This window comes from Pseudomonas sp. R4-39-08 (assembly GCF_003852275.1).
GTDB lineage: Bacteria > Pseudomonadota > Gammaproteobacteria > Pseudomonadales > Pseudomonadaceae > Aquipseudomonas.
Map to the genome: position 1 here is coordinate 2,744,665 of NZ_CP027733.1, position 227,652 is coordinate 2,972,316.

200 protein-coding genes and 10 pseudogenes (2 of these 210 cut by a window edge) are annotated in these 227,652 nt (G+C 60.1%); 107 read left to right on the plus strand and 103 right to left on the minus strand.

Annotated features, from left to right (window positions below; genetic code table 11):
• Positions 1–112, plus strand: the 3' end of a protein-coding gene (locus tag C4J88_RS12490; RefSeq protein ID WP_124407086.1) for an NAD-glutamate dehydrogenase. The gene continues 4,757 nt to the left of window position 1, outside the view; the window shows 112 of its 4,869 coding nt (coding positions 4,758–4,869); its start codon lies beyond the left edge, outside the window; the stop codon is at positions 110–112.
• Between the two features lie 164 nt (positions 113–276).
• Here the strand turns inward: C4J88_RS12490 and C4J88_RS12495 are convergent, their stop codons facing one another.
• The 3 genes from C4J88_RS12495 to C4J88_RS12505 form a co-directional block, all read right to left on the minus strand.
• Complete coding sequence (locus C4J88_RS12495) at positions 277–963, minus strand: GntR family transcriptional regulator (RefSeq protein WP_124366890.1); 687 nt, start codon at positions 961–963, stop codon at positions 277–279.
• Positions 964–980: 17 nt separating this feature from the next.
• Positions 981–1,682, minus strand: a complete 702-nt coding sequence (locus tag C4J88_RS12500; RefSeq protein WP_124362682.1) for a FadR/GntR family transcriptional regulator — start codon at positions 1,680–1,682, stop codon at positions 981–983.
• A 126-nt stretch (positions 1,683–1,808) separates the two neighbouring features.
• The gene (locus C4J88_RS12505) at positions 1,809–3,119 is read right to left on the minus strand and encodes a C4-dicarboxylate transporter DctA (RefSeq protein ID WP_124362683.1); all 1,311 of its coding nucleotides are present in this window, start codon (positions 3,117–3,119) and stop codon (positions 1,809–1,811) included.
• Positions 3,120–3,350: 231 nt separating this feature from the next.
• Between C4J88_RS12505 and C4J88_RS12510 the strand changes: the two genes are divergently transcribed.
• The gene (locus C4J88_RS12510; RefSeq protein ID WP_124407087.1) at positions 3,351–3,980 is read left to right on the plus strand and encodes a DNA-3-methyladenine glycosylase I; all 630 of its coding nucleotides are present in this window, start codon (positions 3,351–3,353) and stop codon (positions 3,978–3,980) included.
• Between the two features lie 9 nt (positions 3,981–3,989).
• Here the strand turns inward: C4J88_RS12510 and C4J88_RS12515 are convergent, their stop codons facing one another.
• Positions 3,990–5,144 (minus strand): DUF1624 domain-containing protein, encoded by a 1,155-nt coding sequence (locus tag C4J88_RS12515; RefSeq protein WP_124407088.1) that lies wholly within the window; start codon positions 5,142–5,144, stop codon positions 3,990–3,992.
• A 191-nt stretch (positions 5,145–5,335) separates the two neighbouring features.
• Entirely contained in the window at positions 5,336–5,608 is a 273-nt protein-coding gene (locus C4J88_RS12520) for a hypothetical protein (protein ID WP_124362687.1), read from the minus strand.
• Between the two features lie 143 nt (positions 5,609–5,751).
• Here C4J88_RS12520 and C4J88_RS12525 point away from each other — a divergent pair, with 143 nt between their 5' ends.
• Positions 5,752–6,396: an ATPase gene (locus C4J88_RS12525; RefSeq protein WP_124407089.1), complete on the plus strand. Its 645-nt coding sequence runs from the start codon at positions 5,752–5,754 to the stop codon at positions 6,394–6,396.
• 44 nt (positions 6,397–6,440) lie between these two features.
• Positions 6,441–6,782, plus strand: coding sequence for a hypothetical protein (locus C4J88_RS12530; protein WP_124362689.1), 342 nt, complete (start codon positions 6,441–6,443; stop codon positions 6,780–6,782).
• A 128-nt stretch (positions 6,783–6,910) separates the two neighbouring features.
• Here C4J88_RS12530 and C4J88_RS12535 read toward each other — a convergent pair whose 3' ends face one another.
• Both C4J88_RS12535 and C4J88_RS12540 read right to left on the minus strand, forming a co-directional pair.
• Positions 6,911–7,657 carry a creatininase family protein gene (locus C4J88_RS12535; protein WP_124407090.1) on the minus strand — a complete coding sequence of 249 codons (747 nt, stop codon included), beginning with the start codon at positions 7,655–7,657 and terminating at the stop codon, positions 6,911–6,913.
• A gap of 30 nt (positions 7,658–7,687) precedes the next feature.
• A complete protein-coding gene (locus C4J88_RS12540) occupies positions 7,688–8,416 on the minus strand; it encodes a murein L,D-transpeptidase catalytic domain family protein (RefSeq protein WP_124362691.1) in 729 nt (242 codons plus the stop codon).
• Between the two features lie 39 nt (positions 8,417–8,455).
• On the opposite strand from C4J88_RS12540, the gene C4J88_RS12545 reads away from it, so the two are divergent.
• Entirely contained in the window at positions 8,456–10,057 is a 1,602-nt protein-coding gene (locus tag C4J88_RS12545) for a murein L,D-transpeptidase (RefSeq protein ID WP_124407091.1), read from the plus strand.
• A gap of 270 nt (positions 10,058–10,327) precedes the next feature.
• On the opposite strand, the gene C4J88_RS12550 is transcribed toward C4J88_RS12545, so the two are convergent.
• Both C4J88_RS12550 and C4J88_RS12555 read right to left on the minus strand, forming a co-directional pair.
• Entirely contained in the window at positions 10,328–11,719 is a 1,392-nt protein-coding gene (locus C4J88_RS12550; protein ID WP_124407092.1) for a HAMP domain-containing sensor histidine kinase, read from the minus strand.
• Positions 11,697–12,380, minus strand: a complete 684-nt coding sequence (locus C4J88_RS12555; RefSeq protein WP_122539638.1) for a response regulator transcription factor — start codon at positions 12,378–12,380, stop codon at positions 11,697–11,699. The genes C4J88_RS12550 and C4J88_RS12555 overlap by 23 nt, the downstream gene beginning before the upstream one ends.
• A gap of 390 nt (positions 12,381–12,770) precedes the next feature.
• On the opposite strand from C4J88_RS12555, the gene C4J88_RS12560 reads away from it, so the two are divergent.
• Positions 12,771–13,676, plus strand: coding sequence for a hypothetical protein (locus C4J88_RS12560; protein WP_124362694.1), 906 nt, complete (start codon positions 12,771–12,773; stop codon positions 13,674–13,676).
• A gap of 224 nt (positions 13,677–13,900) precedes the next feature.
• Here C4J88_RS12560 and C4J88_RS12565 read toward each other — a convergent pair whose 3' ends face one another.
• Both C4J88_RS12565 and C4J88_RS12570 read right to left on the minus strand, forming a co-directional pair.
• Positions 13,901–14,809: a MurR/RpiR family transcriptional regulator gene (locus C4J88_RS12565; protein WP_124362695.1), complete on the minus strand. Its 909-nt coding sequence runs from the start codon at positions 14,807–14,809 to the stop codon at positions 13,901–13,903.
• Positions 14,810–14,891: 82 nt separating this feature from the next.
• Entirely contained in the window at positions 14,892–15,095 is a 204-nt protein-coding gene (locus tag C4J88_RS12570) for a hypothetical protein (protein WP_124407093.1), read from the minus strand.
• On the opposite strand from C4J88_RS12570, the gene iolC reads away from it, so the two are divergent.
• From iolC to C4J88_RS28065, 14 genes and pseudogenes are all read left to right on the plus strand, one after another.
• The gene (gene iolC / locus C4J88_RS12575) at positions 15,094–17,031 is read left to right on the plus strand and encodes a 5-dehydro-2-deoxygluconokinase (protein ID WP_124407094.1); all 1,938 of its coding nucleotides are present in this window, start codon (positions 15,094–15,096) and stop codon (positions 17,029–17,031) included. The genes C4J88_RS12570 and iolC overlap by 2 nt on opposite strands.
• 171 nt (positions 17,032–17,202) lie before the next feature.
• Positions 17,203–18,090: a myo-inosose-2 dehydratase gene (iolE, locus tag C4J88_RS12580; protein WP_124407095.1), complete on the plus strand. Its 888-nt coding sequence runs from the start codon at positions 17,203–17,205 to the stop codon at positions 18,088–18,090.
• A 2-nt stretch (positions 18,091–18,092) separates the two neighbouring features.
• The gene (gene iolB, locus C4J88_RS12585) at positions 18,093–18,881 is read left to right on the plus strand and encodes a 5-deoxy-glucuronate isomerase (RefSeq protein WP_124370588.1); all 789 of its coding nucleotides are present in this window, start codon (positions 18,093–18,095) and stop codon (positions 18,879–18,881) included.
• 26 nt (positions 18,882–18,907) lie between these two features.
• On the plus strand, positions 18,908–19,723 hold the full coding sequence (locus tag C4J88_RS12590; protein ID WP_124407096.1) for a TIM barrel protein: 816 nt from the start codon (positions 18,908–18,910) through the stop codon (positions 19,721–19,723).
• Between the two features lie 10 nt (positions 19,724–19,733).
• Positions 19,734–21,665 (plus strand): 3D-(3,5/4)-trihydroxycyclohexane-1,2-dione acylhydrolase (decyclizing), encoded by a 1,932-nt coding sequence (gene iolD / locus C4J88_RS12595; RefSeq protein WP_124407097.1) that lies wholly within the window; start codon positions 19,734–19,736, stop codon positions 21,663–21,665.
• 19 nt (positions 21,666–21,684) lie between these two features.
• Complete coding sequence (locus C4J88_RS12600) at positions 21,685–22,695, plus strand: Gfo/Idh/MocA family protein (protein WP_124366904.1); 1,011 nt, start codon at positions 21,685–21,687, stop codon at positions 22,693–22,695.
• 333 nt (positions 22,696–23,028) lie between these two features.
• Positions 23,029–24,057, plus strand: coding sequence for a Gfo/Idh/MocA family oxidoreductase (locus C4J88_RS12610; RefSeq protein WP_124404073.1), 1,029 nt, complete (start codon positions 23,029–23,031; stop codon positions 24,055–24,057).
• Between the two features lie 128 nt (positions 24,058–24,185).
• Positions 24,186–24,362 carry a hypothetical protein gene (locus C4J88_RS27405; protein WP_163001556.1) on the plus strand — a complete coding sequence of 59 codons (177 nt, stop codon included), beginning with the start codon at positions 24,186–24,188 and terminating at the stop codon, positions 24,360–24,362.
• Between the two features lie 48 nt (positions 24,363–24,410).
• Positions 24,411–25,346 (plus strand): sugar ABC transporter substrate-binding protein, encoded by a 936-nt coding sequence (locus C4J88_RS12615; RefSeq protein WP_124404074.1) that lies wholly within the window; start codon positions 24,411–24,413, stop codon positions 25,344–25,346.
• Between the two features lie 65 nt (positions 25,347–25,411).
• Entirely contained in the window at positions 25,412–26,965 is a 1,554-nt protein-coding gene (locus tag C4J88_RS12620; protein WP_124366906.1) for a sugar ABC transporter ATP-binding protein, read from the plus strand.
• 25 nt (positions 26,966–26,990) lie between these two features.
• On the plus strand, positions 26,991–28,013 hold the full coding sequence (locus tag C4J88_RS12625) for an ABC transporter permease (protein WP_124362706.1): 1,023 nt from the start codon (positions 26,991–26,993) through the stop codon (positions 28,011–28,013).
• Positions 28,014–28,974: 961 nt separating this feature from the next.
• A complete protein-coding gene (locus C4J88_RS12630; RefSeq protein ID WP_003191666.1) occupies positions 28,975–29,379 on the plus strand; it encodes a TraR/DksA C4-type zinc finger protein in 405 nt (134 codons plus the stop codon).
• Positions 29,380–29,923: 544 nt separating this feature from the next.
• Positions 29,924–31,156 carry a methyl-accepting chemotaxis protein gene (locus C4J88_RS12635; RefSeq protein WP_372238015.1) on the plus strand — a complete coding sequence of 411 codons (1,233 nt, stop codon included), beginning with the start codon at positions 29,924–29,926 and terminating at the stop codon, positions 31,154–31,156.
• A pseudogene (locus tag C4J88_RS28065) lies at positions 31,102–31,295 on the plus strand (hypothetical protein). The gene C4J88_RS12635 and the pseudogene C4J88_RS28065 overlap by 55 nt, the downstream one beginning before the upstream one ends.
• Here C4J88_RS28065 and C4J88_RS12640 read toward each other — a convergent pair.
• Complete coding sequence (locus C4J88_RS12640; protein ID WP_124407100.1) at positions 31,261–31,503, minus strand: DUF2789 domain-containing protein; 243 nt, start codon at positions 31,501–31,503, stop codon at positions 31,261–31,263. The pseudogene C4J88_RS28065 and the gene C4J88_RS12640 overlap by 35 nt on opposite strands.
• A 71-nt stretch (positions 31,504–31,574) precedes the next feature.
• Positions 31,575–31,805 (minus strand): hypothetical protein, encoded by a 231-nt coding sequence (locus C4J88_RS12645; RefSeq protein WP_124362709.1) that lies wholly within the window; start codon positions 31,803–31,805, stop codon positions 31,575–31,577.
• 761 nt (positions 31,806–32,566) lie between these two features.
• On the opposite strand from C4J88_RS12645, the gene C4J88_RS12655 reads away from it, so the two are divergent.
• The 5 genes from C4J88_RS12655 (at position 32,567) to C4J88_RS12675 (ending at position 35,702) form a co-directional block, all read left to right on the plus strand.
• Positions 32,567–33,037: a hypothetical protein gene (locus C4J88_RS12655; RefSeq protein ID WP_057725140.1), complete on the plus strand. Its 471-nt coding sequence runs from the start codon at positions 32,567–32,569 to the stop codon at positions 33,035–33,037.
• Between the two features lie 131 nt (positions 33,038–33,168).
• Complete coding sequence (locus tag C4J88_RS12660) at positions 33,169–34,185, plus strand: ABC transporter substrate-binding protein (protein WP_124407101.1); 1,017 nt, start codon at positions 33,169–33,171, stop codon at positions 34,183–34,185.
• A 125-nt stretch (positions 34,186–34,310) separates the two neighbouring features.
• On the plus strand, positions 34,311–34,748 hold the full coding sequence (locus tag C4J88_RS12665; RefSeq protein ID WP_124407102.1) for a DUF3995 domain-containing protein: 438 nt from the start codon (positions 34,311–34,313) through the stop codon (positions 34,746–34,748).
• 81 nt (positions 34,749–34,829) lie between these two features.
• A complete protein-coding gene (locus C4J88_RS12670; protein ID WP_124407103.1) occupies positions 34,830–35,159 on the plus strand; it encodes a hypothetical protein in 330 nt (109 codons plus the stop codon).
• A gap of 96 nt (positions 35,160–35,255) precedes the next feature.
• Positions 35,256–35,702, plus strand: a complete 447-nt coding sequence (locus C4J88_RS12675; protein ID WP_124366913.1) for a GNAT family N-acetyltransferase — start codon at positions 35,256–35,258, stop codon at positions 35,700–35,702.
• A gap of 438 nt (positions 35,703–36,140) precedes the next feature.
• On the opposite strand, the gene C4J88_RS12680 is transcribed toward C4J88_RS12675, so the two are convergent.
• Positions 36,141–36,503: an NUDIX hydrolase gene (locus C4J88_RS12680; protein ID WP_124365144.1), complete on the minus strand. Its 363-nt coding sequence runs from the start codon at positions 36,501–36,503 to the stop codon at positions 36,141–36,143.
• Between the two features lie 125 nt (positions 36,504–36,628).
• On the opposite strand from C4J88_RS12680, the gene C4J88_RS12685 reads away from it, so the two are divergent.
• The 3 genes from C4J88_RS12685 to C4J88_RS12695 all read left to right on the plus strand — a co-directional run bounded on the left by C4J88_RS12685 (position 36,629) and on the right by C4J88_RS12695 (position 38,973).
• Positions 36,629–37,606, plus strand: a complete 978-nt coding sequence (locus tag C4J88_RS12685; protein WP_124407104.1) for a Gfo/Idh/MocA family protein — start codon at positions 36,629–36,631, stop codon at positions 37,604–37,606.
• Between the two features lie 46 nt (positions 37,607–37,652).
• Positions 37,653–38,282, plus strand: coding sequence for a ribonuclease T2 (locus C4J88_RS12690; protein ID WP_124407105.1), 630 nt, complete (start codon positions 37,653–37,655; stop codon positions 38,280–38,282).
• Between the two features lie 103 nt (positions 38,283–38,385).
• Positions 38,386–38,973, plus strand: coding sequence for a LysE family translocator (locus C4J88_RS12695; RefSeq protein ID WP_124366916.1), 588 nt, complete (start codon positions 38,386–38,388; stop codon positions 38,971–38,973).
• Here the strand turns inward: C4J88_RS12695 and C4J88_RS12700 are convergent.
• From C4J88_RS12700 to gloB, 8 genes are all read right to left on the minus strand, one after another.
• Positions 38,915–39,808 carry an AraC family transcriptional regulator gene (locus C4J88_RS12700; protein ID WP_124407106.1) on the minus strand — a complete coding sequence of 298 codons (894 nt, stop codon included), beginning with the start codon at positions 39,806–39,808 and terminating at the stop codon, positions 38,915–38,917. The genes C4J88_RS12695 and C4J88_RS12700 overlap by 59 nt on opposite strands.
• Positions 39,809–39,824: 16 nt before the next feature.
• Positions 39,825–41,426, minus strand: a complete 1,602-nt coding sequence (locus tag C4J88_RS12705) for an ABC transporter ATP-binding protein (protein WP_124407107.1) — start codon at positions 41,424–41,426, stop codon at positions 39,825–39,827.
• Between the two features lies 1 nt (position 41,427).
• The gene (locus C4J88_RS12710; protein WP_124362721.1) at positions 41,428–42,447 is read right to left on the minus strand and encodes an ABC transporter permease; all 1,020 of its coding nucleotides are present in this window, start codon (positions 42,445–42,447) and stop codon (positions 41,428–41,430) included.
• 1 nt (position 42,448) lies between these two features.
• Entirely contained in the window at positions 42,449–43,522 is a 1,074-nt protein-coding gene (locus C4J88_RS12715; protein WP_124362722.1) for a microcin C ABC transporter permease YejB, read from the minus strand.
• On the minus strand, positions 43,523–45,361 hold the full coding sequence (locus tag C4J88_RS12720) for an extracellular solute-binding protein (RefSeq protein ID WP_124407108.1): 1,839 nt from the start codon (positions 45,359–45,361) through the stop codon (positions 43,523–43,525).
• Positions 45,358–47,187, minus strand: coding sequence for an extracellular solute-binding protein (locus tag C4J88_RS12725; RefSeq protein ID WP_124407109.1), 1,830 nt, complete (start codon positions 47,185–47,187; stop codon positions 45,358–45,360). Before C4J88_RS12725 ends, C4J88_RS12720 begins: the two co-directional genes overlap by 4 nt.
• Before the next feature lie 292 nt (positions 47,188–47,479).
• Positions 47,480–48,880, minus strand: coding sequence for a transglycosylase SLT domain-containing protein (locus tag C4J88_RS12730; RefSeq protein ID WP_124362725.1), 1,401 nt, complete (start codon positions 48,878–48,880; stop codon positions 47,480–47,482).
• 98 nt (positions 48,881–48,978) lie between these two features.
• Positions 48,979–49,746 (minus strand): hydroxyacylglutathione hydrolase, encoded by a 768-nt coding sequence (gene gloB, locus C4J88_RS12735; protein ID WP_124407110.1) that lies wholly within the window; start codon positions 49,744–49,746, stop codon positions 48,979–48,981.
• A 65-nt stretch (positions 49,747–49,811) separates the two neighbouring features.
• On the opposite strand from gloB, the gene C4J88_RS12740 reads away from it, so the two are divergent.
• The 3 genes from C4J88_RS12740 (at position 49,812) to dnaQ (ending at position 51,863) form a co-directional block, all read left to right on the plus strand.
• The gene (locus C4J88_RS12740) at positions 49,812–50,570 is read left to right on the plus strand and encodes a class I SAM-dependent methyltransferase (RefSeq protein ID WP_124362727.1); all 759 of its coding nucleotides are present in this window, start codon (positions 49,812–49,814) and stop codon (positions 50,568–50,570) included.
• 29 nt (positions 50,571–50,599) lie between these two features.
• Positions 50,600–51,052, plus strand: a complete 453-nt coding sequence (gene rnhA / locus C4J88_RS12745) for a ribonuclease HI (RefSeq protein WP_124407111.1) — start codon at positions 50,600–50,602, stop codon at positions 51,050–51,052.
• 70 nt (positions 51,053–51,122) lie between these two features.
• The gene (dnaQ, locus tag C4J88_RS12750) at positions 51,123–51,863 is read left to right on the plus strand and encodes a DNA polymerase III subunit epsilon (RefSeq protein ID WP_164485286.1); all 741 of its coding nucleotides are present in this window, start codon (positions 51,123–51,125) and stop codon (positions 51,861–51,863) included.
• A gap of 248 nt (positions 51,864–52,111) precedes the next feature.
• Here the strand turns inward: dnaQ and C4J88_RS12755 are convergent, their stop codons facing one another.
• The gene (locus tag C4J88_RS12755; protein ID WP_124366925.1) at positions 52,112–53,746 is read right to left on the minus strand and encodes a methyl-accepting chemotaxis protein; all 1,635 of its coding nucleotides are present in this window, start codon (positions 53,744–53,746) and stop codon (positions 52,112–52,114) included.
• Between the two features lie 226 nt (positions 53,747–53,972).
• Between C4J88_RS12755 and C4J88_RS12760 the strand changes: the two genes are divergently transcribed.
• Both C4J88_RS12760 and C4J88_RS12765 read left to right on the plus strand, forming a co-directional pair.
• Positions 53,973–54,803, plus strand: coding sequence for an undecaprenyl-diphosphate phosphatase (locus tag C4J88_RS12760; RefSeq protein ID WP_124362730.1), 831 nt, complete (start codon positions 53,973–53,975; stop codon positions 54,801–54,803).
• On the plus strand, positions 54,800–55,183 hold the full coding sequence (locus C4J88_RS12765; protein WP_124407112.1) for a DUF1294 domain-containing protein: 384 nt from the start codon (positions 54,800–54,802) through the stop codon (positions 55,181–55,183). The genes C4J88_RS12760 and C4J88_RS12765 overlap by 4 nt, the downstream gene beginning before the upstream one ends.
• Here the strand turns inward: C4J88_RS12765 and C4J88_RS12770 are convergent.
• Both C4J88_RS12770 and C4J88_RS12775 read right to left on the minus strand, forming a co-directional pair.
• Entirely contained in the window at positions 55,178–55,528 is a 351-nt protein-coding gene (locus C4J88_RS12770) for an MmcQ/YjbR family DNA-binding protein (RefSeq protein ID WP_124362732.1), read from the minus strand. The genes C4J88_RS12765 and C4J88_RS12770 overlap by 6 nt on opposite strands.
• Entirely contained in the window at positions 55,525–56,433 is a 909-nt protein-coding gene (locus tag C4J88_RS12775) for a LysR substrate-binding domain-containing protein (protein ID WP_124407113.1), read from the minus strand. The genes C4J88_RS12770 and C4J88_RS12775 overlap by 4 nt, the downstream gene beginning before the upstream one ends.
• Positions 56,434–56,559: 126 nt before the next feature.
• On the opposite strand from C4J88_RS12775, the gene C4J88_RS12780 reads away from it, so the two are divergent.
• Both C4J88_RS12780 and C4J88_RS12785 read left to right on the plus strand, forming a co-directional pair.
• Complete coding sequence (locus C4J88_RS12780; protein WP_124407114.1) at positions 56,560–57,171, plus strand: FMN-dependent NADH-azoreductase; 612 nt, start codon at positions 56,560–56,562, stop codon at positions 57,169–57,171.
• A 192-nt stretch (positions 57,172–57,363) separates the two neighbouring features.
• Entirely contained in the window at positions 57,364–58,401 is a 1,038-nt protein-coding gene (locus tag C4J88_RS12785; RefSeq protein ID WP_124407115.1) for a dienelactone hydrolase, read from the plus strand.
• Here the strand turns inward: C4J88_RS12785 and C4J88_RS12790 are convergent.
• The 3 genes and pseudogenes from C4J88_RS12790 to C4J88_RS27715 form a co-directional block, all read right to left on the minus strand.
• Entirely contained in the window at positions 58,395–59,567 is a 1,173-nt protein-coding gene (locus tag C4J88_RS12790) for an MFS transporter (protein WP_124407116.1), read from the minus strand. The two genes, C4J88_RS12785 and C4J88_RS12790, sit on opposite strands and share 7 nt — an antisense overlap.
• A gap of 182 nt (positions 59,568–59,749) precedes the next feature.
• Entirely contained in the window at positions 59,750–61,336 is a 1,587-nt protein-coding gene (locus C4J88_RS12795) for an ABC-F family ATPase (RefSeq protein ID WP_124362737.1), read from the minus strand.
• Positions 61,337–61,356: 20 nt separating this feature from the next.
• Positions 61,357–61,781: pseudogene (locus tag C4J88_RS27715) on the minus strand (tyrosine-type recombinase/integrase); the annotation flags it as partial.
• Between the two features lie 243 nt (positions 61,782–62,024).
• Here C4J88_RS27715 and C4J88_RS12805 point away from each other — a divergent pair.
• Both C4J88_RS12805 and C4J88_RS12810 read left to right on the plus strand, forming a co-directional pair.
• Complete coding sequence (locus tag C4J88_RS12805; RefSeq protein ID WP_124366932.1) at positions 62,025–62,318, plus strand: hypothetical protein; 294 nt, start codon at positions 62,025–62,027, stop codon at positions 62,316–62,318.
• Between the two features lie 328 nt (positions 62,319–62,646).
• The gene (locus C4J88_RS12810; RefSeq protein ID WP_372238004.1) at positions 62,647–63,201 is read left to right on the plus strand and encodes a hypothetical protein; all 555 of its coding nucleotides are present in this window, start codon (positions 62,647–62,649) and stop codon (positions 63,199–63,201) included.
• Between the two features lie 104 nt (positions 63,202–63,305).
• On the opposite strand, the gene C4J88_RS12815 is transcribed toward C4J88_RS12810, so the two are convergent.
• Positions 63,306–63,641 (minus strand): YceK/YidQ family lipoprotein, encoded by a 336-nt coding sequence (locus tag C4J88_RS12815; RefSeq protein WP_124407118.1) that lies wholly within the window; start codon positions 63,639–63,641, stop codon positions 63,306–63,308.
• 198 nt (positions 63,642–63,839) lie between these two features.
• On the opposite strand from C4J88_RS12815, the gene C4J88_RS12820 reads away from it, so the two are divergent.
• Positions 63,840–64,406 (plus strand): DJ-1/PfpI family protein, encoded by a 567-nt coding sequence (locus C4J88_RS12820; protein WP_124407119.1) that lies wholly within the window; start codon positions 63,840–63,842, stop codon positions 64,404–64,406.
• A gap of 116 nt (positions 64,407–64,522) precedes the next feature.
• Here the strand turns inward: C4J88_RS12820 and C4J88_RS12825 are convergent, their stop codons facing one another.
• Entirely contained in the window at positions 64,523–65,761 is a 1,239-nt protein-coding gene (locus C4J88_RS12825; RefSeq protein WP_124366936.1) for an MFS transporter, read from the minus strand.
• Between the two features lie 227 nt (positions 65,762–65,988).
• On the minus strand, positions 65,989–66,375 hold the full coding sequence (locus C4J88_RS12830; RefSeq protein WP_124366937.1) for a TIGR03067 domain-containing protein: 387 nt from the start codon (positions 66,373–66,375) through the stop codon (positions 65,989–65,991).
• A 333-nt stretch (positions 66,376–66,708) separates the two neighbouring features.
• Between C4J88_RS12830 and C4J88_RS12835 the strand changes: the two genes are divergently transcribed.
• A complete protein-coding gene (locus tag C4J88_RS12835; RefSeq protein WP_124366938.1) occupies positions 66,709–68,046 on the plus strand; it encodes a Wzz/FepE/Etk N-terminal domain-containing protein in 1,338 nt (445 codons plus the stop codon).
• Positions 68,047–68,313: 267 nt separating this feature from the next.
• Entirely contained in the window at positions 68,314–69,213 is a 900-nt protein-coding gene (gene lpxO / locus C4J88_RS12840) for a lipid A hydroxylase LpxO (protein WP_124366939.1), read from the plus strand.
• Positions 69,214–69,232: 19 nt separating this feature from the next.
• Here lpxO and ligD read toward each other — a convergent pair whose 3' ends face one another.
• Both ligD and C4J88_RS12850 read right to left on the minus strand, forming a co-directional pair.
• Entirely contained in the window at positions 69,233–71,764 is a 2,532-nt protein-coding gene (gene ligD, locus C4J88_RS12845; RefSeq protein ID WP_124407120.1) for a DNA ligase D, read from the minus strand.
• A 24-nt stretch (positions 71,765–71,788) separates the two neighbouring features.
• Complete coding sequence (locus C4J88_RS12850; RefSeq protein ID WP_124366941.1) at positions 71,789–72,628, minus strand: Ku protein; 840 nt, start codon at positions 72,626–72,628, stop codon at positions 71,789–71,791.
• Between the two features lie 186 nt (positions 72,629–72,814).
• Here C4J88_RS12850 and C4J88_RS12855 point away from each other — a divergent pair, with 186 nt between their 5' ends.
• Positions 72,815–73,126, plus strand: a complete 312-nt coding sequence (locus C4J88_RS12855) for a hypothetical protein (protein WP_124407121.1) — start codon at positions 72,815–72,817, stop codon at positions 73,124–73,126.
• 11 nt (positions 73,127–73,137) lie between these two features.
• Positions 73,138–74,295 (plus strand): PQQ-dependent sugar dehydrogenase, encoded by a 1,158-nt coding sequence (locus C4J88_RS12860; RefSeq protein WP_124407122.1) that lies wholly within the window; start codon positions 73,138–73,140, stop codon positions 74,293–74,295.
• A gap of 132 nt (positions 74,296–74,427) precedes the next feature.
• Here the strand turns inward: C4J88_RS12860 and C4J88_RS12865 are convergent, their stop codons facing one another.
• Together C4J88_RS12865 and C4J88_RS12870 are read right to left on the minus strand one after the other, a co-directional pair.
• Positions 74,428–74,907, minus strand: coding sequence for a nuclear transport factor 2 family protein (locus tag C4J88_RS12865; RefSeq protein WP_124407123.1), 480 nt, complete (start codon positions 74,905–74,907; stop codon positions 74,428–74,430).
• Between the two features lie 42 nt (positions 74,908–74,949).
• Positions 74,950–75,513: a TetR/AcrR family transcriptional regulator gene (locus C4J88_RS12870; RefSeq protein ID WP_124407124.1), complete on the minus strand. Its 564-nt coding sequence runs from the start codon at positions 75,511–75,513 to the stop codon at positions 74,950–74,952.
• A 125-nt stretch (positions 75,514–75,638) separates the two neighbouring features.
• Here C4J88_RS12870 and pssA point away from each other — a divergent pair, with 125 nt between their 5' ends.
• Positions 75,639–76,982, plus strand: a complete 1,344-nt coding sequence (gene pssA, locus C4J88_RS12875; RefSeq protein WP_124407125.1) for a CDP-diacylglycerol--serine O-phosphatidyltransferase — start codon at positions 75,639–75,641, stop codon at positions 76,980–76,982.
• Between the two features lie 63 nt (positions 76,983–77,045).
• Here pssA and efeO (C4J88_RS12880) read toward each other — a convergent pair whose 3' ends face one another.
• From efeO (C4J88_RS12880) to efeU, 4 genes are read right to left on the minus strand one after another with little or no spacing between them, the layout of a single operon-like run.
• Complete coding sequence (efeO, locus tag C4J88_RS12880) at positions 77,046–77,864, minus strand: iron uptake system protein EfeO (protein ID WP_124366947.1); 819 nt, start codon at positions 77,862–77,864, stop codon at positions 77,046–77,048.
• Positions 77,865–77,890: 26 nt separating this feature from the next.
• Entirely contained in the window at positions 77,891–79,195 is a 1,305-nt protein-coding gene (gene efeB / locus C4J88_RS12885; RefSeq protein WP_124407126.1) for an iron uptake transporter deferrochelatase/peroxidase subunit, read from the minus strand.
• Between the two features lie 13 nt (positions 79,196–79,208).
• Complete coding sequence (gene efeO / locus C4J88_RS12890; protein ID WP_124407127.1) at positions 79,209–80,411, minus strand: iron uptake system protein EfeO; 1,203 nt, start codon at positions 80,409–80,411, stop codon at positions 79,209–79,211.
• A 10-nt stretch (positions 80,412–80,421) separates the two neighbouring features.
• Complete coding sequence (gene efeU, locus C4J88_RS12895; protein ID WP_124366950.1) at positions 80,422–81,267, minus strand: iron uptake transporter permease EfeU; 846 nt, start codon at positions 81,265–81,267, stop codon at positions 80,422–80,424.
• Positions 81,268–81,435: 168 nt separating this feature from the next.
• On the opposite strand from efeU, the gene C4J88_RS12900 reads away from it, so the two are divergent.
• Positions 81,436–82,452: an AraC family transcriptional regulator gene (locus tag C4J88_RS12900; RefSeq protein ID WP_124407128.1), complete on the plus strand. Its 1,017-nt coding sequence runs from the start codon at positions 81,436–81,438 to the stop codon at positions 82,450–82,452.
• A gap of 829 nt (positions 82,453–83,281) precedes the next feature.
• Here C4J88_RS12900 and C4J88_RS12905 read toward each other — a convergent pair.
• From C4J88_RS12905 to C4J88_RS12925, 5 genes are all read right to left on the minus strand, one after another.
• A complete protein-coding gene (locus C4J88_RS12905; protein ID WP_124407129.1) occupies positions 83,282–83,806 on the minus strand; it encodes a hypothetical protein in 525 nt (174 codons plus the stop codon).
• A gap of 217 nt (positions 83,807–84,023) precedes the next feature.
• Complete coding sequence (locus C4J88_RS12910; RefSeq protein WP_124407130.1) at positions 84,024–85,439, minus strand: efflux transporter outer membrane subunit; 1,416 nt, start codon at positions 85,437–85,439, stop codon at positions 84,024–84,026.
• Entirely contained in the window at positions 85,436–88,615 is a 3,180-nt protein-coding gene (locus tag C4J88_RS12915; RefSeq protein ID WP_124366953.1) for an efflux RND transporter permease subunit, read from the minus strand. Before C4J88_RS12915 ends, C4J88_RS12910 begins: the two co-directional genes overlap by 4 nt.
• Before the next feature lie 15 nt (positions 88,616–88,630).
• Positions 88,631–89,872, minus strand: a complete 1,242-nt coding sequence (gene mexE / locus C4J88_RS12920; protein WP_124362756.1) for a multidrug efflux RND transporter periplasmic adaptor subunit MexE — start codon at positions 89,870–89,872, stop codon at positions 88,631–88,633.
• 209 nt (positions 89,873–90,081) lie between these two features.
• The gene (locus C4J88_RS12925; protein WP_124407131.1) at positions 90,082–90,957 is read right to left on the minus strand and encodes a LysR family transcriptional regulator; all 876 of its coding nucleotides are present in this window, start codon (positions 90,955–90,957) and stop codon (positions 90,082–90,084) included.
• Positions 90,958–91,097: 140 nt separating this feature from the next.
• Here C4J88_RS12925 and C4J88_RS12930 point away from each other — a divergent pair, with 140 nt between their 5' ends.
• Positions 91,098–91,982 carry an NmrA/HSCARG family protein gene (locus C4J88_RS12930; protein ID WP_124407132.1) on the plus strand — a complete coding sequence of 295 codons (885 nt, stop codon included), beginning with the start codon at positions 91,098–91,100 and terminating at the stop codon, positions 91,980–91,982.
• Here the strand turns inward: C4J88_RS12930 and C4J88_RS12935 are convergent.
• From C4J88_RS12935 to C4J88_RS12950, 4 genes are read right to left on the minus strand one after another with little or no spacing between them, the layout of a single operon-like run.
• Positions 91,979–92,449 (minus strand): response regulator, encoded by a 471-nt coding sequence (locus C4J88_RS12935; protein ID WP_124362759.1) that lies wholly within the window; start codon positions 92,447–92,449, stop codon positions 91,979–91,981. The genes C4J88_RS12930 and C4J88_RS12935 overlap by 4 nt on opposite strands.
• Positions 92,446–94,761, minus strand: coding sequence for an ATP-binding protein (locus C4J88_RS12940; RefSeq protein WP_124407133.1), 2,316 nt, complete (start codon positions 94,759–94,761; stop codon positions 92,446–92,448). The genes C4J88_RS12935 and C4J88_RS12940 overlap by 4 nt, the downstream gene beginning before the upstream one ends.
• A 10-nt stretch (positions 94,762–94,771) precedes the next feature.
• A complete protein-coding gene (locus tag C4J88_RS12945; RefSeq protein ID WP_124407134.1) occupies positions 94,772–95,425 on the minus strand; it encodes a response regulator transcription factor in 654 nt (217 codons plus the stop codon).
• The gene (locus tag C4J88_RS12950) at positions 95,422–96,561 is read right to left on the minus strand and encodes a sensor histidine kinase (protein ID WP_372238016.1); all 1,140 of its coding nucleotides are present in this window, start codon (positions 96,559–96,561) and stop codon (positions 95,422–95,424) included. The genes C4J88_RS12945 and C4J88_RS12950 overlap by 4 nt, the downstream gene beginning before the upstream one ends.
• A 205-nt stretch (positions 96,562–96,766) precedes the next feature.
• On the opposite strand from C4J88_RS12950, the gene C4J88_RS12955 reads away from it, so the two are divergent.
• The 3 genes from C4J88_RS12955 to C4J88_RS12965 all read left to right on the plus strand — a co-directional run bounded on the left by C4J88_RS12955 (position 96,767) and on the right by C4J88_RS12965 (position 99,185).
• Positions 96,767–97,285: an SgcJ/EcaC family oxidoreductase gene (locus tag C4J88_RS12955; protein ID WP_124407136.1), complete on the plus strand. Its 519-nt coding sequence runs from the start codon at positions 96,767–96,769 to the stop codon at positions 97,283–97,285.
• Between the two features lie 264 nt (positions 97,286–97,549).
• Entirely contained in the window at positions 97,550–97,867 is a 318-nt protein-coding gene (locus tag C4J88_RS12960) for a helix-turn-helix domain-containing protein (RefSeq protein WP_124366960.1), read from the plus strand.
• Complete coding sequence (locus C4J88_RS12965; protein WP_124407137.1) at positions 97,860–99,185, plus strand: type II toxin-antitoxin system HipA family toxin; 1,326 nt, start codon at positions 97,860–97,862, stop codon at positions 99,183–99,185. The genes C4J88_RS12960 and C4J88_RS12965 overlap by 8 nt, the downstream gene beginning before the upstream one ends.
• On the opposite strand, the gene C4J88_RS12970 is transcribed toward C4J88_RS12965, so the two are convergent.
• Complete coding sequence (locus tag C4J88_RS12970) at positions 99,141–99,701, minus strand: TetR/AcrR family transcriptional regulator (protein WP_124370646.1); 561 nt, start codon at positions 99,699–99,701, stop codon at positions 99,141–99,143. The two genes, C4J88_RS12965 and C4J88_RS12970, sit on opposite strands and share 45 nt — an antisense overlap.
• A 124-nt stretch (positions 99,702–99,825) precedes the next feature.
• On the opposite strand from C4J88_RS12970, the gene C4J88_RS12975 reads away from it, so the two are divergent.
• Complete coding sequence (locus C4J88_RS12975) at positions 99,826–100,446, plus strand: DJ-1/PfpI family protein (protein WP_124407138.1); 621 nt, start codon at positions 99,826–99,828, stop codon at positions 100,444–100,446.
• A gap of 41 nt (positions 100,447–100,487) precedes the next feature.
• The gene (locus tag C4J88_RS12980; protein ID WP_124407139.1) at positions 100,488–101,018 is read left to right on the plus strand and encodes a DUF2867 domain-containing protein; all 531 of its coding nucleotides are present in this window, start codon (positions 100,488–100,490) and stop codon (positions 101,016–101,018) included.
• Positions 101,019–101,051: 33 nt separating this feature from the next.
• Here the strand turns inward: C4J88_RS12980 and C4J88_RS12985 are convergent, their stop codons facing one another.
• From C4J88_RS12985 to C4J88_RS13060, 16 genes are all read right to left on the minus strand, one after another.
• Positions 101,052–102,395 carry a TolC family outer membrane protein gene (locus C4J88_RS12985; RefSeq protein WP_124366965.1) on the minus strand — a complete coding sequence of 448 codons (1,344 nt, stop codon included), beginning with the start codon at positions 102,393–102,395 and terminating at the stop codon, positions 101,052–101,054.
• A gap of 22 nt (positions 102,396–102,417) precedes the next feature.
• Entirely contained in the window at positions 102,418–103,935 is a 1,518-nt protein-coding gene (locus tag C4J88_RS12990) for a DHA2 family efflux MFS transporter permease subunit (RefSeq protein WP_124407140.1), read from the minus strand.
• Positions 103,932–104,999, minus strand: coding sequence for an HlyD family secretion protein (locus tag C4J88_RS12995; RefSeq protein ID WP_124407141.1), 1,068 nt, complete (start codon positions 104,997–104,999; stop codon positions 103,932–103,934). The genes C4J88_RS12990 and C4J88_RS12995 overlap by 4 nt, the downstream gene beginning before the upstream one ends.
• Positions 105,000–105,028: 29 nt before the next feature.
• Positions 105,029–105,844 carry a DUF3050 domain-containing protein gene (locus C4J88_RS13000; protein WP_124407142.1) on the minus strand — a complete coding sequence of 272 codons (816 nt, stop codon included), beginning with the start codon at positions 105,842–105,844 and terminating at the stop codon, positions 105,029–105,031.
• Between the two features lie 47 nt (positions 105,845–105,891).
• Positions 105,892–106,776 carry a fatty acid desaturase gene (locus tag C4J88_RS13005; protein WP_256657907.1) on the minus strand — a complete coding sequence of 295 codons (885 nt, stop codon included), beginning with the start codon at positions 106,774–106,776 and terminating at the stop codon, positions 105,892–105,894.
• 85 nt (positions 106,777–106,861) lie between these two features.
• Positions 106,862–107,689: an SDR family oxidoreductase gene (locus tag C4J88_RS13010; protein WP_124407144.1), complete on the minus strand. Its 828-nt coding sequence runs from the start codon at positions 107,687–107,689 to the stop codon at positions 106,862–106,864.
• Entirely contained in the window at positions 107,686–108,828 is a 1,143-nt protein-coding gene (locus tag C4J88_RS13015) for an acyl-CoA/acyl-ACP dehydrogenase (protein ID WP_124407145.1), read from the minus strand. Before C4J88_RS13015 ends, C4J88_RS13010 begins: the two co-directional genes overlap by 4 nt.
• 3 nt (positions 108,829–108,831) lie before the next feature.
• The gene (locus tag C4J88_RS13020) at positions 108,832–109,275 is read right to left on the minus strand and encodes a type II toxin-antitoxin system RatA family toxin (RefSeq protein WP_124366971.1); all 444 of its coding nucleotides are present in this window, start codon (positions 109,273–109,275) and stop codon (positions 108,832–108,834) included.
• Between the two features lie 15 nt (positions 109,276–109,290).
• Entirely contained in the window at positions 109,291–110,550 is a 1,260-nt protein-coding gene (locus tag C4J88_RS13025) for an aspartate aminotransferase family protein (RefSeq protein ID WP_124407146.1), read from the minus strand.
• Positions 110,547–111,611, minus strand: a complete 1,065-nt coding sequence (locus C4J88_RS13030; RefSeq protein WP_124366973.1) for an SDR family oxidoreductase — start codon at positions 111,609–111,611, stop codon at positions 110,547–110,549. The genes C4J88_RS13025 and C4J88_RS13030 overlap by 4 nt, the downstream gene beginning before the upstream one ends.
• 182 nt (positions 111,612–111,793) lie before the next feature.
• The gene (locus tag C4J88_RS13035) at positions 111,794–112,522 is read right to left on the minus strand and encodes an AraC family transcriptional regulator (RefSeq protein ID WP_124366974.1); all 729 of its coding nucleotides are present in this window, start codon (positions 112,520–112,522) and stop codon (positions 111,794–111,796) included.
• Positions 112,523–112,763: 241 nt separating this feature from the next.
• Positions 112,764–114,095 (minus strand): ABC transporter substrate-binding protein, encoded by a 1,332-nt coding sequence (locus C4J88_RS13040; protein ID WP_124407147.1) that lies wholly within the window; start codon positions 114,093–114,095, stop codon positions 112,764–112,766.
• Between the two features lie 28 nt (positions 114,096–114,123).
• A complete protein-coding gene (locus C4J88_RS13045) occupies positions 114,124–115,191 on the minus strand; it encodes a branched-chain amino acid ABC transporter permease (protein ID WP_124407148.1) in 1,068 nt (355 codons plus the stop codon).
• 22 nt (positions 115,192–115,213) lie between these two features.
• Positions 115,214–116,095, minus strand: coding sequence for a branched-chain amino acid ABC transporter permease (locus C4J88_RS13050; protein ID WP_124407149.1), 882 nt, complete (start codon positions 116,093–116,095; stop codon positions 115,214–115,216).
• Between the two features lie 2 nt (positions 116,096–116,097).
• Complete coding sequence (locus C4J88_RS13055; protein WP_124366978.1) at positions 116,098–116,874, minus strand: ABC transporter ATP-binding protein; 777 nt, start codon at positions 116,872–116,874, stop codon at positions 116,098–116,100.
• 10 nt (positions 116,875–116,884) lie between these two features.
• Entirely contained in the window at positions 116,885–117,940 is a 1,056-nt protein-coding gene (locus tag C4J88_RS13060; protein WP_124407150.1) for an AMP-binding protein, read from the minus strand.
• Positions 117,941–118,353: 413 nt separating this feature from the next.
• On the opposite strand from C4J88_RS13060, the gene C4J88_RS13065 reads away from it, so the two are divergent.
• From C4J88_RS13065 to C4J88_RS13120, 12 genes are all read left to right on the plus strand, one after another.
• Positions 118,354–119,145, plus strand: coding sequence for an HpcH/HpaI aldolase/citrate lyase family protein (locus C4J88_RS13065; RefSeq protein WP_218567116.1), 792 nt, complete (start codon positions 118,354–118,356; stop codon positions 119,143–119,145).
• Between the two features lie 68 nt (positions 119,146–119,213).
• The gene (locus tag C4J88_RS13070; RefSeq protein WP_124407152.1) at positions 119,214–120,134 is read left to right on the plus strand and encodes a branched-chain amino acid transaminase; all 921 of its coding nucleotides are present in this window, start codon (positions 119,214–119,216) and stop codon (positions 120,132–120,134) included.
• A gap of 191 nt (positions 120,135–120,325) precedes the next feature.
• Complete coding sequence (locus C4J88_RS13075) at positions 120,326–121,417, plus strand: branched-chain amino acid ABC transporter substrate-binding protein (RefSeq protein ID WP_256659133.1); 1,092 nt, start codon at positions 120,326–120,328, stop codon at positions 121,415–121,417.
• A gap of 65 nt (positions 121,418–121,482) precedes the next feature.
• Entirely contained in the window at positions 121,483–122,412 is a 930-nt protein-coding gene (gene livH, locus C4J88_RS13080; protein ID WP_124407154.1) for a high-affinity branched-chain amino acid ABC transporter permease LivH, read from the plus strand.
• 7 nt (positions 122,413–122,419) lie between these two features.
• The gene (locus tag C4J88_RS13085; protein WP_124407155.1) at positions 122,420–123,739 is read left to right on the plus strand and encodes a high-affinity branched-chain amino acid ABC transporter permease LivM; all 1,320 of its coding nucleotides are present in this window, start codon (positions 122,420–122,422) and stop codon (positions 123,737–123,739) included.
• On the plus strand, positions 123,736–124,503 hold the full coding sequence (livG, locus tag C4J88_RS13090) for a high-affinity branched-chain amino acid ABC transporter ATP-binding protein LivG (protein ID WP_124407156.1): 768 nt from the start codon (positions 123,736–123,738) through the stop codon (positions 124,501–124,503). Before C4J88_RS13085 ends, livG begins: the two co-directional genes overlap by 4 nt.
• Complete coding sequence (locus tag C4J88_RS13095; protein WP_124407157.1) at positions 124,503–125,204, plus strand: ABC transporter ATP-binding protein; 702 nt, start codon at positions 124,503–124,505, stop codon at positions 125,202–125,204. Before livG ends, C4J88_RS13095 begins: the two co-directional genes overlap by 1 nt.
• 80 nt (positions 125,205–125,284) lie before the next feature.
• Positions 125,285–127,993, plus strand: coding sequence for an alpha-ketoglutarate dehydrogenase (gene mdeB / locus C4J88_RS13100; RefSeq protein ID WP_124407158.1), 2,709 nt, complete (start codon positions 125,285–125,287; stop codon positions 127,991–127,993).
• An 87-nt stretch (positions 127,994–128,080) separates the two neighbouring features.
• Positions 128,081–129,403 carry a dihydrolipoyllysine-residue acetyltransferase gene (locus tag C4J88_RS13105; RefSeq protein WP_124407159.1) on the plus strand — a complete coding sequence of 441 codons (1,323 nt, stop codon included), beginning with the start codon at positions 128,081–128,083 and terminating at the stop codon, positions 129,401–129,403.
• A 388-nt stretch (positions 129,404–129,791) separates the two neighbouring features.
• On the plus strand, positions 129,792–130,304 hold the full coding sequence (locus tag C4J88_RS13110; protein ID WP_256659115.1) for an Lrp/AsnC family transcriptional regulator: 513 nt from the start codon (positions 129,792–129,794) through the stop codon (positions 130,302–130,304).
• Positions 130,305–130,587: 283 nt separating this feature from the next.
• Complete coding sequence (locus C4J88_RS13115) at positions 130,588–131,013, plus strand: VOC family protein (RefSeq protein ID WP_122674984.1); 426 nt, start codon at positions 130,588–130,590, stop codon at positions 131,011–131,013.
• A 114-nt stretch (positions 131,014–131,127) separates the two neighbouring features.
• Positions 131,128–132,387, plus strand: coding sequence for a cation:dicarboxylate symporter family transporter (locus C4J88_RS13120; RefSeq protein WP_124407160.1), 1,260 nt, complete (start codon positions 131,128–131,130; stop codon positions 132,385–132,387).
• 95 nt (positions 132,388–132,482) lie between these two features.
• On the opposite strand, the gene C4J88_RS13125 is transcribed toward C4J88_RS13120, so the two are convergent.
• Entirely contained in the window at positions 132,483–133,358 is an 876-nt protein-coding gene (locus C4J88_RS13125) for a LysR family transcriptional regulator (protein ID WP_124366989.1), read from the minus strand.
• A gap of 142 nt (positions 133,359–133,500) precedes the next feature.
• Here C4J88_RS13125 and C4J88_RS13130 point away from each other — a divergent pair, with 142 nt between their 5' ends.
• On the plus strand, positions 133,501–134,082 hold the full coding sequence (locus C4J88_RS13130) for a TetR/AcrR family transcriptional regulator (protein ID WP_164487713.1): 582 nt from the start codon (positions 133,501–133,503) through the stop codon (positions 134,080–134,082).
• A gap of 55 nt (positions 134,083–134,137) precedes the next feature.
• On the opposite strand, the gene C4J88_RS13135 is transcribed toward C4J88_RS13130, so the two are convergent.
• Positions 134,138–134,776, minus strand: a complete 639-nt coding sequence (locus tag C4J88_RS13135; RefSeq protein ID WP_124366990.1) for a TetR/AcrR family transcriptional regulator — start codon at positions 134,774–134,776, stop codon at positions 134,138–134,140.
• A 274-nt stretch (positions 134,777–135,050) separates the two neighbouring features.
• On the opposite strand from C4J88_RS13135, the gene C4J88_RS13140 reads away from it, so the two are divergent.
• From C4J88_RS13140 to C4J88_RS13150, 3 genes are all read left to right on the plus strand, one after another.
• Positions 135,051–135,632: a TetR/AcrR family transcriptional regulator gene (locus tag C4J88_RS13140; RefSeq protein ID WP_124407161.1), complete on the plus strand. Its 582-nt coding sequence runs from the start codon at positions 135,051–135,053 to the stop codon at positions 135,630–135,632.
• 52 nt (positions 135,633–135,684) lie between these two features.
• Positions 135,685–136,788 (plus strand): alkene reductase, encoded by a 1,104-nt coding sequence (locus tag C4J88_RS13145; RefSeq protein WP_124407162.1) that lies wholly within the window; start codon positions 135,685–135,687, stop codon positions 136,786–136,788.
• 74 nt (positions 136,789–136,862) lie between these two features.
• Positions 136,863–137,606: an SDR family oxidoreductase gene (locus tag C4J88_RS13150; RefSeq protein WP_124366993.1), complete on the plus strand. Its 744-nt coding sequence runs from the start codon at positions 136,863–136,865 to the stop codon at positions 137,604–137,606.
• 113 nt (positions 137,607–137,719) lie between these two features.
• Here the strand turns inward: C4J88_RS13150 and C4J88_RS13155 are convergent, their stop codons facing one another.
• The 4 genes from C4J88_RS13155 to C4J88_RS13170 form a co-directional block, all read right to left on the minus strand.
• Complete coding sequence (locus tag C4J88_RS13155) at positions 137,720–138,307, minus strand: flavin reductase family protein (RefSeq protein ID WP_124407163.1); 588 nt, start codon at positions 138,305–138,307, stop codon at positions 137,720–137,722.
• Positions 138,308–138,360: 53 nt separating this feature from the next.
• Entirely contained in the window at positions 138,361–138,810 is a 450-nt protein-coding gene (locus C4J88_RS13160) for an SRPBCC family protein (RefSeq protein ID WP_124407164.1), read from the minus strand.
• An 81-nt stretch (positions 138,811–138,891) separates the two neighbouring features.
• Positions 138,892–139,278 (minus strand): nuclear transport factor 2 family protein, encoded by a 387-nt coding sequence (locus C4J88_RS13165; RefSeq protein WP_124370661.1) that lies wholly within the window; start codon positions 139,276–139,278, stop codon positions 138,892–138,894.
• 59 nt (positions 139,279–139,337) lie between these two features.
• Positions 139,338–139,865: a nuclear transport factor 2 family protein gene (locus C4J88_RS13170; protein WP_372238005.1), complete on the minus strand. Its 528-nt coding sequence runs from the start codon at positions 139,863–139,865 to the stop codon at positions 139,338–139,340.
• A gap of 1,045 nt (positions 139,866–140,910) precedes the next feature.
• Between C4J88_RS13170 and C4J88_RS28070 the strand changes: the two are divergent.
• The 4 genes and pseudogenes from C4J88_RS28070 to C4J88_RS13185 all read left to right on the plus strand — a co-directional run.
• Positions 140,911–141,330, plus strand: a pseudogene (locus C4J88_RS28070) (HAMP domain-containing protein); the annotation flags it as partial.
• Positions 141,331–141,432: 102 nt separating this feature from the next.
• On the plus strand, positions 141,433–142,188 hold the full coding sequence (locus C4J88_RS28075; protein ID WP_372238017.1) for a methyl-accepting chemotaxis protein: 756 nt from the start codon (positions 141,433–141,435) through the stop codon (positions 142,186–142,188).
• A gap of 17 nt (positions 142,189–142,205) precedes the next feature.
• On the plus strand, positions 142,206–143,126 hold the full coding sequence (locus C4J88_RS13180; RefSeq protein ID WP_124407166.1) for a substrate-binding domain-containing protein: 921 nt from the start codon (positions 142,206–142,208) through the stop codon (positions 143,124–143,126).
• Positions 143,127–143,198: 72 nt separating this feature from the next.
• Entirely contained in the window at positions 143,199–143,810 is a 612-nt protein-coding gene (locus C4J88_RS13185) for a glutathione S-transferase family protein (protein ID WP_124407167.1), read from the plus strand.
• A gap of 160 nt (positions 143,811–143,970) precedes the next feature.
• Here C4J88_RS13185 and C4J88_RS13190 read toward each other — a convergent pair whose 3' ends face one another.
• The 3 genes and pseudogenes from C4J88_RS13190 to C4J88_RS13200 all read right to left on the minus strand — a co-directional run bounded on the left by C4J88_RS13190 (position 143,971) and on the right by C4J88_RS13200 (position 146,071).
• A complete protein-coding gene (locus C4J88_RS13190; RefSeq protein WP_124407168.1) occupies positions 143,971–144,906 on the minus strand; it encodes a DMT family transporter in 936 nt (311 codons plus the stop codon).
• A gap of 70 nt (positions 144,907–144,976) precedes the next feature.
• Positions 144,977–145,107 (minus strand): annotated as a pseudogene (locus C4J88_RS13195) (AraC family transcriptional regulator N-terminal domain-containing protein); the annotation flags it as partial.
• 67 nt (positions 145,108–145,174) lie between these two features.
• Positions 145,175–146,071, minus strand: coding sequence for a LysR family transcriptional regulator (locus C4J88_RS13200; RefSeq protein ID WP_124407169.1), 897 nt, complete (start codon positions 146,069–146,071; stop codon positions 145,175–145,177).
• A 152-nt stretch (positions 146,072–146,223) separates the two neighbouring features.
• On the opposite strand from C4J88_RS13200, the gene C4J88_RS13205 reads away from it, so the two are divergent.
• From C4J88_RS13205 to C4J88_RS13220, 4 genes are all read left to right on the plus strand, one after another.
• Positions 146,224–146,877 (plus strand): hydrolase, encoded by a 654-nt coding sequence (locus C4J88_RS13205; RefSeq protein ID WP_124407170.1) that lies wholly within the window; start codon positions 146,224–146,226, stop codon positions 146,875–146,877.
• A 168-nt stretch (positions 146,878–147,045) separates the two neighbouring features.
• Positions 147,046–147,348, plus strand: coding sequence for a helix-turn-helix transcriptional regulator (locus C4J88_RS13210; protein ID WP_101209484.1), 303 nt, complete (start codon positions 147,046–147,048; stop codon positions 147,346–147,348).
• A gap of 63 nt (positions 147,349–147,411) precedes the next feature.
• Positions 147,412–148,386, plus strand: coding sequence for a zinc-dependent alcohol dehydrogenase family protein (locus tag C4J88_RS13215; protein WP_124407171.1), 975 nt, complete (start codon positions 147,412–147,414; stop codon positions 148,384–148,386).
• Between the two features lie 42 nt (positions 148,387–148,428).
• The gene (locus C4J88_RS13220; RefSeq protein WP_124404142.1) at positions 148,429–148,722 is read left to right on the plus strand and encodes an antibiotic biosynthesis monooxygenase; all 294 of its coding nucleotides are present in this window, start codon (positions 148,429–148,431) and stop codon (positions 148,720–148,722) included.
• Positions 148,723–148,768: 46 nt separating this feature from the next.
• Here C4J88_RS13220 and C4J88_RS13225 read toward each other — a convergent pair whose 3' ends face one another.
• On the minus strand, positions 148,769–150,628 hold the full coding sequence (locus C4J88_RS13225; RefSeq protein WP_124407172.1) for an ABC transporter ATP-binding protein: 1,860 nt from the start codon (positions 150,626–150,628) through the stop codon (positions 148,769–148,771).
• Between the two features lie 144 nt (positions 150,629–150,772).
• Here C4J88_RS13225 and C4J88_RS13230 point away from each other — a divergent pair.
• The 4 genes and pseudogenes from C4J88_RS13230 to C4J88_RS13245 all read left to right on the plus strand — a co-directional run bounded on the left by C4J88_RS13230 (position 150,773) and on the right by C4J88_RS13245 (position 153,288).
• Positions 150,773–151,211 (plus strand): annotated as a pseudogene (locus tag C4J88_RS13230) (adenylate kinase).
• A 115-nt stretch (positions 151,212–151,326) separates the two neighbouring features.
• Complete coding sequence (locus C4J88_RS13235) at positions 151,327–151,575, plus strand: hypothetical protein (protein WP_124407173.1); 249 nt, start codon at positions 151,327–151,329, stop codon at positions 151,573–151,575.
• A gap of 64 nt (positions 151,576–151,639) precedes the next feature.
• A pseudogene (locus C4J88_RS13240) lies at positions 151,640–152,110 on the plus strand (Rrf2 family transcriptional regulator); the annotation flags it as partial.
• Positions 152,111–152,379: 269 nt separating this feature from the next.
• On the plus strand, positions 152,380–153,288 hold the full coding sequence (locus C4J88_RS13245) for a LysR family transcriptional regulator (protein WP_124367008.1): 909 nt from the start codon (positions 152,380–152,382) through the stop codon (positions 153,286–153,288).
• Positions 153,289–153,326: 38 nt separating this feature from the next.
• Here the strand turns inward: C4J88_RS13245 and C4J88_RS13250 are convergent, their stop codons facing one another.
• The 3 genes and pseudogenes from C4J88_RS13250 to C4J88_RS27725 all read right to left on the minus strand — a co-directional run.
• Entirely contained in the window at positions 153,327–154,415 is a 1,089-nt protein-coding gene (locus C4J88_RS13250; RefSeq protein ID WP_124407174.1) for an alkene reductase, read from the minus strand.
• 34 nt (positions 154,416–154,449) lie between these two features.
• A complete protein-coding gene (locus C4J88_RS27720; protein ID WP_256659116.1) occupies positions 154,450–154,713 on the minus strand; it encodes an SDR family oxidoreductase in 264 nt (87 codons plus the stop codon).
• Positions 154,714–154,831: 118 nt separating this feature from the next.
• Positions 154,832–155,146 (minus strand): annotated as a pseudogene (locus C4J88_RS27725) (SDR family NAD(P)-dependent oxidoreductase); the annotation flags it as partial.
• Positions 155,147–155,308: 162 nt separating this feature from the next.
• Between C4J88_RS27725 and C4J88_RS13260 the strand changes: the two are divergent.
• Positions 155,309–156,265 (plus strand): LysR family transcriptional regulator, encoded by a 957-nt coding sequence (locus C4J88_RS13260; protein WP_124407175.1) that lies wholly within the window; start codon positions 155,309–155,311, stop codon positions 156,263–156,265.
• A 21-nt stretch (positions 156,266–156,286) separates the two neighbouring features.
• Here the strand turns inward: C4J88_RS13260 and C4J88_RS13265 are convergent, their stop codons facing one another.
• From C4J88_RS13265 to C4J88_RS13325, 13 genes are all read right to left on the minus strand, one after another.
• Entirely contained in the window at positions 156,287–156,853 is a 567-nt protein-coding gene (locus C4J88_RS13265; RefSeq protein WP_164487657.1) for a thioredoxin domain-containing protein, read from the minus strand.
• A 69-nt stretch (positions 156,854–156,922) separates the two neighbouring features.
• Positions 156,923–157,570 carry a hypothetical protein gene (locus C4J88_RS13270; RefSeq protein ID WP_124367011.1) on the minus strand — a complete coding sequence of 216 codons (648 nt, stop codon included), beginning with the start codon at positions 157,568–157,570 and terminating at the stop codon, positions 156,923–156,925.
• Positions 157,571–157,660: 90 nt separating this feature from the next.
• On the minus strand, positions 157,661–157,972 hold the full coding sequence (locus C4J88_RS28080) for a cyclic nucleotide-binding domain-containing protein (protein WP_372238006.1): 312 nt from the start codon (positions 157,970–157,972) through the stop codon (positions 157,661–157,663).
• The gene (locus C4J88_RS13280; RefSeq protein WP_124407176.1) at positions 157,878–159,083 is read right to left on the minus strand and encodes a mechanosensitive ion channel family protein; all 1,206 of its coding nucleotides are present in this window, start codon (positions 159,081–159,083) and stop codon (positions 157,878–157,880) included. Before C4J88_RS13280 ends, C4J88_RS28080 begins: the two co-directional genes overlap by 95 nt.
• Before the next feature lie 60 nt (positions 159,084–159,143).
• A complete protein-coding gene (locus tag C4J88_RS13285) occupies positions 159,144–159,992 on the minus strand; it encodes an alpha/beta fold hydrolase (RefSeq protein ID WP_164487534.1) in 849 nt (282 codons plus the stop codon).
• A gap of 117 nt (positions 159,993–160,109) precedes the next feature.
• Positions 160,110–161,126 (minus strand): alpha/beta hydrolase, encoded by a 1,017-nt coding sequence (locus tag C4J88_RS13290; RefSeq protein ID WP_124407177.1) that lies wholly within the window; start codon positions 161,124–161,126, stop codon positions 160,110–160,112.
• A gap of 244 nt (positions 161,127–161,370) precedes the next feature.
• The gene (locus C4J88_RS13295; protein ID WP_124367014.1) at positions 161,371–162,123 is read right to left on the minus strand and encodes an SDR family oxidoreductase; all 753 of its coding nucleotides are present in this window, start codon (positions 162,121–162,123) and stop codon (positions 161,371–161,373) included.
• Positions 162,124–162,176: 53 nt separating this feature from the next.
• A complete protein-coding gene (locus C4J88_RS13300; protein ID WP_124367015.1) occupies positions 162,177–162,707 on the minus strand; it encodes a DJ-1/PfpI family protein in 531 nt (176 codons plus the stop codon).
• Between the two features lie 885 nt (positions 162,708–163,592).
• The gene (locus C4J88_RS13305) at positions 163,593–165,206 is read right to left on the minus strand and encodes an ABC transporter ATP-binding protein (RefSeq protein ID WP_124407178.1); all 1,614 of its coding nucleotides are present in this window, start codon (positions 165,204–165,206) and stop codon (positions 163,593–163,595) included.
• Positions 165,203–166,087, minus strand: coding sequence for an ABC transporter permease (locus C4J88_RS13310; protein ID WP_124407179.1), 885 nt, complete (start codon positions 166,085–166,087; stop codon positions 165,203–165,205). Before C4J88_RS13310 ends, C4J88_RS13305 begins: the two co-directional genes overlap by 4 nt.
• Before the next feature lie 3 nt (positions 166,088–166,090).
• Positions 166,091–167,041 (minus strand): ABC transporter permease, encoded by a 951-nt coding sequence (locus C4J88_RS13315; RefSeq protein WP_124407180.1) that lies wholly within the window; start codon positions 167,039–167,041, stop codon positions 166,091–166,093.
• Positions 167,038–168,651, minus strand: coding sequence for an ABC transporter substrate-binding protein (locus C4J88_RS13320; RefSeq protein ID WP_124408618.1), 1,614 nt, complete (start codon positions 168,649–168,651; stop codon positions 167,038–167,040). The genes C4J88_RS13315 and C4J88_RS13320 overlap by 4 nt, the downstream gene beginning before the upstream one ends.
• A 45-nt stretch (positions 168,652–168,696) precedes the next feature.
• On the minus strand, positions 168,697–171,117 hold the full coding sequence (locus C4J88_RS13325) for a TonB-dependent siderophore receptor (RefSeq protein WP_124407181.1): 2,421 nt from the start codon (positions 171,115–171,117) through the stop codon (positions 168,697–168,699).
• Positions 171,118–171,364: 247 nt separating this feature from the next.
• On the opposite strand from C4J88_RS13325, the gene C4J88_RS13330 reads away from it, so the two are divergent.
• From C4J88_RS13330 to C4J88_RS28095, 5 genes and pseudogenes are all read left to right on the plus strand, one after another.
• The gene (locus C4J88_RS13330) at positions 171,365–173,173 is read left to right on the plus strand and encodes an ABC transporter ATP-binding protein (RefSeq protein WP_124408619.1); all 1,809 of its coding nucleotides are present in this window, start codon (positions 171,365–171,367) and stop codon (positions 173,171–173,173) included.
• 277 nt (positions 173,174–173,450) lie between these two features.
• Positions 173,451–174,548, plus strand: a complete 1,098-nt coding sequence (locus C4J88_RS13335; protein ID WP_124407182.1) for an ABC transporter substrate-binding protein — start codon at positions 173,451–173,453, stop codon at positions 174,546–174,548.
• 1,294 nt (positions 174,549–175,842) lie between these two features.
• Positions 175,843–176,892 (plus strand): annotated as a pseudogene (locus tag C4J88_RS28085) (sensor histidine kinase); the annotation flags it as partial.
• A gap of 246 nt (positions 176,893–177,138) precedes the next feature.
• Positions 177,139–177,427, plus strand: a pseudogene (locus C4J88_RS28090) (response regulator transcription factor); the annotation flags it as partial.
• 518 nt (positions 177,428–177,945) lie between these two features.
• Positions 177,946–178,284 (plus strand): annotated as a pseudogene (locus C4J88_RS28095) (ATP-binding protein); the annotation flags it as partial.
• A gap of 164 nt (positions 178,285–178,448) precedes the next feature.
• Here the strand turns inward: C4J88_RS28095 and C4J88_RS13345 are convergent.
• Entirely contained in the window at positions 178,449–179,363 is a 915-nt protein-coding gene (locus C4J88_RS13345; RefSeq protein ID WP_124367023.1) for a LysR family transcriptional regulator, read from the minus strand.
• Positions 179,364–179,632: 269 nt separating this feature from the next.
• Here C4J88_RS13345 and C4J88_RS13350 point away from each other — a divergent pair, with 269 nt between their 5' ends.
• The 4 genes from C4J88_RS13350 to pgm all read left to right on the plus strand — a co-directional run bounded on the left by C4J88_RS13350 (position 179,633) and on the right by pgm (position 185,969).
• Positions 179,633–180,655 carry a zinc-dependent alcohol dehydrogenase family protein gene (locus C4J88_RS13350; protein ID WP_124362828.1) on the plus strand — a complete coding sequence of 341 codons (1,023 nt, stop codon included), beginning with the start codon at positions 179,633–179,635 and terminating at the stop codon, positions 180,653–180,655.
• A gap of 703 nt (positions 180,656–181,358) precedes the next feature.
• Complete coding sequence (locus tag C4J88_RS13355) at positions 181,359–182,777, plus strand: hypothetical protein (protein WP_124407184.1); 1,419 nt, start codon at positions 181,359–181,361, stop codon at positions 182,775–182,777.
• A gap of 36 nt (positions 182,778–182,813) precedes the next feature.
• Positions 182,814–184,217 (plus strand): PLP-dependent aminotransferase family protein, encoded by a 1,404-nt coding sequence (locus C4J88_RS13360; protein ID WP_124407185.1) that lies wholly within the window; start codon positions 182,814–182,816, stop codon positions 184,215–184,217.
• Between the two features lie 108 nt (positions 184,218–184,325).
• Positions 184,326–185,969 carry a phosphoglucomutase (alpha-D-glucose-1,6-bisphosphate-dependent) gene (pgm, locus tag C4J88_RS13365; RefSeq protein ID WP_124407186.1) on the plus strand — a complete coding sequence of 548 codons (1,644 nt, stop codon included), beginning with the start codon at positions 184,326–184,328 and terminating at the stop codon, positions 185,967–185,969.
• A 126-nt stretch (positions 185,970–186,095) separates the two neighbouring features.
• Here pgm and C4J88_RS13370 read toward each other — a convergent pair whose 3' ends face one another.
• Positions 186,096–186,791, minus strand: coding sequence for a pirin family protein (locus tag C4J88_RS13370; RefSeq protein WP_124407187.1), 696 nt, complete (start codon positions 186,789–186,791; stop codon positions 186,096–186,098).
• A gap of 217 nt (positions 186,792–187,008) precedes the next feature.
• On the opposite strand from C4J88_RS13370, the gene C4J88_RS13375 reads away from it, so the two are divergent.
• A complete protein-coding gene (locus C4J88_RS13375; RefSeq protein ID WP_124407188.1) occupies positions 187,009–189,456 on the plus strand; it encodes a UvrD-helicase domain-containing protein in 2,448 nt (815 codons plus the stop codon).
• Positions 189,457–189,595: 139 nt separating this feature from the next.
• On the opposite strand, the gene C4J88_RS13380 is transcribed toward C4J88_RS13375, so the two are convergent.
• Positions 189,596–189,868, minus strand: coding sequence for a DUF1652 domain-containing protein (locus C4J88_RS13380; protein WP_124407189.1), 273 nt, complete (start codon positions 189,866–189,868; stop codon positions 189,596–189,598).
• A gap of 579 nt (positions 189,869–190,447) precedes the next feature.
• On the opposite strand from C4J88_RS13380, the gene C4J88_RS13385 reads away from it, so the two are divergent.
• From C4J88_RS13385 to C4J88_RS13420, 8 genes are all read left to right on the plus strand, one after another.
• Positions 190,448–191,881 carry a serralysin family metalloprotease gene (locus tag C4J88_RS13385; RefSeq protein ID WP_124362836.1) on the plus strand — a complete coding sequence of 478 codons (1,434 nt, stop codon included), beginning with the start codon at positions 190,448–190,450 and terminating at the stop codon, positions 191,879–191,881.
• A gap of 47 nt (positions 191,882–191,928) precedes the next feature.
• Entirely contained in the window at positions 191,929–192,285 is a 357-nt protein-coding gene (locus C4J88_RS13390; RefSeq protein ID WP_124367029.1) for a protease inhibitor Inh/omp19 family protein, read from the plus strand.
• Between the two features lie 103 nt (positions 192,286–192,388).
• Entirely contained in the window at positions 192,389–194,140 is a 1,752-nt protein-coding gene (locus C4J88_RS13395; RefSeq protein ID WP_124407190.1) for a type I secretion system permease/ATPase, read from the plus strand.
• Positions 194,137–195,438 (plus strand): HlyD family type I secretion periplasmic adaptor subunit, encoded by a 1,302-nt coding sequence (locus C4J88_RS13400; protein WP_124407191.1) that lies wholly within the window; start codon positions 194,137–194,139, stop codon positions 195,436–195,438. Before C4J88_RS13395 ends, C4J88_RS13400 begins: the two co-directional genes overlap by 4 nt.
• A 2-nt stretch (positions 195,439–195,440) precedes the next feature.
• The gene (locus tag C4J88_RS13405; protein WP_124407192.1) at positions 195,441–196,781 is read left to right on the plus strand and encodes a TolC family outer membrane protein; all 1,341 of its coding nucleotides are present in this window, start codon (positions 195,441–195,443) and stop codon (positions 196,779–196,781) included.
• Positions 196,782–196,813: 32 nt separating this feature from the next.
• Positions 196,814–199,771 carry an autotransporter serine protease gene (locus tag C4J88_RS13410; RefSeq protein WP_124407193.1) on the plus strand — a complete coding sequence of 986 codons (2,958 nt, stop codon included), beginning with the start codon at positions 196,814–196,816 and terminating at the stop codon, positions 199,769–199,771.
• A gap of 159 nt (positions 199,772–199,930) precedes the next feature.
• On the plus strand, positions 199,931–203,038 hold the full coding sequence (locus tag C4J88_RS13415) for an autotransporter serine protease (protein ID WP_124407194.1): 3,108 nt from the start codon (positions 199,931–199,933) through the stop codon (positions 203,036–203,038).
• A 192-nt stretch (positions 203,039–203,230) separates the two neighbouring features.
• Complete coding sequence (locus C4J88_RS13420; RefSeq protein WP_124407195.1) at positions 203,231–204,655, plus strand: lipase; 1,425 nt, start codon at positions 203,231–203,233, stop codon at positions 204,653–204,655.
• A gap of 148 nt (positions 204,656–204,803) precedes the next feature.
• Here C4J88_RS13420 and C4J88_RS13425 read toward each other — a convergent pair whose 3' ends face one another.
• A complete protein-coding gene (locus C4J88_RS13425) occupies positions 204,804–205,028 on the minus strand; it encodes a YgdI/YgdR family lipoprotein (protein WP_124370696.1) in 225 nt (74 codons plus the stop codon).
• A gap of 187 nt (positions 205,029–205,215) precedes the next feature.
• On the opposite strand from C4J88_RS13425, the gene C4J88_RS13430 reads away from it, so the two are divergent.
• A complete protein-coding gene (locus tag C4J88_RS13430) occupies positions 205,216–206,862 on the plus strand; it encodes a VRR-NUC domain-containing protein (RefSeq protein WP_124407196.1) in 1,647 nt (548 codons plus the stop codon).
• Positions 206,859–209,117 (plus strand): ATP-dependent DNA helicase, encoded by a 2,259-nt coding sequence (locus C4J88_RS13435; RefSeq protein WP_124407197.1) that lies wholly within the window; start codon positions 206,859–206,861, stop codon positions 209,115–209,117. Before C4J88_RS13430 ends, C4J88_RS13435 begins: the two co-directional genes overlap by 4 nt.
• Before the next feature lie 125 nt (positions 209,118–209,242).
• On the opposite strand, the gene C4J88_RS13440 is transcribed toward C4J88_RS13435, so the two are convergent.
• Positions 209,243–210,193: an alpha-E domain-containing protein gene (locus tag C4J88_RS13440; protein ID WP_124362847.1), complete on the minus strand. Its 951-nt coding sequence runs from the start codon at positions 210,191–210,193 to the stop codon at positions 209,243–209,245.
• Between the two features lie 2 nt (positions 210,194–210,195).
• The gene (locus tag C4J88_RS13445; protein ID WP_124407198.1) at positions 210,196–211,605 is read right to left on the minus strand and encodes a circularly permuted type 2 ATP-grasp protein; all 1,410 of its coding nucleotides are present in this window, start codon (positions 211,603–211,605) and stop codon (positions 210,196–210,198) included.
• A 350-nt stretch (positions 211,606–211,955) separates the two neighbouring features.
• On the opposite strand from C4J88_RS13445, the gene C4J88_RS13450 reads away from it, so the two are divergent.
• From C4J88_RS13450 to C4J88_RS27735, 3 genes are all read left to right on the plus strand, one after another.
• Positions 211,956–212,501 carry a hypothetical protein gene (locus tag C4J88_RS13450; RefSeq protein ID WP_124367040.1) on the plus strand — a complete coding sequence of 182 codons (546 nt, stop codon included), beginning with the start codon at positions 211,956–211,958 and terminating at the stop codon, positions 212,499–212,501.
• An 85-nt stretch (positions 212,502–212,586) separates the two neighbouring features.
• Positions 212,587–212,802, plus strand: coding sequence for a hypothetical protein (locus C4J88_RS13455; protein WP_124407199.1), 216 nt, complete (start codon positions 212,587–212,589; stop codon positions 212,800–212,802).
• An 11-nt stretch (positions 212,803–212,813) separates the two neighbouring features.
• Entirely contained in the window at positions 212,814–212,948 is a 135-nt protein-coding gene (locus C4J88_RS27735; RefSeq protein WP_256658857.1) for a hypothetical protein, read from the plus strand.
• 35 nt (positions 212,949–212,983) lie between these two features.
• Here the strand turns inward: C4J88_RS27735 and C4J88_RS13460 are convergent, their stop codons facing one another.
• The 6 genes from C4J88_RS13460 to C4J88_RS13485 all read right to left on the minus strand — a co-directional run bounded on the left by C4J88_RS13460 (position 212,984) and on the right by C4J88_RS13485 (position 222,835).
• On the minus strand, positions 212,984–217,945 hold the full coding sequence (locus C4J88_RS13460) for a glycosyltransferase family 32 protein (RefSeq protein ID WP_124407200.1): 4,962 nt from the start codon (positions 217,943–217,945) through the stop codon (positions 212,984–212,986).
• A 136-nt stretch (positions 217,946–218,081) separates the two neighbouring features.
• Complete coding sequence (locus C4J88_RS13465) at positions 218,082–219,431, minus strand: sodium:proton antiporter (RefSeq protein ID WP_124367043.1); 1,350 nt, start codon at positions 219,429–219,431, stop codon at positions 218,082–218,084.
• A gap of 111 nt (positions 219,432–219,542) precedes the next feature.
• Positions 219,543–220,799, minus strand: coding sequence for an EAL domain-containing response regulator (locus C4J88_RS13470; RefSeq protein ID WP_124407201.1), 1,257 nt, complete (start codon positions 220,797–220,799; stop codon positions 219,543–219,545).
• Positions 220,800–220,808: 9 nt separating this feature from the next.
• The gene (locus tag C4J88_RS13475; protein WP_124362853.1) at positions 220,809–221,192 is read right to left on the minus strand and encodes a response regulator; all 384 of its coding nucleotides are present in this window, start codon (positions 221,190–221,192) and stop codon (positions 220,809–220,811) included.
• A complete protein-coding gene (locus C4J88_RS13480; protein ID WP_124362854.1) occupies positions 221,177–222,517 on the minus strand; it encodes a HAMP domain-containing sensor histidine kinase in 1,341 nt (446 codons plus the stop codon). Before C4J88_RS13480 ends, C4J88_RS13475 begins: the two co-directional genes overlap by 16 nt.
• Before the next feature lie 123 nt (positions 222,518–222,640).
• Positions 222,641–222,835 (minus strand): hypothetical protein, encoded by a 195-nt coding sequence (locus tag C4J88_RS13485; protein WP_124367046.1) that lies wholly within the window; start codon positions 222,833–222,835, stop codon positions 222,641–222,643.
• On the opposite strand from C4J88_RS13485, the gene C4J88_RS13490 reads away from it, so the two are divergent.
• The 5 genes in view from C4J88_RS13490 to xylB are tightly spaced (at most 34 nt apart) and all read left to right on the plus strand, a layout consistent with a single transcriptional unit that may run on beyond the window.
• Positions 222,834–224,366 carry a sugar ABC transporter ATP-binding protein gene (locus C4J88_RS13490; RefSeq protein ID WP_124407202.1) on the plus strand — a complete coding sequence of 511 codons (1,533 nt, stop codon included), beginning with the start codon at positions 222,834–222,836 and terminating at the stop codon, positions 224,364–224,366. The genes C4J88_RS13485 and C4J88_RS13490 overlap by 2 nt on opposite strands.
• Positions 224,359–225,342 carry a ribose ABC transporter permease gene (locus C4J88_RS13495; RefSeq protein ID WP_124367048.1) on the plus strand — a complete coding sequence of 328 codons (984 nt, stop codon included), beginning with the start codon at positions 224,359–224,361 and terminating at the stop codon, positions 225,340–225,342. Before C4J88_RS13490 ends, C4J88_RS13495 begins: the two co-directional genes overlap by 8 nt.
• Before the next feature lie 34 nt (positions 225,343–225,376).
• Positions 225,377–226,309 (plus strand): ABC transporter substrate-binding protein, encoded by a 933-nt coding sequence (locus C4J88_RS13500; protein WP_124367049.1) that lies wholly within the window; start codon positions 225,377–225,379, stop codon positions 226,307–226,309.
• Positions 226,310–226,330: 21 nt separating this feature from the next.
• Positions 226,331–227,323 (plus strand): LacI family DNA-binding transcriptional regulator, encoded by a 993-nt coding sequence (locus C4J88_RS13505; RefSeq protein WP_124407203.1) that lies wholly within the window; start codon positions 226,331–226,333, stop codon positions 227,321–227,323.
• A 15-nt stretch (positions 227,324–227,338) separates the two neighbouring features.
• On the plus strand, positions 227,339–227,652 hold the 5' end (the start) of the coding sequence (gene xylB, locus C4J88_RS13510; RefSeq protein ID WP_124407204.1) for a xylulokinase. It continues 1,147 nt past the right edge of the window; the window shows 314 of its 1,461 coding nt (coding positions 1–314); the start codon lies at positions 227,339–227,341; its stop codon lies off the right edge, out of view.

Below are 227,652 nucleotides of genomic sequence, written 5' to 3' on the forward strand. Positions count from 1 at the left end.
GATGGTGGAAATTCGTGCAGCGGTTGGCACGGACTACGCCATGTATGCGGTGGCCAACCGTGAGTTGCTGGACCTGGCGTTGAGCGGTCAGTCGGTGATGCAGCCGGCGTGATGCGTTTGTAGTACCCATGTGGGAGGGGGCTTGCTCCCTCCCACACTGATCGTTCCCACGCTTTGCGTGGGAATGCCTCCCGTGACGCTCCGCGTCGCCCGCTCTCAGTCGGGACGCGGAGCGTCCCCAGCGGCGTTCCCACGCAGAGCGAGGGAACGATCAGCTCAAGGGTGTTTGAGCAATTTGCTTTCCAGGTGATCCAGGTGCTGGGTCATCAAGCCCACCGCAGCGCTTATGTCGCGCTGCTCGATCGCATCCACAATCGCCACATGCTCCTGCCACGCGCAATACGTGCAGGCTTTCGCTTCATATTGGGCAATCACCAACGACGTCAACGGCACCAGGCTGTTGAGGAACTGGGCCAGCGGGCCATTGCCTGCGATGGCGGCCAACAACAGGTGAAACTCCCCTGACAAACGCAGCGCCGGCCCGCGCTGGTCACGCTCGATGCAGTCGCGTTCGCGGCTGATCAATTCCCGTAACTGACGTAGCTGTGCACCGGTGGCCTGGGCGCACACCAGTTGCACCACGGTGATTTCAGTCAGGCGCCGCGCTTCGAGGATCTGTCGCGTCTGGTGTGCATCCGGCGCCGCCACCTGGGCGCGGTGGTTGGGGCGCAGGATGATCACCTGCTGATGGGACAGTTTGGCCAGCACCCGACGAATCACACTGCGGCTTACCCCAAAGGTTTCACCCAGGCTTTCTTCGGTAAAGCGGCTGGCCGGGGCGATGCGCTGCTCAAGGATCGCATCGAACAGGCGAGGGTAGATGTCATCCACCGAGGGCTTTTTGCCCGCTACCAGACGCAGTGCGGGAAGGAGGGGGTCGCGTTGCAGCGCGTGAGCGTTCATGGCTGGTCTCCAGAGTATCAACTGCCCAGATGGTCGTCCGGGATGTTCAAGCGAATGCCCATGCGCAGGCCTTCCTGCAGGATGTGCCGACGCATTTCGGCGCTGGCCAGGGCGCTGTTCTTGTTACGGATGGCCCGCACCACCGCCTCGTTCTCGCGCAGGCGCTCGGCCAGGTGTTCTGGGGAATTGCGCAGCACCTGGGCGCTTTGCTTGAGCGCGTTGCTGGTTTGTTGCACCACGTTCTGGAAGATCGGGTTGGAGGTCAGGGCGAACAGTTCTTCGTGAAAGCCGATATAGGCGTTCATGCCGGCTTCGGCATCGTCGGCATCGAGGGCTTCGCGCATGTCCATCAGGGTCAGGCGCAGTTGGCCGATTTCCTTGCTGCTGATGGATTGGGCGACCAGACCGACGATGAAGGGCTCGAGGGTGTAGCGCAGTTGCAGGATGTCTTCCAGGCTGGCATCGGCCACCGCGTCGCTCGACTGCGGCCCGCTGACACTGGTTTCCAGCACCACCACGCCTTTGCCAGGCATGGAGCGCACCAGGCCGAGGGTCTCCAGCACAATCACCGCTTCACGCAGGCTCGGGCGGCTGATGCCCATCTGTTCGGCCAGTTCACGCTGGCCGGGCAGCATTTCCCCACGCCGCCACTGGCCGCGCGCCAGGGCGGCGCGCAGTTTTTCTACGACTGAATTGACGACGGTTGAGGTGCTGATCACGTCGTTATCTCCTTTAATGTTGCGAATACGATTGTCAGGCTGACACTGGGCAAATGTGGGAGGGGGCTTGCCCCCGATAGCAGTGTGTCAGTCACAGAATCCCTCCCAGATTGGCCTGTGTCGCCTTCAGAACTCCTGATGCGCCGGCACCACCGGCTTCTTGGCCTGGAACGCATAGCCCTGCTGGCCGTCGAGCACCTTGTTGGCACGCTGGATATCAATGTCTTTTTCCCAGCGCGCAATCGCCACGGTAGCGACGCAGTTGCCGATCAGGTTAGTCAAGGCGCGGCCAATGCCCATGAACCAGTCCACCGCCAGGACCAGCACCAGGCCGACCACCGGAATTGCCGGGATCGCCGTAAGCGTTGCCGCCAGAATCACCAGCGCCGAGCCCGGAATACCGTGGGCGCCCTTGGAGGTGATCAACGAGACCAGCAGGATGGTCAGCAGGTCGGTCATCGACAGCGGGGTGCCGGTGGCGTTGGCGATAAACACGATGGCCAGGGTCAGGTAGATCGAAAAACCATCCAGGTTGAACGAGTAGCCGGTAGGAATCACCAGGCCAACGGTGGAGCTGCCGATACCCAGATGCTCCAGCTTGCGCATGATTTGCGGCAACACCGCGTCGGACGACGCCGTGCCCATCACGATCAGCAGTTCTTCGCGCAGGTACTTGAGCAGCGGCAGCATGCGCAGCCCGGAAAGGCGCATCACCAAGCCCAGGATCAGCCCGACGAAGGCAAAGCAGGTCAGGTAGAACAGCCCCACCAGGCTGCCCAGGTGTTGCAGGGAGTCCAGGCCGTAGGTGCTGGTGGTGAAGGCGATTGCACCGAACACGCCAATCGGCGCCAGGCGCACGATCATACCCATGATGCGAAAGATCACATGGCTCAATTCATTGATCAGCCGCGAGATCCCGGAAGCCGCTTCACCCACCAGGTTCAGCGCGCTGCCGAACAACACGGAGAACAACAGCACCTGCAGCACGTTATTCTCGGCAAAGGCCCCGATCACCGAGTTGGGAATCAGGTCCATCAGGAACTGGCTGGTGCCGCGAATGTGCTGGCCCTTGTCGGCCAGTTCATTCAGGCCGGCGGATGACAGTTGCTCCAGATGAATATTCGCGCCGCTGCCGATGCCGGTGCTGAAGGCCATGATCAGGCCGAGCACCAGGGCGACGGTGGTCAGCACTTCAAAGTAGATCACTGACTTCAAGCCGATGCGCCCGACTTTCTTCAAGTCGCCGGCGCCGGAAATGCCGCTGACCACTACGCAGAACACGATCAGGCCGATCAGCATTTTGATCAGCTTGATAAAGCCATCACCCAGGGGTTTGAGTTGCGAGGAGAATTCGGGAAGGGCCAGGCCGCAAATGACGCCGAGCATCAGGCCAATCACGACTTGCAGGAAAATCGAACGCGAGCACCATCTGAGCATGGGAAGGATCTCTATTCGGTGCCCTGGTGGTTCCAGGGCTTAATTGTTGTGGTCTTACCGGTAAGTCCAGTGCGCGGCCAGTCTACGCCCGGTTTTTTTCAAACCACAAGCAAATATTCGGCGACTGAGCGGTGCCGGTCTGACCGGTCGGCCTGCAACCGCGATGCTTGAGCGGTTGACGGGGCGCAAATTTTTTTGCGTATCATCCGCGCTCGGCATGCGAGGTGATAAATGGACCCATCAGGGCTGACAACGGACGAAACCGGGCGCACCCACTGCGCGTGGCGCAACGCCGCGCCGCAATACCCGCAGTACCACGACCACGAGTGGGGCGTGCCGGTGGCGGATGACAACCAGTTGTACGAGAAGATTTGCCTGGAAGGTTTTCAGGCGGGTATGGCGTGGATCACCATCTTGCGCAAACGCGAGCAGTTTCGGCAGGCATTCGACGGCTTTGATTTTCACAAGGTCGCGCAGTACGGCGAGGCGCAGATCGAACGCTTGATGAACGACCCCGGTATCGTGCGTAACCGGGCGAAGATCCTGTCCACGATCAACAACGCGCGCCGCGCCTGTGAGCTGGTCAGCGAGACCGGTTCCCTGGCGCGCTGGGTGTGGTCTTTCGAGCCCGACCCCGAGGAGCGCCCGGCGCTGGTGGACATGGCGTACTGGACGGCCAACCCGACGTCACCGGCTTCGGTGCGACTGTCCAAGGCGCTGAAGAAACGTGGCTGGACCTTTGTCGGACCGACCACGATGTATGCGTTGATGCAGGCGATGGGGATGGTCAATGATCATCTGCAGGGTTGCGTTCGCCGTGAGCAAATCGAAGCGCTACGCCGCCAATTCGAACGACCCTGAGTCATTGCCTCAAAAATATTTGAGCCAAGTGATATCCCTGCGCCGCGCCTTAAGCCCGGCAAACCAGCGCACCGGTACATACAACGCCAGGGGCAAGGCGAACGCCGCCAACCACACGGCGCCCATGCTGTCGAAACCGAAGTAATTGCCGTGATTCAACCCAAACAACGCGATGGCAGCGACATACAACAGTTTGAGCACATACAGGTGCAACAGATAAAAGAACATCGGCGCCGCGCCAAATACCGCAAGGATGCTGATCCAGCGTTTCTGCCCGGCCCGTTCGAATGCCAACAGCAATAGCAGGCCGATGCCCAGCGTCAACGCCAGGAACAACAGCGAAGGCGGGTATTTGGTGATGTTGAAAAAGCTCATCAATGTCTGCACGCCGCTGTCATAGGCCTGCCAGGGTTTTTCGCCATAGCCGTTGGCCGCCCGCAACAGCACGAAACCCAGCAACGCACCGGCACCCGCCAGCAGCAAATAACGCTGGCGCACGGCGGGCAGGGCGGCATTCGCAAACCATGGGCCGAGGCCGTAGCCCAGGGCGATCACGCCGATCCACGGCAGCACCGGGTACGTCACGCGCAGGCGCAGGGTATCGGACACCTCGATCCAACTGCGCTCATGCAGGATCGACCAGGCAATCTGCAAGGCCGATCCGGGCGCGAAATGCACGCCATCGAGCAGGTTATGCCCGGCGATGATCGCCAGCGCCAGGGTGATCAGCAACGGGCGCGGTAACCACACCAGCGCGGCGAGGGCGAGCATGCTCACGCCAATCGCCCAGATCACCTGCAGGTAAATCACACTGGGCGGCAACTGGAAGGTCCAGGCGAAGTTGACCAGCGTGAACTCCAACACCACCAGAAACAGCCCTCGCTTGAACAAAAACGCCGACACCGCGCGCCGGCCCTGGTATTTCTGCCCATACAGCCAGGCCGACAAACCGGTGAGCAGCACAAACACCGGCGCGCACAAATGGGCGAGGGTACGGCTGAAAAACAGCGCCGGCTCGGTCGTGTCGATGCTCATCGGGTCGCCCACCTGGCGGTGCAGCAGGAAGGTTTCGCGCACGTGGTCGAGCAACATGAACAGGATCACCAGGCCGCGCAGGGCGTCGATGGAAAGCAGGCGTGGGCGTAGCGCAACGGCATCAGTCATGGGGCGGTTCACAAGGCTAGGCGAAGAAGAGGTGTTATCCTATAACATTAATCAGCACTTTGCCGTGTCGCGCAGGGCGCGAAATCAGCCTTGGATGCGAGCGCCTATAATTTCCGCCAGGGAGTTGTCACTGACGCAGCGGGTGGCGTACGCGCGGCGTCAGTGGCAAAGGCCGTCGGTGCAGGCGTGGGTCAACCAGCCACGCCTTGGGGTGTAGCGCTTTCGTTGATTTGCGCGACGCGCCGGTCCAGGTCTTCCCAGTCCGCCATGCCCAGCACGCGCGTGGTATTCAAGCCGCGCAGGTAGCCACGCAGCTGCTGGGCACTGGAGGCTTGTTCGTCGGCGCCACTGGCCTCGTTCAGCAGCACATTTTCATATTCGACCAGGTAATCGGCGACCCGCTCGCGAAACTCCGGCAATACGGCTTCGCGGATGCGGTCGAAGGTTTTCTGGTGAGGCTTCATGGCATGGTCCTTATAGGTTTTATGGGGCTGGGCTGCCTGACACTATCGGTTCAAATGATAGTCACCATCAAGGATCACAAGTTCTGTTTTTATGGCAAAGGCGCAGAATCCGCTCATCGAAACGCTGCTCAAGGAACTGCGCGATGAGGACAATAATCCAGCTGGCTTTGATGACCCTGATGCTCGGCACTGCGGTGCTGGCCAACCCGGCGATTGCCGATGAGCTGCGTACGGGCCATTTGCTGCCACTCGCCGCTAGCGTAGACTCCCTGCAGCGCGCGCAGTCGGTGGGGGTGTTGTACAGCGAAAACACGCGCGACAACCTCAGCTACCTCGAGCGCTACCACGCCATGGCGCTCAATGGCGCCAAGGATGCCCTGGATGCACGCATTCGCGAGGCGTTCGTCAACAGCTCCGATCCGGAACTGGCCATCGACTGGCTGATGCATTCGCTGCAAGGCGCGTTTGTCTCGGTGACTGTCTACGGCAGCCTGGATGACTTGGTGCAGGCGCATCCGGACGTGGTGGTGGTGCTCGATACCCATAGCCAGCTGCTGACCCCGCGTAATGACGTGGTCGAGGCGCGCTTTACCGCGCGGTTCTATGACGCCGACCTGCAATACATCGCCAAGGCCGAAGGCTCGGTGGATAAGCAGGTGCCGTCGGTGTGGGTGCATGACAAGTCAGCACTCGAGATCGCCGCGCAGATCTCGCAGCAGCGAGATGTACAACAAGATGCCTTGAAGCAGTTCGATGCGTCGCTAAAAGCCTTGGTCCGCGCCGGTTGATACGCGGGCCGATGGAAACCTATCTGTTATTTTCAGGAATGTTTATGCGCTCTTTTTTCGCCCCGGCCCTGGCCTTTGCTTCGCTGCTGCTGACCGGTTGTATCACGGCGCCCAATGCCCCCTCGCTGACACTGCAAACCACCAAGACCCCCGAAGGCTATGTGCAATGCGTATTGCCCAAGCTTGAAAAGCACGGCATCACCTCGACCGTGACCCAGAACTCACGCCACGCCAAGGTGCTGTTGACCAGCAAGATCGCGGCCGATGATGTGCTGGAAGCCTACAAATCCCAGGACGGCACCAAGGTGTTCCTGTATGAGCGCAAGCCCCTGGCTTCGGCACTCAAGCCGTCGCGGCTCGAGCAGGCGGCGCAGGATTGCCAGTAATCCAGGATCACACTGACCCAAATGTGGGAGGGGGCTTGCTCCCGATGGCGGTGTGTCAGTCAGCAAAACTGTAGCTGACCCACCGCTATCGGGAGCAAGCCCCCTCCCACATTTGGATGGCGTTCGATTCAGGGCTTTGCTTCGTTGCTGAAGCTGTTCACGGTCTTGACCAGCCCTTGCGCTGCCAACGCCACCAATTCACCGCCTTTTTCCACCGTCGCCAATGCCGGGTCCGAGCCCATGCGCCCGTCGGGGAAGCGGGCGCGGAAGTCCAGTGCCTCGCGGATCGGGCCGGTGTTGGCGATTTTCGGCGCGTAATCGGCTGACTTGATCGAGTCCGGATAGGCCCATTGCGTCACGGCGATCTCCGACGGTGTCGCGTGGCTGCCATGGCCCACCGGGAACTGGCGCTGCGCCAGGTCGGTGACGCCCTCCAAATCCCACCAGTTGACCAGCTTCAGCGCGAAGCCGGCCGGGCGGCGGGCATAGCTGGCTTCGGCATAGAGCTCGGAAAATGCCGCTTCGATGGTAGCGATATTGCCGCCGTGCCCGTTCAGGAACAGGATCTTGTCGAAACCATGCCCGGCCAGTGAGCGCACCCAGTCGCCGATCGCGGCAATAAAAGTGGAAGGGCGCAGCGAGATGGTGCCGGGAAAGCCCAGGTGGTGCTGGGCCATGCCGATATTGAAGGTGGGGCCGACCAGGATGTCGGCATTCTTCTGCGCCTCGACGGCGATGATCTCCGGGCACATCCAGTCGGTGCCCAGCAGGCCGGTGGGGCCGTGCTGTTCGTTGGAGCCGATGGGGATCACCACCGTGCGGCTGCGCTCCAGAAACTGCCCGATCTCGATCCAGGTGGATTTATGTAGAAGCATGCGACGCTCTCTTTTATCGGTGGGGACAGGCTATCCGCCACGGATTGTACGACTACTCGCCACCTGTTGGGGTTTGCAATTGAGATAGGTCGAAGACTTCAACCAGCGCTGGTCGGGGTACCAGGAGAACATGAACTGCCCGTCCTTGAGCTTGTCCACCACTTGGCGCGCGACTTGCGGGCGCACCGCCGGGCAGCCCTGGCTGCGGCCGATACGGCCTTCGCGCTTGCTCCACAACGGGCTGACGTAGTCTGCGGCATGAATCACAATGGCGCGGTCGCGGGCCAGGTCATTGAAACCGGGCTCCAGGCCGTCCATGCGCAGCGAGTAGCCGTGGGTGCCGAGGTAACTTTCCTGGGTGCGGAACAGGCCCAGGCTGGACTGGTGGCTGCCTTCGAGATTGGAGAACGCGGTGGCGAAGTTTTCCCCGGATTTGGCACCGTGGGCCACCAGGTCGCGCAGGACCAAGGTTTTTTTGCGCAGATCGAAGATCCACAGCCGACGGGCGGTCGAGGGCTGGGAGTAGTCAATCACTGCCAGGCGATCGGAACGTTCCTCGCCATTACTGACCGCGCACTGCACCGCGTTCAAGGCGCTTTTGAGCACGATGGGATTGAGTTCTGGAGCCGAGCGCGCCAGGCTGCTATACAAAGAAGGAGGGGGGCCATTGGCGGCGAGCGCAACATTGCTCAGTAACGCCAGGCTCCCGGTGATCAAGCCCAGTTTGGTGATACCGAGCCGGCGGATAAAAGTCAGCATCTACAGTCGATTCCCCGCTGTGGAGTGGAGCTAAGTCAATTGTTCAAAAAACACGCATGTTACTTGAGCATTTGCCTGCTCGTTACACCACTGGTCGCCACAGCCGAAGCGCTGCCGGTGGAACCGCTGCCGGTCACGACGCCTGCCCCGGTTGAGCTGGCACCGCTGCAACAGGCGCTGGCGCAGTTGCCCAGTGTCTGTCCCCAGCTCGCGCCGCGTATCGATGCCACCGCGCAATTGCGTCTGCAAGCCTTTTACCAGCAGCAGGGCGACACGCCGCTGTGGTCGGATGATGCGCGCCGGCAAGCCTTGCACAGCCAATTGCTGATGCTGGCCGACGACGGCCTGGACCCCACCCACTATAGCTTGCCCAGCGCAGATGCCACGGCCAACGTGCTGTGCAGCGATATCGCAGTCAGTCAGCAGTACCTGCAAGCCCTGCAGGACTTGCATTACGGGCGTCTGCAGCAGTCGCGCTTCGAACCGCTGTGGCACGCCCAACCGCCGGCCGTCGATCCAAACACCGCGTTGCTTGCCTTCGCCGCCACCGGCCTGCAGGACATGGCCCAGGCGTTCGACCAGGCGCGGCCCAGCGCGGATTTGTATCGCAGCTTGCGTAATGCCTATTCCAGCGTGCGCCAGCAGCCGTTGCCGCATTGGGAGGCGGTCGGCGACGGGCCGCTGTTGCGCCCCGGCATGGAAGACCCACGGGTGCCGGAACTGGCGCGTCGGCTCTACAGCGGCGGTTACCTGACCCAGGAACCCAAGGGCAGCGCCAAGCAGTACCGCGCCGAACTGGTCGCTGCGGTCAAGGCCTTCCAGCTCAGCCATTCCTTGCAGTCCGACGGGGTGATCGGCGCCGGCACCGTGGCCGAACTCAATATCAGTCCGGCGATGCGCCGCGACCAGTTGCGCATCAACCTCGAGCGGTTCCGCTGGCTGGCCCAGGACCTGGAGCCCGAAGGCGTGGTGGTCAACGTCGCGGCCGCGCAACTGAGCGTGTACCAGAGCGGCATTCCGGTGTGGCAAACCCGCCTGCAAGTGGGCCGCGCCGAGCGCCAGACGCCGTTGCTCAAGTCGCGTATCACGCGGTTGACCCTCAACCCCACGTGGACCATTCCACCTACCATCATGCGCGAGGACAAGCTGCCGGCCATCCGCCTCAACCCGGAATATCTGCGCCAGCAGAACCTGCAAGTGCTCGACGCCGAAGGGCACCCGCTGGCGCCCGAGCAGGTCGACTGGGCGCAACCCGGCAATATTTTGCTGCGCCAGGAGGCGGGGCCGCGTAACCCGTTGGGCAAGATCGTGATGCGCTTTCCCAACCCGTATTCGGTGTACCTGCACGACACGCCGAGCCAGCCGCTGTTTACCAAGGGGCCACGGGCGTTCAGCTCGGGGTGCGTGCGCGTTGAGCAACCGTTGTTATTGCGCGACCTGCTGGTCAGCCCGGCCGAGCGCACGCGCACCGACGAGTTGCTGGCCACCGGCGTGACCCATGAATTCAGGCTGGCCACGCCGGTACCGGTGCTGCTGGGCTATTGGACGGTGGAAGTGGATCGCCAGGGCAGTCTGGTGTACGCGCCGGATATCTACGCGCGCGACCCGGTGTTGATCAAGGCGATGGGGGCTGTGCTGTAGGACTGAATGGCTTGGCAGCAATGTGGAAAAGGGCTTGTGTGGGAGGGGGCAAGCCCTAATGCCAGTCAGTTAAGGCTTTTTGTAGGAACGAGGCGGGCGGCTAGCCCTTGCTCGCGAAAAACTCACAGGCACCGCGTTCATTCAGAAAGCACGCGTTATCGTTGACGTTTTTCGCGAGCAAGCTCGCTCCTACAGACGGCGGTGTACGCTTAACTGACTGGCATTAGGGCAAGCCCCCTCCCACATTGGATCGGCGTGCGTTCACAGGATTTATTCAGGCATCAACTGCTGGCGGCATTCCAGTACAAGCCGTGCGCCGCCCAGTTCGCTGGTGCCGACCTCCAGCTTGAAGCCGTGCAGGTTGATGATCGCCGCGACAATCGACAGGCCCAGGCCAAAACCGCCTTGCTGATCACTTTCATCGACCCGGTAAAAGCGCTGGAACACCGACGCGCGTTCGGCGGCCGGAATGCCCGGCCCGGAGTCGAGGACGTCGATCCGCGTGCTGCCCAGGTCATTGACCGCACGCAGGATCACCTTGCCTTGGGGCGGGGTGAATTTGATCGAATTGCTCAGCAGGTTGGCCAGGGCCTCGAACAACAGGGCGCGGTCGCCGGTAATCCAGGGTAGTGAGTCCGGGGTCTGCAGCACCAGTTCCAACTCACCTTCTTCTGCCAGGGGCAGGTAGAAGTCGTGCAGTTCGCGTAACAGCAGCAGTGGGTCCATCAGCAAAAAACCTGAACGACGCTGGTGGTCTTCCAGTTCGGAAATGCGCAGTAATCCGCGAAAACGTGCCATCAGCGTGTCGGTTTCGGCAATCGCGTCATCGAGTTTCACCGCATGGGCCGAGTCTTCCTCCGCTTGCTGCTTGATGCGGTACAGCTGCGCGCGCAGGCGCGTCAGCGGGGTGCGCAAATCGTGGGCGATGTTGTCGCACACGCCCTTGACCTCGTTCATCAGTTTTTCGATGCGGTCGAGCATGGCATTGACGATGGCCGCGAGCATATCCAGCTCGTCGCGCCGGTCGGACAGGGGCAGGCGGTGCGTCAAGTCGCCGGCGACGATGGCTTCGGCGCTGGCCTGGATCCCGCGAATGCGGCGCAGCGGACGCCGACGCAGCAGGTGCCAGCCGGCGGCGCCAGGGATGATGGTCAATGACACGGCCCACAGCAGGGCATGCCAGATGATCCGGGTCACCCCGAACAACGAACCGTTGGCGCGCACCAGCACCAGCCAACGGCCGTCTTCGGTGTGGGTGGCCACGGCGTCGCAGCTGTCCTTGGGCAGTTTCGGGTCATCGGAGTCGACGCAGTTGGCCAGGGCGTGGATCTTGCCATCCAGGGGCAGGTCGGGCGGTACGGCGCGGATCGGCCCGCTCAAGGGACGAAACTGCTCGTCGAACAGGCCATAGGCATCCACGCCCTTCATATCGAAGGTCATGCTGGTGGTCAGTGCGTCGACCAGTTCTTCTCCGTCGAAATGCTGGAACAAATGCTGGCGCTGCATCAGCGAATGGCGCGACAGGTCGCTCAGATACCCCGACACCTCGTAATACAGCACCCCCATGAGGATGCAGCTCCACGCCACGAACAGCGAGCTGTACAGCGCCAGCAAGCGGCTGCTGGAAGAGCGCCAGCCCTTAGAGGGGTTCAGCAATGACATAGCCCGAGCCTCGTACCGTGCGGATCAGCGGCGGCAGGCCCGGTGGGTCGATTTTCTTGCGCAGGCGACCTATGTGCACGTCGATCAGGTTGGTGCCGGGGTCGAAGTGATAGCCCCAGACTTCCTCGAAGATCATCATCCGCGACAGGATCTGCCCGGTGTTGCGCATCAGGAATTCGAGCAACTTGTACTCGGTGGGCAGCAGGCTCAGCGGCTGCTCGGCGCGGCTGGCTTCGCGGCTGATCAGGTTCAATTCGAGGTCGGCCACGCGCAGCGCGGTTTCGAATTCCTTGACAGTGCTTTTACGCCGCAGCAGTACCTCGACGCGGGCGGCCATTTCATCGGACGCGAAGGGCTTGGTCAGGTAGTCATCGCCGCCGGCGCGCAGTCCGCGCACGCGTTCGTCGACGTCGGAGAGGGCGCTGATCATCAGGATCGGCGTCGACACCCCGATGGTGCGCAGGGTGGTGACGATGGCCAGGCCATCCAGTTCGGGCAACATGCGGTCGAGGGTGATCAGATCGTAATCACCACTCACGGCTCGGACCAGGCCTTCGCGGCCATTGTCCACCCAGTCTACGTCCAGTCCATGGCTACTCAGCTCGGCGACGATCTCGCGGGCCGTTACGGCGTCATCCTCGATGGTCAAAATGCGGGTCATAGGATTACCTGGTGAGCGTTCACACTAGAAGTGCGGACATTTTGCCAAGAAGTAGCTGAATGTTTCCTAAATAAAACTTCATCTACCCAAAACCGGTACTTCCAAGCCTTGCCCAATTCAGTGTGGGAGGGGGCTTGCTCCCGATAGCGGTGGGTCATTCTGTCAATGCTTAACTGATACACCGCTATCGGGAGCAAGCCCTCTCCCACAGAGAATGCATAACGCCCGCTCTCTATAGGCAATTCTTGCAACTTGCATGACTTTAGGAAGTTCAATTTAGTTAACTTGCTGAAATATAAGGATTTTATTTTTTGTTTGCGCTGGCACGCTGCCTGCACTGTCCTTTTTGAGACTTGTAACACTATTTTTCATGCCTGGAGCAAAACAACAATGATCACATCCTCATCCACGCTGCAAGAGTCGAGCGCGCTCTCCGGGGTTTCCTGGGGGGCGATTTTTGCTGGTGCCGCTGCGGCGGCTGCGCTGTCCTTGATCCTGGTGCTGCTGGGCTTCGGCCTGGGCTTTTCGGCGGTATCGCCGTGGGCCGACAGCGGCATGAGTGCCAAGGGGCTTGGCATTTCCACGATTGTCTGGCTGGCTTTCACCCAAATCGTCGCGTCGGGCCTGGGCGGCTATATTGCCGGCCGGTTGCGCGTGAAGTGGGCCAATATGCATGGCGATGAAGTGTACTTTCGCGACACCGCTCATGGGTTCCTGGCCTGGGCAGTGGCGACGCTGATCACCGCGATGCTGGTGGTCGGTTCGGTCAGCAGTGTGGTCAGCGGCGGCGTGAAAGCCGGTGCCAGCGTTGCCTCGGGTGCCGCCAGCAGCATGACTCAAGCCGCCGGCAACGCAGCAAAAGGCGCACACAGCGGTGATTTCGGCTACTACGTCGACAGCCTGTTCCGCGACGATCGCCCTGCAGCTGTCAGCGATGACGCCGCCCATGCCGTGGTCGGTCGCATCTTCGCTCGTACCCTGAGCAATGATGGCCAACTCGCACCGGAAGACCGTACCTACCTGGCCCAGTTGATCAGCCAGCGCACCAACCTCAGCCAGGCCGATGCCGAAGCGCGTATCGACAAGGTGTATGGCGATGCCCGCAAAGCCATCGAAGATGCCAAGGTCAAAGCCAAGCAAGCCGCTGACACAGCCGCCAAAGTGGCTGCCTACACATCGCTGTGGACCTTCGTTGCCCTGCTGATCGGCGCGTTCTTCGCCAGCTTCGCCGCCACCTTCGGCGGTCGCCGCCGCGATGCTGTGGTGTACGTCGAAACCGAAACCTACGTTCGTTAATTCAAGGAGAACATGATGCGCTCATTACTGCTGTGGTTCCTCGGCATTCCAATTCCGTTGATCATCCTGATCGCAATTTTCATGCACTAAACCCGAGCATTACTCGGTCCCATGTGGGAGGGGGCTTGCTCCCGATGGCGGTGGAACAGTCGATGCTGCAAGCGACTGACACACCGCCATCGGGAGCAAGCCCCCTCCCACATTTGGTTTGCGGTGAGCCCGCTTCAGTCGTCGAACCCGACTTGCTCGTGAATCTCATCCACCTTCAGTTCCAAGCGATACGCCACCGCAATGAACAATGCCTGGCACAGGCACAACGTTGCGCTCAGTGAGCGGAAGGCGAACGACGAGCCTTCATTGACCAATAACACCGCGTTTGCCCGCTTGGCCAGGGGCGACAGGTTGCTGTCGGTGATGATCAGGGTCTTGGCCTGATGATGCTGGGCGATGCGCAGGCAGTGCTGGGTCTCTTTGCCGTAGGGCGTGAAGCTGATGGCGATGACCAAGTCATTGGCGCGCACGCTGCGCATCTGTTCGCGGTAGCTGCCGCCCAGGCCCGAGATCAGGTGGATACGCTTGTTGGTGTGCTGCAGGTTGTAAACCAGGTAATCGGCCACCGCGAATGAGCGGCGCACGCCGACCACGTAGATATTGTCGGCATTCACCACCAGGTCGACGGCCTTGTCGAAGGCCACGTCGTCGAGTTCCATCCCCAGGCGTTCGATGCCCGACAGCGTCGCGTTGACGCATTCACGCGCCAGGTCGCCGCCGCTGGCCTTCTGCGACTTGTTGGCGATCATGCTGCGGATGCGCTGCTGGTAGTTCTGCACCGGGGTGGTCTTGTGGGTATACGCCTCGCGAAACAGCGCCTGCATCTCGCTGAACCCGCTGAACCCGAACCGCTGGGAGAAGCGCACGATGGCCGAGGGATGCACTTCGCATTCACGGGCGATGTCGCTGATGCGGTCGACCATGATCCGGTCGCTCTGCTGGCTCATGTAGCTGGCGATGCGCTTGAGTTGGCGCGGCAGGCTTTCGTATTCGTCGGTGATCAGCTGCAACAGGCGTTCGGCATTGATCGGAGGGCTGGCGATCGTATCTTCCAGGTGGGTCTCGGGATCGGTGCGGGACATGGGCAATCCTTCTGGCGTGTTCGTCTGGTGCGCTGATGGGTGGCGCAAGTCTACAGGGTAGGCGCAAAAAAATACCTCGGCATCAAGGCCCGCCTGGGCTGCTGAAACGATGCACGACGGCTGCCGCAGCATTATGCTGGCTTATTGGAAAAAATATTCCACTAAAAATAATTATGGAATAAATATTGATTGCGACCGCCGGACGTTCTAGTCTGCTCCCACCAAGAGCGTTTGCCGTCGCCACGGCGGCACAACGCAGGCTGATAAAAATAACAGGAGCCAGCATGGGCCAGACTCGTTTTGCCAGTGGGCGTCAATTGGATCTGATTTGCCTCGGACGCCTGGGCGTCGACCTCTATGCGCAGCAAGTGGGGGCGCGGCTTGAGGATGTGACCAGCTTCGCCAAATACCTCGGCGGTTCTTCCGCCAATATCGCCTTCGGCACCGCACGGCTGGGGCTCAAGTCGGCCATGCTCAGCCGCGTGGGCGACGACCACATGGGCCGCTTCCTCCTGGAATCCCTGGCCCGTGAAGGCTGCGACGTCAGCGCGGTCAAGGTCGACCCGGAGCGCCTCACCGCCTTGGTGCTGCTCGGCCTCAAGGACCGCGAAACCTTTCCCCTGGTGTTCTACCGCGAAAACTGCGCCGACATGGCCCTGCGCGCCGAAGACATCAGCGAAGCCCTCATTGCTTCCAGCAAGGCGCTGCTGATCACCGGCACGCATTTCTCTACCGATGGCGTGTACAAGGCCAGCATTCAGGCGCTGGATTACGCGGCCCGGCACAACGTCAAGCGCGTGCTCGACATCGATTACCGCCCGGTATTGTGGGGCTTGGCCGGCAAGGCTGATGGCGAGACCCGTTTCGTCGCCGACCAGCAGGTCAGCGAGCATGTACAGAAGATCCTGCCGCGCTTCGACCTGATCGTCGGCACCGAAGAAGAATTCCTGATCGCCGGCGGCAGTCAAGACTTGCTCATCGCACTGCGCAAAGTGCGTGAACTGACCCCCGCCACCCTGGTGGTCAAGCTCGGCCCACAGGGCTGCACGGTGATCCATGGCGCTATCCCGGAGCGCCTGGAAGATGGGGCGATCTACCCCGGCGTGCGCGTGGAAGTGCTCAATGTGTTGGGCGCCGGCGATGCGTTTATGTCGGGCTTCCTCAGTGGCTGGCTCAACGACGCAACCGATGAGCGTTGCAGCCAGTTGGCCAATGCCTGCGGCGGCCTGGTGGTGTCGCGCCACGCCTGCGCGCCGGCCATGCCCACACCTGTCGAGTTGGAATACCTGTTCAACAGCCCGGTGCCGATTACCCGGCCGGACCAGGACGCGACCCTGCAACGCCTGCATCGCGTCAGCGTGCCGCGCAAAACCTGGAAGCAACTGTTCGTGTTCGCCTTCGACCACCGCTGGCAGCTGGTGGACCTGGCTCAACGCGGCGGCCAGGATCTGGCGCGCATCAGTGATGCCAAGCAACTGTTTATTCAGGCCATCGAACGCGTCGAGAAAAAACTGGCTGATCAAGGCATTGAAGCCGACGTCGGCCTGCTCGCCGACCAGCGCTTCGGCCAGGACGCGCTCAACGCGGCCAGCGGCCGCGGCTGGTGGATCGCCCGCCCGGTGGAAGTGCAGAACTCGCGGCCCTTGGCGTTCGAGCATGGCCGCTCCATCGGCAGCAACCTGATCGCCTGGCCTCAGGAACAGATCATCAAGTGCCTGGTGCAATTTCATCCCGATGACGCGCCGCTGCTGCGCCTGGAACAGGAAGCGCAGCTCAAGGCGGTGTACGAGGCGTCGATTGTCAGCGGGCATGAACTGCTGCTGGAGGTCATCCCGCCCAAGGATCACCCCTCGACCTATCCTGACGTGCTCTACCGCAGCCTCAAGCGCCTGTACAACCTGGGCATCTACCCGGCGTGGTGGAAGATCGAGGCGCAATCGGCCGAGGACTGGAAAAAGCTCGACGAACTGATCGAAGAACGTGACCCGTACTGCCGGGGCGTGGTGCTGTTGGGCCTGAACGCCTCGGCCGAATGCCTCGCCGATGGCTTCCGGCAAGCCAGCCAGAGTACAACCTGCCGAGGGTTTGCCGTGGGCCGCACGATCTTCCAGGAACCGAGCCGCGCGTGGATGGCGGGAGAGATCGATGATGAGGTTCTGATTCAGCAAGTCCAGGCCACGTTCGAACAGCTCATCAACGCCTGGCGCAGTGCCCGAACCTGATCACAGGTCTAAATGTGCAATGCAACTCCAATGTGGGAGGGGGCTTGCTCCCGATAGCGATAGTTCAGTTACAGAAGTGTTGCCTGACACTCCGCTATCGGGAGCAAGCCCCCTCCCACATAAAGCAGAAAGCAGATCTCAGTGATACCTGAAAACAATAAAGGTGCAGCCATGCCCGCAATCCGAATTGGCATCAACCCGATCTCCTGGAGCAACGACGACCTGCCGGCCCTCGGCGGTGAAACGCCGCTGAGCACCGCCTTGAGCGAAGGCAAGGAAATCGGCTACGAAGGTTTTGAACTCAACGGCAAATTCCCCAAGGACGCCAAAGGTGTCGCCGACGTACTGCGCCCCTACGACCTGGCGCTGGTGTCCGGCTGGTATTCCAGCCGCCTGGCGCGTCGTTCGGTGGCTGAAGAAATCGAGGCCATCGCCGGCCACGTCGAGTTGCTCAAACAGAACGGCGCGAGCGTATTGGTGTATGGCGAAGTGGCCGATTCGATCCAGGGTTCGCGCATCCGTTTGATCGAGCGCCCGCGTTTTCACAGTGAACAGGCGTGGCAGGCCTATGCCGACAAACTCACCGAACTGGCGCGGTTCACCCTGTCCCAGGGCGTGCGCCTGGCCTACCACCACCATATGGGCGCCTATGTCGAATCCCCCGAGGATATCGATCAGTTGATGGCACGCACCGGCCCGGAAGTCGGCCTGCTGTTCGATTCGGGCCACTGCTACATGGGCGGCGGCGAACCCCTTGAGGTGCTGCGCAAACACATCGAGCGCATCTGCCATGTGCATTTCAAGGACGTGCGCAAACCCGTGGTGCAGCTGGCGCGCAACCAAATGTGGAGCTTTCCCGACTGCATCGTCAACGGCACCTTCACCGTACCCGGCGATGGCGATATCGACTTTGCCGAATTGCTCGATGTGCTGTTGGCCGCCAACTACGCCGGCTGGCTGGTGGTCGAGGCCGAGCAGGACCCGGCCGTGGCGCCCAGCTACATCTATGCAAAAAAGGGCTATGACACCTTGCGTGCGCTGCTCAACGAGAGGACTTAACCATGAGCTTGCTGGTCAAGAGCAATAAACGTGGGCAGACGATGGTCGCCCTGGAAGCCGGGCGCCTGGAGTATGTGGGCTTTAGCGCCTACCGCCTGAGCCTGGGCGAAACCCTGCCGGTAAGCGCCGGTGATAAGGAGCTATGCCTGGTGCTGCTCAGCGGCCGGGTGAATATCGAAGGCGAGGGCTTCGACTGGCAGAACCTGGGGGACCGTCAATCGGTGTTCGAGGACAAATCCCCGTTCGCCGCCTACCTGCCGCCGGGCACCCAGGCCCAGGTCAGCGCCTTGAGTGACGTGCAGATCGCTGTCTGCGCCGCGCCCGGTGCGAGCGGTTACACACCGCGCCTGATCCGCCCGGAGCAGTGCAAGCGCAGCGTGCGTGGCAAGGGCGCCAACACCCGCTACGTGTGCGACATCCTGCCCGACAGCGAGCCGGCGCATTCGCTGCTGGTGGTGGAAGTGCGCACGCCGTCCGGGCATTCGTCGAGCTACCCGCCGCACAAGCACGACCTTGATGACCTGCCGCACCAGAGCTTTCTGGAAGAAACCTACTACCACCAGGTCAACCCGCCCCAGGGCTTCGTGTTCCAGCGGGTGTACACCGACGATCGCAGTATCGACCAGGCCATGGCCGTGGAAAACAGTGACCTGGTGGTGGTGCCCAAGGGCTATCACCCGGTCAGCGTGCCGTACGGCTACGAGTCGTATTACCTGAATGTCATGGCCGGCCCCAAGCGTGCCTGGCACTTCCATAACGACCCGCAGCACAGTTGGCTGCTGGACCTCTGAACGGTTTTGCACGGAGAACAACAACAATGAAGTCGCCGTTACGTTTTGCCCTTAACCGCATGGTCGCCCCCAACCTGTCCCTGCCGGATTTCATCCAGTTGGCCGTGGCCTTGAAGTGCGACGCCATCGAGATCCGCAATGACCTCAAGGACCGCCAGATCGAATACGGCGCCCCGGCCAGCCGCGTGCGCCAATTGTGCGCGGCCCAGGGCATTAAGGTGCTGTCGATCAACGCGCTGTACCCCTTTGATGTGTGGAATGACCAGCGCCGGGCCCAAGCGATCGAGCTGGCTACCTATGCCCGGGAATGTGGCGCCCAAGGCCTGGTGATGTGCCCGTTCAACGAGCCCGGCGACAGCCGCAACGAAGCCCAGCGCGCCGCCGGTTTGCGCACGGCGTTAAGCGAGTTGGCGCCGATCCTGCGCGAGCACGGGATTCTCGGTTTTATCGAACCGCTGGGCTTCGAAGAATGCGCCATGCGCCGCAAGCGCGTAGCGGTAGACGCGATCCAGTCCATCGGCGGCCTGGATGTGTTCCGCCTGGTGCACGACACCTTCCATCATCACTTGGCCGGCGAGCACGAGTTCTTCCCTGAGCTGACCGGGCTGGTGCACATCTCCGGCGTGGAAGATGCCGAGGCGCCGCTCAATTCGATCCGCGACGGCCACCGCGTACTGGTGGGCGAGGGCGACATCCTCGGTAATGCCGCGCAGATCGACACCTTGCTCAGCACTGGCTACAGCGGCTACCTGTCGTTCGAGCCGTTTGCCACAAGCGTGCATGAGCTGGCGGATATCCAGCAGGCCTTGGGGGCAAGCATCGCCCACCTGCAAAAACGTTAAGGGGCGCGACATGACCACAACCCGACTGACCATGGCCCAGGCCCTGGTGAAGTTCCTGGATAACCAATACATCGAAGTCGATGGCGTGCAGAGCAAATTCGTCGCCGGGGTGTTCACGATATTCGGCCACGGCAATGTGCTGGGCCTGGGCCAGGCGCTGGAGCAGGACAGCGGCGACCTGGTGGTGCATCAGGGCCGTAACGAGCAGGGCATGGCCCACGCTGCCATCGGTTTCGCCAAGCAGCACCTGCGGCGCAAGATCTACGCGTGTACCGCATCGGTCGGGCCCGGCGCGGCAAATATGCTCACCGCTGCGGCGACCGCGACGGCCAACCGTATTCCGTTGCTGCTGTTGCCGGGCGATGTCTATGCCAGCCGTCAACCGGACCCGGTGCTGCAACAGGTCGAACAGTTCCACGACTTGAGCATCAGTACCAACGATGCGTTCCGCTGCGTGAGCAAATACTGGGACCGTATCAACCGCCCCGAGCAGCTGATGACGGCGGCGATCCAGGCCATGCGCGTGCTCACCGACCCCGCCGAAACCGGCGCGGTGACCCTGGCGCTGCCCCAGGACGTGCAGGCCGAAGCCTGGGACTATCCCGACTACTTCCTGCAAAAGCGCGTGCACCGTATCGAACGTCGCCCAGCCACCGCCGCGATGCTTGGCGATGCGCTGGCGGCCTTCAGCGGCAAGCGCAAGCCGCTGATCATCTGCGGTGGCGGGGTTAAATACTCCGGCGCGAATGCCGCGTTGCAGGCCTTCGCCGAGCGCTTCGATATTCCCTTCGCCGAAACCCAGGCGGGCAAGAGCGCAGTGGTGTCCAGCCACCCGCTGAACGTTGGCGGCATTGGTGAGACCGGCTGCCTGGCGGCCAACCTGCTGGCACCCGAGGCGGATCTGATCATCGGCATCGGCACCCGTTATACCGACTTCACCACGTCGTCCAAATCGCTGTTCAAGCACGCCGAGGTAAAGTTTCTCAACCTTAATATCTGCCCCGGCGATGCGTTGAAACTCGACGGCGTGCAAGTGCTGGCCGACGCCAAGGTTGCCCTCGAAGCGTTGGCCGATGCCCTCGGTGATTACCGTTCCGGCTGGGGCGAGCAGATTGCTGACGCCAAGGCGCAGTTGGATGCCGAAGTGGAGCGCGTGCATCAGGTCGAATACCACGGTGATGACTTCGTCCCCGAAGTCGACGACCACCTGGACCGCGCGGTACTGCGCGAATTCATCGAGCTGACCGGCTCATGCCTGACCCAAAGCCGAGTGCTCGGCGTGCTCAATGCGACGCTCGCCGATGACGCAATCATCGTCGCCGCCGCCGGCAGCCTGCCTGGCGACCTGCAGCGCGCCTGGCGCAGCAAGGGCGTCAACACTTACCACGTCGAATACGGTTATTCGTGCATGGGCTACGAGATCAACGCCGCCCTAGGTGTGAAGCTGGCCGAGCCGAGCAAAGAGGTGTACGCGCTGGTCGGCGATGGCTCCTACATGATGCTGCATTCGGAGTTGGCCACCTCGATCCAGGAGCGCCGCAAGATCAACGTGGTGCTGCTCGACAACATGGCCTTCGGTTGCATCAACAACCTGCAGATCGGCAACGGCATGGACAGCTTCGGCACCGAGTTCCGCTATCGCAACCCCGAGAGCGGCAAGCTCGACGGCGGCCTGGTACCGGTGGATTTCGCCATGAGCGCGGCGGCTTACGGCTGCAAGACCTACAAGGTCAGCAGCGTGGAACAGCTTGAAGCGGCTCTGGCCGATGCGCGTACTCAAACCGTGTCAACCCTGATCGATATCAAGGTACTGCCCAAGACCATGGTCCATGGCTACCTGTCGTGGTGGCGGGTGGGCGTGGCGCAGGTGTCCACCAGCGAACGCACCAACGCCGCCGCGAAAAAACTCAATGAACACCTGGCCAAGGCCCGGCAGTACTAATAACAAGAGGAGTGTTTGTATGTCGTTGAAGCTTGGAGTGATCGGTACCGGTGCCATCGGCCGTGACCATATTCGTCGTTGCAGCCAGACCCTGCTCAATAGCCAGGTGGTGGCGGTCACCGATATCAACCTGGAACAGGCGGCCAAGGTGGTGGCCGAGTTGAAGCTGGACGCCGAGGTATACCCGGACGGCCACGCGCTGATCAACTCGCCGCAGGTGCAAGCCATACTGGTGACCTCGTGGGGGCCGAGCCATGAGGAGTTCGTGCTCGCCGCCATCGCTGCGGGTAAACCGGTGTTCTGCGAGAAACCCCTGGCCGTCACCGCTGAAGGCTGCCGCAAAATCGTCGAAGCCGAAGTCGCCCACGGCAAACGCCTGGTGCAAGTCGGGTTCATGCGCCCCTACGACGAAGGTTATCGCGCCTTGAAGGCCGTGATCGACAGCGGCCAGATCGGCGAGCCGCTGATGCTGCACTGCGCGCATCGCAACCCGACGGTGGGCGAAAACTACAAGACCGACATGGCGATTACCGACACCCTGATTCACGAACTGGATGTACTGCGTTGGCTGCTCAACGACGACTACGTCTCTGTGCAGGTGGTGTTCCCGCGCAAGACCAGCAAAGCCCTGGCCCACCTGCGCGACCCGCAGATCGTGCTGCTGGAAACCGCCAAGGGCACGCGCATCGACGTCGAAGTGTTCGTCAACTGCCAGTATGGCTACGACATTCAGTGCGAAGTGGTGGGGGAGAGCGGCATCGCCAAATTGCCCGAGCCTTCCCAGGTGCAACTGCGCAGCGAGGCCAAGCTGTCGAATGCGATTCTGATGGATTGGAAGGACCGGTTTATCGGCGCCTATGACGTGGAATTGCAGGCGTTCATTGACAGCGTGCGGGCCGGGCAGGTGGGCGGGCCGTCGGCGTGGGATGGCTATGCCGCAGCGGTGGCGGCGGATGCGTGTATTGAAGCGCAGGGCAGTGGGCAGATTGTAAAAGTCAGCCTGCCGGATCGCCCGCATTTCTACGGCTGATCACAATTTCACAGGTGCAACCGGGTCAATGTGGGAGGGGGCTTGCTCCCGATGGCGGTGTGTCAGTTGGCAAATCAGGTGACTGATCCACTGTCATCGGGGGCAAGCCCTAATGCCAGTCAGTTAAGGACGAACACTGTACCTGTGGCGAGGGAGCTTGCTCCCGCTGGGCCGCGAAGCGGCCCCAAAAATGGGACTGCTGCGCAGTCCAGCGGGAGCAAGCTCCCTCGCCACAGGTTACTTTTTACCCTTTCTACTTCTTAACTGACTGGCATTAGGGCAAGCCCCCTCCCACATTTGATTCGGTTTCCACTTCAAGTAAGGAGTGACTTCATGCGAATCGGACTGGTCGGCTACGGCCATGGAGGGCGCTTTTTTCATGCGCCACTGATTGCAACATTGCCGGGCGCCACGTTTGTGGGGGTGGTGACCCGTTCACCCGAGCGGCGTCAGCAACTGAATACCGATCTGCCAGGGGTCAAGGCCTTCGACAGCATCGGCCAGATCGTCGAAGCCGGCGTCGATGCCCTGGTCATCTCCACCACCCTCAAGGGCCGCCCGGCCCTAGTGCTGGAAGCCATCGAACATGGCGTGGCGGTGGTCAGCGATAAGCCTTTCGCCGCCAACGCCGAGCAGGCCCAGGCCTTGATCACCGCCGCTGAACGCCAAGGTACGCTGCTCAGCGTCTATCAGAACCGACGTTGGGATTCGGATTACCTGACCCTGCGCAAACTCATCGATGCCGGTGCCTTGGGTGAGATCACCCGTTTCGAGTCCCGTGTCGAACGCTACAGCCCGCAGGCAGTGGGCAATGCCAGCGGCGGCGGCTGGTTGCGCGACCTCGGCAGCCACTTGGTGGACCAGGCCCTGCAATTGTTCGGCCCGGTGGACAAGGTATTCGCGCAATTGCAATTCACCCCTGAGCACCCCAACGTCGATCACGGCTTCTTCGTGTCCCTGACCCACGCCAACGGAGTGGTCTCCCATTTGTGGGGCAACGCCCTGCAGAACTGCCAGGCCCCGCGTTTTCGCGTCAGCGGCACCTTGGGTTGTTACACCGTTGACGGGCTGGATGGTCAGGAAGAAGCACTGATGGCCGGCAAGTCGCCGAAAACCGAAGGCGAGCACTGGGGCGCAGAAGAACATCGACGCTGGGGCTGGTTCGAACAGGGGCCGGAACGCGAGCGAGTGCCCTCTGAAAAAGGCTGCTGGACCCAGTTCTATCGGCAGTTGCAAACGGCGGTGCAAGGCCAGGGCCCATTGCCCGTGGACGCCTATGACGCGTTGGAAACCACCCGTATATTGGACGCCGCACGCCTCAGCGCCGAGCGCCAGCAGGTGGTTTCAACAAAAATAGAATAAAATTCTAAAACAGGTTGATATGGAAATTATTTTCCAATAAAGTCTTTTCCAGGTTGCATAAAGTACGTCTTGGGCTCGACCCCGGCGACTCAACAAAAACAAGATCAAAAACAACCAGGTACCGTCAGATGAAAATCTTCAACGCTGTACTGCGAGTTTTACGCCCTGCCCACACGCCACGCGCACTGCCTCGCGCCCGGCCGTTCTACTTCTCCTTCCTCAATGTGCTGTGCGTCGAAAACCAGGGCGCGCTGGTCTGCTGCATTCCAGGCGCGCCGGTGGTGCGGGTGCCCGCCGAGCGCTGATAAACGCAACGTCCATAAAACCAACAAGAAAGTGGAGACAGACCGTTCATGAAGACCCCGATCCGTTTTACCGCGCTGGCCCTGTCGATGCTGCTCGCCAGTGGCGTCGCCACGGCCGCCGACATCAAGGTGGGCGTGAGCATGTCCGCCTTCGATGACACCTTCCTCACCTACCTGCGCGAAGACATGGACAAGCAAGCCAAGTCCTATCCCAAGGGCGACGGCGTGCAACTGCAGTTCGAAGACGCCCGCGCCGATGTGGTCAAGCAACTGAGCCAGGTCGAGAACTTTATCAGCCAGAAAGTCGACGCCATCATCGTCAACCCGGTGGATACCGCCTCGACAGCCAACATCATCAAGGCCGCCACCGCCGCGAAAATTCCGCTGGTGTTCGTCAACCGCCGTCCCGACCAGAAAGACTTGCCCAAGGACGTGGTCGCGGTGACGTCCGATGACGTTGAAGCCGGCAAGCTGCAAATGCAGTACATCGCCGAAAAACTCGGCGGCAAGGGCAAGATCGTGATCCTGCTCGGCGACCTGGCGAACAACTCCACCACCAACCGCACCAAGGGCGTGAAGGAAGTGCTGGCCAACTACCCGGGCATCAAGATCGAGCAGGAACAGACGGGTACCTGGTTGCGCGACAGGGGCATGACCCTGGTCAACGACTGGCTGACCCAGGGCCGTGAGTTCAATGCCGTACTGGCCAACAACGACGAGATGGCGATTGGCGCGGCCATGGCGCTCAAATCGGCAGGCACCAAGCCCGGCACCGTGTTGATCGCCGGGGTCGACGGCACGCCGGACGGCCTCAACGCAATCACCAAGGGTGAGATGGCCGCCTCGGCATTCCAGGATGCCAAGGGCCAGGCCGTCGGCTCGGTGGAAGCGGCGCGCAAGATGGCCAGGAACGAGCCGGTGGAGCAGAACGTGGTGATCCCGTTCAAGCTCATCACCCCGGACAACGTCAAAGACTTCAAGTAGCCCTGACCTCACAACCCTAAGCCGGCAGGGCGGTCACGGCCGCCCTGCAGATGGAGTACCTTCCTATGCTCGCTCATGCCACTGTCTCGCAGCCGCCGGGTATCCAGCCGCTGGCGCAGGACGAACCCTACCTGCTGGAAATTCTCAACATCAGCAAAGGCTTTCCCGGCGTCGTGGCCCTGGACGATGTGCAGTTGCGGGTGCGCCCCGGCACGGTGCTGGCGCTGATGGGCGAGAACGGTGCGGGCAAGTCGACGCTGATGAAAATCATCGCCGGCATCTATCAGCCCGATGCCGGCGAAATTCGCCTGCGCGGCAAGCCGATTGTGTTTGAAACGCCCCTGGCGGCCCAAAAGGCCGGGATTGCGATGATCCATCAGGAACTCAACCTGATGCCGCACATGAGCATCGCCGAGAATATCTGGATCGGCCGTGAGCAGCTCAACAGCCTGCACATGGTCAACCACCGCGAAATGCACCGCTGTACCGCCGAGCTGCTGGCGCGGCTGCGCATCAACCTCGACCCGGAAGAACAGGTCGGCAACCTGAGCATCGCCGAGCGGCAGATGGTCGAGATCGCCAAGGCCGTGTCCTATGACTCCGACATCCTGATCATGGATGAACCGACCTCGGCGATTACCGAGAAGGAAGTCGCCCATCTGTTTTCGATCATTGCCGACCTCAAGTCCCAGGGCAAAGGCATCGTCTACATCACGCATAAAATGAACGAAGTGTTCGCCATCGCCGATGAAGTGGCGGTGTTTCGTGACGGCCAGTACATCGGCTTGCAGCGTGCCGACACGATGAACAGCGACAGCCTGATCTCGATGATGGTCGGCCGTGAGCTGAGCCAGTTGTTCCCGGTACGCGAGACGCCGATCGGCGACTTGTTGCTGTCGGTGCGCAACCTGAGCCTGGACGGTGTGTTCACGGACGTTTCGTTTGACCTGCACGCGGGCGAAATCCTCGGCATCGCCGGGTTGATGGGCTCGGGCCGCACCAACGTGGCGGAAACCATTTTCGGCATAACCCCAAGCAGCAGCGGGCAGATCACCCTCGACGGCAAGCCGGTGCGCATCAGCGACCCGCACATGGCCATCGAGAAGGGCTTTGCGCTGTTGACCGAGGACCGCAAGCTCAGCGGCCTGTTCCCGTGCCTGTCGGTGCTGGAAAACATGGAAATGGCGGTGTTGCCGCACTATTCGGGCAACGGTTTCATCCAGCAGAAAGCCCTGCGCGTGTTGTGCGAAGACATGTGCAAGAAGCTGCGGGTGAAAACCCCCTCGCTGGAACAGTGCATCGATACCTTGTCCGGCGGCAACCAGCAGAAGGCGCTCCTGGCGCGCTGGCTGATGACCAACCCGCGGTTGTTGATCCTCGATGAGCCGACCCGTGGCATCGATGTGGGCGCCAAGGCCGAGATCTACCGCCTGATCTCCTTCCTCGCCAGCGAGGGCATGGCGGTGATCATGATTTCCTCGGAACTGCCCGAAGTGCTCGGCATGAGCGACCGGGTGATGGTGATGCACGAAGGCGAACTGATGGGCACCCTGGATCGGGCTGAGGCCACCCAGGAAAAAGTCATGCAATTGGCCTCCGGTATGACCGTGGTCCACTGACTCCAGAATAAGAAGGTAATTGGCTATGAACGCAATAACAGACAACAAGCCGGCGATGGCACCGGTCAAGAACCGTCGACGCATGCCCACTGAATTGAGCATCTTCCTGGTGCTGATCGGCATCGGCCTGGTGTTTGAACTGTTCGGCTGGATCGTGCGCGACCAGAGCTTTTTGATGAACTCCCAGCGCCTGGTGCTGATGATCCTGCAAGTGTCGATCATCGGCTTGCTGGCCATCGGCGTGACCCAGGTGATCATCACCACCGGCATCGACCTGTCGTCCGGCTCGGTGTTGGCCTTGTCCGCGATGATCGCTGCCAGTTTGGCGCAGACTTCCGATTTTTCCCGTGCGGTGTTTCCGTCCTTGACCGATTTGCCGGTGTGGATCCCGGTGGCGATGGGCCTGGGTGTGGGGCTGCTGGCGGGGGCGATCAACGGCAGTATCATCGCGGTGACCGGTATCCCACCGTTCATTGCGACCCTGGGCATGATGGTCTCGGCCCGTGGCCTGGCGCGTTATTACACCGAAGGCCAGCCGGTGAGCATGCTCTCGGACTCGTACACGGCCATCGGCCATGGCGCGATGCCGGTGATCATCTTCCTGGTGGTGGCGGTAATTTTCCATATCGCCCTGCGCTACACCAAGTACGGCAAGTACACCTATGCCATTGGCGGCAACATGCAGGCGGCGCGTACTTCGGGGATCAACGTCAAGCGGCACCTGATCATCGTCTACAGCATCGCCGGCCTCCTGGCGGGCCTGGCAGGCGTGGTGGCCTCGGCCCGTGCGGCGACCGGCCAGGCCGGCATGGGCATGTCCTATGAGTTGGACGCAATCGCGGCGGCGGTGATCGGCGGCACCAGCCTGGCGGGCGGGGTAGGGCGCATCACCGGCACCGTGATCGGCGCGCTGATTCTCGGCGTGATGGCCAGCGGGTTTACCTTTGTCGGGGTGGATGCGTACATCCAGGACATCATCAAGGGGCTGATCATCGTGGTGGCGGTAGTGATCGACCAATATCGCAACAAGCGTAAGCTCAAGCGCTGAGACAATATTGAGGACAGCACCGGTCAAATGTGGGAGGGGGCTTGCCCCCGATGGCCATAGGTATCTACACAACTTTGTAGCAGCCTACGGTAACCACGATGCGAAGCGAGCCGCTCTTGATCTTGCTCTTGATCTTGAGCGCCCCGTTAAACCACGCTGGCCGTAATCCGATAGTGATTTGGGGGGTAAACCGGCAGGGATGCCGGTTTAGCCGCCCCGCGCCATGGATGGCGCGTGGCGGCGGCCCCCCAAATCACTGTCGGATTACGGGCACACCGAGCCTAGGCGAGGTGCCGAGTGGTGGGGCAAGAGCGTTTTGCTTACTTTTGCGCTTTTCAAAAGTGAGACGCCGTAAGGGCGGAACCCTAAGCCGCCGTTACCGCAGCAACGGATATGTACTCGCTCTGATCCAACATCCTGGTCGGCTGTCAGGCCGCCATCGGGGGCAAGTCGAATCGTCGCACCGCCCCTCCCACATTTGGATCGCGCGGCATCAGTCAGATAGCTATAGGCCGCCAGGTCGCCACGGGAGCAAGCTCCCTCGCCACAGGTTCAGGGCTACGCCAAAGTTGTGTAGATACCTATGCCCCGATGGCGGTGGCTCAGTCAAACAGATGGCGACTGATACTCCGCAATCGGGAGCAAGCCCCCTCCCACATTGAGTAATGCGCCAGCTTGTTCAACCGTTTGTCTTCTATATAGCTCACCTGGACTGAATTTCTTGCTATAAACGCACTCCGATGACCGTTCGCCAAGCCCGTCCTGGTGCTTTTGGGGGTTGATCGGGAAAAATGCCTGTCATTTCAGTTGCTGCGCCTTCAAGTCGGCCTTAGACTGCCGCCCCTCGTAAATTGAGTGCCGGGTGGCGCTTGGAACGGATGGCGCCTTTCCGAGACCTGCAGAGGTCGGCCGGAACGCTCCCTTATTCGCCTTAATGCACGTATTTTTTATAGAGAAATCAATGACAAAGGAAAAGTTGCTGGCCATGCCGGCGGATGACTACATGAATGCCGAACAGCACGCTTTTTTTGAGAAGTTGCTGCAAGACATGAAAGTGGAACACCACGAGCGCATTGAACAGAACCGTATCGCCATTGAAAGCCTGGACACGCCTGCCGACCCGGCTGACGCTGCTTCCGTGGAAGAAGAGCGCACCTGGCTGGTCAATGCCATCGATCGCGACCAGCGCATGTTGCCGCAACTGGAGCGTGCCCTGGAACGTATCAAGGAAGATTCCTTTGGCTGGTGTGATGACAGCGGCGAGCCTATCGGCCTCAAGCGCCTGCTGATCAGCCCCACCACCAAATACTGCATCGAAGCGCAAGAGCGCCACGAGCAGATCGACAAGCACCAGCGTCAAGCCTGATGCGCTGCACGGGGGGCCGCATGCCCGGCTCCCCAAAGAATTATTCGTTACGCCCTGGTTATTGATCTACTGCATGCACTTGCACTAAAGGCCCATGGATAATGGCCCGATAGTGGCGTTTAATGCAGACACAATAACGACAAGCAGCGGGGTAACGACAATGGCTGGAGACGGATCTCTGACGGGCGCAGCAGTGCCACCGCAATCGGTGGCGCGCGTGCTGCCCGGCTGGCTCACACCGCTCGCGCAGAGCGCCGCCTTGGTGCTGCTACTGCTGGGCCTGGCGTTTACCCGCTTGCCACTCTATGTGTGCCTGCCGCTGGCCTTGCTGGTGATCTGGCTACCCCGCCTGAAAAGTCCCAAACCTGGGGTGGCGCACGCTGCGGCCAGCGATGCGATTGGCGAGCTGACGCGCGATCTGTCCTATACCACCAGCCATAACGCACTCTCCGCTGCGGGCGTGGCCTATTCGGTCAAGCAACTGGCGGCGCGTTTGCAGTCGCAGCTGGGCGCCTCCCAACAGATCGTCAGCAGCGCGCAAGTGATGATCAGCACCGAACAGGTCACTTCCCAGCTTAGCCGCCAGGCTTTGGGCGCGGCCAGCCAAGCCCATCAGCGCAGCAGCGAAGGCCGTGAAGTGCTGGTGCAGTCCATCACCCGCATGCATCAACTCAGCCAGCGTGCCGATGCCAGCCGCGAGCTGATCGAAGCCTTGAGCCAGCGCAGCGAGGAAATCCAGCGTGTGACGCTGGTGATCCAGTCTATTGCCAGCCAGACCAACCTGCTGGCGCTGAACGCGGCGATCGAGGCGGCGCGGGCCGGTGAACATGGGCGTGGCTTTGCCGTGGTCGCCGATGAAGTGCGCGGCCTCGCTGGCCGTACGGCCACGGCCACGGATGAAGTCGGGGTAATGGTCGCTGACATCCAGCAACGTACCGCCCAGGTGGTGGAGCAGATTCGCCAACTGTCGGCGGACCTGCACACCGGTGTTGAACAGGTGGAATCTGCAGGCGAACACCTGGCGAGCATCGCCAGCCTGGCGGCGGATGTGGAAACCCAAGTCAGTGAAATCGCCCAGGGCACCGACACCAATCGCACGCAACTCGACAGCCTGTTTCACGCCGTGGAGCAGATGCGCAGCGACCTCACGGTAAGCGATCAGCAAACCCGCCAGCTCGCCGACGCCGCTGTGCAAATGGAAGGGCAGGCGGAAACCATCAGCGAGCGCCTGGCGCAAGTCGGCCTGGATGACTATCACCAGCGTATCTACGACCTGGCACGCGAAGGCGCCAGGCGCATTGCCGAACAGTTCGAGGCGGATGTGCTGGGCCGCCGGATCAGCCTCGAGGATCTGTTTGACTGCAACTACACGCTGATTGCGAACACGCGCCCGAGCAAATATAAAACCCGGTTTGACGCTTACACCGACCAGGTGTTGCCCGCCATTCAAGAGGCGCTGTTGCCACGTCATGAAGGCTTGGTGTTTGCCATCGCCTGCACCCAACAGGGCTACGTGCCGACGCATAACAAAGCGTTTTCCCACGCCTTGACCGGGGATGACCAAGTGGATGCAGTGCAGAACCGCACCAAGCGCAAGTTTGACGATCGTACCGGCATACGCTGCGGTAGCCATCAACAGCCCATGTTGCTGCAGACTTACACGCGCGATACCGGCGAGCTGATGCACGACTTGTCGGTGCCGATCATGGTCCAGGGGCGCCATTGGGGTGGTTTGCGCCTGGGCTACAAGCCGCAAGGTGCAAAGCCAGGGCGATAACGATACGACGCGGCACCACCTTCACCAGCCGTGAGGAGGCGCAGGAATGCAAGGCTGCCTGGCAAGCGCTGATGCGCCGGAGCAATCAGGCAGCCTGCATTGCATCAAACGGCGGGAGACTCGTGCAGCAGGGCGTTGAGGTCATCGACCGCAGGCGCCCATTCGGCGTCGATATGCAATTGTTCTCTGAGGAAGGCCGCTTGCTGCTCGCTCCAGAACGGCGCGTCGATGAGTTTGACGTCATCCGGCAAACGGTGTTCGGCGGTGAAGCGTTCGATGGCTTCCTGGCTGGAATCCAGGCCTAGTTGTTCGAACAGGGTTTCAAGTGTCGGGGTGGTGGTGTCCATAACATTCTCCATGCGGGCTGATCATCGTCCTGCATGTGAGGGGTATGGCACGCCAGAGTTCTATCGGATTATCAAGAACTGAGTGCGCCTGAATCCACGGCGGCTTTCAGCTCCTTGGCGGCTTCTTTCGCTGCGATGGCCGCAGCGTCGACAGTTTTGAACCAGCGGTCTTTTTCTACCTGATGCGCTGTGACTGTGGTCAACGGCGGTTTGGCCCGCATGATGATGACCGCTTGGAACTCACCGTCTACTTCCCTGGCATCGCCATGGATAAAAAATTCGCCAATATCAAATTCCGTCACGTATAGGCTTCTCTTCAAGGTAACTGCACTGATGAAACCTGACCCGCACGGGGCAAACTCCAATGGACGGGTCAGTATGGCAGTTGTTGAAGGGCCGCTGTGCAGTAAAGTCAGCCAGGTGACGAAACGAGTGTGCCGTGCAGGCTATACAAGTTGGCTTCCAGGGCTTTGGCCAGTGCACAAGCCTTGGTGTGATCGCTGCGAAAGCCTTTTATCCTGCCGCTGGTCACTTCCTGGATATGGAAAAAATTCCGTCCGGCTGGCACAACGCGATAAAGCACGGAATGGGAGTACCCATCGGGCGTAGGTAAGCAGTAGTATTGCGGTTCGCCTGGACATGATGAATGCGAGTGGAAGGACGTATCGTCGTGTTGACGTCGTAGCATGCTCAGCTCCTGTCGATCGACCTTGTTGATATAGCCGCCACGTTTCGGGTGGTTTGACTAGTGTTACTGTTTTAGTATTGTCGTTGGCGGCGCGCGCCTGGTTCCATGCCCAGGTGTTTTCTTTTGTGATGCGTGTCGGAAAACTGCGTTTTTAATCGGGTTATTCTCTGAAGTTGTTCGACCCGTATTCTCGGGTCGTTGAACCTGTGATTTGCTGTATTGCCGGATGACCTCGCATAAGGGCCACCGCGCTTATCTGTACGGGTCTTATGAGGTTCTTCAGGTTTTTAACGAGTCTGTGATCGTGCCGTAACGGCCGTTTTTTTGTGCTGCCCGCTCAAGCGGTCAGTGCTATTTCGATGTGGGGGCGTTTCCTTGGCAGTCAGTAATCTGGATATGCACGCGTTATTCGTGCTGGGTGATTTGCGCGCAAAGTTGGTCAAGCAGTTTCAATCTCGTTTTGTCTACGTCACCGAGCAGACACCGGAAGGTATCTACATCGCTGAGATCGATACCGAAGCGGCGTTGGTGGTGGACGACAAGCCACGCCTGGAACTCAAGGTCGGCGACCATTTTCGCGCGGCGGTATTGCCCAGCCGCGAAGGTGGCAAGTTCGAACTGAAATTCCGCGATATCAAGTTGACCGTATATGGCCTGGGCGACTACGCGTTTGTGTCATCGGCCGAGGGCGAGGGGATTGTGTTCAAGGAAGGCCACAGCGTCATGCTGGTATTTGCTGCCCACGAACAGCTGCAGGAAGGCCTGACCAAAACCCTCAAGGCCGTGACAGGCAAAGCCGCCAAGTGGCGCAAGGGCGAACTGGTGACGTTCAAGGCCAGCGAATAAATATCGTCACGGCGAACTTCTTTTATCTTCCGGAACCTCTACTACAGTTGAGTTGACTTAACTATTCAGAGGCTTCGCGCTTAGCAGCAAAGCCGTCCGCTGATGGCTGCGATATCGCGAGGTGCGAGGGGATGAAAGGAATACGAACACTGCTGGCTGCATCGTTGACGGCCCTGGGCCTGTCACTGGCGTCAACGCCGGTATCGGCCGCCCAGGCGCCGGTGCACTTTGCCGACCTGAACTGGGAAAGCGGCAGCCTGATCACCGAGGTGCTGCGGTTCATTGTCGAGAAGGGCTACGACTTGCCCACCGACACCTTGCCCGGTACCACCATCACCCTGGAAACCGCCCTGGCCAAGAACGACATCCAGGTGATCGGTGAAGAGTGGGCGGGCCGCAGCCCCGTCTGGGTCAAGGCCGAGGCTGAAGGCAAGGTGGTGGGCCTGGGCGATACGGTCAAGGGCGCCACCGAAGGCTGGTGGGTGCCGGAATACGTGGTCAAGGGAGACCCGAGCAAAAACATCAAGCCCCTGGCCCCTGACCTGAAAAGCGTAAACGACCTGGCGCGCTACAAGGATGTGTTCCAGGACCCTGAGTCTCCCGGAAAAGGGCGCTTTCTCAACAGCCCCATCGGCTGGACCTCGGAAGTGGTCAACAAGCAAAAGCTCAAGGCGTACGGCCTGGACGACAGCTACGTGAACTTTCGCAGCGGCTCGGGGGCGGCACTGGATGCCGAGATTGCGTCGTCGATCCGCCGGGGCAAGCCGGTGCTGTTCTACTACTGGTCGCCCACGCCGCTGATGGGCCGCTATAAATTGATTCAGTTGCAAGAGCCGCCGTTCGACGCCGAGGCCTGGAAGACGCTGACGGATGCGGACAATCCTGATCCCAAGCCGACGCGCTCGCTGGCCTCGAAATTGAGCATCGGCGTGTCTACGCCGTTCCAGAAGGAGCATCCGCAGATCGCCGAGTTCTTTGAGAAGGTCGAGTTTCCCATCGAGCCGCTCAACAAAGCGTTGGCAGCGATGAGCGAGCATCACACAGCACCCAGGGACGTCGCCCAGGCGTTCCTCAAGGAGCATCCAGACGTGTGGAAGGCGTGGCTGACGGACGATGTCGCGCGCAAGGTTGAGGCAAGCCTCAAGTAGAGCGCGGGTCAACCTTTGGGAAATGAGCGCGCGGGCTTGTGCGGCGCGCCCGCTCCGCCGACGAAATACCTGCAGAAACCTTCAGGGCGACTATCCTCATCGCACATTTCTGTGAGGAGCCCGCCATGAGCTTCGTCATCGCGCGCTGGATCGTCGCCATTTTCACCTGCATCAGCATGGTGCATCTGTACTGGGCCGCGGGTGGCAAACTCGGCAGCCTGGCCGCCATTCCTCAATTACCGGGCGAATTCGCCAGCGGGCCAAGGCCGGCGTTCAAACCCTCGGCGCTGGGCACCTTTCTGGTCGCCATGGGGCTGGTGGCGATTGCGCTGCTCGTCTGTCTGCGCGCCGGGCTGTATTTTTCGCCGGTGTCCCATGGGGCGCTGCAATGGGGGATCAGTGCGATTGCTGTGGTGATGTTTGCCCGGGCGATCGGGGATTCGGAGCTGGTGGGGTTTTTCAAAAAGGTGGTGGGCTCAAGGTTCGCCAGGCTGGACACCTACTTTTATTCGCCGCTGTGTCTGGTGTTGGGCGCTGGCCTGTTGGTAGTGGCATGGGCCTGAGATAGGGCAATCTGATGGCCCCTCTGTAACAAAATTCTCGCCAGAATCACTTTTATTTCAGGTGGTTAGGTGAGGAAGCTAATGCGCACTGTTGGAATCATGCTGATTGCCTGTTCCCTGGCCGGCGGCGCGGCAGCCGTGCAGGCTCGGGAGTTGCGCGAGGGCGACAAGTATATGTGCAGTTGGGGCGCAGGCACGGCTGCCAGGGCCCAGGAACTCAAGCTTTCGGGGGTGTCGCTGTACGCCGCGCGGCAGAAGATCCAGTCCATCAAGTTCAACAAATCGTGGATGCGCATGATGGCCATGGGCATTACCGAGCAGACCTATGACAGCCGTTCACGGCTCAAACCCGAGGCGATTCGCCAGAGTTTCTACCAGGATTGCGTGCGCTATAAAGTGGCGCGCAAGTAAGCGTTTTTCCTACCGTGCTGCCGAGTGGTTTACAAATCCACGACAAATGCTGTGTAAGTATTTGCATACAATCGCGTGCTTGATCAGGAGGCATGTATGCAAGTGCTTATTCGAGTGGCGACCGTCGAAGACCTCGACACGCTCATTAAAATTCGTACCTCGGTGGTGCAAAACCATTTGAGCGTTGAACAGATGGCTGATCTGGGGATTACGCCGCAGGTACTGGCCGACGCGCTGCGCGCAGCCCCGTGCGCATGGGTCGCGGAAGTGGACGGCCAGGCAGCGGCCTTTTCCATGGTTGATCTTGAGACCGGCGAGGTGTTCGCGATGTTCGTGTTGCCTTCCCACGAGAACCTGGGCCTGGGCCGGCGGTTGATGGCGGTGGCCGAGGCCGCGTTGTTTGTGCATCACGAGCGCGTGTACCTGGTCACTGATGGCCGCGATGAAGTCCGCGCTAATGGGTTCTATCAGCGCCTGGGGTGGCTGAGGGCCGGCCGTGTTGAGGGTGATGACGTTCGCTACGAAAAAAGCAGGGCATACTGACTTCATGAGCGCCTAAGCCCCGATTAGCTGACAGCTTGCGCAACTTCGTGCTGGAGTGTTGGGCGCTGCAGCGCGCATGCAGGCGATTGAACAAACCGTTATTGAAAACTGTGAAAGTGGAATAACTAATAACCCTTTTTTATAAGCGGATTAAGTTCAAAGCCTTGCCCCTAACTTGCACCAAAAAGTGGCACAAATTAGCCTCTTTCCTTAAAAAACATGTGGTTATTGAATGACTTACGACGCTTCCATTCCGACGAAAGGAAGAAAACAATCTTGTGACGTGTTTTTGCAATCGCTACTATAGCCGTGCGTTCACCTCCCACGGTTTATGCATTTTTAAATCCCAAGTTTCCATCAGCTACTTGGGATTTTTTTGCCTTGAATTTGACCCTGTGCACAGCAGTGGCAGCACGGCTCGCCTGTCAAGCCGTCGCGTCAGAGGCGGCGCAGGAAGGATTTGACGATGTGCCGTGTGGCGTCAGTGGTGTCCAATTCATCGAGAGCGTTGTAGGCGTACCACTGGCAGTCGACGATCTCGTTGCACGGCCGCGCCTCGTCGATGTTCACCACCGAGGCCTCAAACACATGGTGCAGGGTGTCGCGGGCCTTCAGCTCCTGCAGGTACAGCAAGCCGTCCACGTTCAACCCCGTTTCTTCTTCCAGCTCGCGCTCTGCCGCGCCCACTGGGCGTTCGCCGCGTTCGACCTTACCGCCCGGCAACGCCCATTTCGATCTTGCCTTGCGCACGAAGAGGATATGCCCCTCGTGTTCGCATATGACCGTGGCCCGTATTTTCATCATCTGTGCCTGTAACGAAATCTTTGTCATAAAAGTGTAATGCAATTGTCATGCTAAGTGGTTATGGCGCGCCAGGGTGTGTATGTGGATACTGCCCGATTGACATAAACGAACGAGGAGAGCAGATGAGCACCGTACGTTGGGGCATGATCGGCTGTGGCAGTGTCACTGAATTGAAGAGTGGACCCGCTTTCTACAAAGCGCCAGGCTCCGCCCTGGTGGCCGTGATGGGGCGGCGCGAGGACGCCGTGCGCGATTACGCGACACGCCATGGCATTGCCCGCTTCTATACCGACGCCCAGGCCCTGATCGACGACCCCGAGGTGGACGCGGTGTACATCGCCACGCCACCCGACAGCCACCTGGAGTACAGCTTGATGGTGGCAGCGGCAGGCAAGCATTGCTGCGTCGAAAAGCCCATGTCGTTGAACGCCGAACAGAGCGCATTGATGCAACGCACCTTCGAGCGCGCCGGGCTGCACCTGTTCGTCTCCTACTATCGGCGCTCATTGCCACGCTTCCAGCAAGTGCGCAGCTGGTTGCAGGAAGGGCGTATCGGCGAGCTACGCCACCTGACCTGGACTCTATGCAAGCCCGCAGCGGAGGCCGACACCAATCCCGCCAATTGGCGCACGGATCCGGCGATTGCCGGCGGCGGTTATTTTGCCGACCTGGCCAGCCATGGGTTCGACCTGTTCCAGTACCTGGCGGGAGATATCGTCGAAGTGTCGGGCTTCACCGCGCGGCAGGCCGGGCGTTACGCGGCGGAAGATGCAGTGACCGCCTGCTGGACCTTTGCCAACGGTGCGTTAGGCATGGGCTGCTGGAACTTCGTGGCAGACCGCCGCGAAGACCGGGTCGAGCTGATCGGCAGTCATGGGCGCATCACGTTCTCGGTATTCGAAGACCAGCCGCTGCGTCTGGAAGGGGAGTCCGATGAGGTGCTGGAAGTGCCTTGTCATGCGCACATCCAATGGCACCACGTGCTTGCGATGAATGCCCATATCCGTGGGGAAGCCAAGCACCCTTCGCTGGCGATCGAGGCGCTGAAGACGGATCGAATCCTGGACAAGGTGCTACAACGTTACTCTCAACATCCCTAGCCGTCGCGATAGCGTGGTGATTCACTTTGTTTAAACGGATATCGCGATGAAATACTGGATGGTGGGGTGGCTGCTGATCATCACTGGCGCAACGGCAGCGCCGCGCAGCCAAGGGCTGCCGGGGGACTTTGATTTCTATGTATTGTCGCTGTCATGGTCGCCGACGTTTTGCCTGACACACCCGAACAATGAACAGTGTTCGGGCAAAGGCTACGGGTTTGTCCTGCATGGCTTGTGGCCGCAGTACGCGCGAGGCGGGTGGCCGGCCTCCTGTGCCCCTGACGTGCGATTGACCAACGAGGAAATGCGCAAGGGCGCGACGCTGTTTCCCACCCAGGCGCTGCTCAAGCATGAATGGGCCAAGCACGGCACCTGCAGCGGGCTCGTGCCGCTGGAATACCTGGAGAAAACCGATACGGCACTGGGGGCGGTGGTCATTCCGCCACAACTGCAGCCGTTCAATACGCCGTCGTCATTAGCAGCCAGCGAGATCGAGGCGCTGTTTCGCGACAGTAACCCACGCATGGGCAATCACGGGATGGCCGTCATCTGCAAAGGCAAAGTGCTGTCTGAAGTGCGGGTATGCCTGACCAAGGACCTGGCCTTCGCCGGTTGCCCGCGCAGTGTGAAAAGCCAGTGCCGCAGCGGCGATATCCGGATTCCCGCGCAGCGCTGAGCCGGGATGCTTCGCGCAGCTTGAGGGGCATTTTGTTCAATACCACGTTCGCTCCAGCCTATAGCGTGATGCCATCCGTCTGGCATCACGAAAAGGAACTGCAATGAGCTTGATCATTTCCATGGCGGCGTTCGCCCTCGCCACCTCCATTACGCCAGGGCCGGTCAACGTGGTCGCCCTGAGCAGCGGCGCGCGCTTCGGGTTTGCCGCCAGCCAGAAGCACGTGTTCGGCGCTGCGCTCGGCTTCACGTTGCTGTTGATACTGATCGGCCTGGGCCTGCACGAGGTGCTGCTGCGCTGGCCGATCCTGACCCAGTTGATCCAGTGGGGCGGGGTGGCCTTTTTGCTGTACATGGCCTGGAAGCTCGCCGTGGATAATGGCCAGTTGCAGGCCGATGGCGCCGCCACGGCGCCATCGATGGTGTACGGCGCGATCATGCAGTGGCTCAACCCCAAGGCCTGGCTGGCCTGTGTGGCGGGGATGGGACTGTTTGCGGCGGACGGCGATGCCGGGCAAGTCTGGTTGTTCGCCGGCCTCTACCTGGTGATCTGCTACCTGTCGGTGGCGTGCTGGGCCTATGCCGGAACGTTTCTGCGGCGCTACCTGCATAATCCCCAGGGTGTCAGGGTATTCAACCGCTCGATGGCCGCGTTGCTGGTGGCCAGTGTGGGTTATTTGCTGATGGCTTGAGTATTTCGCGGTATTGCCCGGGCGTGGCGGCGAAATGCTGTTTGAACGCACGCTGGAAATGCGCCTGGTCGGCAAAGCCTGCGGCCAGGGCCACGTCGGCGATCAGCTCGCCATGGCGCAGCTGGGTGCGGGCGAACTGGATACGGCGATTGACCAGAAAGGCATGGGGCGTGAGCCCGTAATACTGCTTGAAGGCACGAATCAGATAAGACGGCGACAACTCGGCCGCCTGGCAAATGTCCTCAAGCTTCAGGGCCTCGGTGCAGTGTTCACGGATGTAGTCGGCGGCCCGCTCCAACTTGTGATTGACCTCCCGTACCGGTGCGAGCGAAGGGTTCAGGCGCTGCTGCACCTCGCTGAAGTAGCTCACCAGCGCGCTCTGTTTGTGCAGCAGTTCGGCCCGCTCATCCACCAACAGGCGGTACAACGCCAGCAAGCCGTTGTACAACGACGGGTCCCGCGTGTGTGGGGTGTTGAACGGGCGGTAACCCTGGTCGGTACTGAAGCCCAGTTGATGCTGCAGGTCGGTCAGCCAGGGCGTGTCGAGGTAGAGCATATGGTAGGACCAATGCTCGTTTTCGATAGGATTGCAGGCATGCACGTCGCCGGGGTTCATCAACACCACAGTGCCGGCGCTGATCTGGTAGGTCTGCGCGCCATGGTGGTAATAGCTGCGCCCGCGGGTGATTGCGCCAATGGAAAAATGTTCATGGGCATGCCGCGTATACGTCACCTTGCGTCCGTCGGCGATGGTGCGCGCCTCGATGAACGGCAAGCGCTCATCGCGCCAGAAGCGCGGCGAGTGCGAAGGGTGAGCGCGAGTGTTCAACGACATGGCGAGGGCTCCGACGTTAAGCAGGCACCAGAAAGGCTGCTTCCAGTAATTGCCGAGTATAGGGGTGTTGTGGGTTGGCGAAAATCGCCCCGGCATCCCCTTGCTCCACTACCTGACCCTGCTTGACCACCATCAACTGGTGACTCAGCGCCTTGACCACCGCCAAGTCATGGCTGATGAACAGGTAGGTCAGGTTGTACTTGGCCTGCAAACCGCGCAGCAGTTCCACCACCTGGCGTTGCACGGTACGGTCCAGCGCCGACGTCGGCTCATCCAGCAGGATCAGGCGCGGTTTGAGCACCAGGGCGCGGGCGATGGCGATGCGCTGACGCTGGCCGCCGGAAAATTCATGGGGGTAGCGATGCCGCGACTCCGGGTCCAGGCCGACTTCCTTGAGGGCGGCAATAATCGCCGCCTCCTGCTCGGCGGGCGTGCCCATCTTGTGGATGCGCAAGCCCTCGCCGACGATCTCGCTGACGCACATGCGGGGGCTCAGGCTGCCGAAGGGGTCCTGGAACACCACCTGCATTTCGCGGCGCAACGGGCGTACCTGTTGCTGGGTGAGGCGGTCGAGTTGCTGGCCTTCGAAGCGAATGCCGCCCTGGCTTGCGATCAAGCGCAGGATCGCCAGGCCCAGGGTGGACTTGCCCGAGCCGCTTTCGCCGACGATGCCCAGGGTTTGCCCCTGGGGCAGACTGAAGTTGATGCCGTCCACGGCCTTGACGTAATCGACGGTGTTGCGCAAAAAGCCTTTTTTGATCGGGAACCAGACTTTCAGGTCGTCCACTTCCAACAGCGGTGGCCCGGCGGCGTTGGTGGCCGGCCCGCCGCTGGGTTCCGCCGCCAGCAATTCCTGGGTGTAAGGGTGTTGCGGCGCCTGGAACAGCGCCTCGCAATCGGCCTGTTCGACGATGCAGCCCTGTTGCATCACGCACACCCGGTGTGCGATCCGGCGTACCAGGTTCAAGTCGTGGCTGATCAGCAACAACGCCATGCCCAGGCGCGCCTGCAGTTCCTTGAGCAGTTCCAGGATCTTCAATTGCACCGTCACGTCGAGGGCAGTGGTGGGCTCATCGGCGATCAGCAGTTCCGGCTCGTTGGCCAATGCCATGGCAATCATCACCCGCTGGCGCTGGCCGCCGGAGAGTTCGTGGGGCAATGCCTTGAGGCGTTTGTGCGGCTCGGGGATGCCCACCAGTTCCAGCAGTTCCAGGGTGCGCCGCGTAGCGACCTTGCCGGTGAGGCCCTTGTGCAGGCCGAGCACTTCGTTGATCTGTTTTTCGATGCAGTGCAGCGGGTTCAGCGAGGTCATCGGCTCCTGGAAGATCATCGCGATGCGGTTACCGCGAATGTGCCGCAGGGTCTTTTCCTTGAGCGTCAGCAGGTCTTGCCCGGCGTAGGCGATGGTGCCGGACGGGTGCCGCGCCAACGGGTAGGGCAGCAGGCGCAGGATCGAATGGGCGGTCACCGATTTGCCGGAGCCGCTTTCGCCGACCAGGGCCAGGGTTTCGCCGCGCTTGATATCGAAGCTGACGTTATTGACCACGCGATGGTGATGCTCGCCGGTAACGAACTCGACACTGAGGTCGCGGATTTCGATCAGATTGTCCTGATTCATCTCATTTCCTCGGGTCGAAGGCATCGCGAGCGGACTCGCCGATAAACACCAGCAGGCTCAACATGATCGCCAGCACGGCAAATGCACTCATGCCCAGCCACGGCGCCTGCAGGTTGGATTTGCCCTGGGCCACCAGTTCACCCAGTGACGGCGAGCCGGCCGGCAGGCCGAAGCCCAGGAAGTCCAGGGCGGTGAGGGTGCCGATGGCGCCGGTGAGAATGAACGGCATGAAGGTCATGGTCGAGACCATCGCATTGGGCAGGATATGGCGGAACATGATCGCGCCGTTCTGCATGCCCAGTGCACGGGCCGCGCGCACGTACTCCAGGTTGCGCCCGCGCAGGAATTCGGCACGCACCACGTCCACCAGGCTCATCCACGAGAACAGCAGCATGATGCCCAGCAGCCACCAGAAATTGGGCTGCACGAAGCTGGCGAGGATGATCAACAGGTACAGCACCGGCAACCCGGACCAGATCTCCAGGAAACGTTGCCCGGCCAGGTCCACCCAACCGCCGTAGAAACCCTGCAGGGCGCCAGCGATCACGCCGATGATCGAGCTGAGCACGGTCAGCGTCAGCGCAAACAGCACCGACACGCGAAAACCGTAGATGACCCGCGCCAGTACATCGCGGCCCTGGTCATCGGTGCCCAGCAGGTTGACGCTGGACGGCGGCGCCGGGGCCGGCACTTTCAGGTCGTAGTTGATGCTCTGGTAGCTGAACGGGATCGGTGCCCATAAGGTCCAGGCGTCCTTGGCCTTGAGCAATTCCTGGATATACGGGCTCTTGTAGTTGGCTTCCAGGGGGAACTCGCCGCCGAAGGTGGTCTCCGGGTAGCGCTTGAGCGCCGGGAAGTACCAGTCGCCGTCGAAGTGCACGGCCAGCGGTTTGTCGTTGGCGATCAACTCGGCGCCCAGGCTCAGCCCGAACAGGATCAGGAACAGCCACAGCGACCACCAGCCACGCTTGTTCGCCTTGAACCGCTCGAACCGGCGGCGATTGAGGGGGGACAGGTTCATCTCAATGCTCCCGGCTGGCGAAGTCGATACGCGGATCGACCAGGGTGTAGGTGAGGTCGCCGATCAATTTCACGATCAGCCCCAGCAAGGTGAAGATAAACAGCGTGCCGAACACCACCGGATAGTCGCGGTTGATCGCCGCTTCAAAGCTCATCAGGCCGAGGCCGTCGAGGGAAAAGATCACTTCCACCAGCAAGGAACCGGTAAAGAAGATGCCGATGAAGGCCGAGGGGAAACCGGCGATCACCAGCAACATCGCGTTGCGAAACACATGGCCGTAGAGCACGCGATGGTTGGTCAGGCCCTTGGCCTTGGCGGTGACCACGTACTGTTTGTTGATCTCGTCGAGAAAGCTGTTCTTGGTCAGCAGGGTCATGGTGGCGAAGTTGCCGATCACCAGGGCGGTCACGGGCAGGGCCAGGTGCCAGAAGTAATCGAGCACCTTGGCGCCCCAGCTCAATTCGTCGAAGTTGTTGGACGTGAGCCCGCGCAACGGGAACCAGTCCAGGTAGCTGCCGCCGGCAAACACCACGATCAACAGAATGGCGAACAGGAACGCCGGGATCGCATAGCCGACGATGATCGCCGAACTGGTCCACACATCGAAATGGCTGCCGTGGCGCGTGGCCTTGGCGATGCCCAGGGGGATCGACACCAGGTACATGATCAGGGTGCTCCATAACCCGAGGGAAATGGACACGGGCATCTTTTCCTTGATCAGGTCGATGACCTTGGCGTCACGGAAAAAACTGTCGCCGAAATCCAGCCGGGCATAGTTCTTGACCATGATCCACAGGCGTTCCGGCGCCGACTTGTCGAAGCCGTACATTTTCTCGATTTCCTTGATCAGCGCCGGGTCGAGCCCCTGGGCGCCGCGATAGCTGGAACCGGCCACCGCGACTTCGGCGCCGCCACCAGCGATACGGCTGGTGGCGCCGTCAAAGCCTTCGAGCTTGGCGATCATCTGTTCCACCGGCCCGCCGGGGGCGGCCTGGATGATCACGAAGTTGATCAGCAGAATGCCGAACAGCGTGGGGATGATCAGCAACAGGCGACGAACAATATAGGCCAGCATTCAATCGCCTCCGCTCGCCGCTTCGGCGCTTTGTGTGGTGTCCAGGGGGATCGCCGGTTTGACGTCGGGTTTGGCCCACCAGGTGGCGGTGCCGACGTCATAGCGCGGCGAGACTTGCGGATGGCCGAGGTGGTCCCAATACGCCACACGGAAGGTCTTGATGTGCCAGTTGGGGATCACGTAGTAACCGAACTGCAGCACGCGGTCCAGCGCCCTGGCGTGGGCGATCAGGCTTTTGCGCGAGTCGGCGTCGATCAGTTGTTCGACCAGTTGGTCGACGGCCGGGTCTTTCAGGCCCATGTAGTTGCGGCTGCCGGGTTTGTCGGCGCTGGACGACTTCCAGAACTCACGCTGCTCATTACCAGGGGAGGTGGATTGCGGAAAGCTGCCCACCAGCATGTCGAAATCCCGCGAGCGCAGGCGGTTGATGAACTGCGACACGTCAACCCGGCGAATCACCAGGTCGATGCCCAAATCGGCCAGGTTGCGCTTGAACGGCAGCAGGATGCGCTCGAATTCGGTCTGGGCCAGCAGGAACTCAAGGGTGACCGGTTTGCCGGTGGTGTCGACCATCTTGTCGTCGACGATCCTCCAGCCGGCCTCTTGCAGCAACTGATACGCCTCGCGCTGCTGCGCACGGATCATGCCGCTACCGTCGGTTTTGGAAGGCTCGAAGGACTGGGTGAAGACTTCGGCAGGGATCTTGTCGCGCAGGGGCTCGAGAATCGCCAGTTCATCCGGGCCGGGTAAACCGGTGGCGGCCATTTCCGAGTTTTCGAAGTAACTGCGCGTGCGGGTATAGGCGCCATTGAACAACTGTTTGTTGCTCCATTCGAAATCCAGCAACAGGCTGATGGCCTTGCGCACCCGGACATCCTGAAACATCGGTTTGCGCGTATTGAACACGAAACCCTGCATACCGGTGGGGTTACCGTTGGGGATTTCTTCCTTGATCAAGCGGCCCTCGGCTACCGCCGGAATGTTGTAGGCGTTGGCCCAGTTTTTCGCGCTGAACTCCAGCCAATAATCGAACTGCCCGGCCTTCAGGGCTTCCAGGGACACGGTGCTGTCACGGTAATAATCGGTGATGCGGTTATCGAAATTGTAGAAACCCTTGGCGACCGGCAGGTCCTTGGCCCAATAGTCCTTGAACCGCTCGTAGCGAATCATGCGCCCGGCCTTGACCTCAGCCACCTTGTACGGGCCACTGCCCAGCGGTATTTCCAGGTTGCCCTTGGAAAAATCCCGGCTGGCCCACCAATGTTTGGGCAGTACCGGCAATTGCCCGAGGATCAGTGGCAGCTCACGGTTGTTGGTGCGCTTGAATTTGAACAGCACCCGCAATGGGTCCTCGGCGACCACTTCATCCACGTCGGCGTAGTAAGTGCGGTAGAGCGGGGTGCCATCCTTGATCAGGGTCTGGAAGGTGAACACCACGTCTTCGGCGCGGATCGGGTGGCCATCATGGAAGCGCGCCTCGGGGCGCAGGTAAAAGCGCACCCAACTGTTGTCCGGCGCCTTTTCGATCTTGCCGGCCACCAGGCCGTATTCGGTGATGGGCTCGTCCAGGCTCTGCATGGCCAGCGTGTCGTAGATCAACGGCAGATTGTCTGCCGGCACGCCTTTGCTGATGTAGGGGTTGAGGCTGTCAAAGCCGCCCATGGCCGACTCACGGAAGGTGCCACCCTTGGGGGCGTCGGGGTTCACATAGTCAAAATGCTTGAAATCGGCGGGGTACTTGGGCGGCTCGTTATACAGCGTCAACGCATGTTGCGGGGCGGCCTGGGCCGCGCTGCACAGCAACAGGCTGGCGAATAGAGTACTGCGCAAAGACATCATTGGGCTTTCTCCGAAGCTTTCAGCCACCATGCGCTCAAGCCCAGGCTGTAGGGCGGCGTGGTGACAAAGGCGAACCGGTTGCGGTACGCCAGGCGATGATAGTTGAGGTACCAATTGGGAATGCTGTAGTGCTGCCACAGCAGCACCCGGTCCAGGGCGCGGCCGGCGGCCAGTTGTTCTTCGCGGGTCTGGGCCGCGAGCAGTTGTTCCAGCAGGTGGTCGACCACGGGGTTGGCGATGCCGGCGTAATTCTTGCTGCCCTTGATGGCAGCCTGGCTGGAATGGAAGTACTGCCACTGTTCCAGCCCTGGGCTGAGGGTCTGGTTGAGGGTGACCAGGATCATGTCGAAGTCGAACTGGTCGAGGCGCTGCTTGTACTGCGCACGGTCAACGGTGCGCAGGTGCGCGTCGATGCCGATACTGATCAGGTTCTCGACATAGGGCTGCAGGATGCGCTCCAGATTCGGGTTGACCAGCAGGATTTCCAGGCGCAGCGGTTGCCCGTCCTGGTTCAGCAGGCGTTGGTCGGACAGCTTCCAGCCGGCCTCGCCGAGCAGGGCCAGGGCGCGGCGCAGGGTGTCGCGGGGGATGCCACGACCGTCGGTCTGCGGCAGGCTGAAGGCCTGGGTAAACAGCTTGGCAGGCAGTTGGTCGCGGTAGGGCGAGAGCATCAGCCACTCGTGACCGACCGGGACGCCGGTGGCGGAAAATTCGCTGTTGGGGTAGTAACTCAAGGCGCGTTTGTAGGCATTGCTGAACAGGGTGCGGTTGGTCCATTCGAAGTCGAACATCAACCCCAGGGCTTCGCGCACCTGGGTCTGGCTGAAGGCCGGACGCCGGGTGTTGATGAACAGGCCCTGGCTCTGAGTGGGGATGCGGTGGGCGATCTGTGCCTTGATAACCTCGCCGCGGTTCACCGCCGGGAAGTGGTAGCCGGTGTCCCAGTTCTTGGCCTGGTGTTCGATATAAATGTCGAATTCGCCCGCCTTGAAGGCTTCAAAGGCGACGTCGCTGTCGCGGTAGAACTCCACCTCGACCTTGTTGTAGTTATACAAACCCTGGTTGACCGGCAGGTTCTTGCCCCAGTAATCCTTGACCCGTTCGAACACCAGCTGGCGGCCGGGGGTGACCTTGCTGATGCGGTACGGCCCGCTGCCCAGTGGCGGCTCGAAGGTGGTGGCCTTGAAGTCGCGGTTCTTCCAGTAATGCTGGGGCAGCACGGGCAACTCGCCCAGGCGCAGGATCAACAGCGGGTTGCCGGCGCGCTTGAACACAAAACGAATGCGATGGCGATTGAGGATGTCGACCCGCGCCACTTCCTGCAGGTTGGTGCGGTATTGCGGGTGGCCTTCGGTCAACAGGGTTCGGTAGGAAAACGCCACGTCATCGGCAGTAATCGGTGCCCCGTCGTGAAAACGCGCCTCATGGCGCAGATTGAACACGACCCAGCTGCGGTCCTCGCTGTATTCCACCGATTGGGCAATCAGGCCATAGCTGGACGTCGGCTCATCGCCGGAAGGGGCGTACTGGCCGGTGCCGACCATCAGCGGTTCGTTCAGCTCATTGACGCCGTACTGCAGGAAGTTACCAGTGGAAACCGGGCTGGTGCCCTTGAAGGTATAAGGGTTGAGGGTGTCGAACGTGCCAAAGGCCATCACCCGCAGTGTCCCGCCTTTTGGCGCTGCAGGGTTTACCCAATCGTAATGGGTGAATTTGGCCGGGTACTTGAGTGTGCCGAACTGCGCGTAACCGTGACTCTCGGTAATCGTCGCGTTCGCAGCAAAGCTCAAGGCCAGACTTATTAGTAGAAGGAGGGAACGCTTCAAGTCAGAGATCCGATCCGGGCGGCTTGGGCTTTATGATCGGTACAGTAACAGCTTGTTCCGGATGGAAAAAGGCTGCTGAGAGCACTGAAGGCTCAATGTGGGAGGGGCAAACCCTGATGCCAATCAGTTAAGCGAAAAGGGTTCACTGTAGGAGCGAGCTTGCTCGCGAAAAACGTCTAGGCGACGCGTTCATTCTGAATAAACGCGAGGGCCCTGAGTTCTTCGCGAGCAAGCTCGCTCCTACAAAAAGCAAGCCCCTCCCACATCAGGTTTTCCGGTGTGCTCGAGGCCTTTATCTTGGCCCGGAAACCACCAGCATCTGCCCAGGCTTCAGCGCCTGGCCGGTGCGTGGGTTCCAACGCTTGAGATGTTGCATCTCGACGTTGAAGCGCTTGGCGACCATGTACAGCGAGTCGCCTTTCTTGACCTTGTACTGCACCGGTTTGGTCGCGGCGGCTTTACGCGTGTCCTGCATCACCAGGGTCTGGCCGACCTTGAGCGCCTGGCCGTTGAGCTTGTTCCAGCGCTGCAGGTCATGCACATCGACCTTGTTGGCCTTGGCGATCAGCGTGAGGTTGTCGCCAGTGCGCACCTTGTAGCTGCGGGTACGCCCGGCCACCGCCTTGGTCTCGACTTCGTCGAACACCGGCTTTTTCGGGCGCATGCTCAACAATTCTTCCGGCTTCATCGTCGACAGGGTGCTGGTGAGCAGTTGCGCCTTGGAGGTTGGCACCAGCAAATGCTGGGGGCCGTCCAGGGTGGTGCGTTGTTTCAGGGCCGGGTTGAGCTGGAACAGCTCGTCTTCATCGATTTCCGCCAGCGCGGCGACCCGGGACAGGTCCATGCTTTGCTTGACTTCAACCACTTCGAAATACGGTGTGTTGGCAATCGGGTTGAGGTTGACGCCATACGCCTCGGGGGCCAGCACCACCTGGGACAACGCCAGGAATTTGGGCACGTAGTCCTTGGTTTCCTGGGGCAGCGGCAGGTTCCAGTAGTCCGTCGGCAGGCCGAGCTTCTCGTTGCGCTCGATGGCCCGGCTCACCGTGCCTTCACCGGCATTGTAGGCCGCCAGGGCCAGCAGCCAGTCGCCGTTGAACATGTCATGCAGGCGGGTCAGGTAGTCCAGGGCGGCGGTGGTGGAGGCGGTGATATCGCGGCGGCCATCGTAGGCGCGGGTCTGGCGCAGGTTGAAGTAGCGCCCGGTGGACGGAATGAACTGCCACAAGCCGACCGCATCGCTGCGCGAATAGGCCATTGGGTTGTAGGCACTTTCAATCACCGGCAGCAGCGCCAGCTCCAGGGGCATGTTGCGTTCTTCAAGGCGCTCGACGATGTAGTGAATGTAGAGGCTGCCGCGTTCGCCGGCGTTTTCCAGGAAGGAGGGGTTGCTGGCGAACCACAGGCGTTGTTGCTCGATGCGCGGGTTGACCCCTACGCCGTCCTGCAATTGAAAGCCCCGACGCATGCGTTCCCAGACATCCTGGGGCACTTCGGGGCTGGGCTTCTCTGAGAGCCAAATAGGTTTTTGCTTGATCTTGGCAGCAAGATTGGGTTTGGGTTGCACGGTGGATTGTGCAGCGTAATGAGTCGATTGGCAGCCCGCCAGAGTTGCGGAAACGGCCACCGCCACGGCTTGAGCCAGGCGGGTCAATGCGTCTGAAGAAATGGATTTACGAATAGATGACGACATTGGCTGGAAGTAAGTTCCGGGCAAAAATGTCGGGCGATTCTAGAAAGCGCTTCGGTTCCGGTCAACCATTCAGAAATTACGTATCAGATTGCGTCTGCTTAGAACTTATCTTTCCAAGCCCTCAAGCTAGCAAACACCTCGGCCCCAGAGCGGTTGTCGCGTCCGTTCCGTTCGTCCGCTTTTTGTTTAACGGATGTTTCAGAGGTGCGTAGAAAAGGGTTAGTGCGTTTTTCCAGGGCCAGGTTGGACGGCAGCGTCATCTCGCCACGGGCGCGCAATTGAGCGACTTCTGCCACTCGTTCAGCGATGTCGGCATTATCCGGTTCCACGGCTTGGGCAAACTTGAGGTTACTTTGTGTGTATTCGTGGGTGCAGTACACCAAGGTATCAGCAGGCAGGGCAGCCAGGCGTTCCAGGGACGCGTACATCTGTTGCGGCGTGCCTTCGAACAGGCGACCGCAACCGGCGGCAAACAGGGTGTCGCCACACAGCAGCACGCCTTGATGGTAGTAGGCGATGTGGCCGAGGGTGTGGCCGGGCACGGCGTACACGGCGAAGTCCCAGCCGAGCACGGTGATGCGGTCGTTGTCCTGCAAGTCGACGTCCCGAGCCGGGATGTTTTCGTTCGCAGGGCCGTAGACGTTGGCGCCGGTGAGCTTTTTGAGTTGCTCGACACCGCCGACATGATCATGGTGATGGTGAGTGACCAGGATGTCGCTGAGTACCCAGGCCGGGTTCTGCTCAAGCCAGGCGATTACCGGCGCGGCATCACCGGGGTCGACCACGGCGCAACGGTGGGTTTGCTCATCCTGTAACAACCAGATGTAGTTATCGGTGAAGGCGGGCAGGGCACTGATCTGTATCATTCTTCGATTCGCCAAGCTGAACACATTGGTGCATCTTAGAACGTCTAGGCGAGTTGGAGAATGCAATGACTGATAAAGCGTTCGCCCAGGCCGATCCTGAGTGGCTGGCCCTGATCGGTGCAGCCCGCGAATGGTTGTCCGGGCCGCTTGGGCAATTTCTGCTGGATGAAGAGCGGCGCATGCTCGATGACGAGCTGGGCCGGTTCTTTGGTGGCTATCTGGTGCATTACGGCCCGTCGGCCGAAACGCCGCCGTGCGCACCGCAGGTACAACGCAATGTACGCCTGGGGGCGCCGTTGCCGGGTGTGGAAATCGTCTGCGAGGAGCAGGCCTGGCCGCTGAGCGAACACGCCGCCGATGTGGTGGTGTTGCAGCACGGCCTGGATTTTTGCCTGTCTCCCCACGGCTTGTTGCGCGAAGCCGCCAGCAGTGTGCGTCCCGGTGGCCATTTGCTGATTGTCGGCATCAACCCCTGGAGCAGTTGGGGCCTGCGCCACGCGTTTGCCCAGGACGGCCTGCGCCAGGCGCGCTGCATCGCGCCTTCACGGGTGGGCGACTGGCTGAACCTGCTGGGCTTCGCGCTGGAGAAACGCCGCTTCGGGTGCTATCGTCCGCCGCTTGCGTCCGCCAAATGGCAGGGGCGCCTCGCCGGCTGGGAACGCCGCGCAGGTGCCTGGCAACTGTCGGGTGGGGGCTTCTATTTATTAGTGGCGCGCAAGATCGCGGTCGGGCTGCGGCCGGTGCAGCAAGTGCGCCGCGAACCGCTCGCCAAGCTGGTGCCGATGCCACTGGCCAAGGTCAACCGCGAACAGCGCGAACCGTAAAACCTCTTTTGATTCAGGCTCAATAACCGATGACCGATAGCGTAGAACTCTTCACCGATGGCGCCTGCAAGGGCAACCCCGGCCCCGGCGGCTGGGGCGCATTGCTGGTGTGCAAGGGCGTGGAGAAGGAGTTGTGGGGCGGCGAAGCCAACACCACCAACAACCGCATGGAGCTGATGGGCGCCATTCGCGGTCTGGAAGAGCTCAAGCGGCGCTGCAACGTCCTGCTGGTGACCGATTCGCAATATGTGATGAAGGGCATCAACGAGTGGATGGTCAACTGGAAGAAGCGCGGCTGGAAAACAGCGTCCAAGGAACCGGTCAAGAATGCCGACCTGTGGCAATTGCTCGACGAGCAATGCAACCGGCATGACATCACCTGGAAATGGGTGCGTGGGCATATCGGTCATCCCGGCAATGAACGGGCTGACCAGCTCGCCAACAGGGGCGTGAATGAAGTGCGCGGCTACAAGCAGAGCTGAAGCCGGCTGACGTGTTAACATCGCGCCCTTTGACTCACCCCACACCGTTGAGAGCTGAACCCTGATGGCCATCCGATCCGTTGTACTCGATACCGAAACCACCGGCATGCCGGTGACCGATGGTCACCGGATCATCGAAATCGGCTGTGTCGAACTGATGGGCCGCCGTCTGACCGGTCGTCACTTTCACGTCTACCTGCAACCGGACCGCGACAGTGACGAAGGCGCGATCGGCGTCCACGGCATCACCGACGAGTTCCTCAAGGGCAAGCCGCGCTTTGCCGAAGTGGCCGATGAGTTTTTCGAGTTCATCAACGGCGCCCAACTGATCATTCATAACGCGGCGTTCGACGTCGGCTTCATCAATAATGAATTTTCCCTGATGGGGCAGATGGATCGAGCGGATATTTCCCAGCACTGCTCGATCCTCGACACCTTGATGATGGCCCGCGAGCGTCACCCGGGCCAACGCAACAGCCTCGATGCCTTGTGCAAACGTTACGGCGTGGACAACTCCGGCCGTGAACTGCACGGCGCCTTGCTCGACTCCGAGATTCTGGCTGAGGTCTACCTGGCCATGACCGGTGGGCAGACCAGCCTGTCGCTGGCCGGTAATGCCTCCGATGGCAACGGTTCGGCAGAAGGCTCGGGCAATCGTCCCTCGGAGATTCGTCGCCTGCCGGCTGATCGCAGGCCTACGGCTATCATCCGTGCCAGCGAGCAGGACCTGGCCGAGCATGCCGCGCGCTTGGACGCGATCGCCAAGGCAGCCGGTGCGCCGGCGTTGTGGACTCAATTGACCCAACAATGATCCTGGTTTGATGCAGAAAAAAAATGTGGGAGAGGGCAAGCCCTAATGCCGGTCAGTTAAGAAGTAGCAGGAGCGAGAACTAACTTGTGGCGAGGGAGCTTGCTCCCGCTGGGGCGCGAAGCGGCCCCAAACAATGGGACTGCTGCGCAGTCCAGCGGGAGCAAGCTCCCTCGCCACAGGTTCGGTGTCGCCTTAACTGGCTGGCATTAGGGCTTGCCCCCTCCCACAGGGTGCTCATGACATGGGCGTCAGACTTTGAACTGGCGCAAGAGCCCGTCAAGCTGCTCACTCAAGCCGCGCAATTGCGCGCTCGCCACGCTCGACTGTTCAGCCGCCAGCGCGGTGCTGTGGGACAAGCCGGCCGCCTGGGTGACGTTCTGGTTGATGTCTTCCACCACATGCGCCTGTTGCAGGGTGGCACTGGCAATCGAGGCGTTCAGGCCGTTGAGATTATGCAGCGCCTGGCCGATGGCACTAAGGCTTGCACCGGCCAGGCCGGCTTGTTCGATGGTCAGTTGCGAGGCGCTGTGGCTGTCGCTGATGACCTTGACCGCCGCTTCCGAATGGCCCTGCAGCCGCTCGATCATCGCCTGGATCTCAGCCGTGGATTTCTGCGTGCGCTGGGCCAGCAAGCGTACCTCATCGGCCACCACGGCAAACCCACGACCCTGCTCGCCGGCGCGTGCGGCCTCGATGGCGGCGTTGAGGGCGAGCAAATTGGTTTGGTCGGCAATTGAACGAATCACTTCCAGCACGCCGCCGATCTGGGTGCTCTCGCTGGACAGGGTGCGGATAACCTCCACGGCCTGGCTGATGGTGCTGGAGAGCTGGTCGATCTGCTGCAAACTGCCGTCGATGTTGACCTGGCCTTGTTGCGCCTGGGCCTGGGCGTCGCGCATTTCGCTGGCGGCGTGCTCGGCGTTCTTGGCCACGTCCTGCACGCCGTAGGTGACTTCATTGATCGCGGTGGCCACCAGTTCCATCTGTTGCGACTGCTGCTGGCTGCGGTCGTGGGCCTGGCTGGCGTTGTGGCCCAACTCGGTGGACGACTCACCCAGGGCGTTGGCGCACACCTGCAATTGACCGACCACCTGGCGCAATTTGGCGGTGAAGGTATTGAAGTGCTGGGACAGCTGGGTGACCTCGTCGCGCCCGTGGGTATCGAGGCTGCGGGTCAGGTCGCTTTCACCGCTGGCGATGTTGCCCATGGCATTCACCGCCGCCTGCAACGGTTGCAGGATGCTGCGCGCGATCAACAGCACCAGCAGGGCCATGATCAGCGCGATGCCCAGGCCGATGGCAGAGGCTTTCCACACCTGGACGGTGAACTCGGCCTGCACGTCGTCCACGTAGACGCCCGAGCCGATAATCCAGCCCCAGGGTGCGAACAACTGGATGTAGGAGGTTTTCTGCACCGGCGCATCGGCCCCCGGTTTCGGCCAGCGGTAATTGACGATGCCGGCGCCCTTGGCCTTGGCCAGGCTCACGAACTCGTTGAACACCGCAAACCCGTCCGGATCGCGGATCGCCGAGAGGTTCTGGCCGTCCAGCTTGGGATTGGCCGCGTGCATGATCATCACGGGGGTGAGATCGTTGATCCAGAAGTAATCGTCGTGGTCGTAACGCAGGCCGCGCACTGCGCTCAGGGCTTGCTGCTGCGCGGCTTCGCGGGTGAGCACCCCGGTTTTTTCCAGGTTCTGGTAGTAGCCCAACACGCCGCTGGCGGTTTGCACCACGTGCTGGGTCTGTTGACGCTTGGCCTGGTAGAGGTCGTCATGGATCTGTTTGAGCATCAACGCGCCCAAGGTCAGCAGCATCAGCACGGCGACTACCAGGATCAGCCAGAGGCGTCGGCTGATCGACATATTGCGCAAACTGTTCATCGTCCTGTCACTCCGTGCCTTTTATAATTGTGGGTGTTGCATCGACTTTTTCGGCTTGTCTGATAGGCTTTCGGCCCGTAATCGAAAAACCTGAGTACTGCCTGATTTTTCACGGAATTTTTGCAGTCCGGCATTGAGAATCGATGCCGGGCGCTGCAGCGCGCTCGTTGTCAGTGAACTTAAAAAACATAAGAGGCATGCCAGGCGCGTGACCTTTGGAGAAAGCATGGATTTTTGGACTGCCATACAGGCATTGATTCTTGGCGTGGTCGAGGGGCTGACGGAGTTCCTGCCGATCTCCAGCACCGGCCACCAGATCATCGTCGCCGACCTGATCAACTTCGGCGGCGAGCGTTTCGAGGCATTCAATATCATTATCCAGCTGGGCGCGATCCTGGCCGTAGTCTGGGAATTTCGCCGCAAGATCCTCGATGTGGTCATCGGCTTGCCCACTCAGCGCAACGCCCAGCGCTTCACCGTGAACCTGATCATTGCCGTGTTGCCGGCGGTGGTGCTGGGGGTGATTTTCGCTGACCTGATCAAGCATTACCTGTTCAACCCGATCACCGTGGCCACGGCCCTGGTGGTGGGCGGCGTGGTCATGTTGTGGGCTGAACGTCGCCAGCATGCCGTCCATGCCGAAACCGTGGACGACATCACCTGGAAAGACGCGCTCAAGGTCGGCGTCGCCCAGTGCCTGGCCATGATCCCAGGCACTTCGCGCTCTGGTGCGACGATTATCGGCGGCCTGCTGTTCGGCCTGTCGCGCAAGACCGCCACCGAGTTTTCATTCTTCCTGGCCATGCCGACCATGGTCGGTGCAGCGCTGTACTCGGGCTACAAATACCGCGACCTGTTCCAACCGGCAGACTTGCCGGTGTTCGCCATCGGCTTTGTCACCTCGTTCATCTTCGCGATGATCGCGGTCAAGGGCCTGCTCAAATTTATTGCCAACCACAGCTACGCGGCCTTTGCCTGGTACCGGATCGCGTTCGGCCTGGTGATCCTGGCGACCTGGCAATTCGGCTGGATCGACTGGACCGCCGTCAAGCCATGAACATTCAGCATCCGCGCCTGAAGGCGTTGGTCCTGCTAGTGCTGTGCGGCGCGCCGTTGCTGGGTGCGGCGCTGTTGTGGCAGCGCGGCGAGACGGCCATGCCGTTGGCGGCCTACGGGGTGGTCAGCGTGGTGGCGTTCTTTCTGTACTGGAGTGACAAGCGCAAGGCCCAGACCGAGGGCCGGCGCATCCCGGAAAACATCCTGCACGCCGTCGAGCTGGCGGGCGGTTGGCCGGGGGCGTTGATCGCCCAGCAGGTGTTCCGGCACAAGATGCGCAAGGTGTCTTATCAGGTGCTGTTCTGGGTGATCGTGCTGCTGCACCAGGTGTTCTGGCTGGACCAGCTGTTTCTCGGCGGCACGCTGCTGTCGATCCTATAGCAACAATCCCACCTGCGTGCGCTTGGGCAACTTGCTCACCACCAATTGGTGGGAGCGCTGCAACAAGCCACGCAGTTCCTCGGGCGCCAGCGGGTAGGGCGTGTTCATGATGATCCATTGCGCGCGTGCCAGGTACGGCGCCGGGTGGATGCCTGGGCGGTCGACGTGGCCGAGGAACAGTTCCTTGTCGACCTTGAACGCCAGCGAGTCGCCGCGCAGGTTCTGCAGCGCGAACATCTTGTTGCCGGCAATCGAGAACACCCGTACGCCGCCCCATTTGTAGTCCTCGCGTGCGCCCGGCAGGCTCAGGCAGAATTGCGCGACTTGCGCTTCGGTCATGCTCATAGCAGGCGATCTCCACAGCCTTTGAAACCTTCTTCCAGGTAGTCGATCCAGGCGCGAATAGCTGGCAGCACGCCGCGCCGGTGCGGGTACACGGCCTGCAGCCAGCCGCCGGGTAACGACCATTGCGGCAGCAACTGCACCAGTCGGCCGCTGGCCAGTTCCTCTTCGCAATACATCATCGGCAGCACCGTAAAGCCCACGCCCATGAGGGCGCTGGTCTTGCGTACGATAAAGTCTTCGATGCCCAGGCGCGCCTCCATGACCAGCTCGTGAGCGTTGCCCTGGGGGTCGATGATGCGCTGGTGCACCATGCGTTCCGCCTCGAGTGCGCCCATTATCGGCAATTGCCTGAGGTCGTCCAGGCTGTCGACCTGCCGATCACGCAGCAGTGCCGGGCTGGCCACCAGCACGGTGTGTGCCTGGCGCAGGCGTTTGGTGACCAGCAACGGGTCTTCGTCGCCCAGTTCGCGCACGCGCAAGGCTACGTCGATCCCTTCGCCCACCAGGTCGACGCGGCGGTTGACCAGGGTCATGTCCAGTTGCACCAGCGGGTGGGCGGCGAGAAAACCGGCCACCAGTTCCGGCAGGATCTGTTGGGCCAGGCCGACCGGGCAAGTGACCCGCAGACGCCCACGGGGCTCGGTGGACATGCTGGCCACGGCCTCATCGGCCATCTCCGCTTCCAGCAACATCGCCTGGCAGTGGCGCAGGTAGCGCTCGCCGACGGCGGTCAGGGTCAGTTGCCGGGTGGTGCGTTGCAGCAGGCGCGCGCCCAGGCGTTCCTCCAGCTCGGCAATGCGCCGCGACAGGCGCGATTTGGGAATCCCCAGCAGGCGGCCGGCGGCGGCGAAACCGCCGGCTTCGACGACTTTGGCGAAATAGTAGAGGTCGTTGAGGTCTTGCATGGTCAGCCTATTGTCCTGTCAGTGGGACAATCTATCGCATTCCAGATGGCTTATCGACTATTGGTTGGATGCGTAGCATCAACACCATCTGATCGCCCCTGTCGATCCCACCCTCGGAGATCCACCATGAAACTGTTGCATATCGATTCCAGCATCCTCGGCGACAACTCCGCTTCCCGTCAGCTCAGCGCCGGCGTGGTCAAGGCATGGCAGGCCGCCGAGCCGGGCGTGGAAGTGACTTACCGTGACCTCGCCAGCGAAGGCATCAACCATTTTTCCGGCGCCACCCTGGGTGCGTTGGGCACCGCTGCTGAACTGCGCGATGCTGCGCAAAAGCATGAGGCGCAACTGAGCGCATCGTCGCTGGCTGAGTTTCTCGCCGCCGATGCCGTGGTGGTGGGCGCACCGATGTACAACTTCACCATCCCGACCCAGCTCAAAGCCTGGATCGACCGCATCGCCGTCGCCGGCCAGACCTTCCGCTACACCGAAGCCGGCCCTGAAGGCCTGTGCGGCAACAAGAAAGTCATCATCGTCTCCACCGCCGGCGGCCTGCATGCCGGCCAGGCGTCCGGTGCCGCCCATGAAGGCTACTTGAAGTTGCTGTTCGGCTTTCTCGGCATCACTGATATCGAAATCGTACGTGCTGAAGGCCTGGCCTACGGCGACGAAGTGCGCAGCAAAGCCTTGAGCGACGCCAACGTGCTGATCAGCGAGCACTTGTTCGCCGCTGCGTAAGGCTTGTGTAAATGTTCGTCGCGCCCGGTTTCAATCTGAAGCCGGGCGTCTAAACTCTGTATTCTGTTCGCCTGAGCGCGAGCGGGGTACGGAGTTTTTGCATTTATGGCCCAGGTTATGCACGCTTGGGTTCACTACCCTGGAATTTTCATACGGCATGCCGGTTATCACGCAGCAAAGGTGGACATCCCCATGATGCGTCTCTGTGCTGTTTTGGTTCTTTCCCTGTGCGGCGGCCTGCTTTCAGTGCACGCCGCGCCTGCGCCGCACCCCCATTGGAGTGTGGGCTTTCATCGCATGAGCGTCCTGGACCCGCTGGATTCGCAGCCGATGAAGGCCATTGCGTTCTACCCCTCCACCGACACCGAGCACACCACGACGTTGGGCGCCTACCATGTGGCTGCCGGCGAAGACGCCAAGGTTGCCATCGGCCGTTTCCCGATGCTGATGCTGTCTCACGGCAATACCGGTACGCCGCTGGCTCTGCATGACCTGGCCACTTCGCTGGCGCGCAAGGGCTTTGTGGTGGTGGCGGTGCTGCACCCCGGCGACAACTACAAAGATCACAGCCGCCTGGGCACCGTGAGCAATCTGTATGGCCGGCCGATCCAGATTTCCCAGGCAATCACCGCGACGCTGGACGACCCGATGCTGTCGCCCTTCGTCGACATCGACCAAGTGGGCGTGATCGGCTATTCGGCCGGCGGTGAAACCGCGCTGATCCTGGCGGGGGCCAAGCCGGATTTCGAGCGCCTGCGCCGCTATTGCCAGCAGCGCCCGGAGGACCGTGACGCCTGCACCACCAGAGGCGAACTGGTGGTCGACCGTGACGACTTGCAACCCCAGGCCGACCCGCGCATCCATGCGCTGATGCTGATGGCGCCGCTGAGCCTGATGTTTGGTCGCCACACCCTGGCTGACGTGCACGTACCGGTGCTGCTCTACAGCGGCGATGGCGACAAATTGGTGGCCGTGGACAAGAACGCCGCCGCCCTGGCGCGCAAACTGCCGGAGCCGCCGGACTTCAAACTGTTGGCCGGGGCAGGGCACTTCGTGTTCATGGCGCCGTGCGACAGCGACCAATTGGCGACGATGCCGGCCATCTGCACCGATGCCGACGGCGTCGACCGTGAGGGCATCCATCGCGATCTGGTCTCCGAGGCCGGGCGCTTTTTCAGTCACACCCTCGGCGAGGCCACCCGTGCCGGGTTACAGACGGCCGATCAGTAAGCGCGACGCTTGAGCAGCACGGTCAGTGCCAGCGCCGTGACAGACAGCAGCGCCGCACAGAAGAAGATCCAGCCATAGCCGAGGTTCAGCGCCACCGCGCCCATCAACGGGCCGGCAATCGCCAGGGCCAGGTCGAAAAACACCGCATACGCACTGAGCCCGGCGCCACGGCTACTGTCCGGCACGCGCTTGATGGCCTCGACCCCGAGCGCCGGGTACACCAGTGACAAGCCGATGCCGGTCAACCCCGCGCCAATCAACGCCACGCCGGTCGACGGCGCCAGCCACAACAGCGTAAGGCCCAGGGTCTCGATGAGCATGCAGGCGATGGCGGCGGTGAAGCCGCCCACGCGGCTGATGGCGGAAATGAACACCAGGCGCGACGCGATAAAACACACGCCGAATACCGTCAGGCAGTACGCCGCGCCGGTCCAGCCGCGATTGAGGTAGTACAAGGTGATAAAGGTGGTCAGCGTGCCGTAGCCAATCGAGGCCAGGCACAGGCTGGCGCCAAACGGTGCGATACGTCCGAACACCGCCCAGAACGGCAGGCGTTCGCCGCGCACCACCGGCACCGAGGGTTTGTTGCGGATCAGCACCAGGCCCAGCGCGGCCAGCCCCGTCAGCGCCAGGCCCAGGCTGGCGAAGCCATAGTCGGCCACCATCACCACCCCCAGCGGCGCGCCAATGGCGATGGCGCCGTAGGAAGCGATACCGTTCCAGGAAATCGACCGGGCCGTGTGTTCGGTGCCGACCGCGCCCATGCACCAACTGATGGTGCCTACGCCAATCAAGCCCTGGGCCACGCCCAGCAACAGCCGGCCGGCGATCAGGATGGTCAGGCTCAGCGCCGGCAGGTCCTCCAGCAGCACCGCGATAAACGTCAGCACGCCACTGATCAGGATGCCGGCCAGGCCCAGCACAATGGCGCGCTTGGTGCCAACGTTGTCCGACATGCGCCCGGCCATCGGCCGGCTGAGCAAGGTGGCCAGGTATTGCGAACCAATGGTGACCCCGGCCACCACGGCGCTGTAGCCCAGGTGTTCGTGCACATAGCCTGGAATTACTGCAATCGGCAGGCCGATGCAGATGAAGGCAATGAAGGTGTAGAAGACGATGGAGACGATCTGCAGGGTGATCGACAGGGAGGAGGGGGCGGCAGGCATGTGAGCTCGTTCGCTGGCGGGCGGTGCGGTCATGATGCCACTGCGCTGCCTAATGTGGGAGGGGGCTTGCTCCCGATAGCGGTGGCTCAGCCCACTCATAGGTGACTGATACACCGCCATCGGGGGCAAGCCCCCTCCCACATTTGAACCTGTTTGCCCCGGCAGCTAGCTATGCGCTGTTCTTAGAACACCACGCCCTGGCTACGCAGGTAATCGTCATAGGTGCCGCTGAAGTCGATCACGCCGTCTGCGCTCAACTCGATGATGCGGGTAGCCAGGGACGATACGAACTCGCGGTCGTGGCTGACGAAGATCAGCGTGCCCGGATAGTTCTCCAGCGCCAGGTTCAGCGCTTCGATAGATTCCATGTCCAAGTGGTTGGTCGGTTCGTCCATGATCAGCACGTTCGGCTTTTGCAGGATCAGCTTGCCGAACAGCATGCGGCCTTGTTCACCACCGGAGATCACTTTTACCGACTTCTGGATTTCGTCGTTGGAGAACAGCATGCGACCCAATGTGCCACGAATCATCTGCTCGCCCTGGGTCCACTGGCCCATCCAGTCGAACAGGGTGAGGTCGTCTTCGAAGTCATGGGCATGGTCCTGGGCGTAGTAGCCCAGTTCCGCGGCGTCGGTCCACTTGATGCTGCCGGCGTCCGGGGTCAGTTCGTTGACCAGGGTGCGCAGCAGGGTGGTCTTGCCGATGCCGTTCGGGCCGATGATCGCCACGCGCTCGCCGGCTTCAACCTGGAAGCTGAAGTCTTTGAACAACGGCTTGCCGTCAAAACCTTTGGCCATCTTCTCGACCATGACCGCCTGGCGGTGCAGCTTTTTGTTCTGTTCGAAACGGATGAACGGGCTCACACGGCTCGAAGGCTTGACCTCGGCCAGTTGGATCTTGTCGATCGCCTTGGCGCGGGAGGTGGCCTGCTTGGCTTTCGAGGCGTTGGCCGAGAAGCGGCTGACGAAGGACTGCAGCTCGGAGATCTGCGCCTTCTTCTTGGCGTTGTCCGACAGCAGTTGCTCGCGGGACTGGGTCGCCACGGTCATGTACTCGTCGTAGTTGCCCGGGAACAGGCGCAGCTCGCCGTAGTCCAGGTCAGCCATGTGGGTGCACACGCTGTTCAGGAAGTGACGGTCGTGAGAGATGATGATCATCAGGCTGGAGCGCTGGGTCAGGATGTTTTCCAGCCAGCGAATGGTGTTGATGTCCAAGTGGTTGGTCGGTTCGTCGAGCAACAGCACTTCCGGGTCGGAGAACAGCGCCTGGGCGAGCAATACGCGCAGCTTCCAGCCGGGCGACACTTCGCTCATCGGGCCGAAATGCTGTTCCAGGGGAATACCCAGGCCCAGCAGCAGCTCACCGGCGCGGGATTCGGCGGTGTAGCCGTCCATCTCGGCGAACTCGGTCTCCAGCTCGGCCACGGCCATGCCATCTTCTTCGCTCATTTCCGGCAGCGAGTAGATGCGGTCGCGTTCGGCCTTGACCTTCCACAGCTCTTCGTGGCCCATGATCACGGTGTCGAGCACGGTGAATTCTTCGTAGGCGAACTGGTCCTGGCGCAGCTTGCCCAGACGCACATTTGGCTCGAGCATGACCTGGCCGCCGGACGGTTCAAGGTCGCCGCCGAGGATTTTCATGAAGGTCGACTTGCCGCAACCGTTGGCACCGATCAAACCATAGCGGTTGCCGGCGCCGAACTTGACCGAGACGTTCTCGAAGAGCGGCTTGGCGCCGAACTGCATGGTGATGTTAGCTGTGGAGATCAATTACTTTACCTATCAATAGCTTAGAGTGCGCTTATTTGAACTGGGACCAATTTGGGACCAATTTGGAGCTTTTCCATTTCGCTCCAATCTGAGCTTGAGTTGATCCAACGCGCATAAGTCGAGAGCAGCATCTGCACGCTATGGCCGAGCTGCTGGGAGATGAAGGCGAGGTTCATGCCAGACATAATGCATATTGTCGCATAGGTGTGACGACAGTTGTATGGCGGTCGACGACGGATATTCAGAGCTTTGAGCGTCGGCACCCACTGCTTGTGCAGGTCAGATGTCTGTTTCACGTACTCCGAGTTCTTTGACGGCGGGAAAATGAAGGGCGTTTCCAGCACGTTCCCTTTGCCTTTTTCCGACGCTCCGCGTACTCCCTCGCAAATTTCAACGCGTGCATGGCGCGCTCATACAACAATACGAAACGGTCCCGCCTGTTTTTGCGATAGAACCGAGGCGGTAAGCGCAGCCGTGGCCGGCGCCGACCGGGTCGCATTTGTTTGCGATCATCACGCCCTGGCACGCGCCGATGATCGAGGGCAGGTTCACCCCGGCAAATTTGTCAGGGTGTACACCGCACTTGAGGATCAGCGGCCTGGTCATCGGCAGGCATGCAGGGGGATTGGGGTTTGTTTTGTGTTGATTTACTATTGGTCCGCCATCAATCAATGGAAGGATCCAGCCTATGAATTTCAACGAGTCGCTAAGAAGCGCCGCCCACAGTGGTGCTTTGTTAACTCAACGCTCCATAGCTTTTGCGCGTTCTGAAATGAGGCTTTTTTTGGGGTGTGCTCTAGGCTGCTATCTTGGCTTCATCGTGTTATTTCTCCTGAAAGCTGATCCGGGGACGGCGACCTTCGGTGATTTTCTCAATGTGATTCATTCATCTTCGAAAATTGCCGCTTCCTTCATAGCGGCGGCTCTTTCGGTCGCTCTGAGATCGCTTTTTCCAACGAAAATGACGGCGGTGTCGCGCTAGCTGGACTTCACAGTCATGGCCTTGGCCCCTTGTAGATGAAGACGTATTCGAACCAGAGGGTAGCGATCATATTTGACTGGATATTTATTTTCTTTGGCTCACAGAAGCGCTTAGGAGACATGCTCGCATCCACCGTAGTAGTTCGATTTAAGCAGCTGTAACTGTTGCAGGCCTGCCAAACCAAAGAGGGAACGACATGCGGAGTGTTTTAGCTGGAATGGCAGTGACCGTACATGGCAATCTCCGTCAGAAAAAATATCCGGCGTTGTGAGTACTTGCGCCCGATGAGCGCTGTAGATATCGATTCGATTTAAGAACAGGAAGCGACATGCGAATTTTAATAGCGGCGGTCGCGGTGGCGATGCTGGCGGGGTGTATGGCGCTAAAGATGAACGAAGCGCGTCATAGCGGGCTGAGAAAACCGGCTAAGTTCCCAGCAAACCTAGGAAGGAAAACTATGAGAGTATTCTTTTTACTGCTGATGATGATTAGCGGCTATACCTTTGCGGGCTGCGACAGTATTGGCGATTCGGACCAGCGCGCTTACTGCAAAGCCAAAGAAGGCCGTGGTAGTTGCGGTTCGATCAACGACAGGGACCTGCGCTATGCCTGCAATGCGGAAACCAATGGAGGCAGCTGCAATAGCATCGATGACCGTGATAAGCGTTATTTATGTAATGCAAGAACCAACCATGGTAGTTGCGGTTCGATCGACGATAGGGACCTGCGCTATGCCTGCAATGCGGAAACCAACGGAGGTAGCTGCAATAGCATTGACGACCGCGATCAGCGCTATCTGTGTAACGCAAGAACCAACAACGGTAGTTGCGGTTCGATCGACGATAGGGACCTACGTGCACAATGTGATGCTTTGAAACACTGATTGAAGATCAAGAAAGCGGTTTTGCTTCCAAAAATTCAGATATACGACCTCTAATGCACCTCTGAAGAAGTGGTGGCTGATTAAATTCGTCGGCGAAAGACTGATCAGAAACTCGACTTTTTTATATCTCCATGCTTCCTCTGAAGATAAATCGTATAGGGCAACAGTATCGTGTCCGTCATTCCAGACAAGGCCATATCAAGCGCAATTAATGACGCTGAGGGATATCCGTCAAAGCCCGTGCCGTGGCGGGGCTCAGCATTCAGTGTGCAGTAATCAAAAACGGCACCGCTATAGATTCTCGGAACTGAATCACAGTGCGAGTGCCATCGGGCAAGCTTGTTGCTCGCGATAGCGTTGTCTCTGAACGTGGTATTGACGGTCCCACAACCTGACGCAGAAACAGCTGCAAAAATCATTAAGACGACTTTCGAATACATCACATGGCTCCTTGCCACAAAACATAAAGGTTAACCGAAGTCGCATATTGCGGCTTTTTTTCTTGCCTGGAGGACAGCATGGGCGCAGCACAAAAGCAGATTCTTGCTGCGAACGTGCTGGCGCTGGCCGTAGGGCGCAGGCCTTGATGTCTGTTTGTTGTCGTCATATGTTACGACATTCATGGAGGATTCTGACTGATGGCACGCGTGGGTTTGATACTGACACCCGGTTTTGCGGACTGGGAATATGCTTTCATTGCTGGTACGGCGTCCCCGTTTTACGGGATCGACGTCAGGTTTTTTGCTCCTACTACGGGGCAGTTTCGTTCGCAGGGTGGATTGGCTGTAACGGTCGATAGCAGCTTGCAACAATGTCTGGACTGGAAACCGGACGTTGTCGTCGTCATTGGAGGGATGGTCTGGGACAGTGCAGAAGCCCCGGATATTCGGGACTTTCTTCATGCCAGTCGTTCAAGTGGAGCAACCATTGCCGGTATCTGTGGAGGAACGCTGGCACTTGCGAGGGCCGGTCTTCTAGACACGGTTCCTCATACCTCGAACAGCGCTGGCTTCTTACAGAGTGCCGTCAGTTATGAAGGCTGCACGCTTTACCGAAGCAGCTCGATAGCGGTGATGGCAGACCGCATCATTACTGCTCCAGGCACCGCCCCCGTTAGCTTCACCTGCGCAGTGTTTGAAGGTGCCGGGCTATCTTCAGAGAGCATTTCTCAGTTCAGGTCAATGTTGGCAGCGGAACATGGGTGATCGCGTCGTCCCGGCAGGAGCCTTCAGACATGCGCCAACAGCGACATCGAGGCGCGAAACCCGGTCGCTGAGCGCAAAATCTGTGTGTTGGAATTTGGCGCGCATTGTCGCATATGTCAGGCAACAGGTGTATGGCGAGCGAAGGATGGTTTTGCCAGTGTCTCGGGCATGGCCAGCCCTACCAGCAGCAACGCGACGGCCGCCACCCCGGCCAGGGTCAGGAAGGCGGCGTTGTAGCCGGCCATTTGCACCACGAAGCCTGCCAGGCTGCTGCTCAGCGCCGCGCCCAGGCCAAATACCGTGGACAGCGCGCCGAGGCTGACATTGAAGCGGCCGGTGCCTTGGGTCAGGTCCTTGACGATCACGGGGAACAGCGCGCCGAAAATGCCCGCGCCGATGCCGTCGAGCATCTGCACGGCAACCAGCCAGTAGGGGTCGCTGGACAGGGTATAAAGCACGCCGCGCAACGGCAGAATCATGAAACCGGCCAGCAGCAGCGGCTTGCGCCCCCAGAGGTCGGCCTTGGCCCCCACCAGCATAGCCGTCGGCACCATCACCAATTGCGCGGCGACGATGCAGGCCGAGGTCAATGGCGTGGCCATCTGCAGGTTGATCTGCGACAGCTTCTGGCTGACCAGCGGCAGCATCGCGGCATTGGCCAGGTGAAACAGCGCACAGCAGATGGCGAACAGCAACAAGGGGCGGTTGGCGAGCAAGACGTTCAGGCCCGAGGGCTGCTCATGGTCAGTATGATGCGCGGGGTCGAAGCCCCGGGCCACCTCATGGTCGATCGCCTTGCCCGGCACGCAACCGACCGCGATGACACTGGCGACGGCCATAAACGCCATCAGGTAAAACACCACCACCGGCCCGAATAGATAAGCCAAACCCCCGGCCAGCAATGCTGCCACGGCGTTACCGGCGTGATTGAAGGTTTCGTTGCGTCCGGTACGCCGAGTAAACGCGCGCGGCCCGGTGATGCCAAGGGAAATCGCGGAAATCGCCGGGGCGAACACCGACGCGGCGATGGCGCTGGCGGCCTGGGTCAGCGCCACCCAGCCAAACGAACTGACGAAGGGCAGCATCAGGCAACTGAGCGTGACCAGCAGCGCGGCAAGTGCAATCACCGCGCGTTTGCTGCGGGTACGGTCGATCAATGCGCCTGCCGGACCCTGGGTGATCAGCGCGGCAATACCCGCCAGGGTCATGACCACGCCAATGCTGGCCGGGTCCCATTTATGTACCGCCAGCAGATAAATCGCCAGGTACGGGCCCAGGCCGTCGCGCACATCCGCGAGGAAGAAATTCAGGCTGTCCAGGGACAAGGCAATGCGCAGGTCTGAATGATGGGCCACGATGCAACCTTCCAGGACGCTGTCCAGGGGCCGGACACGCGTTGGGCTAGTGACCTGCGCGCCTGGCGATAAGTTTCGCGCTGGCCCAGGGCGTTTTTCTGCGCGCAAAAAAAACCCGCACATAACGGCGGGCCAAGGGAATCACTGGAGTAGGTAGGCTTCACCCTATAGGCCGGAACGTGAAGGCCTTGTGAAAATGCGATGATCAAAGCGGATAAGAGCGCCGTTCATGCCCGGCGTACGAAGGTGCGCATGGTTTGCCCCGGGCCGGTACTGAACACGGTGGGCCGGGGCATGCCTTCATCGGCAGCGATAAATACAAAATGATCACCTTCTAGCCGGTAGCTGGCTGGTAGCGACTTGCCGGCGTCCGCGCCGATGGCATCCACCCAGGTAATGCTCTTGGGCGTGGTTTCGGCATCCAGGACAAAACGCCCCGCCAGCAAGAGGTCGCCCTCGACCGTGACGACTTCAAACGTGTCGCCGCTGATCCTGGTGATGGCACCTGGCGCGCTATGTGCATCGGCAGGATTGAGTACGCCATTGTCTTCCAGGGCGGTTTGCTCCCAGGCACCTTGCAGGGCGTGGTAATCCGTGACTGAAGGGGATGACATGCAACTTCCTTTTGCTGAAGGGGGGAGGGGGATTGTATCCGCACAGGATCAGTGCTTTCAGGTGGCAGGATTTTTTCTTTATGGGACAGCTATTTGACAGCATTTTCATGTTGTATTAGCTACGCTTGTAGCGTGATTAATCCCACATCGAAATATCTTTTTGGCTACACATCGACATAAAGCAGAAATAATCCTTAAATACGCGGGATTTTTCGTCAGACTCAGTAGTCAGATTGCCATTGGTCCGCCGTGCTCAGGGCGTTGTCCCTGATTTGAAGCTTTTAGGGTTTCTTCGAGTGATGGCCTTTTAGTATTAATTAAGGTGTGCTTATTTTGAATCGTACTTCCCCGCCTGCGCCCGCTGTAGCGTCTGATGAAATTGATCTGTTTGAATTGTTTCACGCCATCTGGCGACAAAAAAAGCTGATCGTGGGTTGTACGGTTCTGGCGGGCGTTCTAGGTGCGGGGTATGCCTTCCTGGCGCCCAAGACCTACGAGGTCAGCAGCGTGCTACGGCCTGCGGCGATCAACGAGCTGGACGCGTTGAACCGCTCTGAAGTGTATAAATTGCCGCCCGCCGATGCGTTGCTCAAAGTGGGCGCGCAGTTGGACTCCTACGAGGCTCGCCTTGGGTTCTTCAAGGATCACGAGGAATTGTTCAAGGCGTTTCAGAAACCGGGGCAAACCCTGGAGCAGAGTTTTGAAGCCTTCAATCGGAACTCGGTCAATCTGATCCTGCCGGACCCGAAGAAGTCCGACTCGCTGAGCAACTACATCCGTCTGGAATTGCAGTACCCGACCGATGTTGATGGGGTGAAAATTCTCAACGGGTTTGTCGACTACGCCATTGCCGCAGAGCGTCAGCAGGTCGGCGCCGACCTCAAGGTGATCGTGAACAACCGGCTGGCTGAGCTCAAGGGCAAGATCGACGCCGCCCGGGCCAACTACGACACCGAAAAGGAATCGAAAATCGCCAAGTTGCTCGAGGCGGACCGTCTCAAGCGCGCCCAATTGCAGGACGAACTCAGCGCCCTGCGCTTGCAGATGAAAATGGAGCGGACCAACCGCCTGGCGGAATTGGCTGAAGCCATCGGCATCGCTCAGTCCATGGGGATCAGGACACCGACCACGCCATCCTCCATGGCCGACTCCGCGCGAACCGGCTCGAGCCAGGTGATGCGCACCGAAGTCAACAATCAGAAAATTCCGCTGTACTTCATGGGTACCGAGGCCCTGGAGGCCGAACGCGCCGCGCTGCAAAAGCGCACCAGCGATGACTTCACCAATCCGCGTATTGCCGAAATTGGCAAGGAACTCCAGCTGTTGGACGCCAACCGCGAAGTTGAAGTGCTGCGCAAACGTGGCAATGAAGACATCTTCCTGCAGGACGTCGAGCCGCTTCGCGCCGAAGTCGCCAGGTTGCGTGGTTTGAACATCGACATGAGCAACCTGAAGCTGGTGACAATTGACCGTCGCGCCCAGGAGCCTTTGGCACCGATCAAACCGAAAAAAGCTCTGGTCATTGCGTTGAGCCTGGTGGGCGGGTTACTGCTCGGGCTGATGGTCGCGCTGGTCCGCCACCTCATGTTTACCCAGCGTCAGGCGGTACCGTATTCGGCATTGGAAGACAGCAGTTTTTCACGCCGTGAACGTAAGGACGATCAGCTTTAAGCCGTAGCGATGTCTCTGGCCGGCGGGTCCTGGGGGCCCGCTGGCGCAACCTTCCCAACACACTCAGTGGACAGCTTTTCACAATTCTTAGTTAACCTTTGGTTACAAAGTATGGCTAAATAACGGCCAATGGTCACACATCGGAGGGTCCTCCAGCCGGTCGTGTCGCCTGTATGTGAATTGTGATTTCAGGTGCTGCTTATCCATCCTCGGCCGTTGTGGGCACGCAGGAGCAGCCTGTTCTCTCCCTGACGTGTGACGAATCCCTTGAAACTCATCATTGTTGCTCTCTACGTTGCCTCCATCGCGTATGTACATTTGCGTGGCCGGGTGCGACACAAGTTGGGCCGCCAGCTCAGCGACCACTCGACGTTCCTGGCGCCGATCAACTGCTTCCTGTATCTGTTCTCCAAGCAACCCAGTCGCCCCTATCTGTCGCCCAGCGATTTTCCGGACCTGAGCCCGTTGCAGGCGCACTGGGAAGAGATCCGCCAGGAAGCTCAGAACCTGATGCGCGCCGGGGAGATCAAGCGCTCGGAGCAATACAATGACGTGGGCTTCAACTCGTTCTTCAAGTCCGGCTGGAAGCGCTTCTATCTGAAGTGGTACGGCGACAGCCATCCTTCGGCGATGAAGCTGTGCCCGCGCACCACCGAACTGGTGCAAAGCATCGGCTCGATCAAGGCCGCGATGTTCGCCGAGCTGCCGCCGGGCTCCAAACTGGTGCGTCACCGTGACCCCTATGCGGGCTCCTACCGCTATCACCTGGGGCTGGATACCCCAAACGATCCGGGCTGCTATATCAATGTGGACGGCGAGAGCTATTACTGGCACGACGGCGAGCCGGTGATGTTCGACGAGACCTATATCCATTACGCGGAAAACACCACGGCCCACAACCGCATCATTCTGTTCTGCGACATCGAGCGGCCGATGAAATACCGCTGGGCAGCCGCGTTCAACCGCTGGTTCAGCCGCAATGTGATGGCCGCTGCGGGTTCGCCCAATGATGAAGGCGACAAGACCGGCGGCCTCAACCGCGCCTTTACCCGGTTGTACAAGATCCGGCTGCGCGGCAAGGAGCTCAAAAAGCGCAACCGCACGCGCTACTACCTGGAAAAGTGGGCGATCTTCGCTGGCCTCGCGCTGATCTTCATCCTTATCTGAGCCCCACCCGTGGCGCGGATCACTTCGGTGGCTTCGCGCCCAGCTTGTCCCACATCTTCTTGGTGATCTTCTGTCGGTTGGCATAGCCGGCCCAGGGGTCGGCCTGCAAACTCTGCAAGCGTTCGTGCAGGTTGGCGACTGTCCATTGCTGGGAACTGCGCAATCCATTCAACTCCTCCCGGCTGACCGGTACCGAAACCGGCAGGCCGGGCCGCGCCCGCACGGAGTAAGCGGCAACCGTGCTGGCGCCCCTGGCGTTGCGCAGATAATCGATGAAGATTTTGCCCACGCGGTTTTTCGGGCCGCTGGTGGCGGTGAAGCGCTCGGGCAGTTGCTGGGTCATGAATTGGGCGATGGCCTTGGCGAAGGCTTTCACGCTGTCCCAGTCGTCTCGCCGGGCCAGCGGTACGATCAGGTGCAAGCCTTTGCCACCGCTGGTTTTGACGAAGGCTTGCAAGCCCAATTCATCCAGCACCGAGAGGGTCAGTTGCGCAGCTTCCAGCATGGCCTTCCAGGGCAGGGCGGGGTCCGGGTCGAGGTCGAGTACGAACAGGTCGGGGGTTTCGATCTTGTCCGTGGTGGCGCCCCAGGTGTGCAGCTCGACCGTGCCCATTTGCACGGCGCCGACCAGGGCGTCTGCAGTGTCTATTTCCATCAGGCGTGCATGGCCGGGGTCCAGAGCCTGGTCCAGTTGCTTGATGTGGGGGATCGTCATGCGTTCGATGTGCTTCTGGAAGAACTGTTCGCCTTCGATGCCCTCCGGCGCCCTGAGCAGCGACACGGGCCGGTTGCGCAGGAACGGCAGGATCCATGCGCTGGTGTCGGCGTAGAACTGTGCCAGTTGCTGCTTTTGCGTACCGCTCTGCTTGTCGATGACGCGATCAGGGTGGGTGATTTTCAGGTCCTTCACGGTTTTCACCTGCTTCTCGGTTTTTTTCGCCGCAGGCGCCTTGACCGATTTGGCCGCGCGCGGCAGCTCGTGAATGATCTGCGCGGCCGGCTTGTCGGTGCGCATGCCCACAAACGCGGCCTGGCGCACCACGCCTTCACGGGTCCATTCGGCAAATTGCACCTCGCCGACCAGGCTCGGTTCGACCCAGTGCACGCCACGCGCCTGGGCGCTGGTCAACGGCTTTTGCAGTGGCGAGTCGTCGCGCTCGAGCGCGGTGAGCTGGGTGTAGATAGCTTTCAGCGATGCCTGGTCGAAGCCGGTGCCCACGCGCCCGGCGTATACCAGCCCGGCGTCGTCGTTGACCGCCAACAGCAGCGCGCCAAACCCGGTGCGCGAGCCTTGGGGGCGGGTATAACCGACAATTACGAACTCCTGGCGCAAGCGGCATTTGAGCTTGATCCAGTCGTCACTGCGCCTGGACACATAAGGGCTGCCGGCACGCTTGCCGATGACGCCTTCCAGGGCCAGGTCGCAGGCGCTTTCGAAAATGTCGTGGTGGTTGGCCGCAAACGCTTCGGAGAAGCGCAGCAGCTTGCTCTTGCTGGCGGACAGCGCGGATTTGAGCGCGGCGCGACGCATTTCGACCGGGTCTTCGCGCTGATCGCGGCCATTCAGGAAGGGCGCGTCGAACAGGTAATAGACGATGTCGAGGCTGCGGCCGATGTCGAAGGCATTCTGCAACGCCTGGAAATCCGGCAGGCCGTCGCCGTTGAGGCTGACCACTTCGCCGTCCAGCCAGCTGTCCTTGAGCTTGAGCGCTTGCAAAGCCTTGGCCTGGCGCGGCAGGCGCTCGGTCCAGTCGTGCCCGTTGCGGGTGAACAGGCGCACCTCACCTCCCTGGATGCGCGCGAGGATGCGGTAACCGTCGAACTTGATCTCGTACTGCCAGTCACCTTCGGGTGCCCGATCGACCAGGGTGGCCAGTTGCGGGGAGAACTGCTCGGGCACGGCGGTGGCCTGCTTGCGCGTGCTCGCTTTGGGGGCTGCCTTGGGTGCCGCTTTGGTTTTTGCCTGAGCCTTGGCCTTGGGCTTGCCGACCACCGCGTCGCTCAGCACGCTGGCGGGTTCGGCCTGGACGATATCGTATTCGGCGATGGGCCGTGCCTGCTGGTCCTTTTCCTTGATCAGCAGCCATTGTTGCTTGTCGCCGCTGCCCTTGAGCCGGGTGCGCACCAAGGTCCAGTCCCCCGAGAGTTTTTCGCCGACCAGGCTGAATTTGAGTTTGCCGGCCGCGTAGGCCTTGTGCGGATCGTCATGGGGTTGCCAGATGCCGCGGTCCCACACGATGACATCCCCGGCGCCGTATTGGCCGGCGGGAATACTGCCCTCGAAGCCACCGTAACTCAGCGGGTGGTCTTCAACGTGGACCGCCAGGCGCTTCTGGCTCGGGTCCAGGCTCGGGCCTTTGGGCACCGCCCAGCTCAACAGCACGCCGTCGAGTTCCAGGCGAAAGTCATAGTGCAGGTTACGCGCGTCATGCTTCTGGATCACAAAGCTCAAGGCCGAGGCTTTGCGCTTGCCGGCCGGTGAGTCGCCGGCGGGCTCGGCGGTGATCCCGAAGTCGCGTTTACGGTTGTACTCGCTCAGGGGCTTTGCCATGTCGTTCTCCAGCCAATGGCAGGCTCAAGAGGCCTTTTTGTTGGATTTCTTCGCCGCGGTTTTTTTCGCCGCAGGTTTGCCCGCCAGGCTGCGCTTGAGCAGTTCCGTCAGGTCGATCACATCGGCCGATTTGCGCTCTTCGCTGCCTTCGGTCGATTCCACGTCTTCGATCTTGCCGGCCTTGGCCTTTTTCTCCACCAGCGCCATGATTTTTTCCTGGAAGCTGTCGCGGTACTCCTCGGGTTGCCAGTCGGCGCTCATGTCTTCCACCAGGCGCTTGGCCATGTCCAGCTCGCCCTTGGCCAGGGTGGGTTTGGTCACATCGCTGCCCAGCTCCAACTCATCCAGGCTGCGCACCTCGGCGGGCCAGCGCAGCATGACCAGCACCAGTGCCGACTCCAGCGGCATCAAGGCGGCAAGGTGCTGCTTGGTATGCAACACCACATTGGCCAGGGCGACCTTGCCGGTTTTTTTCAGGGTTTCGCGCAGCAGCGCGTAGACCTTGCCGCCGCGTTTATCCGGGGCCAGGAAGTAGGGCGTATCGATGTTCTGCAGGGGGATCTGGTCGCTGGCGACAAAGGCGATGATTTCAATGGTCTGGGTCGACTTGGGGTGGGCTGAGCGGATCTCATCTTCGCTGAGCACCACGTAGCGGCCTTTTTCGTAAGCTACGCCTTTGACGATATTTTCCTTGGTGATTTCCTTGCCCGTGGCCTTGTTGATGCGCTTGTAGCCCACCGGGTCCATGCTGCGTTTGTCCAGCCAGTCAAAATCGACGCCTTGGGCAGACGTCGCCGACACCAGCGACACCGGGATGTGAACCAAACCGAAACTGATGGCGCCTTTCCAGATTGCCCGGGGCATAAGTGCATCTCCTACAAAGATAAGTCTGTGTTCTGGTGACTCGTGGGCCTGGGCAAAAGTTTCGGCGAGCGGATGCTCGGACAGATCGTGTTACACCTGATGAGCAACAATTTAATGTCGCCAGACGAACCCCTGGGGTAGCGTGTTATCGAAAGCACGTACTCCTCGGCATAGAGAGGCATCGTCATGAACCGTTATGTGTGTCATCTAGCAGCGCTGGTTGCAGTGCTGGGCTCGGGCCTGGCCCTGGCGCAAAACCTGCCGGGTCGTTACGACTCCAACAACAGCCCTATCCACCGGGCCAACCCCAACAGCATGCAGGGCACCCAGCCCAATGCGCCGGCCGTTCGCGGCATCCAGACCGCGCCGACCCAACCTCGGCCTACCGTGGAAAACGGCGGGATCGGCAACAGTTATCCCAAACGTGACGCCGCGCCCAGTCGCCCGAACACCGAAACCAAAGCTCCCACCTATGATGCCAACGGCAATCGCCGGTAAGGATCCGTCTTATGTTTCTACGCAAAACCCTGCTAGCCGCTCTTTGCGCAACCACGCTGCTGCCAATGGCTGCGGTTCAAGCCGCCGATGCACAACAGTTTCCCAGTGAGCAAGGCAGCATTACTGCGACGCCGGTCGCCAAGGGCCTGAATCGCCCCTGGGCGGTGGCATTCCTGCCGGACAGGCAAGGTTTCCTGGTGACCGAATTGCCCGGCCAACTGCGCTTTGTCAGCCCGGACGGCAAGCTGTCCGCGCCGTTGACCGGCGTGCCCCAGGTGTGGGCCAAGGGGCAGGGCGGTTTGCTTGATGTAGTGCTGTCGCCCGACTTCAAGCAAGACCGCATGGTCTACCTGTCGTACGCCGAAGGGGGCGGCCAGGATGGCAAGGCCGGGACCGCCGTGGGGCGAGGGCGTCTGGCCGATGACTTGAGCGGCTTGAAGGACTTCACGGTGATCCTGCGCCAGGAGCCCAAGCTGTCCACCGGCAACCACTTCGGCTCGCGCCTGGCGTTTGACCGTGACGGCTACCTGTTCGTGACCCTGGGCGAAAACAATGTGCGGCCCACCGCCCAGGACCTGGACAAGCTGCAGGGTAAAGTCGTACGCATTTATCCGGACGGTCGCGTACCCGACGACAACCCGTTTGTTGGCCAGCCTGGGGTACGCCCTGAGATCTGGTCCTACGGCCAACGCAACCCACAGGGCCTGGCGTTGAACCCCTGGAGCGGGACGATCTGGGAAAACGAACATGGGCCACGGGGTGGTGATGAAATCAACATCATCGAACGCGGCAAGAACTACGGCTGGCCGTTGGCGACGCACGGCATCAACTATTCCCTCACGCCGATCCCCGAGGCCAAGGGCAAGACCGCTGAAGGCACCGTGGCACCGCACCATGTGTGGGAGAAGTCACCGGCGATCAGTGGCATGGCGTTCTACGACGCCGACCGTTTCAAGGCCTGGCAGCACAACCTGTTTATCGGCGCGCTGGCCAGCAAAGAGCTGATCCGGCTGCAGTTCGATGGCGACAAGGTCGTCCATGAAGAGCGTTTGCTGGGTGATTTGAACGCGCGGATTCGCGATGTGCGGCAGGGGCCGGATGGCTACCTGTATGTGCTGACGGATGAGGATGATGGGGTGCTGTATCGAGTTGGGCTGAATCAGGACTGAGTAACAGCCGCGCGGATCGTTCCCACGCTCCCGCGTAGGAGTGCAGCCCCTGACGCTCCGCGTCACCTGTGCGTATTAGGGACGCGGGGCGTCCCGGGAGGCATTCCCACGCAGAGCGTGGGAACGATCGGGCTACAGACTTAATTCGGACAACCCCGGATGATCATCCGGACGCCGCCCCAGCGGCCAGTGGAACTTGCGTTCACTTTCCTTGATCGGCAAATCGTTGATGCAGGCAAAACGATTGGCCATCAGGCCGTTTTCGTCAAACTCCCAGTTTTCATTACCGTACGAACGAAACCAGTTACCGGAGTCATCGTGCCACTCATAGGCATAGCGCACGGCGATGCGGTTGCCGGTGAAGGCCCATAGCTCTTTGATCAGTCGGTAATCCAGCTCTTTGGCCCATTTGCGCGTGAGGAAGCCCTTGGCCTCTTCGCGGTTATGGGCAAACTCGGCGCGGTTGCGCCACTGGGTATCCAGCGTGTACGCCAGTGACACCCGGTGTGGGTCGCGTGAGTTCCAGCCGTCTTCGGCCAGGCGCACTTTTTCAATCGCCGACTCGCGGGTAAAGGGCGGCAGGGGTGGGCGGACTTCTGGGTTAGAGGACATGCAACGGCTCCTGAAAAGTTATGAAAGTGCATCGACAGTAGTTCAAAGCCCCAATAGGGTCCGCGCCATCGCTTGCGCAGTATCGGCAGCCGTTGAATCGCCCATCACCAGGGCAACGGTAATGGCACCATCGATCAGGATCAGGAGCTGCGCGGCCTGCCGCTCCGGGTCGGGGGTGCCATGTGCTTGACACAGTTCAAGTGCGTACTCGAACAGTTTCTGTTTGTGGGCCTTGGCCAGCAGGCGTACCGGGGCTTGCGCGTTGCCGGTTTCGCCACTGGTATTGATAAAGGCGCAGCCGCGAAAATCCGCCGAGCCGAACCAGCTTTTCAGCTCGCTGAACAGCGCCAGCAGGCGCTCGCCACTGCCCTCACTGCGCTCCACTTCGGTGCGCAACCAGCGCATCCAGCGTTCGTCGCGGCGCTGCAGGGCGGCAATCACCAGCTCATCCTTGTTGCTGAAGTAGCGATAAATGCTTTTTCTCGAGACGCCGGCGGTTTTCACCAGCAGGTCCATGCCGGTGGCGGCGATGCCGTGGCGATAAATCAACTTCTCGGTCACGTCGAGAATAATGTCGCGGGTTTCATTAAGAGTCATATCGTTCATGCCTCAGACAGTAGAACGATCGTTCTTCTTGGTCAATGGGCATTTTTCCCTGTGCGCCGACGAGACCTGAGCACCCCCATGGTGTAAGCTTTGGGCCTCTTCGGATTCGACCCATTGCGAGCCTTATGCCGTCGTTCTTCAAACGCTCCCTGTTGCCTAAACTGCGCGGTTTCCCGCTGTCTACCGATGCCATCGAGGTGCTGCCCAGCGCCGATGCCTATCGGCGTTGCCTTCTGGAGAAAATCCCCCAGGCCACCCGGCGCATCTACATCGTTGCGTTGTACTTGCAGCAGGATGAAGCGGGGCAGGAGATCTACGACGCACTGCACGCCGCTAAAGCCGCAAGGCCGGCGTTGGACATCGTCGTGGTGGTCGACTGGCTGCGCGCCCAGCGTGGCCTGATCGGCGCCGGCAAGCAGCCGGGCAATAGCGCCTGGTACCAGGCCATGACCCAGGGTCACGCCAGTGAAGTACCGGTGTACGGCGTGCCGGTGCAAACCCGCGAGCTGTTCGGCGTGCTGCACCTCAAGGGTTTTGTGATCGACGACACGGTGCTTTACAGCGGCGCCAGCCTGAACAACGTGTACTTGCACAAATTCGACAAGTACCGCTTCGACCGTTATCACCTGATCCACAGCCAGGCCCTGGCCGACTCCATGCAGCACCTGGTGGAACATGGCCTGGTCGCGTCCAAGGCGGTGCATCGCCTCGACCTGCCCAACCCGCCCACCACCCGCAGTCTGCGCAACGACATCGGTGACCTGCGCAGCCGCCTCAAGCATGCGGCGTATGACACCAGCGCCGGGCAGTTGCCCAATGGGCACTTGCAGGTCAGCCCGTTACTCGGTGTCGGCAAAAACAACCCGCTCAGCCGGGTGATCCTCGAGCTGATCGCCAGCGCCCAGCAGCAACTGACTATCTGCACGCCGTACTTCAACCTGCCGCTGCCGGTGACGCGCGAGATCAACCGGGCCCTGGCGCGCGGGGTGAAGATCGACATCATCGTCGGCGACAAGACCGCCAACGACTTCTACATTCCGCCCAGCGAACCCTTCAAGGTGATCGCGGCGTTGCCGTATCTGTATGAAATCAGCCTGCGTCGCTTTGCCAAGCGCCATCAGCCGATGATCGACAGCGGCCAGTTGAACCTGCACCTGTGGCACGACGGCGACAACAGTTACCACCTTAAAGGCCTGTGGATCGACCAGCGCTACACCCTGCTGACTGGCAATAACCTCAACCCCAGGGCGTTCCGACTCGACCTGGAAAACGCCTTGCTGATCGACGACCCCCAGGGCCAGTGGCTGGCGCCGCGTGCGCAAGAGCTTGCGCATATTTTCCAGCACACCACGCGCATTGCCGGCTACCAACAGCTGCAGACGCTGGTGGATTACCCGGTGGCGGTGGGCAAGTTCCTGCGCCGGGTCAGCCGGGTACGCATCGAGCGGCTGCTCTACCGGATTCTGTAAAACCACCGGGCAAAAAAACACCCAGGCTCCGAACGGGGCCTGGGTGTTTTTTTGCGCGGGGGCTTAGTTCAGGCCCAACTTGCCGCGCAGCATCGACAGGTCTTCAGCCAAGGTATTGACCGGGCCCACCAAGGCCTTGCGGTCGTTATCCTTGACCTTGTCGTAGGTCTGAAAACCACCGTCCGGGGTCTTGTACTTGGCCAGGATCTTGTCCACGGTGGCGAAGTTCTTGTCGACCTTGGCCAGGAATACCTTGTCTTGTTTCTCGATCTGGCCACGGAACAGGTCAACGATTTTCTTCGCACCGTCAATGTTGCCCTGGAAGTCATACAAGTCGGTATGGCTGTAGCGGTCTTCTTCGCCGGAAATCTTGGTGGCGGCGACTTCTTCGAGCAGTGCTGCGGCGCCGCCGACAACTTTTTCCGGTGGGAAGGTCAGGCCGTCGACCCGGGTTTTCAGGTCCAGCACGTCGCTGTTGAGCTTGTCGGCGAGGGCGTCGAGGCCTTGGGTGGTGTTTTCGGAGAACAGGCTGTACTCGATGCGGTGAAAGCCGGTGAAGTCTTCGGCCTTCACGCCATTTTCGTGATCGTCGACCCGGGAGTCGATGGAGGCGTCGAGGTCACTGAACAGCTCGGCGATCGGCTCGATGGATTCATAATGCACGCGGGTCGGCGCATAGAGTTTCCGAGCGGTGGGCAGGTCGCCTTTTTTCACGGCGTCGGTGAAGGCCTGGGTCTGGGTGACCAATTCACCGATCTCTTCGGTGACATAGATTTTGTAGTCCGACACCGGACCGACCAGGTCCAGCGGCGCCGTGGCGGCAAAGGCGGACAGTGGCGAAAGGGTCATCAGCAACGACAACGCGAGGGTCGACTTCTTCATGGGACGGTATCCGCTCTGAGTGTGTTTTAGGTGGAGGCAGTGGTTTGAGGGTGCGTTGCTGCAAGTAGCGTGCGCCCGATGAAATCGTCGGGCCCCGTGACCCCCGGCAAGGTGAAGAAATAGCCGCCGCCGACCGGCTTGAGGTATTCCTCCAGGGGCTCGCCGTTGAGCCGGGTTTGCACGCTGATAAAGCCTTTCTCCAGGTCAGCCTGGTAACAGATGAACAACAGCCCCATGTCCAGCTGACCGTTTTTATTGACGCCGTTGGAGTAGTTGAACGGCCGCCGCAGGATCAGGTTGGCCTGGGTCTGCGGAGTGCGCGGGTTGGCCAGGCGGATGTGGGCATCGAGCTTGGTCAGCTTGCCTTCCGGGTCCTTGCTGTAATCAGGGACCTCGGATTCCTTGTGGCCATCCATCGGCGCGCCGGTGGGTTTGACACGGCCGATGATGCTTTCCTGTTCCTGCAGTGGGGTGCGGTCCCAGCGCTCGACGAAGTTGCGGATGATGCGCACCGCCTGGTAGCTGCCGTTGGCCGCCCAGGCCGGTTCGTCACTGCCTGGCTGCACCCACACGATCTGGTCCATGGCCTTGGCGTCGTTGGAATTGGGGTTGGCCGAACCATCGCGAAAACCCAGGAAGTTACGCGCACTCTGCGCCGGCTCGCCGGGTTTGGCCGGCGCCTGGGGCGGTACGCTGCCTTCCTGTTTCCAGCGCACCAGCAGCAGGTCGGGCAGGTTCTTTACGATGTCGCGCAGGGCGTGGATGTTGGTGTCCTGGGTGTTGGAGCTGAACTGCAGGCTCAGGTCGCCGTGGCACTGCGAAGGTTCCAGCGCATCGTTGGGGAAACCGACCATGCGCGTCAGGCGCTTGGGCTTGGCCGCGCCGAGGCCGAAGCGTTCATCGAACAACGACTCACCGACCGAGACCGTGATGGTCAGGTTATCCGGTGTCACCACCGGGCCGAGGATGCCGGAGTCGGTGGGCGGCAGTTTCGGGTCGACTTGCGGCACGGTGCCGCCGGTCATCAGGAAGGCGATGCGCTCGTTCAAGGTGCGGAACAGGCGCTCCAGGTCTTCACGGTCACTGGCCAGTACGTCGAATGCCACGAGCATGCCGCAGGCGGGACGTGGGGTGACGATGCCGCTCTGGTGCTTGCCGAAGAACGCGTGGTGGTCCTGGGTCTTGTCACTGCGTGGCGCGGTGGTGACTTGCTCGGCGGCCGCCGCCATGGCCGGACAGGTCAGGGTGCTGCCGGCAATCGCCGCGCCGGTGGCGGCCATGCCGAGCAGGACGCGGCGGCGTTGAAGGTCAAATTGTGCTGAATCACTCATGTATGCGTTCGTCTCACTGCAGGCCGGAAAGGCCAAGGGCGGGGTCGATTCCATCGAGTGCGGCGGCCAGGGCCTTGGCCTTGTCGGCGATCTGCTTGCGCTGATCGGCGTTCACGCTGTCATAGGTGGCGTAGCCGGTGTCGACCTTGAAGCCTTGGAGTTCGGCATCAAAGGCGGCGAGGGCGCTGTCGACGTTGGGGAGCAGCTCGGCGGCGGACTTGGCCAACAGCGGCCGCATCAACTCAACGACCTTGTGGGCAACCTCCAGATTGGCGGCAAAACCGTTGAGGTCGATGTGGCTGTAGCGTTCCTCTTCACCGCTGTTGGCGCGTACATCCGCCAGGCTATTGAGGTTGCGCACCACAATGCTCACCAGTTGCTCCGGCGGCAGGGATTGGGCCAGCAGTTGTTGTTTGAGGGCGCTGACGTCGTTGACCAACCGCTGCGCGACGGGCGCCAGGCCGTCGAGGCTGCGCTGCTGGAACAGGCTGTATTCCAGGCGATGGAAGCCGCTGAAGGCCGGGTCCTGTTCGCGCTTTTCAAAATAATCGGCGCGGGCGTTGATCGCGTTGTCCAGCTCGGCCAGGCGTTGCGATGCCGGCGCCAACCGTTGGTAGGCTTCGCGCGCCGGTACATACAGCACCTGGGCCTGGGCGAGGTCGCCGGCATCGATCGCGTGTTGCAACGCGGTGACCGCCTTCACCAGTGCAGTGCCCTGGCCGCTCAGGTAAACGCGGAACTCCGACAGCGGCCCGATAAAGGCGACCATCGACGGCTTGGCCTTGGCCTGGGCCTCGGATTGCGCAGTCGGCGTGACATGCAAGGTACCGCGGGGGTTGCTCAGCAGGCCGCAGGTGATCGCGTAGTCGCCGGGCTGCAGGTTGGCATTGATCACCTGGCTCAGGCCGGGGGCAATATTTTCCCGCTCTTCGACGACCAGGACGCCTTCGAGGATTTCCCATTCCACCGCGCGGTCGGAGCGGTTGATGATGCGAAAACTCGCACGCCCGGCGGGCACCGTCAGGGCGTTGGGCTCGCAAGCGTGGCCGTGGATGGTCACCGCGATCTCATTCTGGTTGGCCTGGCGCTTGCTGGCAGCCAACTGCGCGGCGTAATAGAACAGGCCACCGGCGGCGATCATCACGACCACCGAGCCGGCCACGGCCCAGCGCAGCGCGCGGGACGACGGAACCGGTTGAGGGGTTGGGTTGGACAAGAGGCGGTCCTTACTGGCTGGAGACGGAAGAAGTGGGGGTGACAGGCTTGGCCGAAGGCGACGGCAGAAAGAACATCACCAGCGCCACCACCAGGTAAATCAGATAGGCGCCGAGGGTGCTGACGGTCGGCGCTTCCTGATAACCGAACATACCGGCAAGCACTGAGCCCAGCGGGCTGTCCATGGGCAGCGCGGCGCTGAAATCGAACAGCACGGTCTGCAGGTGATTCCACACGCCTGCTTCGTGCAAGGCTTGCACCGAGTTGGCGAGAATGCCGGCCGCCACCACGAGAATGAACAGGCCGGTCCAGCGGAAAAACGCACCGAGGTTCAGGCGCATGCTGCCGGTGTAGATCAGGAAACCGACGATGATCGCCAGGATCAGGCCGAGCAGGGCGCCGATAGGCGCACCCAGGCCCTCGCTCTGCTGGAACACGGCGAGCAGGAAGAACACCGTTTCCAGCCCTTCGCGGGCCACGGCGAAGAACACCATGGCGATCAGCGCGAAGACTTGATGCCGCGAGCCGGCCAATGCGTGGTCCAGGGACGCATGCAGCGAATGTTTGATCGAGCGCGCCACCTTGCGCATCCAGAACACCATGGAACTGAGAATGCCCACCGCGACCAGTCCGACGATGCCTTCGAACAATTCCTGCTGTTTCTGCGGGAATTCGGCACTGACCAGTTCCAGCCCGCCGCCCACCAGCAACGCCAGCGCCGCCGCAAGAAACACACCGATCCACACAGCGGGCATCCACTGGCCGCGCCCGGTCTGTTGCAGGTAGCTGGCGATGATGCCGACGATCAACGCCGCTTCAATGCCTTCGCGCAGCATGATTAAAAAGGGAACAAGCATCGGGCACCAGGGCGTAACTAGATAGGAGGCTAAGTTGTAACATAATGATACTCATTGCCAAACAAGAAATATTGACCTTTGCTGAACGTGGGCTGAACGGTGGTGGCGAAGCGCAACCGCCCTTATCATGCATGCCACCCGAACCGCAGCCGGATTGCCCAACAGCCCATGTCGGAAAAAGACACCATCTCCATCCACCTCGTGCGCGAAGCCCTGCTGCAGAGCTGTGCGTCGGGCGCGGCCACCGTCGAGGCGTTGAGCAAAGTCGGGATTGACCCGGTGCTGCTGGAACAGCCCGGCGCACGCGTGGCCGCCACCTCCTATGCGCGCTTGTGGCGTTTGCTCGCGCGGCGCAGTGATGACGAGTTTTTTGGCATGGACCCGCGCAAGCTTAAATCCGGCAGCCTGGCGTTCCTCTGTCGTGCCGCTATGGCACAACCGAGCCTAGTGGCCGGCCTGGAAACCGGCCTGGATTTTCTTTCACTGATGTTTGAGCGCCTGCCCGCCCAGTTGGTGCGCCAACAAAGCCTGGCGGAAATCGTGTTGCTCGAACCGGAGCCCGAGCCCAAGCGCGCGTTCACCTATTTCACTTACTGGATGATCGTCCACGGCGTTGCCTGCTGGCTGGCGGGGCGGCGCATCCCGATTCTGGCCGTCGAATTGCGCTGCGCACGGCCGGACTTTTGTGATGATTACCAAGTGATGTTTTCCGACAACCTGCGCTTTGATCGGCCACGCACCCGCATGATCTTTTCCGCCGAGTGCCTGGACCTGCCGATCAAACGAACCCCACAGGAATTGCAGCGTTTCCTCAGCCACGCGCCGGCCAATATCCTGGTCAAATACCGCGACCCGGAAAGCCTCGCCAGCCGCATCAAGCATGACCTGCGCCACATGCCCCCACACACCTGGCCGGAGACCGACGGCCTTGCCGCCACCCTGTGCATCTCCGCGTCCACCCTGCGTCGCCGCCTGGCAGAAGAAGGGCAGACCTACCAGGGCCTCAAGGACAGCGTGCGCAAGGAACTGGCGATTGTGTGGCTGGCTGAGCCGCAGATCAGCTTCGCCCAGATTGCCGAGCGGTTGGGGTTTGCCGATACGAGCTCGTTTTATAAGGCGTTTCGTAAATGGAGCGGGTCGAATCCGGGGCATTATCGGAGTTTGATTCTTAACGACGCAGCGTAGAACAATGATCGTTCCCACGCTCTGCGTGGGAATGCCACCCGGGACGCTCCGCGTCCGCTTTCAGCGAAAACTCAGGCACTTGTGCAATGGTGACGCGGAGCGTCACAGGATGCATTGCCACGCGGAGCGTGGGAACGATCAACGCCGCACACGTAGCGCTGGTGCGAGACTAGGAAAGAACTGACTAATTCCTACTCTTTGGTATGACAGACCAGTCCCTCTTGTTTTTAGGATGTGACTGGCATACTTGGAACAAAAAATCGTGCACCGTTTTAACCACGGTCTTACTTTGCGGTTATGCGCAAATTACAGATAATGGTGCGAAGCCAAAGTTGGGTAAGCCGTACGCGTTGAGTTATTAACCAACCTACGTAGGGTGAGCTTATGAGTCGTTTTATTGCATTACCTTTTGCGGCGTTGATATTGGTATCCGCTCAGGCATCTGCACTGTGTTTGAATATCTCGGAGAGTTTTAGCGGGACAGTAGAGCCGGAAACTGAAGTTACCGTACATGGGCCGTTCGTAATAACGGGTAGTAATGGATGTTCTAATGCGAATATCGAGGCAGTGATTTCAGCGGCGGGTGCGGGGAGAGCTCCCCAGATATCCATCGAGCGTGAAGTCGGCTCCTCTTGGACGAAGGTTGCGGCCAATCCTTTGTCTCCTCGGGTGTCTTGGCTGGGGCCTCTCGGTACATATAGAGTCAGGGCGCACAATCCTGATACCGGCTTGAAGGCCTTTTCCGGAACTGTCAGATACGGACGCTAGGCGGCAGTGATAGCAGTGTGTCAGAGCCCTGGCACGCTGCTACCTTCCTGTTGCTTCATTATCAGGCCCGCTCATCCACCGACAAATCATGTTTTGACGAATTTGCGAAATACGCGAGGGCGTTAATGGCACGATTGGCGTCAAACATGCCCTGTATATATTCCGGTATGCCCTGTGAACGCCCTACGTCTGGGTTGCTTTTTACAAATGCAAGGTAGTCCTCCAGCTTCTCGTCGAACAGCGCAATTGCATTGAATTTCACATGCGTGTTCGTTTGTCTGCCGGTGGCGTCAGAGGCGCCATCTCCGGATATGAAAATCAGGAAAGCCTGCTCATCGATTACTTTGCTATCGAACAACCGCCTCCCCACCTGCTTAAGCTCATCGGTGCTGATAGACGTCATATCATACTTTTTCAAAAACTCTTTCAAATCCGCTAGCTCACCTTGCTGCCACATTCGCAGTTCGTCAACGGCGTTTGACTCTTCCGTGATTGTGAACGCATTCGTGACCTTTTCCGGGTTCTTGATGACGAACGCATCCGTCTGTTTGGAAAGTACATTAGGTATTGTCACTCTCATGTCCATGTTCGTCTCCTTATAGATGAAGGGTACGTCCCGTTATCGACCTCTTTTGAATGATATTTAAGACATTTGTAAATTTGGGAAGTGTCTGACGGATAAGGATTACCAACAGGCAAAAACTGTTTGACTCACTGATAACCGGGCAAAAAAAGCCCCGCAACCGAATGGATCGCAGGGCTAAAAATTGGCTGGATGCGACCAACCAAAGGAGCTCTTTACATCACTTGGCGGTAGCAACCACCGTATCCGGCTGCCAGCCACCCCCCAGCGCCTTGTAGATCGCAACGATGCCGCGATACAGATCCACTTCGGCCTGGGCCTGGGAGTCTTCGGCGGCCAGGCGTTCGCGTTGGGCGTCGAGCAGGACCAGGAAGTCCACGGTGCCTTCGCGGTAGCGGATCGCGGCCAGGTCGGCGGCGGCGCGGCTGGATTCGCTTTGGCGGATCAGCGAGACCAGGCGTTGCTGACGCTTGCCGTAGTCACTGAAGGCGTTTTCGGATTCTTCCAGGGCCAACAACACTTGCTGTTCGTAGTTCGCCAGGGCGCCATCGGCTTCGGCGTCCGCGCCGCGCAAGCGGGCGCGCACGCTGCCCAGGTCGAAGGCGGCCCAGGTAATGCTTGGGCCGAGGGCCCAGGCATTGGCGGCGGACGAGCCGATCTGCGAGCCGCGCCCAGCGGTGAAGCCGAGAAAGCCGCTGAGGCTGACCCGTGGGAACAGGTCGGCCTTGGCCACGCCGATGCGTGCGGTGGCGGCCGCCAGTTTGCGCTCGGCGCTGAGGATGTCCGGGCGCCGTTGCAGCAGTTGCCCCGGGTCGCCGATCGGCAGCGCCTTGGCAATCGCCGGCAGGTCTTTCGGGCTCAGGTCCACGCTCAGTTTGTCGGGGCGCTGGCCGAGGAGGGTGGCGATGCGGTTACGCTCGCGCACTTGCTCGGCCTGCAGTTGTGGCACGCTGGCTTCCACCGACGCAAGGCGTGCATCGGCGCGTTCCACGTCGAGTTGGTCGCCCACGCCGGCATCGCGCAGGCTGACGGTGATGCCGCGGGAGTCCTGCTGGTTTTTCAGGTTGTCCAGGGCAATGCGCTCACGCAGTTGCGCGCCACGCAGTTGGCCGTAGGCGTCCACCAGTTCAGCGATCATGGTGACTTGCAGCTGGTACAAGTCCGCCTCGGCGGCCTGCTGGTCGGCGTCGGTGGCTTCCAGGTTGCGCTGGATGCGACCGAACAGGTCCAGTTCCCAGGCCATGTCCAGGCCGAGGTCATAACGCTCGGTCTTGACGCGGCGGGTGGTCTGGCCGGGAATCTGGCCCTTGCCCTGGTCACTGCTGACGCGGCTGGTGATGGTCGGCATGGCGTCGTTGCTGGCGTCATCGCGGATCGCACGGGACGCCCGCAGACGGGCAAAGGCGACGCGCAAGTCGCGGTTGCCCTGCAGCGACTGGGTGACCAACTGGTTGAGGGTCGGGTCCTCGAACTGCTGCCACCAGATGCCCTCGAACCTGGCATGGTCATATTGCTTGGCATCGGCGGCGGCCGTGATGTTGGCCGCTTCCGGGGTCTGGGCTATGTAGTCCGGGCCCACGGCACAGGCGCTCAGCGCCAGTACCAGCAAGCTCGGCAGGAATACTTTCACGCTCATTGCTGTGTCTCCAGCTTCAAGGCCTTGGCCGCTTTGCGTGCTTCGCTGCGCTCCACATAGCGACGGATCAGTACGTAGAACACCGGCGTCAGCAACAGACCGAAGAAGGTCACCCCGATCATCCCGGAGAACACCGCCACGCCCATGGCATGCCGCATCTCGGCACCGGCACCGCTGGACAACACCAGTGGCACCACACCCATGATGAACGCGAACGAGGTCATCAGGATCGGCCGCAGACGCAGGCGGCAGGCTTCCAGTACCGCGGCAAGCGGGTCGAGGCCTTCCTGCTGTTTATCCTTGGCGAACTCGACGATCAGGATCGCGTTCTTGCAGGCCAGGCCCACCAGTACGATCAGGCCGATCTGGGTAAAGATGTTGTTGTCGCCGCCGGAGATGATCACCCCGGTGATGGCCGACAGCAGCGTCATCGGTACGATCAGGATCACCGCCAATGGCAGGCTCCAGCTTTCGTACTGGGCGGCCAGTACCAGGAACGCCAGCAGAACGCAGAGCGGGAACACGAACAGCGCGGTGTTGCCCGAGAGGATTTGCTGATAGGTCAGGTCGGTCCACTCGTAGGTCATGCCGTTGGGCAGTTCATCCTTGAGCAGTTTCTCAATCGCGGCCTGGGCCTGGCCGGAGCTGTAGCCCGGTGCGGCGTTGCCGTTGATTTCAGCGGTGATAAAACCGTTGTAGTGCATCACGCGGTCCGGCCCCGAGGTGTCGCTGACCTTGATGAAGGTCGCCAGCGGGATCATCTCGCCTTTGTTGTTACGCACTTTCAGCTGGCCGATCTGGTCGGAGTCCTGGCGGAACTGTTGCTCGGCCTGCACGTTGACCTGGTAGGTACGCCCGAAGCGGTTGAAGTCGTTGGCGTACAACGAACCCAGGTAGACCTGCAGCGTGTCGAAGATGTCGCTGATTGCCACGCCGTGGGTCTTGGCCTTTTCACGGTCGATGGCGGCATCGACCTGCGGCACGTTGACCGTGTAGCTGGTGAACAGGCCGAACAGCTCAGGCACGCCGTGGCTTTTGGTGATGACGTTCTGCACTTCTTTATACAGCTCGTCATAGCCGAGGTTGCCACGGTCTTCGATCTGCAGGCGGAACCCGCCGATCGTGCCCAGGCCTTGTACCGGCGGCGGTGGGAAGATCGCCATATAGGCTTCTTCGATACTGGCGTACTGGCCGTTCAGCGCACCGGCAATTGCACCCGCTGACATGCTCGCGTCTTTACGCTCGTCGAACGGTTTCAGGGTCACGAACACGATGCCGCTGTTCGGGCTGTTGGTAAAACCGTTGATCGACAGGCCGGGGAACGCAATCGCGCTTTCCACGCCCGGTTGCTTCAGGGCGATGTCCGACATGCGCTTCATCACGCTTTCGGTACGGTCCAGGCTCGCGGCGTCGGGGAGTTGGGCGAAGGCCACCAGGTATTGCTTGTCCTGGGCCGGTACGAAACCGGTCGGCGTGTGGGCAAACCCGAAGAATGTCAGCACCATCAGGCCGGCGTACACGAACAGGGCGATACCCGTGCCGCGAATCACCCGGCGCACGGTACCGACGTAGCCATGGCTGGCCTTTTCGAAAAAGCGGTTGAAGGGACGGAACAGCCAGCCGCCGAAGAGCTTGTCCAGGAACCTGGAGAAACGATCCTTCGGTGCGTCGTGGGCGCGCAGCAACACGGCCGCCAGGGCAGGGGACAGCGTCAGCGAGTTGAATGCCGAGATCACCGTCGAAATGGCAATGGTCAAGGCGAACTGTTTGTAGAACTGCCCGGTCAAGCCACTGATAAAGGCGGCCGGAATGAACACCGCACACAGCACCAGCGCCGTGGCGACGATCGGGCCGGTCACTTCGCGCATGGCTTTTTCGGTGGCCGGGAACGGCTCCAGGCCCAGTTCGATATTACGTTCGACGTTCTCCACCACCACGATGGCGTCGTCCACCACGATGCCGATGGCCAGTACCAAGCCGAACAACGACAAGGCATTGAGTGAGAAGCCGAACAGGTGCATCACTGCAAACGTACCGATCAACGATACCGGCACCGCCACCAATGGAATGATCGAGGCGCGCCAGGTCTGCAGGAACAGGATCACCACCAGCACCACGAGGATCAACGCTTCGAACAGGGTGTGCACCACCGCTTCGATGGAGCCGCGTACAAAGATCGTCGGGTCATAGGCGATGCGGTAATCCATGCCGGCCGGGAAGCCCTTTTTCAGCTCGGCCATCTTGGCGCGCACATCGTTGGAGATATCGATGGCGTTGGAGCCTGGACGCTGGAAAATCGGAATCGCGACGGCAGGCTGGTTATCGATCAGCGAGCGCAGCGCGTATTGGCTGGAGCCCAGCTCGACCCGGGCGATGTCCTTCAGGCGGGTGATCTCACCGTTGGCGCCGGCGCGAATCACAATGTTCTCGAACTCTTCCTCGGTGACCAGGCGGCCCTGGGTATTGACCGACAACTGGAAGCTGGTATCACTCGGCGCCGGCTGGGCGCCCAGGGCACCGGCGGCCACCTGGCGGTTCTGTTCGCGGATCGCGTTGACCACATCGGTTGCGGTCAGGTTGCGCGAAGCGGTCTTGTTCGGGTCCAGCCAGACGCGCAGCGAGTAGTCGCCCATGCCGAACAACTGCACGTCGCCGACGCCGCCCAGGCGGGCCAGCTCATCCTTGATATTGAGGATCGCGTAGTTGGACAGGTACAGCATGTCGTAACGCTGATCCGGGGAGGTCAAGTGCACCACCATGGTCAGGTCGGGAGAGGCCTTGTCCACGGTGATACCGATGCGTGTCACTTCTTCAGGCAGTTTTGGCTGAGTCCGCGTCACCCGGTTTTGCACCTGCACCTGCGCGTTGTCAAGGTCCGTGCCCAGGGCGAAGGTGATGGTCAGGGTCAGCTTGCCGTCGGCGGTCGATTGCGAGGACATGTACAACATGTTCTCGACGCCGGTAATGGCTTGCTCCAGCGGAGCCGCCACAGTTTCGCCGATGACCTTAGGGTTGGCGCCGGGGAAGTTGGCGCGTACCACCACGGTCGGCGGCACCACTTCCGGGTATTCGCTGATGGGCAGTTGGAACAGCGAGATTGCACCGGCGATCAGGATCAACAGCGACAGCACCGCTGCGAAGATCGGCCGCGAAATGAAGAACTTGGAAAAATTCATCTTGAGTCGTATCCCTTAACCGCGTGGAGTCGCGCTGCTGGCGAGCTTGGGCGCGGGTTTTTCCGGCGCCACTTGCTCCAGGTTGCTGGCTTCAAGCGCTTGTCGTTGTTGGGCCAAGGCGGCGAGGGTTTCCTGGCTGGCCATCGGAATGGTTTCCGGTGCGACCGGCGAACCTGGGCGTGCACGCTGCAGGCCCTTGACGATAATGGTGTCGTCCTTGTTCAAGCCGCTGCGCACGATGCGCAGGCCTTCGATCTTCGGCCCCAGTTCGACGGCGCGATAGGCGGGCTTGTCGCCTTCCATCACCAGCACGAACTTCTTGCCCAGGTCGGTGCCCACGGCTTCGTCGTTGATCAGCACGGCGGAGTAGGTGCCGCTGCCCACCAGCTTCAAGCGCGCATACAGGCCAGGGGTGTATTCGCCCTTGCTGTTATCGAACACCGCGCGCCCACGGATGGTGCCGGTGGCCGGGTTGACCTGGTTATCGACGAAGTTCATCTGGCCCAGGTGCGGGTTGCCGGTTTCATTCGACAGGCCCAGGTACACCGGGGTGGTCGCGCCGCGACGGCCTTGGCGGGCCAGCTCGGTGTACTTGAGGAACACACGCTCATCGGCGTCGAAGTAGGCGTAGACCTTGTCGGTGGAGACCACGCTGGTCAGCGCGGTGGTGTCGGCGGTCACCAGGTTGCCGGCGGTGATCTCGGCGCGGCTCACGCGGCCGCTGATCGGCGACGTGACGCGGGTAAAGCTCAGGTTCAACTTGGCCAGGTCCAACTGCGCCTGGATCCCGGCAACAGCGGCGCGGGCTTCCTGGGCGGCGGTGGTGCGCGAGTCGGCCAGTTCGGCGGAGATCGCATTGCTCTGGCGCAGGCGGTCGCCGCGTTGCGCTTCGTTATCGCTGCGGGTGGCGGCGGCTTTCGTTTGCGCCAACTGGGCTTCGAGGCGGCGTACCTCGGCCTGGAACGGACGTGGATCGATCTGGAACAGCAGGTCGCCTTTCTTGACCAAAGCGCCTTCGGTGAAAGCGACTTGGTCAATCTGGCCCGACACGCGTGGACGAATCTGTACGGTTTCCGGTGCTTCCAGGCGCCCGGTGAATTCATCCCACTCGTTGACCGGCTGCTCGAGCACCTTGGCCACGCTGACTTTCGCCGCTGGCATGGCGGCCGCTTGGTCCGGGGTCTTGCCGCACGCGCTCATCACCACCACGGCCAGGATCGCCAGGGGGAAGCGCAAATGTTTGAGTGACTGTTCCATGAGGTGCATCCGCCAATGTATTGAGATGGGCGGATCATGCGCGGGGAGACGGTATGTCACGAATCGAATGAAGCAAAGGTAACTATCATTCGGAATGATATAAGCGCGCGGACAGCCCACTAGCATGGGGGTTTCGTTAGGGTGCTATCAATGCCCTTGATGGCAATAGTCTATTGCGCAGGCTGCAAGAGACTCGCGCGAGAGCGCCGTTATCCCTTCAACACCAACGACATGCCCGGATAGTGGGCGCAGATGAACTCAACAAATGCGCGAACCTTTGGGGCAGCGAGGCGCCTGGATGTATGCAGCACCCACAGCGCGGGTTCCATTCCGTGCACTGTGCCCCACTGGACCAACTCGCCACGGGCAAGCTGGTCCCCGGCAATGGACTGTGGAATCAGGGCGGCGCCCGCACCGGCCACAGCCGCATCCCGCACCATCAGTAATGAAGAGAACCGTAGCTTCGGGTTGGGCTCCAGCACCAGTTCCCCGCCATCGAGATGCCAGTGGGTGGGCTCGAAACTCGACGTCACGATAGCGGCAACGGGCCGGACCGCGCCGGGCAGCGGCTTGAGCACCTCCGGCGCCGCCACCACGATCAGTCGGTCTTTGGCGAAACAGCGGCCAACCAGGCTGCTGTCCGGGCTGGGGTTGATACGGATGGCAACGTCAAAGCGTTCCTCTACAAGGTCAACCAGGCGATCCTCGGCGACGACTTCGATCTCGACTTCTGGGTAGACGGCGCAGAACTCGGCGCCAATGCGCCCCATTGCAAGCTGCGAGAACAAAATCGGGGCAGCTACGCGCAAGCGTCCGCGCGGTGTCGAGATGCCCTCGCGCGCCGCCGTCAAGGCTTCGATCACCTCGCCCAGCGGACCTTCCGTGCGCGTCATCAGCACTTCCCCGGCTTCGGTGAGTTTCAAGCCGCGTGCGCTGCGCTCGATCAGCCTGACGCCCAGTTGCTCTTCCAGGTCAGCGATGCGGCGCGACAAGGTCGCCTTGGCTATACCGCTCGCACGGCTGGCCTTTCCGAGCCCTTCATTGGTGGCGACGAGGGCAAAATCGATCAGCGCGTTCAGGTTCATGGTGTTCCACTTTTGAAACGAAGTGTCTGGATTTTGGCGTCTGTGCTCCGCCTGCGCAACAGAATATCTTTGAACACATCGCAGCGAGCGTTGCGGATTTCACTCACTGACTCACCTAAACCCACTGCAGGAGTTTCACCATGAGCATTCTGGTTATCGGCGCCACCGGCACGATCGGTTCACTCGTCACCCAAGGCCTTGCCGAGGCGGGCGCCGAGGTCAAGGCCCTGGTTCGCCAGGCGGGCAAGCGCGATTTCCCGGCAGGAGTAACCGAGGTTGTTGCGGACCTTACCGATGTCGTCTCCCTGCGCGCTGCACTGTCGTCGGTACGCACGCTGTTCCTGCTCAATGCCGTGACGCCCGACGAGGTCACCCAAGCCCTCATCACGCTGAACCTCGCGCGTGAGGCGGGTATCGAGCGCATCGTTTACCTGTCGGTGATTCATGCCGACACCTTCACCCAAGTGCCGCATTTCACCGGCAAGCACACGGTCGAGCGCATGCTCGAAAGCCTCGACATGCCCGCGACGATCCTGCGTCCCGCTTACTTTATGCAAAACGACCTCATGGTCCGGCAGACGATCCAGGACTACTCGGTATACCCGATGCCCATTGGCTCGGCCGGGGTTTCAATGATCGATACGCGCGACATCGCCGATGTGGCCGTGGCAGAACTGTTGCGACGCGATAAAGCACCTTCCGCACTTAAGCGCGTAACCCTGGAATTGGTCGGGCCAACCGCACTGACGGGTGCTTCCGTGGCGAAGATCTGGAGTGCAGCCCTGGGCCGCGAAATCGCCTACGGCGGTGACGACGTGGTGGCCTTCGAAGGGCAATTGGCGGCCTACGGCCCCGCTTGGTTGGCGTACGACATGCGCCTGATGATGGCCGCTATCCAGACGTTCGGCATGCACGCCGCCGAAGGTACCGTGGAACGGTTGGAGGCGATCATCGGGCATCCGTTGCGTGCCTATGAGGACTTTGTGCGTGAAGCGACGGCCGGCTTCGTCAGCCAACCGCACTAGCAGCGCCGTATCGCCGTCGAACCGCAGCGCTGCAGCAATTCAATCTGGTCCGCTGGCACCAGCGTCCGCAGCGTCTTGTACAGCACTCGGGTTTCCAGCAGGTTCCACACCCGTAGCATGGTTTCCAGTGCGTCCAGCGGTTTGCTGATGAAATCCCGGGCGCCCAGGGCCAGGGCGCGCAGGCGCGTGTCGCGGGTTGCGTCGGCGGTGAGTACCAGGATCGGCAGGTATTCACCCTGGGGGATGCGCCGGTTGAGTTGTTCCAGCACGGCAAAGCCGTCGAACTCCGGCATGTGCAGGTCGAGGATCACTAGGTCCGGCTCGAAGCTGTTGAACAACTCCAGGGTGCGCAGCGGCTGGGTGCTGCTCAGCACGTTGGTGAGGCCCTCGCGCGCCAACAGCTGCTCCACCAGGTCGAGGTTCGGGCGTTGGTCGTCGATGATCAGGATACGCAGGTCGAGGTTCACGCAGGCTCCGGAAAAGCTTGGTCGAGGTGGGCAAGAAACCCAGGCACGTTGATCGGTTTGTTCAATACGGCGGTGGCGCCTGCCTGCAGCAATGCCTGGCGGGTCAGGTCGCTGGCGTCGGCGGTGATCATCAGCACCGGTGTGTCGTGGCTGATCGGTGACTGGCGCAAGCGTTGCAGCACCTTCAAGCCGTCGATGTCGGGCAGCGCCACATCCACCAGGATCAGCTGTGGCGCATGCTGCGCGGCGAGGTCCAGCCCCAGCTGGCCTTGCATGCTCGACAGCAGGCGTATGCCGGGCCGGCGTTGCAGCAGGGTTTCGATCAGCGCCAGGCTGGAGAGATTGTCTTCGATGCATAACACCTTGCCCTGGAACGTGCTGACGACGGGGGCAGGGCGCTTCAATTCGGGCTCGATGCCGGGTGCGGCGCCACTGTGGGCGTGGGCCACGCGCACGAAGGGCAGTTCCAGGGTGAAGCGCGAGCCGATGCCGGGCTGGCTCTGCACCTTGAGTTGGCCGTCCATGTTTTCCAGCAGGCTTTTACTCAGGGCCAGGCCCAGGCCGCTGCCTTCCACATTCGGGTCGGCCCCCAGGCGTTCGAACGGCTTGAACAGTTGCCCGATGTGATCGGCGGCGATGCCGTTGCCGGTGTCGCACACCGACACGCTGATCCGCTGCCCCTGGATGCCGATCTCAAGGCTCACCTGGCCATCGCGGCGGTTATATTTGATCGCATTGGACAGCAGGTTCAGCAGCACCTGGGTCAGGCGTTGGCGGTCGGCGACGATGCCGGTATCCGCCGCCAGTGCCGGCAGCGGCTGGAGCTGCACGCCCGCGTCGGCGGCCATGGGCGACACCAGGGTCAACGCCTCCTGCAGGGCACTCGCCAGGGGGATCGGCGCGATGCTCAACGCCAGGCTGCCGGCCTCGATCTTGGCGATGTCCAACACTTCGTTGATCAGCGTGAGCAGGTGCTGGCCGGCGCGCAGAATGTGCCCGACATTGGCCTGTTGCGCCTTGGGCACGTCCATGTCCAACAACTGTGCGAAGCCCAGGATCGAGTTGAGCGGTGTGCGCAGTTCATGGCTCATGCGCGAGAGGAATTCACTTTTGGCACGGCTGGCGCGTTCGGCTTCCTCGCGGGCGGTGCGCAGGGCGATCTCCGCCGCTCGGCGGTCGGTAATGTCGCGGGTAATCTTGGAGAACCCGCGCAGCGCCCCGGTGGCGTCGTGTTGCGCGGTGATCACCACGCTGGCCCAGAACCGCGTGCCGTCCTTGCGGCAGCGCCAGCCTTCTTCGGTGTAGTCGCCGTTGCGGGTGGCTTCGCGCAATGCCAGGTCGGGGTGCTGCGGGCATTCCTCGGGCAGGTAGAACAGTGAAAAATGCTGACCGATGATCTCCTGTTCGGTATAGCCCTTGATCCGCTGCGCGCCGTTGTTCCAACTGGTGACATGGCCTGCTGTGTCGAGGGCGAAGATCCCGTAGTCCTTGACCCCGTCGATGATCAGCCGCAGGCGCTCTTCGTTGTCGCGCAATGCCCGTTCGCGTTCGGCCAGCAATAACCCGGCCTCCACCAGGCGGGTGCCCAACTGGCCGATTTCGTCATTTTCCGGGGGCTGGGGCAGCAGCGGCGAGCCCTGGGCCAGGCGCTGGGCGTTGCGCTGTACATTCTGCACCCGGGCCACGATGCCCTTGGACAGAAACAACACCGCCACAATCGCCCCGAACAGCCCGCAGATCGCCGCCAGCCAGGTGGACAGCAACAGCCTTTGGCGGGTGTCGGACGCCGCAGCGCTGCGCTCGGCCAGCAGCGAGTCTTCAAGGGTGAGCATGGTGCTGATGTGTTGGCGCAGGGCATCGAGGATCTGCTTGTTGCTGATCAGGATGGCACTGATGGCTTGCGGTGTGGCCTTGCTGTCCTTGAGCATCTGCTCCAGCCCGTCGACCTTGGCCTCGATCAGCGGTTTGATCGCGCTGAGCTGCTCGCGCACGCGCTGATCGCGCACATTGCGGTCAAGTCGGCGCAGGGCTGACTCGATCTGCGGCTTGGCGTTCAGGTAGGCTGGCAGGAAGTCTTCGCGGTGTGTGAGCAGGTAACCGCGCACACTGGCGGCGGCTTCGGCGAGCAGGGTATGCACGGCCTGGATATCGCCTTGCACGCGCAACACGCGGCGCACATCTTCTTCGGCGCGGGCGGTCTGGCGCTCCGTGGTGTAGATCAGCACCAGGGACAGCAACAGCACCACCAGGGGCAGCGAAATGACCACCAGCGCTTTGCCGCGCAGCGGCAGGTCGGCCCAATATTTTTTCATCGGCGGCGCTTCATGGTGGCGTCACCAGGCCCAGGGCGATGCCCCGCACGGCGGCCTGGGTGCGGTCGGCCGCGCCGAGTTTGCCGATCACCCGCTCGACATGGGCCTTGGCCGTGCCGGTGGTGATGCCCAACTGTTCGCCGATGGCCCGGTTGCTCATGCCGTTGGCGACCAGGCCGAGCACCTGGCGTTCCCGTGGGGTCAGTGGCTCGCCGGGGGCGGCACCGCTGGCCTGGCGTTCGGTCATACGGCGCAACAGCCGGGCGCTGACCGCCGTGTTAAGCGCTTCGCCGCCGGCGGCCACCTGTTGCAACGCCTGGATCACCTCGGTGCGGCTGGCATCTTTGAGCAGGTAGCCCACTGCACCGGCTTGCATGGCCGCCTCGAGGTACTCGGGGCTGTCGTCCATGGTGAACATCACCACCTTCACCTCCGGCAGGCGTTGTTGCAGCAAGCGGGCGGCGCCCAAGCCGTTGAGGCCGGGCATGCGGATGTCGAGGATGACGATGTCCGGCAGCAGTCGCTCGCACAGTTCCACCGCTTGCAGGCCATCGCTGGCTTGACCAACCACCTCGAACTGCGGGTGGCCGGCCAGCAGGGAGACGAAGCCGGTGCGCGTGACTTCATGATCGTCCGCCAGCACCAGGCGCAAGACGTGGGTCATTGAGGGACTCCGATCCAGTGGGCTGGCACGCGAGCGTGCAGTTGGGTACCGCCGTCGACGGCGCTGGCGCAGGTAAAGCTGCCGCCCAGCAGGCTGGCGCGCTCCTGCATGGTGGCGAGGCCCAGGTGCTGGGCGTCATCGAGTGACGGCTCCGACGTGAAGCCCTTGCCATTGTCATCAACCCGCAGCGACGCGTGACCGTCACGCAGCGCCAGGGTCAATTGCACTTGGCTTGCGCGCGCATGCTTGAGCACATTGTTGATGGCTTCCTGGCCGATCCGGAAGAGGGCGATTTCCACCTGGCTGGGTAGGCGAGTGTCACAGTGTGCCTGCCAGAGCACGTTGATGCCGGCGTCACGCAGGCGGTCGGCTTCTTTGTCCAGCGCTTTGAACAGACCGAAATCATCCAGCACCGTCGGACGCAGGCCCGCGATCAGTTGCCGGCCCTCGCCGACAGAGTGTTGGGCCAGGGTCAGTATCGCCTGCAGGTCGGCGGCCAATGCATCCGGCAGCGGCGGGCAACGCCCGGCGAAGCCTTGCAGCCGTTGGTGCAGACCAGCGAGGGTTTGCGCCAGGCCATCGTGCAGGTCGTAGGCCACACGCTTGCGTTCATCCTCCTGGGCGCGGAGCAAGCGGTTGACCAGGTCGGACAGGGTTTTGTCGCGCGTCTTGAGGGTGCTCAGCAGGCGATCGTTTTCAAGGTGGGCAGCCAGCAAGGTGGCGAGCAGTTGCAGCGATTCGCTGTCCTCATGCTCCGGCGTGCGCAGGCTGACGCTATTGCCCAGCACCAGCACGCCAATGGCAGGGCCGTCGCCGGCGCGCAACGGCACTTGCAGGACGCTGGGTAAGTCCTCCGATGGCCGATCCTGCCAACACGGCGTGCGCAGGCTGCGGTCGGCGAGGTGGGCGAGGCTGCTCAATCGTGCTGGGTTGCCATGGCAGGCGCTGGTGTGTGCGATGCCGTCGGCGTCCCACTCCTGCAGCAGCCCGTGGTCCATCGCCAGAAACCCACAGGCCCGCGCGAGTACGCGTTCGCGCATGGCGTCGGGGGCCAGTTCGCGCAGTTGCTGCCCGGTATCCACCAACAGGCGCAGGCGCGCCGTACGACTTTCCGACTGGCGGAAATGCGCGCGCATGGCCAAGGCGCTGCCGGGGTCATGGGGGTTGTCATGCACGGATAATGCTCCAGTGGACTGCGGGCGCGAGGGGGATGTATTAAACATCGTTGAACACCTTGGGCGCTATCTGCCAAATGGCATAGATAAACACCTCCGGTTGGCCGATGGCGGACGCGGGGGAGGAGGGCAAAGTGGGCTCAACGACGACCACTGGAGTAACACCATGAAATTCAAGATCGCGCCGCTTGCCCTGATGTTTGCCCTGAGCGCACCGATTGTTCACGCTGCCGAGACAGCCCCCTATGTCTACCGTGAGGTGGCCCAGGCGCCAGCCAATGTGAAAGACCGCGAGATTGCCGGGCTGTTCGACCGCTGGAACAGCGCCTTGCAGACCGGCAACGTTAAATCGGTAGTGGACCTCTACGCACCGGGCGCCGTGTTGCAGCCGACCGTGTCGAACCAGGTGCGCACCACGCCGGAGCAGATCACCGACTACTTTGACCACTTCCTGGCGCTCAAGCCAGTGGGCCAGATCAACTACCGCGAGATCCGCCAACTGGGCAGCAACGTCGCCATGGACAGCGGTGTGTACACCTTCACCCTGACCGAATCGGACGGCAAGGTGCGCCAGGTGCAGGCACGCTATACCTTTGTCTATGAGCAGGTGGGCGGGCAGTGGAAAATTCTCAACCATCACTCTTCGGCGATGCCGGAAGTGCAGGTTAAACACGCCGGGAAGTAACCGCTTGAGCAAAATGCCCATGCCTGTGCAGGTGTGGGCTTTTTGCGTCCAGCGCCGTTGAAGGGCTGACGTTACGCGGCTGTAATGCACGAATGGCGTTTTTCTTGCGCCCATTCTGTGCTCTATAAATCCAATAAGTCGTGGGTAATCGTATAGCTTCAGACGTTAACACCCAAAATACTGGATTTAACAAGCTTGTTAGTCACTGTGGTTAATTCTATAGTTATGGGGGTTAACTGGCAGAGCATGGGCTGGGTACACACTATGTTGGATTTAAGCTTCAGCAAGCCGAGCGAGGTCGTCAAGCGCCTCTGCGATCGCTTGCGCACAGAGCGTCTGGCGCTGGACATGACACAAGCCGACCTGGCCGGACGTGCCGGCATCGGCACCAACACCGTTTCCAACCTTGAAGCCGGGCGCAATGTCGGGTTCGAGAACCTGGTCCGGGTGGCGATGGCCCTTGGCCGGACCAAGGAACTCGAAGGCCTGTTCCTGCCTAAGCTGGACAGCATCGAGGATATTCGACGCTACGAAAACAGCGCCAATCGTCTGCGTACCAAGAGGAAGCCCGGCAATGCTTGAGCAGGTGAACGTCTTCTACGAGGGCTGGGGCGAGCGGTGGCAATGGGGCACGCTGGTGTCCACGACCGCCTTGACCGGTCGCCCATTGATCCTGTTCGAGTACAGCCATCAAGCCAGGCAAAGGGGCTTGGAACTGTCCTCCTATACGCTGCCGTTGGAGGGGGCTCAACTGCGCCGCGACTTTCCAGACCACCAGCTGTACTTGCCAGGGCCTGTTTACGACGCGTTGCCGGATGGGTGGGGCATGTTGTTGATGGACCGACTGTTCCGGCGCCGCGGGCTCACCACCGCGCGCATCGGCCCACTGGAACGGCTGGCCTACGTCGGCAGCAGCGCGATGGGCGCCATGACATTCGAGCCCGTGGTACCCGAAGGGCTGGAATCCACTGCCCACATTTCGCTGGAGCAGCTTGCCACCGAAGTGCACCAAGTGCTCCATGGCGATGGGGGCGAGTTCCTGCAGACGTTGCTGCTGGTGGGCGGCTCGCCTCAAGGCACCAGGCCCAAGGCCCTCGTCTATCGCGATCCGGAAACGGGAAGATTCACCACCGCCGTCACGCCGGGTTTTGAAGCATGGTTGATCAAGTTCCCGGCCAAAGAAGAACAGGCCGAGGTGTGCGCCATCGAAATGGTGTATGCCCAATGCCTGCGCCTGTGCGGTATCGAGACCGCTGACACGCAGTACTTCAGTCTGCCCGGTGGGTTGGCAGCGTTTGCCAGCAAGCGATTTGACCGCCGGGACGGCGTGCGCATCCCCATGCAAAGCCTTGCGGCCTTTACGGGGGCCAATTACCGGTCTCCTGGGGTGTTGGACTATGTCAACTTCTTGCGGGCAACGCAGATGTGTACCAATGATGTGCGAGAAATGGCGGTGGCCTTCGAGCGTGCCGTCTTCAATGTTGCGTTCAACAACAGAGACGATCATCCCAAGAATTTTGCCTATGTCATGTCCAAAGGCGGTCAATGGAGACTGTCCCCGGCTTATGACGTGACCTTCTGCGAGGGGCCAGGCGGTTACCACCAGATGGACGTGATGGGAGAAGCCGTGTCGATTTCTCGCGCACACATGCTCAGGCTTGCCGAGGAAGCCGAGCTGCCCCCGGAGGTTGCAGGTCGAGTGATTGACGGCATTTGTGAGGTAGCGAGCCGGTTTGCAAGCATCGCCGAAGAGCTGTACCCACAGGCGATTAACCGAGACACCTTGCGCATGATCCAAGGCCGCATCGATCAGAACGTGGCTCTGCTACAACTCGATCAAAAGACAACCCTCAGCTCAGGATCGAAGCCGCCACGGCGAAAGAGCCCCTTCAAAAAGTGAAACGGCTCCGTGCAGGAAACGGTTGAAGCGCGCGGCATCACGGCGTAGCCCTGCCTGTTGGCCGCCAATCAGGCACAGATGGGCCATCTGGCCCATCACTTCGGCTTCGCCGGGCCTGTGTACCACGCTGCGGCAGGTGCGTATGGCGAAGTCCAGGCGTCTTGCGTCCACACGCTGCTGGAACTCGCCCACCAACGGATCGTGCAGCGACCAGGCGCGGATGGAAATTTCCCGCCCGGGTTGTTTCTCAGCGGCAATACTCAAGTAGCGTTTCAAGGTTTCGCCGGCGCTACGACCTTGCGCGGCATAAGCGAGCATGCGCTCCGTGTAGTCTTCCTCCCAGGCGGCCAGCAAGGTGCGGACAAAGTCTTCGCGATTGCGGAAATGGTGATAGAAGGATCCACGGGTCACATTCAAGCGGCGCGACAGACTCTCGGCCGACACGCCAGAATGCCCCGCTTGGTCGAGCGCCTCAAAACCCGCCGCTATCCAATGGTGCCGCGTTAGTGTGCTCACCCGTTACTCACTCCCTATTTAGCGCCATACAGGCTGTGTATGGTGCGCAAACGATGGATAGGCTACGAACACCCGCATAGATGGCCGCTGCGTTTTGCAGGCCTGCCTGTTCATGGAGTTCGCCTTGAAGAAAATCGTTCTGGTTGCTTTCGACCACTTCACCGATATCGACCTGTTCCTGATGTGGGACATTCTAGGCCGCAATACGCAGGACTGGCACGTGCGAATAGTGGGTGCCAGTCCCACGGTGCGATCGGCGCACGGCCTGCCTGTTTCGGTGCACGGTCCGCTTCGCGAGGCCAACAGTGCCGACGCGGTATTGTTCGTCAGCGGTAAGGAAGGCATACCCGCTGCACTTGCCGCCCCGGATTTCCTGCCGGTGTTTGAACTAGACCCCAAACGCCAGCGCATCGGCGCCATCTGTGCCGGCGCTTTCATTCTCGAAAGGCTTGGGCTGCTCAGCGGCCAGGCCACGACGCACCCGGATGCACGATCACAGCTGCAGGCTCTTGGAGTTGAGTGCATGGACCGACCTCTTGTCTGCCAGGGAAACGTTGCAACCGCTGGCGGATGCCTTTCGGCGCTCTATCTGGTGGGATGGCTGGTGGAGTCCTGGTTCGATGTGGACAAGCGCCGTGCGACTTTGCTCCCGGTACTGCCAACCGGCCAGCAAGCGCTCTATGATGCCTTGATCGGGCTCAGTATTCGGCAAGCAGAAGTGGGCACCTTGACGACATCCCTTTGATCCATGCTCATGCCCCTTGGCACTCAGAAGAGATCCCCCCGATGCCCCGAGAATTCGCGCTCGTTACGGCCGTGCCTGTCCCCTCAGGGTCCGGCATCACCCACCTTTATCAATCGATGCACCTGGCGGACGCTTTTGCGATTCGGCTCCCGGCGGGCACGTCCGGTGACGCGGATGTGCTGGCGCGATTCATCCTGTCCCACCAGCCAGCGTGGGTCGGCTGGCTCATGACGGTGCGCGACACGATCGTTGCCTGTTTTGGTCTCAAGACCGCCAGGTACCTGGCATCGCTGGCTGATCGGGTGGGCGTCTTCAAGGTCTACAGCACCCACCGCAGCGAAATCGTGTTGGGCGAAGACGACAAGCACCTGGACTTTCGCATATCGGTCATGTGTGCGGATGAGGCCGAGCCAGACGGCAGTCGCCAACTGGTTTTTTCAACCGTTGTCCACTGCCACAACCGCCTGGGCCGGGCCTACATCCTGGTTATCGCGCCGTTTCACCGCTGGGTTGTCAAGGCCAGTCTCGTTCGGGCGGCGCGCGTCGGTTGGCCGCTGGCTAGCTGCCCCTGAAGCGCAGGGCGCAGCGCTCCATTCATCAGCACTTCAGTTCAGCGAACGGCTGACATCATGCAGGCGCACGTCGCTCAGGTTGCCGGTGGAGGCCAACAGGTGCAACTGGGCCATCAGAATGGCATAGCGCTGTTGGACCAGACGTTGCTGGGTATCGGTGACCACCTGTTGGGCATCCAGCACATCGGTGTTGATGCGCGAACCGGCTTCGAAGCCGTGGGTCACGGTGGCGAGGTTGATCTGGCTGGAGTTCAGCACCTGCTTGAGTGCCTGGTATTGGCTTATGCCGTTAGTGACTTGCAGGTAGGCCTGACGTGCCATCAGCCCGGCGTTACGGCGCGCCTCTTCCACTTCATCCGCGGCCTTGCTTTGCAGTGCGTGAGCTTCGCGCACGCGGCTGCTGGTACGGCCGCCGCTGTAAAGTGGAACGCTCAGCTTGACCCCTACCACGGTCTGGTTATAGCGATTCTGCGGCAACGTGACGTCGTACACATCACCGCCGACCGAAGCGAAGCGGCCATGGGCGGCGATCAGGTCAAGGGTCGGCAAGTGGCCGGCCCGTTCCTTGTCGATGTCCATTTCAGCCAGGCGCTGGGCAATCTGTGCCGATTGCACGGCCAGGTTGCCTTGTTGCGCGGTGCTGGCCCAATCACCAATGGCGGCGGGCATCGGGGCACTGAACTGCGGCTCTTTGCTTGACCAAGGGCGCGCCTGTGTGGCGGTCAATTGGGTGAGCGTTTCGTTGGCAATGTCCAATGCTCCACGCGCGCCAATCTGTTCGGCAAATGCCTGGTCGTACTTGGCCTGCACCTGTGCGAGCGTGTTGGCGGTGGTGGCGCCATCGGCCAGCAGTCGTCGGCTGCGATCCAGACGCTCGCGCAGCGTTTGCAGTTGTTGCGTGCGTGTATTCAACAGTTCCTGGTTGAGCAGTACATCGAAATAAGCGCGAGCAACGCGCAGCATCAGGTCCTGGCGCGCCTGTTCGGTGTGGACTTCACTGGCGCTGATCAATAGCTTGCTCTGATCGTGGGCGATCACGTTCTGCCAGCGCAGCAGTGGTTGTGTGAGGACCACAGCGTAGGCGTTGGTGTTATTGCGATTGCGGTGGTAGTCGGATGAATCCTCGGCATCGACCCAGGCCGCGCCGCCGGTGACAGACAAGTCCGGCAGCAGGTCGGCGCGGCTTTGCGGTTCCTTTTCCGCCGTGGCCAGTTGCTGGGCCTGTGCAGCGGCGAACTGCATGTCATGGGTCAGCGCCTTTTGGTACAGGTGATACAGGTCATCTGCCGACACCTGTGCGGGCGCGCAGGCCAGGGCCAGCAAGCACAGGGGCGTGAGCAGTGTGGTGGTTTCGAGACGCAGGCCTGGAATACGCAAGGGATGTGCTCCACTGAAAAATTTATCGACTGACGGTGCTTCTACGCATCATCAGCACCATTGGAATACCGATGGCCATCACGGCGCCCAAGGTGCCGAACAACATGCTGAACGCCAGCATTTGCCCCTGCTCGCGCGCTTGCAGGTAAGGCATCAGGGCTATGGCTTGCTGGTGGCTGGCCAGGCCCAGGGAGAGAAACAGCGGGTCGGTCTCCACGCCTCCCCAGCCGCTCGCGACGAGACTGGATTCGGTGACGTGTTCGGAGAGCAGGCGATAGCGCTCCCACGAGAATCGCGTGAGCAGCGTGGCGGCGATGGCGATGCCGACACTGCCGCCCAGCTGGCGCATCAGGTTCAGGACCCCCGAGGCGCCGGAGATCAATGTCAGCGGCAGGCGGCGCATCGCCAGGTTGGTCAGCGGTACGAAGATCATGCCCAGGCCCAGGCCACGGATCACCAAGGGCCAGTAAAGCGTGTCCGGGTTACTGTCGAGGGTGAACTGGGTGTGCAGGAACATGGCATAGCAGTACATCACGATGCCCAAGGTCACGAACACGCGCTCGTCGATCCTGTTTTCCTGGGACAGCTTGCCGATCACCAGGGTGCTGATGGCGCTGGCCACCGCTCCTGGAAAAATCACCAGCCCGCTCTGGTAGGCGCTCTGTGCCAATAAGGTCTGCAGGAACAGCGGCACCATGAACAGGGTGCTGTACAGCCCGAAACCCACGCAAAAGGCACAGATGCAGCCCATCAGGAATTCTCGGTTCTGAAACAGCGCGACATTGACGATCGGGTTGGTCACCCGCCGTTCCCACCAGAAGAAGCCCACCAGGCTGAAGCTGCTGAGCAACAGGCAGGCGACGGTCCAGTTGGACGCCATCCAGTCCCAGTGTTCGCCTCGCTCGAGCAGGATCTGCAGGCTACCGACCCCCACGGCCAGCAAGCAGAAGCCGCTGTAGTCGACGCTGGTGGGTTTTTGCTCGTTGGGCGAGTCATTGATACACATCCAGCACAGCAGCAGGGCCACGGCACCGATCGGCAGGTTGATCAGGAAGATCCAATGCCACGACAACGTGTCGATCAGGTAGCCGCCGACGGTCGGGCCAAGAGTCGGCCCCATCATCACGCCCACGCCGTACAACGCCATGCCGCTGCTGACCTTTTCCTTGGGGAACACGTCGTAGATGATCGCCTGGGAAATCCCCAGCAACCCGCCGCCTGCCAGGCCTTGCAATACCCGGAACGCGACCAGTTGCCACAGTTCGGCCGACAGTGCGCAGCCCAGGGATGCCAGCACGAACACTGCGGTCGATACCAGGTAATAGGTACGCCGCCCAAACCACGCCGACAGCCAGCCACTGACCGGCAGAATGACCACGTTGGCCACGACGTAACCGGTGGAGACCCACGAGATTTCATCGACCGAGGCACCGTAGGTGCCCATCAGGCTGGGAATCGCCACGTTGACGATGGTGACATCCAGCAACTCCATCATCGACACCAGCGTGACGGTGAACGCAATCAGGTAGGGCGACCTCATAGCGTCTGGCTGCCGTTGTGGTGCGTGGCGACTTCAACAAAGGCACTCATGCCCGGGCTCAACAGCGCCTTGTAGTTATCCGGCACACCGGTAAGCGCGATGCGTACCTGCACACGCTGAACCACCTTGGTGAAGTTGCCCGTGGCGTTTTCCTGGGGCAGCAAGGAGAACTTCGCCCCGGTGGCCGGTGCCAGGCTTTCGACGACGCCGTCGAAGGTGTGCCCGGGGAATGCGTCCACGGTGACGCGGGCATTCTGGCCGACGCGTACGCGGCCCACCTGGGTCTCCTTGAAGTTGGCGGTGATCCACAGCGGGTCGGGTGCAATCAGGCTCATGAGCTTTTGGCCGGCAACCACGAACTGGCCGGGCTCCACCTCTTTTTTCGAAACAATGCTGCGCACCGGCGCGGTCTGGCGGGCGTCGTTCAGCTTGATCCTGGCTTGTTCCACTTCGGCTTGCGCGGCGGCGATCCGGTAGTCCTGCACCTTGAGTTCAGCCTTGTTGGCCAAGGTGCTTTGATCGGCGGCCTGGGTATTACTGCGCGCCACTTCCTGAGCATGACGAAGGGCGTCGAAACGCGCCTTGGCCACTTCCTGGTCCTGAATGCTCAGCGCGCCTTGAGCGCCCAGGCGACGGGCACGTTGGTAGTCGTTACGCGCTTGCTCAAGGTTGGCGCTCGACTGCGCCAGGGCCGCCTGCGCGGCTTCGCGCAGGGCAACCGCACCGAGGACCTGGCTGTCCAGCGCACCCGGGGCTCCGGCGCGCCCGGCGGCGGCAAGCAACGCTTGCCATTGTGCTTCGCGCTGCTGCAGCTGGTAGTGATATTCACTGTCGCGGATTTGAAACAACAGGTCACCGCTTTGTACGGTGACGTTGTCCATCACCGGCACACTGATCACGACGCCCGATAGCTTGGCCCGCACCGGGATAATCACCCCATCGAGTTCTGCATTGTCGGTACTCACGTAGGTGCTGGAATACTGCCAGCGCTGCCAGCCCAGCATCAGCAGCCCGCCCACCACGACGCCGCACAGCGTCAGTTTTACCAGCTTGCCTTTGGTCATGAGGTACTCCCTGTAGTTGCGCGTCTGTGTCAAGCAGGCTCAGAAACGGTTTCGACCTCACGCACAGGGCGATCCGCAGTGGAATGGGCCTTGTCCAGCAGGAACTGCTGCACGCTGTTCCACAGCTCGATCCGTGAATTGATCGCGGTCTTGGCACTCTCGACCATATGCAGGTGTTGCGCAGGTGTGGTGACGATCTCGGCGATGATGCGCTTGGCTGCCGGACCATGGTCGTCGCCGTCCATTTCGATGTGGCGCTTCAAGTAGTACGTGAGCATCGGTACATCGTGCTCACTGACCGACCATTGCGACAGCAGTCGGCCGAACATATCGGGGATGATGTCTTCACGACCAAAGAAAAAGTACGCCAGCACCGCTTCGGTCGTGCCGTGTTGTGCAATGTCGAGGGTCTGGCACATGAACACTTTGGCGGCCGTTGGGATAGCCGGGTCGTTGAGCGCCTTTGCCAGGGGGACCTGGGCCTTGATCGCTGCCAGGAAGCGGCGGAATACCGTGCTGTCGGCACCGATTTCATCCATGGCCGTGAGGTACAGGTCCAAGTGGCTGATAAAACCGCCATCGGGGTGTTCGTCGGTTTCTTCGCCGACCACGATTTCATTGATCAGACGGGCGGCGGTGATGTGTACCGGCGGCACCCAAGGCAACTCCACACAGGTAAGGTCGCGCTGGATGCGCTTGAGCAAGGTCATGAAGTCCCACACGGCGAACACATGAAACTCCATCAGGGTGCGCACGTCTTCTACGGTGCGGATGTTTGCAAACAGCGGATGGCTGAACAGCTGTTCGCGTTCGGTTTCAATGTGGCTATCGATGTTAAAAGGCATAGGTGCTCCTGCGGCCTGAGGGTTCAGGCGGAAAATCCATGGGGAAATTAAGGGTGTTTGTCGTTCAGCGTGTTTCCACGATAGGGGTGGCGACTGCAGGCGTATCGGAAGGACCGAACGAAGCGCTTTTCAAGCAGGTATTGCCGGCCTGCATACCACCCCGCGTCCAACAGGTGGCGGTGTACCTGGGGCAGTCGCCAGCAGGGTACCGCGGGATAAAAATGATGCTCCAGGTGAAAGTTCGAGCCGGCGTGCAGCCAGGTGTTGACGCGCGAGGTGCGTGAGCGCGCTGGCGGCTGTTGATGGCCCGCTTCGAAAGCATGTTCCTGATAGGCATTGACCGCCGAGATCAGGAACGCCACCGCCAGGCTCAAGGAAAACCCCAGAAGCAGCCCGTCGATGCGCCAGATAACCAGCCCGTAAAGGCTGAGCCATCCAGCCTGGCAGGCAATATTGCAGCGAGCCAGCCGTTGCACCTCAATCGCACTCAGCGGCAGTGGCGATGGCGTGTTCAGTGGGCCGAAGGCCAGGCGCCAGGTGGCCTGCAGATAGCGCAGGGTGGCGACCAGGCGCGACAGCATGATGCGGCTTGCCAGCGTGTGGTAACGCGAAAAGAGCCGGTAGTCCGGGTCCTTCTCGCTGTTGCTGTAACGATGGTGTTGCCAATGGTCCACGAAATAACCGGTCACGCAGAACCCTGGCAGCAACGAACTGGTGGCAATGCCCAAGTAGCAACTGTGCAAGGGGTTCGCACTCAAGTTGAAGTGGAAACCTTCATGCCCAAGGATCGCTTGCAGAAACAACCCATATCCGGCCAATACCACCAACGGCGAGCACACCAGCACCCAAAAAACGGAGGAGGTGTTCACCACCCACACAAACAGCGCGAGAGGTAACAGGTAGAGACTCAAGGCGTAGACAATGATCAGCAACGATTCTCCTGATCGGGCCCTGAACAAGGCACGGTCGAGGCGGACCTGGGGTTTGGGGTGCAGGTGACTGGCCATTGGCGGCGGCTTACTCGATCAGTTCAGGCTTGAGCGCCAGGTGGCCGCCACGCGTGAGCGTGCGCAGGCGCAGGGCGATAAAGGTATCAACCACGCTTGGCATGCAGCGCGCGGTGTACATGGCCAGCGTGCCCATGAACGTCAGCCCACGGTTGCGCAGGCCATTTTTCTGGCAGGCGCGCACCAGGCCGGCAGCGGCTGCCTCCAGTTTTTCTTCCAGCGACAGCAGGGTCTTGTCACCCCACTTGAACGTCACCAGGCGCTTGACCGACAGGCCCACACGCTGCGCCGGCAAGTGGATCGCAGTGTCAATGAACCCCGGGTACACCGTGACCACGTCGAGTTCGCCGCGATACTGCATGCGCAATACATCCGAATAAGCGCTCAGTGCGCGTTTGCTGGCAGCGTAGGCGGCCACGTAGGGCGCGTTCACCAGCGCGAACAGTGACGACACGTTGACCACTTTGCCGCGTTTGCGCAGCAACCCCGGCAGGAACCCCGAGACCAATTGCCATGGCGCGAACAAATTCACATCGACCGCGCGGGTCACTTCATCGGTAACGCCGGTTTCGCCGCGTTCCAGGGTCAGGATGCCGGCGTTATTGACCAAAATGTCGATGTCACCGAAATCGGTGCTGATGGCGCTGATTGCGGCGGCCAGGGCGTGACGGTCGCACAGGTCGACTTGATAAAACGCGTCCAGCAAGCTGCCGTCCTGCGGCGTAAGGATGTCGAGACCAATCACCGTGGCGCCCTGTTGCTTGAGCTTGCTGGCGGTCGCCAAGCCCAAGCCGCGCGCAGTGCCGGTGATTACGATGATTTTTCCGAGCAGGTTCATGGGTGCGCTCCGGTCATGCTGAAAGTTGAGTCGGTCAAGTAGGTGTCGAGGTTGGTCGCCATCGAGATCTTTGCCGGGGGATGGAATTGCAGGCCGCGGCAGGCCAGTAAGCCGTTGGAACTCTGGTTGCTGGTGATGAACGCCATCCCGCCCAACATGGCGTGGGCCTGGTCGGAAAGCTGGGCAAGCCGCTGCTCGATGCCGTAGCGGACCAGCAGCAGGCGGGCCAGCACGTTCGGCAAGTCCTGCGGGTTGCGCTCGATATCCAGGGCTGCGCCTTCCAGCGCACTGATCGCCAATTGCAGGTCGGCTGCCAGGTCCACGCGGTGATGCGCGTTCCAGCGTGCAGCGTCGGTCACTGACTCGACCAGACCCGCGCAGGCGCCTACATAAGACGCGCAAATCAGCAGTTCGAACCAGATAAACCCCACGGTCTGCACGTCACCCAGCAGGTGGGTGTAGCCGGCGGAAAACAGCATTCGCTCAGGCACCAGCACTTCGTTCAGGCGCACTTCGATGCTTTCAGCAGCGGCCAGGGCGCTGTTCTGCCAGAAGGCACTGCGGCTGATGCCCGATGCAGTGGCGGGAATCAAAGCGACCATCAGTTCTTCACCCGCCGGGGTTTGGCGGATATAGCTGGCAGTGAGCAGGTCCATCGACTGCCCGAGGCAGCAGGGCTTTTTGCTGCCGCTGAGCAATACCCCTTCCGGGGTGTGCACCGCCTGCATGGCCGAATCGAGGATCCCGGCGCCCGATGTGCCCTCGGCAAATCCCGACGACAGCAGCAGGCGGTTTTGTGCGACGGCGGCCAGCAACAGGCCTTCGGCGCCGCCGCCGTTTTGTGTGAGCACCAACAGGCTCGCCACGGAAAACTGGTGCATGGTGCTGGCAACCGCCAGTGAGGGTGACCGTGCGCCAATAGCGATCTGCACATGCATTGCGTCGAGGATGTCCGCACCCAGCCCGCCTGCTGCGCGGTTGACCAACAAGCCCACCGGGCCATGTTGCTTGAACAGGGCGATGACGTCGCTTTGGGGGGCTTCGCGCTGGCCGGCCGGGATCGCCGCCAGACGCTCGTCAAAACCCGGGGCGTAGCGTTGAAGCAGGGCGCGCGACCGGTTCAGCAGTGACAGTGACATGGTTCACGCCTTCAAGTAGCTCGCCGGAAACAGGCCGGTGATGATTGAGTGGATGTTTTCCCGAATGGCCTGTGTGGCCACCGGGTCGAGCATGTCCGCGAGCATCGGAAGGCCCAGGTCGAAGCGGGATTCAAAGGTGATGATCGCGTCTTTGCCGTCCGGCAAAACGTGCCAGGTGCCGGAGAAGTGATCGACATCGCCGGCCATTTGCTCGAAATGAATTTCCCGGGTCTGGGCATTGAACGTGTCGCGCTCCTGCCACTTGAGGATGCCGCTGTGGAAGTTGACCTCCCAGGAGGTGAACGAGACCTGGTCGCTGACTTTGTTGACGGTGATGTTACGCACCGATTTACACAGCTCGACGTACTTGCTGAAATCGCTGATCACGGCAAATACTTCATCAGCGCAGGCATGGGGAATATGGGCCTGCACGTTGACTTCTTGCATGGGGAAAAACTCCATTCAAAGGGATGGCATTGAGGTGGCCAGCGCCTGCGCGAAGCCTTCGAGCAACCAGTTGCAATCCTCGGCGCTCAACAACGGCGACGGCGTGAGCCTCAGCACCCGATGGTCATTGAGCGAGTGGCACACAATGACTCGTTGCTCGATAAGGGCCATGACCATGTTTGCTGCGATCGACGCGTCGGCAAATTCAAAGCCGAACAGCAAACCCGCGCTGCGCAGCTCGACGCGCTCGGCCCAGCCCCGTTGTTGCAACAGCGCGCTGAAGCGGGCATGCAGGTCCTGGCCGAGCAGCCGAGCACGCGCTACCAGGTCTTCTTGCACCATCACCTGCAGCGTGGCCTGTACCGCCGCCATCGCCAGCGGATTGGCGCCAAAGGTCGAGGTATGGACCGTGGGGTTGCGGTTGAAAGGCGCATAGATCGTAGCGCTGGCAACCATGGCACTCACCGGTACGCAGCCGCCCGACAGGCTTTTACCTACCAGCATGATGTCGGGCACCACCTGCTCATGGTCGCATCCCCACCAGTAGCCGGTGCGGCCCAGGCCCGACTGGATTTCATCGATAATCAGCACGGCGCCATATTGATTACACAGCTCGCGTACGCGTCGAAGGTAGCCCGGTGGCGGCAGGACCACCCCAGCTTCGGCCTGGATCGGTTCGAGGATCACGCAAGCCTTTTGCGACGATGCCCGCAGTTGCAGCTCCAGTGCCACGCTGTCGCCAAACGGCACAAAGTCGCTGTCGCTGAGCAATCCACTGAACGGCTCGCGATAGCTTTCGCGGCCGGTGACGGCGAGGGCACCGAGGGTCTTGCCGTGGAAGCCGCCGAGAGTTGACAACGTGCGGCGGCAGCCGTTGAGGCGGGCGAGTTTAAGACCGGCTTCAGTGGCCTCGGCGCCCGAGTTGCAAAAGAACACATACTCAAGATTGCCTGGGCAATGTGCAGCCAGTGCGTGCGCGGCGAAAGCCTGCTGCGGATTGAGCAACAGCTTGCTCGCCAGCGCATTTTTCTGCAGTTGCCGGGCGACCGCTTCCACGACCACCGGATGGCCATGGCCCAGGAAAAACACGCCGTATCCGCCGGCGTCCAGGTACTGGCGGCCTTGGTCGTCATAGATGTAGACGCCACGGCTGGACTGCTCGATCGGCAGGTTCATCAGCGAAGCGAGGCGTGCGTAGCCCGAGTTGACGTGCTTGCGTAAATACTGGTCGACCTGTGCGGCGTCGATGGCGGGTTCGACGACAAGCGGGTTCATGCCGCGCTCGCTTGTGTGGACGGTAACACCGGCTGCTTGAGCATCCTCGTCAAGGCTCCCAGCTTGGGTGCCAGGTGGTTGAGCGACAGCAGTAACTCACGGCTGACATCGCGCTGGCTGAACGCCGTTTCGCCGAGTAACTGCGGCAAGGACGTGGGCAGCGGCGTGCGCAGGCAGGCATAGCGGCACAGCTGCGTGGCGCGGGTCAGGGCGGCCTGGATATTGCCGGTCAGCGCCGGAAGAAATACCGGGCGGATCAACCGTTCGTAAATGTCCGGCGCCAGGCATCGTGGCCGTGTGAACGGTTGCGCCTGGGCTTGCATGGACTGGCACATCAGGTCCAGCAGACCATCTAGATCAAGGGACTGGGGACCGCTCGTAAGAAAATAGTCTTCGCCGATCAAACGCTGGCGCAGCGCATTGGTAATGGCCTGTGCCGCGACATCACGGGCGATCAGGTCGACATAGCCGGCAGACGGGCAGGGCACGATGGGCAGCACGCCGGACATCATCAGCCCCATGGTCATATGGAAGCCCTGGAAGTTAGGCATGAACCCGGTCTTCGCATCGCCAATGATGATGGATGGACGAAAAATCGACACATCGATACCGGCCGAGCGAACCAGGGTTTCGGCTTGGCGCTTGGCGACTTCGTAAGGGGTCTCGGCTTGCACGCCTTCGTAATAGTCGCAGGGATGGGTGAAGGCGGTGCTGATGTGATACAGCGGAACCTTGGCTTGCTTCACAAAGGCCACTACGTTTTCGGTGCCGAGATAGTTCACCGAAAAAATCTGATCGATATCGCCGTCCAGGCGAGTCACCGCTGCGGCGTGGATCACCCAGTCGACACGCTCAAGCAGCGCTGAATGAACGTCGGCGGCCAGCCCCAGGCGAGGGCTGCAGATATCGCCCGTGAGCACTTCCACCCGGGGATCGCGGATGCGGCTTTTACGCGCCAGGCAGACCAGGTCAAAGTCTTCCGCCAGGCAGTCGATCAGTGACTCACCCAGTACGCCTGAGCCTCCCGTGAGAAGGACAGTTAATTTTTGCTGTGCTGACATGTAGTTGCGCTTCCCTGCGGACTCATCGAAACAATTAACGGGGCCATTCGCCGAATCGCAGGCACGGGTGCCCCGAGCGAACACTTTTATTCACGGTCGGTGCCGCTGAATTGTTCTGGAGGGAGACGATCAGCGCTTACCGTTTTTGCGAATAAGATGCGATCGATATTGGCGTTTTGATATCAGCGCGTCTTGAACGAAACGCTTGTCTTGCGCAAAACCTCTGCGGCGGTGCGCGGCGTCATACCGATCATGCGACGCATGATGCGGGCCAGGTGCGCCTGGTCGGAGAAGCCACCTTCGGCGGCGGCGTCCGATAACGTCGAACCGCCGGCCAGGGATTTGGAGGCCTGTTCCAATTTGTTCCAGATGATCCACTGGGAAAGGGACACCCCCATCTGGTGGGTGGCGACGCAGCGCAAGCGTGGGCTGGACAACCCCACCGCATGGGCAGCGCGACTGACGCAACCGGGACCGTCGCGGTCCAGGCGCAGAATATTCAGGGCTTTGTACAGCCTATGGTCGATCGGCGTGGTAATCGCGAGCAAACGCGAGAGGGCGTCGACAAATTGCAGGAGGGATGTGGCGCGGCGAAAGCACTCCAGTAATTCGTCACTGGCCAGGGCGATGCCATTGTCTTGCAGCAATGCACTGAGCGCACGGCCCAATGCCGAGTCCGGGCTGACATACACAAACGCCACTGGATGACTGTCGGCCACGGCCCGGTGTTCGACATTGGGGCCGATGATCACACCCGCTGCGCGGATCGACTGTCCGGGCAGTTCCAGGGTGACGGGTTGATCCAGACCGATGCACAGCTGAATGGCAACATGGGAGTGGGCGGTGTTTTGATCAGCACGGCCAATGTAGCCGGCCCACGAGTCGCCAAAGGTAACGCTGCCATCCCACATTTAAGGTCTTCCTGACGCATTGGGTGAGTGTTGCACGCGTGCAGGGTAGGCCTTCGCAGGTCTGGATTCAAGTGAGTGGCGTCCTCCAAAGCATGCCTGCGGGGTAGCGCGGGAACGCAATGGTGCTCGGTGGCACAGTCCTTTTGAAATGGCTGTGCCACCTGCCTTTGCGGTAGTTACGGGTTGTCGATGCCTATCGATGCAGATGAACAACTCACTGACAGCCCGGAACGCAAATGCCTCACTGCTCCTGGCTGCAATCACGCGGGGTGATGCCTTTCTCTTTCGCGTACCCGGCCGCGGAGGCTTCGATGATCGGTCGCAGCAGCGCACGGTCGGCTTGTACCCAGTCGCTGATCAGGTTCCAGCGCTGGCCGTCCCATTGCTGGAAGCGCACGGCGCCGCCGCCTTCGTGGTCGGCGCAGGACAGTTTCAGCGGTTGCACCAGGCCCTTGGCGCCCAGCGCTTGCAGGCGCGCGTCGTCCAGGTTCAGGTGTTCGAAGCCCCAGCGCACTTGCTCGCCCGTGAGGGGCTTCTGGCCATATTTTTCCTGGGCCAGGCGCAGGGCTTCGACGTTGAGAATGCCGTTGACCACGCCCAGGTTGTAATACACGGTGCCAAATCGTTTGGGGTCGGCCAGGTTGCCCTTGCCGGCATTCACCACGCTTTGCGCGATGCCTTGCAGCACCGGGAAGTCAGTGCCCGACGGGTGCGTGGTGATCGAGATAAACCCCTTGGCGGCGGCACCGGCCGGTACCACGTCTTCTTCGGAGTTGCTCCAGATATTGCCGATGATGTGATCGGCCGGGTAGCCGACTTTCTGCGCGGATTTGAGCGCCACCGGGTTCATCACGCCCCAGCCGCGCAGGATCACCCAGTCGGGCTTGAGGCGACGGATGTTCAGCCATTGCGATTGTTGCTCGTTACCGGGGTGCGGCACTTCCAGCAAGGTCAGTTCGAAGCCGGCGTTTTTCGCCAGGGTCTGGAGCACGCCGTTGGTTTCCTTGCCGTAGGGCGAACCGTGATAGAGCACCGCGATTTTCTTGCCCTTGAGCTTGTCGGCACCGCCTTCGCGCTGGCCGATGTAGTTGATGATCGCCGAGACTTCCGAATACGGGTTCAACTGCAACGGGAATACGTAAGGGAATACGCTGCCGTCGGTGGAGTCGGTGCGGCCATGGTTGATGGTGATCAGCGGCAACTTGTCGGCCGTGGAGCGTTCCAGCGTGGCGTAGGCGATGCCCACTGACAGCGGGTTGGTGGCGGCGGCCGGCGCACCGTTGAGCCCGCCCTTGAGGCGTTCATAGCATTCGACGCCTTTTTCCACCACGTACTCGGTCTCGCATTCGCTCCAGGTCAGCTTGACGCCGTTCACTCCGCCGTTGGCATTGATGTATTGCAGATAGTCGATGAAACCGCCGAAGAAACCGGTACCGCCAGCGGCGTAAGGGCCGACCCGGTAGCTCTGCAAGGGGAAGTACTGTTCGTTGGCGGCCTGGGCGCCGGCCGTGAGCCCAGCGGTGATCAGGGCCAGGCACAGGGCCAGGCGGCGCAGCGATAAGCGGTGTGTCATGGAGGTCATTCCTGGGGGGTTATTGAGTTCAGTAACGCAGCGGCCAGACCCTGGCCCGTTGACGAAAGCGCTGCCACAGACGGGCCAGCCCCTCCGGTTCCTTGATCAGAAAAACGATGATCAGCGCGCCAAACAGCATCTTCTGGATGTTCTCCAGTTGGCCCGCATCCATCAGCCCGGCGGGCAACAGGGCGAAGAGGTTGCCCAGCAGGATCGGGAATAACACGATGAACGCGGCGCCGAGGAGGTTGCCGAGCACGCTGCCCAGCCCGCCGATAATGATGATGAACAGCACCTGGAACGAGCGGCTCAGGTCAAAGCCGTGGGGTTCCACCGTGCCCAGGTAGGCGAACGCCCACAGGGACCCGGCGACGCCCAGGTAGAAGCCGCTGATTGCAAACGCCAGCAGCTTGGCCTTCAACAGCCCAATACCGATCACGGCAGCGGCGGTGTCCATGTCGCGCACGGCCATCCAGTTACGCCCCAGTTCGCTGCGCACCAGGTTTTTACCCAGCCAGAACAGCGCCACCACCACGGCCAGAGTCAGTACGTAGCGGCCGCGCGGGGAGCTGAAATCCAGTCCGGCAATCAGCAGCGTCGGGGAGGTGATCACGCCGGACGCGTTGTCGTTGGTAAACCAGCTGAAGCGGGTGAGTACCCACTCCACCACGAATTGCGCGGCGAGGGTCGCCACCAGCAGGTAAAACCCTTTGATGCGCAGGCTCGGCAACCCGAAAAACACCGCCACCCCGGCGGCGATCACGCCACCCAGGGCAAAGCTCACCAGCAGCGGCAGGCCGGGCAGGCGTAAATGCAGGTTGTAGGCGGCAAACGCGCCCACGGCCATGAACGCCGCCGAGCCCAGTGAGAGTTGCCCGGCGTAGCCCGTCAGCAGGTTGAGCCCCAGCCCGGCCAGCGATAGCACCAGCAGCGGCACCAGGATCGCGCTGAACCAGTGATCATTGCCCAGCCAAGGCACCGCAAAAAACGCCACGCCCAGCAGCAGCCACAGCGCGACGCGGTCCTGGCGCAGGCGAAAGGTGCGGCGCTCGGCCGCATAGGAGGTGCTGATTTGGCCAGCTTCTTGATACAGCATGCAGGTAGTTCCCCAAGGACAATCAAACCCGATCGATGGCGCGCTCGCCGAACAGTCCGGCAGGCCGCACCAGCAGGAACAGCAACGCCAGGACGTACGGCACCCAGTTTTCAATGCCGCTGCCGATGAGCGGGCCGAGGTAGATCTCGGCGACTTTCTCTGCCGCGCCGATGATCAAGCCGCCGACAATCGCCCCGCCGATGGACGAGAACCCGCCGATGATCAGCACCGGCAGCGCCTTGAGCACCACCAGCGAAAGCGAGAACTGCACGCCCAGGCGCGCACCCCAGAGCAACCCGGCCACCAGGCCGACACACCCTGCCACCGCCCACACCAGGGCCCAGATGCGGGGCAGGCGGATACCGATGGCCATGGACGCCAGCGGGTCGTCGGCCACCGCGCGCAACGACAGGCCCACCCGCGTCTTGTTGAACAGCAGCGACAGGACGATCACCAGCACGGCTGCGGTGCCGGCGGCAAACAGGTCAAATTGCGAGAGCAGCATGCCGCGGATTTCCAGCGGTTCGTCGGCGATGCCCAGGTCCAGTCCGTGCACCTGTGCGCCCCACAGGAACTGCGCAAACCCTTCGATCATGTAGGACAGCCCAAGGGTGGCCATGAACAGGATGATCGGTGGCCGGTTGACCAGCGGGCGCAGCACGACTTTTTCAATCAGCAGCGCCAGCACCACCATGCTCGCCAGGGTGATCAGGAACGCCCAGGCGAACGGGAAGCCGCGCTCCAACAGGCTGACAAACGTCAGCGCGGCAAACAGCACCATGGCGCCCTGGGCAAAATTGAACACGCCGGAGGCCTTGTAGATCAGCACAAAACCAATCGCCACCAAGGCATACATCACACCCGCCAGCAGCCCGCCGATCAGCACTTCGAAGAAAAATTCCATGCTCAGGTACCCAGGTAGGCGGCAATCACATCGGGGTTGGCGCGCACCTGTTGCGGGGTGCCGTCGCCGATCTTGCGGCCGTAGTCGAGCACTACCACGTGGTCGCACAGGCCCATGACCACGCCGATGTCGTGTTCGATCAACACCACGGTGGTGCCGAACTCGCGGTTGATGTCGCGGATGAACTGGCTCATCTGCGCCTTCTCCTGGGCGTTCATGCCGGCCATGGGTTCATCCAGCAACAGCAGGGTGGGTTCGGCGGCCAGTGCGCGGGCCAGTTCGACACGTTTTTGCAGGCCATAGGGCAGGGTGCCGACCAGCACATGGCGCCAGGGATGGATCTGCAGAAAGGCAATCACCTTTTCCGCTTGCAGGCGGTGCGCGTCGTCCTCACGCGGTGCCCGGCCCAGGCGCAGCATTTGCTCGAGCCAACTGCTGCGGCGCTTGAGGTTGCGCCCGGTGAGCACGTTATCGAGCACGCTCATGCCCTTGAACAGCGCGATATTCTGGAAGGTCCGCGCAATGCCGCCTTCGGCCGCCTGGTGCGAACGCATGCGTTTGCGGGTCTGGCCTGCGTACTGGATGCTGCCGCTTTGGGGGTGGTAGACCCCATTGATTACATTCAGCAACGAGCTTTTACCCGCGCCGTTAGGGCCGATCAGGCCGCAGATGTCGCCGGCCTTGACCTCGAAGCTGATGGAAGTGATGGCCTTGATGCCTTTGAACGACAGAGAGATGTCATCGAGCCGCAGTAATACCGCTTCAGTGGGTGTGCGCATGGAAGGCTCGTCAGGCAGATTGAGGCAGCAAGTGGTCGCTGGGTTCGTGGCGGGAAGCGGGTTCTTGCCAATGGCCGGGACGGATGCCCAGGGCACCGAAGAACGCCGCACTGTCCGGATTCAACGCTGGCCCGACCAACAAAGGCACGCGCAGGCGGCTCATCCCCAGTACATCCAGCAGTGGCCGACGGACCAGCCAGTGCCCCAGCCAGCGGCGTAGGGGGGATCGGCTCGGCTGCATGCCCCAGCGGTACACGCGATGGCTGAACGTCCCCGGCAGCGGCAGGCGTTCACGCACCCACTGCTCCAGGCGTGCATAGGATTCGCGGGTGCCCAGCACCAGGGTCGGGCCCAGTTCGCGACGGTCGGTGTCGCGGGTGGCCAGGGCCTCCGGAAAGTTCAGCCCAAAGCCGGCATGCAGCCAGGGCGCAAGCAGGTAGCGTGCTTGCCCGCTGGCGGCAAACACCCGTGCGGCCAGGGCCTCGTCGTCGGCGCCGAGGTGTTCCCGGTCGACCAGCGCACGGGCGCCCACGAGCAACTGCGCATGGGTCAGGCGCAGGGTGGTCTCGGCATGAAAGACGAAGGCCGTGGCGTCGGGTTGCGGCGTGTGGGCGGGGGGCGGGGCATCGGTACGCAAGTCGGCATAGTCGATCAAGCCGGCGTCCGGGTACTGGCTCAGGCCACGCCCGTCGAGGAACACCACCACGTCGCGCTCACGCAGTTGTTGCAACGTGTCCAGGTCTTGCACGATCACGAAGCGCGGCCGCAGCACGTTCAACAACGCCTGGTTGTCGCGCTCCGGGTTGAGCAGTGTGACGCTGGCGCCCAACCATTGCGCCGCCAGCGCCAGCAACAACGCTTCGGGACGCGCCTGGCTGATGATCAACAGGTCATCGTCACGCCCCAAGCTGCGCTGATGCAAGGCAGCGGCGAGCTGGCTGACCTCGCGAGCCACCTCGCTCCAGCTGCGCTCATGCCAGATGCCCAGGCGCTTGTAGCGCAAAGCGATCGCCGACCCGCGGATGTGGGCTTGACGCAACAGCGCCTGGGGCAATGTCTGGGGCATGGATACATCCTTCGGGGTAGGAGCAAAGGTGATTGCATGCGCCATGCCAGAGGGATAAATGCTTTTATTTCAATTAGATACGTAACGTATCTGGTAATTGGCGTGTGTTGATTCAGTACAAGCTGTCCAGGCACTGTTGGTGCATGAACAGTGCTGTCAGCCGATGGTTAGGGGCAGAAGCAAACGAGGTACGCGACGGTGTGTGCAGTTTCAAACCGGGAAGGTGATTCAGTTCGTCAGACCTTTTAGAAATTCAACCGATTTAGCATGGGCATTGCTCATATGCCTGAAAACCAGCGTGTACGTTCTACTCGGGGTCGCTTTTGTTAATGTAAATGCGCAAAAAACACCTCTGGCATCTGCCTAACATGGACCATCCATTACAGCAGCATCAAGATGCCAGGAGACCTACCGTGCGCTTTGTAAATCCCATCAAGCACAGTTTAAAGAGCGCCAAATCGACAGTCGGTTGTTGGTTGACGCTCGCGAGTCCTGCTGTCGCCGAACTGATTGCCCATTGCGGTTTTGATTGGTTGGTCATCGATGCTGAACACGGCCCTAGTGATACACAGGATATCGCTGCTCAACTTAGAGCGATTGATGCTGCAGCCTTTAACGGGGCAAGAGCGGTAGGTGCTGTGCGCGTCACCGCCAATGATCCTTCTATGGTCAAGCGCGCCATGGATTGCGGGGCGCAGACGATTATTTTTCCCAACATAAATACGGCGGCCGATGCAAAGGCCGCAGTGGCGTCGATGTTATTCCCATTGTCCAAACAACCGGGCATCAGAGGTGTAGCAGGAATGGTAAGAGCAGGGAGCTATGGGTTGGACAGCGACTACGTCAAATCCGCAAACAGCCAGGCTTGCGCCATTGTTCTGATCGAGTCGGTGGAGGGGGTAAAGAACGTTGACGCTATAGCTGAAGTCGAGGGCGTGGATTGCCTGTTCATCGGCACAGCAGACTTGTCTGCGAGTATGGGCTATCTGGGCCAGACCGGACACGCTGATGTAAAGGCTGCAGTCGAGAAAGTCTTGGCGGCGGCACGCAAGCAGTCCAAGGCAGTCGGCATCTTTGCAACTTCGGTGGAAGAGGCCCGCCAGTACCGGGAGAAAGGTGTGACCTTTATCGCGCTGCATTCTGACACTGGATGGCTGACCAAGGGGGCGACGGACGCCTTGGACGCACTTAACTTAAAAAAATAATACAGCAGTGATGGTCGAGAAGTTTAGATCAATCGTTCGTTATTTAAATGAGTCAGTGGAGATTTTAAATGTCAATGTCAGACCGTGATGGGAAAATCTGGAAAGACGGTGAGTTGGTGGAGTGGCGTGAGGCCAATACTCATATTTTGACCCATACACTGCATTATGGCATGGGCGTGTTCGAGGGTATGCGCGCATACACAACGCCACGCGGACCTGCAATTTTTCGACTGAAAGAGCATATTCGCCGTCTTTTTAATTCCGCAAAGATTTTTCAGCTGGAAATTCCTTTTGATGAAGAAACCATTCGTAACGCGTGCGTAGAAGTCGTCCAAGCAAACAAGTACGACGCTTGCTATCTGCGCCCTTTGGTTTGGATTGGCTCGGATTTTTTGAGCATCGCGGCAAAAAATAACACAATTCATGTTGCTACAGCCGCCTGGCCCATGGGCTCATACTTGGGGGAGGAGGGCATGGAAAAAGGTATTCGAGTAAAAACGTCGTCTTTCACCCGCCATCATGTCAACGTTTCTATGGTCCGTGCAAAAGCCTGTGGCTATTACATAAACTCCATCCTGGCTAACCGAGAGGTCACTTCGCTCGGGTTTGATGAGGCGTTGTTGCTCGATACTGAAGGTTATGTAAGTGAGGGTGCAGGCGAGAATGTTTTCATGGTTCGAGACGGGGTTATTTACACCCCCGATTTAGCGTCTTGCCTGGAGGGTATAACGCGTGATTCGGTGATGATTATTGCTCGAGATTTGGGTTTCGAAATTCGGGAAAAACGAATTACTCGCGACGAGTTGTATTGCTGCGATGAGGCATTCTTCACGGGTACTGCTGCTGAAGTCACACCGATTCGTGAGCTCGATGGTCGGACAATCGGTGCAGGCTCGCGAGGCCCTATCACCCAACAGCTTCAAGAGATCTACTTCTCCGCAGTACATGGCACTAATGAAAGATACGCTCATTGGTTGACCTATGTGTGATGACCAAATGAAAATCGATTCTTATTCATAAAATATAGGAGGCGCTACCGAGGCTGAGTATAGGTGCACAGGTAAGTGCGAGCCGTCAGCATTGTCTAAAACAATAATAATATTCTTTGCTTAATTGATACTGCTAGCCATCTATGTCATTCAGCCCTGGAGTCTCCATGAAAAAAATTAGCGTTGTATCGATGATGATTGCCTCTGCGTTGTGTTCAGCCGTCGGGGTAGTCCATGCTGAAACTATCAAAATTGCAATCGCTGGGCCTATGAGTGGGCCTGTGGCTCAATACGGAGATATGGTATCCGCAGGTGCCTTGACGGCTATTGAACAAATGAATGCTGCAGGTGGTGCAAGCGGCCAAACATTTGAAGCTGTGATGATGGATGACGCGTGTGAGCCTAAACAGGCAGTGGCCATTGCTAACAAAATTGTCAGCCAGAATATTCGGTATGTGATCGGTCACGTCTGTTCGGGATCTGCTATTCCTGCGTCAGATATTTATGAGAATGAAGGCGTGCTGATGATTGCCCCTTCGGCAACAGCCCCTCAGTTGACTCAAGGTAAAAATCGAACGCTGATTTTTCGCACGATCGGCCGAGATGATCAGCAAGGGCCTGCGGCTGGTAAATACATAATTGAACACGCCAAACCAAAGCTCGTCGCCATTTTGCATGATAAGCAATCCTACGGCCAAGGTATCGCGACGTCAGTAAAGCAGACCATTGAAAAAGCTAACGTGCCTGTGGCGATGTTTGAAGGCATTAATGTTGGGGATTCTGACTATTCTTCTGTGATCACCAAACTCAAAGTCCTGGGGGTCGACTTTGTGTATTTTGGCGGCTATCACCCAGAGATGGGGCTTCTGCTTCGCCAAGCGCGTGAGCAGGGCCTGAAAGCGGTATTCATGGGGCCGGAAGGGGTGGGCAATCAAGATGTTACCGCTATTGCGGGAGCCGCTTCAGAAGGGATGCTTGTGACATTGCCCGCTGACTTCTCGGCCGATCCAGCAAATGCGGCGCTCAATAAAGCGTTTACCGATAAAAAGCGCGACCCGGGCGGCCCGTTTCAGCTTTCTGCATACACCGCTGTCAAGGTAATTGGCGACTCTATCAGTGCAACGAAGAGTTCGGATCCAAAAACAGTAGCCCAGTACATGCATAGCCATCGATTCACTACGCCGATTGGTAATATTGCGTTTGATGCTCAAGGTGATCTCGAAGCCTTCAAGTTCGTTGTTTACACTTGGCATAAAGATGCCACGAAAACAGTAGCTGAATAGGCTATACCCACGTCGCCTCACTGCTGTTCAGTGAGGTGTATATGCTGTTTTAGAGGCATCTTTGGATGAACGATTTTCTCCCCCAATTTATCCAGCAGCTAGCCAATGGGTTAACGTTGGGTTCAATATATGCCCTTATAGCAATTGGCTATACCATGGTGTACGGCATCATCGGCATGATCAATTTCGCCCATGGCGAGATTTATATGATCGGGGCTTATATAGGGCTGGTGACCATCACAGCAATAGGCGTCACGTCGGGTTACCCGCTGCCGTTGGTGCTGGGTGGCGCGCTATTGGTCTCGGTCGCTGTCACCGGCTTATATGGATTTGCAGTCGAGCGCGTCGCCTACCGACCGCTGCGCGGAGGACCTCGGCTTGTTCCGTTAATCTCCGCTATCGGCATGTCGATATTTTTACAAAATTATATTCAGATCGGCCAGGGATCGCGTGATATTTCGGTACCCGTGTTAGTGCCAGGGGCCGTTGAATTCCAATTGGCTGGGAGTTTTTTTGATATCACTATCCCCTATTCAAGAGTCATCATTTTTGGTGCTACTTTAGTTTTAATGGTTGCCTTGACTGTTTTTATTGGTTATTCCCGTATGGGGCGAGCCTGTCGCGCGTGCTCTGAAGATATGCGCATGGCGAATCTTTTAGGGATTGATACTAATCGAGTCATTTCCTTTACCTTCATAATGGGTGCGATGCTGGCCGCAGTAGGTGGGGTTTTGATCGCGCTGGCAATCGGAAAACTAAGTCCTTTTATTGGGTTTATTGCGGGTATCAAAGCATTCACAGCCGCAGTCCTGGGCGGTATTGGAAGTATTCCAGGTGCGATGCTTGGCGGTATTCTTTTAGGGCTGGTAGAAACATTTGCTGCAGCTTACTTGCCTGCAGAATACAAAGATGTTGTTGCCTTCGCTTTGTTGATTTTGATTCTCCTCTTTCGACCTACAGGTCTGTTGGGCAAAACAAACGTCGAGAAGGTATAAGCTGATTATGAATCAAGAACCTAACACCGGCGCAGTGACGTTAAATACCATAGCTGCCGCACGATCCTCTGCTAAAGGTCACACCCTGCGGGCGTATACGCTTGGGAAAAACCTCAAGTCAGCGTTTATCGCCGCTGTCATGACGATTATCCTGACCGCACCTGTTTTGGGCCTGCAGCTCAAAATGATCGGATACAAAGTTGTCTTGGAACAGCATTGGATGCCTGTCTGGTTGGCGGCCGTCGCTGTGTTTGTTTTCCAGTTGCTGCGACCCATTTGGTTGGCAAACCGCTCGGTCGTTAAATTTCCCTCTATTCCAGAGTTGAACGAGCACCGGCAGAAGACCATTATTCTCGCATTGCTGGTAATTGGTTTGATTTGGCCGTTATTCGCTTCAAGGGGGGCGGTAGATATCGGCACGCTTGCGCTGATCTACATCATTCTCGGGCTGGGGCTCAATATTGTTGTAGGTTATGCAGGGCTCTTGGACCTGGGGTACGTCGGCTTTTATGCTATCGGCGGTTACAGCTATGCTTTACTCAATCAGCATTTCGGGCTTTCGTTCTGGCAGTGCCTACCGGCCGCGGCGGTCATGGCAGCCGTTTTCGGATTCATATTAGGATTTCCTGTACTGCGGTTACGCGGTGACTATCTTGCCATTGTGACACTCGGGTTCGGTGAAATAATTCGTCTGCTGTTGAACAATGCAACGACAATTACCGGAGGGCCGGACGGTATTTCTGGCATACCGAAGCCGACGTTCTTCGGTATCGAATTTGCGAGAAAAGCCAGCGAAGAGGGCGCTAAAACCTTCCATCAAATACTAGGTATCGATTACTCAGGAATGCACATGGTGGTATTCCTTTACCTGGTCGCTCTTGTGTTAGTTGCTTTTACTTTATTTGTGACCAGTCGACTTATTCGCATGCCTGTTGGGCGTGCGTGGGAAGCATTGCGAGAGGACGAAACTGCTTGTCGTTCGTTGGCGTTGAATCCAACGAAAATAAAGCTCTCCGCATTCACGTTGGGCGCGGCCATCGCTGGACTGGGCGGGGCGTTCTTCGCTGCACGTCAAGGACTGGTAAACCCAGAATCCTTTACGTTTATTGAGTCGGCTTTAATTCTTGCAGTCGTGGTGCTTGGCGGCATGGGGTCACAGTTAGGTGTCGTTCTCGCCGCTATATTGTTGACGGTTTTGCCAGAAGTTGCACGTGGGTTTGATGAGTACCGGATGTTGATCTTTGGTCTTGTCATGGTGCTTATGATGATCTGGCGACCACAAGGGCTTCTGCCTGCTCGTCGTCCACATGTGGAGTTGCCAACATGACCCACGAGCTGCTGAAAGTTTCAAATTTACAGATGCGTTTTGGCGGGTTGCTCGCTGTTGATCAGATAAACTTCTCAGTCCGCAAAAATGAAGTGTTCTCGGTCATTGGCCCTAATGGTGCTGGGAAAACCACAGTGTTCAACTGTGTCAGTGGATTTTACAAACCTGCCTCCGGCAGCGTTGTATTAGATGGCGTGCCTATTGAAGGGCTTGCGAGCCATGTTGTGGCAGAAAAAGGTCTGGTCAGGACTTTCCAAAATATTCGACTTTTCAAAAGCCTTACGGTACTTGAAAACCTTCTTGTTGCTCAGCACAGTCAGGTTAAAACAGGTCTACTGCAAGGACTTTTTGCTACGCGCAGCTACCGTAAAGCAGAACATGAAGCACTCCAAAACGCAGCGGCCTGGCTGCATCGGCTTGGTCTGACGGGCGTCGCTAACAGAGAGGCAGGCACATTACCCTATGGTCATCAACGGTTGGTTGAAATTGCCCGCTGTATGGTTACGAAGCCTCGCCTATTGATGTTGGATGAACCCGCTGCGGGGCTCAATCCTCAAGAGAAAATCGAACTGGCTAAGCTGATCGATAATTTGCGAACTGATTTCGGTATTTCGGTACTCCTGATTGAACACGATATGAGTCTCGTTATGGGAATTTCAGACCGAATACTGGTGATGGAATATGGTCGTGCCATTGCCACGGGGCTACCTCACGAAATTCAGAATGATCCGCGAGTTATCAAAGCTTACTTAGGGGAAGAGTGATGCTTAAGTTAGATAGCGTGCATACTCACTACGGTGCTGTCGAAGCGCTCGCCGATGTGTCTATCGAAGTGAAGAAAGGCGAAATCGTGACGTTGATAGGTGCCAATGGCGCCGGTAAATCAACGTTAATGATGACAGTGTGCGGATCGCCCGGTGCTTCCAGCGGTAATGTTATTTTCGAAGGCCAAGACATTACCCATACGCCAACCCATGAAATAATGCGAAAGGGAATGGCTGTTTCTCCTGAAGGCCGGCGAGTGTTTCCGACACTTACAGTGTACGAGAACTTAAAAATGGGAGGCTTCTTCTCCAGTCATAAAGAAGCGCAAATCGGCGTTGAACACGTTTATACGCTTTTTCCCCGACTGAAAGAGCGATCTAAACAGCGTGCAGGAACAATGTCCGGTGGCGAGCAACAAATGTTGGCAATCGGTCGGGCGTTGATGAGCCGTCCCAGGTTGTTATTGCTGGATGAACCGACCCTTGGTCTGGCGCCATTGGTAATTAAACAGATTTTTGAAATTGTCAAAACCATCAGGGATTCGGGTGTCACGGTTTTCCTGGTAGAGCAAAACGCTAATAAGGCACTGCACATCGCCGACAGAGGGTATGTGCTTGAAAACGGTCGGGTCGTATTAGCAGATACGGGACATAACTTGTTGAAAAACGAGAGTATTAAAAGTGCGTACCTGGGCGGATAGCAAAAATAAATAAGAACGCTGCTAGGGATAGTCAAATTTCTTAGCGGTGGCTAGATTTCTTGATGTGAGGTGATGTAACCATGAATAGTTCCCAGCAAGGTACTCCTGAAAGCTCGGGGTTTTCCGCCAACGCAAGCGACACGCAGGAGTCTGCTGAGTGGCGTGATGCACTCCTGTCATTGATTGAAAATAGTGGCCCTGAAAGGGCCCGCGAAATAATCGATGAGCTGGTCAGTCTCGTCCGCGACCCGAACATCGGCTGGAAGCCCAAGCTGGGAACACCCTACATCAACACTATTCCCGTAACAAAGCAGCCCGCATTTCCAGGCGATCTGGCAATCGAAGAACGCCTTTCATCGATCATTCGGTGGAATGCTCTCGCGATGGTCGTGCGTGCTAACCAGGCTTATGGTGATTTGGGCGGCCATATAGCCAGCTACGCGAGTGCGGCGGATTTGTTTGAGGTCGGTTTTAACCATTTTTTCCGAGCAAGAAGCGACTCCTTTGGTGGCGACCTGGTCTTCTATCAACCGCATTCCGCGCCAGGCGTTTACGCACGAGCGTTTCTGGAGGGGCGACTGGGAGAAGAGAACCTTCAGCATTACCGGCAGGAGATCACCGCTTCCCGCCGTGGGGTGCAGGGTCTGTCCAGCTATCCACACCCCTGGTTAATGCCGGACTTCTGGCAATTTCCAACAGGGTCGATGGGTATCGGCCCTATTAGTTCGATCTTCCAGGCCCGATTCATGCGGTATCTTCACAACCGTGAGCTGTTGAACACGTCTGAGCGAAAAGTGTGGGGCGTTTTCGGCGATGGTGAGATGGATGAACCGGAAAGTATGTCTGCTCTTACATTGGCTGCCAGGGAGGGTTTGGATAACTTGATCTGGGTAGTCAATTGCAATCTTCAGCGGCTGGATGGGCCGGTGCGAGGCAATGGGCGAATCATCGACGAGCTGGAATCATTATTTGTCGGGGCAGGTTGGAACGTCATAAAACTGGTGTGGGGATCTGATTGGGACGGTCTTTTCGCTCGCGACACCGACGGGAGCCTGGTACGAACGCTGTCGGAAACTGTTGATGGGCAGTTCCAGACTTTTGCGGCGAAAGACGGACGTTACAACAGGGATCATTTCTTTGGGCAAAACGAAGCACTATCCCAGCTTGCCCAGGGCCTCACAGATGAACAAATCGATCGGTTGAAACGAGGCGGCCACGATATGGTGAAGATCTATGCCGCCTACCAAGCTGCTTCTGTCCATAAAGGGCAGCCTACCGTGATTCTTGCCCAGACCAAAAAAGGTTACGGGATGGGCGAAGCCGGCCAAGGAAAAATGACGACTCACCAGCAGAAAAAACTCGATCGAGAAGCGCTGATTGGGTTTAGAAATCGATTCAACCTTCCTTTGACCGATGAGCAGGTTGAGACGCTCTCGTTCTACAAACCTGCCGAAGATAGTCGTGAAATGCGCTATCTGCTTGAGCGCCGGCAACGCCTTGGGGGCTTCACGCCTAGTCGGCAAACGAACGTCCCTGTGGTCGCGGTACCCGGATTGGATGTCTATGGGAGCTTTGCTACCAAAGCCGAAGGCAAGGAAATGTCTACGACCATGGCTTTCGTCAGGATGCTTAGCGGTCTGTTGAAAGATCCTATCCTAGGGCGACGGGTAGTTCCCATTGTGGCGGACGAAGCTCGGACATTCGGGATGGCCAATTTATTCAAGCAAATTGGTATCTATTCCAGCGTCGGTCAGCGTTATGAGCCGGAAGACATTGGCTCGATCCTGAGCTATCGGGAGGCGCTGGATGGTCAAATACTTGAGGAGGGTATCAGCGAAGCAAGTGCCATCAGCTCCTGGGTAGCCGCCGCAACCAGCTACGCGACCCATGGTCTGCCCATGTTGCCGTTCTATATCTACTACTCGATGTTCGGTTTTCAGCGAGTCGGCGATCTCATCTGGGCTGCGGCTGACCAAAGGGCCAGGGGCTTTTTGCTTGGAGCCACGGCAGGCCGTACAACCCTGGGGGGAGAAGGCTTGCAGCATCAAGATGGCAGTAGCCATTTGATGGCAGCTTTGGTGCCAAATTGCAGAGCTTATGACCCAGCATTCGCAGGTGAGTTTGCGGTCATTCTCGACCATGGCATGCGTCAGATGTTGGAGAAACAGGTTGATGAGTTCTACTACGTCACCCTTATGAATGAGAACTACGCCCAACCTAACCTGCCGGCAGATATTGAGAAGGACATCATCAAGGGCATGTACCGTTTTTCAGCACACACGGGTGGAGCTGATTCGAACAAGGTCAGGCTGCTCGGATCCGGAACAATTCTGCGGGAAGTAATGGCTGCCGCAGAGCTTCTGAGCGCAGATTGGCAGGTCGATTCCGAGGTGTGGAGTGTCACGAGTTTTACAGAGCTTGCGAGGGACGCCAGGGGCGTAGAGCGTTGGAACCGGCATCATCCTGAGGGCGAACAGAAAACCAGCCATGTAGGTGAGTGTCTGCCGAAGGGCGCTCCAGTCATTGCTGCGACCGATTACGTGCGCGCGCTGCCGCAACTCATAGGCACTTATATTGAAGATCACTTTGTCGTGCTCGGTACCGACGGTTTCGGCCGCAGTGATACGCGAACAGCCTTACGCAAATTTTTTGAAGTTGACCGTCATCAGATCGTCCTGAGCGCGCTCTGGGCCTTGGTGCGCGAAGGGAAACTTAACGCCGACATTTGCTCTAGTGCAATTGAAAAATACGACATCAACGTTGACGAAACAGCCCCTTGGGAATGTTGATGTGAGTGTGTGATGGGTGGCATCGAAACGGTTGCAACCCATCATTGCCATTAATGCTGTTAGGCACTATTTCTCTGGATAATTTTCATGACTACGCTGCGTGACATTCTGGTTCCAGATATTGGCGATTTTAAAGAAATCAGCATTATTGAAGTACTTGTTGCACCGGGTGACTTAGTTACAGCAGGGCAAACTATCATTGTTGTTGAAACCGATAAAGCAACAATGGATATTCCCGTTTCACACGGCGGTATCATAAAGAATATTCAAATTGTGGCGGGTGATAAAATCAGTGAAGGTTCATTGATTGCCACCTTGGAATCAACCGAGGCGTCTGCAGATCCGTCATCCACAATTGTAGTCGCGCAGCCTCAATCTATCGTCTCTGTTCCTATAGATTCTCCTGCACAGGCGGCTGTGCAACCTGCTGCTCCTTCATTGGAACTTCCTCGTACGGTACCCCTTGAGAAAGTAGTTTCCACTGGGCTCTTGCCGTTCGCTTCCCCGTCAGTCCGTAAGTTAGCCCGTGAGCTAGGGGTGCCACTGAGTGAAATCAAGGGTACCGGGCCTAAAGCACGTATAACTAAGGAGGATGTTCACTCTTTTGTTGGACAAGTAATGGCGGATGCCCGAAAAACGGATGCACAACAGCAGAACCCAACGGGCCAACCCTTCATGCAAGGCCTGCTGCCTTGGCCAGATATTGATTTTTCGAAATTTGGTGAAATTAAACGGGTAGACCTGTCCCGACTAAAAAAAATCAGCGGCGCCAATCTTTATCGTAATTGGTTAAGTATTCCGCATGTGACAAACCATGATGATGCGGACATAACGGAGTTGGAGGATTTTCGTCGTAACATTAACGAAGACAACGCCAAGCAAGGCGTTAAAGTTACGATGATCGCGTTGGTCATGAAGGTCTGCGTCGCCGCGCTTAAAAAATTCCCGGAATTCAACTCGAGTCTGGATCGCGATCAACTGATATTGAAAGATTATTTCCATATCGGTTTCGCGGCTGATACACCCAATGGGCTAGTGGTTCCAGTCATTCGTGATGTTGATAAGAAAGGCGTGGTGACTTTAGCTCGAGAGATGTCTGAGTTGTCGGCTAAGGCTCGCGCAGGGAAGCTTGAACCTTCTGATATGAGCGGGGGCTGCTTCACTGTTTCTTCCCTGGGAGGGATTGGCGGGACCTACTTCACCCCAATAATCAATGCGCCAGAGGTGGCAATTCTGGGGATCGGTCGCAGCAGCACCCGGCTAACCCTGGATAAGGGGCAGGTCGTTCCCAGGTTGATCTTGCCTCTCAGTTTAAGTTGGGATCACCGCGTCATTGATGGCGCCGCTGCGGGTCGATTTAATGCATTTCTTGTCGAGCATTTAGCCGATATGCGTCGATTGATAATGTGATTTTATTTGCTGATCGGTGGGTTGTTAAAAGCTCCTTTCACGTGTCTGGTTTAGCGTTGATGCTGTTCGCAACTTCCGAGTGGAGGCGTAGTAGTCGGCTATGTTAACTGCTGAGCAGCTATCCGCCTAAAGCTAAGAAAAATAGGGGGAGCAACAATGCAAAAAACTAGACGCAAGCACCGCGGTGCGAATAAGCAGTATTTGTTATGTGCGGTAAAGGTACGAACTATCTTGATGAAGCTATTGTTCAATACACCGTTGTTGTTGCTTATATTGATTTTTATCGTGCGTATGCGTCAGTAAGATGACCCTGACCGGCCAGTCTGCTAAGACCATCATTCATATCAACAAAAAATTTATGCTAAGATCTCTGCTCTGTTAAGAAAATATGGAATGGACATTCTATATTTTAGAGGGTTTTGAGATGATCATTCCAAAAGTTAAGATAGACGCTACTGATCGGCGCATTATGGCTGCGCTCCAGAGAGATGCGAGGCTCTCGAGCGCGGAACTTGCCGAGCTGGTGTCCCTGAGTGCATCTCCATGCTGGCGACGGGTAAAAAGGCTTGAGGAAATAGGCCTGGTACGTGGCTATCATGCAAGCATAAATATGGAAATGCTTGGATACGCTATCACTGCTTTCGTACAGGTAGCCTTGGATCAAAAGGACACCCGCCATATGAAAGCATTCGAGGATTCCATCACCTCATTTGAGCAGGTAATAGCCTGTCACTGCGTATCCGGTGTTTATGATTACCAGTTGACAGTCTTGGCCACAGACTTAGCTGAATTCAGTGAGTTCGCCAGGAAGAATATAAACGGCTTTCCCAGTGTCAAGGACGTGTGCACCGCCTTTGTCGTCAAGGAAGTAAAAGCCCCCGTGAATGTGATAGTTGGCTGAAGGGAAGCGGTTCAATCAACGACGACACTGGTAAACAGCGGTTCCGATGAAAACACGAGTGTTCGTCGACCAGATCACGCAGGTCATACGGGCAGGCGGGCAGCAGTAGAAAGACGTCGGATGCAGTACTCGATTAACAAAATAAAATTGTGTTTGTGAAAAAAATATATTGATTTTTTTAAGGTCGGCAGCGCTTTAGCATAAACCCACCTTAAAAAAACCGCTGGGCAGCGCGTGCGGTGTCCGGCACCACAAACCAATAAAAATTGTTATCGGAGTCCTGATGAGTCTTTCCCCTTTCCACCTCGCAATCCCTGTGTATGACCTGGCCGCCACACGTCACTTTTACGGTGAGGTGTTCGGCCTATCCGAAGGTCGCTCCAGCGACCAGTGGGTCGACTTCGATTTCTACGGCCATCAACTGGTCATCCACGAGCACCCTAAAACTGCTTCGCAGGAAAGCGTGCACAGCAACCCGGTAGACGGTCACGACGTACCGGTTCCGCACTTCGGCATCATCCTGGAGTGGGCGCAATGGGAAGCCCTGGCAGAACGCTTGAAAGCGCGCGCCACCCAGTTTGTGATCGAACCCTACATTCGCTTTAAAGGCCAGGTCGGCGAGCAGGCCACCATGTTCCTGTTCGACCCGTGCGGCAACGCCCTGGAGTTCAAGGCGTTCAAAGATATGAGCCAGCTGTTCGCCAAGTAATAAAAAACCTGGCGCACTTCGAGGAGTGCGCCAAGGACACTTAAATGAGCTGGAAGCTCATGAATCTAGCTACTGCCCTCAAGCAGTCCTTTCATTCCAACAAAAAGGCTAGACATGAAACGTATTCCCTTAGTTTGGCAAATCGTTGCCGGGCTGTTGCTTGGCGTGCTCGTGGGTTGGTATTTCAATACCCACCCGGAAAATCAAGTCTGGGTCAGTACCGAGATCCTTAAACCACTCGGGGATATCTTCATCAAGATGATGAAGATGGTCGTCGTGCCGATTGTTTTCTGCTGCATGATCCTCGGCATTGCCGGAGGCGGTGATAACAAATCGTTTGGGCGCATGGGCGCAAAGTCGTTGATCTACTTCTTTGCAATCACCAGTCTCGCCATCGTGCTCGGCTTGTGCTTCGCCAACCTGTTCGAGCCGGGTAAAGGCACCGAAATCGCGGGTATCGCCCACACCGCGGCAGCCGTGCATATGGAGCCGTCGAAGGGCGCGCTGATCATCCTGCAAAACATCGTGCCCGATAACGTGATTGTCGCGATGTCGGAAGCGAAGTTGCTGTCGGTGCTGTTCTTTGCCGTGCTGCTGGGCATGGCGCTTAATACATTGCCTAAAGAAAAGAGCGCACCGGTTGTAGCGGTCGTGCAGGGCTTCTCCGACGCCATGTTCAAAGTCGTATCGTTTGTCATGGCCTACGCACCGATTGGTGTATTCGGCATGATCGGCGCCACGGTAGCGACCTTCGGATTTGCCTCGTTGCTACCGTTGCTCAAGCTGATCGGCGTGGTGTATCTGGCGCTGATTACCTTTGCCCTGGTGATGCTCGGCGGTATTTGCTACCTGATCGGCGAAAACGTCTTCAAGTTGATCAAGTACTTCCGCGATGAGCTGATTCTGGCCTTCTCCAGTGCAGCCTCTGCGGCGGTCATGCCGCAGTTGATGACCAAGCTGGAAGCCTATGGCGTGCCTCGGCGCATCGTCAGCTTCGTGGTGCCGGTGGGTTATGCGTTCAACCTGGACGGTGCTTCGATCTTCCTCGGTGTGGCGACGATCTTCATTGCGCAGCTGTATGGCATCGATCTGTCGTTGACTCAGCAGATTTTGCTGGTGGTGACGATGGTGCTGACGTCGAAGGGCGCTGCGGGCGTACCTGGGTTTGCCATCATCATTCTGTCGGCCACCTTGGCGTCTGCCGGGCTGCCGCTGGAAGGGGTCGCATTGATTGCCGGGATCTTCCGGATCATCGACAGCGGTACCACCACCTTGAACGTGCTCGGTAACGCAATTGCGCCCCTGGTCATTGCCAAGTGGGAGAAAGCGCCGCTGGAGCGAAAAAACGCGGTAGGGGGCGAGCAGAACGCTTAATCAGTGACACAAGAGCCTTCCACGTTAAACGCGTCGAGGGCTCTTTTTTTGGCTGATAAACCGATAAGAAGTTTTTGTATCGATTCTTTCATGCGTCAGGGCTTTTTCAGAACCTGCTCGGTAATCAGTTGGACCAATACTTTCACCGGTTCGGTGAGCCCGCGGCGGGCACGATGTACAAGGCCGATATCGCGATGGAAAGTGCGTTGTTTCAGGTCTATGGCGCGTACCCCTGCCGGCCAGTCTTGCTGGGTGGCCGTCTCTGGCACCAACGCCACGCCGACGCCGTTTGCTACCAGCTTGATGATGGCATCCAGCTCATCGAGCTCGCACACTTCACGCAAAGCGACATGGGTTTGTCGCAAGAATCGGTCAACCTGTCGGCCGCCGAAGGACGACCGGTCGTAACGGATGAATGGCTGGGTCGAGACCAGCTCCGACCAGTCGTCACCAGGCATATCGGCCGGGACAATGAGGCGATACGGTTCACGCGCCAGGGTTGTCCAGCGCAAGTCACTTTGCAATGAGAAGGGCGGGCGGATGATCGCGGCCATGTCGATCTCGCCGGCATCCACCTGGTTGACCAGCTCCATGGAGAGGCCCGGAATGACTCGCGTCCTGCACTCCGAAAATCGTTGATGAAACTGCGCAAGTGCTTCCGGCAGGAATGAGCGTTGCACAGAGGCAATCGCGCCAATCGTCACCAGGACGCTGGCGGGCAGCCCCACGGTGGCGGTGCCCAGGTTCTTGAACTGGCGAACCAGGTCCTGGCCCTGCAACAACACCTGTTGGCCCACTCGGTTGAGGTGGGCTGAGCGGCCTTTACGGTCAAACAGCTCAACGCCGAGCTCCGCCTCCAGGCGTTGCATTTGCGCGCTGACGGCGGCTTGGGTGAGCCCTATCTTGCTGCCAGCAGCCGCAAAGGTCCCTTCTCTCGCCACGGCGATAAATGTTTTCAGTTCTTTAATCATTGGAAAATATTAATTTTGTTTTTACGGTAAATACATCTATTTATTTTGTATTCGGCGGGCCGTTATGCCGATGGGGGGTAAGCGCTGTGCAACTCACGCCTGCTCATGTGATCGCCGAGCGTTTTTTGATAGCATGCGCCGCATGAAGAAACCTCTCCAAGACATGCATCAGCACATCATTGATGTTGCCAGATCGCTCATGACCCAAAAGGGTTATACGGCCGTCGGCTTGACCGAATTGCTTGCCGCCGCCGGTGTGCCCAAAGGCTCCTTTTATCACTACTTCCGCTCCAAGGACGAGTTTGGCCAGGCATTGCTCGAAGAGTACTTCCAAGAGTACCTCTCGCGGGTCGATGTGGAGATGGCCAGAGACGGCAACGGGGCAGAGCGCTTGCTGAGTTACCTACGGTATTGGGCCGAGACGCAGGCCTTTGATCACACTGACCAGAAATGCCTGGTGGTCAAATTAGGTGCAGAAGTGTGTGACCTTTCCGAAAATATGCGCGCGGTTCTCGAAAAGGGCACGGCGCTGATCGTTGAGCGGATCACGCGCTGCGTTGAGCAAGGCAAGGCCGATGGGTCTATCACCGCGCTGACTGAGGCGCCTGTATTGGCAGAGGCGCTTTATCAGATGTGGTTGGGCGCCTCTTTGCTGGTCAAGGTCAATCGAACACACGCACCCTTCGATGCGGCGTTGGAAATGAGCCGGCGCTTGGTGTCGTGACCTTACCGGTTGAGCGATACAAGGCGCTCTGATGGCGCCCCATGGTCAGTTGGCGTTATCGCGATTCGGCGAGGGAAGGGGCGAGCATGGCCACCGCAGTTGCGGCGATGCCCTGCAGGTCTTCGCGACTGGCCGCATCATGAGCCTGCAACGACATGCCTTCAAGGAGGGTATTCAATGCAGCAGCGAGTATGCGGGTGTTGGTCTGCGGTTTGAGCTGCCCAGCCTCAACCGCGCGATCCAGGCGTTGTTGCAGGTAGTCGCGGCCTTCCTGGCGCAACGCTTTGAGGGCGGCGGTGACCTCGCCAGCATCTTCCGACACGTTCACGGCCGCCAGTACCACCATGCAGCCGCAGGGCGCTAGAGGCTCGGTCAAAATGGACGCAGAGGTATGAAAGAATTCGCGGATGGCGCACACGATGTCCGGCTCGCTGCCCATCCGCTCCCACGTCGCGTCCCAGAAGGTCGTTTCATAGTGGGCAACGGCTTCCAGAAACAACTTGGCCTTGTTGCCAAACGCCGCATACAGGCTGGGTGGATTGATGCCCATCGCTGAGCACAACTCGGTCACCGACGCGGGCTCATACCCGCGCTTCCAGAACACCGCCAACGCGCGAAGCAGCGCCTGATCGCGGTCGAATGCGCGCGGGCGTCCCTTGCTGCGAGGAACAGAGGGTGAAATGGAATCGGACATGGGGCTGGCTACCTTAAGGCGTAACGCCAGACGCTGGCGTCGGGAAAGCTGTTTTCAACGTGGATGATACACAAAATGGCCTGGCTTCGTGGCTCCGCGCTAGTGCAGCAGCGCGTCTGGACCTGCGGGTCTTGAACGGTCGGCCTCAGTGTTCGGCGGTCACCGTCCAGCTATTTGAGCGCCAGCGTTGCATGAGACCGTCGGTCACGTAAGGGGCAATTCATTCCATGATTTACTAGACGACCGGTCTAGTTCCAGTTAGAGTGGCGTCATTATGAAAAACCAACACGCCACAACCCGCCAACACATCCTGGATGTCGCCAGGGTGTTGATGACCCACAAAGGCTATACCAGCGTAGGACTGGCTGAAGTGGTGGCCGCCGCCGAGGTGCCGAAAGGCTCGTTCTACCACTATTTCAAATCCAAGGATGAATTTGGCCAAGCGCTGCTGGAACAATACTTTTGCGACTACTTGGCTGCGGTCGACACCCTGCTGGCAGGTACCCGGCCGGCGGCTGAACGATTGCTCGGGTATTTCCACTATTGGGCGCACACCCAATGCTCCGATTCACCGACGGACAAATGCCTCGTCGTGAAACTGGGCGCCGAGGTCTGTGACCTTTCCGAAGGCATGCGCCTGGTGCTCGATAAAGGTACTCAAGCGATCAACGCTCGGCTTGAGCGCTGCATCGAGCAAGGCCATGTCGATGGCTCGATCAACTCCACGCTCTCCAACGCGACGCTCGCGCAAGCGCTTTATCAAATTTGGCTCGGTGCCTCGTTAATGATGAAGATCAACAAGCGCCCTGACGTTTTTGAAGAATCCCTGACCATGGCGAAGCGACTCCTGTCGTAGCCATTTTTTTAGCAACTTACTAGACGACCGGTCTATTTAATTGAGGTTTACCATGACAGATAACAGTCATCGCACTGACTTGTTCACACCCACCCGCTTTGGCGCAATTGAACTCGCCAATCGCATCGTAATGGCGCCGGTCACGCGCAGCCGCTACGCCGAAGACGGTATTCCCAACGAGTTGCACGCCGAGTATTACGCCCAGCGCGCCACGGCAGGCTTGATCGTTGCCGAAGCCACCAATATCTCCGCTCAAGGCCGTGGTTATGCGGCAACACCGGGTATCTGGAGCGACGAGCAGGTTGCCGGCTGGAAGAAAGTCACTGATGCCGTGCATGCCGCTGGCGGCAAGATCGTCAGCCAACTCTGGCACGTGGGGCGTTTTTCCAGCGTCGAGTTGCAGCCGGACGGTGCTGCACCGGTGGCGCCTTCCGCGATCAAGGCTCAAGGCGATACCTACACCGTCAACGGTTTTGTCCCGGTTTCGATGCCGCGCGCACTTGAAACCGATGAAATCCCCGGGATCATCGAGCAGTACAAACGTGCGGCCGAGAACGCCAAGCGTGCCGGTTTTGACGGTGTGGAAGTGCACTCCGCCAACAGCTACCTGCTGGACCAATTCCTGCGCGATTCAACTAACCACCGCACCGACCAATACGGCGGTTCGATCGAAAACCGCGCTCGGCTCACGCTGGAAGTGACCGAAGCGATCGTCAATATCTGGGGCAATGAACGTGTCGGCATCCGCTTGTCGCCTGTCACCCCCGACGCCGGCAACACGCCGCCCGACAGCAACGTGATGGCGATGTACGGCTATCTGATCCAGCAACTCAACGCATTCGATCTCGCGTACTTGCACTTCGTCGAAGGCGCTACCGCCACCTCGCGTGAAGTGCCTGCGGGCGTGGACATGGACGCCCTGAGCGCGCAGTTCAAAGGCGCCTTTATCGGCAACAACAACTACGACCTGGAAATGGCAATCGAGCGCCGTGCCGAAGGCAGGATCGACGCTGTCGCGTTTGGTCGCCTGTTCATTTCCAACCCCGACCTGGTCGAGCGCCTGCGCCGTGGCGCTGAACTCACCATTGCACCGCGCGAGTCCTACTACGGCGGCGGCGCCAAGGGCTACACCGACTGGCCTGTCGGCAACTACTGATCGCGCCTTGGCACCTGCGATAACCCAAACACTGCCCGACACGTGCGGGCAGTCATTGTCCAAGAGGAACTCTCATGAACTACGTGCAAAACAAGACTGCGATCATCACCGGCGCATCGTCTGGCCTGGGTGCCGCATCGGCTCGAGCGCTGTCTGCCCAAGGCGCCCGCATTGTTGCCGCCGCGCTGGACCAGCAAGGTCTGGACGCGATCGTCAGCGAGTTGAAAGCCAACGGTGGTGAAGCGGTAGGGCGCGTCAGCGACGTCACCAACCCGGAGGATATGAAGGCGCTGGCCCAGTTCGCCCAGGACGCTTTCGGTTCAGTCGATATCCTGATCAACAACGCCGGCCTGATGTTGTTTTCCAACTGGGTAGACCTGGCCGTTGATGACTGGGAAAAGATGATCAACGTGAACATCAAAGGCTACTTGCACGGAATCGCCGCTGTGCTGCCGTTCATGTTGAAACAGAAGTCGGGCCAGATCCTCAACATGGATTCGGTGGCCGGTCACCAGGTCGGGCCGGCTGCCGGCATTTACAGTGCCACTAAATTTTTCGTGCAGGCCATGACTGAGTCGATGCGCAAGGAACTGGGCGTGCATCATGGCATTCGTGTCAACACCATCAGCCCCGGTGTGATCAACACGGGTTGGGCAGACAAAGTGACCGATCCAGCGGGGCGCAAGGCCGCCCAGGAACTGAACAAGATCGCGATCTCGCCTGACGACATAGGCCGAGCCGTGCTCTACGCCTTGAACCAGCCTGAAAACGTCACCGTCAACGACCTGATCATCTCGCCAACCCGCCAGGATTGGTAAGCATGACCTGACCGCATGACCACGCCCAGGCACGCACAGGATGCGGCGTGCCTGGCTGCTGCGGTGCCCAGGCCGATTGCGCTGATTTCAATGCGAGGCTGGCCAAGTGGGCATCATGTGTCTTGTTCTGCATCGACGTTCAGCGCCTCGCCGATCGCATAAAACTGCCCGCCAGCGATGTAGTGCAGGCTACGAAAGTCCGCTGGGGCGGTCTCAAAATGCCAGTGCCCATCCTTGAAGACGCGCGTGTCTGCCCATGCGCCAACCACCTCGCCGATGAACAAATCATAGGTCGTCTGGTTGTGGGGCTCGGGCAGCAGTTTGCAGGCCAGCCAGGCCGAGCAGCCTGAAACGAACGGCAGGTCTTGGCCGGGGATGTCGAACAACTCCACATCACTTTGTGCCAGTTTGTCGTGCGTATCGAAAAGGCTCGCACTGCCGACGTTTTTTGTCAGTTTGAGTTGTGCCCCGGTGGGCACCTGAATCACGAAAACGCCACTGCGCTCGACCAACTCGCGTGTCTTGGTGATCTTGTCCAACACCACTGTCACTTTTGGCGGCGAAAAATCCAGCGCGCAGGCCCATGCGGCGGCCATCACATTCGTCACCCCCGCATGTTGAGCGGATACCAGGGTGGTCGGGCCGTGATTGATCAGCCTGTAGGCTTTTTCAAGTGGCACGGCGGCAATATGCTCGTCCATCGCAACTCCAATAATAGGCCCCGCATCCATCACTGGACCGAGGCTGTGCTCATTTACGCGCTGGCCGTTTTGTTCAGGTAGACCTGAAGGCTTTGATGGCCGCCGACAATCAGTGATTCGATCGCCGCGGTCAGCTCGCCCTGGGGATCTGGCTCCCGCGTGTCGAAGGTTGCGCTCCACAGCACCACTGTAATGTCTCCACCCGTCAGGGGGATCAACCGTACGGTAGCCACGTAATTGTCGACGGGCAATGGCGACTCTACAAAACGGTACGAGAACTGCAGGTCAGGCTCGTCCACCGACAACAGTTTTTCACGCAAGACTGCGCCGTCTTGTAAGGTCAGCCGGCGGATGCAGCCCACCAGGCCGTCAGGCTGGCCGTTTTCGATAATGCTTTCGGCAATTGCCGGGTGCCATTGGCTGATCTGTCCAAAATGCTTGAGCACGTCCCATACGCGGTCGGCGCCGCCGTTAATGAGGGCGCGGTATTCAACTGTTGCCATGATTTGACACCTTTAATACATCGTAATGTTTACATCGACGGCCATGCCACGGCACGGGGCTCGCACTGATGGCCGCCCTGATCAGCCTTCGAATTGGTGATAGACCTTGGCGATCACCTTCCAGGTGCCGTCGATTTTGATCAGCGTCAGGTAGTCGTTGTAATCGGCACCAATCGCGTCGTTTTCCATGTCGACACGAACCACGGCGGTGGTCGGCGTAATCGCCAGTACGTCCAGACGGGTAGTGATATCCGGCGCTGTGCCGTGGGTGCGGACAAAGTCGAACAGGTTGTTGATCGGACCGCCCAGCAGCTGGCCATTGGTGAAACCGTACATCACCGCGTCTTTGTGGAATGCCTGCTCCAGGCCCTCGGCACTGCCGATACGCAGGCTGTCCACGTAGTGCTGAGCGACGGCGATAACGGCGTTATATTCAGCAGTGGGTACCGCTTTGATGTTCTTGCTCATGATCCAAATCCTATAAACGTTTATGGCGTCAACGCGCCGTGGTGAAGGAGGCGTGTGGCTTAAGGCGCTACGTGGGTGTGATAGATCTTGCTGACGACCGCCCACTGGCCTTCCACCTTCAGCAGGTTGAAAAAGTCGGTAAAGCAGAAACCGGAGATGTCATTGGTATCGACGCGCGCACTGGCAGCCGTGCCAACGATATCGACGTTGACGATGGCGCCCTGGGCCTCGGGGAGGGGCGAAACGCGCTGTCGATGATGTCGAACAGACCCTGAATCGGGCCGCCGGTCAGTTTGTTCTCGGCGTCTACGCCAAAGATCGTCGCCTGCTCGCTGAAGGCTGGTTTCATGATGCTGCTTTTCGCCTGTTTGCCACCTTCGTTGTACTGGTTCAGTACGGCGACAATGGCGTTGTATTCCTGGACGTAGGTTGGGTTGCTCATGGTGTGACTCCTGTTTGAATGATCGCCTTGCGCGCAAGGCGAGCAAGGGGCGGCCGGGCGAGCAATGCCAGCGCAAATCCCGCCTACGGCTTGCCCATCGGCTGGACAAGCCATTTATGTATCGGTCGATACATATTGAGTGCATTCTATAGCGATCACTACAGTTAGTGTCAAACTATTCGGGATTACGCGGCGTCTCGGCCATCTGTGACACCAGTGCCGGCAGTTCCGGGAAGTGGCGTAACGACACGACAGTGGCGACGTTGAGGCTGGCGAGGGGCGCGGTGGCGATGCCGCTGTCGTTGTCTGCAGGGGTCAGCCAGTTTTGCGAGTCGATCTAAAAAACCTGCGCCAGTCGCTTTCTCCTTTCAAGTTTCCGACTGCGCGGCCGATGCAGTCATCAGCGCTCCGAGCAGTCTCCCTCGAAGTACGCCGACGCTTCAAACCAGCTCCACAACAATAAAAACCTAACGGGGTTAGCCATGACCATTTTACAGCGGGTTATCGGGGGTTTTGCGGTGCTTGTGCTGTTGCTGCTCACCATGGCAGGGGTCAGCTATCAAAGCACGCATTCTATAAGCGAGCGTCTGGGCATAATCACGAGCCAATCGGCACCGTTGAGTCGTGCGGCCAGTGAGTTGTACGTGCATATCCTGCGCGCCAACCAGGCGTTGCTGGCCATATTGATCAGCACCGATGTCAAACAGATCGACGCCGGCAAGCAAGCGTTCACCGACAGCATTACCCAGTTCAATCGCTTGCTCGACAGCACGGCGGTCTATGTGGTCGACCGCGACGAGCTGAAGGCTGGCCTCGCCCAGCAGCGCCAGTTAGTGACGGCCTACGCCGACCAGGCGCAAACCCTGATGGCCTCGCACCGTGAGCATGTGCAGCAACTCGCGTTGACGCGAGTGTTGCAAGGTTACAGCAGCGCCCAGGGTTCGCAGTTGGCGGGTTACCTGCGCGATTACATTGCTCGGGCCCGCAGTGCCGGCGACGTACAACAGGTGGCGGCGGCTGAAAAACTGCTGTTGGAAGTCAATAAATCCTATGACGGGCTGGCCGCGCATGCGGCGACGCCAGCCATCGACACCTTGCAACGCGTGCTGAACCTGCAGGACGAGGTCATCAGCACGCGCCTTCAGGCGCTGTTGGCCGTTGACCCCAGAGGCGGGCGGATTGCCGCCGTGATGGTCAATCGTCTACTCACCGATCTGACCGGCGCCGACGGCGTGTTCCATGCCTACCTCGCCGAGGCAAAATTGAGCGCGCAGGTCGTGCAGCAACGCACGGCGGTAGAAGCCGCCCTGCAATCCACCCTGGGCAAGATTGGCGAATTTGGCAGCCAGGCCCTTGAGGTCGCCAATCACGCCCGGGACGATGCCAACGCCACCATCGGCACCAGCCGCAGCCTGGTGTTGATCGCTTGTGTACTGGCGGTGCTGGCCGCCGTGCTGATCGGCATTTGGGTTGCCTTCAGCCTGCGCCGTCCCCTGGCGGCGTTTCGCGAGGTGCTCAAGCAACTGACGGCCGGCGATATGCGCGTCAGTTTCGATGTCTCGCGCAAGGACGAGTTCGGGGAGCTGGGGGGCTACCTGAATGAACTGACCATCGCCCTGCGCAAAACCTTCCGTGAGCTGATCAGCTCCGCCGATGCCCTGGCGACCACGGCGGACAACAACGCCTTGAGCAGCGAGCAGACCACCCGCGTGGTGGATGAACAAAAGGACAGGCTGCAGTCGGCGGCCTCGGCCATGACTGAGATGGAAAGTACCGTGGAAGAAGTCGCACGGCGCGCGCAAGACACCCGCAAGGCGGTGGACGACACCAGTGACCTCACCGATCAAGTGCAGGAGCGTGTGGCCGAGACCATCGTCAATATTCGCCTTCAGGCCGAGCAGGTAAACAAAGCCACCGAGGTTACCGACGAACTGCAGAAGTACGGCCACAATATCGAAGGCATTGTGGTTGCCATTCGTACCATCGCCGAACAGACCAACTTGCTCGCACTCAACGCGGCTATCGAAGCCGCGCGTGCGGGCGAACAAGGTCGAGGTTTTGCCGTCGTCGCTGATGAAGTGCGCTCCCTGGCAAGTCGTACCCAGACCTCTACCAGCGAAATCCAGGAAATGATCGGACGGATGCAGGAAAAAATTCATTCCGTGGTCCAGGTGATGAACGAGAGCCAGGCGCAGTCGGGCCAATGCGTGTCGCTGGCCTCGGGAGCCGGTGAATTGCTGCATTCGATGAGCGAGGCGGTCGGCACGATTCGCGACATGAACATCCAGATTGCTGCGGCCACCGAGCAGCAGAGCGCCACCGTGGCGGAAACCAGCCGGATGGTCATCCAGATCAATGATTCGGCGCAGCAGACGGCCGAAGGTGCCGAGCAATCGGCGAGCAGCAGTCAACGTTTGTCGGCCATGGCCAAAGTGCAGCGTGAACTGCTTCATCAATTCAGCGTTTGATCCTCGGGAGCTAGAAAATGAAAGCATGGTTCAGATGTTTCCTGGGGTCGGCGCTGTTAACCACAGGCCTGGCCCAAGCCTCTACGCCGCTGGTGGGCGTGGCCATGGCCAAATACGACGATAATTTCCAGGCGTTGCTGCGCAATGGCGTTCAGCAAAAGGCGGCGGCGATGGATATCGATATCTTCATGGAGAATGGGCAGGACAATTCCGAATTGCAGCTGCGGCAGTTTCGCAACCTGATCCATTCCAAAGTCGACGCGATCATCGTGGCCGTGGTCGACGGCAAAAGCACGCCGCAGATGATGCAGTTGGCCAGCGAAGCGAATATTCCCCTGGTCTTCGTCAACCGCAATCCGTCGCCCGAAAAGCTCACCGCGCGCGCTGCGTTTGTCGGCTCCAATGAACTGGAGTCAGGCACGTTGCAGATGGAAGAGTTGGCACGCCGGGCCGGCTACAAGGGCAACGTGGTGATTCTGGTCGGCGACCCCGCCAATGCGTCCTCATTGATGCGCACCGAGGACGTTGAAAAAGTCGTCGCCAAGTACCCGGACATGAAAGTCGTGCAGAAAAAAGTCGCCAACTGGGAGCGTAGCCAGGCCGCCACGGTGGTCATGGACTGGGTGAAGCAGGGCGTCGATTTTTCGATTGTCGCCGCCAATAACGACGAAATGGCGATCGGCGCGATCATGGGCCTGGAGAAGGCCGGCAAGCAGGCCAAGGATTACTGGGTAGGCGGCATCGACGGTACATCGGATGGGCTCAAACTCATGGCAGATGGAAAGATGGCTGTCAGTGTGTTCCAGGATGCCGTGGGGCAGGCGAGTGGAGCGGTTGATGCGGCTGTCCGACTGGCGCGTGGCGAAGGGCTGGATGCTCCGATCATCTGGGTGCCGTTCCAGTTGATTACTCCGGAGAATCGTCAGCAGTTCGAGTGACGGGCGATGTGAGTCTGTGCAAGGGGCGAGCACGGTAATAGTATTGACCCCATTACAAAGGGAGATCACCTGATGAAATTGATAGGCATGCTGGATTCCCCCTATGTTCGACGGGTGGCTATTTCGCTGGAGGCGATGGGGGTCTCGTTCGAGCACGCCGCACTTTCGGTATTCAGCGACTTCGAAGCGTTCGCTGCTATCAACCCTGTGGTGAAGGCACCTAGTTTGGTGCTGGATAACGGCAGCGTGTTGATGGATTCGACGCTGATCATCGACTACTTCGAGGCGCAGAGCCCGGCTGAGCGAAAATTGATGCCACACCAGGCCCTGCCTCTGGCTGATTCGCTACGGACCTTGGGGCTGGCATTGGCTGCCTGCGAAAAGGCAGTGCAGATAGTCTATGAATACCGGCTGCGACCAGAGGAAAAACGCCACCAGCCCTGGCTGGAGCGGGTAACCGGGCAGTTGTTGGCGGCTTGTCGCGCATGGGATACGCAATTGTCGGGACGGCAATCGGTTGTGTCAGATCGGCCGGATCAGGTTGACATTACCAGCGCCGTCGCCTGGTCGTTCATTCAGTTGATGGTCGCTGATGTGGTCAGGGCGGCTGCTTTCCCAGCCTTGCAGGCACATGCGGCACGCTGGGAAGCCACCGAGCTGTTTAAACGCTACCCTCAGGTTTGATGGCACCAGAGTGCCTGATGGTCAGTCCTTTATCAGGGACCATGCGCGTTGGCGTGCTTTGCGTCTTCATGAGTAAACGAGATTTATCAGTATGTCCGCAGCGAGTAATGCGACTGCCAGCATAAACAGCTCCTTGTTAAGGCCTGTGCATGTGAAGCGTTCAGCGCGTAGCAGTGGGCTTGTTCAGCAGGATGAAGCCTGAAATCAGGATAAGGGCCAGACCGGCCGCGGTCCGGCCATTGAGCACTTCATTGAACAGCAACGCCCCCCAGGCAATCGCGAAGATCAGATAGGTGTAATCGAATGCGCCGATGATCGAGGTCTCGCCGATTTGATAGGCCCGGGCGATGCCGGTACTGACCAGTACCATCAGAATCGCCAGCACCACCATCACGCCCCAGTCGCTGATCGCCATGGGCGACCAGTCGCCCACCAGAAATCGCAGGCCCTCGTTGGCCGGCAGGTGAGGGCCAGTCTGTGCGACGACAATGCTGCCGACCATTCCCATCAACAACAGGACGATATTCAGCGCCAAGGCCAGGTGCATGGGCGCCTCATTGGCGCACTTGCCCTTGGTCACGACCGCTGCGAGGGCATATAAAATCGCAGCGAGCACGGGCAGCAGTGTCCATAGGTTGAAGTCAGCCTGACTCGGTGCGAGTGTGACCAGCACCCCGGCGAACCCCACCAGAATGGCCACCCATTTGCGCGGTGTGACATGCTCGTCCAGGGTGACTGCCGAGAACAAAGCGATAAACAAAGGTGTCGTATAGATTGCCAATGCGGCTATGGTCAGGCTGATGAAGGGCAGTGCGCTGTAAAAGGCAATCCACATCAAGGCAAGCAGCAGGCTTCTTGCGCCTACCCACAAAGGGGAAAGCGGCCGTTGCTGCAATGTGCCGCGGCGGTACATCAACAAGGCGACGAGCATGCCAATGGCCAGTAGCGAACGAATCACGTAGAGCTGCCACATCGATGTCTCGGCGCTGGTGGCCTTGATAAGAGCGTCTGACACCGACAACAGGAACACCGAACCTACGACGATGAGTATGCTTTGTCGGTTTTCAGCGGCGGTAACGGTTGTGGTTGCAGACATGATGGATCCTGATGTGATCGACCTGGAGGATTCTGGTTGAACTCGTAGTGCATTTAAAGTGAGTTATGGTTTCCCGCAGCATCCAGCCATGGGGGCCCTGGAGCACACGAAAGATGATCTCCCGTTCATAAACCGGGGCCAGGGCTGCGATGGCGTCCGGATGCCCATTAATCGCAACATTCGCACCCAGGCATCCATCAGGGCCTATCTTGGTCAACAACAAGCGCTCAGCACAGCAGGCAGCCACTCACTCAAACACCTCCCCCAATCAAACAGCAACATCTCCCGCAAAATACGGAGATTTCCCGAAATACTCGATCAACAATTGCGCAAAGACCCGGATCTTCTGCGCAGGATGCTGACCGGCCGGGCGGACTAAGTAAGCACCCGCTGGCGGTGGTGGATAACGCGTCATGATCGGCACCAGTGCGCCGGATGCCACGCTGTCATACGTGAGGCAATCGGGCAGGTACGCGACCCCGAGTCCTGCGACTGCGGCGGCGACTAGCGCGATGCCGTTGTCAGCCTTGAAGCGTCCTTGCGGGCGAATGGCGACGATCTTGTCGCCATCCATGAATTGCCAAGCTTCGGTGCTTTGCATCAGGGCTTGATGGGCGACTATCTCCTCAGGTTTCTCGGGTGAACCATAAGCCTTGATATAGCCCGGACTCGCGACCAGCTTGCCGTTGATCGGGCCGATGCGTCTTGCGATCAGGTTGGAATCCTGAAGGTAGCCAACGCGGATCGCGCAATCGTAACCTTCGGCTATGAGGTCAACGAAGCGGTCGCTGTAGCAGGTCTGGATCTGAAGTTGCGGGTGCCGCACGGCCATTTCCGCCAGTACGGGGGCGAAGTGAGTCGGGCCAAAAGAGAGCGGCGCGGCCACTCGTAAACGACCCTGCAGCGCTCCGGCAGGCAGGATCGCTTCCCTGGCTGACTCCATTTCTGAGCAGACCCTCGCTGCATAATCGCGAAAGGTCGCGCCGGCCTCAGTCAGCGCCGCGCCGCGAGTCGAGCGTGTCAGCAACTGCACGCCAAGCTGCGCTTCCAATCGCGCCAGCCTGCGACTGACGATTGACTTGGACACGCCCAGCCGGGCTGCGGCAGGCGAAACGCCCCCCGCGTCAGCAACCTCTACGAATGTCTGAAGCTCTTCGATATCCAAACGGTGTTCCTCATTTCGCGACACAGCCAAACACTTGGCAACACTACCGGATTAAGCATCGAAACAGCACAGTGTTGTTGGCAGGCAGCGTCGGCGCTGGCGTATGCCGCTCATTACCAATCCAATTCATAACGACAACACGGGATCTACTAATGACTTTTCGTAACGGCCTTACATCGCTTCTTCGTCCTGAAGATTCGGTACTCGTTCTGATCGACCACCAGCCTTTCCAGCTCACTAATCTGAACAGCCATGAGCCGCAAATGGTGGTCAACAATGCGACGGCGTTGGCGAAGGCTGCCAAGGCGTTCAACGTGCCCACCATCTTGACCAGCGTGATCGGCGAGCGGGGCGGTTTCATCTTTCCGCAAATCCTCGATGTTTTTCCCGGCCAAGAGGTGATTGATCGGACGCTGATCAACACCTGGGAAGACCAGAAGGTGGTGGACGCGGTAAAAGCGACGGGCCGCAAGCAACTGGTTATCGCGGGTCTGTGGACCGAAGTCTGCGTCGCCATGCCGGTGATCCAGGCACTCGGCGAAGGTTGGGATGTTACGGTGATCACTGACGCATCCGGCGCGGTTTCGGTCGAGGCCCATCAAGTGGCGATCCAGCGCATGATTGCGGCGGGTGCGAACATGATGACTTGGCTCGCTCTCGCTGCAGAGTGGCAACGTGACTGGGCTCGAGAGGAAACCGCCGGTGCGCTGACCGATGTGCTGCTGCAGCATGCTGCCGGTAGCGGTATTGCGTATCTGTGGGAGCAGCAGTTGCTCAACGCGCCAGTGCCGGCCACCGCCGGGTGATCTGAGTGGGGGATGAAGAGCTGGTTGATCGATGTCTGGCCACAGACATGGCGAGTCTTCATCTCCTCTCGCAGCAACTGGAGAGGTCTGTTCAGCAGCATGTGAGCCGTCGGTCGCGAAGGGAAATCGGGTATTGATATATCGGAAAATCTCGATATCATCCGAGCTATGGACTTACTCGAAATATTCAAAGCACTCTCAAATCCGGTACGCCTTCAAATCCTGAAAGGCTTGAAGGACCCCGTGAACAATTTCCCTGCGCAGGATGAGGGTGACGTTTTCACGGTGGGTGTCTGCGTCAGCAGTATCCAGGAGGGTATCGGGCTGTCGCAGTCTACGGTGTCGGGTTATCTGGCAACCCTGCAACGAGTTGGCCTGGTCGAAGTCAGGCGCATCGGTCAGTGGACGTACTACAAACGCAATGAAGCAACTATCAGTGCCCTTGCCGAGTTGATCGGGAAAGATCTGTAATTTTTTTACTGCATGATATTGAGATATCTGGATATTCCGTTTTGTCGATACGAGGATTTCAAAATGAAAGCGATGCTACTCAAATCATTTGGCGGCCCGGAATCGTTCGAACTCTGCGACGTACCCAAGCCAGTGCCGGGTGTGGGACAGGTCTTGGTGCGGGTATACGCAACCTCCATCAACCCCTTGGATTTTCAGGTTCGGCGCGGCGATTACGCTGACCTGGTGCCACTGCCGGCGATTACCGGACATGACGTTTCGGGCGTTGTCGAAGAAGTCGGGCCGGGGGTGACGGGCTTCGCTCCGGGGGACGAAGTCTGGTACACCCCGCAAATATTCGACGGGCCAGGCAGTTATGCCGAGTACCACGTTGCGGCCGAAAGCATCATCGGCCACAAACCGCCATCGCTGAGCCATCTTGAGGCGGCAAGTCTGACTCTGGTTGGCGGCACGGTGTGGGAAGCGCTGACCATGCGAGCGGCGCTCAGGGTAGGGGAAAGCATTCTAATACACGGCGGCGCGGGAGGCGTGGGTCATGTAGCGATCCAGGTCGCAAAAGCCATTGGCGCGCGGGTCTTCACCACCGTGCGCGAAGCAAACTTTGAGTTCGCCCGTAGCATGGGTGCCGATGTGCTTATCGACTACAAAAAGGAAGATTACGTCGACGCCATCCTGCGCGAAACCGGCGGCCAAGGTGTGGATGTGGTGTTCGACACCATAGGCGGCGACACCCTGTCGCGCAGCCCGGATGCGCTGGCTCAACTGGGCCGTGTGGTCTCGATTGTCGACATCGCGCAGCCGCAAAACCTCGTTCAGGCCTGGGGCAAGAACGCCAGCTATCACTTCGTCTTCACCCGACAAAACCGCGGCAAGCTTGATGAGCTGAGCACGTTGGTGGCTCGCGGTCAGTTGCGCCCACACGTTGGCGCGGTCTATTCGCTGGCCGATATCGGCCTGGCCCATGCTCGGTTGGAAAGTCCCGAGAACGGCCTTCAAGGCAAAATCGCGATTGCAGTTGAGCCATCGCTTATTTCCTGAGCGCCTATTTTCAGCCGTCTAAGTCGTCTCAGAGGAAATGCCATGATTTATGAAATTGCTCTGCTTCCCGTACACAAAGAACGCATTGAACAATTCAAAAGTGCCTTCGCCGAGGTCGCGCCGTTGCTCACCCGCGCGAAGGGTTACGGCGGCCACTTGCTCGCGCAAGGAATCGAAACCCCCGAGCATTTCAACCTGATAGTGCGCTGGGCTTCACTTGAAGATCACTCGCCGGGCTTCGAGGCGAGTGATGACCATCAGATGTTCATGCTGGGCCTGGAGGACTATTTTTCTGAAGAACCGAAGGTCCACCATATCGAAGGAGCAGTTTTCTAACTGGATCGATGCTCAGTGGACGGCATCGCTCGCCGCACTCCACCGTTCACACCTGATCCAACGCCTCAATCACACCTTTGTCCTCGCCCAGAAAACCACCGCTCTGGTGCTGCCAAAGCCGCGCATAAACGCCATTCTTCGCCAGCAGTTCACTGTGGGTTCCCTGTTCGATAATGCGCCCGTCATCCATCACGATGAGCCGGTCCATGGCGGCAATCGTCGACAGTCGATGGGCGATGGCGATTACGGTTTTGCCTTGCATCATCTCATCGAGGCTTTCCTGGATTGCGACTTCGACTTCCGAGTCCAGCGCGCTGGTGGCTTCGTCGAGCAACAGGATCGGGGCGTTTTTGAGCATGACCCGGGCAATTGCCACGCGCTGGCGTTGGCCGCCCGACAACTTGATGCCGCGCTCACCGACCAAGGTGTCGTAGCCGCTATGACCTTGGCGGTCGCTGAGTTGGCTGATGAACTCGTCGGCCTGCGCATTGGCGGCGGCGCTGCGGATTTGTTCGTCGGTCGCGTCGGGTCGGCCGTAGGCAATGTTGTCGCGGATCGAACGGTGCAGCAGGGACGTATCCTGCGTGACCATGCCGATTGAGGCGCGCAGGCTGTCTTGCGTCACTTTTGCGATGTTTTGGCCGTCGATGCAAATCTCGCCGCTGTCGACGTCATAGAAACGCAGCAGCAGGTTGATCAGCGTGGATTTACCCGCACCGGAGCGTCCGACCAGGCCGATTTTTTCGCCAGGACGGATGTTCAGGTTGAGGCCGCTGAGTACTTGGCGCTCGCCGTTGTAGTTGAAGCTGACATTGTTGAAGGCCACCGCGCCGCCGGTGGTTCGCAGCGTGCCCGCATCCGGCGCGTCCTGCACTTTGGTGCCGAGGGTCAGCGTCGCCATGCCATCCTGGGCGGTGCCGATGCTTTCGAACAGCGAAGTCATTTGCCACATGATCCAGTTCGACATGCCGTTGATCCGCAACGCCATCGCAGTGATCGCCGCCACGGCGCCCGCGCCGACCGCACCGTCATGCCAGAGCCACAACGCATAACCGCCCGCCGACATGATCAACGCCACTACCAGTGCCTGATTGACGATCTCGAACTGGCTGACCAGGCGCATCTGGCGGAAACCGGTTTGCTTGAAGTCCTCCATCGCCGCACGCGCGAAATGCGCTTCGCGATTGGAGTGGGAAAACAGTTTCACCGTGGTGATGTTGGTGTAAGCGTCCGAAATTCGCCCGGTCATCATCGACCGTGCGTTGGCCTGCTCCTGGCCGACTTTGCCCAGACGCGGCACGAAATACCACATGGCCAAGCCGAACAACACGAACCAGGCCATGAAGGGTAGGATCAGCTTCAGCGCGAAGCCGCCGGCCAGCGCGATGATCGCGATGAAATACACGCCGATCCCCGGCAGGATCTCGATCATTGTGAACAGCACGTCGCGCACGGCCAGCGCAGTCTGCATGACCTTGGTGGTGACGCGGCCGGAGAATTCATCGGAAAAAAACGAGAGGCTTTGTCGCAGCATCAGGCGATGGAAATCCCAGCGCAGCCGCAACGGCAAGTTGATCGCCAATACCTGGTGCTGCAACATCGTGCGCAACGCCACCAGCCCGACGCTGGTCACCATGACAATGCCCATGCCCCACAACACGCGGCTTTCCTGCGCCGCCGCTTCACCGCCGGCCTGCCAGGTCGAGAGCAGGTCGACGATTTGCCCCAGAAACGAAAACAGCCACGCTTCGTAGATCGACACACCGGCACTCAGCACCGCCAGCGCCAGGATGTAACCGCGAGCGCCGCGCGTGCAGGCCCATAGGAACCGGGCCAGGCCAGCGGGCGGCGGTGGCACTTCGTCAGGCGGGAAGGGGTCGAGTCTTCGTTCAAATACACGAAGCATGCTGGTCTCCAAAACGATCAAGTTGAGGGGATTCTGCCATTGAACGGATGCTTTGAGGGTTTTGCGAACGTTGGGGGCGGCGATGAGGCGAGGTATGCGATATCTGGCCGACCTCAAAATCGGCTTATATTCACGGAGGAAAAAATGCGGATGTACATCACAGGTGCCTCGTGTGCGGGCGGCACCAAACAGGGGCTAAACCTCGCAACGCTGCTCGGTGTACGGCATGTCGATGTCGATGATTTTTTCTGGATGCCGACCAATCCTCCTTTCACCACCAAGCGACCTGCCGAAGAACACGTGGCGCTGATCCAGCAAAAAATTCGCTGACGCAGATTGGGTGCTGAGCGGCTCATGTATGGGGTGGGGAGAAGCGCTGATTGCTCATGTCGATCTGATTGTATTCGTCGTGACGCCGACGCACGACGACCCCAATTTTTCAGGACGCAATCGAGTTTGGCACGAGGCTTTGGTATCTCGGCAGAAGGCGCCGGTGTCGCATGTTGATGGGGTGGAGAGTGCTGAGAGGATAGTTGCGGGCGTGGTTCAGGAGGTGCGGATGCGACACGGAGCGATTCTGTAAAAATTACCCGGTCATTAATCGAATCAATAACAACCATTAACTCAATGAAGTTCTCATATTAGCACCGCGGCGTAAGATCGGCTCAATTCCAAACCACTCCACGGAGCACATGATAATGAAACGCCAAACCATCCTCGGCATCGCTTTCTCGATCTTCGCGCTGAATGCTTTCGCAGCGACTGCTGCCCAATCTGTGGTCGCTGAAGGCGCCTCGGATCGTCTGTTCAGCGACGCGGTCGCCGCTGCTACGCAAACCGATCCGCTGTTCAGCGATGCCGTCGCAGAGGATGGTTCGGATCGTTTGAAAGGCAACCTGGTTGCCGAAGGTGGCGCAGAACGTCTGCTCGAACGCCGTGCAGTCTGAATGCATGGTTCCAACGTAAGACTCGGCGAAAAGCCCGGCCTCATCAGCCGGGCTTTTTTGCTTTAGAAATGACACGCGGCGGTCGCGCATGCTGCATGTGCTGTTCCACATGGCGCGCCACGACCAACCGGCCACGTCCGACACCATCGCGCAGATGCTCGGCACCAATCCGGTGGTGGTTCGGCGGACCATGGCACTGTTGAAAAAGGAAGGTTATGTGCGCTCGGAAAAGGCCCACAGGGGAGGGTGGACGCTGGCAGAAATGACTCTGCTGGACATCCATCAGGCGCTGGGCTCGTCTTCGCTGTTTGCCATCGGTTTATCGACCGACCACCCACAATGCCTGGTCGAACAAGCGGTGAATGCCGCGCTGACGGAAGCGTTTGACGCGGCGCAGGCATTGTTGATTGATAGTTTACAGCGTCTGCGGCGGGCAGGACCGGTGACCAAGCCCATTTGTGCCGCCGCGGCATGTCTGAAATTCCATCTGATCGCATTTCCCTGGCTCCCCGAAACCCCTAATTTAGACGCCTAAGCATGTGATTGAAGGATGAGAGTTATTCTTCAAGTAGCGCTCGACCACTGTTGATCAACCCTGCAAAGCGTTTGGCGTCCAGAGGTGGAATGCGCGTTCAGGCGGTGACGATGTAGTACGCAGCCTCGGGTATGCGGTTAATGCACATGAATTGATTCAGGGAAATGATCAAAAAATTATGCCTCACGTGGAATGCCTATTTTTCTTCTGCCGTCTTATATGGCCTTTTAATTAAATGTCTATGGGTTTCATATTAAGAGAGCGCAGTAATGATCAGATTTAATGACCTAGCCATTTTTGTGCGTGTGGCAACCGTTGACAGTTTCTCCGTCGTAGCTAGGGAAATGGATCTCTTTCCTGCTCAAATCAGCGCCGCTATCAAGCGCTTGGAGTGTGAACTTGATACGCGCCTGTTTGCGAGATCAACACGAAGTTTGCGCCTAACAGCCGAAGGCGAACGTTATCTGCCTTACGCTCGGGAGGTTTTGAATACGCTCAGTGAGGGGCGAGCCGGGTTACAACAGGACGATCGTAAACTCCATGGCGTCTTGCAGATCGCCAGTGCCTCAGATTTCGGGAGAAATGTGTTGCTTCCCTGGCTGATCGATTTTCGTCGAGACAACCCTGGTCTGGTGCTTCGTGTGATGTTGTCCGATAGCGTCTCGGACATCTTTCGCGATCCGATAGATGTAGCCGTCAGGTATGGCACGGTACAAAACGCCGACTTTATCTCTTTGCCCTTAGTGCCTGGCAATCGCCGTGTACTGGCTGCATCGCCGGCTTATATAGCGCTGCACGGGCGGCCCAAGTCCGTGGAAGATCTTAAGACTCATGCGTGTCTTCGTTTCCATATGAATGGAAAACTCTACGACAGATGGATATTTCCCAAGTTGCCGGAGAGCGACTTCGTTATTGTAAACGGCCCTGTTCTAAGCGATGACGCAGACGTCATTCGACGATGCGCCATCGCGGGGGAGGGAATTTTGTACAAATCATGGATGGACGTTTGTGAAGATGTCAGTGCCGGTCACTTGGAGGTATTACTACCTGAGGTTCCAGGTGAGCTTTACCCTTTGAGTTTCGTTTGCCCGCACAGGAAACAGTTTACCCCGGCGATTCGTTTGCTTTACGCGTACTTGAAAGATAAGTGTGAATCGCTGTTGATGACGCACGCCTAGGCGTGCGCCAGACGTTATTGTGCCAACACCTATCTGCTTCAATCTAGCTGGACAGAAAGCCCGGGATAGTCGGTGTACCCTTCCTTCCCTTGGCTGAACCACGTCGAACGATCCTCTTGCCTCAGCGACAAGCGACGGCGAAGTACCTCTGGCAGCTGGGGATTGGCGATAAATGGACGTCCGAACGCCACGGCGTCGGCAATACCCGCTTCCACAACCGCCTCGGCACGAGCCGAATCGTAATCTGAGTTGAGGATAAGCGTGCCTTTGAAGGCATTACGAATGATGGCTGCGCTTGGAGGGTATTCCGAGACGCCAAAACTCCCGTCAGCCGGCGGCTCGCGAAGCTCGAGATGGGCAATACCGATCTCGGATAACACTTCAGCGGCGTGGGTAAACAAAGGCACAGGATTACTGTCCCTCACGCCCTGGTCATGACTGCTGGGGGTTAACCGAACACCCGTCCGATCTGCTCCAACGACTCCCGCGACCGCTTGCGTCACTTCCTTGAGCAGCCTGACCCTGTTCTCAATTGAGCCTCCATAGGCGTCGGTGCGAAAGTTGCCGCTGTCGCGTAAAAACTGATCGATCAGGTATCCGTTGGCGGCGTGAATCTGGACGCCATCAAACCCCGCCAGCAACGCATTCCTGCCTGCCTGGGCGAAATCGGCAATCAGTGGCGCGATCTCCTCGAGCGGTAGTGCTCGAGCCTGGGAGTAGGGTTGTTTCCCCGCGTAGGTATGGGCCAGTCCAGGTGCTGTCGTCACCGAGGGACCTATGGGTTGTGCGCCGTCAAGGAAGCTGGGATGTACCACCCGGCCCATGTGCCACAGTTGAGCAATTATTCGACCACCGCCAGCGTGCACAGCGTCGGTAATCAATCGCCAGCCGGCAATTTGCTCAGCGGACCAGATACCGGTTGCATAGGCCCATCCCAGGCCTTGCTGGCTGATGCCGATCGCCTCGCTGATGATAAGCCCCGCCGTCGCACGTTGAGCATAGTAGTCAACCATGATGGGGGTAGGGACGTGATTCTGCGTTCCTCTGGCCCGAGTCATTGGGGCCATGATGATGCGGTTAGGTAATGTCATGGCGCCCAGACGCAGGGACTCGAACAGTGTGGCCATGTGGATCTCCTTTGTGTTGACGAAAATGTCAGGTTTAAACCAGGCGTGCGCCACCATCGACGTTGATCGTGGCGCCGTTCATGAAGCCGTTGCTCATCAGGAAAACCACCGCCGCGGCCGCTTCGTCGGCAGTGCCCAGGCGGTGCAGAGGCAAGGTTTTCTCCAGTGCAGCGAGAAAGCCATCGCGCGCATCGCCCATGGCTTTCGCGAGGATCGGCGTATCGATAGGGCCTGGAGACAGGGTGTTGACCCGGATAGGCGCCAATTCGAGGGCCAGGCTGCGGGCGAATGCTTCCATGGCAGCTGATGCAGCGGCGAGCACCGCCGTGCCGTGCGCATTTGGGTCTATCTGCAAGCGCACCGGAAATAAAGGTGACGGAGCCGTCTTTGGAAAGGCGATTGCCAAGCGCTCTCAAGGCATATACCGAGGCCCAGATTCGCTCGTCGAAAGCGCGTTGCAAATACGCCACATCCGCTTCGAGCACTTTGCCGGCGACGAACGTACCGGCCAGCAGCACCAGGTGATCAACCTTTGGGATATCGGCCAGAGCGGCCTGGATTTGTTCGGGCTTAGTGACATCAGCGGCACGCCAGCCATCCAGCTCGTGGGTATTGGCGGCTTGCTGTGCCCGGTCTGGGTTGGAGCCGATCACGAAGACCTTTGCACCAGACGCCTTGGCCTGAATTGCAGCTGAAAGGCCGATACCAGATGTGCCGCCGACGACTACCACGGTTCAATCCAGAAGGGTGTGTGGGCGTACGTTGCTATGGCTTGGGTTGGAAATGTCGATCATCACTGTTGGCTCCTCAAGGCATCGAATTGATGCTGTGAGGACAGCGTATGCGTAACCTTCAAAGTTGATAATAGGGTTTCAAGTGGTTACTATTGTGCCATGAAAGCACAAATTGGATTGGACCGCCTGACAGGTCTTATTGCCTTTGCTCGCACGGCCTCGCTGGGCAGCTATACAGCCGCTGCACGGGATCTCTCCGTGTCTCCCTCGGCCGTCAGCAAAAGCGTTCAGCGCCTGGAAGAGCATTTAGGTCTGCGCCTCTTCAGTCGCACCACCCGCTCGCTGACCCTGACTCCCGAGGGACGTGAACTGTACGAGCGTGCATTGCGGGTGATCCGGGAAATCGAGGACATTGAGCAGACTGCGGTAGCGTCGAGAGGCGAGCCGTCAGGCACTCTGAAAGTAACTGCGCCGCTTCCCATCGGCGTCAACATTCTTGCTCCTGCGCTCCCGGCGTTCCGTGAGCGTTACCCGAAACTGGCGGTGGACCTGCGGCTTGGCGATCAATTCGCCGACATTATCGAGCAGGGGATAGATGTCGCCATCAGGGTCGGCAACCTGGCTGACTCCAGGCTGGTTTCCAAGCCTCTCGGCCCACATCGAATCTGCACCTTCGCATCGCCCGGCTATCTCGCCAGAAAGGGCAAACCGCGCAACATCGATGATCTGGTCAATCATGATTGCATCAATTTCCGTTATCAGAGTTCGGGACAGGCGCTACGCTGGCCCTTCCAGGTGGGGGAGCGCGTTGTCGAGATCACTCCCGACGCCACCATGACCATTGATGTGAGCGACGCGGTCGCGATGACGCTCGCCGCAGGCGGCGGTATTGGTATCTCTCCGACTTATGTTGCCGCGCCTTATGTGCTGAGGGGTGAGTTGGTACCGGTGTTTCCCGAATATGCGGTAGACAGGTTCGTCATCACCGCTCTCTGGCCCGAAAGCCGCAGAGGCAATCCAAACGTGAAGGTATTTGTAGACTTCCTACAAGAAGTGTTCCCGGTACCGGCCCCTTGGGATGTGATAGTCGAATCGGCGGGTAATGCTCAGCGCTAACGACGTTCGACAGCGCAGCGCTCAGTTGAGTTGCTCGATCCAGGAGGACACCGAGTCACCACTGCTCATGTTCGGCCGGATAATCCCGTTGATCATGAACGTGGGCGAAACGTGGACGCCGTTTTGTCGAGCATACTTGCACTGCCATTTGATGGCCTGATCCAGGGTTGGAATTGCGAAGGCCTCTGCCAGTTTGATGCCACTGTAATGCTCGAGGCGCTTAATGATGTCTCTGGGCGTTACGTCCAGATTGGGGCCTTCAGCGTGATTGTCGAATTCGAATTCCCTCCGGTGCGCTGCGACAGCGGCCATGACATTCTTGGCATTTTCTTTGCCGCCCTCAAGCGTCGCTGCGGCAAGGATGCACCGGATGATGACGCCTGAAAACATATGCCAGGGCTGGGACTGCAGGCGAATGATCAACGTGATCCGGTCTTCGCCAGCCTCTGCGAGGAGCGCATCGAGCTTGAGGAACGCCTTGACGGAATAGGGGCAGGTGGGCTCGAGAAAAACTTCAAACAGGTGAGGGCCCTGACCCCACGAAAGCGTATCCACTTTCACTGGCCGGTCGTTTTCAGGTTTTTGCATAAAAGTACCTTTCAGTGAATCAGAACGAAGTGAGGGGCCCCTGCGGGAGACAAAATAGCCTGAGTACACTCAGGCATAGAGCACATCCCAGAGCCGTTTTAACTTGAGTGTCATATTGGTTTCAGACACGCTCTGAAGTGTTATGACTTCTTTGAAATATTTGGCGTAAATCGCTTCAGTTACGTGCCGGACCTCGCCGTTTTCATCCAGTTCGACATCGGAAAATCGAAGGATACCTACAGGTTCGAACCCCGCACGCTCAGTGAACTGTTGCATGGCTTTCGACTTCATCGTGACGTATGAAAAAGCCATTGCGATACCCATCGCTTGAGCCAGCGCATCCACGATATAAGCCGCAAAAAGCGTAGCCCCCGTGCCCCGATGCGCCGGAGCGCACACACCATAGCGGCTATGGAGAGTCAGCGCGTCTCGATCCACTTCCAGGCACAACGCGCAGACAATTTCCTCGCCGTGTCGACCGATGTAAACGATAACGTCCTTCGCCTTTTCACCCGAAAAGTAAACCTTTGTCTCATAGAATCGTGGCTCAATATACTTTTTGCCAGATCCGACACGGATGTCCGGATACCACGATTTGATAAGCGCGCATAGAAGGTCAATATCATTACGTTCCAATTGCTCGTAGTTATATTCAGTCGGAGTGATGGTATTTTTGGGCAGCTCCGTGAGTAGCGGCCAGGATGCGTGTTTTATCATGTCGATCTCGTTAAAGTTCAGGCGTGATGCTGCTGACGATTTGAAAGCAGTTGTTTGCCCGAATTTATGGATTTTTAGGCTCGAAGCCGATCAGTGGTGCCTTAGCCATTTCAGAAACCCTCCAGGTACCGCCGTCGGCGCTTTCTGCATAAGAATGGAGCGGGCATGTTGCTGTCGGAGCATTTGGAGGCGGGTGAGGGACATGCGCAATTGCGACCTTTCACCCATACACCGACGTACTTCATCCCGATGCAGTTGAAGTACTTTCACGGCGGAAAGCGCAATGAATTGCGCGCCGTTTGGCTTGTTATCCATGACGCCTTCTTCGCCTAATACTTCCCCTGGCCCCATCCGCGCGACTTCGACCCAATGGGCTCCATCGTTCAACTGGACGGACACCACTCCACTGCCGATAACACAACAAGTGTTCGCTGATTGCGTTGGCTTTCAACACAAAGTCGCCAGTTGCCAGCCAGGTTGATAGCAGGTTCATGGCGAGACGGTCTTTATCCTCTGAAGTGAAACTTGCGAAAATGCGCACGTCGTCCAGCACAAAGCGAGTGATACCGGCCACCGGGATTTCAGCAGAATTGGCGATATCAACGCCGGATGCGCGTAGATGCCTGTAAGCAATGTCGTAAAGGCGATTACGTGCTGCAATTTTTTCGGCAGGCGTGCCTACAAAACCGATGACCTCATACTCCAATAAGCCTTCCGTTATGTTTTTGAGGATGACCTTGGGCGCAGGAACTGGCAGTAGCGCTGAATAACCCAGCAGCGCCTGCTCGAGTATTTCCTGGACGCGTTCGGGTCGAAATCGCAGAGGCAGGTGCAGGCTTATCGTCACCCCGTGTTGATCTTGGGGCCTGCTCATGTTTTGTATTTTGGTTTTCGCCGCCACCGAATTGGGTATGACGACGGTGCTGCCTTGCGAGGTCAGCAACAATGTGGCGCGCCAATCGATGTCGGTGACCCTGCCTTCCATGCCATCGATTTGAATCCAGTCGCCCACTTGATAAGGGCGAGTGGCATTCAGGACAATCCCGCTGAATACATCGCTGAGTGTGCTTTGCAAAGCCAGGCCGACGATAATGGCCAACGCGCCAGAAGTGGCGAGCAATCCTTTGACGGGAAGTTCCAGTACGTAGGCTGCCGCTGCGACGGTGGCGACCAGAAAAATCAGAGCGCCGAGCACTTCCCTGAGCAAGCGACCGCCTCCCTCAGTTCTGGATATCAGGATTGCGCCGAGCAACTCCGTCAGCATCCGCGCGCTTAAAAACCACCAGACGAGTACCAGCAGTGTTGCAGCCAACTGCCAGGAACCAGAGTCAGGATCGCGCACGGGTTGCAAGGGGGAGTTGCCGGACAGAAAGATGGCAGCGCTGTAACAGGCGTAGAGACAAATATTAATGCCCACGCGCAACCCCTGCAGCCTTCGGGGAACAATCCACCAACCAATAATATCGGCGATTAATATCGCCCCGAGGAGGGCGCACAGCCATTCAAGTGTCACGATGTGACCCTCCCGGAGTCTGGTGCATTCGTGCTTTCCCACAAGCGGCGGAACAGGCGATCAAATGGCGACGCCACGCCAGAACTGGTGGAGTTCAGCACTGATGAATTCAGGCTTTTCCTCAAATACCCAATGTCCGCACTGCGCGATGACACCACCTTTTGCCGACAGCGCGATGTGTTTTGCCGAGGTAAAACAATGGTCGCCAAATGACACTTCGCCACCCCAGGCCAACACTGGGATCTTTAGCTTCCCCTTGGTCAGTTGCGCGGTCTGCTCCGCCATTTGCGGGATAGAGCCATAGTGATTCAGGCTGGCACGCAGGTTGCCCGGTTGGCGCATCTGCATGACGTAATAGTCGATGTCGTTCTCGGGCATTGCCGTCGGGTTGTAGGCAAAATCTCTGAAGAAGTGCCGCAGGTACATATCCTCCCGACCTTCAATAAGGGCACGGCTGATGTCCATGTTCATGTGCATGCTCAGATGCCAGTAGGGCACCCGCGGATCGACATAACCTGGAAAATCCAGGCCAAAAAAAGGTGTTTCGATAGTGGCCAACGACAAAGCGCGTTCAGCCGCCAGGTAGGCCAGGGCAACCGAAGGCGGACCTCCCAGGTCATGGCTGAGGATGTGGAATGTATGAGCCTGTTCAACCTCCAGCAGACCGAGCATGTCTTTAGCGATATTGATGGGGTCGTAACCTTGATACGGCTTATCGCTGTCGGCGAAGCCGCGGAGGTCGGGGGCGATGAACGTGTAATGTTCTGCGAGCCTGTCGATGACCGGCATGAACTCTCGATGATTTTGTGGCCAGCCGTGCATACAGAGGACCACGGGGCCTTTCCCGGCAACCACGTAGTTGAGTCGAACACCGTTAACGGTGGCGCGTTTGTGCGTCAGGTTGGTCATGGCGAGTGCCTTTTTTGTCCCGTCTGACCCGGGCCTTTCGAGCCCGGGAGCGTAAGGCGGGTGTGCAATGTGATGCATGCCGGACCCGGCCGGGTGAACGGCATGCGCAAGGCTTGCTTAGTTAAGGTGAGCCTTGAGTTCTGTGCCCGCCTGCCTCATGGCCGCCTTGACTTCCGGTACCTGGCTCAACGGGTTCAGCAGGCCATAGTCATGGATCATGCCGTTGTAGCGAACCGCCGTGACATCGACCCCGGCCGCGTCCAGCTTCTGCGCGTAGGCTTCGCCTTCATCGCGCAACACGTCCAGCCCCGCAGTTTGTACGAGGGCAGGTGGAAGTCCTTTCAACTGATCGATGCTGGCCTTGAGCGGGGAGGCATGAATTTGCGCCCTGGCTTTCAGGTCGGTTGTGTAACTGTCCCAGAACCAGGTCATCATGTTCCTGGTCAGGAAGTGGCCTTCAGCGAACTGCTTGTAGGTGTCCGTCTCGAAGTTGGAGTCCGTGACCGGCCAGAGGAGCAGCTGAAATCGAATTTTCGGAGTGGCTTTTTCTTTAGCCATCAGGCTCACGACAGCGGCCATGTTGCCGCCGACACTGTTACCGGCCACCGCCAGGCGCTTGCCATCCACGTTGATCTGTTTACCGTTTTCCGCCACCCACTTGGTGGCCGCGTAAGCCTGGTTAATGGCGGTGGGATAATGGGCCTCAGGGGATGGTGTGTAATCGACGTACACCGCGACCGCACCGGAGGAGACGACAAGGTCGCGAATCAGGCGCGCATGGGTGGGATAATCCCCCAGGACCCAGCCGCCACCATGAAAGAACATGAAGACTGGAAGCTCGCCTTTGGCTTTTTCAGGCCGAACCACCGTCAGCTTGATCGTCTTGCCATCGGCGGTAATGGTCTTGTCACTCACCTCAACGCCCGATAGATCAACCTTTACCGAGTTTTGCGCGCCCGTCAGCACCGCGCGGGCTTCTGTTGGACTCAATTGCTCGAGCGGCTTGCCGCCACCCGCCGCCAACGCATTCAGAAAGGCTTGGGTTTGATGTTCCGGTATTGGATTGCCGGCGGCCATTGCGGACCCGACCGATAGGGCGATCATCGCTGGCACTGCTTTCACGACGTGTTTCATGTTGCCTCCTGAAGCCATTGGTTTGTATGAAGCGTGTAAGAACGAGGGCGACTATCGATGTCATCCGGTCAGCCTCGTATGGGGGGGTTATTGGGCTAGATAACCGTTGCGGGCGAATGCGAGGCAGGCGGCTCGACCAATCCCGCTTAATGCTCCGGTCACAAGAACGACGTTGCTCATCATGGTTTCCCTTTTAATAAGACATGGCCACGTCAGTCGACGCAGCGCGTGAGGTGTCTCGACGTCAAACCAGCCGCGAACCTCCATCGATATTGATCGTGGCGCCGTTCATGAAGCCGTTGCTCATCAGAAACACCACGGCTGCACCCGCTTCGTCCGCCGTGCCGAGGCGATGCAGTGGCAGGGTTTGCTCCAGCGCGGCGACATAACCGTCGCGCGCATCGCCCAAGGCTTTCGCAAGGATCGGCGTGTTGATGGGCCCCGGAGAAAGGGTGTTGACCCGGATAGGTGCAAGTTCCAGAGCAAGGCCACGGGCCAATGCCTCCATGGCAGCCGATGCAGCGGCGAGCACCGCGGTGCCGTAAGCGTTTGGCCGATCTGCCAACGCACCTGAAATCAAAGTCACCGAGCCCTTTTTGGAAAGGCGATCGCCGAGAGCCCGCAAGGCATGTACCGACGCCCAGATCCGCTCATCAAAAGCGCGCTGCAAGTACGGGATGTCCGCTTCGAGGACTTTGCCGGCGACGAAGGTCCCTGCCAACAGCACCAAATGGTCAACCTGCTGTATGTCTGCCAGCGCGGCATGGATCTGTTCGGGCTTGGTGATATCGGCCGCACGCCAGCCGTCCAGCTCATGGGTGTTGGCGGCCTGCTCTGCGCGTTGCGGATCTGAACCCAGAACAATGACCTTTGCACCCCGGCCCTTGGCCTGAATCGCGACAGCCAGGCCAATTCCGGAGGTCCCCCCAAAGACAACAATGTTTTTGCCTGCTAAATCACCGGTTAAGGCGTCCTGCGCGGAAGTAATGGAGTTCATGTCTTAATCCTCATGCTGATAGCGGTGGTGTATTTTTGAAGTCTTGCCCGACGCTACTGGATGGTCTGCCGGAGGGACGTTCGGAGCCAGTTCGATACGGCCTGTGCAAAGGCTTCAACGTCTTTTCCATTGCCAGTGATGATCCACTTCAAGGCCACAACATCGTCGGGCATAAATATCGCGCCATAACTACTCAACTGGATCACCAATTCGACGGAGTTATTGATGGTTGCTTTTTTTCCAACCAAGATGCCTGCCTGGGCAAGCACTATTGCGCCAAGTCCAATTCCCGCAACCAACTTTCGGGCTTTATCGAATTCTTGTAGTTGAGCGATAACATTGATGTTATTCCACAAATACTCTTTAGTCCCCGCTCCCCCCATGACAGCGATGGCATCGAAACATTCGCTGTACAGCTCTTCCAGATCTTGAGTCTTGATGTGTTCAAAAGTCATTCCGTGCGTAGTGCGTGCATCGACGGAGAAAATTTTCAGGTTATATTCTTTGCGCCATACACCCAGGCACGATAAGAGCATCGGTGCGTCTATACGTCTCGGCGGGATAATGATGGCTAAGCTTTTCATAGATGTATCCTAACGACCCAGCTAACTAAAGGCGCCGTATAAAAGTGCATATTGGCTATCGCTGTTACCTGTAGCCGCTGCACCGATTGCAGCTCTGGAGTGAGCATCACCCTGTCGCATTTAAAAATACAGGTGCGCTACGGATTAACACCTAAACTCTTGCGATGTAAATGCGTGCAGCCCAGAGTTTTAAAGGCGTAGCGGCATTAGCACTAAATTCATTTAAGTCCTAAATGCTGGCGTGCGTTCTCTTCTTCGCTGCTTGGAAATATGATCCAACTGCAAAGGGTTTGCTCGTTGATCAATCTGCACGGTGACCCTTCTAAGGCGGCATGTCGTCAATTGAACATGTTAAGGAAATCCGTGAGGTGTTGAATGAGCGAGCCATCGGAAAAGCTGCAGGTGTTCGTAAGCTATAATCAAATCCGGGTGCAGTTCCATGCCTGTCCACCTCGGCCTTGCCCTGAACTACAAAATGCCCTCGATCGCCTCGCATCGTTGCCTGGGTGCGTTAATTACGGATTAAGCTATTGGACACATAGTGCATTCCAATGGTCGATTATGGGTGTATGGACTGACGAGGAAGACCGTGATCGTCATTACTGTAGTGAACAGATTCAAGTTCTTTTCAATTGCCTTATTCAGCAACATGCCGCATTGATCTGTTGCAGCGAGGGGCAGATTTGAGCTTTGTGGCGGGGAACGTCTGAGCGTCCTACATGCGGGAGAATAAAAGTAATGAGCTTCGAAAAGCGTTATCAACCTTATCGCGGCCCCGCAGCAGGATGGGGAGCTCTTTTGTCCGTTGCGAAATATTGGATGCGAAGTGGTAATGCAATGAAAAATGTCCGCGCGCTTCGACTGTGCTGCCGAGTAAAGCGCCGCTCAGGCGGCGCTCGCGGTAGCGTGCTGGCCCGGGATGGCGCCAATCAGCTCACGGGTGTAATCGCTGGTCGGGTGGTTGAAGATGCGCTCCACCGAGCCCTGTTCAATTACCCGGCCATTGCGTAACACCAGCACTTCATGGGCGAAGTTGGCGACCACCGACAAGTCGTGGGACACCAGCACGTAGGCGATGCCCATGTCCCGTTGCAGCTCTTGCAGCAGTTCAAGGATGTGCGCCTGCACGGACACGTCGAGGGCACTGACCGGTTCATCCAATAGCAATAGATCCGGTTTCAGCGCCAGGGCGCGGGCGATGGCGACACGTTGGCACTGGCCGCCGGAAAGCTCGCGCGGCAGGCGATCGAGGAAATTCACCGGCAAATGCACGCGACTGATCAGCTCGCGCGCGGCCTGTTCCAGGGCCGCGCCCTTGAGCAAGCCGAACGACACCAGCGGTTCGACGATGCTGTCGAACACGGTGAAGCGTGGGTCCAGCGCGGCAAACGGGTTTTGTTGCACCAGTTGCAGGCGCTGGCGCAGCGGGCGGAAGTCGCGCCAGCTGAGGTCGGTGACGTCCTGTTGCTCGAACCACACCCGCCCGCGGCTGGGTTTTTCCAGGCCAAGGGCGATGCGCAGCGCGGTGCTTTTGCCCGAGCCGGACTCGCCGACAATCGCCAGGGTCTGCCCGGGGTAGACCTGCAGGCTCAGGTCCTCCAGCGCTACAAAGGTTGCGTCTTCGCCCTTGACCTGGGGCAGCGCGAACGTCTTGCCAACGTTTTGCAGTTGCAGGACCGGCGGCTGCGTCGGGTTCGGTCGGGCCAGCGGCGGGCGGCGCTTGGCGAACGCCGGCGCGGCGGCGATCAAGGCGCGGGTGTAGTCATGCAGCGGCGCGCCGAGAATCTGCCGGGGTGCCCCTTGCTCCACCACTTGCCCCTGTTGCATCACCAGGACGCGGTCGGCGCGATCCAGCGCCACGCCAAGGTCATGGGTGATGATCAGCAACGAGATCCCGCGCTCACTGACCAGCCGTTGCAGGTGGTCGAGGATCTTGCGCTGCACGGTAACGTCCAGAGCACTGGTCGGCTCGTCGGCGATGATCAAGCGTGGGTTGCCGGCCAGGGCGATGGCGATCAACACGCGCTGGCGCATGCCCCCGGAGAGTTCATGCGGGTACTGGCGCGCGCGCAGTACCGGCTTGTCGATACCGACCTGTTGCAGCAGCTCGACGATATCGGCATCGACGCCGGGGTAGCGCTTGCCCTTGGCCAGGATCAGCGCCTCGGCAATCTGCTGGCCAATGCGCAGGGTCGGGTTGAGGCTGACCATCGGGTCCTGAGGCACCAGGCCGATGGTGCGCCCGCGCAGACCGCGTCTCTGGCGTTCGCCGGCGTGGGTGAGGTTGTTGCCGTCCACCCACAGCTCGCCGGCGCTGATGGTTGCGCTGTCCGGCAACAGGCCGAGAATCGCGTTGGCCAGGGTGGTTTTACCCGAGCCGGACTCGCCGACAATCGCCAGCGTCTCGCCTTGGGCGATGGTCAGTGACAGCTGGTTTACCGCCAGGTTGCCGTGCCGGTAGCTGACACTAAGCTGGCGAACATCAACTAAAGCATTCATCGCTGAACCTCCTCGAACGTGCGGGCAATGTGGTTGAGGCTGAACACCACCGCGACCAGGAACAGGCCGGGCAGCAACGACACCCAGGGGGCGGTGATCAGAAAATGCCGACCGTTGGCGATCAACGTGCCCCATTCGGCGGCTGGCGGCGCGGCGCCGAAACCGAGAAAACTCAGGCCGGCGGTGGCGAGGATGGCTGCACCGAAATCCAGGGTCGCCAGTACCGCCACTGGGCCCCACGCGTTGGGCAGGATGTGCCGCAGCAAGGTGCGGCCCCAGCTGGCGCCGCCCAGGCGTGCGGCTTCCACGTACGGCAAGGTCTTGACCCGCAGCACTTCGGCGCGGGTGGTGCGGGCGAATCCGGGGATAATCCCGACGCCCACGGCGATAGCCACCGGCACCGTGCCGAAGCCGATGGCGGTGACAATCGCCAGGGCCAGCAGCAAGCCGGGCAGGGCGAGCAACACGTCGACAAACCGCATGATCACCGCATCGATACGCCCACCGGCAAAGCCGGACAGAATGCCCAGCCCGAGCCCGCCCGACAATGCGATCCCCACCGCCAGCAAGGCCGCCAGCACCGACAGCCTGGAGCCGTAGACCACCCGGGTGTACAGGTCGCGGCCCAGCTCGTCGGTGCCGAACCAGTAGCTCAGGTTCGGCGCCGTGAGCTTGACCGCAGGTGCGGTGGCATAGGGGTCGAAGCTGGTCAACCACTGCGGCGCCACGGCGGCCAGCAATGAAAACACCACAATCAACACCGCCAGGCTGAAACCCGGTCGCCGCAGCAAGGGCATTACCGCCGCCGTGGCACGTTGTCGGCGGGTGCGGCGTTGCCAGAGTGGGGGCGTAAGGCCGAGGTTTTGCTCAAGGATAGTCATGGTCTAGGACACCTTTGGCGTGTGGGAGATGCGCGGGTCGAGCCACGGGTACAGCAAGTCCACCAGCAGGTTGACCAGCACAAAGGCTGCCGCCGACACCGTGACAATCGCCAGCACCACCGGGATGTCCTGGCGCAGCACAGCCTCCTGGGCCAGGCGGCCGATGCCGGAGCGGGCGAAGATGGTTTCCACCAGCACCGCACCGGACACCGTGTTGCCCACCTGCAGGCCGATCAGCGTGAGAATCGGCAGCGCCGCGTTGCGAAACCCATGGCGGGCCTGCACCTGGCCACGGCTCAGGCCCTTGGCGTAGGCGGTGACGATATACGACTCCTGCCACACGTCCTGGAAGCTGCGCTGCAGCACTTGGGCATACACCGCCGCACTTGGAATCGCCAGGGTGATCGCCGGCAGTACCAGGCTTTCAAAGCCCCGACTGCCGGTGGCGGGGAACCAGCCGAGGCCGAAGGCGAACACCTGGATCAGCAACAGGCCCATCCAGAACACCGGCACCGAAAACCCCAGGGAAGGCAGGCGCGCCAGGGCTTTTTTCAGCGGTTGCCAGCGGATATAGGCGGTCAGGTAGGCCAGGCCGACACCGCCGACCAGCGACAACACAATCGCCAGGCCGGCCAGGGACAGGGTTTGCGGCAGGCGCTCGGCGAGCAACTCGGCGACCGGGCGGTTCAGCGACAGGGACTGGCCGAAATCTCCGTGCAAGGTGCCCAGTAGCAGGTCGGCATATTGCTCGAAGAGGCCCTTGTCCAGGCCGTAATAGGCGCGTGCCTTGGCGAGGTCGGCCACCGACAGCGAATCGGCCTCCATGCCCGAGGCGCTGAGCATGATTGACAGCGTGTCGCCCGGCAGCAGATAGAGGATGAAGTAGGTGATGCTATAGGCCCCCCACAGCACCAGGAGGGCCTGGCCGACGCGGCCGATCAGGTAGCGGCTCATGGCGTGCCGATCTCGATATCACCCAGCAGCGCGAAGCCCTCGGCGGTCCAGCGAAAATTCTTCACCTTGGCCGACGTCGCAGCCTGCCACACGCGCTCGTACACCGGGAACGCCGAGCTTTCGTCGATCAGCAGGTCCTGCAGGTCGCCATAGGCGGCGGCACGTTGTGCGCCTTGGGTGGCCGTAATGCCAGCATCGAACAAGCCCTTGGCTTTTCCCAGGGTGGCCGGTTCGTAGGTGTTAGTGGCCACGGTGGAACTGTTGGCGCTGCGCGGGTCGAGGATGGTTTGCAGGATGATCGGGTCGGCGCGGGTCATGTAGTTGATGGTCAGGTCGTAGTTGCCGGCAGAGTTGTTGGCCACCCATTCGGCGCGGGTCACCACGCTGAGTTTCAACTCGATGCCGACCTTGCGCAGTTGGTCCTGGATCAGCACGTCACCCGCGGTTTCGGCCGGGCTGATGTTGTAGCTCAGGCTCAGGCGCTTGCCGTTTTTGCTGCGGTAACCGTCCGCGCCCTTGGCCCAGCCGGCTTGATCCAACAGTTTTTCGGCAGCTGCCGGGTCGTAGCCGAGCTTGCTGCCCTGGCTTTTGAAGTAAGGCGTGGTCACGTCGAAGATGCCGTCCACCACCGGGAACTCGGCGTTATACACGGTGCTGGCGTAGCTCTTGCGGTCGATGGACTTCTGCACGGCCAGGCGCACGTGTTGATCGGCGAGAATGCGTTCGCCACGCGTGTTGGGGTACAGGTTCAGCGCCGGGCCCGGCAGCGAACGGCTCTGGATGGTCGCGCCCTTGGACTGGAACAGCTTCAGGTCGACTTCCGAAAACGGGTTGCGTGGCCACAGGATGTCGGCCTTGCCCTGCAGGAACAGGCCGTTGCGCACGCTTTCTTCGGGGATGTAGCTGATGTCGACGGCGTCCAGGTGTGCCTCACCCGGGTTCTTCATATTCGCCGAGGGCCACGCGTAGCCCTTGCGTTTGGTCAGGTGCGCGCCGACTTCCGGGGTATAGCTGGCCAGCACAAACGGCCCGGTGCCGATGATCTTGCCCAGCGAGCGCTCCTTGACCGTGAGTGCATAGGACGCGGGCGCGAGAATTGCCAGGTTGGTGGTCGAGGTGGCTTGTAAAAAGCCCGCGTTGGGTTTGGCCAGTACCAGCTTGACGGTGAAGTCGTCGACCACTTCGGCGTGGTCATAACCGGCCAGGTAGGTGGCGCCGAAGGTCGCCGGCAGCTCGGTGGCCAGGGCCTTGTCGCTGTCGAACGCGGTTTTCACCGCTTTTGCGTCGAAGCGCTCGCCGTTGCTGAACGTCACGTTGTCGCGCAGGTGAAAGGTGTAGGTCAGCGCGTCGTCACTGATCTCCCAACTCTTGGCCAGCCAGGGGATGATCTTGCCGGTGGCCGGGTCCTGGTCGGTGAGCGACTCGGCGACATTGCGCAGCAGCACACGGTGTTCCAGCCAGTAGACCTGGAACGGGTCGACGCTGACCAGGGTGGTGTTGTCGCCAAAAAATGCAATATTCAGGGTTTTGTTCGCTTGCGCCTGGTCACCCGAAGGCGAGCAGGCGGCCAGGCTGATCGCCAGGGCGCAGGGGGCCAGCAGACGGCTCATCAAGTTGGAGGTGTTCAATGGGGTGCCCTCGTTTGGCGATGTGAATCAGAAGTCGTAAGCCAGCTTTGTGTACCAGTAGCCGCCGCCCGGATAGAACGGCGGGTTGCCGTAAGGCGCCAGGCCCAGGTTGCTGTAGACGGCGTGCCGGTCGGGGCGCACGTCGAAGATGTTGGTGCCGCCGATGCTGACGGTGATGCTGTCGACGAAGGTGTAGCTGACGTCGAGGTCGGTGATCCATTTGGCGCCGAAGCTGCGATCCCCGGTGGGGTTGACCGCCAGGGTCTTGACCGCGCCGTAGCGGGCGGTTTGCAGGTTGACCGCGAGGTCCCGGGCCTTCCAGTTCGCGCCGAGGATCCACTTGGTCTTGGGCGACGCCTGCGTGAGGTCACCCTCGCGGTCGCGGCCCACCAGGGTCACGCCGGAACCGTTCAGTGCGGCCGGGGTGTCACGGGCGCCTTCGATGGTGGTCTTGTTCCAGTTGAACCCGAGGCTCCAGCGTACGTCGCCCCAGGCATCCAGCGGCGTGGTGTGGTCGGCCACCACATCCAGGCCACGGGTGCGGGTGTCGAAGGCGTTGGTGTAATAGTTGACCCAGGTGCCGGTGGGCACGCCCTGGGCGGCGAGGATCGCGTTGACTGCGCCATTGCCCTGGTCATAGATATTGCTGGTCAGGGCGATGCGGTCGTCGATGTCGATCAGGTAGGCGTCGGCGGTGATGCTGGTGCGCGGCGCGGGTTGCCAGGTGAGGCCCAGGCCGAGGTTGCGCGACTTCTCCGGTTTCAGGTCATCGCCACCCAGCGCCTTGGCCAGGTTGCTGCCCGACGGGGTCAGGCGGGTGACTGCCGGAACCACGTTGCCGTTGACGTCGGTGGCCACGCGGTTGTCCGCCACGGTGTAGCCGATCTGGGTCAGCGACGGCGCACGGAAACCAGTGCCGACGGTGCCGCGCACTGCCACGCTGTCGGTCAGCTCGTAGCGCGAGTTCACCTTGAGGCCGAAGGTGTTACCCGAGTCATCGTCGTAATGTTCGACCCGCCCGGCCACATCGAGGAACCAGCGCTCGGTGAGGTCAAAGCCCAGGTCCAGGTAGCCGGCGTAGTTGTTGCGGGTCAGGCTGACCTCATCTTCGGGGCGAATGGTCACCGCCGCCTGTGCGCCCGATGCCGCCGGGTAGGTGCCGGTGATGTAGGCCTCGGGGTCGCCGGCGAAGGTGCTGAAATGCTCCCAGCGATGCTCCAGGCCGGCCGACACCTGCACCGGCGACGTGAGGTTGAACAGGCTGTCGTAACGGCGGGTGAAGTCGAGGTTGTTGACCCATTGCTCGAAGCGGAAGGTCGCCAGGTTGTCGAATTGGGTCGGCGAGGCGGTGCCCAGCGACGGGTTGATATTCAGGTCGCTGGAGTGGTGCACACTGTTGCGCCCGTAGGTGGTGCTCAGGTCCCAGTTCCACTCGGCCACTTGGCCCTTGCCGCCAAACAGCAACTGGTAGTCGCGGTCCTTGATGTTGTTCAGCGGGAAGTAACCGTCGGGGAACACCTCGGGCACCGCCGCGCGGCCAGTGGGCAGGCGCAAATAGTTGGCCGCTTCGGCGTCCCGCTCGCCGTAGGTGGAGAACGAATAAAGGGTCAGGTCTTCCAGCGCCAGCTCGGCGTTGTAGGCCAGATTGAAGGCCTTGAGGTCGGGGTCGCCGTTCTTGATTGCCACCCGATCCCATGCCGCTTCCTTGGCCGGATCGTTGAAGGCACGTACGCTGCTGTCGGCCTTGTCGTTCCAGGAGGCTTCGCCGCGTTTGCGCGCATCGGCCGAGAGGTGGAAGAAGCCGCCATCGCCGAGCTTGAAACCCTGGTCGCCGGCGACCTTGATGGTTTCGCCCTGGCCGGAATACAACTGGCCATAGCTGGTCTCCAGGTGCCCGCCGTTGTTGGTGGACTTGAGGATGATGTTGATCACCCCAGCCACCGCATCCGAGCCGTACTGGGCCGCGGCGCTGTCCTTGAGTACTTCGATATGGTCGACCGAGCTGACCGGGATCAGGTCGATGTCCACGGCATTCGCGCCGCTGTTGTCGATCGAGCCGCGCTGGCCGGTGGCACCGTTGTGGCGCCGTTTGCCGTTGACCAGCACCAGAGTGTAGGCCGGGCCGAGGCTGCGGTTGCTCAGCGGGCGAGTCACCGAGTTGTAGCCAGCGATATTGGTGCCGAAGTTGAAGGAGGGCAGCAGCTTGGCAATCGCCTCGGACAACTCGGCGCGGCCGGTCTTGAGCAACTGCTCGCTGTTGATCACATCAATGGGTGCCGGGCTGTCGGCGACGGTGCGCTCCTGGCCGCGCAAACCGGTGGAAATCACGGTTACCGTGCTGAGCTTGGCGTCCTCGGCGCAGGCGGGCACCGCCGCCAGCAGCAGCGAGCTGGTCAACAGCGACAGGCGGAATTTTTTCAGCGGGGCGGGGAGAGAAATATCTGGCATATCGAGAGAGATCCATGTCGGGAGTACGTCCTCCGCCAGGCATGGGGTCGGTCTGTGAGGTGAAGATATCTCTATAAAAAACTGCGGGGAAAGTCTTTTTTGGAATAAGCTAATTATTAGATAATGTTATTTTTCCGCTTAATAAGATCATCTATTTTTATTATCTGGCCGTTGGATGTGCGCGACGTCATCGCCTGTCATAATCCACCCGTCTCACCCCAGCCCCCACACGGAGTCCATGCCATTCATGGTGCTGTTCAATCGATTGAGCGCGTTTTCCATCCAGGCGCGCAGGGCACTGAAGCTGGTGTGGAGGACGTCGCGATCCCTATTCATAGGCCTGCTGCTGGCCACCATCGTTGCCGGTCTGTTGCCTGCGCTGGCGGCCTGGATCGGCCAGCGTATTGTCGATGGCGTAGTGCACGCGATGCAGATTCACGCAGCCGGCAGCCAGGCGCCCGTGTGGCCAGTGATGCAGTACGTGCTGGCCGAGGCGGGCGTGTTGGCGCTGCTGGCCGCCGCCCAGCGCGCGTTGTCAATGCAGCAATCGTTGCTGCGGGTGCAGTTGGGGGTGAAGGTCAACCTGATGATTCTGGAGAAAGCCCAGACCCTCTCACTCCTGCAATTTGAAGACGCAGAGTTCCACGACAAGCTGGTGCGCGTGCGCCAGGGCGCGTCGACACGGCCGCTGAGCCTGGTCACCAAGGGCCTGGGGCTGGTGCAGAACCTGATCTCGCTGATCAGCTTTGCCGTGCTGTTAGTGCACTTTTCGCCGTGGGCGCTGGTGATTCTGGTGGTCGGCGCCTTACCGGTGTTCTTCGCCGAGACGCATTTTTCGGGCAATGCGTTTCGCCTGTTCCACCGGCGCGCGCCCGAGACCCGTCAGCAGAATTACCTGGAATCGCTGCTGTCCCACGAGACCCATGCCAAAGAGGTCAAGCTGTTCGGCCTGGCGCCGCTGTTCCTCAAGCGCTACCGCGACAACGCCCGGCGCTTGTACACCGAAGACCGCCAGTTGACGGTGCGCCGGGATGCCTGGGGCTTTGCCCTGGGCCTGCTGGGCACCGCGGCGTTTTATGTGGCTTACGCCTGGGTGGTGCTGGACACCGTGCGCGGCCAGACCAGCCTGGGACAGATGACCATGTACATCGTGCTGTTCAAGCAGGGGCAAAGCGCGATCACCGCCAGCCTCAGCGCGATTGCCGGCCTGTATGACGACAGTCTGTTTCTGTCGGACCTTTATGAGTACCTGCTAACCCCGGTGGTCGTGCCAAGTGGCCGGCTTACCCAGGGCGCGCGTCCCGGCGACGGTCTGCGCTGCGAGCACGTGGGGTTCAGTTACCCAGGCGCTGAGCGGCCGGCATTGACTGATATCAACCTGCACCTGGCGCCGGGGCAAAGCCTGGCTCTGGTGGGCGAAAATGGCTCGGGCAAAACCAGCCTGATCAAACTGCTCACGCGCCTTTACACCCCGCACGAGGGGCGCATTCTGCTGGATGGCAGCGACTTGCAAGACTGGGATGAACAGACACTGCGCCAGCGCACTGGGGTGATTTTCCAGGATTACATCCGCTACCAGATGACCGTCGGCGAGAACCTTGGAGTGGGTGACGTCGATGCGCTGAACGACGAGGCGCGCTGGCGCACTGCCGCAACCCAGGGGGTGGCCGCCGAATTCATCGAGCGCCTGAGCAAAACCTACGGCACACAGTTAGGGCGCTGGCTTGGCGGCCAGGAGTTGTCGGGTGGCCAATGGCAGAAAGTTGCCTTGTCACGCGCGTATATGCGCCAGGAGGCGGATCTGCTGATTCTTGACGAGCCCACGGCCGCGCTGGACGCCGGCGCCGAGGCGGCGGTGTTCGAGCACTTTCGCGAACACGCCAAGGGCCGCATGACGTTGCTGATTTCCCATCGATTCTCCAGCGTGCGCAATGCCGACCACATCATCGTGCTGGACGGCGGGCGAATCCTGGAGGAGGGCAGCCATCACCAGCTGATGGCGGCGGCTGGGCGCTATGCCGAGTTGTTCGATGTCCAGGCGCGGGGGTATCGCTAGATCCCCGAGCGCTCGTCCAGTCCATGGGGGGAGTCAGCTCGATTTCGCGCGCAGCAGGTCTGTTGAGACTATGCTCATTCCCACCTCAGGCCATGTACTGGCTTCAGTTGTCGTCCGCCAAGGAAAGGAGTCTGTACATGTCTGGTTCTTCATACCCGGTTCTATTGTTGCACTGGCCGAACGAGCAGTCCGACCCGCTGAAATGGCTTCATCGACAGGCTGTCGGCAGGTGTAGAGGGATGACGGTGGGTCAATCCCGGGCGCGATGGAGGACGGCATGAAGGCTCAACCGATCCACACAATCATGTGGCGCTTTGCCGGCTGCCTGGGTGGGCTAGTGATGATTGCCGCCAACCCGGTCCAGGCCGCCGACGGTGGTATCGCCGGCGGCCCTACCGCAAGCTATGGCATTGCCTTCAGCAACTCCTACGCAGGCAGTGATTTTCGCAAGGTGATGGTGCGCAACTGGCAGGAGATTGCGCTCCAGGCGCAAAAAGAAGGCTTGATCCGCGAGGCTCCGGTGGTCAGCGCCAATAACTCGGCCTCGGAACAAGCGGCCCATATTCAGGAGATGATCGTCAACGGCGTCAACGCCATCGTCATCCTGGCCGCGTCCGACACGGCCCTCAACGGGGTGATCCGCGATGCCTGCAACGCCGGCATCGTGGTGGTGGTCATGGCCAGCCTGGTCACCGAACCCTGTGTCTATACGGTGGACTACAACTGGTCCGCCATGGGCCGCGTGGAAGTGGATTACATTGCCGAGCGCCTCAAGGGCAAAGGGACACTGTTGGAAATCCGCGGCATTGCCGGCGATGCCACCGATAAAAATATCAGCGACGGCATTCGCAAGGCCGCCAGTGACTATCCGGGCCTGAGGTTCGCCAAGACCGTGTACGGGAACTGGACGGAGTCTGTCGCACGCAAGGAGGTGGCGCTGGCGTTGCCATCGCTGCCCGACATTGATGCCGTTGCTACTCAGGGGGGCGACGGTTATGGCGCGGCCATGGCGTTCAAGGCGGCGGGGCGCCCTTTGCCGATCATCGTGATGGGGAATCGTCAGGACGAACTCACCCTGTGGCAACAGGAGCGCGATGCCAACGGCTACGAGACCGTCTCCGTTTCCGCTTCTCCAAGTGTCTCCCAGGTGGGGTTCTGGGTGGCCCAGCAGGTGCTGGCGGGCAAGCAGGTGCCGAAGTTCGTCGAAGTACCGCTGGTGCGTATCGATGCGAAAGACCTCGACGCCTGGCTCGCCAGAATGCCGGTGGGCGGCGCCGCCAATCCGCTCTACAGCCAGGCTTCCGTTGCGGCGATGATCGACGCGGCCGCCAACCACACGGCGCCGCCGGCACCTTTGCCGGAAGTTGCGAAGTAGTGGCGGGCGGGGGGCGCGGCTGCGGGGCGCCATGTTGATATTCAAACCCGTCAGTGATCGGCCCATTGCCGTCAAAATTGGCTTGGCGGTCGCCGCCCTGGTGTTCCTGATGTTGACGGTGTCTCTGGTGAACCTCTACGGCTTGCGAGGCATGGTACGCGCGGTGGACTCGGCCAGTCATTCCGCAGAAATTCTGGCGTCGGTCAACGCGGCCACCGGGCGGGTGGAAAACTTCATTGCCACCCGCGATCAGGAAAGCTTGTCCCAGGCCGAGGGCAGGGTGGCGACGGCTATCGCTGGCCTCACCGCCATTCCGGCGGCCGAGGCGGAATCGCTCAAGGGCAGTCTGGAGCGGCTCGCCGCCGCGATCGCCGCCTTGCGCGCGGCGAGCCTGACCATGGATGGCGAAACGGAGAACATGACCGCCCATTACGGCCGGATGCGAGAGGCGACGACCCTCGTCGAACAGGGCATCGCCGATGGGTTGAAGGCGGTCGACGCTCGCGCCGTTGAGCACCAGGCGCGGGTGAGCAACATCGAAAGTGCCCACCGCATCCTCGATGTCCTGCGCAACGGCGAACGGCTCATCACCGCCAACGTGGCCAGGATGCTGGTGACCGGTGACGGGGGCGCCGCGACTGCGGTGCGTAATGCCTGCGCGGCACTCCAGCCCCTGGTCGAACAGTTGCGCGAGGTGATGGGGACGCCACAGGAGAGCGAGGTCCTCGACCAGTTGGCCGCGGCGCTCGCGGCTGCCAGTGTGGCGATAGAGCGTCTTGGCGAGGCACCCAGGCTACGCGCAGAGGAAGTTTTGCGGCATCTCTCCGCCGTGGGAGATGTGGCCGGGCGCCTCGAGGCGCTGTTGAGTGATGTGGATGGGGACGTTGCCCATGACGCCAGCGACATTCAGGCAGCCACCGGTTTGCTGCACAATGCAGCGGCGTTATCCAAGCGTTTCGCCGAGCGTGTGGCGACCCTGGAAGCGCAGACCCTGTCGTTTCGTCTGTCACCGTCGGCCGAGATCGCCGGCGCCGTCGGCACCCTCCTGGACGAGCTACTCCGTCTCTCTCGGGTGCTTCCTTCCTCCGTGGGGCTGCAAGCCACGGCTACGCCGCTGACTGTCAACGAGCAGATTGCCGGCTACCGGGCGGCATTCGCCAGGTTCCATCAGGCGAGCAACGCCTTGAGCGACGCGCGCGACCAGGTTCGCAACGAGGCCCGCAGCGCCGGCCTGTTGGTTGCGCGCTTCGCGGGTCAAGCGCGCTCCGACGCCCTGGTCCACAATGATCGCGGCATGCTTGCGACGATCATTGCGGTTATCGTCGCCATCCTGCTGGCCGGCGCCATTGCCTGGAGCACGTCGCGATTTGTCGCGCAGCCCATCGTGGCACTGGCCTCGGTCATGCGTCGGCTTGCGGCCGGCGACCTGCATGCCGAGATCGCCAGCGTCGGACGCGGCGACGAGATTGGCATCATGACCCGCGCCGTTCGGGTGTTCCAGGAGAATGCCCTGCGCATCCGGGTGCTGGAGGCCGAGGCCGAAACCGAGCGACAGCACGTCCAGGCCTCTTTGGAGAGAATGGTCGCCGAACGCACCGATACGCTGCACCAACAGACCGAAGTGCTGGAAGCGCAAGCCGTCGAACTTATCCAGGCGCGCAACCAGGCCGAGACGGCCAACCAGGCGAAGAGCGATTTCGTGGCCACGGTCAGCCACGAATTGCGCACCCCCCTGACCCTCATTCTCGCGCCCCTGGAGCAGCTCTCGGCGGCGGCCACCCCGCCCGTGGATTGGCGCGTGCAGATCGAGCGCGCCCAACGCAATGCGCTGCGCCTGATGAACCGGGTGAACGATATCCTCGATTTCTCCAAGGCTGAAGCGGGCAAGTTTGAGTTGTGTCCAACGTCGGTTGATTTGAACAAAGCGGTGGGGGTGCTGGCCGAGGATGCCGCCATGGTGGCCGAGGGCAAGGGTTGCACCTTGACCTGCAGCATCGACCCCGCGCTCGGCACCGCGTTCCTGGACCCCCGACACTTCGAGAAGATCCTGCTCAACCTTGTGAGCAATGCCATCAAGTTCACGCCTGCTGGCGGTACGGTGCACCTGGCAGTGACGCCGATCGATGGCGAGCGATTTGAACTGGCAGTGCACGACTCGGGGATTGGCATCGCGCCCGACAAACTGCCGCTGCTGTTCCAGCGCTTTTCCCAGATCGATAATTCCGCCACGCGCCACTACAGCGGCACAGGCATCGGCCTGGCCCTGGTCAAGGATTTGGTCGAATTGATGGGCGGCGAAGTCGGCGTCAACAGCGAGCCCGGACGGGGCTCGTGTTTCTTTGTTCGACTTCCGCTGGGGGCCGAGCAAGACAGGGTAGCGACCGAAGGCGGCACTCTGTACGAGCAGCCGTCACTGAGCACAACAAGCTCAACCGAGCAGCGCCACCTGCGTTTTGACGACGGCCACCAGGGCGCTCCAACGCCAGACGCAGGCGAGGAGCAGCCCCCGGAACACGCCTCGCGGCCCAGAGTGCTGGTGGTAGACGACAGCCCGGAAATGCTCAGCTATCTCACCGAGCTTTTGCACGACGACTACAGTGTCGCCACCGCAACGGATGGAGAGCAGGCCTGGGCGCTCCTGCAGCGTCGACCGATCGATGTCGTCGTTTCGGATGTGATGATGCCGCTGCTCGACGGCTTCGGCCTGACCGCCAGAATCAAGGCCAGCACCGGTTTTGCCCATTTGCCCGTAATCCTGGTGACCGCCCGCGGCGGCGGTGACGCCTGCGTTTCAGGGCTGGAAAGTGGCGCCGATGACTACATCGCCAAACCCTTCTCGCCGCTGGAGCTCAAGGCTCGCGTTCGCGCGGCGCTGCGCATGAGCCAGGTGCAAAGCGAACTGCATGCCAAATCGCGCCAGGCGGGCATGGCCGAAATCGCCACGGCTGTGCTGCACAACGTCGGCAACGTCCTCAACAGCGTGAACGTTTCGGCAGACCTGGTCAGCAACCAGTTGCGCGCATCCAAAGTCCATGGCCTGGGCAAGGTCGCTCAACTGATGAACGAACACGTCAACGACCTGAGCGATTTTCTTACCCAGGACCCCAAAGGCAAGATGCTGCCCGACTACCTGCTCAAGCTGGCGCGGGTGGTGACGGCAGAGCAAAAAGGCATTGTCGAAGAGCTCGGGCAACTCACCAAGGGTATTGACCACATCAAAACCATTGTCGCTGCCCAGCAGTCCTATGCGGTTGCTGTCAGTGTCGTGGAGACAGTGTCGGTCAGCGCATTAATCGATGATGCCTTGCGCATGAGCGCCGGCTCGCTGGAGCGTCAGGGGGTGACGGTGGTCAAGGAAATTGCCGATGTGCCTCTGCTCGCGCTGGACCGTCACCGTGTGCTGCTGATTCTGGTGAACCTGATCAGCAATGCCAAGCACGCGGTGGAAGGCGTGGCCGATCGCAGCCCATGCGTCACGCTCGATGCCGCCCTCGTTGACTCATCAGGGCTGCGTATTTCGGTGACCGACAACGGCAGCGGGATTACGCCAGAACACCTGGCGCGGATCTTTTCGCATGGCTTCACCACGCGCAAAGAGGGCCACGGCTTCGGCCTGCACAGCTGTGCACTGGCTGCGCAGGAAATGGGTGGCCGCTTGACTGTACACAGCGACGGCGCCGGACAAGGCGCCACGTTTACCCTGGATATCCCCATTGATGCTTCGCTGAGTCAGTGATGAACAGTGGAAAAATGGATTACACGCTGTGCCAGCCTGCCCAGAGAAGGAAAATCTTGCCCCATGGGCGCTGGAGTCCAGTGGAACTGGGCGGACGTGAATGAATTAAATTTCGACATAACCTTATGTTAATAAAGGCTTTTTTGGACTTTAGTGGAATTCCATTACAAGCTATCGGGGTCCCCAAAAAACATCTGAATCCGCGACCGCAACCACCGCTCCCCCGGATCATTATCCTGCGACCCACGCCACGCCATATGCAGTTCGAACGAACGCACCGGCAGCGGCGGGTCTTCAGCTCGCAAACCCCCCGCCGAGGTCAGCGCCTCTGCCGCGTAATCCGGTACGGTGGCGAGGATGTCGGTGCCTGCCAGTAACGTGCCCAGCCCATTGAACTGCGGCACGGCCAGCACGACGTGGCGTTTGCGATCGAGCTTTTCCAGCTCTTCGTCGATAAACCCGCTCAGGTCACCGGCAAACGATACCAAGGCATGCGGGCGGGCGCAGAAGTCGTCCAGGCTCAGTGGGCCGGGTACGCTGTCGGCGCGCAGCAGTTTCGGCAGGCTGCGGCGCAGGACCTTGCGCTTGGCATTGGCCGGCAGGTCGGCGGTGTAGCTGACGCCGATGGATATTTCGCCGGAGGCCAGCAAGCCGGGCATCAGGATGTAGTTGACGCGACGCACCACCAGCACGATGCCGGGGGCTTCGGCGCGCAGGCGTTTGAGCAATTGCGGCAGCAGGGCGAATTCCACGTCATCGGACAGGCCGATACGGAATACCGCAGTGCTGGTAGCTGGATCGAATTCGGCGGCGCGGCTGACGGCGGTGGAAATCGAGTCCAGGGCCGGGGAGAGCAGGGCGAAGATTTCCACGGCGCGGGCCGTTGGTTCCATGCTGCGCCCGGTGCGTACGAACAGCGGGTCGTCAAACAGCCCGCGCAGGCGTGACAAGGCCGCGCTGATGGCCGGCTGGCCGAGAAACAGTTTCTCGGCGGCGCGGGTCACGCTGCGCTCGTGCATCAAGGTTTCGAATACGATCAAGAGGTTAAGGTCGACACGACGCAGGTCGTTACGGTTCATCTTGTGTCCTGGAAGAGTCAGCGAACTTGACGAGAGCGGCCATATCCAGAACCTCCAAGGTTCCGTTCAGAAGCATGACCGGCATGAATCTTACGGGGAAAGGCTGGTACTCTGCACAAGATAATTGAGTTTTCCTACGATAGCTGAGGTCTATGCCTCACATGCGGAATCAATGACAGACATGTCGACTATTAATGGCGACCGGTGGTCTTACCGGGAAAGCCCAGATAGAGTTCATGGCATTAGAGGTTACTTTGACGAGGTTTGCGATGTCCCGCACGATTCGTTTTCACAAGTTTGGTCCGGCCGAGGTGCTCAAATGCGAAGAGCATGCAACCGCGCAGCCCGCACCGGGCGAAGTGCAGGTGCGTGTCGACGCGATTGGTATCAGCTGGTACGACGTTTTGTGGCGCCAGAACCTGGCGTCGTCCCATGCACGCCTGCCGTCTGGCCTGGGTCATGAAATGGCCGGCGTGGTTGTCGCCCTGGGCGACGGCGTGGATGACTTGGCGGTGGGCGACAAGGTCGCCAGTTTTCCTGCCGAAAGTCCTAACGATTACCCGGTGTATGGCGAGCAGATCGTCCTGCCCCGTTCGGCCCTGACCCGTTACCCGGATGTCTTGAGCCCCATTGAAGCGAGTGTGCATTACACGCCGCTGCTGATTGCCTACTTTGCCTACATGGACCTGGCGCGGGTCAAGCCTGGGCAATTTGCTCTGGTGACCGATGCCAGCCACTGCGCCGGGCCTTCGTTCGTGCAGTTGGGCAAAGCCTTGGGGGTACGGGTGATTGCCGCGACCAAAGACAGCGCGGAGCGTGAATACCTGCTGTCGTTGGGGGCGGAAAAGGTCATCGTCACCGAAGAGCAGGACCTGCTCATGCAAATCAACAAAATCACGGGTGACCGTGGAGTCGATGTGGTGTTCGACGGCCTGGGCGGGCCGCAGATGTCGCTGCTCGGTGATGTGCTGGCGCCGCGTGGCAGCCTGGTGTTATATGGCCTGCAAGGCGGTAACCAGACACCTTTCCCGGCCTGCGCCGCGTTCCAGAAGAATATTCAGTTTTTCGTGCATTGCATCGGCAACTTCACCGGCAAGCCGGAGTTGGGCATCATTCAGGACCAGGTTGCGTTGCAGCGCGCCTTGCGGGATATCAACCAACTGACTGCCGACCGGGTACTGGTGCCGTTGAAAACCACGGTGTTTCCGTTCAGTCAATTCGTCGAAGCCCACCGCTATATGGACGAATGCCCGTGCCGCGAACGAGTTGCGTTGCAGGTTGAAGCTGTTTGAGCTGTAGGAGTATTCGCAAATGAATACTCCAGCGTCTGCGCGGATGCAGCAGATGCGCCATTTGTCAGGGCTTAACCCGCGAAAGGGTTGAGCCACTCCGAGGGCGTTGCGCCCTGCAAACAATACCTCTGGCCCTTATGCCGCCCTGAAATCCAGCGCGGCGCTGTTGTGTGGGCGTCACTGAAGTTCGCGCCGCAGATCATCTGAACTGCTTTCCTGCGCGGTTCTGTATCTATTAATCATTAGTTGAGTGCCGATAATTGCGGCTTAACCATCATCTCAAGGATTGAGCAATGATCAGCTGCCCGACATTACTGTCTTGCATCAGTAAACTAACGAGGCGTTACCTTGCCCGTCGAAAAAAACGTTCGAAACATCCCTTCTTCTTGCAAGAAGCCAGATTAAGTGGGTGATTTATTATTTGTCGGAGGTTTCGCTAATTAATTAGTTAACGCGCTGTAGGATAGTGTCGGAACATTCCTAGGAGCTGCCACTTGAGCACACGCGACTGCGGGTTAGCGCGTCTGTCTGTGGGACGGGTTGCCCGCGACTCGGGTGTCCGCTCCGGTAATTTTGTAGCAGGCTGCTAATGTTTAATCATTCTTATGCCCTGCCGCGCAAGACAGACCTACAGATGTAATGGGTCAGGCAACGACGTCGCAGAGTTGCTTGAAACTGATATTTCAACTCAGGTAGTAGAACAATGAGCGCAATTCACGAACAAGCCATGAACTATGTTTATCAGCAAGTTCTGCAACGTTTGATGGGGCACTTCACACGCGCCGAACGGACTGCACTTCAATTGTTGATCCAGCGAATCGTGGTGGCGGCAGGCGGCATGGAACATGTGGGTACCTATAAAGTATTGATCGCCCACGGCGGCGGCGAAGTCAGCAGTTATACGTTGGCGCTGCTGCGCGCGGCGCAGTTGAGCATCGCCGGCCGTACGCCCAAGACCTTTCACCTGCGCGTGGCGACGCTGCGGCATGCAGGGATGACCCAGGCCACACTGGGCAGGTTGAATGAGGGCTATAGCGCGCTGTTTTTTCACGATGACCCTCGGGTGGAGGTCCTGATGGTGGAAAATCAGGAGGTGCAGCCTTTCAATCATCAGCGGCCCGCTTCCAGCGCCGGTCGTGAGGTCAACCAACGCGACCGGCTGATGATCGGGCACCTGACGTCCGGGGACGTGCGTGCCACGCTGTGCACTGACACTTACCTGGCCCTGGGGGATTTCTACCAGCGTGTGAGCACGTGGAACGGCGGCGTGCATGCGCTGGTCAGCGGCGACACTGCGCGCAAGCAAAGCCAATACCTGGCCTGGCTGAAGCGTTCGGCCCTGGCCGCGGGTGTCGCTGTCCCGCCGCGCCGGCCCGCGTCGCTCAACATTCTGTTTGCGCGCATGGAAGAATGGAGTACCGGTTGCTACCGCGACCTCTACGGCGAGCAATACGTGGAGGCCCAGAGCCCGGGCCGTGGCGGGCACCGCCATGTGGCTTATATCGGGGTTGCCGACCTGCTCGACGAGGTCGACGTTGCCGCGTCACCGCTGCTCACCGAGTTCCTGGCCCACAAACCGGACCCGTTCGACTTTCACTTCAGTCATCCTGACTATCCCAACCCGTTGCTCATGGCGCATCTGCACGGGTTGCAGGCCCAATGCCTGCGTGAGCTGTCCTACGGCGAAGGCGTCGAGGCTTTTGTGCGGCAGGCGAGGGACGCGATGAGCCGTCGACACATTCCAGACACCTTGATCGACGCATTGGGCGGCCACGATGGGCGCATATTGTCGACGACCTATGCCCAGGAATTCTTCGGCCTGGACGAGGGCCAGTTGACTTGCCTGTTGTTCTCGCCCTTCATCCATCATGGCGAGCGCCTCGAGGGTTACCTGCGCCAATGCCACCCCGGCATGCTGGTGGGGCTTCCCGAGTTGCACAAGGCGCTGCAGGGCAAGCCCGCCGCAGATATGCTGCAGCAGTGGCTGATTGACACCAGCGGCCTGCCATTGCCTCTGTTACAAAACCTGTACCGCAAGCGTCCTCAGCAGGCGGGTCGTGGTACCCAGGCGCGCAAACGGCGTGGGGCGCAGGCGCAGATTGCGCAAGTGTCGGGGCGTTAGCCGCGTGCCTGTGCGTGCGAACCCGGGCGGGCGCTCATGAAACTGCGCGGGGAGCGGCAAGCGGATTTTGCCTACCAGGCGGTGTATCGCTACATGATCAACCTGATCAACGAAGTCAGCCTGGAAAAACCGGTAAAGCTGCCGTCCCTGCGGCAGTTGTCGACCCGCTTGAAGGTATCGATCTCGACGATCCAGTACGCCTACTCGATATTGGAAAAGGAAGGGCGGATCTACTCGGTGGCCAAGTCCGGCTACTTTGCCTGGCCGGTGGCCGCCAACGCGCCAGTGGCCACGAGTGGGGACTTGCTTGAGCGCCTTTACGCGGCAGCGCGGCGGCCTGGCATGGTGGTACTCAGTGGCGACGAACCGGCGCTGCTGGGCTCACTCGATGGTGCGTTGCTTTCACTGGAGCGCCAACTGATCCGCCGCTATCCGCACCACCTGCAAACCCACTCGCAACCCTGCGGCGTCTGGGAGCTGCGCGCGGCGCTGGCGGCACGTTATACCTCATCGCCCACGCGCTGCTGGCAGGCGGACGAGGTGTATATCGGCGCCGACGTGCGTGGCGTCCTGGAGATCCTGATTGACGCCCTGGGCCTCAAGGGCACCGTGGTGGTGGCCGAATCACCCTGCGATTACCTGGTCTTGCGCCTGTTGCAGGGGGCCGGCGTGCGGGTAATCGAATTGCCCTGGCTCGCCGACGGCCGCTTCGATCTGAGCACCTTTGAACACCTGCTCAGCCACGAGCCGGTGCACCTGGTGGTGCTGTCATCGGCGGTGAGCATGCCGTCGGGCAGTGTGCTGTCGGTTCAGGAGCGCATGCAGGTGGCGCAGTTGCTGGACCGATTCGGCTGCTGGCTGCTGGAGAATGACACCTTTGGCGAACTGAGCTTCGCACCGTCCTCCGTGCCCCTGCGGCACCTGGTCGACCCTGAACGGCTGATAGTGTTCTCCTCGTTCGAGAAGATCCTTGGCCCGGAAGCACCGTTTGGTTTTGTACTGTCGCGCCAGCTGAGCCGCGAGCTGCAGCGTCAGTTTTTATTGCGTGCATTCCGGTTGTCGTCGATTCGTCAGCGCGCCATTGCCCGCTTGTACGAAAGCGGACGGTATGACCAGCATGTGCAGACGTTACGCCAGCGCCTGCGTGAGCAGGCCTTGGCCATGAGCCTGCGCCTGGAGGTGCGTCTGGAGGGGCGGGTGAGCTATCGGATGCCCGTCGCCGGCGCGAGTTTCTGGTTGCAGTCGACGGCGGCAGTGGACATGCGCCATGTGTTCCAGCGCATGGTCACGCAGCAGGTGGTGATCGCCCCCGGTGAGCTGTTCAGTCTCAGCGGTCTGCATCACCAGCATATGCGCCTGGGGCATGCGTTCAGCGGGCACCCGAACCTGGACATCGCCTTGGATGCATTGGCCGAGGCACTGCAGCAGGCGCAGATTTGACGCGTATGAAATTTCTATATTAGTTGTGGGATCGATACCGTCGCGCCGTAGTCCAAGTCACCGTAAACTGTCATTTTTCCGAATCCTTATTTTTCTCGAGGTTTATGCATGACTATCAGTCCTTTTGCGGGCAAGCCGGCGCCAGCCCAGTTGCTGGTGGACATCCCGCGACTGGTCACGGCCTATTACACCGGCCAGCCTGATGCAGCGATCTCCACCCAGCGCGTGGCCTTTGGTACCTCCGGGCACCGTGGCAGCTCGTTCGAGCTGAGCTTCAACGAACGGCATGTGCTCGCGATCAGCCAGGCCATCTGCCTGTACCGCCAGGCCCAGGGCATCGACGGCCCGTTGTTTGTCGGCCTGGACACCCACGCACTGTCGACGCCGGCCGGCGCCAGCGCGCTGGAAGTGCTCGCCGCCAATGGCGTGCACGTGATGCTCGCCGAGGGCGACGAATACACACCCACGCCGGCAATTTCCCACGCGATCATCTGCTACAACCGTGGCCGCACCAGCGGGCTGGCGGACGGTATCGTCATCACGCCGTCCCACAACCCGCCGCAAAGTGGCGGCTACAAGTACAACCCGCCTAACGGTGGCCCGGCCGATACCCATGTCACCAAGTGGATCGAAGCCAAGGCCAACGAGCTGCTGGCCAACAAGCTCGCCGGGGTCAAGCGCATCACCCACGCCCAGGCGCTGAAGGCCGATACCACGCACCGGCATGATTACCTCAACAGCTACGTGGCCGACCTGGTCAATGTGATCGACATGGACGCCATCCGCAGCGCCGGCCTGCGCCTGGGCGTCGACCCGCTGGGCGGAGCAGGGGTGCGCTACTGGTCGGCGATTGCCGAGCACTACCGGCTGAACCTGGAGGTGGTCAACACCGAAGTCGACGCTACTTTCCGCTTCATGAGCGTCGACTGGGACGGCCAGATCCGCATGGACCCGTCTTCCAGCTACGCCATGCAGGGCCTGATCGGCCTCAAGGAGCGCTTCGATGTGGCGTTTGCCTGCGACCCGGACCACGACCGTCACGGTATCGTGACCCCGTCCGGCGGGCTGTTGGCGCCGAATAACTACCTGGCGGTGTCCATCGATTATCTGTTCCAGAACCGTCCTGACTGGCGCGCCGATGCGGCGGTGGGTAAAACTGTGGTCAGCAGTGGCCTGATCGATCGCGTCGCCGCACGCATCGGTCGGCGTTTGTACGAAGTGCCGGTGGGCTTCAAATGGTTTGCTGACGGTTTGTTTGATGGTTCGCTGGGGTTTGGTGGCGAAGAAAGCGCCGGGGCTTCGTTCCTGCGCAAGGACGGTACGGTCTGGAGCACCGACAAGGACGGCCTGATCCCGGCTTTGCTTGCGGCCGAAATGACCTCGCGCAAAGGCCAGGACCCGAGTCAGATCTATCGCGGCCTGACCGACGCCCTCGGCGAACCCTTTGCCATCCGCGTCGATGCCAAGGCCACGCCAGCGCAAAAAGCCCTGCTGGGCAAACTGTCGCCGGAGCAGGTGACGTCCACGCAATTGGCCGGCGAAAGCATCCAGCAGATCCTCAGCCACGCGCCGGGTAACAACCAGGCGATCGGCGGCTTGAAAGTGATGACCGAAAACGGCTGGTTCGCCGCCCGTCCATCGGGCACCGAGGACATCTACAAGATCTATGCCGAGAGCTTTATCGGCGAAGATCACCTCAAGCAGCTGGTGGAAGAGGCTCAGGTACTGGTAGACGGAGCGATCTCCCAGTAATCACGCAACACCCATGTGGGAGGGGGCTTGCCCCCGATGGCGATGTGTCAGTCGATATATTCGATGCTGATTCACCGCCATCGGGAGCAAGCCCCCTCCCACATTAGAGGCCAACAAGGCTTGAGATCAGGCGAGATCAACCAACACAATCTCGCTGTCTTCAATCGCCGTCACCCGCAACACCTGCTCATCCGCAACCGCCACCCCGTCTCGAGCCTGTGCACGCAAGCCGTTGACTTCAATCGTCCCCGTTGCCGGCACCAGGTACGCCCGGCGGCCGCTGTCCAGCCGATACTCGGCACTTTCCCCGGCCTTCAGATTAGCCGCCACCAGGCGTGCATCGGCACGAATGCGCAGGCTTTGCGTGTCTCCGGCCTTGCCGCTGGCCAGGGTCACGAAGCCTACGCGCGCACCCTGTGGGAACGGCCTGGCGCCCCAGGAGGGCGGCAGGCCGGCCTCATTCGGGATGATCCAGATCTGGAAGATCTCGGTCGGCGTGGCTTCCAGGTTGTATTCGCTGTGAGCGATCCCGGTGCCAGCGCTCATCACCTGTACGTCGCCAGCCTCGGTACGGCCCTTGTTGCCCAGGTTGTCGGCATGACTGATCGCGCCTTCACGCACGTAGGTGATGATTTCCATGTCGCGGTGTGCGTGCTGCGGGAAGCCGCTGCCCGGCGCAATGATGTCGTCGTTCCACACCCGCAGGTTGCCCCAGTGCATACGCTCGGGGTCATGGTATTCGGCAAATGAAAAGTGATGATGGGCGTCGAGCCAGCCATGGTGGGCGCCGCCCAGGGTGTTGAAGGGTCGAAGTACAAGCATGATCGTCTCCTGTGGATAGCCCTATGGTCTATCAGTGCATGATCGATAAAAAGCGTAAAAAATGCCTGATTCCTATCTGTTTATTTGATGTTTATTTCAGGTATCAACTTTCACTTCATCGCCTAACCGCATGAGATCAAAGCATTTGGCTGGAACTGAGCGGCAATTCCGGCGACCATGGCGCACTGTAAAACCCTAGCTCATCGCAGGAGTCCGCGTGCCGCACCCACAGCCTGATCTGCCCCCTGAACTGCGCCCCCTGGCTGAAATGCCGCTACTGAAACGGCTTGCCGCGCGCCTGTTCGGCCACGGCCTCACGCGTTTGCGCGCTCAGCACCGGTTTTCGTGGTTGCATGGCCAGGCCGACGGTTTTCGCAGCGGGCATGAAGCCGGGGTGGAATATGGTTACCGCGAGGGCAAGGCGGACGGGTTGGAGGAGGGCCGGCAAGTCTTGCTGATCCGCGATTTCCGGTCCGATGAACCCCGTGCGCCAGGCATTGATGACAGCCTGTTCGATGACTGGCGATTGCCGCTCACGGCTGACATAAAAAAGCGCATCAAGGCCGACGTCGCACGTTTGCTGCCGGCACACGCCCAGCCCAGTGCGGCGCAGTGGAAGATGATCTTCAGCGACACGCCGTCCACTTCGGTGATTGCCGGTGCCGGCGCGGGTAAGTCGACCTCTCTGGTGCTGCGCATCCTGCTGCTCACCCATTACCTGGGCTTCGAGTTGAGTTCGATGACCGTGGTGACGTTTACTCGCGAATCGCGCAAAGACTTCATCCAAAAGCTCATGCACATTCTCAGCTTATGGGGCCAACCCCTTGACCATAAAGAGGCCCAGGCGGTGGTGCGCACCTTTCACTCACGCATCCTGCCGATGGTGCGCAGCCTGCCGGGCTTTGAGCGACTGCAAGCCTTCGAGAACCTCAGCGCCGGGTTCGAGGATGCCGACAGCAACCCGTTCGACCTGCGCATCAACGACGCCCAGCGCCAGCAGATGAACGCGTGTTACCACCGCTTGCACGGCCGCCATGCGCGTTTTCGCGAGTTGATCGCACCGCTGGCACGCCATGGGCTGCAGCTCAAGGAACTGGAGCGTGATCATCCCGATGTGCAAAAGCGCGTGGCGGTCACGGAATTGGCGGCCAAGCGTGACGAAGAACTCTGTGACGTCATCGAGGACCTGTGGTTTCGTGCTGGCGCCTGGCCCATCAAGGGCATCGAACCGAGCCGGCAAACGTTTGAGATCAATGGCGCGCAGTTTCACTGCCATGGCTATATCCCTGAACTGGACGCCTGGGTAGTGCTGGGCTTCGATTCGCGGGAAAACCCCCAGATCAGTCGGCCAAATGCCAAGCTATCCGTGCGCGCAGAGTGGGCGGTAAAGCGCACTCTGTTTCAAGCTTTCTGTCGTAAGCCATTGATATGGATAGAAAGCTATGAATCTTCAAAGCGATTGTTAAGTTGCCTGGCGGGCGATGCCACGGCCGGGCCCGGGTTTGATTACAAGGTCAAGGGCGAGCTTGCCTCGGCGCCGCTCCTCGACAGCTTCGTCATGGCCGCCGGCTTTATCGAGAACCTCGGGTTGGATGTGTCCACCGCCGTGGGCCGGATGAGCTTCGCCAAAGACGATCCGGACCGCTTGTTCTTCGAGGCCCTGGGTATTTTCTGGAAAGCCCTGGAAGACCACTTGCTTGAGCAATCGCCGCCGATCATGACCTACAACCGCATGTTTTCGTTGTTTGGCGAAAACACCCCCGAGAATCTCAAGCTGCTCAGCGATGCGCTGCTGCGGCCGATGTCGCACCTGATGATCGACGAATTCCAGGATGTGTCGCCGCAGATCGTCTCGTGGATCCGCGCCAGCCTGCGTGAAATCCGCAGCCGTGGCCCGGCCATGCACGTTGGTCGCGGGGCGCAGCGTTCATCGTTGCTGTGCGTAGGGGATGACTGGCAGTCCATCTATGGCTGGCGCGGTAGCTCGCCCAAGTACTTCATGGAATTCAACAAGGAGTTCACCTCGCCGAGCACCACCCGCGTCATGCTGAGTGAGAATTACCGCAGCCACCAACACATCATCGACGCTGCCGAGCACATCGTGCGCAGTGCCCCGGCCATTCCCGGCAAGAAGGCGAAGGCCGCTGGCGAGCCCAGGCCCTTGGTGCCGGTGATGGTGCTGGAGCGCGACGATGCGGCGTTGGCCCGGCAGTTGATCGAGCACTATCAGCGGGGCGATACAGTATTAATGCTGTATCGAAAAAGCAGCGATAAGCTGTTGATACAAGAGCATATTCAGGCGGTAGTTAATCTGGATTCGAGTTTGCCACCGCAGGCGCGCAGGCTGAAACAGCTGACCTACCACAGCGCCAAAGGCCTGCAGGCGGATGCGGTGTTTCTACTCGGGGACTGCCAACACCTGACCAGCTCGCCTTACAAGAACCAGGTCTACCGCATGGCGGGCCTGGGCAGGGACGGCGACAGCGAGGCGTACGACAACGCCCAAAAAGACGAAGTGCTGCGCCTGGCCTATGTCGGCATCACTCGAGCGGTCAGCCACTGTTATTGGTATGTGGAAAAGGCGGAAGGCCAGGCGGTGAATGTGCCAAAGGCGTCGGAGCGAGTAGACGGCAGGAAAGCATTCTTCGACGATCAACGCGGTTAATCGGCATGAAGGCGATCTAAATGTGGGAGGGGGCTTGCCCCCGATTGCGGTGTGTCATTCGACCTTGTAATGACTGACCCAACGCTATCGAGGGCAAGCCCCCTCCCACAGTTGGATCTCACTGGTTTGGGGCAATCGTTCAGGCCCGCAACGACAGAGGCGGCACAAAACACTCCAGCTCAGCCTCCACCGCCTCAATGATTCGCTCCACATCGGCGGCGTTCATCACCGTAGCGCAGGGAATGCCAGCGATCGCGATCAGCGTCTCGCCGCTGGCCCGGTCGAACAGGCGGGCAACCATGCTACCGGGGGCGTCCATGCTCCCTTCGAAGCCCATCGGATGAAAATGCCAGCGCATCAGCTGGCACGCGTTGGGGAATGTCACTTTGTTCATAGTGCCCACCTTGTTCATTGAGCGCTTCCTTTAGCTCGCGGCAGGGGCCAGGCCCTTCAATAGCCATGGCGTCGAGCACCCAAAATAGCATTCGTTGGCAAGCACGGCGCGACTTTTTCAGGCCCGTTCGGCGGTTCTTTGAACGGACATTGACCTGGATCATGTCCCAAACCCCAGGGTGTCCAGGTCATGCCCCAATGTGTGGATAAACAACGAGCGTATGTCCCGGTAAAAAGGGGACAGCGGAGTCTATTACTTACAAGTAGTGGCTCTTTAATGTCGCTAATGACACCGTGACAATATATTGGATCCATTAAATACGGCGCTCAACTAAAGCTGCTTACGGGTATTTAATATTTAAATATCACTTTGGGCTATTTGGTCGTTCAAATACAACCGTCCCCAACAAACGCGGCGCGCGACTTCTCCAAGTTGCCTGCGGGTCAGCTTTTCGCTGCTGAAATATGTGTAGACGAAAGATTTCAAATTGTGTCAGTTTTCTTACGCCTTCAAAAGAGGTGAGTGATAGGACTATCCTCGCCCGCGAGGTTCCTATCGAACAAAGACTGATGCACTTGCAAACAAGGAAGTACGTTTATGTCAAAAGTAAAAGACAAGGCTATTGTATCTGCCGCGCAAGCCAGCACTGCTTACTCGCAAATCGATAGCTTCAGCCATTTGTATGACCGTGGCGGCAACCTGACGGTCAATGGCAAACCGTCCTACAGCGTGGACCAGGCAGCGACCCAGCTGCTGCGGGATGGCGCCGCCTACCGGGACTTTGATGGCAACGGCAAGATCGATCTGACCTACACCTTCCTCACCTCGGCATCCTCGAGCACCATGAACAAACATGGCATCTCGGGCTTCAGCCAATTCAACGCCCAGCAGAAAGCACAGGCCGCACTGGCCATGCAATCCTGGTCGGATGTTGCCAACGTGACCTTTACCGAAAAGGCTTCCGGTGGCGACGCACACATGACCTTCGGCAACTACAGCGGCGGCCAGGATGGCGCGGCGGCTTTCGCCTACCTGCCCGGCACCGGTGCAGGCTACGACGGCACCTCGTGGTACCTGACCAACAACAGCTACACGCCGAACAAGACCCCGGACCTGAACAACTATGGCCGGCAGACCCTGACCCACGAAATCGGCCACACCCTGGGCCTGGCTCACCCTGGCGACTACAACGCCGGGAATGGCAACCCGACCTATAACGACGCGACCTATGGACAGGACACGCGTGGCTATAGCGTCATGAGTTACTGGAGCGAGAGCAACACCAACCAGAACTTCAGCAAAGGCGGAGTGGAGGCTTACGCTTCCGGTCCGCTGATCGACGATATCGCCGCGATCCAGAAGCTCTACGGTGCCAACCTCAATACCCGCGCCGGTGACACCACCTACGGTTTCAACTCCAACACCGGGCGTGATTTCCTCAGCGCCACGTCCAATGCCGACAAGCTGGTGTTCTCGGTATGGGACGGGGGTGGCAATGACACCCTGGACTTCTCCGGCTTCACGCAAAACCAGAAGATCAACCTCAATGCAGCCTCGTTCTCCGATGTCGGCGGCTTGGTGGGCAACGTTTCCATCGCCAAGGGCGTGACGGTCGAGAACGCCTTCGGTGGCGCGGGCAACGACCTGATCATTGGTAACCAGGCCGCCAACCTCATCAAGGGCGGGGCCGGCAACGACCTCATCTACGGTGGCGGCGGTGCGGACCAGCTGTGGGGCGGCGCCGGCAGCGACACCTTTGTGTTCGGTGCCGTGTCCGATTCCAAACCAGGGGCGGCGGACAAGATCTTTGACTTCACCTCAGGTTCGGACAAGATCGACCTGTCCGGTATCACCAAAGGCGCGGGCGTGAGCTTCGTCAACGCGTTTACCGGGCATGCCGGCGACGCGGTGCTGTCCTACGCATCAGGTACTAACCTGGGTACGTTGGCCGTTGACTTCTCCGGGCACGGCGTGGCGGATTTCCTCGTCACCACCGTTGGCCAGGCGGCTGCCAGCGACATCGTGGCGTGATGTAAAGCGCGGCGCTCCGGCGCCGCGTTCCAGGATGGAGCCAGGCAATGCAGCGTTTTTCCAAAGGGGTCACCCTATTGATCGTGTCGGCAGGAGCCCATGCAATGGCGAGCAGTCTTGTTTTACCCACTACCGCACAGTTGGCGGGGCATTGGCAGTTGCACCAGGATGACCAGGTGTGTGCGCTGGACCTGCTCGAACAGCCCAACAGCCTGGGGGGCGATGTGGCGTGTGTCGCGCAATGGCTGGGGGATAAACCACTGACGTGGTCGCCGACGCCGGACGGCATCTGGCTGATGAATGCCGAAGGCAGTGGCATTACGCACTTGAATCGTCAGAAGGAAGGCGAATATCAGGCACGCACTAAGTCTGGAGCCGTCGTGGTGCTGCAACGTACACCTTAGTTTCAGGTTATAAGCTTATAACTTCATTTGTTAGTTGGCCGCCCGCTATTCAGGGGTAGGACAACTAGTGCGCGTACTTTGGGTTCATGGAAGATAAGAAGATATGGCCAAGCCCCATACCGTTGCACCCTTGTTCAAGGCGCTGGGTGAATACAAGAGCATCTTGATCAGCGTTGGCTGTTTCACCGCCTTGATTAACCTGTTGATGCTGGTGCCCTCGATTTACATGCTGCAAGTGTACGACCGCGTGCTGTCCTCCCAGAATGAAACCACCCTGGTGATGTTGACGTTGATGGTCGTGGGGTTCTTTGCGTTTATAGGCCTGCTGGAAGTTATCCGCAGTTTTATCGTGATCCGCATCGGCGCCCAGTTGGAGCGGCGGTTCAACTTGCGCGTGTACAAAGCCGCATTCGAACGCAACCTGCAACGCGGCCAGGGACACGCCGGGCAGTCCCTGGGCGACTTGACCCATATTCGCCAGTTCATCACCGGGCCCGCGTTATTCGCATTTTTCGATGCGCCGTGGTTTCCCATCTACCTGTTTGTGATTTTCCTGTTCAACCTGTGGCTCGGCGTGTTGGCCACGGCCGGCGCGGTGCTGTTGATTGCACTGGCCTGCCTCAACGAATACCTGACCAAAAAGCCCCTGGGCGAAGCCAGCGGTTATTCCCAACAGTCGACTCAGTTGGCCACCAGCCATTTGCACAATGCCGAAACCATCCAGGCCATGGGCATGCTCGGCGCGCTGCGCCAGCGCTGGTTCGCGGTGCATTCGCAGTTCCTCGGCTTGCAGAACAAGGCCAGCGACACCGGTTCGGTGATCACCTCCCTGAGCAAATCCCTGCGCCTTTGCCTGCAATCCTTGGTGCTGGGCCTCGGTGCGCTGCTGGTGATCAAGGGCGAGATGACCGCCGGGATGATGATCGCCGGCTCCATCCTGATGGGCCGGGTACTCAGCCCCATCGACCAGTTGATCGCGGTGTGGAAGCAGTGGAGCTCGGCCAAGCTGGCCTACCAGCGCCTCGACGAGCTGCTGCGCGAATTCCCGCCGCAGGCCGAGCAGATGGCCTTGCCGGCGCCCAACGGCCAGGTCAGCTTCGAGCAGGTCAGCGCCGGCCCACCCGGTCGGCGCCTGGCGACCCTGCACCACGTCAACTTCAACCTCGGCGCCGGTGAAGTGCTGGGCGTGCTCGGCGCCTCGGGCTCCGGTAAATCCACCCTGGCCCGCGTGCTGGTAGGCGTGTGGCCGACGCTGGCCGGCACCGTGCGCCTGGACGGCGCGGATATTCACCGCTGGGACCGCGACGACCTCGGCCCGCATATCGGCTACTTACCCCAGGACATCGAACTGTTCAGCGGCAGCATCGCCGACAACATCGCGCGCTTTCGCCAGGCCGACCCGCAGCTTGTGGTGAAGGCGGCGCAACAGGCCGGGGTGCACGAGTTGATCCTGCGCCTGCCCCAAGGCTACGACACCGTGCTGGGCGACAACGGCGGTGGTCTGTCCGGCGGGCAGAAGCAACGCGTGGCCCTGGCCCGCGCACTGTATGGCGGCCCGCGCCTGATCGTGCTGGATGAGCCCAACTCCAATCTCGACACCGTTGGCGAAGCGGCGTTGGCCAGCGCCATTGTGCAGATGAAGGCCCAGGGCAGCAGCGTGGTGCTGGTGACGCACCGTTCCTCCGCATTGGCCCAGGCTGACAAGTTGCTGATCCTCAACGAAGGTCAATTGCAGGCCTTCGGACCCAGCCAGGAAGTGCTGCGCGCGTTGTCCGGGCAGCAGGAAGCACCGAAGGAAAAACCCGGCGTCAGCTTCAGTCGCCAGTATCAGGCCGGAAGGAATCCAGGCGCATGAGCAGCCTTATAGTTGAACAACACGACGCACGTTTCTTCGTCCGCATGGGCTGGCTGCTGACCGTGGTCGGCGCCGGTGGTTTTTTCCTCTGGGCCAGCCTGGCGCCGCTGGATCAAGGCATCCCGGTGCAAGGCACGGTGGTGGTGTCGGGCAAGCGCAAGGCCGTGCAAACCCTCAGCCCCGGCGTGGTCAGCCGGATTCTGGTGCGCGAAGGCGAGGCCGTGAAGCAAGGCCAGCCGCTGTTTCGCCTCGACCAGACCCAGCACCAGGCCGACGTGCAGTCGCTGCAAGCCCAGTACCGCATGGCCTGGGCCAGCGCCGCGCGCTGGCAGAGCGAACGTGACAACCTGCCGGGCGTGCGCTTTCCGGCCGAACTGAGCGCCAACCCCGACCCGGCCCTGGCGCTGGTGCTCGAAGGCCAACGCCAACTGTTCAGCAGTCGGCGCGAAGCCTTTGCCCGTGAGCAGGCCGGCATCCGTGCAAGCATCGACGGCGCCACCTCGCAGTTGGGCGGCATGCGCCGCGCCCGCAGCGACCTGAGCGCCCAGGCGCAATCCCTGCGTGAGCAACTGAGCAACCTGCAACCCCTGGCCGACAATGGCTACATCCCGCGCAACCGCCTGATGGATTACCAGCGCCAGTTGTCCCAGGTGCAGCAGGACCTGGCGCAAAACGCCGGCGAGACCGGTCGCGTCGAGCAGGGCATTGTCGAGTCGCGCCTCAAATTGCAGCAGCACAGCGAGGAATATCAGAAGGAAGTGCGCAGCCAACTGGCCGATGCGCAACTGCGCAGCCTGACCCTGGAGCAGCAACTGACCTCCGCCGGGTTCGACCTTCAGCACAGCGAAATCAACGCGCCGGCCGACGGCATCGCGGTCAACCTCGGCGTACACACCGAAGGCGCCGTGGTGCGGGCCGGTGAAACCCTGCTGGAGATCGTGCCCCAGGGCACGCGCCTGGAAGTGGAAGGGCACTTGCCGGTGCACCTGGTGGACAAGGTCGGCACGCACCTGCCGGTGGACATCCTCTTCACCGCCTTCAACCAGAGCCGCACCCCACGGGTGCCGGGGGAGGTGAGCCTGATTTCCGCCGACCAGATGCTCGATGAAAAGACCGGCGCCCCCTATTACGTGCTGCGCACCACGGTCAGCGAGGCGGCGCTGGAAAAACTCCACGGCCTGGTGATCAAGCCGGGGATGCCCGCCGAGATGTTCGTGCGCACCGGCGAGCGCTCGTTGCTCAATTACCTGTTCAAGCCGCTGCTCGACCGCGCCGGCTCCGCGTTGACCGAGGAATGAGCATGAAACCTGTGTTCATCGCCTTGCTGTTCAGCTGCGCCAGCGCGCACGCCGCCATGGGCCCGTTCGATGTGTACGAGCAAGCCCTGCGCAATGACCCGGTGTTCCTCGGCGCGATCAAGGAGCGCGACGCCGGCCTGGAAAACCGCACCATCGGCCGCGCGGGCTTGTTGCCCAGGCTGTCGTACAACTACAACAAGGGCCGCAACAACTCCGAGGCGCACCTGCCCGATGGGCGTGGTGGCAGCTACCGCGACGACCGCAACTACAACAGCTACGGCTCCACCTTCAGCCTGCAACAGCCGCTGTTCGACTACGAAGCCTATGCCAACTACCGCAAGGGCGTGGCCCAGGCGCTGTTTGCCGATGAAAGCTTCCGCGACAAAAGCCAGGCGCTGCTGGTGCGGGTGTTGAGCTACTACACCCAGGCGCTGTTCGCCCAGGACCAGATCGACATCGCCCGCGCCAAGAAAAAAGCCTTCGAGCAACAGTTCCAACAGAACCAGCACCTGTTCCAGCAAGGCGAGGGCACCCGCACCGATATTCTCGAAGCCGAATCACGCTATGAGCTGGCCACCGCCGAAGAGATCCAGGCCCTGGATGAGCAGGATGCGTCCCTGCGCGAGCTGGGCGCGCTGATAGGCGTGCAAAGCGTCAACATCAACGACCTGGCACCGCTGAACCAGGGCTTTGCCGCCTTCACCCTGACCCCAGCCAACTATGACACCTGGCATGAGCTGGCGATCAGCAACAACCCGACGCTCGCCTCCCAGCGCCAGGCCCTGGAAGTGGCGCGCTATGAAGTCGAACGCAACCGCGCCGGGCATTTGCCCAAGGTCACCGCGTACGCCAGTTCGCGCAAGCAGGAGTCCGACAGCGGCAACACTTACAACCAGCGCTACGACACCAACACCATCGGCGTCGAAGTCAGCGTGCCGCTGTATGCCGGTGGTGGCATCTCGGCGTCCACGCGTCAGGCCAGCCGCGCCATGGAACAGGCCGAGTACGAGCTGGAAGGCAAGACCCGCGAAACCCTGATCGAACTGCGCCGCCAGTTCAGCGCGTGCCTGTCCGGGGTGAGCAAGCTGCGCGCCTATCAAAAAGCGCTGGCGTCCGCCGAGGCGCTGGTGGTGTCGACCAAGCACAGCATCCTCGGCGGCGAGCGGGTCAACCTCGATGCATTGAATGCCGAGCAGCAGCTCTACAGCACCCGCCGCGACCTCGCCCAGGCGCGGTACGACTACCTGATGGCCTGGACCAAATTGCACTACTACGCGGGCAACTTGCGTGACACCGACCTGGCCAAGGTGGATGAAGCCTTCGGCCCGGAGAGAAAACTGTAGGCGCGTGAATAACAATAAACAGGAGTGTACGGATGATCACGGATTCACCACGTTTCAAACCCTTCACCGCAGGCTCATTGCTGCTGTTGTCCGTTGCGGCACAGGCGCAATATGCCGAGACTGGCCAGCCGGGTGATCCCGCCAGCTGGCGTTCCGCCGAATATCAGAGCGACTGGGGCCTTGGGCGCATGAAGGCGGATGAAGCCTATGCCGCCGGGATCAGCGGCAATGGCGTGAAAATCGGTGCGCTGGACTCGGGTTTCGATACCAATCACCCCGAAGCGGCCAAAGACCGTTTCCACCCGGTCACCGCCAGCGGCACCTACGTCGACGGCAGCGCCTTCAGCACTACCGGCGCGCTCAACCCGAACAACGACTCCCACGGCACCCACGTCACCGGCACCATGGGCGCGGCCCGCGACGGCGTGGGCATGCACGGCGTGGCGTATAACGCGCAGGTGTATGTCGGCAACACCAACGCCAACGACAGCTTCCTGTTTGGCCCCACCCCGGACCCCAAGTATTTCAAGACGGTGTACACCGCCCTGGTGGATTCCGGCGTGCGCGCCATCAACAACAGCTGGGGCAGCCAGCCCAAGGACGTCAGCTACCAGACCCTGGACGACCTGCACGCGGCCTACGCCCAGCACTACAACCGCGGCACCTGGCTGGACGCGGCGGCGGACGTGGCCAAGGCCGGCGTGATCAACGTGTTCAGCGCCGGCAACAGCGGTTACGCGAACGCCAGCGTGCGCTCGGCGTTGCCGTACTTTCAGCCGGAACTGGAAGGCCACTGGCTGGCGGTGTCGGGGCTGGATAGGGCCAACAACCAGAAGTACAACAAGTGCGGCATCGCCAAATACTGGTGTATTTCCACCCCCGGCGCGCTGATCAACAGCACCATCCCGGACGGCGGTTATGGCGTGAAATCTGGCACCTCGATGTCGGCGCCCCATGCCACCGGCGCGTTGGCGCTGGTGATGGAACGCTATCCCTACATGACCAACGAGCAGGCGTTGCAGGTGCTGTTGACCACCGCCACCCAGCTCGACGGCTCGATCACCCAGGCGCCCAACGCCATCGTCGGCTGGGGCGTGCCGGACCTGGGCCGGGCGATGCACGGGCCGGGGCAGTTGCTCGGTGCGATGGACGTGAACTTGGCAGCCGGGCAGGGCGATGTGTGGAGCAATGGTATTTCTGACCAGGCATTGCTCCAGCGTCAGGCAGAAGACCGCGCCGAGCACAGTGCCTGGCAGCAGACCCTGCTCGATAAGGGTTGGCAAAACGGCGTGGGTGCCACGGCCAGCCAGCAGGACCAGACCGACTACGCCGTGGGCGGCGCGCGCGATCAAGCCGCAGCGAACCGTGTGTACGAAGGCAGCCTGATCAAATCCGGCGCGGGTAGCCTGGTGCTCAGCGGCGACAGCACCTATCGCGGCGCGACCACCGTCAACGGCGGCCTGCTGGCCGTGAACGGCTCGTTGACCTCGGCGGTGACGGTCAATGACAGCGGTACCCTCGGCGGCTCCGGGCGTATCGGTGCGCTGTCGGTCAACAACGGCGGGCGTGTCGCGCCGGGCAATTCAGTGGGCGCGTTGCAGGTGGCGGGGGATGTGAACCTGGGCGCAGGCTCTACCTACGCGGTCGAACTGACCCCGACCAGCAGCGACCGCATTGTCGCCGGCGGCAAGGCCGTGCTCGGCGGCGGTACAGTGACCCTGGCCCTGGAAAACAGCCCGACGCTATTGAGCCAGAGCCAGGCCCAGAGCCTGATCGGTCGCCAATACTCGATCCTTGAAGCGGCCGGCGGTATCCAGGGCCAGTTCGGCCAAGTGCTGCCGAACTACCTGTTCCTCGGCGGCACCCTCGACTATGCCGCCAACGGCGTGCAACTGGCGGTCGGGCGCAATGACGCCAGCTTTGCCAGTGTCGGCGCCACCCGAAACCAGCGCGCCGTCGCCACGGCCGCCGAGCAATTGGGCGCCGGCAACCCGGTGTATGAAAGCCTGCTGCAGTCGGACTCGGTTGCCACGGCGCAGCAGGGCTTGCAGCAACTGTCCGGTGAAATCTACCCGGCCGTGGACGCGATGTTGATCAACGACAGCCGCCAACTGCGCGACGCGGTAGGCGAGCGTCTGCGGCATGTGCCGGTGGCCGGTGAAAGCAACCTGTGGCTCAAGGCCCTGGGCGCCTGGGGCAAGTCGGACACTCGCAGTGAAACGGCAGGCGCCACCACCTCCATCGGCGGCTTGCTGGCCGGGGTCGACGGCGCACTCGACGAACAGACCCGCATCGGCGTGGTCGCCGGCTACAGCGACAGCTCCTTGAGCCTGGGCAGCGGCACGCACTCATCGGCGTCCATCGACAGCTACCACTTCGGCGCCTATGCCGGGCGCGAACTGGGCGCCTGGCGGGTGAGCGTCGGCGGTGCCTACAGCTGGCATCGCGGCGATGTGAAACGTGACCTGCAATACGGCGAGGTCAGCGGCAAGCAGAAAACCAAGCTGGATGCGCGCACCGCGCAGTTGTTCACCGAAGCCGCCTACCGCATTCACCTGCAACCACTGGCACTGGAGCCGTTTGCCAACCTGGCCTACGTGCACCTGGACAGTGAGTCGTTCCACGAAAAAGGCGCCGCAGCGGCCCTGGAACGTGGCAGTGATCGACGTGATGCCGTGCTCGGCACCCTGGGGCTGCGGGCGTTGAAAAGCCTGGCGTTGAACGACCACCAGCAGCTTGAGCTGTCGGGCTCCCTGGGCTGGCAACACAGCCTCACCGCCGTCGAATCCGAAGAACACCTGGCGTTTGTCGCAGGTGGCCCTTCATTCGCCGTGCGCAGCGCGCCGTTGCTGCGCGATGCGGCCCTGGTGGGCGTGCAGGCGAGCCTGGCGCTGAGCCCGTCGACGCGGGTCAACCTGGATTACAACGGCCAATTGGGTGGACGCGAGAAAACCCAGGGCGTGGGGCTGAGCCTGAACTGGCAGTTCTAGGGAAGGGCACCGCAGTTCAACTGTGGGAGGGGGCTTGCTCCCGATGGCGGCGTGTCAGACGCCCGTTGTGCCGACTGATACATCGCCATCGGGTGCAAGCCCCCTCCCACCTTGGAAGTGGTTCACATACTGGCAACAAGAAAACTAAGGAAGGTCACCGTGAAAAAACGCAAGTCAGGGTTAACTACCGCCATCCCCACAGGTCCGGGCTATCCGCTCAAGGCCTTGAGCAGCGTGCCATACGGCGCGTTGTTGTGTTGCCTGGCAAGCCTGGGGACCGCCCAGGCCGCACCCTATGTGGAAACCGGCAAGCTGGGCGACGCCGCCAGTTGGCGCAGCAATGAGTTCAAGGCCGATTGGGGCCTGGGCGCGGTACATGCCGACACCGCGTATGCGGCGGGCTACACCGGCAAGGGCGTCAAGCTGGGCATCTTCGACCAGCCGGTATACGCCCAGCACCCGGAATTCGCCAGCCCCAACAAAGTGGTGACGATCGTCACCGAGGGCATCCGCCAATACACCGACCCGTATATCCCGGTGAAGGCCGGTGATGCGTTTCGCTATGACGGCACGCCGTCCCTGGGCTCAAACGGCAAGCTGGGCAACCACGGCACCCATGTCGGCGGCATTGCCGCCGGTAACCGCGACGGCGGGCCGATGCACGGCGTGGCGTTCAACGCGCAGATCATCAGCGCCGAAAACGGTGACCCAGGCCCGGAAGACGGGATCATCCTGGGCAACGATGGTGCGGTGTACAAAGCCGGTTGGGATGCACTGGTGGCCAGTGGCGCGCGGATCATCAACAACAGTTGGGGCATTGGCATCGGTGATCAGTACGCCAAGGGCGGCCGCGATCCCGCCTTTCCGAACTTCACGGTCAATGAAGCCCAGGCGCAATTCAACACCATTCGGCCGATTCTCGGCACGATTGCCGGTGGTGCCTATCAAGGTGCGATCGACGCCGCGCGCAGCGGTGTGCTGACCATCTTTGCCGCTGGTAACGACTACAACCGCAACAACCCGGATGCGATTTCGGGCCTGGCGTACTTCGTACCCGAGATTGCACCGAACTGGCTGTCGGTAGCGGCCCTGCAGCAGAACCCGGACACCAGCAGTGCCAACCCGTACGTGATCAGCACCTTCTCTTCGCGTTGCGGCTATGCGGCGAGCTTCTGTGTGTCGGCACCGGGCACCAAGATTTTCAGTTCGATCATCAACGGCACCAACCTGGACAACCTGACCACCGACTACGCCAACTTCAACGGCACCTCCATGGCCGCGCCCCACGTGGCCGGCAGTGCGGCGGTGCTGATGGAGCGCTTCCCCTACATGAGTGGCGACCAGATCTCCACGCTGCTCAAGACCACCGCCACCGACCTCGGCGCGCCGGGCATCGACTCGCTGTACGGCTGGGGCATGATCAACCTGGGCAAGGCAGTCAATGGCCCGGGGATGTTCATTACCGCCGAGGACATTCCGGCTGAGTTTCGCATCGACGGCGCCTATGGCAGTGGCCAGTTCGTCGCGGACTTGCCGGGTATCGGCGCGGTGGTGGATGCCGGCAAACCGACCCAGCGCGTGTGCAGCGACGTGCATTGCGGGCTGGATGTGTGGAGCAACGACATCGCCGGGCATGGCGGCCTGACCAAGCAGGGCATTGGCACTCTGGTGCTGACTGGCGCCAACACCTACAGCGGCCCGACCCTGGTCAACCAAGGCTTGCTGGCGATCAACGGCTCGGTTACCTCCGACGTGACCGTCAGCCAGAGCGGCATCGTCGGTGGCTCGGGGCGTATCGGTTCGCTGAGCGCAAACAGCGGCGGCACCGTGGCGCCGGGCAACTCCATCGGCACGCTGAACGTGGCGGGCAATGTCACCTTCGAGCCGGGCTCGACTTACGCGGTGGAATTGTCGCCCACCAGCAGCGACCGTATCGTTGCCGGCGGCACCGCCACGCTGAACGGCGGCACCGTGACCCTGGCCCTGGAAAACAGCCCGACCCTGTTGAGCGCGACCCAGGCGCAAAGCCTGATCGGCCGCCAATACAGCATCCTGCAAGCCGCAGGTGGCGTCACTGGCAACTTCGGTGCGGTACTGCCTGACTACCTGTTCATTGGCGGCACCTTGAACTACGCGGCCAATGGTGTGCAGCTGGACGTGGCACGCACCAACAGCTTCGCCAGTGTGGCCTCTACGCCGAACCAACGCGCCGTGGCCGCCGCCGCCGAGCAATTGGGCGCGGGCAATGGGGTGTATGAAAGCCTGCTGCTGGCACCGACCGCGGCTTCGGCGCAAGGCGCGTTCCAGCAACTGAGTGGCGAAGTCTATCCGGCGTTGGAAACGGCGTTGGTCAATGACAGCCGCTACGTACGCGAAGCGGTCGGCGAGCGCCTGCGCAACGGTGAAATGGGCGCGACCAGCCAGGCCATCGACAGCCGTGGCAACGTGTGGGTCAAGGCGCTGGGTGCATGGGGCAAGACCGACAGCCGCAACGACACAGCGGGCTACACCACGTCCATCGGCGGCATGCTCGCCGGTGTCGACGGTGCCCTCGACGACGCGACACGCATCGGGCTGGTGGCGGGCTACAGCGATACCTCGCTGAACATGGGCAGCGATACCCATAGCCGTGCGTCGGTCGACAGCTACCACTTCGGCGCGTATGCCGGGCACGAAATCGGCGCCTGGCGCCTGAGCGGCGGCGCCACCTACAGCTGGCACCGCGCCGATGTGAAGCGCGACCTGCAATACGGTGACGTCAGCGGCAAGCAAAAAGCCAAGGTCGATGCCCACAGCACCCAGCTGTTCACCGAAGCGGCGTATCGCGTCAACCTGCAACCACTGGCCCTGGAGCCGTTCGCCAACCTGGCCTACGTGCACCTGGACACCGATGGCTTCACCGAGAAGGGCGATGCCGCCGCGCTGAAAAGCGGCGACGACAGCCGCGACCTGGTGCTGAGCACCCTGGGTGTGCGCGCCCTGAAAACCTTCAACGTCAACGATCACCAGCAACTGGAAGTGTCCGGCACCCTGGGCTGGCAGCACAACCTGAGCAGCACCGACTCCGAACAGCACTTGGCGTTTGCCTCGGGTGGCCCTTCGTTCGCGGTGGAAAGCGCGCCGATGGTGCGTGATGCCGCACTGGTTGGTGCGCGGGTGAGCCTGGCGTTGAGCAAGGATGCGCGGGTGAACTTCGATTACAACGGTTTGCTGGCCAGCAAGGAGAAGGTGCACGGCGTTGGTTTGAGCCTGGACTGGGCGTTCTAAGGCTTTAAAAACCACTGTAGGAGCGAGCTTGCTCGCGAAAAACTAAAAGGTGCCGCGTTTCTTCAGGTAGAGCGCGTCATCGTTGACGATCTTCGCGAGCAAGGGCTAGCCGCCCGCCTCGCTCCTACAGTCGGTAACGGATAACAGGTTTTTTGGCTTTCTCTACAAATCCAACAACAGAGAGGCAGTGCCATGGGTATTTTTGACTATAAAAACCTCGGGGCCGAGGGCTCCAAAGCGTTGTTCGCCGATGCGATGGCGATCACGTTGTATTCCTACCACAACCTGGATAACGGCTTCGCCGTGGGCTATCAGCACAATGGCCTGGGCTTGGGCCTGCCGGCCACGCTGGTCGGGGCTTTGCTGGGCAGCACCGATTCCCAGGGGGTGATTCCCGGCGTGCCCTGGAACCCCGATTCAGAAAAAGCCGCGCTAGAGGCGGTGCAACAGGCCGGCTGGACGCCCATCAGCGCCAGCACCCTCGGCTACACCGGCAAGGTCGATGCCCGGGGTACCTTTTTCGGCGAAAAGCCCGGCTACACCACGGCCCAGGTCGAGGTGCTGGGCAAGTACGATGACGCGGGCACGTTGCTGGAGATCGGTATCGGTTTTCGCGGCACGTCCGGGCCGCGTGAAAACTTGATCACCGATTCCATCGGCGACCTGGTCAGCGACCTGCTCGCCGCTCTAGGCCCCAAGGACTATGCAAAAAACTACGCCGGCGAAGCCTTCGGCGGCCTGCTCAAGAACGTCGCCGAGTATGCCGGTGCCCACGGCCTGAGCGGCCACGACGTGGTGGTCAGCGGCCACAGCCTGGGAGGGCTTGCGGTCAACAGCATGGCCGACTTGAGCGACGGCAAGTGGTCGGGCTTCTACAAGGATTCCAACTACGTCGCCTATGCCTCGCCGACCCAGAGTGCCGGTGACAAAGTGCTGAACGTGGGCTACGAAAATGACCCGGTGTTCCGGGCGCTGGATGGCTACTCCTCCAACCTGTCGTCGTTTGGCGTGCACGACAAGCCCCACGAGTCCAGTACCGATAATATCGTCAGCTTCAACGACCACTACGCGTCGACGCTATGGAACGCGCTGCCGTTTTCCATCCTCAACCTGCCGACCTGGGTGTCGCACTTGCCCACCGGCTATGGCGACGGCATGACGCGCATCCTCGACTCCGGCTTCTACGAGCAGATGACCCGCGACGCCACGGTGATCGTTGCCAACCTGTCCGACCCGGCGCGGGCCACCACCTGGGTGCAAGACCTCAACCGTAACGCCGAAGCGCACCAGGGCAATACCTTCATTATCGGCAGCCACGGCAACGACCTGATCCAGGGCGGCAAGGGCGCAGACTTTATCGAGGGTGGCAAAGGTAACGACACGATTCGCGACAGCAGCGGGCATAACACCTTTCTGTTCAGCGGGCAGTTTGGCAATGACCGGGTGATCGGCTATCAGGCGACGGATAAGCTGGTGTTCGACGGGGTAGGGGGCAGCACGGATTATCGTGACCACGCCAAAGTGGTGGGCGGCGATACGGTGATCAGCTTCGGCGCCGACTCGGTGACATTGGTGGGTGTGAGCAGTTTGTCGGGGGAGGGGATTGTGATCGGCTAACTATTGGAATGCAGTTAAAACTGTGGGAGGGGGCTTGCTCCCGATAGCGGTGGGTCAGCTACACATAAGCTGGCTGACAGACCGCCATCGGGAGCAAGTCGAATCGTCGCACCGCCCCTCCCACATTTGATCGGCGTTGACGCCAGGATTATTTTTCCTCGCGAACAGTCGCCACGTCAGCGGCCTTGATGCGGATGCGCTTGCCGGCGATATCGGTGAACTCATAGAAGCCGTCAGCGGTTTTGGCGTTGGGTGTGTCCTTGGTCAAATACTGTGTGCCGTTTTGCAACGTCACCACGGTTTGCGTGGAGCAACCGGCCAATACCAGAAAAGTGAGTGCAACCAGCGGCAGACCCAAATTCTTCATGTTCATTACCCTTACCTTTACCTTGAAAAGCCCCGCAGCGTCTGGCTGCGGGGCATAAATGTTACGCGATCAGCTCTCACATCTGATCGCTTTTTTGCAAAAAGTTGCAGGCGCCATTTATCTATTACCGATTGCAACAATGCGTTTGCAGCGGCACTCTGTATGCATAACCAGTAGTTGATTGCTCTGCGCCATGGCCCACCCCCTTGAAGACCCCTTGTATTACCTGCACAACTTCCGCCAAGTGCTGATCGGGTTGCAGCAGCGCTACGCCGACTTGCTCGACCCGGACGAATTGCAGTTCATTCAGCAATTCGACAGGTTGCCGCAAGCGTCCCAGGCGTTATTGGTACGCATGGTCATGCGCAAGGGTGTGCATTTTCGTGGAGCAAAGCTCAATTACCTGGAAATCGGCTGCCCCCATGCGGCCATGCAGCCACTGCTGGCGAGCGGTTGGGTCGATGATCAATGCCTGTTGGGTTTTGATGAACTGTTCGGCTTGCTGCAAAAAGGCGAACTGCTCATGGCCTTCAAGCCCTGGATCGACCAGCCCAACGCCAGAAAATCCGACTGGCTGGCGCCATTGGCTGCGCGGTTCAATGAACGCCGCAGCTTTGCCCGTTGGTGCCCCGAGCTGCAGGACGTGCTCTACAGCCTTACGGTAATGGAGCTGTGCGACCGCCTGCGCCTGATGTTTTTCGGCAATCTCTATCAGGACTGGTCGGAGTTCGTGCTGGCGGACCTGGGCATCTACACCTACGAGAAGGTGCCGTTCTGTGCCGAGTCCCGTGGATTGCGCAGCCGCGCCGACGTGGAGGGCTGTGTGTTCCTGCACCAGTGCCAGCAAGCGTTTGAGGCGGGTGAGGCGCTGGAAACGGTGTTGGCCCACATCGCCAGCTTGCACACCGACAACCCCTGGCTGGAAAAACGCCGCGCCAAGTTGCTGTTCCAGATCGGCCAATGCTGTGAACGCAGCGCTGAACTGGACTTGGCCGAGCAGATCTATCGCGACTGCAGCTATCCCGGCGCGCGCGCACGATTGATCCGCGTATTGGAGCGCCAGGAGGCTTATGCGCCCGCCCTGGCGTTGGCCGTCGCCGCGCAACAGGCGCCGGAAAGCGCCGCCGAGCAGCAACACCTGCTGCGCGTAGTGCCGCGCCTGCGGCGCAAGCTGGGTGAGCCGAAGGTGGCGAAGGCCAAGCCGCGGGCCCTCACGCGGCTGGACCTCGCCTTGGCATTCCCTGAGCCGCTGATGTCGGTGGAATATTGCGTGCAGGCCCATCTGAGCGAGCCGGACGCGCCGGTGCATTATGTGGAAAATGGCCTGATCAATTCGCTGTTCGGCCTGCTGTGCTGGGACGTGATCTTCGCGCCGCTGCCGGGCGCGTTTTTCCACCCGTTCCAGCGCGGGCCGGCCGACCTGCACAGCGAAGACTTCCAGCAACGCCGCGCCGCTTTGTTCAGCGCGTGCTTCGAGCAACTGCGCGACGAGCGCTACAAAACCACTATCCGCCAACGCTACGTGGACAAATGGGGAATTCAATCGCCCTTTGTGTTCTGGAACCTGCTCAGCGAAGAGCTGCTGGAACAAGCCCTGACGTGCCTGCCTGCCGAACATTTGCGCTACTGGTTCGAGCGGCTACTGCTGGACATCCGCGCCAACCGCACCGGGATGCCCGACTTGATCCAGTTCTGGCCGGCGCAAAAAACCTACCGCATGATCGAGGTCAAGGGCCCTGGCGACCGCCTGCAGGACAACCAGCTGCGCTGGCTGGAATTCTGCGGTGAGTACCAGATGCCGGTCACGGTCTGTTATGTGCGCTGGGCAGAGTCCGCTTGAGCTATAGCGTCGCGGTGCGGGCGTTGTGTGAGTTCACGGCCAAGGTCGGAGACCTGGACTTGCGCTTTACCCCATCGCCCAGCGCCCAGGAAGGCATCGTCGGCCATCGCACGGTGGCGTCGCGGCGCAGTGCCCACTATCAGAACGAAGTGGCGCTCGAAGGTGAGTATCAGCAACTCAAGGTACGCGGCAGGGCGGACGGCTATGACCCGGACAGCAATCGCCTCGAAGAAGTAAAAACCTATCGCGGTGACCTTCAGGCCCAGCCGGCCAACCATCGGCAACTGCATTGGGCCCAGGTCAAGGTCTACGGCTGGTTGATGTGCCAGAAGCTCGGCCTCGATGACATCGAACTGGCGCTGGTGTACTTCGATATCGTCGGCGAGGGCGAAACCCTGCTCAAGCAACGCTTTGCCGCGCCCGACCTCGAAGACTTCTTCAACCAGCAATGCGCGCTGTTTCTGCGCTGGGCCCACCAGCAGATGCAGCACCGTGAAGCGCGCAACCGCGCCGCGCAGAGCCTGGCGTTTCCCCATGCCGAGTTTCGCAGCGGCCAACGCGCGCTGGCCGAATCGGTGTACAAGGCGGTGAGTACCGGCCGCTGCCTGATGGCCCAGGCGCCTACCGGCATCGGCAAGACCGTCGGCACGCTGTTTCCGATGCTCAAGGCCCTGGCACCACAGCAACTGGACACGGTGTTTTTTCTCACCGCCAAAACCCCCGGTCGCAAGCTGGCGCTGGATGCCGCCCAAGTGCTGTACGACAGCAGCCCCGACTTGCCTTTGCGCGTGCTGGAACTGGTGGCGCGGGACAAGGCGTGCGAGCACCCGGATAAAGCCTGCCACGGCGATTCGTGCCCGCTGGCCAAGGGCTTTTACGACCGTTTGCCCGCCGCGCGCAAGGCGGCGTCCGGGATTCGACTGCTTGATCAACGTAATCTGCGCGAGGTGGCGCTGGCCCACGACGTGTGCCCGTATTACCTGAGCCAGGAAATGGCGCGCTGGACCGACGTCGTGGTCGCCGACTACAACTACTATTTCGATTTTGGCGCGATGCTCTTTGGCTTGGCCCAGCTCAACCAATGGCGCGTCGCAGTGCTGGTGGACGAAGCCCATAACCTGGTCGAGCGCGCGCGTTCGATGTACAGCGCCAGCCTCGATCAGTACAGCCTCAAGACCCTGCGCGAGAGTGCGCCCGAGGTGCTGAAAAAGCCCTTGCAGCGCCTGAACCGTGAGTGGAACGCCTTGCACAAGGACCAGCTCGCGCCGTATCAGGCCTACGCGGCCAAACCCGACAAGCTGCTCCAGGCCTTGAGCCTGTGCGCCAGCGCCATGGGCGATTACTTCAACGAGCATCCCGAAGCGCTCAATGGCGACCTGCAAGCCTTCTACTTCGAAGCGCTGCAATTTGCCAAGGTGGCCGAGCTGTTCAATGAGCACTTCATCTTCGATATCAGCAAACGCACATTCAGCGGCAAGCGCAGCAGTTCGACCCTGTGCCTGCGCAACGTGGTGCCGGCCGAATTCATCCGGCCCCGGTTGACCGCCGCGCGCAGCAGCGTGCTGTTTTCCGCGACCCTGAGCCCACGCCACTATTACGCCGACCTGCTCGGGCTGCCGGCGGACACCGCCTGGGTCGACGTCGAATCGCCGTTCCAGGCCGAGCAATTGCGGGTGAGCATCGTCGAGCGTATTTCCACGCGCTTTGTGCATCGCCAAGCGTCGCTGGAACCCATCGTGGCCTTGATCGCCCAGCAATTTGCCGAGCAACCCGGCAACTACCTGGCGTTTTTCTCAAGCTTCGATTACCTGCAACAAGTGGCGCAGCTGATGGCCGAGCGTCATCCGCAGATCGCGCTGTGGTTGCAGTCGCGGGGCATGGCCGAGGCGCAGCGCCAGGCTTTCCTGGACCAGTTCACCCAGCACAGCCAGGGCATCGGCTTTGCGGTGCTGGGCGGCGCGTTTGGCGAAGGCATCGATTTGCCCGGTGCGCGCCTGATCGGGGCGTTTATCGCCACCTTGGGCTTGCCGCAGCTCAACCCGGTGAATGAACAGATGAAGACTCGCATGGGCGCGATCTTCGGCGCAGGGTATGACTACACCTATTTGTACCCCGGTATCCAGAAAGTCGTGCAGGCGGCGGGGAGGGTGATCCGCAGCCAGCACGACCGCGGGGTGGTGATGTTGATCGACGACCGTTTTGGCGAAGCGCGGGTGCGGCAGTTGTTGCCCAGGTGGTGGTCGATTGATATTTGACAGGTGGACTGCGGTCCATGTGGGAGGGGGCTTGCTCCCGATAGCGGTGGGTCAGCTACACATAAGCTGGCTGATACACCGTCATCGGGGGCAAGCCCCCTCCCACATTTGCACGGTGTTGGGGCTTAGACCACTTCCAGATAGGAGCTTTGTATTGATCGCGCCAACTCGCGCACGCTGTCGATAAAGTCCGTCAGCCGTGTGTGCAGCCCGTCTTCCAGGATTTCATCGATGCCCGTGTACCTGAGCCGCGCCTCGAACTCCGCCGCCAGGCGCTGCGCCGTGCGCCCGTAGCTGCCGGGCAGGTCGGCGAGGATATGGCTCAGTTCCTCGATGCACGCATGCAGCGAGCGCGGCACATCACTGCGCAGCAGCAGCAACTCCGACACCGAGCGTGCATTCAAGGCGTTCGGGTACAACTCGGTATACGCTTCGAACGACGATAACGCGCGCAGCAGGGCGCTCCACTGGTAATAACCGCGTGCCGACAGGTCGCTGACTTCCTCGGACTCTTCACCAAACATCTCATAACGCGCATCCAGCAGGCGCAGGGTGTTATCCGCGCGCTCGACAAAGGTGCCCAGGCGAATGAATCGATAGGCGTCATTGCGCATGATGGTGCCGGAAGTGGCGCCGCGAAACAGGTGCGAGCGTTGCTTGACCCAGTCACAGAAGTGGCTGATGCCGTGTCGCGCCAGGCCGCCGGCGGCGATGCTGCGCATTTCCAGCCAGGTGGCGTTGAGGTTTTCCCACATGTCGGCGGTGATGCGTCCGCGCACCGCATGGGCGTTGCTCCGGGCGGCGCGCAGGCAGTTGTAGATGCTCGCCGGGTTTTCTTCATCCAGGGCGAAGAAATGCAGCATGCGTTCGGCGTCCAGTTGCGTATGGCGCTCCAGGTAACTGTCCAGGGTGCCGCTGCTGAGCAGTGACATCGCCAGTTCGTCCAGCCCATCGCTGCGCCCGGCCTGGGGCATCAACGACAGCGAATAGCTGACTTCCAGCATGCGCGCCAGGTTCTCGGCGCGTTCCAGGTAGCGGGACATCCAGTACAAGTCTGCGGCGGTTCTACTCAACATACTCAGCCCTCCACCACCCAGGTGTCCTTGGTTCCGCCGCCTTGCGACGAGTTGACGATCAGCGAGCCTTCACGCAACGCCACGCGCGTCAGGCCACCGGGCACCAGGCGCGTTTCCTTGCCCGACAGCACAAAGGGGCGCAGGTCGATATGCCGTGGCGCGATGCCGTTTTCGACAAAGGTCGGGCAGGTCGACAGGCTCAGGGTTGGCTGGGCGATGTAGGCGTGGGGCCGGGCCTTGATGCGCTGGCGGAAGTCCTCGATCTCGGCGGCGCTGGACGCCGGGCCGACCAGCATGCCATAGCCGCCGGAGCCCTGGGTTTCCTTGACCACCAGGTGCTCAAGGTTGGCCAGCACATGGGACAGTTCCTCCGGCTTGCGGCACTGGAAGGTCGGCACGTTTTGCAGCACCGGCTCTTCATCCAGGTAGAAGCGGATCATGGCCGGGACATAGGGGTAGATCGACTTGTCATCCGCCACGCCGGTGCCGATGGCGTTGGCCAGCACCACGTTGCCGGCGCAATACACCGCGACCAGGCCGGGCACGCCGAGCATCGAGTCGGGATTGAACGCCTCGGGGTCGAGGAACGCGTCGTCAATGCGCCGGTAAATCACGTCCACCGCCTTGGGGCCGTCGGTGGTGCGCATGAACACCTTGAGGTCGTGGACGAACAGGTCGGCGCCTTCCACCAGCTCCACGCCCATCTCCCGGGCGAGGAAGGCGTGTTCGAAAAACGCGCTGTTGAAGCGGCCCGGCGTCAGCACCACCACGTTGGGGTTGTCCAGGCGGCTCGAACTTTTCAGGGTCTTGAGCAGCAGGTTGGGGTAGTGGTCCACCGGCGCAATGCGCTGCTTGGCGAACACTTCCGGGAACAGGCGCATCATCATCTTGCGGTCTTCGAGCATGTAGCTCACGCCGCTGGGAGTGCGCAGGTTGTCTTCGAGTACGTAGTAGGTGCCGTCGCCGTCGCGCACCAGGTCCACCCCGGAAATATGCGAATAGATGCCCCGGTGCAGGTCGAGGCCGACCATTGCCTGTTGATAGCCCTCGTTGCCCAGCACCTGGTCGGCCGGGATGATTCCGGCCTTGATGATGCGCTGGTCGTGGTAGATGTCGGCGAGGAACATGTTCAGCGCGTTGACCCGCTGGATGCAGCCGCGCTCGATCACGCTCCATTCGCTGGCGGGGATGCTGCGCGGGATGATATCGAAGGGGATCAGGCGCTCGGTGTCCTGTTCGTCGCCATAGAGGGTGAAGGTGATCCCGGCGCGGTGGAATAGCAAATCGGCTTCGCGGCGTCGCTGGGCCAGCAGTTCCGGCGGCGTGTTGGCCAGCCAGCGGGAGAAATCCTGGTAGTGCGCGCGGCAAACGCCTTGCGCGTCATTCATTTCGTCAAAGAAAGATCGAGCCATTCCAGTACCTTGTCAGTGCCGAGGGGAGCGCGGGGGGCACTGCCGCTTTTAAACGCATTTTTTATGAGCCCGTGGTCGAGGGTGCCAACGGGCCTGGTCCTTACTTTCTTATGGGGTCGGCTCTGGGTCGGGGGGTAACGAATGCTCCTGAATGTGGGCAGATGAATGGTTTAAGCAAGGCGTGTGCCGGAACCGCTGAGGCACGGTGATTCTCCCGTGGCGTGGGCGTTTGCTGCCGCTGGCTGCGAGGCGGCCCTCACCACGGCGCCTCAATTTGGTGCGCGACAAACTTGAACTTCCCCCAGACGCGCTTCTTCTAATAAGCCTTGAAACCTTGTGGAGCCCCCGTCGTGCCCAGAATCATTTCGCCCAACTCCCCGGAAGCGGCGCTGACCGACCACAGCGAGCACAACGCCAAGATCTTCGGTTCGCCCAAGGACCGTCTCGACTTCTATCGTCGCGAGATCCAGTACGAAACCAGCATCCTGGCCAACCGCACCGACGCCTACCTCACCGCCCAGTCATTCCTGGTCATTGCCTTCGTATCCGGGATGGGCAATCTCAACCCGGAGTGGGGCAAGCTGTTCACCCTGCTGGTGCCGGCCATTCTCGCCGCGCTGGGGATCCTCAGCTCACTCAACGCCTGGCCGGGCATACGCGCCGCCTACGAGATCATCGATCACTGGCACTACAAGCAAAGCGAGCTGCTGCGCAGTGAACCGGTGATGGGCATGGCCTACGATGACTCGCCGTTGTTTTCCGAAATGGAGTCGACCCACAAGGGCTATCGCAAATCGCTGCTGTTTTCCATGCGCGCGCCTTGGTTATTCATGGGGTTCTGGCTGGTATTGGGCATCTACGCCTTTTACATCCAGGTCGACAACCCACTGCACTGAGCAATCGGACTGAACTTCATTCGGTAACGCAGCGCCTTAGCATTACGGCGTACAGATTCCCCACAGGCCTGCAAAGAGGTGTGTTATGACGACAAACAACGATCCCCAAACCAGTAACCGCAACGACCCAGTGATCGACGGCGGCGAGCCGGCCCCCAGCACTGGCGCCGATGCCCCCAAAGACCCAAAGCCGACAAGCGACCCAGAGGCCAAGGAAAACGACTACAGTCCAGACTTCAAGCCTGAGCCGCTCGAGCCCAAGCCTGAAACCGATGCCGATATCGATACCCAAGGCGGTTAGAGGAGATGGTCATGTCAAAAGAACTGGACGAAGAACTCAACGATCCTGGAAATGAAGACCCAGGCTCGTTGATGGACGATGCCGAAGTGCCGCTCAACGACCTGGATGAAGCGGCGGACGTCGGCAACACCGAGGAGCAGGACTGATCCGTCCGGACGGGTAGAGGTTGAACGAGGGGCGATCAGCCAGTCTTCCAGGAATGGTCGGCCCCTGGTTTGACGTTGAATTTATGGCGAAGCGGGAAATAATGCTCGCGCATTTTACTGATGTGAAGGCGCAGCAGCAGGGGCGGCTTAATGCCCCGTTCTCGATATAAGTCCAGGGCTCTCTCTTCGTTATTGACGACCGGCCCAGACGAGACCAGTTCTCCGTCCACGACATTCGTATCTTTTGAGAACCCTTCCAGTCCCAGCTCATACATATCAGGTCGTTTTGCCTTGAGTGTGTCGTTGAGCAGGGTAGGGCCCGTCGTTTCGAATAGTTTTTTCCCGTATTCGTCGAGATCAGAGGTAAATGCACCACCGTCGGTAGACTGTCGGGCCACCGGGCGGTTATTCACAAAATAGGGTTTGTTCGCGGCAAAGCGCTTGTGCATTTCCGTGATGACTTCTTTCATCAACGGGTTGCCAGGCTGGGTGGCAAAGTTACTGTTGTTATAGAAAGGTTTGAAGTCGGTGGACCGATGCACAACCGGGTGACCGAGCAGGACATCATTGGCCCCCGCCATCAACGTGCCGGAATCGACGTTGGTCTGGATGAGGTCATCGGTGTCCAGGTAAACCCCACCATGCTTGTGCATGATTTGATAACGCGCGATATCCGAAGTGGCCGCCAGGTTTTTACCTTGTCCTTGACGGAAATAATTGTACATTTCGTCATTTTTCAACTGTATGTAGAGGGCATCCTCACGAAAGTTCTTGACCGTCACGCCGGGGGCTTTGTCTTTCAGGGTGGTTTTTATCTTTTCAAAAATTTCAGGGGTATCGGCGTCAACATGGATGATTGAGGTGTATCCGGGCGCACGTCGGCTGTTTTTAGCCAGGTTGTCGGCCAAATGGGCGGGGAGGTCCTGGCCGGCCCAAAAATAATGCAAGCTCTGGGGTAAGGGGGTGACCTCTTTCGGGACTTTCGGGATCGCCGACACATCGACGAATTGGTAGTGATGAGCGTCTGCCTTTTTAGCGCGCAGAAAATCATTAATGTTGCCTTGCTGCCACGCTCCTTTAGGATTTCGCCAGAAATAGGGAGCGTCCAGGCCTGAAGAGACACCTCGCCAGGCGCCGTGTGTACTGTCAAAGTCGACGGCGTGGTCGACGCCCTTGACGTTGATCCTGAAAGGCGGGGCAGCGTTTTCCACCACCTTGATACCGTCCATCGGCACGACATACGTGTTATCGCCCAATTGCCATGGTGTATGAAATTCCTTCGCGCCCCCCAGCAGACCGACAGACCTGGAGCGAGGCTCCCACCCGGAAATGCCGAGATCCTTGACCGGTATGTCAGGGCCCTTGCCTGTGGGGTGGAGGATGAATCGCTGGCCGTCCTTGACTTTGGATTCATACAGCGCTCCATCGACCTTCACATATTCCTTTTTACTGCGGCCTTGATACACGTTGCCCTGCAGGCCTTTGCTCGAAAGCTCTCGCGGCTCGATGTAGTTGGCTTGATACCCCAGCAAATCGGCATCCGCGACCCGTACTTCGCCACTGGCCGCTACCCGACTGGGGGTGAAGTCTTTCAATGGAGGGCCGATAGGTTGTTTTTTCAGCGGGTCGTATTGATGCCAATTGCCCTGGAACATCACAACGTTGCCTTCAACGCTCTTCTGTCCGACCTTGAATGTGCCGGCGGCTGCCAAGCCATGGCGCTGGCTGACGGTCGTTATCACGTCGTTGCTGCCGATCGCGTCCAATCCCCCCCGTGGGCCAACACTGAACTGTTCGAGGGACTTGCCATAGGCCTGTTGCGTACGCGGGTCAAACGCAAACCACCTTTGCGTGCCTTCGTCGAATTTGGCCAGGGCAGGAATTTCATTGCCGTTACCGGCCAACTTGTAGGTGCCTTCGGCGATATCGGGCCTTTTGGCCAATTGCAGCAGGTCGACGCTGCGGTGGTGATTGCGCAGGTGGTTAATACCCTTATAGCTTGCGTTGACGGCTTTTTTTCCAAGATGCAGGGCACCTCGCGCCAGATCAGCAACCCCGTCCAACGGGTTCAGCGCGCCGAGTGCTGCTCGGCCGATGATTCTGACGACCTGACCTGCTTTTGCGAGCGTCGATGCACCCCTCGCCAGGGCGCTCAGGCCTTTGACCGCACCGCCGAAGCCCACCACGAAACCAAAGATATCAATAGCCAGTTCGACGGCACCTTCCTTGATGTTGCCCGCGATCAAGTTCTCGATGCTTGACTTGAAGGGAATCAGGCCCACCACGATTGCTTCAATGGTCTTATGCAGGGGGACTTGGGTATCAAAGGTTGTCGCCCCTCGGGCGTAACGCTCTACCTCGGGCAAGTTCATGTCCGCAAACAGCGTGTCGATGATGTATTGGGTACTGGCGCTGTTGAAACTGTCAGGCGCACCGTGCCCGGCTGTTTTCCCGTCGGGCAGTGCCGGCGGTTGCGAACCCTCAGGTTTGACGGTGTCGTACCTTTGGCCCAATTGAGGAAGAGTGCCATTTCTAGGTGGGTATTCGACGTAAGTGTGATCGGGCCGCCGAGTCACGGTGCCCTTGATCCGATCAATCGCGTAGGTCATTTTCTTGCCGTTGCGCTCGGTGTCGAACAGCAGTACGCCTTCTTCCACGACCCTGGGATGATCGTCTCGGTAATACCTGATGAGCTTGCGAACGGGCAGTTTGATGAACGCCAGGTTCTCGCGGTCTTCCAGCGGAAGTCTGGCGATCATCTGTTTGAACTGTGCGGACTTGATTTTCTTCAAGGCGCTTGAGAACTCAGCGTATTGCGGCTCGAACAGCTCTCTGGGGCGTGGCAGGGTTTTCAGCGTTTGAGTCACCTTGTCAAGGTCGAACTCTTTTGATGAGGATACCCAGGCTGCTGGCCGTGAATCTGGTCGCTCCTCGTTTTCCCTGGATACGAAAAGATTTTTGAAGTTGCGTGCTTCTTCCGACCAGAACTCCTCCCGGTTGGGCGTCCAGAAAAGCGGTCGGCCATCGATGTAGCCGTCCAGTATCGAGTAAGGCCCGGGGAACCGTTTATGGGGAGGGTCTATGGTGATGCATTTTTTCTCGAACAGTCTGGGGTCCATGTCCGGCAGCGCTTTTTTTAACTGCGCCAGTGCTATTTCTTTGGCCGTTGGCAGGTTGCCGAGTGATGTTTCGCTAGCCTCCCTCAGTTCGTTGATCATCGCACTGAACGTTTTGCGCACTTCGCCCATTACAAGGGGGGTGAGCGGTGGTTTTCTCCCGTTGGCGATGGCCCAATCCTTGAGCGCGTCATTCTGGGCGGCATATTCAATGTGGCGCTCTTGTTCACTGATCGGTGCGATGCTGCTTTCAAGCATGACTTGCGCAAAGGTCATGCCTGCCGTCGAGCCTGGCGCTTTTGCTTCGATGCGCGAAACAGCGGTGGCGAAACTGACCCAAGCGTGAGTGCCGATGGTGACCTCCTTCGGAATATCCTTGATCAGGAATTCCGGCGCTCTGCTGGTCAGCAAAAGGTGTGCTTGAATGGCGGCGGTTTCGGGGGACGAAGCCCTGTCGCTGGCGAGCAGATGATCGGCCAATGCCTTGACTACTGTTGAGGCGGTTTTGTTGGTGTTTTCAGCGCTGACCAGTCGATAGCCTTCGATGGTCAGTCCATCGCCGTTCTCTGTGTTTTTCTCCAGGCCCATGGCGGCGAGCAACCAATCGTTGGCGCTACCCTTGATTTCGCGCGCTTCGAATGCAGCCTGAATCGCCTCTCCCAGGGCCTTGCTTTTAGGGGATTCGATCAAGGTATCGATCAACTTGCGTGGATCGTTGAGGTCGGCAGCCGTGACCCTCCTGCCGTCGAGCAGATATTCCAGGACATTCTTGAAGGGGCTCAGATTGATGTTGCCGAACTTGCCTGCGCCGATGTCTGCCTTGAGCTGCTGCAGGCTTTGCGTATCAAGCGGCACGGGCCAGGCCAGCGCCCCGCCCAGATTGCCATTGGGGGGCGAGTAGGGCGGAAGTGTAGAAAGCGATGAGATCAGGTTTTCCAGCTCGATGTGATTGCTGGGGATGTCCAAGCCATGATCCCGCAGATAGTCAAACACACTGATTGTGTTCGCTGGTTGATGGTCGGCGGAGGGGTAGGTGGAGGGGTAGGTGTTATGAGCAGGCAGGGAGAGTTTCTTGCGCTTCAACTGGTTTTCAAGATCATCGGGGTGTTCGAAGCCGTCCTTGGGCAAAGGCGGCAGCTCCTTTAGTTCGAAGACGATCTGATTGCGGATGAGGATATCGCCCACTAACGCTTGCTGGTGCAGGAGCGCGTCCTCGCTGCGGGATTCGATCAAGCCAGCGTCGGTGCCAGCATCAAGGGTCTTGAAGCTTGAGTTGCGCAGAATGCCGTGCGCCTGTGTACGCAGGTCACTCGCCGTCAGCGCCGGCGGCTGTTCCTGGTAAAAACGCGCGATTATCGATCCCGGAATTTGCACATCCTGAAGAACCTCCTGAGGCATGAAGGCTGTATCAGGATACCCGGCGCAGATAACCTGTGCGGCGTGAAGGATAGGCCCACGGATAGCGGCCCATTGCCGGTCTTCTGGACCAACCGTGTGCAGTTTCTGTTGGGGGTCAAGGTGGCGCTTGAGCTTGAAGGAAACTTGCCCTGACTGGGTGTTGAGTATCAGCGACGAAACGTCGATCCCTTTGTCTTGAGCCCACTGAACAACGTCGGGTAACTGAAGGGTGTTTTTCAACTGCTCGCGCCACTGGCCGAAGGTGGAGTGTGGGTCAATCGCGTTGATACGCACATCCGTACCGGCCTTGGCCGCGCGTAGCATTGCAAAGCCATACTCGTTGGCCAACTCGCGATCGCCCGAGACACGCGACTTGTCAGCTGTTTCCAGCGAGGGGGTTTCACGTTTGGGGCGAGAGAGGGGCTCGGATGGGATGTCCGTGCGCGGGGCGTACGAAGCGATGCGGCTCAAAGTGGGAGTCATGTGTGCTGTCATCTCAGGGGGCAGGATGGTTCCAAGGCGTAGATTTGCTTGGTTTACCCCTGAGTAACTCTCGAACTTCATCGGTTCCAGCGTTTGTCAATACAGAGTTATCCGTTTATTTCCAATCGGCGTCTCTTCATTTTCCCATCGCTTGGCTGCGGCGCTCGTACCACGCCAGCATCGGCTGAGTGCTCAGGCCATGCACAACAATGCTCAAGGCGATCACCGATACCGTGAGGTCCACGGCTACCGCGCTGCTGGTGCCGATCAGGCCGTGATTGAGGGCATAGAACAGGTAGAAGATACTGCCGATCCCGCGAATGCCGAACCAGCCCATCAAGCCGCGTTGGCGAAGATCGATCAGGCGCCCCCAGGGCATCGCCAATACGCTCAGCGGCCGGATCACGCAGAACAACAACGCCGCTATCGGCAGGGCGCGCCAATCCCAATGACTGGCAAGTACGATCCCCAGCACCGTCACCAGGAACACTTCCATCGAACGCTCCACCAGCCCGCCGAACGCCAGCATGTCGCCCATCATGACCCCGGCGGCAATTTGCGTGTCTTCCAGCGCGCTGACATCGCCGTGCAAGGCTTTTTCCGGCGCCACTTCAAGATGCCCGACCACGGGGCGGGCCAGGTGCTCGGACGGTGTCTGCGCTTTGCCGCTGGATTTGAATTCGGCCTGGCGCAACCCCAGCCCGGCGGCGAACACCGCCAGGAAGCCATAGCCACCCACGGCTTGCGCCGCCACGTAGGCCAAGGCAATCAGGGCCAGGGTCAGGTAATCGTTGGGCGACAGGGTGCTGTCGGCATTGGCGATGCGCATGCGCAAGGTCACACGCCCGATGCCCCGGCCCATCCAATAGCCAATCAACAAGCCGGCCGGCACCGCCCACAGCAGGTTCTTCAGTACCCAGCCACCCAGCCAGTCACCGTCGAAGCCGCCGTGCTGCATGAACAGCAGCGCAAAAATCACAAAGGGAAAGGCCGTGCCATCGTTCAGCCCGGCTTCACCGGACAAGCCGAAACGCAACGGGTCATCGTCCTGGGCATTGTTGACCTGCACCAGGCCGGCCAGCACCGGGTCGGTCGGGGCGAGCATCGCGCCGACCAGCAATGACGCACCCCATGACAACCCCAACAGATAGTGCAACGCCAGGCACACGCCGAGGATGGTCAACAGCATCACCGGCCCGGCCATGCCGAAGGCGATACGCCAGGTGCGATGCTTGAGGGGCAGGCGCAGTTTCAAGCCGCTGACGAACAGTGAAAACAGCACCGCGACTTCGGTCAGGTGCTCCATCCAGCGGGCCGAGCCCTTGATGTCCAGGTGCAGCAGGTCCGCACCCAGTGGGCCGATGGCGACCCCCAGCAACAGGCACACCGCCGAGGTGGTCACCGGCATCCAGCGCAGATAGGAGGAGGTGAGGGCCAATATCAGCAAAATAGCCCCGAGTACGGCCATCCATAAAATAAACGTCATCAAGCGTGCATCCGGCCGTGGTCTATGCAGGTTGGAGAGGCATGGCCGGATACAGGTTCAATGTGGTTTGACGCAGGCTAGCCGCAGCATCAAGAGCGCCGGAGTCCTCGGTCAACGCGCGGGTGCCAGGCGCTCCAGCAGCAGGCGCTCCAGGGTGGAAGCCGGCAACGGTCGGCTGAACAGGTAGCCCTGGATCTGATCACACCCGGCCTCCTTCAAAAACGCCAGCTGATCCTGGGTTTCCACGCCTTCGGCCACTACCCGCAGGTTCAGGCTGTGGGCCAGTTCGATGATGGTGCGGGTGATGGCCGCATCCTGTGGGTTGGTGGTGACTTCGCGGATGAAGGCGATGTCGATCTTCAAGGTGTCGATGGGAAAACGGCGCAGATACGCCAGGCTTGAATAGCCGGTGCCGAAGTCATCGATGGAGATTTTCACGCCCATGGCGCGCAGGCGCTGCAGGCTGGCGATGGTGCGTTGGGTGTTCTCCATCAGCGAGCTTTCGGTCAGTTCGACCTCCAGGTAATGGGCCTGAACCCCGGTCCTGGCCAGGGTATGGGCGATATCGGCAATCAGGTCGCCTTCGATCAATTGGTGACCCGAGACATTCACCGACACTTCCACAGCGCCGATAACGCCGCGTTGCCAGGTCGCGATCTGTCGGCACACGCTGTCGATCACCCAGCGCCCGACAATCACGATCAAGCCCATGCTCTCCAGTATGGGAATGAACACCGCTGGAGACACTGGCCCATAGCCTGGGCGCTCCCAGCGCAGCAACGCCTCCAGAGCGCATATCTGGCCGCCGGCCAGCTCGATCTTGGGCTGGTAGTGCAGGGTGAAATCCTGTTGCTCAACCGCCAGGCGCAAGTCCTTTTCCAGGTCCTGGCGCGCCAGGTCGTGCACGCTCATGCCGGTGGTCTGATCGGTTTGCCGCTGCAGTTGCTGCTCGAGCAACAGGCTATGGTTTTTCAACTGGTCGCCACGGGCCTTGAGCCGCAGCAGGTTGCGCACCCGCAGCCATAACTCGACGCGCTCCACCGGCTTGCTGAGGAACTCCTCGGCGCCGGTTTCCAGGCCACTGACGCGGGCGCTGGACTCGCTCAGGGCCGAGAGCATGATGATCGGGATGCTGGCCGTGGTTTCATCACCCTTCAAGTGGCTGGCCACTTCGTAGCCGTCCATGCCCGGCATCATGATGTCCAGCAGGATCAGGTCCGGCGGCTGTTGCGCCACCAAAAGCAGGGCTTCTTCACCGCTGGCGGCGCTCAGGGTCTGGTAGCCCTCATGCTGCAGCAGGGTTTCCAGCAGCTTGCGAACCTGGGGTTCGTCGTCAACGATCAACAGCGTGGCGGGTTGGCTGGCCATGGAGAGGGCTCATGTGAGGGGGTTGATAGTCTTTTGCAGCAAGCTGTCGATCACCTGGTACAGCTCTTTGTAGCGCAGCGGCTTGATGATGTAGGCATCGCAACCGGCCAGTCGGGTTTTTTCGCGGTCCTCCTTCATCGCCATCGCGGTCAGGGCGATCACCGGGATATGGGCGGTGATGGGGTCTTGCTTGAGCAGGGACGTGGCGGCCAGGCCGTCCATGCCCGGCAGTTGGATGTCCATCAGGATCAGGGCCGGTTGTTTTTCCCGGGCCAGGGTCAGGCCGATTTCGGCATCGGCGGCCCACAGCACCGTGTGCCCGGCGTTGATCAGCAGCAAGCGCGCCAGGCGCATGTTGGCCTCGTTGTCTTCGACGATCAGGATGTCGGCCATGACGCCTCCGGAGCACGATGCAATGGCAGCCACACTACGAAGCGCGCGCCCAGGCCCACGCGACTGGCCACAGCGACGCTGCCGCCGTGCAGGTCGGTCAGTTGCTTGACCATCGCCAGCCCCAGGCCCGTGCCTTCAAACTTGCGCGCCAGGCTGCTGTCGATCTGGCTGAAGGCCTTGAACAGCTTGCTCATGTCGTCTTCGGCGATACCGATGCCGGCGTCGCTCACGCTCAGTTCCAGAAACCGCTGGTGCGCGCTGGGTTGCAGGGCGAAGCCATGGGCCGGCCAATCCCCCGGCACCTGGCCGACCTGGGCGCGGCTGACTTCGCGCACCGCCAGGGTCACGCGGCCGCCGTGTTCACTGAACTTCACCGCATTGGCCAGCAGGTTGTAGATGATCTGCTTGGTCTTGCGCAGGTCCAGGGCCAGCACGCCGAAATCCGTCGCGCATTCCAGTTTCAACTCGATGCGCTGCAGCGCGGCCTTTTCCCGCACGATCAGCAAGCTGTTGGCCAGCAAGCCATCGAGCGCCACGGCCTCCAGCTCCAGGTCCATCATCCCGGCCTCGACCTTGGACAGGTCGAGAATGTCGTTGATCAGCGACAGCAAGTGCTGCCCGCTGGTGAAAATATCGCCGATGTATTCGCGCTGCACCTCGCTCATGTCGCCCACCAGGCCATCCTTGAGCGCTTCGGAAAAGCCGATCACCGCGTTCAACGGCGTGCGCAATTCGTGGGACATGGTCGCGAGGAACTCGGACTTCATGTGGCTGGCGTGCTCCAGCTCCAGGTTCTTTTCTTCCAGCGCGCGCTCGAAGCCTTTGCGTTCGGCTTCCTCCTGCTTGCGTGCGGTGTTGTCGGTACCGATCAGCAGGTAGCCAATGATGGTGTCATGGCGGTTGCGCAAGGCGGTCACCGAGACCATGGCCGACAGGCGACTGCCGTCCTTGCGGATATAGGTCAGTTCATAAATGTCTTCGATGCCACGGGAAGCCTTGAACACCAGGGCTTCGAAACCCGGTGTGATCGGCGTGTCGAGTTCCAGGCTGAGGGCAGCGGCGCGGGTGATCAGTTCGGCAGGGTCGGAGATGTCGGCGGGGGTGATGCGGTTGAGCACATCGGCAGCGGCGTAGCCGAGCATGCGTTCGGCGCCGACGTTGAAGATCTGGATCACGCCTTTTTCGTCGGTGGCGATGCTGGAAAAATACGCGCTGTTGAAGATCGCATCCTGCAGCGCACCGGTCTTGAGCAAGGTTTTCTGGCGTTTGAACTCAACGATCTTTTCAGCGCGTGATTGGGGCGGGTCGGGTAGAGGGGTGTCCATTGCCAAGCATTCCGTAAACTTCAGACTTGCCACCGGCAGAGCACGACGGCGTAGCACATGCTCACAAAAGATCGCGCGAACGCGACAACAAGCGGAGATGCGGTCTTTGGACAATAGCAGACATTATGGCGTTTTGATGGCGACGATATCCATTTGACGCGTAAAAGCCGGCATTTCAACGATTTGCGAATTTACACGGTGATGAAACGTTTCACCTGGCACATAAATGCTCACGCAAGCGCTTGCGTAAGCAAATGTATCTGGACTAGAGTCGGCAGCACTCGACAACAAAAACAATAAATCCAGGAGCTCATCCATGAGCCTTGAACCCTTGCTTGAGATGCAGGGCATCAGCAAAACCTTCAACGGTTTGCGCGTGCTCAAAAGCGTCGGCCTGAAGGTCTACCCCGGCGAAATCCACGCCTTGATGGGGGAGAACGGTGCCGGCAAATCCACGCTGATGAAAATCCTCTCCGGCGCCTATCAGGCCGACCCCGGCGGCGAAATCCGCATCGATGGCCAGCCCGTCGCCACCTTCACGCCTGCTACCGCAAAAGCCCTCGGCATCGCTGTGATCTATCAGGAATTGAGCCTGTGCCCGAACCTGAGCGTGGCCGAGAACATCTACCTGGGCCGCGAGCTGCGGCGTGGCTGGACCATCGACCGCAAGGGCATGCAGGACGGCTGCATCGAGGTGTTGCAACGCCTGGGCGCCGAGTTCAAACCCTCGACGCCGGTCAGCAGCCTGTCGATTGCCGAACGCCAACTGGTGGAAATCGCCCGCGCCCTGCATGCCCACGCCCGAATCCTGGTGATGGACGAGCCGACCACGCCGCTGTCCTCCCGCGAGACCGACCGCCTGTTTGCGCTGATCAAACAACTGCGCGGCCAGGGTCTGGCGATCATCTACATCAGCCACCGCATGGCCGAGATCTACGAGTTGTCGGACCGGGTCTCGGTGCTGCGCGACGGCCAGTACATCGGCGAACTGACCCGCGATGCGTTGTCGGCCGAAGTGCTGGTGAAAATGATGGTGGGCCGCGATCTTTCCGGCTTCTACAAGAAAGAACACGCCGCCTATAACCCTGGCAACGTGGTGATGCGCGTGCGTGACATGGCTGACGGCAAACGCGTGCGCCACTGCAGCTTCGACCTGCATGCCGGCGAAGTGCTGGGCATTGCCGGGCTGGTCGGGGCAGGGCGTACGGAGCTGGCGCGACTGATCTTTGCCGCCGACCCACGCACCAGCGGCACCCTCGAAGTGGTCGGCAAGCACGTCACCCAATTGCGCACCCCGGCCGATGCGATCCGCGCCGGCGTGGTGTACCTCACCGAGGACCGCAAGGCCCAGGGCCTGTTCCTCGACATGAGCGTGGCCGACAACATCAATGTGTGCGCCTGTGTGCCGGATGCCCATGCCGGCGGTGTGCTGGATCGCAGCCATGGCGCGCAGCGCGCCAACGACGCGATCAAGGCGCTGTCGATCCGCGTGGCGTCGGGCAAGGTCAATGTGGGCGCGCTGTCCGGTGGCAACCAGCAAAAGGTGTTGCTGGCGCGGCTGCTGGAGGTCAAGCCCCATGTGCTGATCCTGGATGAGCCCACCCGTGGCGTGGACATCGGCTCCAAATCCGAGATCTACCGCATCATCAATCAATTGGCCCAGGCAGGTGTCGGCATCGTGGTGATCTCCAGCGAGCTGCCGGAAATCATCGGCACCTGCGACCGTGTGCTGGTCATGCGCGAAGGCCAGTTGGTGGCTGAAGTCGGCGGGGCCTCCGGTCACGTCATCTCCCAGGAACGTATTATCGACCTCGCCACCGGTGGCGATCAGGTGGTGGTCAATGGCTGAATCGAATATCGCAACAACCACGACGGGCAAGGCTGAACGCGTACGCGAGCTGATGCGCACGGTGGGCATGTTGCCGGTGCTGGTGCTGCTGCTGGTGGGCTTTGCCCTGGCCAGCGAAAACTTCCTGACGATGCAAAACCTGTCGATCATCACGCAGCAGGCCTCGGTCAACGTGGTGCTGGCGGCCGGCATGACCTTCGTGATTCTCACGGCGGGTATCGACCTGTCCGTCGGCGCGATCCTCGCGGCGTCGGCGGTGGTCGCCCTGCAGGCGTCGATGTCGCCGCAGTTCGGCATGTTCGGGATTGCCGCCGGTATCGGCTTCGGGCTGTTGCTGGGCCTGGTCAACGGCGGGTTGATCGCGTTCATGCGCCTGCCGCCGTTTATCGTCACCCTCGGCGCGCTGACCGCCATGCGTGGCCTGGCGCGCTTGCTGGCCGATGACAAGACGGTATTCAACCCGGACTTGCCGTTTGCCTTTATCGGCAACGACTCGATCCTCGGCGTGCCGTGGCTGGTGGTCATCGCCGTGGCCGTGGTGGCGCTGTCGTGGTTCATTCTGCGGCGCACGGTGATGGGCGTGCAGATCTACTCGGTGGGCGGCAACCCGGAAGCCGCGCGGCTGTCGGGAATCAAGGTGTGGAAAGTGCTGTTGTTCGTCTACGCCATGTCCGGCGCCCTGGCCGGGCTTGGCGCGGTGATGAGCGCCTCGCGCCTGTTCGCCGCCAATGGCTTGCAATTGGGCCAATCCTACGAGTTGGATGCGATCGCGGCGGTGATCCTCGGCGGCACCAGTTTCACCGGCGGCGTCGGCACCATCGGCGGCACGCTGATCGGCGCACTGATCATCGCGGTGCTCACCAATGGCCTGGTGCTGCTGGGGGTATCGGATATCTGGCAGTACATCATCAAGGGCATCGTGATCATCGGCGCGGTGGCGCTGGATCGCTATCGCCAGTCCGGCGCCCGAACCTGAGTTCACTCCTACAACAATCACAAGAGAGACCGCCATGAACGTCAAACGTATCTTCCCCGTCATTGCCTTGGCTGCCCTGATGTCCCAGGCCGTGCAGGCCCGCGAACTCAAGGCGCTGGGCATCAGCATGGGCTCTTTGGGCAACCCGTATTTCGTGACCCTGGCCGATGGCGCCACGGCGCAGGCCAAGGCACTCAACCCCAACGTCAAGGTGACGTCGGTGTCGGCTGACTATGATTTGAGCAAGCAGTTCTCGCAGATCGACAACTTCATCTCGTCCAAGGTCGACCTGATCCTGATCAACGCCGTCGACCCGTCCGCCATGGCCTCGGCGATCAAGAAAGCCCGCGACGCCGGCATTGTCGTGGTGGCGGTGGATGTGGACGCCAAGGGTGTGAACGCCACGGTGCAGACCGACAACGTCGAAGCTGGCAAGCTGGCCTGCCAGTACCTGGTGGACAAGCTGTCGGGCAAAGGCAATGTGATTATCCAGAACGGCCCGCAAGTCACCGCGGTGACTGACCGCGTCAAAGGGTGCAAGGCCGCCCTGGCCGGCGCGCCGGACATTAAAGTGCTGTCCGACGACCAGGACGCCAAGGGCTCGCGCGAAGGCGGCCTGAACGCGATGCAGGGTTACCTGACACGCTTCCCGAAAATCGACGGCCTGTTCGCGATCAACGACCCCCAAGCCATCGGCAGCGACCTGGCGGCCAAGCAGCTCAAGCGCAGCGGCATCATCATTACCTCGGTGGACGGCGCGCCGGATATCGAGAATGCGCTCAAGACCGACACACAGATCCAGGCCTCCGCCAGCCAGGACCCGTGGGCCATGGCCCAGACAGCGGTGAACGTCGGCAATGACCTGCTCAATGACAAGGCCCCGGCCGAAGCGGTGACCCTGCTCACGCCCAAACTCATCACCCGCGACAACGTCGGCAGCTACAGCGGCTGGTCGAGCAAGCACTGATTGACTCAAGGGGAGCGCGCCGTGGTCACCATGGACGACGTGGCAAGCAGGGCCGGCGTGTCGCCGTCGACCGTGTCCCACGTGTTGAACGGCACCCGCAAGGTCAGCCCGGCCACGGTGCAGGCGGTACAGCGTGCGATTCGGGAGCTGGGCTATATCCCCAACACCCTGGCGCGCGCGCTGGCCCGTTCCACCACCAACACCATTGGCGTGGCGATCTCGGCGCTGTCCAACCATTACTTCAGCGAGACGGTGCACGCGATTGAAACCGAGTGCGCCCGGCACGGCTACATGATGCTGTTTGTCGACACCCACGACGACCCGGAGCAGGAATTGCGCGTGGTCACCGCGCTGCATCACCGGCGGGTCGACGGCATTGTGCTGGCGCCGTCGAACGGCTCGTTGGCGCTGGACTACCTGCGCGCCAATGAGCTGCCTGCGGTGCTGGTGGATCGCATGATGAGCGAGCAGTTCGATCAGGTCGGGGTGGAGAATAGCCAGGCCACCCAGGCGCTGATCGAGCACCTGGTCGCCCACGGGCACCGGCGCATCGGCTTTATCGCCGGGCGTGCGGGCTTCAGCACCACCGATGAGCGGGTGGCGGGTTACCAGGCCGCGTTGCAGGCGGCGGGGCTGGCGTTCGATCCGCGGTTGCTGGTCAACGGCGGCTCCAACACCGAGCCGGCCCGCCAAGCCACCCGGCAGTTGCTGAGCCTGGCCGAACCACCGACCGCCATCATGGCCGGCAATAACCTGATGACCCTCGGCGCCATGCACGCCCTGCGTGATGCGCAGATCGAAGTGCCGGGGCAAATGGCGCTGGTCGGCTTCGATGATTTCGAATGGGCGGACTTTTTCGTGCCGCGCCTGACCTTGATCGCCCAGCCGGTCCAGCAACTGGGCGCCCGCGCTGTCGAGCTGTTGCTGCAACGCATGGCAACCCCCACTGCACCCAAGCACAGCGTGCGCCTGGCGCCACGCCTGCAGGTGCGTAATTCCTGTGGCTGTGATTGATCGGACCCACCCCGTATGAACCGTCCTGTTTCCCTTGGTATTGACCTTGGCACCTCCGAACTCAAAGCCATCCTCATGGACCTCGACGGCAGCGTGCTGGCCCGCGCGGGCGTGCACTTGAGCGTGTCGCGCCGCCATGGCGGCTGGTCCGAGCAGGCGCCCGAAGACTGGTGGCAGGCCTGCCTGCAGGCACTGGACTCACTGCGCGCCCATGAGGCATTTGCCCGCGTGGCCTGTATCGGCCTGTCGGGGCAGATGCACGGTGCGGTATTGCTGGGGGCCGACAACCGCGTGTTGTACCCGGCAATCCTGTGGGACGACTCCCGTGC

What these genes read in the sequence shown, in the direction of transcription:
- C4J88_RS12730 (WP_124362725.1), bottom strand. Translation starts at nt 48,880, where the DNA reads ATGTCGTCATCTATTCGTAAATCCATTTCTTCAGACGCATTGACCCGC.
- C4J88_RS12775 (WP_124407113.1), bottom strand. Translation starts at nt 56,433, where the DNA reads ATGCAAGACCTCAACGACCTCTACTATTTCGCCAAAGTCGTCGAAGCC.
- C4J88_RS12675 (WP_124366913.1), top strand. Translation starts at nt 35,256, where the DNA reads ATGCAAGTGCTTATTCGAGTGGCGACCGTCGAAGACCTCGACACGCTC.
- C4J88_RS12505 (WP_124362683.1), bottom strand. Translation starts at nt 3,119, where the DNA reads ATGCTCAGATGGTGCTCGCGTTCGATTTTCCTGCAAGTCGTGATTGGC.
- C4J88_RS13040 (WP_124407147.1), bottom strand. Translation starts at nt 114,095, where the DNA reads ATGACACACCGCTTATCGCTGCGCCGCCTGGCCCTGTGCCTGGCCCTG.
- C4J88_RS13070 (WP_124407152.1), top strand. Translation starts at nt 119,214, where the DNA reads ATGTCAATGTCAGACCGTGATGGGAAAATCTGGAAAGACGGTGAGTTG.
- C4J88_RS13410 (WP_124407193.1), top strand. Translation starts at nt 196,814, where the DNA reads ATGATCACGGATTCACCACGTTTCAAACCCTTCACCGCAGGCTCATTG.
- C4J88_RS12915 (WP_124366953.1), bottom strand. Translation starts at nt 88,615, where the DNA reads ATGAATTTTTCCAAGTTCTTCATTTCGCGGCCGATCTTCGCAGCGGTG.
- C4J88_RS12960 (WP_124366960.1), top strand. Translation starts at nt 97,550, where the DNA reads ATGTTGGATTTAAGCTTCAGCAAGCCGAGCGAGGTCGTCAAGCGCCTC.
- C4J88_RS12625 (WP_124362706.1), top strand. Translation starts at nt 26,991, where the DNA reads ATGAACGCAATAACAGACAACAAGCCGGCGATGGCACCGGTCAAGAAC.
- C4J88_RS13010 (WP_124407144.1), bottom strand. Translation starts at nt 107,689, where the DNA reads ATGAACCTGCTCGGAAAAATCATCGTAATCACCGGCACTGCGCGCGGC.
- C4J88_RS13170 (WP_372238005.1), bottom strand. Translation starts at nt 139,865, where the DNA reads ATGCACTCAATATGTATCGACCGATACATAAATGGCTTGTCCAGCCGA.
- C4J88_RS13370 (WP_124407187.1), bottom strand. Translation starts at nt 186,791, where the DNA reads ATGCTTGTACTTCGACCCTTCAACACCCTGGGCGGCGCCCACCATGGC.
- C4J88_RS13060 (WP_124407150.1), bottom strand. Translation starts at nt 117,940, where the DNA reads ATGCCCCAGACATTGCCCCAGGCGCTGTTGCGTCAAGCCCACATCCGC.
- C4J88_RS13475 (WP_124362853.1), bottom strand. Translation starts at nt 221,192, where the DNA reads ATGGCCGACATCCTGATCGTCGAAGACAACGAGGCCAACATGCGCCTG.
- C4J88_RS27405 (WP_163001556.1), top strand. Translation starts at nt 24,186, where the DNA reads ATGAAAATCTTCAACGCTGTACTGCGAGTTTTACGCCCTGCCCACACG.
- C4J88_RS12790 (WP_124407116.1), bottom strand. Translation starts at nt 59,567, where the DNA reads ATGCCTGCCGCCCCCTCCTCCCTGTCGATCACCCTGCAGATCGTCTCC.
- C4J88_RS13430 (WP_124407196.1), top strand. Translation starts at nt 205,216, where the DNA reads ATGGCCCACCCCCTTGAAGACCCCTTGTATTACCTGCACAACTTCCGC.
- C4J88_RS13025 (WP_124407146.1), bottom strand. Translation starts at nt 110,550, where the DNA reads ATGAACCCGCTTGTCGTCGAACCCGCCATCGACGCCGCACAGGTCGAC.
- C4J88_RS13295 (WP_124367014.1), bottom strand. Translation starts at nt 162,123, where the DNA reads ATGAACTCCATTACTTCCGCGCAGGACGCCTTAACCGGTGATTTAGCA.
- rnhA (WP_124407111.1), top strand. Translation starts at nt 50,600, where the DNA reads ATGACCGATAGCGTAGAACTCTTCACCGATGGCGCCTGCAAGGGCAAC.
- C4J88_RS13105 (WP_124407159.1), top strand. Translation starts at nt 128,081, where the DNA reads ATGACTACGCTGCGTGACATTCTGGTTCCAGATATTGGCGATTTTAAA.
- C4J88_RS12520 (WP_124362687.1), bottom strand. Translation starts at nt 5,608, where the DNA reads ATGAAGCCTCACCAGAAAACCTTCGACCGCATCCGCGAAGCCGTATTG.
- livH (WP_124407154.1), top strand. Translation starts at nt 121,483, where the DNA reads ATGAACGATTTTCTCCCCCAATTTATCCAGCAGCTAGCCAATGGGTTA.
- C4J88_RS12780 (WP_124407114.1), top strand. Translation starts at nt 56,560, where the DNA reads ATGAAACTGTTGCATATCGATTCCAGCATCCTCGGCGACAACTCCGCT.
- C4J88_RS12900 (WP_124407128.1), top strand. Translation starts at nt 81,436, where the DNA reads ATGTCGGAAAAAGACACCATCTCCATCCACCTCGTGCGCGAAGCCCTG.
- C4J88_RS13405 (WP_124407192.1), top strand. Translation starts at nt 195,441, where the DNA reads ATGAAACCTGTGTTCATCGCCTTGCTGTTCAGCTGCGCCAGCGCGCAC.
- C4J88_RS13210 (WP_101209484.1), top strand. Translation starts at nt 147,046, where the DNA reads ATGGACTTACTCGAAATATTCAAAGCACTCTCAAATCCGGTACGCCTT.
- C4J88_RS12995 (WP_124407141.1), bottom strand. Translation starts at nt 104,999, where the DNA reads ATGACCAAAGGCAAGCTGGTAAAACTGACGCTGTGCGGCGTCGTGGTG.
- C4J88_RS13205 (WP_124407170.1), top strand. Translation starts at nt 146,224, where the DNA reads ATGACTTTTCGTAACGGCCTTACATCGCTTCTTCGTCCTGAAGATTCG.
- C4J88_RS12685 (WP_124407104.1), top strand. Translation starts at nt 36,629, where the DNA reads ATGAGCACCGTACGTTGGGGCATGATCGGCTGTGGCAGTGTCACTGAA.
- C4J88_RS13000 (WP_124407142.1), bottom strand. Translation starts at nt 105,844, where the DNA reads ATGCCTTTTAACATCGATAGCCACATTGAAACCGAACGCGAACAGCTG.
- C4J88_RS13390 (WP_124367029.1), top strand. Translation starts at nt 191,929, where the DNA reads ATGCAGCGTTTTTCCAAAGGGGTCACCCTATTGATCGTGTCGGCAGGA.
- C4J88_RS13315 (WP_124407180.1), bottom strand. Translation starts at nt 167,041, where the DNA reads ATGAGCCGCTACCTGATCGGCCGCGTCGGCCAGGCCCTCCTGGTGCTG.
- C4J88_RS12540 (WP_124362691.1), bottom strand. Translation starts at nt 8,416, where the DNA reads ATGCTGACTTTTATCCGCCGGCTCGGTATCACCAAACTGGGCTTGATC.
- C4J88_RS13235 (WP_124407173.1), top strand. Translation starts at nt 151,327, where the DNA reads ATGAAACGCCAAACCATCCTCGGCATCGCTTTCTCGATCTTCGCGCTG.
- C4J88_RS12670 (WP_124407103.1), top strand. Translation starts at nt 34,830, where the DNA reads ATGCGCACTGTTGGAATCATGCTGATTGCCTGTTCCCTGGCCGGCGGC.
- C4J88_RS13285 (WP_164487534.1), bottom strand. Translation starts at nt 159,992, where the DNA reads ATGACCAACCTGACGCACAAACGCGCCACCGTTAACGGTGTTCGACTC.
- C4J88_RS12620 (WP_124366906.1), top strand. Translation starts at nt 25,412, where the DNA reads ATGCTCGCTCATGCCACTGTCTCGCAGCCGCCGGGTATCCAGCCGCTG.
- pssA (WP_124407125.1), top strand. Translation starts at nt 75,639, where the DNA reads ATGCCGTCGTTCTTCAAACGCTCCCTGTTGCCTAAACTGCGCGGTTTC.
- efeU (WP_124366950.1), bottom strand. Translation starts at nt 81,267, where the DNA reads ATGCTTGTTCCCTTTTTAATCATGCTGCGCGAAGGCATTGAAGCGGCG.
- C4J88_RS13165 (WP_124370661.1), bottom strand. Translation starts at nt 139,278, where the DNA reads ATGAGCAAGAACATCAAAGCGGTACCCACTGCTGAATATAACGCCGTT.
- C4J88_RS13385 (WP_124362836.1), top strand. Translation starts at nt 190,448, where the DNA reads ATGTCAAAAGTAAAAGACAAGGCTATTGTATCTGCCGCGCAAGCCAGC.
- C4J88_RS13320 (WP_124408618.1), bottom strand. Translation starts at nt 168,651, where the DNA reads ATGAGCCGTCTGCTGGCCCCCTGCGCCCTGGCGATCAGCCTGGCCGCC.
- C4J88_RS13495 (WP_124367048.1), top strand. Translation starts at nt 224,359, where the DNA reads ATGGCTGAATCGAATATCGCAACAACCACGACGGGCAAGGCTGAACGC.
- C4J88_RS13470 (WP_124407201.1), bottom strand. Translation starts at nt 220,799, where the DNA reads ATGGCCAGCCAACCCGCCACGCTGTTGATCGTTGACGACGAACCCCAG.
- C4J88_RS12610 (WP_124404073.1), top strand. Translation starts at nt 23,029, where the DNA reads ATGCGAATCGGACTGGTCGGCTACGGCCATGGAGGGCGCTTTTTTCAT.
- C4J88_RS13445 (WP_124407198.1), bottom strand. Translation starts at nt 211,605, where the DNA reads ATGGCTCGATCTTTCTTTGACGAAATGAATGACGCGCAAGGCGTTTGC.
- C4J88_RS13290 (WP_124407177.1), bottom strand. Translation starts at nt 161,126, where the DNA reads ATGAAACACGTCGTGAAAGCAGTGCCAGCGATGATCGCCCTATCGGTC.
- C4J88_RS12940 (WP_124407133.1), bottom strand. Translation starts at nt 94,761, where the DNA reads ATGAAAAAATATTGGGCCGACCTGCCGCTGCGCGGCAAAGCGCTGGTG.
- C4J88_RS13270 (WP_124367011.1), bottom strand. Translation starts at nt 157,570, where the DNA reads ATGATAAAACACGCATCCTGGCCGCTACTCACGGAGCTGCCCAAAAAT.
- C4J88_RS12710 (WP_124362721.1), bottom strand. Translation starts at nt 42,447, where the DNA reads ATGAACCTGTCCCCCCTCAATCGCCGCCGGTTCGAGCGGTTCAAGGCG.
- C4J88_RS13150 (WP_124366993.1), top strand. Translation starts at nt 136,863, where the DNA reads ATGAACTACGTGCAAAACAAGACTGCGATCATCACCGGCGCATCGTCT.
- C4J88_RS13015 (WP_124407145.1), bottom strand. Translation starts at nt 108,828, where the DNA reads ATGTCACTGTCACTGCTGAACCGGTCGCGCGCCCTGCTTCAACGCTAC.
- C4J88_RS13250 (WP_124407174.1), bottom strand. Translation starts at nt 154,415, where the DNA reads ATGGCCACACTGTTCGAGTCCCTGCGTCTGGGCGCCATGACATTACCT.
- iolC (WP_124407094.1), top strand. Translation starts at nt 15,094, where the DNA reads ATGGGCCAGACTCGTTTTGCCAGTGGGCGTCAATTGGATCTGATTTGC.
- C4J88_RS12860 (WP_124407122.1), top strand. Translation starts at nt 73,138, where the DNA reads ATGTTTCTACGCAAAACCCTGCTAGCCGCTCTTTGCGCAACCACGCTG.
- C4J88_RS13455 (WP_124407199.1), top strand. Translation starts at nt 212,587, where the DNA reads ATGACGACAAACAACGATCCCCAAACCAGTAACCGCAACGACCCAGTG.
- C4J88_RS13145 (WP_124407162.1), top strand. Translation starts at nt 135,685, where the DNA reads ATGACAGATAACAGTCATCGCACTGACTTGTTCACACCCACCCGCTTT.
- C4J88_RS12980 (WP_124407139.1), top strand. Translation starts at nt 100,488, where the DNA reads ATGCCCCGAGAATTCGCGCTCGTTACGGCCGTGCCTGTCCCCTCAGGG.
- C4J88_RS13395 (WP_124407190.1), top strand. Translation starts at nt 192,389, where the DNA reads ATGGCCAAGCCCCATACCGTTGCACCCTTGTTCAAGGCGCTGGGTGAA.
- C4J88_RS12700 (WP_124407106.1), bottom strand. Translation starts at nt 39,808, where the DNA reads ATGTCGTTGAACACTCGCGCTCACCCTTCGCACTCGCCGCGCTTCTGG.
- C4J88_RS12830 (WP_124366937.1), bottom strand. Translation starts at nt 66,375, where the DNA reads ATGTCATCCCCTTCAGTCACGGATTACCACGCCCTGCAAGGTGCCTGG.
- C4J88_RS12870 (WP_124407124.1), bottom strand. Translation starts at nt 75,513, where the DNA reads ATGAACGATATGACTCTTAATGAAACCCGCGACATTATTCTCGACGTG.
- C4J88_RS12720 (WP_124407108.1), bottom strand. Translation starts at nt 45,361, where the DNA reads ATGATGTCTTTGCGCAGTACTCTATTCGCCAGCCTGTTGCTGTGCAGC.
- C4J88_RS12635 (WP_372238015.1), top strand. Translation starts at nt 29,924, where the DNA reads ATGATCAGCACCGAACAGGTCACTTCCCAGCTTAGCCGCCAGGCTTTG.
- C4J88_RS13335 (WP_124407182.1), top strand. Translation starts at nt 173,451, where the DNA reads ATGAAGGCTCAACCGATCCACACAATCATGTGGCGCTTTGCCGGCTGC.
- C4J88_RS13260 (WP_124407175.1), top strand. Translation starts at nt 155,309, where the DNA reads ATGAAAGCACAAATTGGATTGGACCGCCTGACAGGTCTTATTGCCTTT.
- C4J88_RS13120 (WP_124407160.1), top strand. Translation starts at nt 131,128, where the DNA reads ATGAAACGTATTCCCTTAGTTTGGCAAATCGTTGCCGGGCTGTTGCTT.
- C4J88_RS13220 (WP_124404142.1), top strand. Translation starts at nt 148,429, where the DNA reads ATGATTTATGAAATTGCTCTGCTTCCCGTACACAAAGAACGCATTGAA.
- C4J88_RS12495 (WP_124366890.1), bottom strand. Translation starts at nt 963, where the DNA reads ATGAACGCTCACGCGCTGCAACGCGACCCCCTCCTTCCCGCACTGCGT.
- C4J88_RS12950 (WP_372238016.1), bottom strand. Translation starts at nt 96,561, where the DNA reads ATGCGCGCGCATTTCCGCCAGTCGGAAAGTCGTACGGCGCGCCTGCGC.
- C4J88_RS13020 (WP_124366971.1), bottom strand. Translation starts at nt 109,275, where the DNA reads ATGCAAGAAGTCAACGTGCAGGCCCATATTCCCCATGCCTGCGCTGAT.
- pgm (WP_124407186.1), top strand. Translation starts at nt 184,326, where the DNA reads ATGACTATCAGTCCTTTTGCGGGCAAGCCGGCGCCAGCCCAGTTGCTG.
- C4J88_RS13140 (WP_124407161.1), top strand. Translation starts at nt 135,051, where the DNA reads ATGAAAAACCAACACGCCACAACCCGCCAACACATCCTGGATGTCGCC.
- iolD (WP_124407097.1), top strand. Translation starts at nt 19,734, where the DNA reads ATGACCACAACCCGACTGACCATGGCCCAGGCCCTGGTGAAGTTCCTG.
- C4J88_RS12930 (WP_124407132.1), top strand. Translation starts at nt 91,098, where the DNA reads ATGAGCATTCTGGTTATCGGCGCCACCGGCACGATCGGTTCACTCGTC.
- C4J88_RS12515 (WP_124407088.1), bottom strand. Translation starts at nt 5,144, where the DNA reads ATGACTGATGCCGTTGCGCTACGCCCACGCCTGCTTTCCATCGACGCC.
- mexE (WP_124362756.1), bottom strand. Translation starts at nt 89,872, where the DNA reads ATGGAACAGTCACTCAAACATTTGCGCTTCCCCCTGGCGATCCTGGCC.
- C4J88_RS13490 (WP_124407202.1), top strand. Translation starts at nt 222,834, where the DNA reads ATGAGCCTTGAACCCTTGCTTGAGATGCAGGGCATCAGCAAAACCTTC.
- C4J88_RS12905 (WP_124407129.1), bottom strand. Translation starts at nt 83,806, where the DNA reads ATGGACATGAGAGTGACAATACCTAATGTACTTTCCAAACAGACGGAT.
- C4J88_RS13485 (WP_124367046.1), bottom strand. Translation starts at nt 222,835, where the DNA reads ATGGATGAGCTCCTGGATTTATTGTTTTTGTTGTCGAGTGCTGCCGAC.
- C4J88_RS12600 (WP_124366904.1), top strand. Translation starts at nt 21,685, where the DNA reads ATGTCGTTGAAGCTTGGAGTGATCGGTACCGGTGCCATCGGCCGTGAC.
- C4J88_RS12690 (WP_124407105.1), top strand. Translation starts at nt 37,653, where the DNA reads ATGAAATACTGGATGGTGGGGTGGCTGCTGATCATCACTGGCGCAACG.
- gloB (WP_124407110.1), bottom strand. Translation starts at nt 49,746, where the DNA reads ATGATACAGATCAGTGCCCTGCCCGCCTTCACCGATAACTACATCTGG.
- C4J88_RS12665 (WP_124407102.1), top strand. Translation starts at nt 34,311, where the DNA reads ATGAGCTTCGTCATCGCGCGCTGGATCGTCGCCATTTTCACCTGCATC.
- C4J88_RS13265 (WP_164487657.1), bottom strand. Translation starts at nt 156,853, where the DNA reads ATGCAAAAACCTGAAAACGACCGGCCAGTGAAAGTGGATACGCTTTCG.
- C4J88_RS12820 (WP_124407119.1), top strand. Translation starts at nt 63,840, where the DNA reads ATGGCACGCGTGGGTTTGATACTGACACCCGGTTTTGCGGACTGGGAA.
- C4J88_RS13160 (WP_124407164.1), bottom strand. Translation starts at nt 138,810, where the DNA reads ATGGCAACAGTTGAATACCGCGCCCTCATTAACGGCGGCGCCGACCGC.
- C4J88_RS27720 (WP_256659116.1), bottom strand. Translation starts at nt 154,713, where the DNA reads ATGGAAGCATTCGCCCGCAGCCTGGCCCTCGAATTGGCGCCTATCCGG.
- livG (WP_124407156.1), top strand. Translation starts at nt 123,736, where the DNA reads ATGACCCACGAGCTGCTGAAAGTTTCAAATTTACAGATGCGTTTTGGC.
- C4J88_RS13045 (WP_124407148.1), bottom strand. Translation starts at nt 115,191, where the DNA reads ATGCTGTATCAAGAAGCTGGCCAAATCAGCACCTCCTATGCGGCCGAG.
- C4J88_RS12740 (WP_124362727.1), top strand. Translation starts at nt 49,812, where the DNA reads ATGACTGATAAAGCGTTCGCCCAGGCCGATCCTGAGTGGCTGGCCCTG.
- C4J88_RS13420 (WP_124407195.1), top strand. Translation starts at nt 203,231, where the DNA reads ATGGGTATTTTTGACTATAAAAACCTCGGGGCCGAGGGCTCCAAAGCG.
- C4J88_RS12530 (WP_124362689.1), top strand. Translation starts at nt 6,441, where the DNA reads ATGCGCTCTTTTTTCGCCCCGGCCCTGGCCTTTGCTTCGCTGCTGCTG.
- C4J88_RS13360 (WP_124407185.1), top strand. Translation starts at nt 182,814, where the DNA reads ATGAAACTGCGCGGGGAGCGGCAAGCGGATTTTGCCTACCAGGCGGTG.
- C4J88_RS12590 (WP_124407096.1), top strand. Translation starts at nt 18,908, where the DNA reads ATGAAGTCGCCGTTACGTTTTGCCCTTAACCGCATGGTCGCCCCCAAC.
- C4J88_RS12760 (WP_124362730.1), top strand. Translation starts at nt 53,973, where the DNA reads ATGGATTTTTGGACTGCCATACAGGCATTGATTCTTGGCGTGGTCGAG.
- C4J88_RS27735 (WP_256658857.1), top strand. Translation starts at nt 212,814, where the DNA reads ATGTCAAAAGAACTGGACGAAGAACTCAACGATCCTGGAAATGAAGAC.
- C4J88_RS12525 (WP_124407089.1), top strand. Translation starts at nt 5,752, where the DNA reads ATGAGGACAATAATCCAGCTGGCTTTGATGACCCTGATGCTCGGCACT.
- C4J88_RS12755 (WP_124366925.1), bottom strand. Translation starts at nt 53,746, where the DNA reads ATGAACAGTTTGCGCAATATGTCGATCAGCCGACGCCTCTGGCTGATC.
- C4J88_RS13480 (WP_124362854.1), bottom strand. Translation starts at nt 222,517, where the DNA reads ATGGACACCCCTCTACCCGACCCGCCCCAATCACGCGCTGAAAAGATC.
- C4J88_RS12535 (WP_124407090.1), bottom strand. Translation starts at nt 7,657, where the DNA reads ATGCTTCTACATAAATCCACCTGGATCGAGATCGGGCAGTTTCTGGAG.
- C4J88_RS13310 (WP_124407179.1), bottom strand. Translation starts at nt 166,087, where the DNA reads ATGACTATCCTTGAGCAAAACCTCGGCCTTACGCCCCCACTCTGGCAA.
- C4J88_RS13325 (WP_124407181.1), bottom strand. Translation starts at nt 171,117, where the DNA reads ATGCCAGATATTTCTCTCCCCGCCCCGCTGAAAAAATTCCGCCTGTCG.
- C4J88_RS13035 (WP_124366974.1), bottom strand. Translation starts at nt 112,522, where the DNA reads ATGTGGGATGGCAGCGTTACCTTTGGCGACTCGTGGGCCGGCTACATT.
- C4J88_RS12715 (WP_124362722.1), bottom strand. Translation starts at nt 43,522, where the DNA reads ATGCTGGCCTATATTGTTCGTCGCCTGTTGCTGATCATCCCCACGCTG.
- C4J88_RS12765 (WP_124407112.1), top strand. Translation starts at nt 54,800, where the DNA reads ATGAACATTCAGCATCCGCGCCTGAAGGCGTTGGTCCTGCTAGTGCTG.
- C4J88_RS12855 (WP_124407121.1), top strand. Translation starts at nt 72,815, where the DNA reads ATGAACCGTTATGTGTGTCATCTAGCAGCGCTGGTTGCAGTGCTGGGC.
- mdeB (WP_124407158.1), top strand. Translation starts at nt 125,285, where the DNA reads ATGAATAGTTCCCAGCAAGGTACTCCTGAAAGCTCGGGGTTTTCCGCC.
- C4J88_RS13225 (WP_124407172.1), bottom strand. Translation starts at nt 150,628, where the DNA reads ATGCTTCGTGTATTTGAACGAAGACTCGACCCCTTCCCGCCTGACGAA.
- ligD (WP_124407120.1), bottom strand. Translation starts at nt 71,764, where the DNA reads ATGGCAAAGCCCCTGAGCGAGTACAACCGTAAACGCGACTTCGGGATC.
- C4J88_RS12810 (WP_372238004.1), top strand. Translation starts at nt 62,647, where the DNA reads ATGCGAATTTTAATAGCGGCGGTCGCGGTGGCGATGCTGGCGGGGTGT.
- C4J88_RS12660 (WP_124407101.1), top strand. Translation starts at nt 33,169, where the DNA reads ATGAAAGGAATACGAACACTGCTGGCTGCATCGTTGACGGCCCTGGGC.
- C4J88_RS13380 (WP_124407189.1), bottom strand. Translation starts at nt 189,868, where the DNA reads ATGAACAAGGTGGGCACTATGAACAAAGTGACATTCCCCAACGCGTGC.
- C4J88_RS12680 (WP_124365144.1), bottom strand. Translation starts at nt 36,503, where the DNA reads ATGAAAATACGGGCCACGGTCATATGCGAACACGAGGGGCATATCCTC.
- C4J88_RS13130 (WP_164487713.1), top strand. Translation starts at nt 133,501, where the DNA reads ATGAAGAAACCTCTCCAAGACATGCATCAGCACATCATTGATGTTGCC.
- C4J88_RS12805 (WP_124366932.1), top strand. Translation starts at nt 62,025, where the DNA reads ATGAATTTCAACGAGTCGCTAAGAAGCGCCGCCCACAGTGGTGCTTTG.
- C4J88_RS12630 (WP_003191666.1), top strand. Translation starts at nt 28,975, where the DNA reads ATGACAAAGGAAAAGTTGCTGGCCATGCCGGCGGATGACTACATGAAT.
- C4J88_RS12640 (WP_124407100.1), bottom strand. Translation starts at nt 31,503, where the DNA reads ATGGACACCACCACCCCGACACTTGAAACCCTGTTCGAACAACTAGGC.
- iolB (WP_124370588.1), top strand. Translation starts at nt 18,093, where the DNA reads ATGAGCTTGCTGGTCAAGAGCAATAAACGTGGGCAGACGATGGTCGCC.
- C4J88_RS12550 (WP_124407092.1), bottom strand. Translation starts at nt 11,719, where the DNA reads ATGTCATTGCTGAACCCCTCTAAGGGCTGGCGCTCTTCCAGCAGCCGC.
- C4J88_RS13300 (WP_124367015.1), bottom strand. Translation starts at nt 162,707, where the DNA reads ATGAAAAGCTTAGCCATCATTATCCCGCCGAGACGTATAGACGCACCG.
- C4J88_RS13180 (WP_124407166.1), top strand. Translation starts at nt 142,206, where the DNA reads ATGAAAGCATGGTTCAGATGTTTCCTGGGGTCGGCGCTGTTAACCACA.
- C4J88_RS12965 (WP_124407137.1), top strand. Translation starts at nt 97,860, where the DNA reads ATGCTTGAGCAGGTGAACGTCTTCTACGAGGGCTGGGGCGAGCGGTGG.
- C4J88_RS13185 (WP_124407167.1), top strand. Translation starts at nt 143,199, where the DNA reads ATGAAATTGATAGGCATGCTGGATTCCCCCTATGTTCGACGGGTGGCT.
- C4J88_RS12925 (WP_124407131.1), bottom strand. Translation starts at nt 90,957, where the DNA reads ATGAACCTGAACGCGCTGATCGATTTTGCCCTCGTCGCCACCAATGAA.
- C4J88_RS13440 (WP_124362847.1), bottom strand. Translation starts at nt 210,193, where the DNA reads ATGTTGAGTAGAACCGCCGCAGACTTGTACTGGATGTCCCGCTACCTG.
- C4J88_RS12955 (WP_124407136.1), top strand. Translation starts at nt 96,767, where the DNA reads ATGAAATTCAAGATCGCGCCGCTTGCCCTGATGTTTGCCCTGAGCGCA.
- C4J88_RS13500 (WP_124367049.1), top strand. Translation starts at nt 225,377, where the DNA reads ATGAACGTCAAACGTATCTTCCCCGTCATTGCCTTGGCTGCCCTGATG.
- C4J88_RS13190 (WP_124407168.1), bottom strand. Translation starts at nt 144,906, where the DNA reads ATGTCTGCAACCACAACCGTTACCGCCGCTGAAAACCGACAAAGCATA.
- C4J88_RS12770 (WP_124362732.1), bottom strand. Translation starts at nt 55,528, where the DNA reads ATGAGCATGACCGAAGCGCAAGTCGCGCAATTCTGCCTGAGCCTGCCG.
- C4J88_RS13425 (WP_124370696.1), bottom strand. Translation starts at nt 205,028, where the DNA reads ATGAACATGAAGAATTTGGGTCTGCCGCTGGTTGCACTCACTTTTCTG.
- C4J88_RS13345 (WP_124367023.1), bottom strand. Translation starts at nt 179,363, where the DNA reads ATGAACCGTAACGACCTGCGTCGTGTCGACCTTAACCTCTTGATCGTA.
- iolE (WP_124407095.1), top strand. Translation starts at nt 17,203, where the DNA reads ATGCCCGCAATCCGAATTGGCATCAACCCGATCTCCTGGAGCAACGAC.
- C4J88_RS12510 (WP_124407087.1), top strand. Translation starts at nt 3,351, where the DNA reads ATGGACCCATCAGGGCTGACAACGGACGAAACCGGGCGCACCCACTGC.
- C4J88_RS13465 (WP_124367043.1), bottom strand. Translation starts at nt 219,431, where the DNA reads ATGACGTTTATTTTATGGATGGCCGTACTCGGGGCTATTTTGCTGATA.
- C4J88_RS13155 (WP_124407163.1), bottom strand. Translation starts at nt 138,307, where the DNA reads ATGGACGAGCATATTGCCGCCGTGCCACTTGAAAAAGCCTACAGGCTG.
- C4J88_RS13350 (WP_124362828.1), top strand. Translation starts at nt 179,633, where the DNA reads ATGTCCCGCACGATTCGTTTTCACAAGTTTGGTCCGGCCGAGGTGCTC.
- C4J88_RS13355 (WP_124407184.1), top strand. Translation starts at nt 181,359, where the DNA reads ATGAGCGCAATTCACGAACAAGCCATGAACTATGTTTATCAGCAAGTT.
- C4J88_RS13400 (WP_124407191.1), top strand. Translation starts at nt 194,137, where the DNA reads ATGAGCAGCCTTATAGTTGAACAACACGACGCACGTTTCTTCGTCCGC.
- C4J88_RS12990 (WP_124407140.1), bottom strand. Translation starts at nt 103,935, where the DNA reads ATGAGGTCGCCCTACCTGATTGCGTTCACCGTCACGCTGGTGTCGATG.
- C4J88_RS12705 (WP_124407107.1), bottom strand. Translation starts at nt 41,426, where the DNA reads ATGAATCAGGACAATCTGATCGAAATCCGCGACCTCAGTGTCGAGTTC.
- C4J88_RS13135 (WP_124366990.1), bottom strand. Translation starts at nt 134,776, where the DNA reads ATGTCCGATTCCATTTCACCCTCTGTTCCTCGCAGCAAGGGACGCCCG.
- C4J88_RS13305 (WP_124407178.1), bottom strand. Translation starts at nt 165,206, where the DNA reads ATGAATGCTTTAGTTGATGTTCGCCAGCTTAGTGTCAGCTACCGGCAC.
- C4J88_RS13460 (WP_124407200.1), bottom strand. Translation starts at nt 217,945, where the DNA reads ATGACTCCCACTTTGAGCCGCATCGCTTCGTACGCCCCGCGCACGGAC.
- efeO (WP_124366947.1), bottom strand. Translation starts at nt 77,864, where the DNA reads ATGAAGAAGTCGACCCTCGCGTTGTCGTTGCTGATGACCCTTTCGCCA.
- C4J88_RS13125 (WP_124366989.1), bottom strand. Translation starts at nt 133,358, where the DNA reads ATGATTAAAGAACTGAAAACATTTATCGCCGTGGCGAGAGAAGGGACC.
- C4J88_RS12555 (WP_122539638.1), bottom strand. Translation starts at nt 12,380, where the DNA reads ATGACCCGCATTTTGACCATCGAGGATGACGCCGTAACGGCCCGCGAG.
- C4J88_RS13330 (WP_124408619.1), top strand. Translation starts at nt 171,365, where the DNA reads ATGGTGCTGTTCAATCGATTGAGCGCGTTTTCCATCCAGGCGCGCAGG.
- C4J88_RS13055 (WP_124366978.1), bottom strand. Translation starts at nt 116,874, where the DNA reads ATGCGCACACCCACTGAAGCGGTATTACTGCGGCTCGATGACATCTCT.
- C4J88_RS12615 (WP_124404074.1), top strand. Translation starts at nt 24,411, where the DNA reads ATGAAGACCCCGATCCGTTTTACCGCGCTGGCCCTGTCGATGCTGCTC.
- C4J88_RS13085 (WP_124407155.1), top strand. Translation starts at nt 122,420, where the DNA reads ATGAATCAAGAACCTAACACCGGCGCAGTGACGTTAAATACCATAGCT.
- C4J88_RS12850 (WP_124366941.1), bottom strand. Translation starts at nt 72,628, where the DNA reads ATGCCCCGGGCAATCTGGAAAGGCGCCATCAGTTTCGGTTTGGTTCAC.
- C4J88_RS12945 (WP_124407134.1), bottom strand. Translation starts at nt 95,425, where the DNA reads ATGACCCACGTCTTGCGCCTGGTGCTGGCGGACGATCATGAAGTCACG.
- C4J88_RS13050 (WP_124407149.1), bottom strand. Translation starts at nt 116,095, where the DNA reads ATGGAATTTTTCTTCGAAGTGCTGATCGGCGGGCTGCTGGCGGGTGTG.
- efeB (WP_124407126.1), bottom strand. Translation starts at nt 79,195, where the DNA reads ATGAGTGATTCAGCACAATTTGACCTTCAACGCCGCCGCGTCCTGCTC.
- C4J88_RS12865 (WP_124407123.1), bottom strand. Translation starts at nt 74,907, where the DNA reads ATGTCCTCTAACCCAGAAGTCCGCCCACCCCTGCCGCCCTTTACCCGC.
- C4J88_RS12815 (WP_124407118.1), bottom strand. Translation starts at nt 63,641, where the DNA reads ATGTATTCGAAAGTCGTCTTAATGATTTTTGCAGCTGTTTCTGCGTCA.
- C4J88_RS13110 (WP_256659115.1), top strand. Translation starts at nt 129,792, where the DNA reads ATGGAATGGACATTCTATATTTTAGAGGGTTTTGAGATGATCATTCCA.
- C4J88_RS12570 (WP_124407093.1), bottom strand. Translation starts at nt 15,095, where the DNA reads ATGCTGGCTCCTGTTATTTTTATCAGCCTGCGTTGTGCCGCCGTGGCG.
- C4J88_RS12565 (WP_124362695.1), bottom strand. Translation starts at nt 14,809, where the DNA reads ATGTCCCGCACCGATCCCGAGACCCACCTGGAAGATACGATCGCCAGC.
- C4J88_RS12910 (WP_124407130.1), bottom strand. Translation starts at nt 85,439, where the DNA reads ATGAGCGTGAAAGTATTCCTGCCGAGCTTGCTGGTACTGGCGCTGAGC.
- C4J88_RS12785 (WP_124407115.1), top strand. Translation starts at nt 57,364, where the DNA reads ATGATGCGTCTCTGTGCTGTTTTGGTTCTTTCCCTGTGCGGCGGCCTG.
- C4J88_RS13030 (WP_124366973.1), bottom strand. Translation starts at nt 111,611, where the DNA reads ATGTCAGCACAGCAAAAATTAACTGTCCTTCTCACGGGAGGCTCAGGC.
- C4J88_RS13215 (WP_124407171.1), top strand. Translation starts at nt 147,412, where the DNA reads ATGAAAGCGATGCTACTCAAATCATTTGGCGGCCCGGAATCGTTCGAA.
- C4J88_RS13095 (WP_124407157.1), top strand. Translation starts at nt 124,503, where the DNA reads ATGCTTAAGTTAGATAGCGTGCATACTCACTACGGTGCTGTCGAAGCG.
- C4J88_RS13245 (WP_124367008.1), top strand. Translation starts at nt 152,380, where the DNA reads ATGATCAGATTTAATGACCTAGCCATTTTTGTGCGTGTGGCAACCGTT.
- C4J88_RS12695 (WP_124366916.1), top strand. Translation starts at nt 38,386, where the DNA reads ATGAGCTTGATCATTTCCATGGCGGCGTTCGCCCTCGCCACCTCCATT.
- C4J88_RS12560 (WP_124362694.1), top strand. Translation starts at nt 12,771, where the DNA reads ATGATCACATCCTCATCCACGCTGCAAGAGTCGAGCGCGCTCTCCGGG.
- C4J88_RS13115 (WP_122674984.1), top strand. Translation starts at nt 130,588, where the DNA reads ATGAGTCTTTCCCCTTTCCACCTCGCAATCCCTGTGTATGACCTGGCC.
- C4J88_RS13075 (WP_256659133.1), top strand. Translation starts at nt 120,326, where the DNA reads ATGATGATTGCCTCTGCGTTGTGTTCAGCCGTCGGGGTAGTCCATGCT.